Origin of the sequence: Novosphingobium sp. PhB165 (assembly GCF_004341845.1) — a bacterium.
Lineage (GTDB): Bacteria > Pseudomonadota > Alphaproteobacteria > Sphingomonadales > Sphingomonadaceae > Novosphingobium.
In genome coordinates, this window is record NZ_SLVB01000001.1 from 728164 (window position 1) to 958849 (window position 230686).

Genomic DNA, 230686 nt, shown 5'->3' on the forward strand with positions numbered 1-230686 from the left:
CGAGATTGGCAAATTCGCGCTTTTCCCAGACCTTGATCGCGCGGCCGTGTTTGCCTTCTCCGCCGATCCGGATGCCTTCCGGATTGTAGCCGGCATGACCGAACGGCGAGGTGCCGTTGGTGCCGATCCACTTGTTGCCGCCGGAGTGGCGTTTTTCCTGTTCTTCCAGACGCTTCTTGAGCGTTTCCATGATCTCGTCCCAGGAGCCGAGCGCCTTGATCTGCTCCATTTCCTCGTCCGAGAAGTAGCGCTCTGCCACCTTCTTCAGCCAGTCCTCCGGGATATCGACCGGCTGCTGGCCGTAATCGCTGAATACGCCCTTGAAGACCCTCTGGAACACCTGGTCGAACCGGTCGAGCAGGCCCTCGTCCTTCACGAAAGTGGCGCGGCTGAGGTAGTAGAACGCCTCCGGCGTCCGCTCGATCACCTCGCGGTCCAGCGCTTCGAGCAGGACCAGATGCTCCTTGAGCGAGGCCGGGATCCCCGCCGCGCGCAGTTCTTCCACGAAGTTCAGCAGCATGGGGACGCTCCGCTCCGGTTGACACGAAAGCCATGGCGAAGCGATCTGTCACCTTGTTGTGAAATCAATCTGTTACGTGTCACTTTGCATATGCCTGTGTGACTTTTCAAAACCTGATAACCCGCGTCTGTGTCACCTTGTGCCGATGCCTTTTTCGGCCAAGTTACCGAGTGGAGGGAGCGTGCGAGGTTCATGATTGCGAACCTACACCACCCGTGGTGCCGTAGGAAACCGCGCGGCTCTCGCGCGATCTGGGCCGATGCACCAGCGCGACCAGCACGAAGGAGATATACATCAGCAGGTACCACGCGCCGAGCTTGCTCCAGTGTACCATGGTCCAGCCATTTCGCTGGCTTGGATAGATCCACGCCTGCGAGAACGTCGCGAGGTTTTCGGCGAACCAGATGAACAACGCCACGAGAAACCAACCGAGCAGCAATGGCATCCAGCGATCCTCTCGCCAGACGCGGAACCAGATCCGTGTACGCAGGAACAATGCGCCCAGCACCGCGAAAAGGCCCAGCCGGATATCCGGCAGCCAGTGATGCGCAAAGAAGTTCACGTAGATTGTCACGGCCAGCGCCACCGAGACGGCTTCGGCCGGATAACCAGTGAAGCGGAAATCGAAGATGCGCCAAACGCGGGCGATATAGCTGCCGACGGCGGCATACATGAAGCCCGAAAACAGCGGAACGCCGCCGATCCGCAGCATGTTAGCCTCGGGGTATTCCCATGACCCGTGCGCGGTCTTGAACAGTTCCATCACCGTGCCGACGACATGGAAAGCGAGAATGACTTTCGCCTCGTCCATCGTCTCAAGCCGCAGCACCAGCATCGCGATCTGGATCGTCAGCGCGGCGAGCGCCAGGAAATCGTAGCGGGCCAGCGGCGCTTGCGCGGGATAGAACAGATGCGTGGCGACCAGTAGCCCCAACAGTAAACCGCCGAACAGGCAGGCCCAGCCTTGCTTGAAGCCGAACAGCAGGAACTCATAAAGCCACGCCCGCCAACCGGGACGCGGCTCGAACGCTTCGAGCCGCGCGCGGATCGCCGCGAAACGGGTCTGCGAGCCCCTGGTCACGGCAAAATCATGCCGGAGAGGGCGGTGGCGGCGGCTGCTGCGGCCATATTTGCAGCGCTGCATCGAAGTGCGCCCATTCCGGCGCGTCGTCGGTCCAGATCACCGCTTCCGGCCTCAGGCCATGGCCTGCGTCCAGCGCGCCAAGGCGCATGGTTTTGAGGTGGGGACGCGCCGAGCTTTGCGCGAATATCTGCGTTCCGCACTTGGGGCAGAAGTGGAACGTCAGCGTATTGCCGCTCGCCGCTGTCCATGTGGAAGACGCGAGATCGCCCTCAATGGCGATATCTTCGGCCTTGAAGATGGCATTGTTGGTCGGACCACCCGCTGCGAGCTGCTGGCACTGGCGGCACCAGCACTGACGCGTGGCGATCGGCTCGCCCGAAATTTCGAGCGTGACGGCGCCGCAGGCGCAGCGGCCGGGATAAGGTGCTGTCATTGGGTCAGGCTTTCCTCACTTCTGGCGACATCAGCGGCAATCGATATCTGGCCGGAATTTCCGTGTCGATGGCCTGATGGATACCCGGAAGAAAATGCGAAGCGCGAAAGTCAGCTTCCCCGGCGGGCCATGAAAGCGAGCCTTTCGAACAGCATCACATCCTGCTCGTTCTTCAGCAGCGCGCCGTGCAGCGGCGGGATCGCCTTGGCCGGGTCCTGATTCTGGAGGACCTCCAGCGGCATGTCCTCGCTCAGCAGCAGCTTCAGCCAGTCGAGGAGTTCGCTGGTGGAAGGCTTCTTCTTGAGGCCGGGCACTTCGCGAAGTTCGTAGAAGATCTCCATCGCCTTGGTGACGAGGGTCTTCTGGATGCCGGGGAAGTGCACGTCGACGATGGCCTGCATCGTCTCGCGCTCGGGAAACTTGATATAGTGGAAGAAGCAGCGGCGCAGGAAAGCGTCCGGCAGGTCCTTCTCGTTATTGGAGGTGATGACCACGATCGGGCGTTCCACGGCGGCGACATGCTCGCCGGTTTCGTAGACGTCGAAGGCCATGCGATCGAGTTCGGCCAGAAGATCGTTGGGGAACTCGATGTCCGCCTTGTCGATCTCGTCGATCAGCAGGACGGGCAGGCGGGGTGAGGTGAAGGCCTCCCACAGCTTGCCCTTGCGGATGTAGTTGTTGATGTCGTGAACACGCGCATCGCCCAGTTGGCCGTCGCGCAGGCGGCCGACGGCGTCATATTCGTAAAGGCCCTGATGCGCCTTGGTGGTGGACTTGACGTTCCAGGTGATGAGCGGCGCGTCGAGAGAGGCGGCGATCTGTTCGGCCAGCACCGTCTTGCCGGTGCCAGGCTCCCCTTTCACCAGCAGGGGGCGGCGCAGCAGAACGGCGGCGTTGACCGCGACTTTCAGGTCGTCGGTGGCGACGTAGCTGCTGGTGCCTTCGAAACGCTGCATTCGGCCTGTCCCGTTGTTTAACTATTCGGTTAATCCCTAAGTTTTGCGTTGCAGCATGGCAAGCGGGCAGTCGAGGGCATGGACTTCGCCGCCGGGGCGTTGCAATCAGCGGCGCATGGGGGCTGGATTCTTGCGCGAAATGGACTGGCTGGGTGCGGACCGGGTGCGGGGATACCTGCGTCTGCTGGCCGGGCTCAATCTGGCCATGCTGGCCTGGCTGCTGGTGACAGCGCACGGCGGGGTTGATGCCAACGGTTTCCTGCTTGGCAGCGATTTCATCAGCTTCTGGACCACCGGGCGGATGCTGATCGCGCATGGCGATCCTTATGATGCTGCCGCCCACATTGCCGCGCAGCGGGCGTGGTTCGCGCCGCCCGGTGGCTATACTGCGTTCTTCTATCCGCCCTCGTTCCTGCCGCTGTGCTGGCCGCTCGGTTGGTTGGGGTATTTTCCCGCGCTGGCGGCGTGGCTGCTGGCGACGGGCACGTTCTACGCGGCGGCGGTGCGGGTCTGGTGGCGAAATGCCGAGATCGGCCTGCCGCGGTGGTTGCTGCTTGCGGCGTTTCCGGCGATGCCGATCGTGGTGACGCACGGGCAGACCTCATGGCTTGTCGCCGCGCTGCTCGGGACCGGTGTGCTGATGGTTCGCCGGCAGCCATTGCTGGCGGGGCTTTGCCTCGGACTGGCGACGATCAAGCCGCAATTCGGGCTGCTGGTGCCGCTGGCGCTGATCGCCTCGCGCGAGTGGAAAGTGATCGGCCTTGCTGCCGTGACGGCGCTGGCGCTTGCGGGGCTGTCGGCGCTGGCCTTCGGCCCTGAAACATGGCTGCACTGGCTTGCGGCAAGCGGCCGCGCGCAGGCTGCCATGGCGGAAGGCGCAGTAGGTTTCGGCAAGATGGTGAGCCCGTTCGCAGCGCTGCGGCTGCTCGGCGCGCCGGTTTGGGCGGCTTACGGAGTGCAGGGACTGGTTACTCTTGCCGTAGCGGCGCTGGTTGTTGTCGCGGCGTGGACCAAGGGCTGGCGGCCCGCGTTGGCCTCGCTCGTGCTGGCCGGAGCGCCGCTGGCGACGCCCTTCGTGCTCGATTACGACATGGTTCTGCTGGCGTTCCCGATGCTCTGGCTGGCGGGCGAGGGGCGGCGAACCGGCTTTGCGCCTTACGAGAAACTGGTGCTGCTGCTGGCGTTCGTCGCCCCCGCTTTCGCGCGGCCGCTGGCGCTGAACCTTTCCGTTCCGATCATGCCGCTGGTGCTGGCTGCATTCTTCGCGATAGTCTGGCGCCGGGCCAGCTTCAGACCCAAGCCGCATGGCGACGAGGAGCTGCCCTGAACGAAGGAGCCTGAGATGCCCGAGAACAAACCCCGCGCCGCGCGCAACATTGCCCTGCTGATCGATGCCGACAATGCCTCGCCCAGTCACCTTGAGGCGGCGCTGACCATCCTTGGCGATCTCGGCTCGGTCAATGTCCGGCGCGTCTACGGGAACTGGAGCAAGGCTTCGCTCAAGGGATGGTCCAGGCTCGTCCACCGTCACGCGCTGGAACCGCAGCAGCAGTTCGACGTGACGAAGGGCAAGAACGCGACCGACATGAAAATGACGATCGACGCGATGGACCTGCTTTACGACGGCCATGTCGACGGCTTCGGCCTGATGACCAGCGACAGCGATTTCATGCCGCTCGCCATCCGCATCCGCCAGAACGGCACGCCGGTCTATGGCTTCGGCACGAGCCGCACGCCCGAGGCATTTCGCGAGGCCTGCACCCGGTTCATCGACCTTGCCGCGCTACCCGCCGCCGATGAGGACGAGACGCCGGGCGAGACCACTGTGCCGCCCATCGACGCCGATCTGGTCAAGCTCATCGGTGAGGGCTGGAAGGCCAGCAAGCGTGACGAGAACGGCTATGCCAGTCTCTCGGAAGTGGGCCAGCGCGTTGCCAACCGGTCCAGCTTCGATGCCCGCAGCTATGGTTTCTCGCGCCTGTCGGAACTGGTGAAGACACTCCCCAACTTCGCGACAGAAATGCGCGACAGCGGGTTGTTCATCAAGCGGATGCGCTGAGGCTGGCGAGCAGTGCCCGCCTAAGCCTCACGCGTCGATCAGTTCCGGATCGATCTCGCCCGCGCGGTTCTGGATGAACTGGAAGCGGTGTTCGGGATTGCGGCCCATCAGGCGGTCGACAAGGTCCTTCACCGCCGCGCGGTCCTCGTATTCGGGGGGCAGGGTGATCCGGATCAGCGAGCGCGAGGCCGGGCTCATCGTCGTCTCGCGCAGCTGCTGCGGGTTCATCTCGCCAAGGCCCTTGAAGCGGCCGACTTCGACCTTCTTGCCCTTGAACACGGTCTTTTCGAGTTCCGCGCGGTGCGCATCGTCGCGGGCATAGGCCGAGGTCGAACCCGCCGTTAGGCGGTAGAGCGGCGGCTGGGCAAGGTAGAGGTGTCCGCGCCGCACGATGTCCGGCATCTCCTGGAAGAAGAACGTCATCAGCAGCGTCGCGATGTGGGCGCCGTCGACGTCGGCGTCGGTCATGATGACGATGCGATCGTAGCGCAAGTCGTCCGCGTTGCAGTCCTTGCGGGTGCCGCAGCCGAGCGCGAGGCCAAGGTCCGCGATTTCCTGATTGGCGCGGATCTTGTCGTTGGTGGCGCTGGCGACGTTGAGGATCTTGCCGCGGATCGGCAGAATTGCCTGCGTCTTGCGGTCACGTGCCTGCTTGGCCGAGCCGCCTGCCGAATCGCCTTCGACGATGAACAGTTCGGTCTCGCCATCGCCTTCACCCGAACAGTCGGTGAGCTTGCCGGGCAGGCGCAGCTTCTTGGCATTGGTGGCAGTCTTGCGCTTGACCTCGCGCTCCGCTTTTCTGCGAAGCCGCTCGTCCATGCGCTCCATCACCGAGCCGAGCAGCGCCTTGCCGCGCTCCATGTTATCGGTCAGGAAGTGATCGAAGTGATCGCGCACCGCCGCTTCGACAAGGCGCGCGGCCTCGGGGCTGGTGAGGCGATCCTTGGTCTGGCTCTGGAACTGCGGTTCGCGGACGAAGACGGAGAGCATGACCTCGCTGCCCGTCACCACGTCGTCCGGAGTGATGTCCTTGGCCTTCTTCGCCTGCCCCACAAGGTCCGCGAAAGCGCGGATGCCCTTGGTAAGCGCAGCGCGCAGACCCTGTTCGTGGGTGCCGCCATCCGGGGTCGGGATGGTGTTGCAGTACCAGGAATAGGAACCGTCGGAATAGAGCGGCCAGGCGATCGCCCATTCGACGCGGCCCTGCTCGGAGCCGTCATCGCCGCGCGGGAAATCCTGCGTGCCGGAGAAGAACTGCGTGGTCACGCATTCGCGGCCGCCGATCTGCTCGGCCAGATGGTCGGCCAGGCCGCCGGGGAACTGGAACGTCGCCTCTGCCGGCACCTCTTCGGAAGTGAGCGAGGGTGCGCATTTCCAGCGGATCTCGACGCCCGCGAAAAGGTAGGCCTTGGAGCGGACCAGCTTGAAGAGGCGGGCAGGCTTGAATTTCTGGTCGCCGAAAATCTCGGGATCGGGCGTGAAGGTCACGGCCGTACCGCGCCGGTTGGGCGCCGCGCCGACTTTCTGGAGCGGACCAAGCGTCTGCCCGCGCGAGAATTCCTGCGCGAACAGTTCCTTGTTGCGCGCAACTTCGATGCGGGTCTTCACCGAGAGCGCGTTGACCACCGAGATGCCGACGCCATGGAGGCCGCCCGACGTGGCATAGGCCTTGCCGGAAAACTTGCCGCCCGAGTGCAGCGTGGAGAGGATGACCTCCAGCGCCGACTTGCCGGGGAACTTGGGATGTTCGTCGACCGGGATGCCGCGTCCGTTGTCGGTGATGGTGAGGCGCCCGGCGGTGCCCGGCTCCTCTTCCAGAGTCACTTCGATACGGTTGGCGTGACCGGCAACGGCCTCGTCCATCGCATTGTCGAGCACTTCGGCGGCAAGGTGATGCAGCGCGCGCTCATCGGTGCCACCGATGTACATGCCCGGACGGCGGCGGACGGGCTCCAGCCCCTCCAGCACCTCGATCGCGGAACCGTCATAGGTTTCCCCTGCGGCGGAGGGGAGCTTGTCGAAGAGGTCATCGGACATGGGCGGACTATAGGCAGGCCCGGAATCAGCGATCAAGCAGGCGCTTGCGCTTATCCGCAGGGGTTTGGTCGAATGGAGAAGAAAAAGGGAACAGAATGCGGAGGCAGCCGGCCGAGGGTGCCTCCGCTCGCGATTATTTGCCCTTGGCGAACCCGGTCGGCGCCGCGTCGATCACCTTGACGCCGCCGCTCTCCACCGCGCGCACTTCCAGCGCGCGCTCGATCAGACCGTTGCGGTTGAAGCGGAAGGCACCGTCGACGCCCAGGAATCCGTCGGGCGCAAACATGTCCGCTGTGGGGAAGATCGCTCCCGGCTTCCATGTGCGCGAGACGCGGAGGGTCAGCAGCACCGCATCGTAACCGAGCGTGGCGATGCGGAAGGGCTGGGCGCCGAACCGCGCGCGGTAGCTCTTGGCAAACTGGCCGAAGCGGGTGTCCGACACTGTGGCGAACCAGGCGCCGTTCAGGGCCGGAGTGGTCGTCAGCTCCTTTTCGCCGCTCCACAGTTCGGTGCCGAGCAGGCGGACCGTGCCGGTGCCGCCTCCGGTGCGGAACGTGGTGGCGGCGCGTGAGGAGAGGCCGCCGCTGTCGGCGATCAGCAGCGCGCCGAAGCCGCCCTTGGCCTTGATGCGCGTCGCTGCCGCGCTGATCGAGGCGGCGGTGCGGTCATAGGGCTCCATGGCCAGCACAGTGCCGCCACTGGCGCGTACCGACGCGAGCAGGGCACTGCTCACGCGTTCGCCATACTCACCGCGCGGAACCAGCGCCGCGAAGCTCGAAACGCCTTGCTGACGGGCATAGGCCACCGTGCGGGCGACCGACTGGCCGGGCAGGTTGCCGATGATGAAGACTTCGCTCTCGGCGGCTTTCTCGTCATTGGAGAACGAGATCAGCGGCACTCGCGCAGGCCGGGCGACCGCGCGCACGGCGGCGATGTCGTCGGCGAGCAGCGGGCCGAGGATCAGCTTGTTGCCGTCGGTTACCGCGCGGCGCGCGGCCTCACCGGGGTTGGTCCCGGTGTCGTAGACGGTGATCCGCAGGTCCTTCGCGCCGGTATCGAGGATCGCCATGTTCGCCGCATTGGCCAGCGACTGGCCGACCCCGGCATTGGGACCCGTGGTGGGCACGAGCAGGGCCACGCGGTGGCGCTCGGTATCGGTGGCGACGACGTTGTCGCTGGGAGCGGGCGTTGGTGCGGGAGCAGGCGCGGGAGCCTTGGGAACGACCGCGCAGCCCGCAAGCAGTGCCATGGCGGCCCCGGCCAGAAAATTACGCCGATTGGGTCGTCCATTCAGGCTCTTGTCGAACATTGCTTGCCGCTCCCGCAGTCCTTGGGCCATGAGGCCGATAATGGAAAACAGTCTTTCGCCAGGCCTCTACATAGTGGCAACCCCCATTGGCAACCTTGGGGACATTACAGTCCGCGCCGTAGAGACGCTTCGGGGCGTGAGTGCGGTCGCTTGCGAAGATACGCGGGTTACGGGCAAATTGCTCCACCACCTGGGTATCAAGCAGCGCCTCATCCGCTACGACGATCATGCCGGGGAGGGGGACCGCGAGCGGCTGCTTTCACTGATGGCAAACGAGCCGGTGGCGCTGGTCAGCGATGCCGGAACTCCGCTGATTTCCGACCCCGGCTACCGTCTGGTCCGCACCGCGCGTGAACGGGGAATTGCTGTCACCAGCCTGCCGGGCGCCAATGCTGCGGTCATGGCGATGACGCTCTCCGGCCTTCCCAACGACCGCTTCCTGTTCGCCGGTTTCCTGCCCAACAAGACCAAGGCGCGCGAAACCGTGCTGGGCGATCTGGCCCGCGTTCCGGCGACGCTGGTGTTCTACGAAACCGCGCCGCGCCTTGAAGATGCGCTGGGCGCTATCGATTCGGTGCTGCCGGGCCGCGAAGTGGCGGTCGCGCGCGAACTGACCAAGAAGTTCGAGGAATGCCGCAGCGGCACGCCGCAGGAACTGATCGCGCATTATGCCGCGCATCCGCCCAAGGGCGAGATCGTGCTGCTGGTCGGCCCGCCCGGCGACGAGCCGATGGGGGAGGTCGACGTTGATGCGCTGCTCCGCGCCGCGCTGCAGGAAGCCAAGCCCTCGCAAGCGGCGGCGAGCGTGGCCAAGGCTACCGGGCTCGATCGCAAGACCCTCTATGCCCGCGCGCTGGAACTGAAGTGAGCGCCATTCGGTGAGCGAGCGGCGCGCAAGGGCGGAACGGCAGGGCCGACGGGGCGAGGCGCTGGCGCTCTGGTACTTGCGCCTGTCGGGCTGGCGGATCCTTGCCGTTCGGGTGAAGACGCCGCGCGGCGAAGTGGACCTGGTGGCGCGGCGCGGCCGGGTGCTCTGCTTCGTCGAAGTGAAATGGCGCGCCCGCAAGGCCGATCTCGACCATGCCATCGATGGCTATCGGCTGCGGCGTGTCGCGGCGGCCGCCGAAGCGCTTGCGCCGCGCTATCAGAAGCCCGGCGACAGCCTCAGGATTGATGTCCTGCTGCTATCGCCGGGGTGCTGGCCGCGACGGATTGCCAATGCCTGGCAACCTTTCGCGTGACAGCGGGGGGTAGGAAGTCCGGTATCGATCGAAGAAATAGGGCGAGGAACGGCGACGAAATTATTCGCACGGCTTGCCGAATTTCATTAAGCCTCCGCCCCGTAGTTCCCCCCGTTATCCTCCCCCAGATTCTCCCGAGGAACCGAATTCCATGAGCCTACGCGTCGCCATCCAGATGGACCCGCTTGAGACGATCAACATCGCGGGCGATTCGTCCTTTGCCCTGATGCTTGCTGCGCAGGAGCGCGGGCATACTCTGTTTCATTATGACGTGCGGACCTTGGCCTACGACGCCTCCGAAGGCACGGGCGGTCGGCTTACCTGCTGGGCCGCGCCGGTCGCCGTCCAGCGCGTCGAAGGCGCGCATTTCACGCGCGGCGACTATCGCCTGATCGACCTTGCTGCCGATATCGACGTGGTGCTGATGCGGCAGGATCCGCCGTTCGACCTTGGCTATATCACTGCCACGCACTTGCTCGAACGCCTTGCCGGGCGGACTCTGGTGGTCAACGATCCCGCCTCGGTCCGCAACGCGCCTGAGAAGGTCTTCGTTCTCGACTTCGCGCGCTTCATGCCGCCGACCTTCATCGCCCGCCGTATCGAGGACGTGCGCCTGTTCCAGCAGCGCAATATCGAGGCCGGTTTCGGCGGCGATCTGGTCATCAAGCCGCTCCACGGCAATGGCGGCAAGGCGGTGTTCCGCGTGCCTGCCGACGGCAGCAACCTTGGCGCGCTGATTGAGATGTTCGAGAACGCCTGGGTCGAACCGTTCATGGTCCAGCCCTTCCTTCCCGACGTTTCGGAGGGCGACAAGCGGATCGTGCTGGTCGACGGCGTGGTGGCGGGGGCGATCAATCGCCGCCCCGGCGCGGGCGAATTCCGCTCCAACCTTGCAGTGGGAGGCTCGGCGGAGGCGACCGAACTCACTTCGACCGAAATGGAGATCTGTGCGGCGCTTGGCCCTGAACTCAAGGCGCGCGGACTGGTATTCGTCGGCATCGACGTGATTGGCGGAAAATGGCTGACCGAAATCAATGTGACATCGCCCACGGGTATCGTCGCGATAGACCGATTCAACGGCACAGATACCGGAGCACTCATCTGGGAAGCCATCGAAATCCGCCACGCGGCGATGTGACCGTAAGCCTGCCCCGGGAATGCCGCCATGGATGAATGGGTAATCCACCTTATCGAGGGTGGTGGCTACTGGGGCATCGCTTTCCTGATGGCGCTGGAAAACCTGGTGCCGCCGATTCCGTCCGAACTCATCATGGGTGTCGCCGGGATCGCGCTGGCGCGCGGGACGATGACGTTCTGGCCGGTCCTGCTGGCCGGGACATTGGGTTGCACCGTGGGCAACTACATCCTGTTCCTCATCGCGGACCGGCTTGGCTACGAGCGGTTGCGGCCGCTGGTCGACCGCTGGGGGCGCTGGCTGACGATGGAATGGCATGATGTCGAGCGGGCAGGGCATTTCTTCCGCCGCCGCGGCCACTGGGTCGTCTTCGTTATGCGCTTCATGCCGATGTTCCGCACGATGATCTCGATTCCGGCGGGTCTCGCGCATATGCGGCGCGTGCCGTTCCTCCTCTATACGGCTGCCGGAGCGGCGGTCTGGAACACGCTTCTGCTGATGGGCGGACAGTGGCTGGGACGCCGTTTTGCGGAGGCCGGGCAGTGGATCGGCTGGGGTACGCTGGTGCTCGCGATAATGACGCTCTGCTGGTATCTCTGGCGTGTCATGAGCTGGAAGCCGACCGGCCAGAATCCCCTTCATGTAAAAAAATGAAGTCGGATATCGGCTTAGTGTAATTCCCAGCTATCCTGCTTAAGCATACTGACGTATTCTTCCCCCGCAACCATAGGGGAGCAGGCGTTATGTCCAAGAGACTGGCAGCTGAATTCTTCGGTACCTTCTGGCTTGTTTTCGGAGGCTGCGGTTCTGCAGTCCTCGCAGCGGCCTTCCCTCAACTTGGCATTGGATTTGCCGGCGTCGCACTGGCCTTCGGGCTTACAGTGGTGACAATGGCCTATGCGGTCGGCGCGATTTCCGGCGGGCACTTCAACCCTGCGGTGTCGTTCGGCATGGCCGTTGGCGGCCGGCTCGACTGGAAAGACCTGATCCCCTACTGGATCGCCCAGGTCATCGGCGCCATCGTGGCGGCAGCGGCGCTCTTCGCGATCGCTTCGGGTAAAGCGGGGTGGACCCCCGGCGGCTTTGCCACCAACGGCTTCGGCGATCTTTCGCCCGGTGGTTATTCGCTCCACGCGGCGCTGCTGATCGAGACGATCCTGACGGCGGGCTTCATCATCGTCATCCTTGGCTCGACCTCCAGGATAGCACCGGCCGGATTCGGCCCGCTGGCCATCGGTCTGGCGCTCACGCTGATCCACCTGATCTCGATCCCGGTCACCAATACTTCGGTGAACCCGGCTCGCTCGACCGGCGTGGCACTCTTCGCGGAGACGGCAGCACTCAGCCAGCTCTGGGTGTTCTGGGTGGCTCCGCTGATTGGCGCGGCCATCGGTGCGCTGATCTGGCGCTTCCTGCTGGCGCCCGACGAAGGCGCGATCTGAATGGGCTGACGCAGGGGGCCATGTGCCCCCTGTTCCCCCCCGATTTCTACCCCTGCTCGCGCGGATGGGCATTGCGGTAGACATCAAGCAGCGTCGCCGCGTCCACTTTCGTATAGATCTGCGTCGAGCCAAGGCTCGCGTGGCCGAGCAGTTCCTGAAGGCTCCTCAGATCTGCCCCAGCACCCAGCAGATGCGTCGCGAAACTGTGGCGCAGGGCATGCGGCGTCGCGGTGGAGGGCAGGCCGAGCGCGATGCGCGCGCGCGCCATGGCCTTCTGCACCATGCCTTGCGACAACCCGCCGCCTTTGGCGCCACGAAACAGCGGGCCGCTGCGCTCAAGCGGCCAGGGGCACTTGCCCACATAGTCCGCGACCCCTTCGCGCACCACCGGCAGAAGCGGCACGACCCGCTGCTTGTTACCCTTGCCCGTGACCGTGATCGTCTCCCCGAGCGGCATGGCCGCGCCGGTCAGCGAGAGCGCCTCGGCAATGCGCATCCCGGCGCCATAGAGCAGCAAGAGCACTGCACGATCACGTGCGCCGATCCACTCCTCGCGTGCGTCTTCCTCCACGGTAGCCGCGAGATTTACGGCCTCGTCCGGCGTGACCGGGCGGGGAATGCCCTTCTTGATACGCGGCCCCCGGATACGCGGCCCGGCGCGTTCGGACACGCCTGCCTGCGCGCGGGCGAAAGTGAGGAAGGCCTTGATGGCGGATAGTTCGCGTGCGGCCGAGACATTACCGATCCCGTCCTCGCGCCGATCCGCGAGATGGCGACGCAAGGCGGCGGCATCGACGCGGGTCAGCGCATCCCAATCGGGTGCTTCAAGGCTGTCAATCAGCCGCGCGGCAGTGGCGATATAGGCACGGCAGGTGTGCGGACTGCGCCGCCGGGCGTGGACGAGGTGGCTGCCCCAGGCTTCGAGCAGGTCCGCCTTGGTCATGTCTCGACGAGATCGGCGGGCACCAGTTCGGCGAGCAGGCCATCGAGCAGTGCCATTCCGGCCTCGGTCACGATCAGGCGCTTGCCCTCGCGCCGGACGAGGCCCTGCGTTTCGTAGAAGGCGGCCTTGGCATCGTCGCACAGTTCGGCGGCGGAAAGGCCGAAGCGGGACGCCATGGCATCAAGATCGACGCCTTCGCCAAGGCGCAGCCCCATCAGCATGGCTTCGCTCGCCTGCTCGCGGCGGCCGAGTTCGCGGGTTTCGTTGATGCCGTGGGCGGCGCGGTCGATCGCTTCCAGCCAGTTCTCGGGCTTGCGATGGCGCGTGGTGGCCACGCCGCCGCGCCGTCCATGCGCGCCGGGGCCGATGCCGCAATAGTCCTGATAACGCCAGTAAGCGAGATTATGGCGGCTTTCCTCGCCCGGACGGGCGTGGTTGCTGATCTCATAGGCCGGAATTCCGGCAGCGGCCGTCATCTCGCGCGTGAGGGCGAACATGTCGGCCGAGGCATCCTCATCCAGCGGCTCGAACTCGTGCTGACGCACCATCGTCGCGAACTTGGTGCCCGGCTCAATGGTCAATTGGTAGAGCGAAAGGTGCCCAGTGCCGTAGGAGAGCGCGCGTTCCAGTTCCGCACGCCACTGGTCGAGGTTCTGTCCCGGCCGCGCGTAAATGAGGTCGAAGCTGACGCGCACAAATTGCTTTTGCGCCACGTCGAGCGCCTTCAAACCCTCGCTGGCATCGTGCAGACGACCGAGGAATCGCAGTGTCTCATTATCCAGCGCCTGAAGCCCGAGTGACACGCGGTTGACGCCCGCCCCCGCCAGTGCGGCATAGTTCGCCGCTTCTACCGAGGAGGGATTGCCCTCCAGCGTGATCTCGATGCCCTCGTCAAAGCCCCAGAGCGTCTCCGCTTCCTCAAGCAGCCGCGCCACGAGGGCAGGGGGCATCAGTGAGGGCGTGCCGCCGCCGAAGAAGATCGACGACAGCTTTTCTCCGCCTGCGATTTCATGCTCGCGCCGCATGTCGGCCAGCAGGCCCGCCTGCCAGCGATCATGCTCGACCCGCTCGCGCACATGGCTGTTGAAGTCGCAATAGGGGCACTTTGCGAGGCAGAACGGCCAATGAATATAGAGTGCGCGGGCCATGACAGGTCTTTACGCGGCAAACTGCTCCGCGACCAGCTTGGCGAAGGCGTCGGCGCGGTGGCTGATGCGGTCCTTGTCCGCGGGATCGAGTTCGGCGAAAGTCATCTCGAAGCCATCGGGCACGAAGATCGGATCGTAGCCGAAGCCCATCGTGCCGCGCGGCGGCCAGGTCATCGTGCCGTTGGAACGGCCCTCGTAGACGGCCTCTTCACCATCGGGCCAGGCAATCGCGAGGACGCAAGAGAACCAGCAGGAGCGATCGACGTCCGGGCCCTGTTCGCACAGCAGCCCCTCGACTTTGCCCATTGCCATGAACCAGTCGCGGCCCTTGGGACCTTCGAACCACTGACGCTCGGCCCAGTCTGCGGTGTAGACACCGGGGCGCCCGTCCAGCGCGACCACGGAGAGGCCGCTGTCATCGGCGAGCGCCGGCAGCCCGGACGCCTTCGCGGCGGCATGGGCCTTGAGCAGCGCGTTCTCGACGAACGTCGTACCGGTCTCTTTCGGTTCGGGCAGGCCAAGCTCGCCCGCCGACACGCATTCGAGCCCATGGGGCGCGAGCAGAGCCGAGATTTCCTTCAGCTTGCCCGCGTTGTGCGTGGCGATGACGAGGCGGGTGTTTCCGAGCTTGCGGGTCATGCTCTGCTTCCGATGTACTTAAATTCCGTCGCCCCGGCGCGTGCGCGGGGCGACGGAATGTCGTGGGGGGAGGTAACTTAGCGTCCGACCGCCTTGGCCTGCGCGGCGAAGATGCCGTCGCAGCCGATGCGGGCAAGGCGCAGGAGGCGCAGCAGGCCCTCTTCGTCGTAAGTCGCGCCTTCGGCGGTTGCCTGTGCTTCGGCGATCATGCCGCCTTCGATGAGCACGAAGTTGGCGTCGGCATCGGCGGCGCTGTCCTCGACGTAATCGAGATCGAGCACCGGCGTACCCTCGCAGATGCCGCAGGAGATTGCGGCGACGCGGCCGGTGATCGGGTCTTCCTTGATCTTGCCTTCAGCCATCAGCTTGTCGACGGCAAGGCGCAGGGCAACCCAAGCGCCCGAGATCGAGGCGGTGCGGGTGCCGCCATCGGCCTGAAGCACGTCGCAGTCGAGCACGATCTGGCGCTCGCCGAGCTTCTTCATGTCGACCACGGCGCGCAAGCTACGGCCTATCAGGCGCTGGATTTCCTGCGTGCGGCCGGATTGCTTGCCCTTGGCGGCCTCACGCGAACCGCGCGTGTGGGTGGCGCGGGGCAGCATCGAGTATTCGGCCGTTACCCAGCCTTCACCCTTGCCGCGCAGGAACGGCGGCACCTTTTCCTCGACCGAAGCGGTCACGAGAACGCGGGTGTCACCGAAGGAAATCAGCACCGAACCTTCGGCGTGCTTGGTGAAACCGGTCTGGATGTCGATAGCGCGCATCTCGTCGGGCGCACGGCCGGAAGGTCGCATGGAATTTCCTCTGCTCGAAGTCGGATCGTGAATTAACCCGGTGCCCCTAGGCGGAATAGGCTTGAGGCCGCAAGGGCATTGCCTAAATTGTAAGCGAGATGCCGAGCCAACCGATAACCGAACTGACCTCCCGTGCCCGGGACATTTTCCGCCTTGTCGTGGAGGGATACCTTGCGACCGGAACCCCGGTGGGCTCGAAAGTCCTCGCGGGGACGAGCGGGGTAAATCTTTCCTCGGCCTCGATCCGCTCGGTTCTGGCGGACCTCGAATCGCTGGGCTTGCTGGCCGCGCCACATACAAGTGCGGGCCGCCTGCCGACCGAGGCGGGGCTGAGGCTCTTCGTCGACGGCATCATGCAAGTGGCCGAACCCACGGCCGAGGAACGCATGGCGATCGAAAGCCGTATCGCCGCGCCGGGCCCGATCGAGGCGGCGCTGGAGGCGACCAGCGCGCTGCTGTCCAGCATGTCGTCAGGCGCGGGCGTGGTCATGGTGCCCCGGCGAGAACCGCGACTCGTCCAGCTTCAGCTCGTCGAACTGGGGCCGGGCCGGGCATTAGCCGTTCTGGTGGGTGAGGACGGCGCAGTGGAGAACCGCGTGCTCGATTTGCCGATGAGCTTGCCGCCGGGCGCGCTGGAAGAAGCCTCCAACTACCTTTCGGCGCATCTGGCCGGGCGGACGCTTGCCGAAGCGGCGCGGAGCATGCGTGCGGAGATCGCCTCGGGCCATTCCGCGCTCGACGCGGCGAGCCGCGATCTCGTGGAGCGCGGCCTTGCCGTCTGGAGCGAGGATGTCATGCATCGCCCGGTGTTGATCGTGCGCGGTCAGGCCAACCTGCTCGACGAAACGGCACTGTCCGATCTCGAACGGGTACGCTCGCTGCTCGACGATCTCGAGAACAAGCAGTCGGTGGCCGAGCTGCTGGACATCGCGCGTGAGGCCGATTCGACGCGCATTTTCATCGGGTCTGAAAACCGGCTTTTCGCGCTTTCCGGCTCGGCGGTGATCGCCTCGCCCTATCGCGACCGGGAGGGTCGGGTGGTCGGAGTGGTGGGGGTAATCGGCCCGACTCGGTTGAATTATGCGCGCGTCGTCCCCATGGTGGACTTCACTGCCCAGAGCCTGGGCAAGCTCATCGGATAGCTTGGAACCAAAGAAGAATGACCGAAGAAAAAACCCAGTCGGCAGAAGAATCGGCCGTGGCCGAAGAACTGAAGGGTGTGCCCGAGGACATGATCGACAAGGCAAGTGCTGGCGACGAGGTCGCAAAGCTGCGCGAGGAACTCGAAACGTCCAAACAGGACGCGCTCTATGCGCGCGCCGAAACCCAGAACGTACGTCGCCGCCTTGAAAAGGACATTGCCGACACCCGCGCCTATGCCGCGACGGGCTTCGCGCGGGACATCCTTTCGGTTGCCGACAACCTTGCTCGCGCGCTCACGGCGATTCCCGCCGAACTGCGTGAGGATGACAAGCTGAAGAGCCTTGTTGCGGGCATCGAGGCGACCGGGCGCGAGATCGACAAGGTCTTCACCAACCACGGCATCACACGAATCGCCGCGATGGGCCTGCCGCTCGATCCCAACCAGCATCAGGCTATGATCGAGGTTCCCTCGGCCGATGCGGAGCCCGGTACCGTGGTGCAGGAACTCCAGGCCGGTTACATGATCAAGGACCGCCTCCTGCGCCCGGCCATGGTCGCCGTGGCCAAGAAGCCGGACTGATAGACTACCCTTTGCGGCCCGCCCTCCTCACGACGAGCGGGGGCGGGTCGTAGACAATTCGCGCGGCGGACAGGAACCGTCCGCCAGGCGGCCCGTTGCTCAGGTATGAAACTGATTCGGGAGAATTGTCATGCGTAAGCTCATGCTTCCCATCATTGCTGCCGGCGTGCTCGGCATGGCCGGATGTGCCAGTAACTACGGCGGCGAAGGCGCTTTGGCAGGCGGTGCGCTGGGTGCCGGTGTCGGTGCGATTGCCGGTAATGCCGGTGCGGGCGCGGCGATAGGCGCGGCGGCCGGTGCTGCGGTGGGTTCGACCCAGAAGAAGCACAACGGCTGCTATCGCTACGACCGCGACGGCAACCGCTATTGGGATCGCGATTGCTGATCGCGGTTCAGGACGGCGCGCCGAAGGGCAGTATCGCCCGGTAGCTTTCCAGGGATGGCGCGCCGGCGATCTGCTCTCCTCGCGCCAGCAGGAAGGCATGGCGGACGATCTCGGCCTGCTGCTCGATGCCGTAGCGTTCCAGCTTCCAGCCCGGACGCAGCGCATAGTCGTAGCGGCATAGCGGGTGACGCATCAGCGGAAGGTACCATCGACCCTTGCGCTGCGTCTGCCAGACATGAACCATTTCGTGGATGAAGAGGCCCTGCAATGGCAGCGAGGCCTCAGCAAAATCGTCAACATAAAGCGGTGAGCGTGGGTGGAAGTGCAAATGCCCGCAAGGCGCCATGACGACGTGCGGCGGCTGCACAGGAAACCAGCGTCGCCGCTTTATGCGAACCGGCGCACAGTCGATCGCGGCGCTGAAGACCGAGGTGATGAGCGCCGCCTCCCCCGCCGTCAGCCCGCGTTCTCCGCCGGCTGGACAGGTGGGGGCGGCACCCGGGACGGTCAGTGGCCCATTCCCGGCATCGACCCCATCGCGGCGTCGCCCTTGTCGCGATCGCCGTGATTGCCGTGTCCGGCCCCGGTCCCGGCATCGCCGCTCGGCATTGCCATCGGGCCCATGCCGTCCATGTCGTTGCCGTCGGCGGCACCGCCCATGGTGTCGATCATCACCGGCATGGTCAGCTTCTTGCCATTGGAGAAGGTCAGCACGAGGTCGGTGGTGAGGCCCGGCTTGAGCCCCCCTGAGATATCGAAGACCATCACGTGGAGACCGCCGGGTGCGAATTCGATTTCGGCGCCCGGGGCGATGGGCAGCGAATCGACCGCCTTCATCGTGCCGCCGCTGGTTTCGTGCATCTGCGCGCTGCCCGCGCCGGTAACTTCGATGGAAGTCAGCGCCACAGGTGCCGAGCCGTCATTGCGCACGGTGAAGTAGACCGCGCCCGGACGACCGGGAATCGGCGGCAGGACCAGCTTGCCATCGCGTGCGGAGATGCCGGTGCCCGCCTGCGCAGCCGCCGAAGTGGCGGTGCCGTCCTGCGGATTCGAGGCCTCCTGCTTGCAGCCGGCCAGCGTCACGATCAGGGCGGCGGCGATCAGGCTCAGCGTACGGCTCTTGTCGACGTTCATGTTCACGCTGATGTTCAAGCTGGGCATCCTTCTGGCAGGCGTTCGGCCGGGGCGGTCTCTGGGCTGTAAAAAATTTGGGGGCCATGAAAATTTCGCGTGCCTAATGCCATTGCAACGCTCTTGTTCCAACACAAACCGCACCTATATGCCGCATCGACGACTTGAACGTCATCGAGCCGTGCAAGCCGCCTTGCCTCGTTCGGGGGGGGCTATCCGCGCGGTGTCATCCACTGACGTGAGGAATGGGGATAATGGCAAAAGTAATTGGTATCGACCTCGGCACCACCAATAGCTGCGTGGCCGTGATGGACGGCGGCAAGCCGAAGGTTATCGAGAATTCCGAAGGCGCGCGCACGACGCCCTCGATCGTCGCTTTCACCAAGGATGGTGAGCGCCTGATCGGGCAGCCGGCAAAGCGCCAGGCCGTGACCAACGGCGACAACACGATTTTCGCGGTGAAGCGCCTGATCGGCCGCCGCTTCGACGACCCGGTGACCAAGAAGGACACCGAGCTGGTTCCGTACCACATCGTCAAGGGCAAGAACGGCGACGCCTGGGTCCAGGCCGGCGGCGAAGATTACAGCCCGTCGCAGATCTCGGCCTTCACTCTGCAGAAGATGAAGGAAACCGCCGAATCGTACCTCGGCGAGACCGTGACGCAGGCCGTCATCACCGTGCCCGCCTACTTCAACGACGCACAGCGCCAGGCGACTAAGGACGCCGGCCAGATCGCCGGTCTTGAAGTGCTGCGCATCATCAACGAGCCGACCGCGGCGGCGCTGGCCTATGGCCTCGACAAGCAGGACGGCAAGACCATCGCCGTCTACGACCTTGGCGGCGGTACCTTCGACGTTTCGATCCTCGAAATCGGCGACGGCGTGTTCGAAGTGAAGTCGACCAACGGCGACACGTTCCTGGGCGGTGAAGACTTCGACACCAAGCTGGTCGAATGGCTAGCCGACAAGTTCAAGGCCAAGGAAGGCATGGACCTGCGCAGCGACAAGCTCGCTCTGCAGCGCCTGAAGGAAGCGGCCGAGAAGGCGAAGATCGAACTGTCGTCCACCGCGACGACCGAGGTCAACCTGCCCTTCATCACCGCACGCATGGAAGGCGGCGCCACCACCCCGCTGCACCTCGTCGAAACCGTTACCCGCGCCGATCTTGAAAAGATGGTTGCGGACCTGATCCAGCGCACGCTGGAACCCTGCCGCAAGGCGATCGCCGATGCCGGTCTTTCGGCCAAGGACATTGACGACGTCGTGCTCGTGGGCGGCATGACCCGCATGCCCAAGGTGCGCGAAGTCGTGAAGGACTTCTTCGGCAAGGATCCGCACACCGGCGTGAACCCGGACGAAGTGGTCGCCATGGGCGCCGCGATCCAGGCCGGCGTGCTTCAGGGCGACGTCAAGGACGTGCTGCTGCTCGACGTTACCCCGCTGTCGCTGGGTATCGAGACGCTGGGCGGCATCATGACCAAGATGATCGACCGTAACACGACGATCCCGACCAAGAAGAGCCAGGTCTACTCGACCGCCGAGGACAACCAGCAGGCGGTGACCATCCGCGTGTTCCAGGGCGAGCGCGAGATGGCGCAGGACAACAAGATGCTCGGCCAGTTCGACCTCGTCGGCATTCCGCCGGCACGTCGCGGCGTGCCGCAGATCGAAGTAACCTTCGACATCGACGCCAACGGCATCGTCAACGTCTCTGCCAAGGACAAGGGCACCGGCAAGGAACAGCAGATCCGCATCCAGGCTTCGGGCGGTCTGTCGGACAACGACATCGACCAGATGGTCAAGGATGCCGAGAAGTTTGCCGAAGAGGACAAGAAGCGTCGTGAGGCCGCAGAGGCCAAGAACAACGCCGACAGCCTCGTCCACGCGACCGAGCAGCAGATCGCCGAGCATGGCGACAAGATCGACGCCGGCCTGAAGTCGGAAGTCGAAGCGGCCATCGCCGCGACCAAGGCAGCGATCGAAGGCGGCGATTCCGCCGACATCACGGCCAAGTCGCAGGCACTGACCGAAGTGGCGATGAAGATGGGTCAGTCCATCTACGAGAAGGAGCAGGCTTCGGCTGCGTCTCCGGACGCCGCTCCGGCCGAGGACGATGGCGTTGTCGACGCCGAATTCTCGGAAGTCGACGAAAACAACAAGGGCTGACCGGTCCTCATGACAAGCGTGGCCGCCATCGTAACGGATCGTAGCGGTGGCGGCCAGGTCGCACGCGGGGAATAACGAAACGTGTCAGCTACCGAAATCGACTATTACGAACTGCTCGAAGTAGAGCGCAGCGCCGACGACAAGACTATCAAGTCCGCCTATCGCCGGCTCGCGATGCGCTATCACCCCGACAAGAATCCCGGTTGCGGCGATTCCGAGGCGCGCTTCAAGCAGATCAGCGAAGCTTACGATTGCCTCAAGGACCCCCAGAAGCGGGCGGCCTATGATCGCTATGGCCATGCTGCGTTCCAGCAGGGCATGGGCGGTGGCGGCCCGGGCATGGGTGCCGAATTCGGCGACATCGGCGACATCTTCGAATCCATCTTCGGCAGCGCCTTCGGGGGCGGCGGCGGACGCCAGCAGGCACGCCGCGGCGCCGACTTGCGCTACGACATGGAAATCAGCCTCGACGAGGCTTTCCAGGGCAAGACCACCGAGATCACCATCGAGGTCTCGCAAAGCTGCGAGCCCTGCCACGGTTCGGGCGCCGAGCCCGGCACCGGCAAGCGCACCTGCAATATGTGCGGCGGCCACGGCAAGGTTCGCGCGCAGCAGGGCTTCTTCGTGGTCGAGCGCACTTGCCCCACCTGCCACGGCCGGGGCGAAGTGATCGAAAAGCCGTGCCGCTCCTGCGGCGGCGAGGGCCGGGTGGATCAGCCCCAGACGCTTCAGGTGGAAATCCCGCCGGGGGTCGATTCGGGTACCCGCATCCGCCTTGCCGGCAAGGGCGAGGCCGGGCCGTTCGGCGCGCCTCCGGGCGATCTCTACATCTTCCTCCATGTGAAGCGCCACAAGGTGTTCGAACGCGACGGCACTTCGCTGCTGACGCGAGTTCCGATCACGTTCACGACGGCGGCACTTGGCGGATCGATCGAGATTCCGGGTATCGACGGCGAGCCGATCACGCTCGACATTCCCGCTGGCATCCAGTCGGGCAAGCAGTTGCGCAAGCGCGGCGCCGGCATGCCGGTGTTGCAGGGCAGGGGTAGGGGCGATCTCGTTATCGAGATCACCGTCGAGACACCCACCAAGCTTTCCGCGCGCCAGAAGGAACTGCTGCGCGAACTTCAGTCCACCGAGACGGGCGAGGAATGTCCCGGCTCGAAGGGCTTCTTCGATCGCATCAAGGAAGCGTGGAACGACCTGACCGAGTAATTCGGGCCGCGATTCACCTCATAACACCTCGTCGTCCCCGCGAAGGCGGGGACCCTGCTTTTCTTGCGATGTAGCAATGAGGCAGCGGGGCCCCCGCCTTCGTGGGGGCGACGAGTGGTTTTGGGACGAGAGCCTCAGGTGTTCCCACCGCGCAGCACCTCTTCGCGCAGGTTTTTGATAAGCTCCGGATCAGCAGTCAGCCGATCCTCTTCTTCTTTCAGCACCGCCAGAAAAGCGTCCCGGCGCAGGGTTTCGATCTCGCGTTCCGGGAGCGCATATTCGCCGTCCAGCGTGGAAGCGAGCAAGTCGATCATCCGCTCGGCGCCGTGAAGCCGGCCCCAGAGATAGTCGTTCTCACGGTAGGCGCGGCTGAAGAAGGCGCCGAAGTTGTAGAATTCCGATCCGCGCAAGGTCGGCCCTTCGCGGATCGCGGTGCAGTCCTCGGGCGAGATGCGGTCTACACGCACCGGATCGAACTCGGTCAGCCCATCGCCGCGCAGCAAAGGCAGCGTCACCGTGTCGTAGAACGGGTAACCGAGGTAGGCGAGCAGCAGCCGCTTGCGCAGTCCCGCCGGCATGGCCGAGAGCATTTCGGCAAGGATCTCGTCTACTTGCGCGTCGATTTCCAGCAGCTCGCGGCGGTCGGCGACGTGATCGAGCAGCGCGCCGGGATCCTCGAACACGCGTTCGGCAAGCGCGGTGAATTCCTCACCCAGATATGACACCGATTCGGCGTCGATATAGAGCGCCAGCGCGCCGTAGATCGCCTCGCGCGCGGCGTCGCGCTGGCTCTCGTCAACATCGCCGTCGAGGCTCCACTCTTGCGTTACTCGGCGCGCCAGCAGACGCAGACGGCGGATGCGAAAGGAGATGTCCTGCATGAGGAAGAAGGCCGCCATGCCGGGCGATGTCCCCCCGCGCAGCGGCTGCATGCGGTCGATCCCGTTCTCCGAGAGATAGGAATAGAGCCGCTCGACGATGGGCGCAGTCGAGCCGACACCCAGCCCTTTCGCCGCTTCGAATACGAGCCGCGCCAGCATGGTGACGACGCCGGTAAACTTGACCTGGACATAACCGTGGTACGCAAAGCCCGCCTGCTCGAACGCGGCCTGTTGCGCGCGCGCCCGCCAGTTTGCGAGCCGCTTGGGAGTCGGCCGGTCAAGGAACAGCGTATGCCCGAAGAGGCTGCCCACCGTGTCCTCGATCTCCGGGCGCAGCGCGCGCACGATGGCGCGCAGCGTGGCCATCTCGCGCGAATCTTCCTCCAGCGCTTCCAGATTGTCGCGGATCGGCTGCTCGCGCGGGATCGAGGAGAGCGAGCCGAAGATCGTTGTGAAGAAGCCCGGAGGCCGCGTATCGCGCCTCAGGTCGGCGCCGATCCGGTCCGGCGCGGGATCGATATAGACGAAGCGGCGGTCCACCTCGCGCGTGGCCGGGCGATCGCGCAGCACCCGCATGGCATCGGCGAACGGCGCGTTCACCAGCACCGAGCCGTCGATCAGCGAGACCGAATCGAGATCGCCGCGTGCCGCATGCTCGGGCATGACCCGCCGCACAAACGCGTCGCGTCCTGGCCAGTCGATGCCGCTTTCGCTGACAAGCCGGTCGATCTCCTCCAGTTGGAGCGGCGGGAATGCGCCGGGAAAGCTGGCGGTCGAGCGCGCAGCCATGACCAGTTCGGGAAGTGCCGCCAGTTCCGGTTCGCCGCTGCGGGCGCGGAAGCCGAACGTCAGCCGGTGTTCGCTTTCCAGCACCAGTTCGGGTGAGTGGAGCCGCAAGGTTTCGAGATGCCCCTTGAAGTCGGTGGCAGTGACGAACAGGTCGATCGGGTGGCGCAGCGGCAACAAGGCCAGCCCTTGAGTCGCCCCCATGGCCGTCAACGCGCGCGCGAGCAGGCGCGAAAAGCCAATGCCGCTGAACGGCGGCTCGAACCAGCGCGAGCGGATCAGGCGGGAGAGCTTGTCACGCACTTCCTGCCGCGTTTCCGGAGCGACGCTGGCATTCACGGCATTGCCCGGCCGCGTCAGCAGGTAGGACACGAGCGGGTGCGCCCAGAACTTGGTGCGCCCCGACCACGGCTTCGCCTCGGGATCGAGCAGTTCGTCGACATCGGCGCATTCGAGCCAGAGGTCGGTGAGCGGTTCCAGCGACTGCCCCGAGTGGACCGCCTGTGCCAGAAAGATCGAGTTGATACCGCCTGCACTGGCTCCGGCGACAATGTCGCACAACACCCGCAAACGCAGGTTTCCGGCCGCTTCCAGCCCCCTCAGCAGGCGCAGGTAAATGGCGGTGGTCCCCACCGGCTCAACATCGCCGGCCCAATAGGCGCGGCTGGCTTGGAGGACCTTCCACAGCTCCTTGGTGACACCGTGCATGTAGACGGCAAGGCTGACGCCGCCGTAGCAGACGAGCGCGATCCGCAGTTCCTTCTGGCGCATGGACTTAGCTTGGAACGGCTCGCGCCGAAAGGCAATTGCGTTCTCATTCCGTTCCAGATAATCGATGCGCCATGGTGAAGCCCAAGCGTAGATATGTCTGTCAGGCCTGTGGAGGCGTTTCCAACCGCTGGCAGGGTCAGTGCCCCGATTGCAGCGAGTGGAACACGCTGTCCGAGGATGCGCCGCAGACGGTGTTCTCCTCGAAGCACGATCTTTCGTCGGGCGGGCGGCCGATCCTGTTTACGCCCCTCGATGCCCCGGGCGAATTGCCCAAGCGGCGAGCGAGCGGACTTGCCGAATTCGACCGCGCACTGGGCGGCGGACTTGTGCCGGGCTCGGCGATTCTGCTGGGCGGTGATCCGGGCATCGGCAAATCGACGCTGCTGCTTCAGGCTGCGGCGCATATCGCCAATTCCGGCAGTACGGCGGTCTATGTCAGCGGCGAAGAGGCGGCGGGGCAAGTGCGCCTGCGAGCGGAACGCCTTGGCCTGTCGAAATCGCCGATCCAGCTCGCTTCAGCGACTTCCGTGCGCGATATCCTGACGACGCTGGGGATGATGGATCCGCCCTCGCTGCTGGTGATCGATTCGATCCAGACCATGCATTCGGACACGATCGAGGGCGCACCCGGCACGGTCAGCCAGGTGCGTGGCTGCGCTTTCGAACTGATCCGCTATGCCAAGGAAAACGACGTCACGCTGATCCTTGTCGGCCATGTCACCAAGGACGGCAGCATCGCCGGTCCGCGCGTGCTGGAACACATGGTCGACGTGGTGATGAGCTTCGAGGGCGAACGCAGCCATCAGTACCGCATCCTGCGCAGTCTCAAGAATCGCTTCGGTCCGGTCGACGAGATCGGCGTTTTCGCGATGGAAGGTGCCGGGCTGGCCGAGGTCGGCAACCCGTCGATGCTGTTCCTGTCGGGTCGTGAGGACGCGATGGCAGGCAGTGCGGTTTTCGCGGCGATGGAGGGCACGCGGCCGGTCCTGATCGAGATCCAGGCGCTGATCGTCCGTCTTCAGAGCGGGGCGACACCGCGCCGTGCCGTGGTTGGCTGGGATTCGGGCCGCATGGCCATGCTGCTGGCGGTGCTGGAAGCGCGCTGCGGGCTCAATTTCTCCAGTGCGGAAGTCTATCTCAACGTCGCCGGTGGCTACCGTCTGGCAGACCCGGCCGCCGATCTTGCCGTGGCTGCGGCGCTGGTTTCGGCGCTGGGGGACCGCCCTCTGCCCAAGAACGCGGTCTGGTTCGGCGAAGTCTCGCTGGCGGGCGAGATTCGCCCGGTGGCCCATTCATCGATCCGACAGCGAGAATCGGCCAAGCTCGGATTCGGTAGCGCGTTCGGCCCGGTCGCCACCACGAAGCCCGAGAAAGGGCTGGACTTCACGGGCCTTTCTATGTTGCCCAACCTCGTTGACCGTATTCTGACGGATGCCTAGAGCCTGCCGGCGAAGGGAGCGAGGATCGCCATGGGCGTTCTCGGTGTTATCTCTTCGATCTTCAGGCTCTAGTTTCGCGGATACCATGACCGGTTTCGATATTGCAGTTCTCGTCATCGTCGGCGTTGGTGCCGTCACGGGTTTCATGCGTGGTTTCGTGCAAGAGATCCTTGCCCTGGGGGCGTGGGTCTCCGCTGTCATCGCCATCCGCACACTGCACACGCCGGTCGCACACTGGCTCGAACCCCATACCGGCGACGGTTCGGCAACGCCTGTCCTTGCCTTTGCGCTCTGCCTGCTGGTGCCGTTCGCGGCGGTCAAGCTGGTCGCCAACTGGGCGGGCCGCGCAAGCCGTGCCTCGCTGCTGGGCCCGATCGACCGGGTGCTGGGTTTCGGCTTCGGCGCGGTCAAGGGCGTGCTGATCACGGTGATCGGTTTCTCGGTGCTGGTGCTCGGCTACGACACGATCTGGGGGGCGGCCGGCCGCCCCGACTGGATCAAGGAGGCGCGGACCTATTCGTTCGTCAATGCCAGCAGCGAAGCGCTGGTGAAGATGCTGGCCGACCGGCGGCGTGAGGCGCAGACGGCCGACGCGCAGGACAGCAAGTCCTGACCGGCATGACAACAACGGTCCTCTATACCCCCGAAGTCCTTGGCCTAGCGGTAAGGCTGGCGGCATACCGCTGGGACGGCGAACTGCCGTTCACGGCGGAAGCGCGCTCGCCCAGTTGCGGCAGCACGATCGCGCTCGGCCTCTCGCTTGACGGGGAGGGCAGAGTGGCCAGGCTCGGCGTGCGCAGCCAGGCCTGTGCGATCGGACAGGCTGCCGCCGCGATCTTCGCCGATGCCGCACAGGGGCGTAACCGTGCGGAACTGGCCGAGGCGGGGCAAGCCATTTCCCGCTGGCTTGCCGGCGAAGCGCCGCTGCCCGATTGGCCCGGCCTTGTAACGATCGCCGCCGCGCGGGACTATCCGGCGCGGCATGGCGCCGTCATGCTGCCGTGGAGAGCTGCTCTCGCCGCGCTTTCCGAGGCAGGCGAGACCGGTTAAACCGGACCAAACGGCCTGCCGGGGGGCAATGCGGCCACATGGGGGTGAAAATGGCAGAGGCAGTGTGGCAGCGGCAAGCAGCGGCGCCCAGCACGTCCGACATCAGGCTGGTGATCGCCGCCTCGTCGATGGGTACCGTGTTCGAGTGGTACGACTTCTTCATCTACGGCACCCTTGCCGCGATCATCGGCAAGACATTCTTCCCATCGGGCAATGTCACGCTGGAAACACTGCTGGTCTGGGCCGGCTTCGCAGTCGGCTTCGGTTTTCGCCCGCTCGGCGCGATCCTGTTCGGGTTTCTGGGGGACCGGCTCGGCCGGAAGTACACATTCCTCATCACCGTCACACTGATGGGCATCGCCACCGCCGGGGTTGGCCTGATTCCCTCCACCGCCCAAATCGGCATGGCTGCGCCCGCCATAGTACTGCTGCTTCGCGTGTTGCAGGGCCTTGCGCTCGGTGGCGAATACGGCGGTGCGGCGATCTACGTATCGGAACATTCGCCGCCGCGTCGACGCGGCTTTTACACCAGCTTCATTCAGGCGAGCGTGGTCGGCGGGTTCGTGCTGAGCCTGCTCGTAGTCCTCTGCTGCAAGGCGGTGATGGGGCCAGCGACATGGGAGGCGTGGGGCTGGCGCGTGCCTTTCGTGCTGTCGCTCGGCTTGCTGGCGGTCTCACTATGGATGCGCCTCAAGCTCTCCGAGAGCCCGGTTTTCAAGGCGATGCGCGAGGAGGGTGAGCTTTCCGGCAATCCCTTCAAGGAAAGCTTCACTTACCCCGGCAACCGCAAACGCATCGTCATCGCGCTGTTCGGCATTGCCGCCGGGCTGACAGTCATCTGGTACACGGCGATGTTCTCGGCGCTGAGCTTCCTCAAGGGCGCGATGCGGATGGAGGATACCAGCGCGGAGATCATCGTCGGAGTCTCGGCCGCGCTGGGCATGGTCTTCTTCGTGATCTTCGGCAGCCTGTCCGATCAGGTCGGCCGCAAGCAGCCGATCGTACTGGGCTATGTGCTGACGCTGCTGCTGCTCTTCCCGTCGTTCTGGTTGATCGGCAATTACGCCAATCCCGGCCTTGCCAATGCGGCGGAGCAGGCCCCGGTTTTCGTGGCAGGGCCGGATTGCCGCTACAATCCCTTCAGGACCGAACAGGCTACGCCTTGCGGTAAGCTGCTCGGCGATCTTGCCGGCGCGGGTGTATCGTATCGGCTGGATGCGGCACCGAAGCTGGAAATCCAGGTCGGAGAAAGGGTCCTCCCGCTGGCCGCCTATCCATGGGAGGACAAGGCGGCGCGCGGCAAGATGCTGCAGCACTGGCTGGGCCAGTCCGGATACGATTTCGCCAAGGTTCGGCCCGGCATTGGCGAGGCTGTGATGATCGGCAGCGTGCTGGTTGTGCTGATGGCGCTTTCGGGCGCGACCTATGGACCCGTCGCGGCACTGCTGTCGGAAATGTTCCCGCCGCGCATTCGCTACAGCTCGATGTCGATCCCCTATCACATCGGCACGGGCTACTTTGGCGGTTTCCTTCCGCTGATTTCCAGCTACATGGTCGCCAGCAGCGGCAACCCCTACCAGGGCCTATGGTACACCTGGGGGGTGGTCGCAGTCGCCCTCGTGGTCTCGCTATGGGGGCTGCGGGGAGGCCCCCCGCGTGACTATGGTGAAGATGCTCCCTGAAGTTCTTGAACCCGCTCTCCGTCTCGACATCGATAGCGACGCGCTCGTCTCCAACTGGCGCGCGCTCGATCGGCTTTCGGGAGCGGCGCGGGCAGGGGCGGCAGTCAAGGCGAACGCCTATGGCCTCGGCGCGAAGCAGGTCGTGCCCTTGCTGCGCGAGGCGGGCTGCGCAGACTTCTTCGTGGCCCACTGGGGCGAAGCGGCCGAACTTCTGAACTCTGCCGAGCCGACAAGCATCGCCGTGCTGCACGGTCCGCTTAGCGATGCCGATGCCGCTTTCGCGCGTGCTTCCGGAATCGTTCCGGTTATCAATTCGCTCGCGCAGGCCCAGCGCTGGAACGCTGCGGGCGGGGGACGGTGCCATCTGATGGTGGACACCGGGATCAACCGTCTCGGCGTTTCGCTCGCCGAATTGGGCGACGATGCGGTGCGTGCGCTCGATATCGATGTGATGCTTTCGCACCTTGTCGCCTCGGAAGAGGAAACCGATCTCAACGCGCTGCAATGCGCGCGCTGGAATGCTGCGCGCGGAGAGGTGCGCCATGCCCGTGCCAGCCTTGCCAATAGCGGTGGAATCGCGCTCGGAGCGGATTTCCACGGCGATCTGACACGTCCCGGCATCGCGCTCTACGGCGGCGTTCCACGCGGCGAGATGGCCGCATTGTTGCGGCAGGTCGCGCGGCCGCAAGCCGCGATCCTTCAGGTTCACGATGTCGCGGCGGGAGAGACCATTGGCTACAACGCCACGTTCACTGCGCCGCACGCCATGCGCGTGGGCACGATCGCACTGGGCTATGCCGATGGCTACTTGCGGTGCTGGTCCGGCAAGGGCGCATTCCATGCGAACGGGAAGCGTCTTCCCGTGCTAGGCCGGGTGAGCATGGACATGACCGTGATCGACCTTTCATCGGCGTCCGATCTGGGCGAAGGCGACTGGGTGACGGCCGATTACGCGCTTCCCGAAGCGGCGGCAGTGTCCGGCCTTTCGCAATATGAGCTGCTGACTTCTTTAGGGCGCCGCTTCGGCCGTTAAGTCCGGCATAACCGTCTTTTGCTGCGCAGCAAATTGTGTTGCGTTGCGATATTCCTGAGTGGTATCCTCGGTCCCCTAAATCATTGGGGATTGGCTATGGCTGAAACGGGTGCGCACGAAGACGACACCGTCATAATCAAAAAATACGCAAATCGGCGGCTCTACAATACACGTTCGTCGAGCTACATCACGCTCGACCATCTCGCGAAGATGACCCGCGAGGGTGTGAACTACAAAGTGCTGGATGCGAAGACCGGCACCGATATCACGCATACCATCCTCACCCAGATCATCATGGAAGAGGAATCGAACGGCGAGCAGATGCTTCCCGTCAACTTCCTGCGCGAACTTATCAGCATGTACGGCAATTCCATGCAGTCGCTGGTGCCGCACTATCTGGAAGCGTCGATGGATAATTTCCGCGCCAACCAGACCAAGCTTCACAAGGCGTTCGAGGACAGCCTTGGCAACAATCCGCTTGCCAAGCTGGCCGAACAGAACATGGCCATGTTCAAGGCCGCCGCCGCTGCCTTCATGCCCGGTGCCGAAAAAGCAGAGCCCAAGGCTCCGCCGGCCGAGGACAAGGGTGACCTTGCGGTGTTGCGCGAACAGATGGCCGAAATCCAGAAGAGGCTTGACGCGCTGGGCAAATAAGGGTCTGCGCAAGGGCCCTTCGCGGTGTAGAAACCCGATGGGCCCGAATGCGGCGGATGGTCCGCCCGCATCACAGACAAGCAGGAAGTAGCCCCAGTGTCCGCTATTCGCCACGCCCTCTCCGTCAAGCGCGAGGACGACTTCGCCCAGTGGTATCAGGAAGTCATTTCCGAGGCCGAAATGGCCGAGGAGTCGGGCGTTCGCGGCTGCATGGTCATCAAGCCATGGGGCTACGGCATCTGGGAACGTATCCAGCGCCTGATGGATGACCGCATCAAGGAAGCGGGCGTCACCAACTGCTATTTCCCGCTGTTCATCCCGCTCTCGTTCTTCTCCAAGGAAGCCGAGCACGTCGAAGGCTTCGCCAAGGAAATGGCGGTCGTCACCCATCACCGTCTGATTGGTGACGGCAAGGGCGGCCTCGTTCCCGATCCCGAAGCCAAGCTGGAAGAGCCGCTGATCGTCCGCCCGACTTCGGAGACGGTGATCGGCGCCGCCATGGCGCGCTGGGTCCAGTCGTGGCGCGACCTGCCGCTGATGGTGAACCAGTGGGCCAACGTCGTGCGCTGGGAAATGCGCACGCGCATGTTCCTGCGCACCAGCGAGTTCCTCTGGCAGGAAGGCCACACGGCCCACGCCAACCGTGAAGACGCGATGGAAGAAACGCTGCGCGCGCTCGAAATGTACCGCGACTTTGCCGAGACCGAGCTGGCCATGCCGGTGATCGCCGGTGAAAAGCCCGAGAACGAACGCTTCCCCGGCGCGGTGGCGACTTATTCGATCGAGGCCATGATGCAGGACGGCAAGGCCCTTCAGGCCGGCACCTCGCACTACCTCGGCACCGGCTTCGCCAAGGCTTCCGGCATCCAGTACCAGGACAAGGAAGGCACGCAGCAGTACGCCCACACCACCAGCTGGGGCACCTCGACCCGCATGGTCGGCGGCATGATCATGGTCCATGGCGACGATGACGGCCTGCGTGTGCCGCCGATGGTTGCGCCGCACCAGATCATCATCCTGCCGATGCTGCGCGACAATGACGAGGACGCGGCGCTGCTCGCCTATTGCGAGGACCTGCGCAAGTCGCTGGTCAAGCAGTCGGCTCTGGGCGAATCCGTCCGCATCCTGCTCGACAAGCGTCCGGGCAAGGCCACGCAGAAGCGCTGGGCCTGGGTCAAGAAGGGCGTGCCGCTCATTCTCGAAATCGGCGGGCGCGATGCGGCCGGTGGTCAGGTTTCGATGCTGCGCCGCGACAGGCTCTGGAACGAAGCGGGCAAGGCCAACTTCGTCGCGATGGCCAAGGACGACTTCATCGCCCGCGCCGCTGCCGAGATCGAGGAATTCCAGACCGCGCTCTACGCCGAGGCGAAGGCGCGCCATGACGCCAATATCACCCGCGTCGGCAGCTTCGACGAACTCGTCGGCTTCTTCACGGAAGACAAGCGCTATCCGGGCTGGGTCGAGGTTGAATGGGCCCGCCCGACCGGCGATGAACTGGAAACCGTGGTGCAGAAGCTCAAGGCGCTGAAGCTGACCATGCGCAACACCCCGCTCGGCGGTGACGCGGTGACCGGCGCCTGCGTCTTTACCGGCCGCCCGGCGGTCGAACGCATTTACGTGGCCCGCGCCTACTGAGGAAACGGAAAGGAAGAGGACGTGCTGGGATCGATCAAGTACAATCTGACGAACCTGCTGAACTTCAAGGGCCGCGAAGCGCGGCAAACCTTCTGGTTCTACGTCCTCTTCCTGTTCATTCTGCAATACGCGGCGGGATTGCTCATCTCGATGCCGATGATGAGCGGGATGATGAAAGGCGCGTTCAGCGCTGCGCAGCAAGGCGCGACCGAGGCTGAGCTTCAGGCCCGGCTGATGGCACAGATGGCGGGGTACATGCGCACCGCCATGACACTCAATGCGGTGGTTGCGGTGATTGCCGGGCTATTGCTGCTCACTGCGTTCATCCGCAGGCTTCACGATTCGAATCGACCGGGCTGGATTGCCTTGATTCCACTGGTTCTTTCGCTCGCCGCGCAGGCGCTCATCTGGTCCAAAATGGGCGAAATCATCGTCGCGATGAACCGGGTTTCGGGCTCAGATCCCACCGCCATCCTCTCCATGCAATCGAAGGTTCTGGGCGCCAGCCTGATGAGCTGGGGCGCGATTTTGATCGTCATCGTCTTCGGCGTCTGGCCCTCGACACCTGGGCCGAACCGCTATGGAGACGCGCCGGTTCGGCACTGATCGCCACCTCGGGCCTTGCCAATCGTGGCGTGAGGCCCGACAAGCGCGCCCATGACGAATAAGATCCTGGTCGCCGCCGTACTTTCTACCAGCATTCTCAGCCCGATCGCCGCCAGCGCTGCCGATGCGCCGGCGGTGGCGGATGCCAAGACCGCCCCCAAGGCCGTCGACGTATCCGAAGCGCGGATGCACGCGGATATCGAAAAGCTGGTCTCTTTCGGCACCCGTCACACGCTCTCGTCCGACACGGATCCTAAGCGCGGCATCGGCGCCGCGCGGCGCTGGGCAGCCGATGAGTTCCGCAAGACCTCCAAGGCCTGCGGCGGCTGTCTCGAAGTGGTCATGCCCGAAAGCATGGTCAGCGGCACGCGCATCCCCACGCCGGTCAAGATGGTTGACGTGGTGGCCATCCAGCGCGGCACGGAACGTCCGAACGAGGTCGTGATCGTCGAAGGCCACATCGACAGCCGCGTGACCGATGTGATGGACATCAAGAGCGATGCCCCCGGCGCCAATGACGACGGATCGGGCACTGCACTGGTGCTTGAGGCTGCGCGGGTGCTCTCGAAGCGCAAGTTCCCGACTACCATCGTCTATGCCGCGCTTTCGGGCGAAGAGCAGGGCCTCTACGGCGGCAAGCTGCTCGCCGATTACGCGAAGAAGCAGGGCTGGACCGTCAAGGCGGTGCTCAACAACGATATCGTTGGCGGCACCCACGGTTCGGACGGCGTGGTCGACGATTCCCATGTGCGTCTCTTCTCCGAAGGGCCGCGCGCAGATTCCACGGACAAGACCCGCGCCGACGCCCGCCGGTTCGGCGGCGAGAACGACAGCCCTTCGCGCAATATCTCGCGCTTCATTGCCGCACTGTCGGGCGGCGTGCCGGACAAGCTTGAGGTCCGTCAGGTCTGGCGCACCGATCGCATGGGGCGTGGCGGCGATCAGCTCCCGTTCCTTGAACAGGGCAATCCGGCAGTGCGCTTCTCGGTCGCCATCGAGGACTATAACGAACAGCATCAGGACCTGCGCACCGAGAATGGCGTGCGGTACGGCGATACCATCGACCGGATGGATTTCCCCTATCTGGCCCGCGTTACCCGTCTGAATATTGCAGCGCTCGCTGCGCTGGCGAAAGTACCGATGCCGCCTGAGGCGAAGGCCGATTCTGCCGTGAAGACCTGGACCGACGTGAGCTGGAAACCGGTGGACGGCGCAGTGGCTTACTCCGTGTGGCGTCGCCGCACCGATGCCGGCGAATGGGAAGCGCAGCCACTCGTGGCGAAAACCGCCGCGACAAGCGTCAAGCTCGACGGTCTGCGCGGTGACGACTGGATTCTTGGCGTCAGTTCGATCGCGGCAGACGGTAGCGAAAGCCCGGTCGCCGCGGCCGTGCCCGGCGGTGGCTTCCTGCCGCTTGGTTCGCCGCAATAGGCTGTCTGCGATCCAGAATGAGTATATCGAGGTGCTTGCCAAGCAGCGCCGTATGGATAGAGAACCAGCGCTTCAAGGGCGCGCGGGGAAAGCAGGGCCGGACACGGCCACTCTATCCCGCGCCTGCCGCCCGGTCCCGACCGGTTCAGGCCCCCGGCATGCGTTTTGGAGAGTGAACTGGCAATGACCCACCCTCTGGACATGATGCACGCGATCGCGGGGCTTCTCGTCGGCGTGCTCGTGGGCCTGACCGGCGTTGGCGGCGGCTCGCTGATGACGCCGCTGCTGGTTCTGATGTTCGGCGTGAACCCGCAAACCGCTGTCGGCACGGACCTGCTCTTCGCTGCAGTCACCAAGATCTGCGGTTCGGTGGTCCACGGCAAGCGCGAGACGGTTGACTGGACGATCGTTCGCCGTCTGGCCTCCGGCAGCATCCCCGCAGCTATCGTGACCGTGGGCGTGCTCGCCTATGTCGGCAAGATCGGCAAATCGTCGGAGAGCGTGATCCTGTTCTCGCTGGCGATATTGCTCTTCGCAACCGCGCTGGCGGTGGCGTCGCGTAAATGGCTGATGCGTTTCGCACGCCACAGCGACGAGCTTACCCCTCCAGGTAAAGTCACGTTCGGCACGATCTTGCTGGGCGCGGTGATCGGCGTTGCGGTCTCGATTTCATCGGTCGGTGCCGGTGCCATCGGCGTGACGGTGCTGCTGTTGCTCTATCCGCGCCTGCAGGTTTCACGCTTGATCGGATCGGACATCGCCCATGCCGTGCCGCTGGCTCTCATCGCGGGGACCGGCCACTGGATCATCGGCGACGTCAATCTTGTGCTTCTGGGGAACCTGCTGATCGGCTCTATCCCCGGCGTGGTTTTGGGCAGCTATCTCTCCTCGCACGCGCCTGACAGAGTGCTTCAGCCGCTGCTGGCCTGCGTGCTGGCCGTCTCTTCGTGGCAGCTCATGGTGAAGTCGCGGATGCAGGATGCGGTGCATGCGCCGGTTCAGGCCGTGGCCCGGGAACTGGCCCCGGCGCATTGAACCGGAGCCGGAGCCGGGGTTACTGGTCCTTGGCCAGTTGCGCTTTGTAGGCATCCAGGCTGATCGGTCGTCCCAGGAACGCTTTCACCAGTTCGGCCGAGGGCTGGGAACCACCGGGGGCCAGAACCAACTGACGATAGCGTTCCGCCGTTACCCGGTCTCGCAGGCCATGCGTCTGGAATTGCGTGAAAAGATCGTCGGCGATCACCAGCGACCAGGTATAGGTGTAATACGTCGCGCTATAGCCGTTCAGGTGGCTGAAACTGTCCTGGAACTGCCACCAGTCGGGCACCGACCAGACGACGTTACGCGCATAGATCGCCCGCGTCGCCGCACCGAGATCAGCGGGTGCCGGGGCCTGATGCAGTCGCAGCGAAATCTCTGAATAAGCGACACCGCGCAGCTCATCCATTCCGCGGCCGAAATACCGCGCGCGATTCATGCTGGCGACGAGCTCGCGCGGAATGGGCTTCCCCTGCGCATCGGATGCGAACGTGGCAAGCGTGTCGTAGTCGTAGGCCCATTGCTCCAGCATCTGCGACGGTGCCTCAACGAAGTCCCATTCGTTGGCCACGCCCGATTGGCCCGCCCAGCGCGCGGTCTGGCCGCCGAAGATGTGGTGCAGCATATGGCCAAATTCGTGAAGGAAGGTGACGACGTCGCCATGCTCCATCAGCGCATCGGCATCTTCGCCCGCCGAGACATTGGTGACGAGCGCTCCCACGGGAATGCTGCGGCCTGCAATCCCCATGCGCAGGCCGATCATGTTGGCGTGTTCGTACTTGCCCGGGCGCGGGTGCGAATCGAAATAGAAGGCGCCGATGACCTTTCCGTTTTCGACCATTTCATAGGTTTCGACGCGCGGATCCCACGTTGCGGTCCGCCATGGGCGAATCTCGACGCCGAACAGGTCCGACGTCAGCTTCAGGATGCCGTCCCGCACTTTCGCATAGGAGAAGTACTTACGAGCCTCCTGAGCATCGTAGGAATAGTCCCGCTGCTGCACGCGCTGTGTGTAAAATGGCAGTTGCCACAGCGTGAGTTCGCTTGCCCCGGGATCGTCACGCCGCCGCTCCGCAAGCAGTTTGGCATAGTCTCGCTCGGCAATGGGACGGGCGATGGTTTCGACGCCGCCGAGCAGTTCGTCCACTTTCGCGGGCGTGTTCAGCATGCGGTCTTCGAGGGCGAGCGCGCTGTAGTCCTTGCGTCCGAGGTCGGATGCCAGTTGCGCCCGGTCGTTCAGCAGGTTCGTCAGCAGGATGTCGTTCTGCGGATAGCCGCGCGTGCGGGAAGCCCGGAGCACGCGCTCGCGCAGATCGTCGCTGCGGGCATATGTCAGGACCGGCACAATGTCAGTGCTGTCGGTGGACAGCGTGACCTTGCCATTCGCGCCCGCCGGGTGGGCGGCTATGAAATCGTCGGGCAGACCAGCCAGTTCGGCCGGATCGGCTTCAAGCGTCTTGCGGGCGTCGGCAATGCCTTTTTCGAAAGCGGTGCCGTTGGCGGCGATGCGATCCTGCAACGCCTGGATCGCCTTGCGGCCATCGGGCGACTGGGCGACACCGGCGCGGTCGAAAGCCTCTAGCGAGCGCGTCAGGTAATAGCGCGTGGCGGGGTCGGTACCCGCGTCCACGGCCTTCAAGCGATCATATACGGGTCGAGACAGGCTGAGCTTGGCCGATGCATTCTGCATGCGGACCTCGCACGCGGCACCGGCGTCTCGGCGCGGGGCATCGGCCATCACTTCTCGAAACAGGCCGAACTCACCCTGTGTTGCCGCGATCAGGTCGTAGATGTCATCGAAACGCTGCAAGGTGCCGTCGTCGGTGGCAGCGCCGCGTTCGGCCTCGAGTTCGGCAATGCGGCGGTCGATTTCGCCCGCGAGCTTGTCGCAACGTGCATTGAGCGCGGCAGCATCGGGCGCATCGGCAAGAATGCTGCCAATGAAAGTATCGACAGGTGCAGGAGCTGCTTTTGCTACTTCCGGTGTGGCCAACAGAGTACAGGCCAGCGCCGTACCGGACAAAAACGCCGAAAATCGACAAGATGATGGTGCCCGAAGCATGTCGATATCCCCCAATATCCCCAATTTCTTCGAACAATACTGTAGTAATTAAGATGCGACAAGTCGCAGGAGTGGGCAGGCACGAGCCACTCCGGCTTTTGTCATTAGCGTCGGCTTCAATCGGCAATGTTGCGTGATGAATGGCACTGAAGTCGGCAAAACGGGCGGCGTGGGCGCAGGGCGCGTCTTATCGCGGATTGTATTTACCCGCGTTTGTCTCCAAGTGCGGAGATATGCCTCGCCCCAAGAACACTACGCCCCGGCACGAGCCCGGCCTGCCCACCCGCCAGCAGGTGCTCGACTTCATCCAGAACTCGACCGAACCGGCCGGCAAGCGAGAGATCGCGCGGGCCTTCGGCCTCAAGGGGCAGGAGAAGATCCAGCTCAAGGCGCTGCTCAGGGACATGGCCGAGGAAGGCCTGATCGACGGCAAGCGGACGGCGTTCCACCGCATGGGCGGGCTGCCCAAGGTCACGGTGCTGCGCATCATCATGATCGAGGAAGGTGAGCCGATCGCCGTTCCCGATACCTGGACGCCGGACGATGCCTCGCCGCCGCCGCGCATCCGCCTGATCGAGAAAGGCCGCTCGGCACTCAAGAAGGGCGACCGCGTGCTGGCTCGCACGGAAGAAACCCCCACCGGTTGGCGCGGCTATCCGATGAAGAAGCTGACGCTGCGCTCGGAACAGCTCCTCGGCGTTGTCGAGATCGACGGCGCGGGCAAGCCCTGGCTGGCACCGGTGGACAAGCGCATCCGCAATTCCTCGCCGATTTCCGACCTCGGTGGCGCCGAGAAGGGCGAACTCGTGCTGGCCGAACCCATTGGCCGCTCCGCGCGCCCCTCGGTCAAGGTTACCGAAGTGCTCGGGGAGCCGCTGGCGCCCAAGGCGTTCAGCCTGATCGCGATCCACAAGCACGGCATCCCCAATCACTTCACCGAAGAGACCATCGCCGAAGCCGAGGCGGCGGCGAAGATGCCCCTCAGCCATGAGAAGCGTGAGGACCTGCGTCACCTTCCTATCGTCGCCATTGATCCCTCGGACGCGCGCGACCACGACGATGCGATCTGGGCCACGCCGAACGAGCAGGGCGGTTTCGACGCGCTCGTGGCCATTGCCGACGTCTCCTTCTATGTCCGGCCCGGCGGCGAACTGGACCGCGAGGCGCGCCGTCGCGGCAACTCGGTCTATTTCCCCGACCGCGTCGTCCCGATGCTGCCTGAAGTGCTCAGCGCCGATGTCTGCTCGCTCCGCTCGGGCGAGGACCGCGCGGCCATGGCCTGCCACCTCAAGGTGGATGGCGAGGGCAAGGTGGTAGACTGGCGCTTCACCCGCGCGCTCGTGCGCATCCATGAAGTGATCGCCTACGAAGACGCCCAGACCCGCATCGACGAGAACCGGGCGGAAGAGCATCTCCAGCACCTCTGGGCCTGCTGGAAGTTGCTCGCCAAGGCCCGCGAAGCGCGCGATCCGCTGGAACTCGAACTGCCCGAGCGCCGCGTGAAGCTTGACGAGCATGGCCGTATTGCCGAAATCGCCATTCGCGAGCGGCTCGATGCGCACCGCGTGGTCGAGGATTTCATGATCGCCGCCAACGTCGCGGCCGCCAAGGCGCTGGAAGCCAAAGTGGCTCCCGTCGTCTACCGAATCCACGAAACGCCGAGCCGCGAGAAGCTGACCACGCTCAAGGACTATCTGGCGACATTCGGCCGCAAGCTCTCGCTTGGGCAGGTCATCACGCCGGGCCTGTTCAACCGTATGCTCAAGGACATCGCGGACGAGAGCGAGAAGGCGCTCATCATGGAGGCAGTGCTGCGCAGCCAGACGCAGGCCTATTACGGCCCGCGCAATGAAGGGCACTTCGGACTCGCGCTCGGCTCCTATGCGCACTTCACGTCGCCGATCCGCCGCTACGCCGACCTTCTGGTCCACCGTGCGCTGGTCGATGCCTATGGGCTGGAACAACCCGCACCCAAGGGCGATATCCCGGCAACCTCGGGCCTGTCCGAGCGTGACCGAGACGATCTTGGCCGCGTCAGCGACGCCATCAGCCAGGCCGAGCGCCGCGCGATGGAGGCCGAGCGCGAGACCATCGACCGCTATGTCGCCGCCTGGCTTTCAAGCCGTGTCGGTGAAGTCTTCGATACGCGCATTACTGGCGTCCAAAAGTTCGGCTTCTTCGCGACGATCATCAGTCTTGGCGGCGACGGCCTCGTGCCGGTTTCGACTCTGGGCGACGAGCGCTTTGCCTATGACGAGAAGGCGCAGGTCCTCGAGGGTGAAAGCAGCGGCACGAGCTATGCTGTGGGCCAAATCCTGCGCCTGCGCCTTGCCGAGGCGAATCCGCTGACCGGCGCGCTCAAGTTCGAGCTGGAGGAAGGCGGCGGCCGGATCGAACCGCGCGGGCGGCCGACTCCGATGAAACCGCTGAAAAAGAAGGGCGGCCATATGGTCGGCCAGCGCGGCAGGCCGGGCAATATCCGCCATCAGGGCCGTAAGAAGAAGTAACGAGAGCGGGGCAGGGGGATTACCTGCCCCATTCCCGTCATTGCGAGCGTAGCGAAGCAATCCAGAGCGACCCGAGCCGCCGATGGATTGCTTCGCTACGCTCGCAATGACGAAAAAAGAAAGTGGCTCAGCTCAGACGCTCGATCGCTTCGGCATCGAGCGTCCCGGGAATCACGAAGACCGGGCAGGGCATCTGGCCAAGTCCCGCACCCGTAAAGTGCGCTACCAGCGGGCCGGGCCCGCCTTCCTTCGCCGCACCCAGAACAAGCGCCGATACCTCCGGATGCTCCTTGAGATATTCGCGCACGATCTTGATATCCTCGCCCATGCGGACCGAGATCACCGGCATTTTCGCGCCTTGCGACAGCAGGTTGCCGGCCGCTGCCGTCACCAGCGTTTCGGCGCGGGCGCGGGCTTCTTCCTCGATCGTCGCCTGGACGCCGCCAAAGGCATTGAAAGGCTGCGGCGGTACCAGCGCCAGGAGATGCAACATGCCGTCGGTCTTCGCGGCGCGGCGCGCGGCGAACTGGAGAGCGACCAGCGCCTCTTCGGTTTCGTCAACGATAACCAGATAGATACGCATGACTTTTTGGCCCTGATCCCCTTGCGAACTGCTTATCAGGCCATTCAGGTCTCTGTGCAAGAGATCACGAATGGCGAAAGGATTGCGAAGGCGCTTGTATGCTGCGCGCAACTTGTCCAAGGAAAGGCCAACCCTCCCCCCTCCACAGGATAACAAGGGACACACACGCTTCCATGCCCATCGAGATCAAGATGCCCGCCCTGTCCCCCACGATGGAAGAGGGAAAACTGGCAAAATGGCTGGTTAAGGAAGGCGACACCGTCAACTCCGGCGACATCATGGCCGAAATCGAAACCGACAAAGCCACGATGGAATTCGAAGCCGTCGACGAAGGCGTCGTCGGCAAGATTCTGGTGCCGGAAGGCACCGAAGGCGTGAAGGTCGGCACCGTGATCGCCGTGATCGCCGGTGAAGGCGAAGACGCCAGCGCTGTCGCCGCCGCTCCTGCCAAGACCGAGGCGCCCAAGGCGGCTGCCCCGGCTCCGGCCGCTGCACCTGCTGCTGCGCCCGCGGCTGCTCCGGCTCCCGCGCCTGCCGCCGTGGCCACTGACGGCCGCGTCGTTGCCTCTCCCCTCGCCAAGCGCATCGCCGTCGCCAAGGGCGTCGACCTTGCCGCCGTGACCGGCACCGGCCCCAAGGGCCGCATCGTCAAGGCCGACGTCGAAGCCGCCCAGCCCGGTACCGCCGCGCCCAAGGCTGCTGCTCCGGCCGCCGCCCCAGCGCCTGCCGCCGCGCCTGTCGCTGCCGGTGAAGCCAAGCCCGCAACCGTCGAAATGGCGCCCGAAACCCGCGCTCTGCTGGATGACCGCATCCCGCACGCCGTCGAAAAGCTGTCGGGCATGCGCAAGACCATTGCGCGTCGCCTTACCCAGTCGATGCAGGAAGCGCCGCACATCTACCTCACCGTGGACGTGCGCCTCGACAAGCTCATGGCCCTGCGCGCCGAGATCAACTCCATGCTCGAAAAGCAGGGCGTGAAGGTTTCGGTGAACGACATGCTGATCAAGGCCCTTGGCCGCGCGCTGATCGACGTGCCGGAATGCAACGTGACCTTCGCCGGTAACGAGCTGATCAAGTATGCCCGCGCCGACGTGTCGGTTGCCGTTTCGATCCCGGGCGGCCTGATCACCCCGATCGTCCAGAACGCCAACGGCAAGTCGTTCTCCGAAATCGCCAAGGCGACCAAGGATCTCGGCAAGCGCGCCAAGGAAGGCAAGCTGCAGCCGGGCGAGTATCAGGGCGGCACCGCCTCGATCTCGAACATGGGCATGATGGGCATCAAGCAGTTCACGGCCGTCATCAACCCGCCGCAGGCGACGATCATCGCCGTCGGCGCCGGCGAGAAGCGCCCGTGGGTCATGCCCGACGATTCGCTGGGCATCGCCACCGTCATGAGCGCAACCGGCAGCTTCGACCACCGCGCGGTGGACGGTGCCGATGGTGCGCGCCTGATGGCCGCCTTCCGCGAATACGTCGAAACGCCGCTGGGCATGGTTGCCTGAGATGGAAGACAAGACCAGCGGTTGCCCGCGTGACCCGGTGATCCGGGTCACGGCGATGCCGGCCGATGCCAATGCCTATGGCGATATCTTCGGCGGCTGGCTGATGAGCCAGATGGACATGGGCGCCGGCCTTATCGCCGCGCGCCGTTCGCGTGGCCGCGCGGTCACCGTAGCCATGGACGGCACCCAGTTTCATCTGCCTGTAAAGGTAGGTGACGAAGTGTCCGTCTATGGAGAGATCAAGCGCGTCGGTCGTACCTCGCTGACGATCGCCATCGAAGCCTGGCGTCGCCATCGGCATGAAGAAGAAGAAGTGAAGGTGACGCAGGCCGTGTTCACCTTCGTCGCGGTGAACGAATTCGGCAAACCGCGCGTCATCGATCAGGAGAAGTAACTCAGTGGCTGATACCTATGACGTCATCGTTCTCGGCTCGGGTCCCGGTGGCTATGTCGCGGCAATCCGTGCCGCACAGCTGGGCCTGAAGACCGCCATCGTCGAGCGCGAACTGCTCGGCGGCATCTGCCTCAACTGGGGCTGCATCCCGACCAAGGCGCTGCTGCGCTCGGCCGAGGTATTCCACCAGATGAAGCACGCCAAGAACTACGGTCTTTCGGCCGAGAACATCACGGCCGATCTCGATGCCGTGGTCCAGCGTTCGCGCGGCGTTGCCAAGCAGCTCAATCAGGGCGTCACGCACCTGATGAAGAAGAACAAGATCACCGTGCACATGGGCACCGGCAAGCTTGTCGCTCCGGGCAAGCTCCAGGTGACCGGCGAGAAGGGCACCGAGACCCTTGAAGCCAAGCACATCGTCATCGCCACCGGCGCCCGCGCCCGCGACCTGCCGCACGCCAAGGCTGACGGCAACCGCGTGTGGACCTACCGCCACGCGATGACGCCGAAGGAAATGCCTACCAAGCTTCTGGTCATCGGATCGGGCGCCATCGGCATCGAATTCGCCAGCTTCTACAATGACATGGGCGTTGACGTCACGGTCGTCGAGATGATGGACCGCATCGTCCCGGTCGAGGATGCCGACGTTTCGGCGTTCCTCGAAAAGCAGCTGACCAAGCAGGGCATGAAGATCATGACCAGCGCCAAGACCAGCGACATGGTCGTCGGCAAGGACAGCGTGAAGGTGACGATCACCGACAAGGCCGGCAAGGCCGAGGCGGTGGAATTCAGCCACATGATCGTCGCCATCGGCATCGTGCCGAACGTCGAGAACATCGGTCTGGAAGACCTCGGCATCGAGCCGGACAAGCGCTTCCACATCAAGACGGACGACTACGGCCGCACCAACGTCAAGGGCATCTGGGCGATCGGTGACTGCGTTGACGGTCCCTGGCTGGCCCACAAGGCAAGCCACGAAGGCGTCACTGCCGCCGAGGCGATTGCGCAGGAACTGGGCAACAAGGACGTGCATCCGCACCCGCTCGACCGTCGCAACATCCCGGGCTGCACCTACTGCCACCCGCAGATCGCCTCGGTCGGCATGACCGAAGCGAAGGCGAAGGAAGCGGGCTACGAAGTGAAGGCCGGCACCTTCCCGTTCATCGGTAACGGCAAGGCCATCGCACTGGGCGAGCCGGAAGGCTTCGTGAAGACCGTGTTCGACGCCAAGACCGGCGAACTGCTCGGCGCCCACATGATCGGCGCGGAAGTGACCGAAATGATCCAGGGCTACGTGGTCGGCAAGACGCTCGAAACCACCGAGGCGGAGCTGATGAACACTGTGTTCCCGCATCCGACCATCTCGGAGACGATGCACGAGGCAACGCTCGCCGCCTATGGCCGCGCGCTGCACATGTAAGGCTAAGCGCCGATACGGAATACGCGAAGGGCGGGCCCGCAAAGGCCCGCCCTTTTCGTTTGCTGTCGCTACTACCGGGGACCGGTCAGTTGGCGGCGGCGCGGGCGATATGTTCGAAAACAGCGGGATGGAGAGGCTCGACGAACTCGCAGCCGACCGTGGTCCCGCGCACCCAGCAAATCCGCGCACCAAGCATCTGAAGCCCCGGAATGCGGATGCGCAGAGGCATGTCGTCGCGGGTGTCGGAAAGCCATGCGATGCGGAAACCGCCCGGAGACAGATCATCCAGTCGCGCGGCCTTCCAAGGGCGCATGCCTTGCCGGACCTCGCACAGGATCGATACGCCCACGCGAGTATCGCGGTCGAGTTGGTCGAGACTCGTAACGTCTTGCAAGGCATTCTCCCCGGTGTGGGAACTGCCTTGCAAGATGCAGACTTACCAAGGAGTTAGCGGCACCGACGGTTCGCACCGAAACGGTGGAAACCTTTCAGCGGAACGTCTTGGAAAGCACCACCAGTGTCGGATCGCCCTCGAAGGTTTCGGGCGTGAAGCCCTTGTCGCGCTCCACTTCGATGGCGGCGCTGTTTTCACGGCTCTCGATCGCGATCACTCGGCGGCATCCACGCGCATCGGCCTGTTTGCCAAGGAAATCGAGCATGGCCCAGCCAATGCCCTTTCCCTTGTAGGCACTGGCAACCGAGATCGCGACTTCGGCGGTATCGAGCGCCTCGTCACAGGCCAGCACGCCCGAGGCGACCAGTTGGCCGCTCGCCTTGTCGAAGCCGATCCACGATTCGGTGCGAAACTGGTCGGCATTGACGAGCGGGGCGATCTGCTGCGCGCTCACCTTGTCGGCGGCGGCAAAGAAACGGAAACGGCGATCCTCGTCGGCCACGCGTTCGAAGAAGGCGGTAACATCGCCCTCGTCGCTTTCCTTGGCGGGGCGGACCTCCAGCTCGATGCCGGAACGGGTGGGCAGGGTAATGACGTCACTGAAAGACATGGACGAGACTCCGTCGAGAAGTGCCGGTTCCTAAGGCCGCCGGGCGGAACTTGTCCTTGATCGGGATCAGCAATCGCAATCAGGGACTTGCCTGTGACGGGACCAATCGCCGCCGCCTTCGCTGCGGCAATATCAGTGAGATAACACAAGCCACTGGCCCTGTCGCGCGCCGGGATGGAGAACCGTCCCGGAACCGGAACGGGATTTCCCCGCGTCCTTTGAAGAAGCCTTTGCGAACATGGTGCAAGGCGCGCGATCTTTGGCTAACGTCACGCCGAACGAGTGAGACGCCGACCGGATTCTCGAAGCGAGTCCAGGGCCGGCGCGAAATAGGGTTTCGCCGGATGCACTCGGCCGGAGAGGAGAATACGTCATGGCTGAGGCCATCTATCCCGTGCCTGAAGAATGGGCCCGGAACGCCCTGATCGACGCAGCGCGTTACGATGAAATGTATCAGCGCTCGATCACCGACCCTGAGGGATTCTGGCGCGACGAGGCGCAGCGGATCGACTGGATCAAGCCGTTCACCGAGGTCAAGAAAACGAGCTTCCACGAAGCCGATTTCGGCATTTCCTGGTTCTCCGACGGTACGCTCAACCTCTCCGCCAATTGCCTTGACCGTCACCTTGCCGAGCGCGGCGATGCCATTGCCATTCTCTGGGAACCGGACGACCCTAAGAACCAGGAACGCCGGATCACGTACCGCGAGTTGCATGAATCGGTCTGCCGCTTCGCCAACCTGCTCAAGGCGCGCGGCGTCAAGCGCGGGGACCGCGTGACCATCTATCTGCCGATGGTGCCCGAAGCCGCCGTTGCCATGCTCGCTTGCGCGCGCATCGGTGCGATCCACTCGATCGTCTTCGCCGGCTTTTCGCCCGACGCGCTCGCCGGCCGCATCCAGGACTGCGACAGCCGTATCGTGCTCACCAGCGACGAAGGACTGCGCGGCGGCAAGACCATCGCGCTCAAGGCCAATGTCGATGAAGCGCTGAAGGCCTGTCCGGACGTCGAGACCGTCGTCGTCCTCAGCCATACCGGCGCGGGCGTGCCGATGGTCGAGGGGCGCGATATCGATTGGGCCAGCTCGGTCGCCGCGCAGTCCGCCGATTGCGCTCCGGAAGAGATGAACGCCGAAGATCCGCTGTTCATCCTCTACACCTCGGGTTCGACCGGCAAGCCCAAGGGCGTGCTCCACACCACCGGCGGCTATTCGGTCTGGGCCTCGATGACGCATGAGTACGTCTTCGATTACCGGCCGGGCCAGATCTACTGGTGCGCGGCCGATATCGGCTGGGTCACGGGCCACTCCTACGTCGTCTACGGCCCGCTGGCCAACGGCGCGACCACGGTGATGTTCGAGGGCGTGCCCAACTTCCCCGATGCAAGCCGCTTCTGGCAGGTGGTCGACAAGTTCGGAGTCGAGATCTTCTACGGCGCCCCGACGGCACTGCGCGCACTGATGCGCGAGGGTGACGACTATGTGAAGAAAACCTCGCGCAAGCGCCTGCGCCTGCTCGGCTCGGTGGGCGAACCGATCAATCCCGAGGCGTGGGAGTGGTATCACAAGGTGGTGGGCGAGGGGCGCTGCCCGATCGTCGATACCTGGTGGCAGACCGAGACTGGCGGCGCGATGATCACGCCGCTGCCGGGCGCCACCGCGCTCAAGCCGGGTTCGGCCAGCAAGCCGATGTTCGGCGTGAAGCCGATGCTGGTCGATAACGACGGCACCGTGCTGGAAGGCGCGGCCGATGGCTGCCTGGTCATCACCGACAGCTGGCCGGGGCAGATGCGCACCGTCTGGGGCGATCACGCGCGCTTCTTCATGACCTACTTCTCGACATTCGCGGGATGCTACTTCACCGGCGACGGCTGCCGCCGCGACGAGGATGGCTATTACTGGATCACCGGCCGCATCGACGACGTGATCAACGTCTCCGGCCACCGCATGGGCACGGCCGAGATCGAATCGGCGCTCGTGGCCCATCCGGCGGTTGCCGAGGCAGCGGTCGTGGGGATGCCGCACGAGATCAAGGGGCAGGGCATCTATGCCTTCGTCACCTGCAATGCCGAAGTCGAGCCGGACGAGGCGCTGCGCAAAGAACTGATCAAGTGGGTTCGCCACGAGATCGGCCCGATCGCCACGCCGGACGTCATCCAGTTCGCGCCGGGCCTGCCCAAGACCCGCTCGGGCAAGATCATGCGCCGCATCCTGCGCAAGATCGGTGAGAACGACTTCTCGAACCTCGGCGATATCTCGACGCTTGCCGATCCCTCGGTGGTCGAGAACCTGATCGCCAACCGGCCGCAGCCGGCAACTGCATGACCGGACGCGGAGGATGCCCGGGAAAGCCCGGTGCATCCTCCGCGTGGGTTCAGCCTCCGTCGGTGGCCACCTCGATGGCGTCGAAGTCACGCCAGCGGTAAACGGCGTAGCTCAGCACCCAGCACAGCACGAACAGGCCGATAATAAGGAAGCCGAGCGTGTTGAAATGCTCGGACAGCGCGCTCACGCCGGACCAGAACCCGCCTTTCAGCCCAAACTTGTCGACCAGCAGCGCCGCCGTCTGGATCGACCCGATCACCAGCGCCACAAGGGCTGAGATCGAGGTGATCGTGATGTTGTAGTAGAGCTTGCGGATCGGCTTCACGAAAGCCCATTCGTAGGCACCGAGCATGATGACCCCGTCGGCAGTGTCGATCAGCGCCATGCCCACGGCGAAGAGCACCGGGAACACCAGCACCGTTCCGAGCGAAATGCCGTCCGCCGCGTGAGCGCCCGAAAGGCCGAGGATCGCCACTTCGGTCGCGGTATCGAAGCCCAGGCCGAACAGGAAGCCGAGCGGGGCCATGTGCCAGCTCTTGCGTACCAGACGGAACAGCGGGCGCAGGATGCGCGCCATCAGGCCGCGCCCGGCGAGCAGGATGTCCAGATCCTCCTCCGCATAAGTGCCGCCACCACGAACCTGCTGGAAGCGAGACCACACGCCGCGCAGGATCGCGAGGTTCATGATGGCGATGGCGAACAGGAAGCTGGCCGAAACGACCGTGGCGATAACCCCGCCAGACTGGCCGAATGCCTCGAAATCATCCAGCGTGCTGGCCGCCGCCGCAATCGTGGTTGCTGCGATCAGCACGATGGCCGAGTGCCCGATCGCGAACCACAGCCCGACCGTGAGCGGGCGCTGCCCGTCCTGCATCAGCTTGCGGGTAACATTATCGATCGCGGCGATGTGGTCGGCGTCCACGGCGTGGCGCATGCCAAGGCTCCAGGCGAGCACGGCGGTGCCGAGCATCACGGGATTGCCGTGGAACGCGCCGAACGCCCAGAGCCAGGTGGCGACGTTTGCGCCTACGAGCGCAGCGAAAAGCACCGCGACCCGGCGGCGCAGGCGCGGTTTGCCGGAAGGCCCCTCGGCCACCGGTGTTCGATGCGAAACAGAACTGACTTGCATTCGTGAATACCCCGTCGGCGTCAGCGACTTTCGGGGAGGGCCTCCGCGTGAACGGCCGGCCTGTGCGCCGGACGGACGCCGTCCAGCGCCCGGCACGCATGCCGGTGCGGCCCTCGCCGCACGTGCGTCGCTCAGACGGAGTTACCGTGCCACGGCCATCCCCTGGGCCAGGGCAAGAGCGACCAGACGCCGGCAGGTCTCCTGGCTTGCGGGTCAAGGCCTCGATGCACGGCCTTCCCAGGCCCCGCATGACTTAGCGTCCGGCCCAGTGGCTGCGGCAAGGGCGCCTTGCCCTGCCGCGATGTGCATCGCGCTCGCCGCTTACAGTTGCAGGGACAGCCTCGGTTTCGGACGCAAGGTCCTCACCGCGTTCCCTTTTAAGCCCCTTTCGGGACACCGGCGCGATCAGTGCCGAGACCCTGAAAGCGTCTCGACGGTCGCTTTGGTAGTCTCGGCGGTGCATCAGGGCAAGAGCGCTTCACGAGCCGGAACCGCCTTCGCATTTCGGCGCCCGGACCTAATGGGATCGCGATTTTTCCCGATCGGAAGGTGATTTTATGAGCGTAAAAATGATCTGCACTCTACAGTAGGCAATTACTGCGAGTGAAATCATTAAGAGTCGATGGTGAATCCGGCTGAATTTCATGTGAAATAATATTCTCCACGAGATGGTGGATCATATATTTCTGACTCACAGTAGCGACACTTGAATAGGAGAGGCATTTCGGGAGGCTTCCGATGCTCGAGGGTGCAAGAAACGAGCTTTTTTCAGAACTTATCGCAACTTGTGACGGGATGCTGGCGCCGGCCGTCTATGCGCGCATCTACGAAACCGCCCAACGCGGCGGTCAGATCGTCGAAGTCGGCACGGCCATGGGGGCGGCCACGGTCGCACTCGCGCTGGGTCTGCGACATTCGGGCAAATCCGGCCATGTGTTCACGTTCGATCCGATGACCGGCGGCCCGAGGCGGTCGTTGAACTCGCCAGGGAAACGCATCGCGCGGATTGAGGCCAATCTGGCGCGCTACGGCGTCCAGGATCTGGTCACGGTTACACCATCCGATCTGCGAAGCGGGCTTTCGGTTCTCCCGGACGACCAGACCGTTTCCGTCCTGATGCTCGACGCCGATGGGCGGATCGATCGCGATCTGGAAACGCTTGAGCAGCGGCTTGCGCCCGGTTGCTCCATGATAATCGACGATATCGCCGATCAGGTGCGGGTGAAGCGTCAGGGCGCAACGTACCGCATAGACAGCAAGATGCGCCTGTCATGGTTGCTGTTCAACAAGCTCACCGAGTCGGGAAAGCTCAGCGCCGGACAACAGCTGGTGGACACCTACTTCGGTGAAGTCATCGCCGACGCGAACAGTATCATCGACCGCGACGATACGCTTGAGGCCTATCGACAGCTCGTTTTTCAGACCGCTTCGACCAATCGCCTGCAACGGCTTCGTTCCTATCTCCTGGAGCAGGGGCAGGAGGTCGCACCCGATTTCGTGGCGAAATGCCGAAGGTTTTACCGGCGCATCAAATACCGCCGGCTTGCCGCCTCGTCCGAAATGAATGCCGCCGAAGAATCTTCACCGGGCGGTTCCGGCGGAGAGCAGGTGGCCGCGTGACCCTCCCACATCCGGCCATGGGCGATCGCGCGTAAAGGCTTTTCAGATCCATCCTGTTGCGTAAGCTGTCATCGAACCGGGCACCAAAAGACCGGACGCAAACCATAAGGACTGTCAGGGATGGATGTCGAAGCGCGCTTGGCGGCGCTGGAAGAGCGCTGCCGCAAGGCCGAGGATCATCTGGAGATCCTCAATCTGCTGAACACTTACGGTCCTTTGGTGGATAGCGGCACAGCACGGCCTGCGGGCGATTTGTGGGTCGAGGGCGGCGGCTACAACTTCACTTTGCCCGATGGCGGCACTCTGCGCCTTTCGGCGCCTGACGAAATCGCCGACATGTATGCGTGGGAAGGCCATCTCGAACTGGTCAAGACCGGCTGCGCGCACCTCACGGCGACGCCGAAGATCAGCGTGCATGGCGATAAGGCCGAAGCGGTCGGCTATTCGGTCGTGATCCTTCGCGAAGATGACCGTTGGTTTCTTTGGCGCGCGGCGGTCAATCACTGGACTCTGGAACGCGGCGTGCAGGGCTGGCGTATCGTCGAGCGCTTCAACCGCGCGCTCGACGGTTCGGCGGAGAGCCACGAGACCATGCGCAAGGTGGCCACGATATGAGCCGCTTCGAAGGAAAAGTCGCGATCATTACTGGCGCGAGCACCGGGCTCGGCCCGGTCATGGCGAAGATGATGGCGCAGGAAGGTGCCCGGCTGGTTCTGGCGGCCCGGCGGCTTGAGCTGGTGGAGGAGGTTGCCGCCGCAATCGGCGCGGACGCTGTGGCGGTGCGCGCCGATGTTACCGTGGAGGAGGACGTCGCAGCCATGGTCGAGGCGGCAATGATCCGCTGGGGTCAGGTCGACGTGATGATGAACAACGCGGCCGTCCCCGGTGTCGACAAGTGGATCTGGGAGCAAACGGTCGACAACTTCCTCGACACATACAGGGTCGATTGCATGGCCGCGATGCTGTGCACGCGCGAGGTGCTGAACCGTTCGATGCTGGAACGGCGGACGGGCTCCATCGTCAATTTTTCGTCCAGCGCGGGGTGGGACGGCATGGCGCGCAAGAGCCACTATTCCGCTGCCAAAGGCGCACTGCGCATTCTCACCAAGACGATTGCCCGCGAGGTGGGCGAATTCGGCATCCGCTGCAATTGCGTGGTGCCCGGCGCCATCGGCACCGACCTCATGATCAACTACATGAAGCGGATCGCCGATGAGCAGGGGAAGAGCTTCGAGGACGTCGAGGCCGGTCTGGTCGCGGGCGTGCCGCTGAAGACCTTCTCCACGCCTGACGATGTGGCGCGAATGGCGCTGTTCCTCGCCTCTGACGAGGCGCGCACGGTGACCGGGCAGTCGATCAACGTCGATGGCGGACTGGTGATGTCCTGACGCGTAATTATTCTGGGAAATCCATAAAATCGGGAGAGGGTACATGGCGAACGAGATGCCGAAATCGACGGATTTCACCGGCCTCACGCAAAAGGTCATCGCCTATAGCGAAGAGTTCGCGGGCATCGTCGAGAAAGCGAAGTCCGGGCCGCTGGAAGCCTCGGACTGGGCCGGGATCGAGGCGCTCGTCAATGTCGACGCCTATGAACGCATGGGCGTGTTTCTGGGCCCTCAGGCCGAAGTGATCGATTGGCCGAAGTACAAGTACTATGTCTCGCAATATGCGGCGGGCAGCTCCTGGGAAGGAACCTTGCGCCATGTCACCGAACAGGCGAACCGCGTGATCCTGGAACTGGAGGAGCGCAATTCGCGTGACGGGGTAACGGACGTGTCGAACACGGTGACGATTTACGAATTCGATGACGCGCAGAAGCTTCGCCATCTGGATGTCTATGTGATGCCGCTTGGAAAGCGCTGAATTCTCCGATCAGCCCGCGATGCCCCGGAATTCCGGCGATGGGGCATCTGCGTTCGTACGCTCATAATATCGCAGGAAATCGGCGGCCGGGAGCGCCTGCGAATAGAGCCAGCCTTGCGCGAATTCGACACCGGCGCTGCGGAGGTAGGCCTCCTGCTCCAGCGTCTCCACGCCTTCAGCGATGATCTTGAAATTCAGGCCGTGGGCCATATCGATGATGTGCGGGATGACGGCGCTGGTGGCAGCGGATTTTCCGATTGCCCGGATGAAAGACTTGTCCACCTTCAGGGCGTCAAGTGGGAGCAGTTCCAGCAACGAGAGGCTGGAATAGCCCGTGCCGAAGTCATCGATCGCAACCGGATGCCCCTGCGCCCTTGCGATTTCCAGTGTCGCGCGCGCGGCCGCCGCATTCATGAAGCCGCGCTCGGTCGCCTCCAGCCAGATCTGCTCGGGCGCGACGTTCGTGCGGGCAAGGGCCGTCGTCAGGATCGGAAGGAAACGCCCGCTCTGCATGTCGGCCGAAGAAATGTTGATGGCGATATGAACGTTGCGCTTGCGGCGCAGCATTTCCGCCAGATCCTCCACGACGCAAGCGATCATGAGGTCGGTGAGCGGTTCGATCAGGTCGTTGCGTTCCGCAAGCGGTATGAAAAGGTCCGGCAGCACACACGATCCGTCCGCCCGCTCCCACCGTAGCAGCGCTTCGGCACCGACGCAGAGACCTGTCGAAAGCTCGATGATCGGCTGGTAGCAGACCCGGAATTCGCGCCGCTTGATGGCGATCGCAATCTCACGCTCCAGCGAAAGCCGTTGGCGCGACAGCCATACCACAAGGCACACGAGATGCGCGGAAACCGCCAGACCTATCGGGACCAGCAGCCACAGTTCCCGATCTACGCGCGTTTCGACGAGTGAATGGTCGGTGATCGCAAAAGCGCGAAAATTCCTGTCCTGGCTCGAAGCATAGACAAGCGCTCCCGATCGGCCGAAACCGCCGGTTCGCGCGATCCGGTGCGCTAAAGGCAGACCCGCGGTCCCGTTGATCGCTACCAGCTTTCCGTCCAGCGTGGCGATCCCCAGCGTCATGGCCGTGTCCGTCAGGACATCGACAAGCCGCTCAGGCCGCATCAGGACATTGTAGTCGCCGTGGGCGAGCACCAGAGTGGGAGCGCCACCCGTGATTTTGGGCCTCACGTTCAGGTAGAGGCCGAAACCATCGGGCAACATGGCATCGGGCGTGCCCTTCGCGATGTCCTTCGTCACCATCCCCCAGCTTGTGCAGGCAAGCTTGCCGTCGATGAAGTATCCGACTTCGTCAACCGTACGGGTGTCTACGGTGACCTGACGCATGCGCGCGATGTGGTCGGGCGAACACCCCCTCCAGTTTTCCGCCTCAAGCTTGCGGAAGGCCGCCTTGGTATAGGCCAGTTGCCGACCGGCCCGCATGAGCGTCCAATTGCTGTATTCGAGGCGATGCTCCTGCTCGGCCGCGCTGGCTCGATATCGCGCATAGGCCGCAATCCCGGCCAGCGGCACCACGGCCGCCAGCACAGCGAGGAAACCAGCGAAAAATACGACCCATCGGCGATACATGAGCAGCGAGATGTCCAGCAATTCAGCACATTATATGTGCGATTGTGCGCACAGCGCATGAATTGCCCGCTCAAAGTGACATCCGCGACCGAAAAGGGGGCTGATTGACACGGCATCGCCTGACCGAAGCAGGTCAGCCCGATGGGAGAGGCCCAACCGCAAGTTCCGTCCATTTCTCCTCGGACGCGGAATTGGCGATAACGCTTTCGACGAAAGCCATGGTCCTGAGCCCCGCCTCGATCGATGGGAACCAGTCATCCACCCCCGGCACTGCCGCGCTGTTCGATATTCGGGCGGCAAAAGCGCGGTAGAGGTTGGCGAACGCTTCGATATAGCCCTCGGGGTGTCCGGCGGGCGTACGGAGCCGGAGGAGGGTGGATTCCGCCAGCCCCGGACCACCGGAACGGAGCGTCTCGGCCGGGCGGTCCAGCCACCGCAGGGTCAGCGTATTGGGCTCCATCTGCGTCCATTCCAGACCACCGTGTTCGCCGTGAATGCGCAGCTTCAGGCCGTTCTCGTCCCCTGCCGCGACTTGCGTTGCCTTCAGCGTTCCGCGCGCGCCGCCGTCCAGACGAAGCAGGACACTGACATCGTCGTCCAGCCGCCGTTCCGGAACGTGAGTCGTCAGGTCCGCGCAGAGTTCCCGGACATGCAGGCCCGAAACATGCTCCGCCAGATGGAAGGCATGGGTGCCGATATCGCCAAGGCATCCGCCCAATCCGGCGCGGGCAGGGTCCGTGCGCCACTCCGCCTGCTTGTTGCCTTCCCGGTCGATGGCCTGACTGAGCCAGCCTTGCGAGTATTCGACCTGCACCAGCCGGATCTTGCCGAAGTCTCCCCGCGATACGCGCACGCGGGCCTCTTCCACCAAGGGATAGCCGCTATAGGTAAAGGCCAGACCAAAATGACGGCCGGATCGCGCCGCCGCCTGCGCGATCAGGCGGGACTGTTCCAGATCGAGCGCCATCGGCTTTTCGCAAAACACGTGAAATCCTGCGTCCAGCGCGGCGATCGCCATGGGGGCGTGAAGATGGTTCGGCGTCACTATGGATATGGCATCGACCCGTTCTCCCTCCGGCAAAGCAGCTTCCGCCGTGAGCAGCGCATCGAGCGAGTTATATGTCCGGGCAGGTTCGATCCCCAGCGTTTCGCCGGAGCGACGATTGCGCTCGGGATCGCTGCTGAACGTGCCGGCGACAAGCCGCCAGCGTCCGTCGAGCGCGGCTGCGGCGCGGTGGATAGCACCGATAAAAGCGCCTTCGCCGCCTCCGGCCATGGCCAGACGCAAGGTCCGTGTGCTCACCTCTCTCCTCCTTTTTTCGCTTTGTCCCAGCCCCATAATTCTGGCCTTGATCTGATATGATTTACCGGTAAACGTTAGGCAACAATAAATAAGACGGAGAGTCGAGGATGCGCATGACAGCAAACCTCAGCCTGACACCGGTTGCCGCAGTCGCGGCGATGCTGTTTGCCGCGCCGGTCATGGCCCAAACAGCGCCTTCGGCCTTTAACGCCTGCCGTGCCTGCCACAGCGTGGAGAGCGACGGAAAGAGCGGCATTGGTCCCAACCTGCATGGCGTTGTGGGCCGTCCGGCGGCATCGCTTCCCGGCTTCGGCTATTCGCCCGCGCTCCGGAGTTCCAAACTGCGTTGGGACGATCAGAGCCTGGACGATTTTCTGGCCGCGCCGTCGAAGAAGGTTCCCGGTACGCGCATGCCGATTTCCACGCCGGATCCGGCCAAGCGCGCGGCGATCATCGCCTATCTCAAAAGCCTGAAGTGAAGGCGCGGAAGGCCATGCGCGGTCCCGCGATCTTCCTGGCCCAGTTCATGAGCGACTCCGCGCCGTTCGACACACTGGACAACGCCGCACGCTGGATGGCGAAGGCCGGTTACAAGGGCATTCAGGTGCCCAGTAACGACCCGCGCTGCATGGACCTGGCGCTCGCTGCCGAAAGCCAGGACTACTGCGACGAACTGGCCGGGCGCTGCCGCGAGGCGGGCGTCGAGATTTCCGAACTGTCGACCCATTTGCAGGGGCAGTTGGTAGCGGTTCATCCCGCTTACGATGCGGCGTTCGACAATTTTGCGCCTCCCGAATTGCGCGGCAAACCCGCCGAGCGGCAGGCATGGGCGGTCGATCAGCTGAAGCTGGCCGCCAAGGCAAGCCGGCGGCTGGGGCTGACCGCGCACGCGACCTTTTCCGGCGCCCTGGCGTGGCCGTACTTCTACCCTTGGCCGCAGCGGCCTGCCGGTCTGGTGGAGGAGGCTTTCACGGAACTGGGGCGCCGGTGGCGGCCTATTCTGGATGCATTCGACGAAGAGGGCGTCGATCTCTGCTACGAACTGCATCCGGGCGAGGATCTGCATGACGGCCTGACGTTCGAACGCTTTCTCGACGCGGTCGACGGCCATTCGCGCGCCAATATTCTCTATGATCCAAGCCACTTCGTGCTTCAGGCGATGGACTATCTCCAGTTCATCGATATCTATCACGACCGCATCAAGATGTTCCATGTGAAGGATGCGGAGTTTAATCCCACCGGACGGGCGGGCGTCTATGGCGGCTATGCCGACTGGATCGACCGTCCCGGCCGCTTCCGCTCGCTGGGTGATGGCCAGATCGACTTCACCGGCATTTTCTCGCGCCTGACGCAGTACGGCTATGACGGCTGGGCGGTGCTGGAATGGGAATGCTGTCTGAAGCATCCTGAGGACGGCGCGCGCGAAGGTGCGCCCTTCATTGCGGCACACATGATCCGCCGGCCGGAACGGGCCTTCGACGATTTTGCAGGCGGCGGTGACCCCGCCAACAACAAGCGCTGGTTGGGACTAACCTGACGGCAAAGCAGACACGACCCCGATAAAAAACATTCAACGGGGCACTGGGCAGAGGAACGGGGCATGACGGGCGTAAACCGGCAGAGGCTGTTTTGGCTGAGCGTTCTGGCGCTCTTCACGGCATCGATGAGCGCATCCTTGCGCGCGGCAGTGGCGAGCAGCCTGAAGGCGCAATGGATCGATCCCATCGCGCCGATCGCTGCGGGCGAATTGATCGGCGCGGCTCTGGGCGCGGCTTTTCTGGGTTTTGCAATCACGGTCTTCGTGGTCAGCGCGCTGCTCGATCGGGTGGGTATCCGCCGGATATTGATCGGCTGCGGCGTCGCTTTCCTGATCGGCACGGCGCTGATCGTGGGAGCAGGGGCCTTCGCTACAGGCATGGCCGTCTATCATCTGGTGTGGCTGGGCATGCTGCTGAGCGGCATCGGCTGGGGCTTTGCCGAAGCGTCGATCAACCCGCTCACCGCGCGTCTCTATCCCGAGGACACCACGCATCGCCTGAACGTGCTGCATGCATGGTATCCCGGCGGGCTGATTGTCGGCGGCCTTGCGGGCGTATTCCTCGCGCCGCTCTTGCCGTGGCAGGCGATCATGGCGCTGGTGTTCCTGCCCGCCGTCTGCGTCATCGTGATCGCGGCGACCACCCGGTTTCCCGAACCGCCCAAAATGGCTGGTGAGCGGGCCATGAAGGACATGATGCTGGAAGTGGTGCGCCGCCCCAGCTTCTTCGTCTGGTTCGGCGCCATGTTCCTGACCGCATCCTCGGAACTGGCACCGGGTCAGTGGATCGACGTTGCACTCAGCAATCGGGTCGGCATGCGCGGCATATTGCTTCTGGTCTATGTCAGCGCGCTGATGTTCGTCTTCCGCCATTTCGCCGGGCGGATTGCCGGCCGCCTCTCCAACCCGGGACTGCTCTGGGTTTCGAGCCTCCTTGCCGCGATCGGCCTGTTCCTGCTGTCGCAGGCCCAGTCGCCCGTTTCCGCGATCCTTGCATCGACCGTCTGGGGCCTCGGCGTCTGCGCCATGTGGCCGACGATGCTGGCCTCCGTCGCCGAACGCTATCCGCGCGGGGACTCGTGGGCGCTGGGGCTGGTCGGATCGGCTGGCGCTCTGGCGAGCTTCTTTGTTCTGCCTCGCCTCGGTGAAATGTTCGATCAGGCGAAAGTCGAGATTGCGGGCGGTCCGGAAGCCTTCACGCAGCTGAGCGGTTCCGCGCTGCACGCCGTGGAAGATGCCGCCGCCTCCCAATCCTTCGCGCGGCTGACGTTCGTTCCCTTGACCCTGCTCTTCGTGTTCGGCGCGATCTGGCTGACCGAACGACGCGCCAGCCGCCGCGCCGCATGCGTTGTGGAGGGCGTGGCATGAGCCTTTCCAGACGCGCGGTGATCGCCACCGGACTTGCTGCTGCGGCAACTCCGGCCCTGTCGATCAGCACGGGCAAGGGCACAGGCGGATCGAATGCGGCGCATTTCTCGCTCGGCTACGCTCCGCATGAAGGCAGTTTCGCCAGTCGGGGCGGCCTGCTGGAACAGATCGCTTACGCGGCCGACCAGGGGTTTCGCGCCTGGGAGGATAACGAGGCACGCAAGCGCCCGGTCGAACAGCAGGAAGCCATGGCCCGCGCGCTTGCCCAGCGCAGCATGACCATGGGCGTCTTCGTCGCCAGCATGCCGAAATGGGCTGATTTCCGGCCGGTTCTGGGCAGCAACGACGATGCCGAGCGGGGTGCGTTTCTGGAGGATATCCGTACCTCCATCGATGTGGCCAAGCGCCTCAATGCCAAGCACATGACCGTCGTCACCGGCTTCATGGACCGCAAGGTACCGGTGGAGATCCAGACCGGGCGGATCATCGATTGCATGCGGCGCGCCGGAGACATTGTCGCGCCGCATGGATTGGCGCTGGTGATGGAGCCGCTCAATACGCGTACCAACCATCCCGGCGTCTTCATGCAGTCGATCGCGCAGGGCTATGCCATCGCGCGCGGCGCCAATAGCCCGGGCATCAAGGTGTTGGCGGACCTCTATCACGAACAGATTCAGTCCGGGAACCTGATCCCGACGCTCGACGCCTGCTGGGGGGAGATCGGCTACATCCAGTTCGGCGACAATCCCGGACGCAAGGAGCCGGGCACCGGCGAGATCAACTTCGCCAATATTGCCCGCTGGTTGCGCGGGCGCGGTTATGCCGGCGTGATCGGCATGGAGCACGGAAATTCGCTGGACGGGCGCGCAGGCGAGGATCGGCTAATCGCCGCCTATCGCGCCATCGACAAGGCATGAAGGGGCGCGCGAGGATGAAGGGCATCCACATCGGCATGGTAACGGCGGCTTGCGTGATGGCCGGCACGCTTGCCCACGCAGAGGATAGGCCGGGCTTCAGGGACACACCGATCCTGCCCGGCGGTAAATGGCACGTCCATGATCCCGATCGCCCGGCGCCGGCCGTTGTCACGCCTGCCGCGACACCCGGCGGTGCGCCGTCCGACGCCATCGTCCTGTTTGACGGTACATCGCTGGACGCATGGCACGGCGAGCGCGGCCCTTGGCTGCTGGAACAGGGCGCGATGACGATCCCGTCCCGCGCCCAAAGCGGCGGTGAGAACAATCTGATCTCGAAGCAGGAGTTCGGCGATGTTCAGCTCCATCTCGAGTTCCGCTCGCCCAACCCGCCGCAGAAAAGCTCTCAAGATCGCGGCAACAGCGGCATCTGGTTCATGCAGCGCTATGAGGTTCAGATCCTCGATAGCTACCAGAATGCCACTTATGCCGATGGAACCGTGGGCGCGGTCTACGGGTGGAAACCCCCGCTGGTAAATCCGTCCCGGCCGCCGGGAGAATGGCAAAGCTACGACATCGTCTTCGAACGCCCGCACTTCGCCCCGGACGGCAGTCTTGCGCGCCCGGCTTATGTCACGGTGCTGCTGAACGGCGTGTTGGTGCAGAACCATCAGGCCATGCTCGGCACCACCATCTGGCGCAAAGTCGCGCAGTATGAGGCGCATGGCGACAAGGCGCCGATCCAGTTGCAGGACCATAACTCGCCGGTGTCCTTCCGTAACATCTGGGTTCGTCCCTTGCCGGAAGATGCCATCGCGCAAGATCTGAAAGGGGCCACACGATAATGGACCGCAGAGATGCACTAGCCGGCATGGTCGCCATGTTCGGTGCCCAGATTTTCGCCCCGCTGGCCCGAGCGGCAGGGGTCACGCCCGGCGCCGGAATGCCGGTGATAGACCAGGGCGCGCCCAGTGTTCAGGTCTTCACACCCGATCAACGCGCCTTGATGTCGGCCCTGAGCGAACGCGTCATGCCGACGACCGACACTCCCGGCGCCATTGCCGCCGGCGTGCCCGCCTATATCGAAAAGCTGCTCGCGGACTGGGCCGTTGCGGAAGACCGCGAGCCGATCCTGTCCGGTCTCGCCGAAATCGATGCCCGCAGCCGGCAGGACTATGGATTGCCCGCCGTTCAGGCCAAGCCCGATCAGCAAGATGCGCTGCTGACCCTTACCATGAACGACGCGCTTCCGGGCGGCGCGGAGTTCTTCAAGGCGTTCCGGCAGATGGTGATCGTCGGCTATTACACGTCCGAAATCGGCATCACGCAGGAGCGCGAATATCTGCCGGTGCCCAGCGAATACAACGGCGCCTTTCCCTATTCTCAGGTCAACAAGGTCTATTCCGCATGATCATGAATCGTCGTTCCGTGATGTTGGGCGCCGGCGGCCTTGCCGTGCTCGCCAGCCAGCCTTTCGTTGCCGGTCTCGCCCGCGCCGCGCAGATTTCCAAAATCGGACTGCAACTCTACACCGTGCGCGAAATCTTCGCTGCCGATCCGGTTGGAACGCTCGAACAGGTTGCCAAGGTCGGATATCGCGAAGTGGAATATGGCGGTGGCGGCTATGACACCATGGATCATGCCCTACTGCGCAAGACCATGGACCGGCTGGGCCTGAAGAGCCCGTCCATCCATGTCGGCTATGACGCGCTGCTGGACAATTTCGACGCCAGCGTCACCATGGCCAGGACTTTGGGCGCGCAAACGATCGTCCTGCCTTACATGGTCGACAAGCACCGCAATGGCCCCGCGTGGGATGCGGCGATTGCCAACATCAACCGCATTGGCGAAAAGCTGAAGGCGGCCGGTCTGGGCTTCGCCTACCACAACCACGATTTCGAATTCACGGTCAAACCGGACGGCGTCAGCCTCTACGAGCGATTGATCAAGGGCACTAATCCCGCGCTGCTGAAGTTCGAGCTGGACCTCTACTGGGCCATCTATGCCGGGCAGGATCCTCACGCACTGATCCGCAGCTTGCCGGGCCGCATCTATGCCTATCACGTGAAGGACATGCGCGCCGACCGCAGCATGGCGGCCGTTGGCGCCGGCAGGATCGACTTCGCCAGCATCTTCAAGCTGAACCAGCTGGCCGGCGTGCAGCATTTCTATGTCGAAAACGATCAGGCGCCCGCGCCCTTCATCCCCGACATCACGAAAAGCTTCCAGACGCTGAGCGCGCTGCGCTTCTGACCGGGAGAGGATCATTATGGCTTCTACGGACAGGTTCGATGCGATCGTCATCGGTTCGGGCGTAAGCGGCGGTTGGGCCGCGAAGGAACTGACGGAAAAGGGGCTGCGTGTACTGATGCTCGACCGGGGCCACATGGTCGAGCATGGCGAGGACTACACGTACGACGGCAAGCCCGCTTATGAAGTCCCCGCGCGCAACATCATGCCCGACGGCCTCCGTGAGAGCGACTATTTCATCGCCCAGCACGGCTATGTCACGCCCAGCAATCAGGCCTTCTACAATAACGACCGGCTCAATCCCTACGATTACGGCGAAGGCAGCAAGTTCTACTGGATCCGCCCCTCCGCGGTCGGCGGCAAGTCGCTGATCTGGGGGCGGTGGTGTTTCCGCTGGAGTCCCGCCGATTTCGAAGCGAACAAGCGCGAGGGTATCGGGGGCGACTGGCCGATCCGTTACGAAGACCTCGCGCCGTGGTACAGCTATGTCGAGAAATACATCGGCGTGTCCGGATCGCGCGAAAATCTCGACTATCTGCCGGATAGCGAATTCCAGCCGCCGATGCCGATGAACATCGCCGAAAAATGGATGAAGCAGCGGCTTGAGGCAGAATTCCCCGGCCGCAAGATGATCAATGCCCGCCTGTCCAACATGACCGAGGACAAGCCCGAGCAGAACCGCACCAAGTGCCAGTTCCGCAACCAGTGCAGCAATGGCTGTTCCTTCGGCGCCTATTTCTCGACGCAGGCGGTCACTTTGCCTGCCGCGCGCGCAACCGGGCGGCTGACGCTGCGATCGGATGCCGTCGTCACCAATCTTGAATACGATCCCGCGACCAGGAAGGTCACGGGCGTCCGCTTCGTCGATGCCAAGACCGGTCAGGCCGAAGTGGTAAGCGCACGGGTTGTCTTCCTGAATGCCTCGACGCTTGGCTCGGTGCAGATCCTCATGAACTCGCGCCCGCAAGGGAGCCAGCGCAGCCATTTCGATACGAGCGGCACGCTGGGTCGCTACGTGATGGACCATATCTTCCGCGTCGGCGTGAAGGGCGAAATCCCCGGCATGGAGGAGTTCATCGAATATGGCCGCCGGCCCGGCGCCATCTATGTCCCGCGCTTCCGCAATATTGGCAAGGACGAGGATCTGGGGTTCCGGCGCGGCTATGGTTATCAGGGCGCCGCCTACCGGGAGCCGGCCAAACCTGTGGGCTTCGGCGCCTCGATGAAGGAAGGGATGCGCCGCTATGGCGGTTGGAAATTCCAGATGGGCGCATTCGGCGAATGCCTGCCGTACGAGGATAATCACGTCGCGCTGAACCCGAACAAGACCGATCGCTTCGGCATTCCCCTGATGCAGTTCAACGTCACGTTCCGCGACAATGAATTGCGGATGATGGCGGACGCCCGCGAACAGGGCGAAAAGATGCTGCGCGCGGCTGGCCTGAAGAACGTCCAAAGCAGTGTGAAGGAACATGTGCCGGGCGACGCCATCCATGAAATGGGCGGTGCCCGTATGGGCGCCGATCCTCACGCGTCGGTGTTGAACAAGTGGAATCAGGCGCACGATGCCTCCAACCTGTTCGTCACGGACGGAGCGCAGATGGCCTCCATCTCCTGCGTCAATCCGTCGCTGACCTTCATGGCCCTGACCGCGCGCGCGGTCGATCACGCCGTGGAAGCGATGAAAGCGGGCACGATCTGATCCCTAGGCTGAACCGGAGTTTCCAGCGCTATGAAGGCGCTGGAAACACGCTATCAGAACCTATGGAGACGGGGACCTGATGGCGAGACGAAACGAAAATGGCGTAACGATCCGCGCGGTTGCGCAGCGGGCCGGAGTGTCGGCCATGACCGTATCGAATGTCATCAACGGTGCGGGCAGGGCCAGCGCGGCCACCGTGGCGACCGTACAGGCCGCGATTGCGGAACTGGGCTATGTCCCCAATCTGGCCGCACGACGCCTCGCCAAGGCGCGGGCGACGACGGTTGGCCTTCTTTACAGCAACCGGCGGACGCCTTTTCTCGATGCGGTGCTGGTCGGGACGCTGCGCGCGACCAACGCGCATGGCCTCCAGCTGATCCTGCGGGACGGGGACGGCGACACGCGCGATGAAGCCGAACGCATGGCCCAGGATCTCGTCCGATCCGGTGCCGATGCGTTGCTGCTCATCCCGCCCTTTGCCGAACAACTCAGCGGATCGGGCATTCTTTCCGCGTTAGGTGTCCCGCTGGCAGCCATCGCGACCGGCACCGCGATGCCCGATATCACGACCGTCAGGATCGACAACCGGGCCGCCATGCAGTCCATCACCCGGCAGGTCATTGCCAGCGGCCATCGGCGTATCGCCTATGTCGCCGGCCCGGATCCCTACAGCGTGGTGGCGGCGCGACTAGGCGGCTTCCGGGCGGCTTTGCACGAGGCTGGTCTGTCCGAAGAGGCCGACCTGATCGTGCAGCACGGCGAGTTCGATTACGCATCGGGCATGGCGGCCGCGCAGACGCTTCTGTCTCGACAGGACCGGCCGACCGCAACCATTTGCAGCAGCGACGATCTGGCGGCAGGCGTAGTCGCGCAGGCCAATCACATGGGACTGCAATTGCCCGGAGATCTGACCGTCACGGGCTTCGACGACACTATTCTGGCATCGCGCATCTGGCCGCCGCTGACGGTGGTGCGGCAACCGGTCGAGGATATGGCCTTTCGCGCCACCCAGTGCCTGATCGCCGCGCTCGGCAAGGCAGAGGTCGGTGTGAGCGACGAAATTTTCGATCACGACATCGTCCAGCGCGCATCCATCGCGCGCGTGCCTCACCAATGATCTTCCTTGGAAACGCGCAGAAAGGAAACGGCGGCAATGACAGCATCGAATGACGCGCACAGCGCCGCCTCCTCGGTTAAGGCGGCAACATCCCTTGCCGAGGCGAAGCTGGTGCATCACGTGTTTTTCTGGCTGAGGCAGCCCGGATCGCGAGCGGATCGCGACCAGCTTATTGCAGGTCTGCGTTCATTGCAGGGCATTCCGGTCATCCGCCGATTGGAAATCGGCGTTCCAGCGAGCACCGAAAAGCGCGAGGTCGTGGATTCAAGCTACGACGTGTCGGAACTGATGTATTTCGGCAGCGCGGAAGATCAGAAAACCTATCAGGATCACCCGATCCATCAGGCCTTCGTCAAATCCTGCGAACATCTATGGGAGAAGGTGGTCGTCTATGACATGACCGTCATTCCGGAGCCTGTGTCCGTCTAATCGCGAAAGCCCGGCAATCCGCAGTCGCGAGGCGAAAGTCGTCCTGCTGGCGCTTACGGACGAACTTTCGCCAAACCCATAGCGATTGAAAAACGTCAGGCCGGCTTCCTGCTCACCCGCTGACGTTCTTTTGCAAGAGCACGTCGATCATGACCTGCCAGGCGTCGTGCATGTCGCCGTGGTCGATCGCGTGGCGGCGCTCCTGTCCAATCAGTTTCTCGCCCGCAGCGGTCATGGCCGGCGAGGGAACGCGGATTGCCGAGATAACCGCCAGCGCATTTTGCCTCAGCACCTCCTGATCTTCGGGAGTGAGGCCATTCCATTCGTCGGAACCATGTTCAGCCTTCGCCAGTGCCCGCGCGGCTCTATCGATCAGCGGCATCAAGTTCTCTCCCTCTTGATAGGTGAAGACAGGCTATCACCTTGCGACGAGCGACGCACCTCTCTGAATTCGCGTGCACAGCGACCTGCGCAACGGTCAGCCTGCCCCGCGCGCAGATGCATCATTCCCATTTTCCGCCAATCGCTTGCATCAGCGCTATAGTGGCTGTCTGCTGGTCGATCACCGCTTGTATCTGGGTCTGGCGCGCATTGAAGGCAGTAGTCTGGGCGACGATGACCTGCGAGTAATCGATGATACCGGCAAGATACTGGTTGTTCGCGATGGTTTCCGCGCGGTTTGCGGAATCGGCGGCGGTAATGCGGCTTTTCGTCACTCCCGCCAGGACCCGGGTGGCTATCAGGTTGTCTTCCACCTGCTGGAATGCCGTGAGCGTTGTCTGGCGGTAGGTTGCGACGGCCTGATCGTACTCGGCATGGGCCTGCATCACCTGACCGTGGCGCGCGCCAAAATCGAGCAAGGTCATCAGACCGGTAAGCCCCAACGACCACAGGCTTGTCGCGGCAGAGAACAGCTGCTTGACGGAGCCGCCATCCGTATTCGCATTCGCGGATAGCGAGATCTGGGGGAAGTAGGCCGCACGCTGGATGCCGATGTTGGCATTCGCTGCCGCGACCCGCCTCTCGGCGGCGGCAATGTCCGGCCTGCGTTCGAGCAACGTGGCCGGTAGGATTCCCGGCGTCGTCGGCACCGTCGGCTTCACGTCGGTCTGGGCAAGCGAGAACGTCGAGGGGTTTTCGCCGATCAGCACCGCAATCGCATGTTCCAGCAGGCCCCGCTGGCGATCGAGATCCTGCCGGGTGGCCGTGGCGTTGGCGAGCGAGGTCTGCGCCTGATAGACATCCGAATGGGCGACGGTACCCGCGTTGTACTTGTTGGTCGTGATCGTCAGCGCGCGGGCATAGTCCTTGATCGTGGCATCCAGCAGCACGCGCTGGTCATCGATGCCACGTAGCTGGACATAGTCGGTCGCAAGTTCGCCCTGCGCAGAAAGGGTGGCGTTGGCGAGGTCTCCGGCGGCGGCCTGCGCATTCGCGCCCGCCTGCGTGACGGCATTGCTCAGCCGCCCCCACAAGTCCGGCTCCCAGCTCGCGCCGATGCCGAGGGCGAAGCGGGAACCGGTGCTTGTCGTTGGGTCTGTGCCGGAAGTCGCACTAAAGGGCTCGGTTCGCGCGGCGCTGACGGATCCGGTGACTGTGGGGAACAGGTTGGAGCGCTGCACGGCGACGATCGCGCGCGCGGCCTGATAGGCGGCGCGGGAGGCTGCGACGTTCTGGTTGGTCACCTCGACCTTGCGCTCCAGCCCGTCGAGCACAGGATCGCCGAATAGCGACCACCACGCGCCGCGCGCGACATCGTCGCTCGGGCGGGCAGGGGCCCAATCCGGCGCCTCCTTGAACGAGGCCGGGATGGCGACGGTCGTGGGCGGGTGATAGGCGGGGGCGAGATTGCAGCCGGCCAGCAGCAGAACGGCCAGAGAGGCGCAGGTGGTGAACGGCTTGCGGTTCATGCCGGGCCTCCCGGGATGGGCGCCGGATTTCCGTATAGCGTAGGCAGGCCCTCGCGAGGGGGCCCGCGGCGGCGGAAGCGATCGAGCGCGAGGTAGACGACGGGCGTGGTCAGCAACGTCAGCACCTGGCTGGCGATCAGTCCGCCGACAATGGCGATGCCCAGCGGGCGGCGCAGTTCGGCACCGTCCCCGAAGCCGATGGCCAGCGGCAGGGCGCCCAGCGCGGCGGCCAGTGTCGTCATCAGGATCGGGCGGAAGCGCAGCAGGCAGGCCTCGCGCACGGCTTCGACCGGCGAAAGGCCGCGTCCGCGCTCCGCTTCCAGGGCGAAGTCGATGATCATGATCGCGTTCTTCTTCACGATGCCGATTAGGAGGATGATTCCGATCAGGGCGATGATGTCGAATTCCCCGCCGGAGACGATCAGCGCGATCATCGCGCCGACCCCGGCCGAGGGCAGGGTGGAAAGGGCCGTGAGCGGATGGATCGCGCTCTCATAGAGGATGCCGAGCACGATGTAGATCGCCGCCAGCGCGGCGACGATCAGCAGCGGCATGCTGGCGGTCGATTGCGCGAATACCTTGGCAGTGCCGCCGAACTCGCCGTGGACAGTGGCGGGAAGGCCGAGCCCGGCTTGTGCCTGCGTGATCGTGCGTGCCGCCACGCCGAGTGATGAACCGGAGGGCAGGTTGAACGATATCGTGGCGGAAGGCTCGCCGTCCGAATGGCTGACGGCGGCGTTGGTGGAGCCGGTCGACCACTGGGCGAAGGCCGAGAGCGGCGTCATCGTCCGCGCCGCCGTGCTGACGGCATTGCCAGCGGCGACGGCCGTGCCGCCGTTGCTGGCGCCGTTGGTTCCGGTCGCCGCTGCCGTGCCGTCGATCGGCAGGTAGATGTTGGCCAGCGCTGCGGGCGAACCGTTGAACTGCGGCGCGGCTTCCATCACCACGTGATACTGGTTGAGGCCCGAGTAGATGTTCGCCACCTGCCGCTGACCAAAGGCATCGTAAAGGGTTGAATCTACCGTCCCCATCGGTACGCCCAGCCGCGCCGCCGCATCGCGGTCCACGTCGACGAAGGCATTGGCCCCGGCGTCCTGCTGATCGATATCGACATCCGTGAGAACGCCGCTCTGCTGCTTCAGGGCATCGACCAGTTTCTGCCCGGCGGCCTTGAGCACGGCGGGATCGTCGGCCTTCAGCACGTACTGGTAAGTGCTGTTGCTTTGCCTTCCGCCGACCTGCAGGTCCTGCACGGGATTGAGGAACAGGCTGACGCCGCTCACTCTCGCCAGCTTCGGCCGCAGCCGGGCAATCACTTGCGTTGCCGGGGGACGCTCCGACCGGGGCTTGAGCGTGGTGAACAGGAAACCGCCTCCTGCGCGCGATCCGCCGGTGAAGGCGATCACGGTGGCGACGGCGGGGTCGCTCTTCACGATCCGGGCGATGCGGGTCAGCTTGTCCTGCATTTCGGAGAAGGAAATGCTCTGGTCCGCACGCAAGCCGCCGAGCAGCCCGCCGGTATCCTGTTGCGGAAAGAACCCCTTGGGCGCGATGGCGATCAGGTAGACGTTGAGCGCCACCGTACCTGTCAGGAGCAGCAGCATCGGCCCGCGATTGGCCAATGCCCAGTCGAGCGCGCGGGTGTAACGGGCAAGGGTCCAGTCGAACCCGCGCCGGGCGCCGCGCATGACCGGCCCTTCATGCGTCTCGGTCTTCAGCAGGCGCGAGGCGAGCATGGGCGTGGTCGTCAGTGAAACGACAAGGCTGATCAGCACCGCAACCGACATGGTCAGCGCGAATTCGCGGAACAAGCGTCCGACCAGCCCGCCCATGAAGATCAGCGGCACGAATACGGCGACAAGGCTGATCGAGATCGACAGGACGGTGAAGGCCACTTCGCGCGCGCCCAGCAGCGCGGCATCCAGCGGCTTCATCCCGGCCTCCACATGGCGGCTGACGTTCTCGACGACGACGATGGCATCGTCCACGACGAACCCGGTCGCGACGGTCAGCGCCATCAGCGAGAGGTTATCCAGCGAGAAGCCGGCCAGATACATCACACCGAACGTGCCCAGCAGCGAGGCGACGACCGCCGCTGCCGGGATCAGCGTGGCGCGCCAGCTCCGCAAGAACAGGCTGACCACCAGCACGACCAGCAGCGTGGCGATCAGCAGCGTCACTTCCACTTCCCGTAGCGAGGCGCGGATGGTGAGCGTCCGGTCGGAGGCGACGGCGAGGTGAATATCGGCGGGAAGAGCCGCGCGCAGGCCGGGGAGCTGCGCCTTCAGGGCGTCCACCACTTGCACGATGTTGGCGCCGGGTTGGCGGCTGATCAGGATCGGCACCGCCTTCTGCCCGTTGAAGAGGCCCATCGTGCGCACGTCCTCCGGCCCGTCGGTGACATTGGCGATGTCGGACAGCCGGACGGCAGCGCCGCTGCGCCATGCGATCACGGTGTCTTTGTAATCGGCGGCGTGGAGCCCGGCCTGGTTGGAGTAGATCTGCCAGCTGTAGCCCTGACCGTCGAACACCCCGCGCGGTCGGTTGGCGCTTTCCGATTGCAGCGCGGTGCGCACGTCTTCCAGCGCGATCCCGAAGTGCGACAGGGCGAGCGGATTGACCTCCACCCGCACCGACGGCAGCGCCGCGCCGCCGAGTTCCACGTCGCCCACGCCCTGAACCTGCAACAGCCTCTGCTGCACCACGTTCGAGACCGCATCGTAGATTTCCGAGGGGCTTCGTGTGGAGGAAGTCAGCGCAAGGATGAGGACCGGTGCTTCGGCGGGATTGGCCTTGCGGTAGCTGGGGTTGGACTTGAGCGTTGCCGGAAGATCGGCGCGGGCGGCGTTGATCGCGGCCTGCACGTCGCGCGCGGCGCCGTCGATATCGCGCGAAAGGTCGAATTGCAGCGTGATCTGCGAGGATCCGACGCCGGAGCGCGAGGTCATCTCGGAAACACCGGCAATGGTGCCGAGGTGACGCTCCAACGGCGCGGCAACGCTGGAGGCCATTGTCGAAGGGCTGGCCCCGGGCAGGCTGGCCTGCACGAGGATCGTGGGAAAATCGACCTGCGGCAGCGGCGCCACCGGCAGCATGAAGAAGGCCCCGGCGCCCGCCAGCATGAGCCCGATCGTCAGCAGGATCGTGCCGACCGGGCGGCGGATAAAGGGCGCCGAGATGTTCACGCCGCCGCCTCGGCTGGCCGTGGCCGCAGCCATCCGCGCGCTCGCCGCTCTTCCAGCGCCAGGAAGATGACAGGCGTGGTGAACAGGGTCAGCACCTGACTGAACACCAGCCCCCCAGCGATGGCGATGCCGAGCGGCTGGCGCAGTTCATGCCCCATGCCGCCGCCGAAGATCAGCGGCAGCGCGGCGAAGAGCGCCGCGAAAGTGGTCATCATGATCGGGCGGAAGCGTAGCAGCGCCGCCTCGCGGATCGCATCGCGGGGATTGGCCTGCCGCGCGCGCATCGCCTCCAGCGCGAAGTCGATCATTATGATGGCGTTCTTTTTCACGATGCCGATCAGCAGAACGATGCCGATGATCCCGATCACACCCAGTCCCGCCCCGGTCAGCCAGAGGCAGAGCAGGGCGCCGATTTCTGCCGAGGGCAGCGTGGACAGGATCGTCACGGGATGGACGAAGCTTTCGTAAAGCACGCCCAGCACGATGTAGACGACCACGATCGCCGCAAGGATCAGCCAGAGTTCATTGCCGAGCGAGGACTGGAAGGCACTGGCCGCGCCGGTGAAGCTGGTGGTGAGCGCCTCCGGCATGCCCATGCTCCGTTCGACCCGGCTGATCGCTGTCACCGCGCTGCCGAGCGAGGCGCCGGGCGCCAGATCAAAGCCGATCGTCGCCACGGGAAATTGCCCTTCGCGCGTGATGACGAGCGGGGCATCGGCGGTGCGGATCGTCGCCACGGTCGAAAGCGGCACGCTCTGCGTACCGCTGACGGGAATGCGCAAGTCACCCAGTGCCTGCGGATCGGCAACGCTGCCCGGCAGGGCTTCCAGGATCACCCGGTTCTGGCTCGACTGGGTGTAGATGGTGGAAACGATGCGCTGGCCGAACGCATCGTAGAGCGCGTTGTCGATGGTCAGCGCGCTGAGGCCGAGCCGTCCGGCCGTGTCGCGGTTGATGTCGACCATCACCGCGCGGCCATGGGCGAGTACGTCGGACGTGACATTGCGCAAATGCCGGTTGTCTTGCAGCGCCGCCGCCAGTTTCGCGCCCCACTCGGCGACCATGCCCTCGTCCGCCCCCTGAACCGAGAAGCTATAGGCATTGAGGCCTGCGGACGTGTCTATCGTCAGGTCCTGAACCGGGCGGAAATAGACCTGCACGCCGGGTATGTCCGCCACGGCGCGCTCGAGTCCGTGCAGGAGCCGGGACAGGCTGGAGCGTTCGCCCGGAGACTTGAGATTGACCAGCATCCGCCCTTGGGAAAGCGTGGCATTCTGCCCGTCGACGCCGATGGCCGAACTCAGGCTGGCCACCGCGGGATCGGCAAGGATGCGTGCCGCGACTTGCTGCTGCAATGCCGCCATCCGCACATAGCCGACATCCTGCGGTGCACGGGTGGTGACGGCGATCTGGCCGGTGTCCTGTTCCGGGAACAGGTTCTTGGGAATGACCCAGAACAGCAGGCCGGTAATCACCAGCGTCGCGGCGAAGACCAACAGGGTGAGCGTCTGGCGGGCCATGACACGGTCGAGCAGCACTGCATAGCGCGCCGAGATCCGCGCGAATCCGTCCTGCGTCATGCGCGAGAGGCCGTGCTGCCGCTCCTCGTGCGCCGGCCTCAGCCAGCGGGCGGAAAGCATCGGCACGAGCGTGAGCGCGACCACGGCGGAAAGCAGGATGGTCACTGCCAGAGTGACGGCGAATTCGCGGAACAGGCGCCCCACCACGTCGCCCATGAACAGCAACGGGATCAGCACGGCGATCAGGCTGACAGTGAGGGAGATGATCGTGAACCCGATCTCGCTGGCACCGCGCAGCGCCGCGTCGAAGGGATTGAGGCCGTCTTCCACGTGGCGGGCGATGTTTTCCAGCACGACGATGGCGTCGTCCACCACGAAACCCGACGCGATCGTCAGCGCCATCAGCGTCAGATTGTTGATCGAGAAGCCAAGGAAATACATCGCCGCAAAGGCCCCCACGAGCGAGAGCGGCACGGCGATGCTGGCGATGATCGTCGCGCGCAGCGAGCCGAGGAACAGGAAGATCACCAGCGTGACCAGCAGCACCGAGATCACCAGTTCGAAGCGCACGTCGGCGACCGAGGCCCGGATCCCGGTGGTCCGGTCCGTCAGCACCGTGACATGGACATCCGCCGGCAATTGGGCCTCAAGGTCGGGCAGGGACGCCAGCACGGCGTCGACCGTGCCGATGACATTGGCGCCCGGCTGACGGCGCACGTCGATCACCACGGCAGGGCTGCCGTTCATCCAGGCGCCAAGGCGCACGTTCTCGGTGCCCTGCACCACGCTGGCGACATCGCCGAGCCGGACCGCCGCGCCATTGGCGAAGGCGATCACGAGGTTGCGGTAGCTGGCGGCATCGGCAAGCTGGTCGTTGGCATCGATGGTCCAGCTGCGCGTCGGGCCGTCGAAACTGCCCTTGGCGGCATTGGCGTTGGCATTGGCGATGGCGGTGCGGATCGTCTCCAGCGACAGTCCGCGCGCGGCGAGGGCAGGGACATTGGCCTGGATACGAACCGCCGGTCGCTGGCCGCCGGACATCGACACCAGCCCCACGCCCGGCACTTGTGCGATCTTATTGGAGAACTGACGCTCGACAATGCCCTGCACCTCACCCAGCGGGCGAGTGGGGGAGGTTACTCCGAGCGTGAGGACCGGGGCGTCGGCGGGATTGACCTTGGCGTAGATCGGCGGTGCCGGCAGGTCGGTGGGCAGAAGCGTTGTCGCCGCATTGATCGCCGCCTGCACTTCCTGTTCGGCCACGTCCAGCGAGAGATCGAGCCGGAACTGCATGGTGATGACGGAAGCCCCCGACGACGACGCGGAAGTCATCCGCGTCAACCCGGGCATCTGGCCGAACTGCCGTTCGAGCGGCGACGTGACGGTCAGCGCCATCACGTCGGGGCTGGCGCCGGGATAGAGCGTCGTCACCTGGATCGTCGGGTAATCGACTTCGGGCAGGGCCGAAAGCGGCAGGCTGCGATAGGCGACCAGACCGGCCAGCAGCAGGGCGACCATGAGCAGCGTCGTCGCCACCGGGCGCAGGATGAACAGTCGCGACGGACCGCCCGATGTGGGCGGGATCGGGGCCGAGGTCTCCGGAGCCGTCATCCGCCCGCCGCGTCGCTGGACCGGGAAGTGCCGGAGGCATGATGGCCGTGCCCGTGGCCGCCTTTATGCCCGCCGTTTTTGCCGGGCGTGCCATGTTCACCGGGAAGCCGCACGCTCGCACCGTCTTCGAGGCCGTCCGCACCTTCCGTAACGACCGTCGATCCAGCAGCTAGGCCGGACAGGATCGCGATGCGGTCGGCAGTTGACGGGCCGATCTTCACGGGGACCAGCTTCACCGTGTGGTCCGGCTGAAGGACGAAGACGAAGTCGCCCGGCGCGCCGTGGCGCACGGCTCCCACGGGCACCGTCACGACGCCGTGCAGCGTCTGGACCAGCATCGAGACATTGACGAACTGGCTGGGGAACAGAGCGTTGCCACTGTTGTCGAACCGGGCCTTGGCCTTCACCGTGCCTGTCGTCGTGTCCACCTGATTGTCGAAAGTCAGGAAATGACCGGCCGTGATCTGGGCCAGACTGTTCTGGTCACGCGCCTGCACGGGCAGGCCCGCGCCGCTGCCGGCCTCATGCCCGATCGCGGAGAGCTGGGCCTGCGGCACCGAGAACGTCACGTCGATCGGATCGAGCTGGGTCACCACCACGATGCCGTTGGTGTCGGACGGCGTCAGGTAGTTACCGATATCGACCTGACGGATCCCGGCCCGCCCCGTCACGGGCGCCTTGACCGAGGTATATTCGAGATTGAGCTGCGCGGTGCCGATACCGGCGCGGTCGGCCGCCACCGTGGCTACAAGCTGGTGTACGGTGGCACGCTGGGTATCCACCTGCTGGCTTGCAATCGAATCCTGCCGCAGCAGAGTCTGATAACGGCCGAGGTCCACTTGTGCGGCGGCAAGCTGCGCCTGATCGCGGGCAAGGTTTGCTTTCGCCTGCGCGAGCGCAAGCGCGTAAGGGCGGGGATCGATCTGGGCGAGGACTTGCCCCTGCCGCACCATCTGGCCGTCCTGGAAGAACAGCTTGAACAAGGTCCCCGCCAGTTGCGTGCGGACGGTGGCCGTCACGACCGGCTGGACCGTGCCCAACGCGGAAATGTTGACAGGAACGTCGGCACGTACCGCTTTGCCCACATTGACCGCCGCCGCAGGGCGCCCGTTCGATTCCCGCGCTTTCGTGGCAAAATGCCGCACGCCCAGCGCGACCAATACCAGTGCCGCCAGAATCAGGAGGGCGATGAGCAAAGGCTTCCTGCGCTTGACGGGTGGTGTTTCGCCTTCGTAGCGCCCCGCCGGATCTTCGCCGGCTTGACCTTCAATTGCCATTCCCGCTGCTCTCCTCGCCTGCCGGTCGTGATGCCCGCAGTCATTGTCGGAAGCACGATCCGCCGATGCTTGGGCTCACGAACTTACATCAACATTACGACTGTCTACCGGAGCCATTCGCAAACGAATGCGGGCACCGCCATTGGGTGCACGCTCCACTTCCAGCGCTCCACCGCAGACGGTCATAATGCGCTCGACGATGCTGAGGCCGAGACCCGCGCTGTCGGTGCGGGCAGTGCCGCCCCTGCGGAAACGGCGGCGCCCTGTCTCGTTGTCGTCGAAATCGATCCCGGGCCCGTCGTCCTCGACCACCAGACACCCGTTTGCCTCCACGACGACCCAGATTATGCAGCCTTCCGGCGTGTGCCGCACGGCATTGTCGATCAGGTTGGTGAGCGCGATTTCCAGCAATTCGCTCACCGCCTGCACCGGAGGTGGCCGCTCGTCCGGCATTTCCAGCGAAATGCTGTGGCGCGCGTTGTAGACGATGGAGACCATGGATTCGACAACCCGGCGCGCCACCTCGATCGAATCCACCGGCCGGCATTCGGGATGCAGCCGGTCGATCGCGGCAAGTTCCATCAACTGGCGGACGACGTGGTTGGCCTTCTCGATATCCGCCTGCAACTGGTCGCGCTGGGGAGAGCCGGGAAGCTGTTCCGTGTGCAGCGACAGCAGCGCAAGCGGCGTGCGCAGCTCATGCGCGACATTGCCCACGAATTCGCCCTGCTCGTGGTAACCCGCTTCAAGCCGAGCGATCGCACGGTTCGTGGCGTGGACGAGGGGGGTGGCCTCGCTCGGCAGCCGTGCTTCATCGATCCGCGCGTCGAGACGGGTTAGGCCGATAAGGTCCGCCTGCGAGGCGGCACGCCGGAAATTGCCTGTCACGCGCCGCATCACGACCAGCGAGACGAACAGCGACGCCAGCAGGGCAAGCGGGAGCACCCACAGGAAATGGCCGAGGAACTCATCGACGACATCGTCCACGATCTCGTCGGGAACCGTGCGATCCTGCGCGACCACGATCCGGCCGACCGGCACGCCGCCGCGCAGGAGAGGGCGGGTGAGAACGTCGTAGCGACCATGCCTTTCCAAGCCTTTTTCTCCGGGCCGGGGCATGTGGAGAATGCCTTCGGGCAAGGCCTTGGGGCTGCGCAGGAGGATCTTTCCCTCGGGATCGAGCAATGCGAAACTGCGGCCGCCCCGCCATGCCGAACTGTCGGGAATTCTGGTCGAATCGCCCGGCGCCTCAACCTGCCGAGCCACCTGGTCTGCGGTCCGGGCAAGCCGCGCGGCGATGAAACTGTCTGCGGTGGCGGCAAGCGTATGCGAAAGGATCACGGGCAGTATGATCGCCAGGACCAGAATATTGGCGATCTGCGCCAGCAAGAGCCTGCCGAACAGCGATCGCGGAAGCCATTGGCCCCTCATGCCGCGGACAGCATGTAACCGATTCCGCGCACCGTCTGCACTTTGACAGCGGCCAATTCCTCAAGCTTTCGCCGCAAGCGGTGCACATAGACTTCCACGGCGTTGGAACCGAGCGTGTCCCCAGCTCCGAACAGTTGATCTTCAAGCACCTGCTTGGGCACAACATGCCCACTTCGGCGCATAAGCAGCTCCAAAACCTCGATTTCGCGGGTCGACAGTTCGAAAGGTTTGCCGTCGATCGTGACCTCCCGTGAACGCTGGTCGAGGGTCAGGTTCGCCGTCCGCAGCAGCGTATCGACATAGCCGCTCTGCCTGCGCAGGATCGCGTTCAGGCGCGCATGGAGTTCGGCAAAGAGGAACGGCTTCACGACATAGTCGTCGGCGCCGTTATCCAACCCCTTGATCCGCATCTCACTTTCGCCGCGCGCCGTCACCACGATGACGGGCACGGTAATGCGTGCGTTCCGCAGGCGCTTGAGCAAAGAGAGCCCGTCCTCGTCCGGAAGGCCAAGATCGAGGATGAGCGCGGAATAGTCCGTGGTTTCGACAAGTAACTCCGCATCGCCGGCCGTCGCGGCCCAGTCGCAGCGAATGTCGTGCGCTGCAAAGGCCTGTGCGATCGCGTTCGCAAGATCGGGGTTGTCTTCGACTACCAGCAATCGCATCCGACGCTTCCTTGTGGGTGGAGCACGCCTTGAACAGCCCGCGTCATGAAACCGACTCCATGGACGGCCCCGACTCGCGAAAAATCAGCATATATCTGCGTGACGTCGCACACTTTGCCCATCCGCAAAGTGTGGCGCCTTCGTGATAGCGTCGAGATAGATTTCGCTTAACATCGCCGCCCGCTCCGCAACCGGATGAACACCCCGGAAAGGCCGCCTTCTTTATTTGCCCGAGTGCCTTATCGGCAAACGCGCAATTCGCCGAACTATTATCCGCATCAATTGCATGGGCCATCCGGCCTGTTCGTTCAAACAGATCTCTGGACAGCGCTCTCTTTCGCTGCTTAAGCGCCACCTAAATTGGGGCAAATCGTGCGATTGATTTGAGGAAATATGACGGGCGCGCTTGGTTTCGATGTGAAAAGGACATGCCCTGTTGGCGGAGTAGCGATGCTCCCCGGCGATCCAGTGCCTGCTACTGAATTTGCACCATGTTCGCTTCCGCATCACCTTCACAACGGCTGACAGACGTGAGGCCGCGCTTGCACGTGCCTGCCATCGGCGGACGGCACCAGTTTGCCCACTTCCTGCCTGTAGCGTTTGAACTGCAACGCCGGGGGACTTTCGATGTCACCATTTTCGTTCCGGATGCGGACGAAGTTGCTGACATCGAAAACATGGCAACTGCCCTGGGATACCCTTTGCCAACCATCGTGACGATGGATCTTCCGACGCCACTCGGTCGGCGCGCGCCGCGAAAGCTCGACAAGCTTGCACGGCTTCTGGTCTGGGCACGTCGAATTCGGGCGGGAAATGCCATTCTGTGCGCGGAGCGTACCTCCACGCTTCTCAAGCGCTTGCCCGGACGATGCCCGAAGATCGTTCATATCCCGCACGGCGCGGGCGATCGCGCAGTGGGCTTTGAAAAGCGCTTTCGCTATTTCGATTATGTCGTGGTCGCAGGCCAGAAAGACCGCCAAAGGCTGTTGGCCGAGGGGCTGGTCAACGAAGACAGATGCGCGGCGTCCGGGCCGGTAAAAATTTCAGCAAGTCTGCGCAGGCATGCGCAGGCACCTCGCCTGTTCGACAATGATCGCCCGGTCATTCTGTACAATCCGCATTTCAGTGAAAAGCTTTCATCGGCGGACAGCTTCACTTGTCGCTTGATCGAGGCCGTTGCAGGTGATGATCGATACAATCTGGTCGTCGCGCCTCATGTTCGGCTGGCCCAGAATTGGGACGATGCTCGCCGAAAAACGTTGGAGGCGATGGCTGTAACCGGTCGTGTGATTATCGATCTGGGATCATGTCGTTCGATAGACATGACTTATACTTTGGGGGCCGATCTCTACGTTGGAGATGTCAGCAGCCAAGTCTACGAATTCCTCGTCCAACCGCGGCCCTGCCTGTTCGTCAATTCGCATGACGCGAAATGGAATGGCAACGCGGACTATGCCATGTGGCAATTTGGCGACGTTATTCAGCCGGATTGCGATGTTCTCGACGCGATTGGACAGGCGTTCCAGCATCATCCTCGATTCAAGGGCGCGCAGATGGCACGCGCACAGGCTGCTCTGGACGGGCTCGATTGGAATGAGGACGGTGAAGCGCAATTCTCTGCCGCCGATCCGATTGCGAGGGCGGCAGTCCTCATCGAGAAAAGCATGAAAGTCGATCACGCGATGCCCGCATCGGGTAGAGCCGCGATCCCGCTTCAGAGCGGCGACTTATCGTTCAGGTAGATTTGTCCTCCCTGTCCGGACGCCGCTCGATACCCGCCGGTCCGTGAGTGTCAGAGCAGCGCCCGGGCTGCATCGAGGGCTTGGATCAAGCGCGTTTCTCGCGGCAAACCGGCCAAAGCACTGGTGATCGACGGAACTTCCAAACCCGTCGGGCAGCCGGGCGGCAATGCATGAAGGAAATCGGCCAACGGCAGCACGCCCAAACCTGGCAGCAGCCGTTCCTGCCGCGCATCCTGAAAATATTCGTCGTAAAAGCTGGCCTGCTTCGCGTCGCATAGCTGCGCATAGCCGATCTTGTTCTCGGACACATTGCGCAGTTCTTCGATTGTCCCGCCAGAGCAGAAGAAGTGCATAGCGTCGACCAGCACGCTGGCGTTCGATGCCGTGGACGCCTCCACGAATGCCAGTGCAGCAGCAAGATCGGGAACAGGTGTTGCCGGCATGAACTCAACCGTAACCGGCATATCCCGTTCGGCAGCCAAAGCCCCAAAGGTCGAGAATTGCTCCAGATTGCGGATAGGGTCCGGGTCCATCGCGCAGACGTTGAGGCGCTCGGCACCCAGTTCGGCCATGAGATCGAAATCGGCCTCAGCATCGGCGATGTTTCGGCCAGGCATGATGATGAAGCCTTCTCCAAGGCTGATCTTTACCCCGTGATCTGCCAGCGCCTGTTTCAGCCGCGCTATACGCGGTCGGTCACCGCGAAGCGTCCATTGCGGGTCGGTTCCAAGCGGTCCGGAAATGGGTGAGGGGGCCAGTCCAATCCGGGAGCACCCCACTTTTGCAGCAAGCTCCACGAACTCGGAGGGCTCCTGACCAAGCACGCTTATAAATTCCATGCCGAATTTCTGGCCGGTCGAATCTTGCATTCGCGGGTCCCTCTCCAGGCTTGAGATGCCGAGATTATTTTCACGACCATCTCTAAAATTGATATCAATATCAACATCTTGAACCAAGAAAGCCAGTATTGATCCCTCCGGCGCCTCTGTTCTCAGATGGCTGATGGATTACCTTCGGCGTCGTAGAGCCAATGCGCCTGATTACCCACCGCCACGGCGCTCGCGCAGAGCGTTGCCGCCGATATCGCCACAGCGCGTTGCCGGGCGTCGCGATCCGTCAAGTCTGCGCGGCGAAACCCCGCGATTGTCTCACGGACGGCTGACAGCCTGCGGCGATCCGCCGGCGGCAGACCAAGACGACAATTGGGAGAGTTGGCGTGACGGATAGTGACACCCAGGTGAAGATGGACATCAGCGACGTCGAATGGCGGCTTGGCCACAAGGTCGGCGGCGGCGAGCTTTGGGAGCCGTGCAACAAGACCGATATCCGCCGCTGGGTCATGGCGATGGACTATGTGAACCCGCTCCACTGGGATCAGCGCTTCGCACAGGAGACGAAGTTCGGGGACATCATCGCCCCGCAATCGATCTGTGTCGCGCTCGACTATGGTCACGGCAACAATCAGGCCTGCGTCGGCCGGATCGACGGCCAGCACATGATCTTCGGCGGCGAGGAATGGTGGTGGTACGGCACCCACGTTCGCCCCGGCGACCACCTGAGCCATGAGCGCATTTTCACCGGTTACAAGCTGACCGACACCAAGTTTGCCGGCCCCACGCTGTTCCAGCGCGGCGATACGATCCACCGCAACCAGCGCGGCGATCTGGTGGCGAAGTCTTGCCCCACGGTGATCCGCTATCTGGCGAAGGAAGCGGAAAAGCGCGGAATGTATGCCTCCACCGCCGGCACGCCGCACAAGTGGACCGCAGCCGAACTGGATGAGATCGACAAGATCCGCCGCGACTGGTTCCTGTCCAACCGCGAAGGCAAGTCGCCGCATTTCGAGGAAGTCTCGGTCGGCCAGAAGCTGCCGCGCCGGGTGATCGGGCCGCACTCGATCGCCAGCTTCACCACCGAATACCGTGCTTTCATCTTCAACATCTGGGGCAGCTTCTACTGGCAGGGCGTCGAGGGCGTTCCCGATTGCTGGGTCAACCAGGACATGGGCTGGATCGACGGCTTTTCCTTCGACGAAGTGGGCGCGATGACCGATCCGCGTCTGCGTGACGGTCTGTACCTCGGCCCCTCGCGCGGACATATCGACGATGGTCGTGCCAGCGAGATCGGCATGCACCGCGCTTATGGCTACGGTGCAACGATGGCAGCCTGGAACACCGACTACCTCGCATTCTGGGCCGGGCATGACGGTATGGTACGCCACGCCAAGTCCGAGTTCCGTGGCCCCGCATTCGAAGGTGATGTCACCTACATCGAAGGCGAAGTCATCGAGAAAATCGAGAACTCCGAATGGGGCTTCCCGGTCGTACGGATCGAGGTGAAGATGACCAATCAGGACGGCAAGATCGTCGTCACTTCGGTCAACGAAGTTCAGCTTCCGTACTGAGGGGCGGCCATTGTCTTCGCACGATTTCGTCGTCGATCGCTCTGTCTCCATCGCACGCGGGCTTCCGCTCAGCGAGGAGGCGGGGCTGGGAGAACTGACGCTTGGCGGCTTTCTGCGGGAAGTGACGTCCCTCTATGGCGGCCGTGAGGCGCTGGTCCACCGCCTTGACGACGGGTCGCGCGAGCGATGGAGCTATTGCGACTTGTGGGGCCGTTCGCGGGAAGTCGCCAAGGCGCTGATGGCGACCGGGCTAGGCAAGGGGGAGCGCGTCGGCGTCCTCATGACCAATCGGGCCGAGTTCCTTTCAGCCATGTTCGGGGCGGCACTGGCAGGCGGCGTCGCTACGCCGATCAGCACGTTCTCGACCCCGGCCGAGCTTGAATATCTGATCGAGCATTCGGCAGTGTCGTATCTTCTTTTTGAGGAGAGCGTGCTCAAGAAGGATTTCCTTGAGATCCTTTGCGGGCTTGATCCGCAAATCGGGACAAGCGCACCTGGCCTTTATGCGTCGAACCGCTTTCCGTTCCTGCGGGAACTCGCTGTGGTGGGCGGGAAAGGGAGGGGCGCTGCCCGCTCCTGGCATGGCTTTCTGGATCTGGGGCGGGCCGTGGCGGACGACCGGCTGGATGCGAGAGCGAAAAGTGTGGTTCCGGCCGATCCGGGCGCGCTGTTCTTTTCCTCGGGCTCGACCGCGCGGCCAAAAGGCATCCTTTCCGCCCATCAGGGCGTATCGCTGCAAATGTGGCGGATGGGGCGCCAGCAGGGGCTGAGCGACGCCGTGCGCAGTTGGACAGCCAACGGTTTCTTCTGGTCTGGCAATTTTGCGATGATTATCGGCGGCACCCTGTCGATGGGCGGATCGCTGATCCTTCAGCGCACCTTCCATCCGGCAGAGGCGCTGGATCTCCTTCAGGCGGAGCGCGTGACATTTCCCTTCGCGTGGCCGCATCAATGGGAGCAGCTTACGGCGGCTCCAAACTGGCAAGCGGCGGACCTCTCCTCGCTGACATTCGTGGATACGGCATGTCCGATTGCCGCTCATCCAACAGTCACAACTGCGTGGATCGAGCCCAGGCACTGCTACGGCAATACCGAGACTTTCACGCTGAGCGCGGCGTTTCCGGCAATGACCACCGCCGATGATGCCGCCGAAAGCCACGGGGTGCCGCTGCCGGGAAATCTGATCAAGATCGTCGATCCCCTCACAGGGCACCCTGTCCCACTGGGCGAGAATGGAGAGGTCGCGGTCAAGGGGCCGACGCTGATGCTGGGATATCTCGGCACGCCGTTGTTCGAGACTTTGGACGAGGAAGGCTACTTCCGCACGGGAGATGGCGGACGGCTCGACGAGCAGGGACGCCTGCATTGGCAAGGCAGACTGAACGACATCATCAAGACCGGCGGTGCCAACGTCTCCCCGCTCGAAATCGACGAGGCCATTCGCGCGCTGCCTGGCGTCAAGATGAGCCAGACGGTCGGCGTGCCGCATGAAACGCTGGGGGAAATCGTCGTCTCCTGCGTGGTGTTCCATGTCGCCGGCGAAATGAGCGAGGATGCGGTTCGCGAAAAGCTTCGTGCGGTGCTGGCAAGCTACAAGATACCTCGCCGGGTCATTGGTCTCGATGAGCAGCAATTGGGTTTGACGGGATCGGCCAAGATCAAGACATCCGAACTCCGATCGCTTGCGGCAAAATGGCTGGCGAACGAAACGGCCTGACCATTCCCCCTGCCGGTTGCGTGATGGCGGCGAAGACATGGTGATTCCGGGCGCCATCGCTACAGCGAAGTTCGGCCGCTGACGGCGACGTGTCGCGATCCGTCAAGTTTGAAGTAGCTGCACCGTTCCATTTGATGAGAACGCCGAAGGCGCTTTGACCGGCACACGAAGAGGTGGCGCGCGACAACCGCGACGCATCCAGGGAGGATTTCATGATCGGCCTGAACCCCGCGAGATATGCCGATCGGCGTTGCCTCGCCCGGGCCTGACCTGCTCGGCAAAGTCTGCCTGGAAATCTGAAAGGATTGAGGTGTGCCCACGATTCAAACGGCAAACGGGACGATTTCCGAGAAGGACCTGGGCCGGGTCCTGATCCACGAACATGTCTTCCTGATGGATATGGAATATACCTTCAATTATCGGCCCGATTTCCTGTCCCCCAAGACGATCGATGACGCGGTCTCGCGGCTCGACGACCTGAAGGCGGCCGGCTTCGATACGATCATCGATCTGACCGTGCTGGGACTTGGGCGGCACATGCCCAGCATCGCCAAAGTTGCGGTCCGAACCGGTATAAACATCATCGTTTCGACGGGCGCCTATACGTTCGACGCGGTTCCGGCTCCGTTTCAGTACTGGGGTCCCGGACTGCTCCACGATACCGGCGTGGAACCGATGGTCGGGCACTTCGTAGCCGATATCGTCGAGGGTATAGCGGACACCGGCATCAGGGCAGGAATGTTGAAATGTGCGATCGATGCACCCGGCCTGACGGGCGGTGTCGAACGCATCATGCGGGCTGTCGGACGAACCCATGTGCTGACCGGTGCCCCCGTTACGGTTCACACTTCTGCGAAACACGAAACCGGCCTCATCGCACAGAAAGTGCTATCCGAAGAAGGCGTCGACCTTGAGAATGTGGTAATCGGCCACTGCGGCGACACGACGGACATCGATTACCTGATGAGGATCGCCGACCGCGGCTCGATGCTGGGAATGGACCGGTTCGGCGTGGAGTTCGAGATTTCGATGGAACAGCGGGTGGCCACGATCGCCGAAATGGTCAGTCGCGGTTATGCGTCGCAGATGGTTCTGAGCCACGACTGCTGCTGCTGGTCGGACTTCTTTCCCGAAGTCGACGATTATAACCAGGCCATGCCCCGGCATCACTACCTGCATATTCACGACGACGTGCTTCCGGCGCTCCGTAACGCGGGCGTCTCTCAGCTCGACATAGAGCGCATGTTGATCGCCAACCCTCGGCGCGTGCTCGTGAAGGAACGCGTGCCACACTGACCGATGGCTCGCAGGCCCAAGCTGTCGCAATCCGTCAAGAGTTCAGGGTCTGCCGCGCGGTAATCAAGAAACAGTCAGGCGCCACAAGCCTGTCAAGGAGAGGAACAATGAGCCCCGATTTCACTCTGCTCGCCGATCGCGAGGCAATTCGCGATTGCATTGCCCGCTTGGCACGCGGCGAGGATCGTCGCAGTGCCGAGCTGATCCGCTCCTGCTGGTGGCCCGAAGCGCACTTCGATTACGGCGTCTATTCCGGTGACTTCGAAGCTTATCTCGCCTGGGTCGTCCCCGGCGCGGACGCCATCAAGGACACGCAGCACCTGATCGGGCAGTCGTTCATCGAACTCGACGGAGACCGGGCATCGGTAGAAAGCCACGTGTTTTCCTACCACCGCGTCGACATGGGCGAGGGTGCCAAGGGAGGAGAGCGCGATACCTGCATCGGTGGTCGCTATCTCGATCGCTTCGAGAAACGCGGCAGCGAGTGGCGCATTATCGATCGCATCATGCTCTATGACTGGGAGCAGGACTGGGGCGCCGCAGCCGACTGGTCGAAGGGCGTGATGGGCTATCCTTTCACGGCCGAACACTTCCCTGGCCGTGCCAAGGGCGATTTCAGCGAACGCTGGTTCGCCGGGGCGGACGCATGAGCGCGCCGCTCAGCGGAAAAGTCGCGCTCGTAACCGGGGCCAGTCGCGGCATCGGCAAGGGCATCGCACTCGTTCTCGCCGAACAGGGGGCGACCGTATACGTCACCGGGCGCACGGTGCGAGAGGGGGACTACTACCTGCCCGGCACTGTCGGCGGCACGGCTGCCGAGTGCGATACGCGCGGAAAGGCAAGCGGGGGACGCGGTATCGCCGTGGCCTGCGACCACGGCGACGATGCGGCTGTGGCAGCCCTGTTCGAACGGATCGGGGCGGAGCAGGGCCGTCTCGACATTCTCGTCAACAATGCCTTCTCGCTATCGGACGATCTGCTGGAGCCCAAGGGGTTCTGGGAGAAGCCGCTCTCCAACCTGGAGATGTGGGACGTGGGCGTGAAATCCAACTACGTCGCGGCATGGCATGGCGCCCGGCTTATGGTTCCGCAGAAGTCCGGGCTGATCGTCGCCATTTCCGGTTTTGCGGCCGTCACCTACACCTACGGCGTGATATTCGGGACGTCGAAGTCCGCCGTGGACCGCATGGCGCGCGATATGGCGATCGAACTGGAGCCGCACGGCGTTGCCTCGCTCACGCTCTGGCAGGGGCTGACGCTTACCGAGAAGGCGAAGGACAATCTGGCGAAGATGGGCGACCAGATGACGACTTCGATCACACAGATGCATGGCAGCAGCGTGGAGCATCCGGGACGTGTCATCGCCGCGCTGGCCGCCGATCCGGAGATCATGAAGCGTTCGGGCGGTGAATTCGTCACCGCCGAACTCGCGCAGGAATATGGCCTCACCGATGTCGACGGGCAGGTGATCCAATCCGCCCGCGCCACGCGCGGATCGCCGGTGTGGAAGCCGATCGCGGCGACCACCGATGCGGGATGAGGCTTTTGTAGAAGGCAGGAAAACCATGGGTAGTCTATCGAATGGACTGGCGGGCCGGGTCGCCGTCGTGACCGGCGCCAGTCGCGGAATCGGCAAGGGGATCGCCTGTGCCCTCGCCGAGCACGGAGCGACGGTCTATGTAACCGGCCGAACCGTCGATCCCGGTCAGCACGTCCTGCCGGGAACGGTCAACCAGACGGTGGAAGAGGTGAACGCGCGCGGGGGCAGAGGGGTCGCGGTTCCCCTCGACCTTGCCGACGATTCACAGATCGCGGCGCTGTTTGAGCAGGTCCGTCGTGACGAGGGGCGCCTCGACATCCTGGTCAACAATGCGATGGCCATTCCCGATGCGATGACCCGACGTGATGGCTTCTGGGAAAAGCCGCTCGACGAGTGGGAGATCTGGGACACCGGGATGCGCGCGGCCTACATCGCGGCATGGCACGCTGCGCAGATCATGGTCCCGCAGGGATCGGGGCTGATCGCGGCCCTGTCCGGCTACGTGGGCGTGACCTACACGTACGACGTGATCTTCGGCACCACGAAGACCGCCACCGACCGCATGATGCGGGACATGGGCCATGAACTGCGCGGAACAGGCGTTTCGGCCGTCTCGCTGTGGCAAGGCTTCACCTATACCGAACGCGCGACGGAGAACCTGAAGACGGTGCCGGGCATGGCGAACCAGCTCAACAGCGCGGTCGGCTCCTCTCCCGAGTTTCCGGGCCGGGTGATCGCAGCGCTCGCAATGGACCCGCAAGTCGGCTCGCGTTCGGGCGGCACTTTCATCAACGCGGAACTGGCCGCCGAATACGGCCTGACCGACCGCGACGGACGCACGATTCCGTCCCTCAGAGAAACGCGCGGCGCCCCTCTTTGGGCGGCTGGCGATACAACTTGGAGAGCATCATGAGCGATCGTCGTTTCGATGGGCGGGTTGCCGTCATCACTGGCGGCGCGCGCGGGCTGGGGCGGACTTATGCCGAACTGCTCGGCTCGCTCGGCGCCAAAGTCGTCATCAACGACAATGGCAGCGCCTTGTCAGGGAACGGATCGGATACCGGCCCCGCCGAGGAGGCGGCCCAGGCCCTTCGCGATGCCGGATATGAGGCGGTGGCTTCGACCGACAGCGTTGCGACACCGGAAGGCGGCAAGGCAATCGTCGAAGCCGCGCTGGATGCTTTCGGCCGGATCGACGTGCTGATCCACAACGCCGGAAACAACCGTTTCGCGATGCTGGATGAGATCAGCTACGAGGATTTTCGCGCGGTGGTGGATGTCCACCTGCTCGGTGCCTTTCACGTCGTTCGCCCGACATTCGAACGCATGACGAAGGATGGTTATGGCCGCGTCGTCCTGACAGGATCGATCGGCGGACTATACTCGATGCCCAGCGTGGTGAACTACGCGGTTTCGAAGTCCGGGATGATCGGCCTCAACAACATCGTCGCGATTGAAGGCGCGGCGCGCGGGGTGAAGTCCAACATCATCCTGCCCGGCGCGGTGACGCGCATGGCCGAGGGCCTCGATATCTCGCAGTATCCGCCGATGGGGCCCGAACTCGTGGCGCCCGTCGTCGGCTGGCTCGCACATGAGAGCTGTTCGGTTACGGGTGAGATGTACGTCTCGATGGGCGGGCGCGTCGCGCGTGCCTTCATTACCGAGACGGAGGGACTCTACCGGCCGGACTGGAGCATCGACACCGTTGGCGACAACATCGATGCGATCCGCGACACCGATCGCTTGTGGACCTTCCATCCGGCAGAGGATGGCTTTTCGCAGCACATGGCGAAAAGCTTCGAAATGGTGCGCGCCGGATAACGGCGCGCACTCACCCCGGGTCAGGGCGCGGCTTTGCGGGTCAGGAAACCTTGCATTGCAAGCCACGCGGTGAATTCGTCGAGCACGAGCGTTGTCGTCGTGTTCGGCTTTCCGAGCCCGAAACCATGGCTACCCTGCTGGTAGCCATGGATTTCGACAGGTCGCTTGGCTGCAAGCCAGCCCTGCGCAATCGGGAAGCCCATCGATGGAAACAGGGGATCGTCCAGAGCGATCGCATCGAACATCGGCGATGCGTCGGCCGGAACGTCGATCTTTGCCTGCGGCCCATAGATGTACCCGAAGAAGGCAGGGCGCTCGCCCGGCTTCGCGGCAAGGACGGTCTGGAGTGACGTCATGGCGCCGGCCGAAAAGCCGATCATGCCGACGCGGGCAGGGTCCACGCCCCATTTCGCGGCGTTTTCACGCACCATTTTCAGGGCGGCAAGGCCATCCTCGGTGGCCTGCGGATTGGTCAACTCCGGCTGTCTGGTTGGATCGGGAATGCCCGCCATCATCTTGGCCCAGACATATTTCCCGGCTTCCGCTTCGTCCTTGGGCGTCGGCAGAAGGCGATATTTCAGAACGAACGCGGCAATACCGCGGTCTGCAAGCGCCTGCGCGACATCCCAGCCCTCGTGCGACATGGAAAGCGCCATGAAAGCTCCACCGGGCGCCACGATCACGGCGGCGCCGGTCGCTTTGGCCGGATCGGGAAGAATCGGCGTCAGGGTGGGCCGGGTGACATTGCGGACCGAATAGTCCTTGCCGAAATACCGGGACCAGTTCTCGCTGTCGGCAGATCCGGGAGTCTTGGCTCCGTAGAGCGGAATGGCCCCCGGTTCGGCCGGTGCACTTGCCGGAGCAGGCGCCGGATAGTCGGCGGGCTGCGCCGCCGCATTACCGGCTGCCGTCATGCAGGCCATTGCCAAGGCAAAATATACCGACTTGCCCGTCGTCATCCAGCATCTCCCCTTTTTGTGTGGGGAGGGGATGGCACGCACGAAGGCATAGGGTCAAATAGGCTTTCTTGGCAATGCCATAGGCATTTTCTATGCTTCCGAACCGGCCCATGCGCAGCGTGCTTTACGCTTTCTCTCTTGGCGATATCGATGTCAAAAAGGATACTCAAAGACTGTCAGGCGTGGCATAGGACTTGCCGCATCGCCCCAGGCCAACCGACTGGACGATGCGATCGGTTTCGTGATTTGAAAGTGCGGGATGGACAAGCGCAAAAGCAGAACGGCACTCGACACCGCGGCGGACAAGTTGAGAGAGATCGTCCTCGCGCGCGAGCCCGGAACCTATATTGGCCGGGAAGAGGCGCTTATTTCCGAGCTTGGCTTTGCCCGGGCTACCGTTCGGCAAGCCGCAAGGCTGGTTGAGCGCGAGGGCTTTCTTGCCGTTCGCCGCGGCAATGCCGGTGGCTATTTCGCATCCCGGCCGGACTCGAAAACGATCGAATCCATTGTCAGCATGTATCTGTCGATGATGGAGGTGCCGCCGGAGGATGTCACCGTCATCGCCACCGCGTTATGGGTCGAGGCCATGCGCAAGGCCGCTCATGCACCGCATGACGTGATCGTGGAGAGGACGGCGACTCTCGTGGAGCGGACCCGCGCGGTCTCCGACGATGCCGGTTTCGACGAAGTCCGGGAACTCGAACGTGAGACGCAGGATATTGTGTTCGAGCTGGCTGACAGTGCGTACATCAAGCTCATCTTCGACATCAACGTGGCCTTCTCGCGCAGGACTTATCAGGGGCCGGCAGCGGACGATGTTTCGCCTGAACATCGCCGTTTCGTACAGAGCTGGCGCAATGCCCGGCTGATGGAATTTGGGGCACTCATTCAGGGCGATCCGGAACTTGCCGCTATTGCCAGCCAGTACAGCCGAAAAGTCTGGGCGCGCCGCATCCGGGCACGCTTTCATATGAAGCGCGAGCAGGAAGAACTCGATTGATTACGGGTGGGCGAGCGTGGCGCACACCGCTTCGTTGACCCGCAGATCCGCATTTTGTCGGGCATCGCTCCGGCAATCCGAGCATGCTTGACGGTACGTGCATGGTGCGGGAAGCCTGCGAGCATTCAATCCGAAGGCGCTCATGAGATGGCGCTGACTTCAGGAAGCGGACATCAAAAGATGAACCGTCAAACGCAAGACACAGTTGCGCAGTGGATGGCAGAATCCGCATCCCAGACAATTCAGGCGCGGATTTTGCGATTTTTGCCCGAACTGATCCGTGAACTGGGCGGTGATGCGGAAGATATTCTCGGGTCGTTCGATCTGGATTGCGAAAGCTGCGAGATCGAGGGGGCTGTGAGCTGCCGTCAGTGGGTCGGGGTTCTGGAACAGGCCGCGGCAACTCTCAACGTCGATGACCTTGGAATGCGGCTTGCCGAACGGCAGGGCGGGACGGCCTTGTTCGGACCGCTCGGCAACGTGATGCGAAACTGCCGCAATTTCGGCGAATCCCTCACTTACGCGGCCACGCACAACGCGGCGCACAGTCTGGGCGCCCGGGTCTGGATGGGGCGGACAATATCCGGACAGACCGTGTTCATGGGGCACGAGCTGCTCGCGGAGGACATCTCAAGCAGAAGCCAGGCAATCGAGCACGCACTGCTTGCCGGCCATCTGGCTGCCCGCTCCATGACGGGCGGGCATGTCGGTGCGCGCCGCGTGCATTTCCGTCACGAAGCCATATCGCGACCCTCGCTCTATCGCCGATACTTCCAATGCAACGTTCGGTTCTGCTGCAACGAAGATGGCGTTGCCTTCACGGCAGAAGACTTGTCGAGGCCGATCTTCGATCCCGACGAGGTTTCGCTGAGCGAACTCATCGAACGCATCGAAAGGGAATATGGCACTCAGCGGCCGGCATTCCAGGCGTTGGTCCGCAGCGTTGTCATGCAACTGCTCTGGACCGGCAACAGCGCCGTCGAGGACGTGGCACATGTGCTCGACCTCCATAGCAGAGCTCTCCATCGGCGGCTGCAATCGGAACATTGCACGTTTCAGACGATCAAGGACGAGGTGCGCCGCGACGTGCTGATGTACTACCTGCGTCACACCGCGCTTCCACTTGGTCGGATATCCGAGAAGCTCGGCTTCTCCGAACAGTCCGCGATGTCGCGTTTCGCAAGAACCCACCTGAATGCGACGCCGAGGCAATTACGCCAGAGCTGCGTCGCCGCTTTGCCCTGAGCGTGCATGAAAAAGACTTCGAAGGCGGCAGCGCCGTTAACACCGGGTGGAGGAATGAATTTCATGGACGACTGGAATCTGGGTACGGGCGGGCTTCGCATAGAGCGGGAAGGTCCGCTTGCCTGGTGCATCATCGATCGGCCCGAAGCGCGCAATGCCATGACGCCTGCGATGTACCTCGGCCTCAAACGGGCCGTTCGCCTGGTCAACACCGACAAGGAAGCAAGGGCTCTTATCATCACCGGCACCGGCGATGTCTTTGCCCCCGGCGGCGACATGGGCGGCCGAAAGGTCGAAGGTGACGAACCCGTGCCGACGGGCCTGACCTATGAGACGCTGCCCTTTATCGCGATCCGCGAAAGCACCGCGCCGATCATCTCGGCGGTAAACGGAATATGTCAGGCCGGTGGTCTCCTGACCGCCATGATGTCGGACATTGCAGTGGTCAGCGAACGCGCGACGTTCCGCGTTCCCGAACTGCTGAGGGGGCTGATCGATGCAACCTATGCGGCGACGCTGCCCTTGCATGTGGGAATGGCGATCGCTCGCGATCTCCTGCTCAGTGCCCGGACCATTGACGCCGGGGAGGCGCTGCGCATCGGCCTGATTTCCCGCGTTGTGCCGCACGAGCGCCTTCACGACGAGGCCCGGAAGGCGGCCACCGAAATCCTGCGGACCGCGCCGGAGGCCCGGATGCATACAAAGCGGCTGCTCAACGAACATTATCGGCCGATCGATTATCAGACGATGTTCTGGTCGCTACAGAACTCGCAGGAACCGCGCGAAGGCATGCGAGCCTTCATCGAAAAGCGGGCGCCCAGCTGGGTTCCGGACGGTCTCGAAGATTGATCCGCGCGCTCCAGATAGGACCGAACTGACGACGTTCAGACGAACGTGGCTCTCTTTCTGTAAATATTCGCGACTTTCCGCAGCTGATGCGAGTTGGGAAGCGTTCCTCGAAAGCCGCGGGACGTCTTCCCTGCTGTCGGATGTCAGCCGAAATCGTCATGGCGAACCACTACCCGTAGGACGTTCGGGACGGTGTCGATACAGCCAAGCCCATGTGCATGTCGGCGCTTGCTTATGCGCCGACAGAATGAGCACGCGTAGTCGGCCACGCCGCCAATTTGCGATCCCCCAACGACTTGCAATGGCAGCGTTTCCGGAACCCGCGGCTGCGACGGAGAGGATACCGAACGAATGACGAAAGTAATGCAGGGAATCCGCGTTCTGGAAGTGGCGCAGCATACGTTCGTCCCGTCGGCGGGTGGGATACTCGCCGATTGGGGAGCCGACGTCATCAAGATCGAGCACCCGGTTCGCGGGGACGCGATGCGCGGGATTGTCAATCTCGGTGGCCAAAGGGTCGATCCGCGCCGCAATACACTGATGGAGCATCCCAATCGCGGCAAGCGGAGCGTCGGAATCGACATCTCGACACCCGAAGGGCAGGAACTCATCTACCGGATCGCGGCGACGGCGGACGTATTCCTTACCAATTACCTCCCACAACATCGGCGCAAACTGAACATCGACGTCGAACAGATTCGCGCTGCCAATCCCAAAATCATCTACGCGCGCGGAAGCGCTTACGGCGACAAGGGGCCTGAGCGGGAAGTCGGCGGCTTCGACGGCACCGCGTTCTGGGCGCGCAGCGGCGTTGGCTATTCGATGAGTCCTGACGGTCTGGACGGCCCCCTATCGCAGGGTATTCCGGCATTCGGTGACTCGTCGGGCGGCATGAATATCGCCGGGGGCATTTCGGCCGCTCTCTTCCATCGTGACCGCACGGGGGAGGCCCTGGAGGTCGACGTATCGCTGATCAGTACGGCATGGTGGGCCGCCGGCGCCGCAGTCGACCAGTTCATCGAACACAACGAAGTCATGCGCGTGCCTATGCCGTCATCGGGCGGAAAGGCGGGTAACCCCTTCATGGGCAATTTCCGCACCTCCGATGGCGGCACCATCAACCTCTGCACGCTCACGCCGGGCCCGCATATTCGCAGCATGTTCGAGCATGTAGGCGCCCCCGAAGCCGCCGACGATCCGCGCTTTGCCAATGTTCAGGGCCTGATGGAAAACTGGAAAGAAGCCAGCGACATCCTCACCCGCAAATTCGCCGAGCGTCCCTTCCAGTATTGGCGGCAGCACCTCAAGACCTTCACCGGCCAATGGGCGCCGTTCCAGAGCCTGCTCGACCTTGCAAGCGACGAACAGGCGCTGGCAAACGACATGCTCATCGAAGTGGAAGCGGCCGATGGCGGCGCTCCGCTCAAACTGGTTCGCGGGCCGGTTCAATTCAACCACCAGCCGGTGGAAACCACCCGCGCGCCTCAGGCTTCCGAGCATACCGAGATGTTCCTGATGGAACTTGGTGTCGAATGGGACGAAATCGAGGCGCTCAAAGCACAGGGGGCGATCGCCTAACTATTGTTACCACGCCGTGCATCGGTGCACGGCGTGGTGCCGTATGCCCTGTGGCTAAAAATAGCCGTTTTTGGGATGTTCCGGGGGGCATTTGGCGGACAGGGTGGGATTCGAACCCACGGTGAGCTTGCACCCACGGCGGTTTTCAAGACCGCTGCCTTAAACCACTCGGCCACCTGTCCGCTTCGGCAACGCGCATAGCGAAAAGCGAGCGCCTTGCAAGGGGGTGCGGCACCGAAAACCCCCGATCCGGAAACGTCGATCGGGACGGAATGCAGCCCATTTGCGGCGGCTGTCCACGGCTGAGACGTTCGGCCCATTTGCATCGCCGACGCATTGTGCAAGATTTAGGCGTGATGAGTTGTTCTTCGAAGCTTCGGTCCCTGCGTCTTCCGTTTCTTGCAGCAGCCCTTGCTCTCGTACCGCTTTCGTCGGTCGATGCGCAGCCGGTGGTGCAGAGTGTTGGTGGGCAGAGTTTCGACGCCTACCTGCAATCGGTGGCGGCCCGCGCCCGGCGGGAAGGCGTCAGTGCAAGCACGATTTCGCAGGTACTCACCGGCCTTACGCCCAACGACCGTGTGATCGCGCTTGATAGCGCGCAGCCCAACCGCAGCAGCGCGCCGCCGCCGGTGGCGCCTTACATCGCCCAGCATGTCGGCCCCAGCATCATCGCCCGGGGGCGCGATCGCTACGCGCAGAACGCCTCGATTCTCCCCTCGATAGAGCGGCGCTACGGCGTTCCCGCCAAGATGCTGTTCGCGATCTGGGGGCATGAGACCAATTACGGCAGCTATGTCGGCGATTTCGACCTTGCCCGCTCGCTGGCGACGCTGGCGTGGGAGGGGCGCCGCCGCCAGCTCTTCGAAAACGAGCTGATCGCGCTGATGAAGATGGTCGATCAGGGCGTGCCGACTTACAAGCTCAAGGGAAGCTGGGCAGGGGCCTTCGGTTATCCGCAGTTCCTGCCGAGCGTATATCTGCGCCTCGCTGCCGATGGTGACGGCAACGGCACGCGCGACATTTTCTCCAGCCCGGCGGATACGCTGGCCTCGATCGCGAACTATTTCCGCGATGCGGGCTGGCGGCCGGGCCAGCCCTGGGGCGTACGCGCCTCGCTGCCTGCCGGTTTCTCGATCGGTTCCTATGGCTCGAAGCTTTCGGCGCCCACTTGCACGCAAGTCCATGCCCGCCACTCGCAGTGGAAGAGCGTGGCCGAATGGCGCGCGCTTGGCGTCAATGCTCTCGGACCTATCGGCGATAATGTGCAGGCCTCGCTGTTCCAGCCTGACGGTCCGGGGACGCCTGCCTATCTGTTAACCGGGAATTATCGGGTGATCCTCCAGTACAACTGCTCGAACTACTACGCATTGTCCGTTGGGTTGCTTGCAGATGAGATTGCCCGTTAACCATGCACTGCCGCTCGCGGCGCTGATATTCCTGACCACCGTTCCCGCAACCGCCAAGAGCAATCCCCCGTCGCCCCCCATCAGCGGACCGGCTGCCGATTATCCGGTTGTCGTTGGCGAACCGTTCGCCATCAGCGGCACGACCTGGACCCCTGAGGATCAACTCAATTACGACGCCGTGGGCTATGCCCAGGTGGGAGAGGGCGGCGGAGCGGGCATAACGGCCGCACACAAGACGCTGCCGCTGCCCAGCTATGCTGAAGTGACCGCGCTCGACAGCGGCCGCACCATTCTCGTGCGGATCACCCGGCGCGGACCGATGACGAATGATGCGCTGATGGAACTCTCCGCCGATGCCGCCACGCAACTGGGGATCGCCGCCGGCGCCCACAGCGCCGTTCGCGTGCGCCGGGTCAACCCTCCCGAGGCCGAGCGCGCCCTTCTGCGCAGCGGCGGCCGGGCGCCGGAACGCATGGCGACGCCGGATGGCCTGCTGAAGGTTTTGCGCCGCAAGCTTGCCGACCAATCACCGCTGCTGCCTCCTCCCTCGACCCCGCCGACGATGCCCAGGAGCCCCACATCGGCATTGGCCGCAGTGCCGGCCGCCGCCGCTCCGGTACCGAAGCCGCCTATACCGACAATCGAGCCCAAGCCGATTGCCCCGGTCGTGGCCGCTCCCAAACCAGCGCCCAAGCCGATCACGAAACCAACTGCCGCTGCTCCCGCAAAGGGCACGCAAGTTGTTCAAGTCGGCACGTTTTCCGTCGAGGCCAACGCCCGCAAGGCGGCCAGCGGCCTCGGCGCCCAGGTCACGCCCGCAGGCAAGTTCTGGCGCGTTCACCTCGGCCCCTTCGCAAATGGTGCACAAGCTGCCGCAGCGCTGGAGAAGGCCCGCGCGGCAGGGTATAGCGACGCACGAATCTCGCGCACCGACTAGTCTTGCGGCGCGCACCACCCGCATCAGCCGTCCGCCAAGGATGCGCCGGGAGAAGTCGCGTCTTGAAGTTGTTCCCGAAGTCCGCCCGCTATCTCGTTCCCGCGCTGGCCCTTGCGCTGGGTGTGCCGGCCAATGCCGCCATTCCGACGCCTCCGCCGGAGCTTGAGGGGATTCCCGTCAGCCTGCTGGTCGACCTCGGTTCGGGGCAGGTGCTGGTCCAGCGCCATCCGGACGTGCCTTTCCTGCCTGCCTCGGTGACCAAGGTGATGACCGCCTTCGTCGCCTTCGAGGAGATCGACGCGGGCCGTCTGCCGATCGACCGCCGGTTCTCCGTCCGTCCCGAAACGGCGCATGAGTGGTTCGCCAAGGGCACGTCGATGTACCTGACCGAGAAGGACCATCCCACCACGGCGGACCTGCTCCACGGCATCATGACGGCCTCGGCGAATGATGGCGCCATCGTGCTGGCCCAAGGCTACGCGGGCAGCATTCCCGGCTGGACCGCGAAGATGAACGACGCGGCGCGGCGCCTCGGCATGACGCGCAGCCATTACAACACGCCGAACGGCTGGATGGACGAGGGCAATACTTACGTCACCGCCAGCGATCTGGTGCGATTGGCCGATGCCATGATCATCCGTCACCCCGCGCTTTACCGCGAGTTTTCGGGCGTGAAGCACTACTTCTGGCGCGATGTCGCCATGCGCAGCCATGACCCGACGGTGGGCGTCGTCCCCGGCGCGGACGGCATCAAGACCGGCTACACCCGCGAAGCCGGCTACAACTTCCTCGGCACCGCCGAGCGTGACGGGCGCCGCCTCGTCATGGTGCTCGCCGCCTCACCCTTGCCCAAGCAGCGCGACGTGGCCGCCCGAGCGCTTCTCGAATGGGGGTTCTCCGCCTGGACGCCGCGCCATCTGTTCGATCAGGGGCAGCCGGTGACCGAGGCTGCGGTGCAGGGCGGCAATGCCCGCTCGGTGCCGCTTGTCGCCAATCGTGAAGTCCACGCCACGCTGCCCAAGGGCGACAATCCGAAGATCACGCTGGCCGTCCACTACAAGGGGCCGTTGCAGGCCCCCATCCGCAAGGGGGACGAAGTCGGCCAGCTTGAAATCAAGGTCGACGGTCTCGCTCCCGGCCATGTCCCGCTCTACGCTGCCCGCGATGTCGCCGTTGGCGGGCCGCTGGACAGGCTGTGGAACGGGCTTATCAATCTCTTCGCATGAGCCGGGGGAAATTCATTGCGCTTGAGGGCGGGGAAGGGGCGGGCAAGTCCACCCAGGCCCGGCTTGTGGCCGAAGCGCTGCGTGCGCGCGGGATCGAGGTGGTCACCACCCGCGAGCCCGGCGGCACACAGGGCGCGGAAGCGATCCGCAACCTTCTGCTTCATGCCGAGGGTGACGGCTGGGGCGCCCGCGCCGAAGCGCTGCTCTTCGCGGCAGCGCGCGCCGATCATGTCGAGAAACTGATCCGCCCGGCGCTGGAACGCGGCGCGTGGGTCATCTGCGACCGCTATCTCGATTCGAGCCGCGCTTATCAGGGCGGCGGCAGCGGACTTTCCGATGCCGATATCCGCACGCTTCATGCGATCGGCAGCGAAGGCCTCTTGCCCGACCTGACTCTGCTGTTCGAAGTCTCGCCCGAGGTTTCGGGCGCCCGCCTTGCGCGGCGCGACACCGAGGGAACGGACCGCATAGGCGGCCGAGAAGCGGCCTATCACGCCCGCGTGGCCGAGGCATTCGCCCGGTTTGCCGAAGCCGAGCCAGCGCGCTTTGCCCGCATCGATGGCAACGGCACGCCGGAACAGACCGTGGCCCACGCCATGGCCGCGCTGGAACCGCTGATCGCCGCCCTTCCAGAGCCGCGCACTTGAGCGACGACCTGCCTTTCATCGGCCAGCGCGACGCCTGGCACGAATGGATCTCCGCCATCGGTTCGGAGCGGATGCACCACGCTTGGCTGCTCGCGGGTCCGCGCGGGCTAGGCAAGCGGGCCTTCGCGCGCACCGCCGCCGCCGAACTGGTGCGACTGCCCGGCCAACCCCGGCCCGACCCGGCCTCGCATCCCGACATCCATGTGCTGCAGGCGCTTCCCGCCAACGATGATGAGGCGAAGAAGAAGGCCGAAGGCAAGCCCTGGCAGGCCAAGCGCAGCATCTCGGTCGATCAGGTGCGGGAGATGATCCGCCGCCTCACGACCAAGCCGACACTAGGCGAACGCCGCGCGATCGTCATCGATCCGGCCGACGAACTGGAGAAAAGCGCGGTCAACGCGCTGCTCAAGGCGCTGGAAGAGCCTCCGGCGGGTACCTTCTTCCTGCTCGTCACCCACCAGCCCGGCAGGCTTCTGCCCACGGTTCGCTCGCGCAGCCGCGTGCTGCGCTTTGCCGCGCTGGGCGAGGCCGAACTCGATGCGGTGATCCGACGTGATATTCCCGAATCCGACGCAGCAACCCGGCAGGCGGCGATCAAGGCCGCGCAGGGTTCGCCGGGAATGGCACTCAGCTTCGTCGAGCACGATCTCGGCCCGATCCACGAACTGATGCTACGGATCCTTCACGAGGGTGACCGGGACTATCACTTGCGCGGCGCCCTTGCCGACGAAATGGGCGCGCGCCCCGCGCGCGACCGTCAGCTTGCCGCGCTCGAACTGGCGCGCACCGTGCTGGTAGGCGAACTGGCCGGAGCATCGCGCGCGCGGCAACTCGCGCTGATCGAGGCGCACGGCACCCTGATGCGGATTTCCGCGCAGGCTCCCACCTACAATTTCGACGCCGGGCTCCTGATAATGGAAATTGGCGGGTTGCTGGCTTCGGCCGCGATGCCTAGAGAAGCGGCTCGCCCATAACACCCAGCAAGGAACTGCGACGCCGCATGGCCGAGCCTTATTACGTCACCACCGCCATCTCGTATCCCAACGGCAAGCCGCATATCGGCCATGCCTACGAGGCCATTGCCGCCGACGTCATCGCCCGCCACCGCAAGGCGGAAGGCTTCGACGTGCGGTTCCAGACCGGAACCGACGAACACGGCCTGAAGATGGCGCAGAAGGCGCGCGATCTGGGCATCACGCCGAGCGAGCTGGCGACGGAAATGTCGCAGCATTTCATTGACATGTGCGCCGCTCTTAACATCGATTACGATGTATTCATCCGCACGACCGAGCCGCGCCACCATGCTGCGACGCAGGAACTGTGGCGGCGGATGGAAGCCAACGGCGACCTCTATCTCGACCGTTACGAGGGCTGGTACTCGGTCCGCGACGAGGCTTACTACGACGAGTCCGAGCTGGTGGCAGGCGAGGAGGGCGCCAAGCTCTCTCCGCAAGGCACGCCGGTCGAATGGACTGTCGAGGAATCGTGGTTCTTCCGCCTGTCGAAATATCAGGACAAGCTGCTCGAACTCTACAATTCGGGCGACTTCATCCGCCCGGAGACGCGCCGGAACGAAATCCAGCGCTTCGTCGAAGGCGGCCTGCGCGACCTTTCGGTTTCGCGCACGAGCTTCGACTGGGGCATCAAGGTGCCCGGCAGCGACATCCACGTCATGTACGTGTGGGTCGACGCGCTGACCAACTATATCACCGGCCTCGGCTTCCCCGACGAGAGCGGCGATTACGCGAAATACTGGCCCGCCGATCTGCACCTGATCGGCAAGGATATCGTTCGCTTCCACACGGTCTACTGGCCTGCCTTCCTGATGAGCGCCGGTCTGCCGCTGCCGAAGCAGGTCTACGGCCACGGCTTCCTGCTCAATCGCGGGCAGAAGGAATCGAAGTCGCTCGGCAACGTCACCGATCCGATCGCGCTTGCCGAAACCTTCGGCGTCGATGCCGTGCGGTACTTCCTGCTGCGCGAAGTGGCTTTCGGGCAGGATGGTTCGTGGTCGCCGGAAGCGATCGTGACGCGCGCCAATGCCGAACTGGCGAACAGTTTCGGCAATCTTGCCCAACGCAGTCTTTCCATGATTTTCAAGAACATGGATGGCACTATCAAGGCCGATTACGAAGATGGCGAGGCAGACAAGGCCCTCTTCGCGGCGGTTGCCGAGGGCATTGCCGGCCTGCGAAAGGGCTTCACCGATCTCGCCTTCAGCGACGGCCTCGAAGCCTGGATGCGCGCCGTCTTCGCCTGCAACCAGTACGTCGATGAGCAGGCGCCCTGGGCCCTGCGCAAGTCCGATCCCGAGCGCATGGAAGCCGTGCTGATGACGCTGTTCCGCGTCGTGCGCGACCTTGCCATCGCGGTCCGACCCGTCGTGCCGACCGCGATCGACGCACTGCTCGATCAGATGGGCATCGCTGCCGATGCGCGCACCTATGCCGCGTTGGAAGACGCCGATTGGTTCGCAACTCTTGCCGCCAGCGGCTATAAGGTCGACAAGCCGCAAGGCGTATTCCCGCGTCTCGAACTTCCCGAGGAAACGGAAGCAACCACCTGATGTTTATCGATTCGCACTGCCATCTCGAATATGAAGGCCTTGTCGAAGACCAGCAGGGCGTGCTCGACCGCGCGCGTGCAGCCGGGATCAAGGGCTTCCTCAATATCTCGACGCGGCAGAGCGAATGGGACCGCGTGGTCGGCACGGCCGCGCGCATTCCGGACGTCTGGGCCTCGGTCGGCATTCATCCGCATGAAGCGGACCAGCATGCCGACCTTGGCGAAGCCGTGCTGCTCGAAGCGACGCGGCACCCCAAGGTCATCGCCATCGGCGAGACCGGCCTCGACTACTATTACGACAAGTCGGACCGGGACGTGCAGCAAGCGCTGTTTCGCACCCACATCCGGGTCTCGCGCGAAACCGGGCTCCCGCTGATCATCCATACCCGCGATGCGGAAGAGGATACGTTCCGCATCCTTGAGGACGAGATGGGGAAGGGGGCCTTCCCGGCGCTGATCCACTGCTTCACCGCCAGCGCCGATTTCGGCGCCAAAGTCCTGGCTCTTGGCCTCACGATCTCGATCTCCGGCATCGTAACCTTCAAGAATGCCAAGGACTTGCAAGAGGTTGTGAAGATCGTTCCCGAGGATCGACTGCTGGTCGAAACCGACTCGCCGTTCCTCGCGCCAGTCCCGCATCGCGGCAAGCGCTGCGAGCCGGCCCATACCGCCGACACCGCGCGCTTCGTGGCAGATCTGCGCGGTGTAAGCGCCGAGCAGCTTGGAGAAGTTACGTCGCGCAACTTCTTCGCGCTCTTCACCAAGGCGGACCGAAAGGCAGTCGCGTGAAAGTCGTGATGCTCGGCAGTGGCACGTCGACCGGCGTGCCGCGCCTCGGCGGCGAATTCGGCGCGGATTGGGGCCTTTGCGATCCCGACGAGCCGAAAAACCGCCGCACGCGCGTCTCGATCCTGCTCGAAAGCGATGCCGGCAACCGCATTCTCGTCGACACCTCGACGGACTTGCGCGCGCAGTTGCTCGCCAATGACATTCACCGCATCGACGCGGTGTTCTGGACCCACGATCACGCGGACCACTGCCACGGCATCGATGACATGCGTCCGCTGCGCTATGGCCGCGCCGGTCCGATCCCGGGCTTCGCCAACTCGGAAACCGTCCGCCGCCTGCGCCAGCGCTTCGGCTACGTTTTCGCGGGGCAGTTCGGCTATCCGACGCTGGTCAGCCTGGACAATCTCGACACTCTGCGCCTTTGCGAAGGCTTCCGTGTCGATCACGTGCAGATGCCGCACGGACCAGCGGAATCGACCGCATTCCGCTTCGATTGCGACGGAAAATCAGTCGTTTACGCGACAGATTTCAGCGAAATCACAAGAGGCATGATCGACTTGTGCTACGGCGCGGATTTGCTCGTGGTCGATTGCCTCCGCCGCGAACCGCATCCGACGCATGCGCACCTCGGCATGGCGCTGGAACTGGCTTCCGTCTGCCGGGTCGGCAAGGCCGTGCTCACGCATCTCGACAAGTCCATGGACTATGCCACACTGAGCGGCGAAGTGCCGGACAATGTGCTGGTCGGCTATGACGGGATGGTGATCGAACCATGAGCAATGCAGCAACGATCGTCGGGGTCATTTCGGTCGTTTGCGCGCTCATTCTGGTTACGAGCAATTCGCGGTTTCGGCAGCTGGGATTTTCCAAGGGGCTCAAGCTCGCGCTGATCTGGGCCGTGATCATCATTGGACTGGTGATGCTGATCCAGATGCTCGGTCTGCACACTCGCCAGTGATCGGCGCCACTGACGGGGCACCTCCAAGCCACCCCTTATTTAACATAATACATATTATCACTGCATCCTGACCGGACTTCCGCGAGGACCCTCACTGCAAGCGTGCGCTCCCCGAAAGCCGCCGCTATAGGTGTGCTCGACATGACCCAGCACCATCATCAGATCGACCGCCTTCTCGGCATCATGGCGCAGCTGCGCGACCCGGTTTCGGGCTGCGAATGGGACCGCGAGCAGGATTTCTCGACCATCGCCCCCTATACGATCGAGGAGGCCTACGAAGTCGCCGACGCCATCGCCCGTGACGATCTGGCCGACTTGCGCGGCGAACTCGGTGATCTGCTGCTTCAGGTCGTGTTTCACGCCCGCATGGCCGAGGAACTCGGGCACTTCGCTTTCGCGGACGTCGCAGCAGCCATTTCGGACAAGCTGGAGGCGCGCCACCCGCACATCTTTGGTGATGAAACATCGGGCGACGCCCAGACAGAGCGCTGGGAAAAGCTCAAGGCCCAGGAACGCGCGGACAAAGGCGCAACCAGCGCCATAGACGGCGTGGCCATCTCGCTGCCCGCCCTCATGCGCGCCGAGAAGCTTCAGAAGCGCGCCGCACGCGTCGGCTTCGACTGGCCCGACCCCAGCGGTGCGGCCGAGAAGTTGACCGAGGAAATGGGTGAACTGGCCGAAGCCTCCGACGCCGAAAAGCTGGAAGAAGCCGGCGACCTCCTGTTCGCCGCCGTCAATCTCGTCCGCCTAAACGGCATTGCGCCCGAGGACGCCCTGCGCGCCGCCAATGCCAAGTTCGAGCGCCGCTTCCGGGCGATGGAGGCTTTTGCCACCACAGACGGCCGGGATTTTGCGGCGCTCTCACTCGATGAGCAGGAAGGCTATTGGCAGGCCGTCAAGGCGTCAGAGCGCGCCGAAACGGCCTAGTTCGCGCTCGGACAGGCGGACCTGCAAACGCAGCAGAGGCCCCTCCTCACCCTCGCCCGCATCCTCCTCGGACACGACTTCGCCGCGTGCGTGGAGGAATGCCATGCGTTGGCCATCTGCGGCGGGCAGGACGAAAGTGTAGAGCTTCGAATCCTCGGTCAGCGCCAGGCCGACGGTTTCGAGCAGCGCGTCACAGCCCAGACCGGTCAATGCGGAGATCGGCGCGATCGTCTCGCCCTTGCGCTGCGCGATGGTCTCATTGAGTTCGGCGGCCTGCTCCGCGTCCAGCAGGTCCCACTTGTTCCAGACCTCGATCATCGGGATCGCGGGCACGACGTCCTCGTCGTCCGCCGTCTCCTCGCCGGTACCGAGCACGCCCAAGTCGGCCAGCACGTCCAGCACCTGCCGCTTCTGCGCCTCGGTATCGGGATTGGCGATATCGCGAACGTGGAGAATGAGGTCCGCCGCGGTCACTTCCTCCAGCGTCGCGCGGAAAGCCGCGACGAGCTGGGTCGGCAGGTCCGAGATGAAGCCCACGGTGTCCGAAAGGATCGCCTTTTCGACGCCCGGCAGGCGGATCGCCCGCATGGTGGGATCGAGCGTGGCGAACAGGAGATCCTGCGCCATCACTTCGGCACCCGTCAAGTAATTGAAAAGCGTAGACTTTCCGGCGTTCGTATAGCCTACGAGCGCCACCACTGGCCAAGGTGCCTTCTCGCGCCGGTCACGGTGGAGGCCGCGCGTGCGGCGCACTTGCTCCAGTTCGCGGCGGATCTTGCTCATCCGGTCGCGGATCATCCGGCGGTCGGCCTCGATCTGCGTTTCACCCGGGCCGCCAAGGAAGCCGAAGCCGCCGCGCTGACGCTCAAGGTGGGTCCAACTGCGCACGAGGCGGCCGGCCTGATAATCGAGATGCGCGAGTTCGACCTGCAAACGGCCCTCGGCCGTGGCCGCCCGTTCGCCGAAGATCTCAAGGATCAGCCCGGTGCGGTCGATGACCTTGCGCTTGAGCTTTTCCTCCAGATTGCGCTGCTGGATTGCCGACAGCGAACCGTCGACGATAACCAGTTCGGCCTCGTTCAGCTCGCAGGCAACGCCGATATTCTGGATCTGGCCTTCACCGAACAGCGTGCCGGCACGGGGTTCGCGGATCGGAATGGCCATGGCTTCGGCCACAACAAGGCCGATCGCGTGGGCAAGGCCCTTTGCCTCTTCAAGCCGGGCTTCGGGATCGAGGTCAGATCGACCCCGCATTTGCGGATATGCGACGAGGGCACGCGCGCCGCGCGTGACCTCACCCTTCAGTTCATCGTTCAAATCGGTTCAGCTTTTCTCGTCAGTCTTCGTCGGCTTCTTCATGCGCCTGAAGATCGACAGGAGTCACGGGCTGAATCGTCGAAACCGCATGCTTGTAGGCCAACTGAACGTAGCCTTCGCGTTCCAGCAGCATGCAGAACAGGTCATATGCCGCCACGCGGCCCTGAAGCATGACGCCGTTGATCAGGAACATCGTCACCTGAACGCCGGCATTGCGGATGCTGGAGAGGAACACGTCCTGCAGTACGCGGGTCTTCTTGGAGCTTTCCGCACCGTTCGAGAACTGGCGCGCGTCGATCGGCGTCGACGGCATGATCGTCGAGATCGCGTGCTTGTAGACGAGCTGCGACTGACCGTCGCGGCGGAGCAGGATCGAGAAGTTGTCGAACCAGGTCACGATGCCCTGGAGCTTCACGCCCTTGACGAGGAACATGGTGACCGGGGTCTTGTTCTTGCGCAGGAGGTTCAGGAACTGGTCCTGAAGGTTCTGCCCCTTGCCTGCCGAGGTTCCGGCTGCAACGGGAACCGGCGCCTCAGGCGTTTCATCGCCGGGGGCCGGGGTGGGACGAGGACGCGCGGTAAGCGTGCGGCCAGCCATATCTTGCTCCTTTTTTTGGCGCCCCGCTTTTTGCGGGCCGCGATCTGGCCTCTTCCGGGGGGTAGAGGCCGTTTTTGCGAATCGAAACCTATCGACTTGCTGCAATGCAGTAAACGCGAAAAATGTAGCAGTACAATGACACGATCGGAAAGGAATGGGAAATTCCGAGCTAGCTCCCCTCTCCTCCCCCTGTCAGTAAACCTCTCGCAGGCCCGTCGCGATCAGATTTCGTCGTCCACCTCGCCCTCACCTTCGCCCTCGCGCCGCTCGGCCATGCCGAGCAGCTTGAGCTTGCGGTGAAGGGCCGAGCGCTCCATGCCGATGAATGAGGCGGTCTTGGAGATATTGCCCGAAAAGCGCCGGATTTGCAGCCGCAGATATTCCCGCTCAAAGCTTTCGCGAGCCTCGCGCAGCGGCGCGCTCATCATCACCGAGATGCCCGCCTCGCCGCCGGCCCGGTTGCTGAAGATTTCGGGCGGCAGCATGTCCACCTCGATCCGGGCGAGCTTCTCGCGCGGGGCCATGATGACTGTCCGCTCGACCACGTTGCGCAGCTGACGAACGTTGCCCGGCCACTCGTAGGCCTGAAGCGCGGTCATGGCCTCAGCGCTCACTTGCGGCGGCGAAACGCCCTGCTCGTTGGCATAGCGCGCGAAGAAATGATCGATCAGAGAGGGAATGTCGTCCCGGCGTTCGCGCAGCGCCGGGATCGAGACCGGGACCACGTTGAGGCGGTAGAACAAGTCCTCACGGAACCGGCGCTCGATGATTTCCTTTTCGAGATCGCGCGAAGTGGAGGAAACCACGCGCACGTCGACGCGGATCTGGCGGGTGCCGCCCACCCGCACGAAGGCCTGATCGGTCAGCACGCGCAGGATGCGCGCCTGTGTCGAAAGCGGCATATCCGCCACTTCATCGAAATAGAGCGTTCCGCCGTCGGCCATTTCCAGCAGGCCGGGGCGGATCAGCGAGCCCTCGCTCTCTTCGCCGAACAGTTCCTGTTCGAAGCGCTCGGGCGTGATGCGTGCCGAATTGACGCTGACGAAGGCGCTGTCCGCCCGCGCGCTCCAGGCGTGAAGCAGGCGTGCCGCCACTTCCTTGCCCGAACCGGCCGGTCCGGTGATCAGTAGGCGGCTGCCGGTGTTGGCGACACGCTTGAGCGTCGCGCGCACCTGGTTGATCGAGCCGCTCGAACCGGTGAACTCCTCCCCCATGGTGAAGTCGGAGCGGAGCTGGGCATTTTCGCGGCGCAGGCGCTCGGTCTCGGTGGCACGGCCGACGAGGTGAAGCAGCTTTTCGGCTTCGAAGGGCTTCTCGATGAAGTCCACCGCGCCCCGGCTGATCGCGGCGACGGCCGTGTCGATGTTGCCGTGGCCCGAGAAAATAATGACCGGCAAGCCCGGTTCGCGCGCCTTGATCGCATCGAGCACTTCCAGACCGTCCATCGGGCTGCCGTGAAGCCAGACATCGAGCAGTACCAGCGACGGGCGGCGGGCGTCGATCGCGGCCAGTGCCGCTTCGCTGTCACCGGCGGTGCGGCATTCATAGCCTTCGTCGCTCAGCACACCCGCGACCAGTTCGCGGATGTCGCGCTCGTCGTCGACGATCAGGATTTCGAGGGCCATGACACTATCTTCTTGGACTTGAATGGATGGGAATGCGGGCGGCGTGCCGATTTCATTCGGCGGCCTCCGCCTTGCGTGCTTGCGCCGTGGGATCGATGGCGAAGCGCATGGTTACCGTGGTGCCGCCGCCCGGCGTCGGCAGGAACTGCATTTCGCCGCCGTGCTCCTCGATGATCTTGTTGACGATCGCGAGGCCGAGGCCGGTGCCCTTTTCGCGCGTGGTGACATAGGGTTCGATGATCCGCTCACGATCCTGCGTGAGGCCGATGCCGTTATCAGCCACGCGCACGAGGATCGCTTCGGGCAGTGCATCGACCCCGACGGCAATAGTTCCGTGATAGCCTTCCGGCGCATCCTTGGCCTTGGCCTCGATCGCCTCCACCGCGTTCTTGAGCACGTTGGTCATCGCCTGCCCGAACTGGTGGCGATCGCAATCGATGCTGCCGATGTCGGGATCGCTGGTGAAGCGGAAATTGATGTCGGGCCGGGCCACTTCCTGCAGGAACAGGGCCTGCCGCGTCAGCGCGACCGGATCCTCGTTGCGGAACACCGGCTTGGGCAAACGCGCGAACGAGGAGAACTCGTCCACCATCTTGCGAAGCTCGCCCACCTGCCGGATGATCGTGCGGGTAAGGTCTTCGAACAGTTCGGGATCGTCGATGATCTGCTTGCGATAGCGGCGGCTGAGGCGTTCGGTCGCCAGTTGGATCGGGGTCAGCGGGTTCTTGATCTCATGCGCGATGCGGCGCGCCACGTCCGACCATGCAGCAGTGCGCTGGTCGAGCAATTGCCGCGTGATATCCTCGAACGTGAGCACGTGGCCGGTGGCATCGCGGGTCACCTTCACAGCGAAAGTCAGCAGATCGCCCTTGCGGTGATACTGGACGAGCCCGCCCGAACTGCTCTGGTCGATCAGCGCGGCGAACTGCGGCGCAAGATCGTCCAGCGGCAAGTCTTCGGGCGCCTGCGGAAGATCGGTCAGCAGCTTCAGGGCGGTGCTGTTCATCAGCAGGATCCGCCGCTGGTTGTCGACCGAGATGATCCCCGAGGTCACCGATTCGAGCACCGCCTCGATAAACACGCGGCGTTCGTGAAGCTGGCGATTGGCCCCCAGCAGCGCCTGGGTCTGCTTCTCCAGCTGCGCCGTCATGCGGTTGAAGGCACGATTGAGCAGGCCGATCTCGTCCGTGCCGGTGCGTCCTTCAAGCCGCAACGCGAAGTTGCCGCTGCCCACGGTCCGCGCGGCGTCGACCAGTTCGTAGAGCGGTTTGACCTGCCGGTCCGCGAACCGCAGCGCGACCCACACCGCCAGTCCGACCAGCGCCAGCGAAGCGATGAACAGCGCGATGTTGAAGCGTAATTGCAACACCCGGGCGCGACTGGTCAGCACCTCGTAGGCCTGAACGATATTTTCCGCGTTCTCCGCCCGTTGGCCCTGACTCAGCGCCAGCAGGTCGTTGCTTCGGGCGGCATAGAGATAGACGCCGGACTGCCGCTCGATCGGCACGGCCGCGACGATCCGGTTTGCATCGGTGGTCACGACATAGGGCTCGCCCTTCTGGAGCCGCTGCTGCACGTCCTGCCCGATCCGCTTGGAATCGGACTTTCCATCCGGATCGACAATGATGGGCGTCCGCTGGCTGCCGTCTCCAGCCACCTGGATCAGCGCGGCGACGGAAAGGTTCCGGCGGAACACCTGATCGGCAAAGAAGGCCTGAAATTCGCGGCTCGCGACCGGATATTCGCCCAGCATGACGCGCGTGTCCTGCGCCATGGCGACCGATTCGTAGCCTACGTCGCGCTGCGTCTGCTCATAATAGCCACGTGCCAGCTTGTTGGCGTTTTCCAGCAGCCCGCGCGAGGAATCGGAGAACCAGAACTCGACGCCGGACTGGAACAGCCACGAGGCGAAGACCACCACCAGCAGCGTCGGCACCGCGGCGATCAGCGAGAAGATGAACACCATGCGGACGTGCATCTGCCCGGTGCCGCCAATGTGTTCTGCCGCGCGGCGCAGGGCGATGCGGCGCCCGAACAGCACGAGGATCGCCATGGCCGGAACCAGCGTTGCGATCAGCAGCGTGGCCGTGAGATTGGACGGCAACAGGGCGCGCTTGTCGTCCCCGTTGTCCAGCGCCATCCAGGTCGCCGCCGTCATGCCGAGCAGGAAGGCGAGGACCGAGACCACTTCCATCACGGCAAAGAAGTTCGCCCGGCGCGCCGCAATCTGGACACGCCGCCACCAACGCGGCCAAGCGCGCTTGCGGACCTTGATTTCGCTCATCGTGGCCAAGTTACAACGCTAGTGTTGCCGGTTTGCAAGAGCAAATCCATCAAGGCTGGATCATGAACGACGGGTGAATTCCTCAGGATCGAGCGCGAGTTCGCTGAGGCGCTTGCGCAAGGTGTTGCGATTTATGCCCAATGCCTGCGCAGCGCGCAGCTGGTTGCCACCCGTTTCGCGCAACACTTCCGAAAACAGCGGACGCTCAAAAGCCGCCACGGCGGCTTCGTAGATCGTTCCGCTCGCGGGCCGCTCCGCCGCGAGCCAGCGCGACACGGCACCGGCGATTCCGTCGCCGCTGTCCGTACCGCTCCAGTCGTCCGGTGCATGGCCGGAGCCATTGGCCGGGACGGCGCCTTCGGGCACGAGCAGAGCCTGCACGCTCTCGGTATCGATCAGGTCCTCACGCGCGAGCAGCGCGAGGCGGTAGATGAAGTTCTTGAGTTCGCGGACATTCCCGCGCCACGCCTGCCGCGCCAGCAATTGCGCCGCCTCCGGGCTGAGCTGGCGGCGCGGCAGCCCTTCCCCAGCGGCAAGCTGGAGAAAATGGCGAGCCAGCACGTCGATGTCGTCCCGCCGCTCGCGCAGCGGCGGCATGTGGATCGGGACGACATTGAGGCGGTAATAGAGATCCTCGCGGAAGCGCCCGGCGGCGATCTCGGGTTCGAGATCCTTGTTGGTGGCCGCTACGATGCGGACATCGAGCCGCACTTCCTCGCGCCCGCCCACGCGCCGCACGGTCCCCGACTGGAGCGCGCGCAGCAGCCGGGTCTGCGCCTGCATCGGCATGTCGCCGATCTCGTCGAGGAACAGCGTACCGCCCGAAGCCTGCTCGAACTTGCCGACATGACGCGCGACAGCGCCGGTGAAGGCGCCCTTTTCGTGGCCGAAAAGCTCGCTTTCAATGAGATCGGCAGGGATCGCGGCAGTGTTGACGGCAATGAACGGCCCACCCCGGCGGTGGCCCAGATTGTGAATCGCCTCGGCAACGAGTTCCTTGCCGGTCCCCGATTCGCCCAAGATCAGCACGGTCAGATCATTGCGCAGCACCCGCGTAATCATCCGGAACACGGACTGCATGGCGACACTGCGGCCGACCAGCGGCAACCCGTCGCCCAGCGGCTCGTCGCCTGCCGGGGAAAGCCCCTTCCCCGCTCCCGCCGCCTGGCGGACCGTGCGCGCCAGTTCGTCGATGTCGAAGGGCTTCGGGAAGTATTCGAAGGCGCCGGTATCGCTCGCCCGCACGGCGGTATCGAGCGTGTTCTGTGCGGAGAGGATGATGATCGGCATCATCGGATGGGCATCGCGCACGCGGCCGATCGTCTCGATACCGTCGCCGTCAGGCAGCATGACATCGGTGACCAGCGCGTCGAAGCAGCCATCTTCCAGCATCTGGTCGCGCTCGGCGATGGTCTGGCAATGGACGACGGAGAACCCCTCCGCCTCAAGCGCAGCGGTAATGACGATGGCGATCGAGACGTCGTCCTCGACCAGCAGAACACTCATGGCGCGACCTTCCTCCTGCTTGCCCGCCCGCGCGTTTCGCGCGCCAGCGGCAGGTGCACGCGGAAATGCGTGAGCCCCGCCTCGTCGTCGCGCTCGTGCGTGATGCGCCCGTTCATGTCGCGAACGAGTTTACGCACCAGCGGCAGGCCAAGCCCCTGTCCCGCCTTCTTGGTGGTGACGAAGGGCTCGAAGATATGATCGCGCATTGCTGCATCGACGCCGGGGCCGTTGTCGGTGACGCGCAGCTCGACGGGAAGCCGCACAGGCTCGCCCGAATCGGTGGTGTGAAGCTGAAGGCCGCTGGCAAAGCGCGTGCGGATCACCACGCGGGGCTCTGCCTCGCCCTGACAGGCCTCGCGCGCATTGGAAACGAGGTTGATGATCACTTGCGCCAGCGCGTCTGAACTGCCGAGAACGGCGGGCAGCGAAGGATCGAATTCCTCGACGATGCGCACGGCCGTTGCCGTGTTTTTACGGGCCGTGCTTTCATGCGCCGTCGCAATCACGTCGATCGCGCGGCGCGCGGCCTCGTGCAGGTTGCAGGGTTCGACCGGCGGCGTGGTCCGGCGCGACAGCTTCTGCATGCGCTCGATCAGATTGGCTATGCGGTCGACTTCGGACGTGATCAGCTCAGTAAGCGCAATGTCCCGCTCACCCGCATGGCGCGAAAGCAGCTGCGCGGCACCGCGAATGGCCGCCAGCGGGTTCTTGATCTCATGCGCCATGATCTCGGGACCGCGCAGGACAGCATTGTCCGCACTTCCCGAATCGTCGCCCATGGCCTCGGTCGCGCTGTTGTCGTGGATCGTCAGCACCTGCCAGCCCGGCGTATCGGCAACCGGCGCGACGTTCACGTCGATCCGCCGCACGCCGCGCCCCCGGATCGAGACTGTGACCTCGCGCGCGGAAACAGGCGTCTCGTAATCGTCGAGCCGCTCCAGCAGACGCCCGTCAGGCACCGTCATCACATCGCGCAGCGGACTACCGGTAAGACGCCGCAGCGACTGCCCGAAGAACTGCTCCGCCGCCGGGTTGAGCGACGCGATCCTGAGGCCGGGTTCAAGCACGACAACGGCGAGCGGCAGGCTGGCCATGAGCCGCCCGACATCCGGTCGTGCATTGACCGGCGCGAGGTTCATGCGGCCTGGCGTTGCAGGACGTTCGCCTCGCGCGGCTCATCCCGGAATGGCGCATAGAATTCGGCCAGCATGGCCAGAACCACGTCGGGATCGTCGACGAAGTTCACGCGGTTGCGGAACTCGGCCGATCCCTTGATGCCCTTTACGTACCAACCAAGATGCTTGCGCGCCATCTTCACGCCGGTTTCGCGGCCGTAGTGGGAGAGCATCTCTTCGTAATGTTCGCGGATGATCTCGTACTGCGCGCCGAAGCCGGGCTCCGCAAGCAGGCCGTTGCCGCGCCACCACTGCATGACCTGCGCAAGGGCCCAGGGCTTGCCATAGGCACCGCGCCCGATCATCAGCCCGTCCGCGCCGGATTGGTCTAGCGCCTTGGCGGCATCGCCAATCTCGCAAATGTCGCCGTTGACGATGACGGGGATCGAAACCGCGTCCTTCACCTTGCGCACGAAGCTCCAGTCGGCAGAGCCCTTGTACATCTGGTTGCGGGTGCGGCCGTGCACGGTAATCATCTTCGCGCCCAGATCCTCGGCAATGCGTGCGAGTTCCGGGGCGTTCAGGCTGTCATGACACCAGCCCATGCGCATCTTGACGGTGACGGGCACTTTCACGGCCTTGACCGTGGCCTCGATCAGGCGCGTCGCCAGCGGCACGTCGCGCATCAGCGCCGAGCCGGCATCGCCGTTGACGACCTTGCGTACCGGGCAGCCCATGTTGATGTCGATAATGGCCGCGCCGCGATCCTCGACCAGCTTGGCCGCCTCGCCCATCTGTTCCGGATCGCAACCGACAAGCTGCATCGAAACCGGGTCTTCTACCGGATCCCACATCGCCTTCTGAAGCGAAACGCGAGTCTCACGGATGGCGGCCGGACTGGCGATCATCTCGGTGACATTGAGGCCCGAACCGAAGCTACGGACCATGCGCCGGAACGGCAGGTCCGAAACCCCCGTCATCGGCGCGAGCACGACCGGGCAGTCGATCCTTACCGGTCCGACCTCGATCGGCGTGACTGCCGGTGGCGTGGGAAGTTCGTTCATAAGCGAGCTCGAAATTGCCTTAAAAATGTCACGTGCCCTGAAAACGCAGCGTGCCTAAAAAACAGGCAGCGCATAGTGGATTGCCCTCGCGACGGCAAGCGATTACCGGCGAGCACAATGTCGCACGACCAGACAATTCCGCATCAGCGAACTGAAGACGGGCAAAAGGTGGCAGCGATCGTCGTTGCCGCCGGTCAGGGCCTGCGGGCCGGGCAGCCTTTGCCCAAGCAGTTCGCGCTCTGGCGCGGCAAGCCGGTGCTTCGCCATTCGGTCGAGGCGCTCAGCGGCGCAGGCGTTGCGCCGATCGTGGTGGCTATCCCCGAAGGCGCCGATGCGCTGGTTCGCGAAATTCTCGCCGGGATCAAGGACATCCAGCTTACGACGGGCGGTGCCTCGCGGCAGGAATCGGTGCGACTCGGCCTTGAAGTTCTGGCCGGTTCCGCGCCCCACCTCGTGCTCATCCACGACGCCGCCCGTCCGATCCTGCCCGCTGCCGTCATCGACCGGCTGACCGCCGCGCTCGGACATCATGACGGTGCGATCCCGGTACTGCCGGTGGTCGACAGCCTTGCCCATGCCGAATGCGGCGATAGCGGCGAAACGATGGGCGCCCCGGCCCGGCGCGAAGCCTTGCGGCGGGTGCAGACCCCTCAGGCCTTCCGATTCGCCGGGATCCTCGCCGCTCACCGCGCGTGGGAAGGCCCCGCCACCGCCGGGGACGATGCCCAGGTCGCACAGGCGGGCGGTCTCGAAATCGCGCTCGTCGAAGGAGACGAAGCCTTGCACAAGCTGACTTTCGCCGCCGACTTCACCCCATCCACGCCGCCGATCCGCGTCGGCACCGGCTATGACGTCCACCGCCTCGAAGCGGGTGAGGAACTCTGGCTTTGCGGCGTGAAGATCGAGCATACGCGCGGCCTCTCCGGCCACAGCGACGCGGACGTGGCCATCCATGCTCTCGTCGATGCGCTGCTGGGCGCAATCGGCGCGGGTGACATCGGCCAGCACTTCCCGCCGAGCGATCCGCAATGGAAAGGCGCCGCGTCCGACCGCTTTCTGGCGCATGCCGGAAAACTGGTGGGCGAGGCCGGCTACATGCTCGCCAATGCCGACGTGACGATCATCTGCGAGGCGCCCAAGATCGGGCCGCACCGGCAGGCCATGCGCGCAAGACTCGCGGAAATCCTCGGTGCAGACATTGCCGCGATCAGCGTCAAGGCAACCACTACCGAGAAACTGGGTTTCACCGGACGAGCCGAAGGCATTGCCGCGCAGGCGGCGGTCAGCCTCGTCCGGATCTAGGAGCGCTCAACATGGCCCATCGCAAGATTCTGTCGCTCACTGTGGCCCTGCTCGCGCCCGTCATGGCGCTGGTGCCCGGCATGGCGCAGGCCGCCGAAGCGACCTGCCTGACCCGGGGCGAGGCGCAAGCGCTGTTCAGCTACGCGCTCCCGCAAGTCATATCGGGCACGTCCAAGCGCTGCCAGCAAGTGCTGCCCGCCAATGCCTATCTGCGCACGCACAGCGACGAACTGGTCGCCCGCTACGCCTCGCAAAAGGGCCGCTACTGGCCCGAAGCCAAGGCCGCCTTCCTCAAGCTCGGCGAAGGCCAGAGCGCGGACGTGGCCAAGTTTGCACGCAACCTGCCTGACGATTCGCTGCGCCCGCTCGTCGACATCACTGTCGAAGGGCTGGTCTCGCAGAACCTTCCGCTCAAATCATGCGACCGCATCGATCTCGCGATCGACCTGCTGTCGCCCCTGCCGCCCGAGAACACTGCCGGACTGATCGCCCTGATCGTCGAAGCCACCGCCAAGGCCCGGGACATTGCCCCCGCCGATGTCGGGGACAAGGCCAGGATCGCCGGGCTGACCCTTTGCAAGGACTGACATGCCGAACACCCTCCTCTTCCCGCAGGATCTCTATGACCTCGCGGAGCGCGTGATTACCGAGAACAAGGCGATCGGGCGCAAGGTCGCCGTGGCGGAAAGCTGCACCGGCGGGCTCGTCTGCGCCGCGCTGACCGAAGTGCCGGGCTCCTCCGCCGTGCTCGATCGCGGGTTCATCACGTATTCGAATGAGGCCAAGCAGGAACAGCTCGGCGTGCCCGCCGACATCATCGACACGCTGGGCGCGGTCTCCCCGGCGACGGCCTGGGCGATGGCGCAAGGCGCGATCACCCACAGCCGTGCCGACGTCGCCGTGGCGATCAGTGGTATCGCCGGCCCCGATGGCGGCAGCGAGTTCAAGCCGGTCGGCACCGTGGTCTTCGCCCGTGCGGAGCGCGGTGAGGAAGATGTGAATGCGGAGCAAAAGCAGCTCGATGGCACCGGCCGCGCCGAAATCCGGCATCAGGCCGCGCTCATCGCGCTCGAACTGCTGCTGCCGGGCAGCGAGTAACTGCAAAACCGGGTTAGGTGATCCCAAGGTACGCCTTGGGTCACTTTAGGTGCCGCTGGGAAAACTGACCGAACTGGGCGGCCGCAGGCCGCTCAGCTGGTCTGCGGTTCGCCGTAGAGATCGTGCGCCCGCGCTTCGAAGGCGGCGACCATCTTACGGAAAGCCTTGTCGAAGTACTGTCCGGCCAGCTTCTCGAACAGGGCGTTGCGGAAGCTGAAACGCACATCGAACTCCACGTCGCAGCTATGCGCGTCGACCGGATGGAAGGTCCAGCAGTTGTCGAGGTCCTTCATCGGGCCATCGACATAGTGTACTTTGATCTCGCGCGGACGGACCTTCTCGACGCGTGAGGTGAACTTCTCCCGCAGCGCCTTGAAGCCCACCAACATGTCCGCGATCATCTCGGTCCCGGTATCGGACTTGACGCGCGTGGCCACCACCCAGGGCAGGAATTCCTGATAACGACCCACGTCGGCGACGAGGTCGAACATCTGTTCGGCGCTATAAGGCAGCCGGTAGACTTCATGGATTCCGGGCACGGTCAGGCCTTGGTCGTCGCAGCTTTGGAGGTACGGAGCATCAACGAGCCGCTCCGGCCCCAGCCTTCGCCAGCTTGGCCTCGCGCGCGGCGCGCATTTCGGCGAAGTCCTTGCCAGCATGGTAGCTCGAACGCGTCAACGGCGAGGAGGCCACTTGCAGGAAGCCCTTGGCACGGGCGATGGCGCCATAGGCATCGAACGCCTTGGGCGTGACGAATTCTTTGACCTCCGCATGCTTCGGCGTCGGGCGCAGGTACTGGCCCATGGTCAGGAAATCGATGTCGGCGCAGCGCATGTCGTCCATCACCTGATGGACTTCCAGACGCTCTTCACCAAGGCCGAGCATCACGCCGGACTTGGTGAAGATCAGCGGGTTATGCGCCTTCACCTCTTCCAGCAAACGCAGCGAAGCGTAGTAACGCGCACCAGGGCGAATGGTCGGGTAGAGGCGGGGCACGGTCTCGAGATTGTGGTTGTAGACGTCCGGACCCGCGGCCACGATCGCCTCGACCGCGCGGCGCATCTTGCCGCGGAAATCGGGCGTCAGAATCTCGATGGTCGTGTTGGGAGTCGCGGCGCGCAGGGCCTGAATCACCTTCACGAACTGGTTGGCGCCGCCATCGGGAAGATCGTCGCGATCGACCGAGGTGATGACGATGTGCTCAAGGCCCGTTTTCACGGCCAGTTCGGCGACATGCTCGGGCTCAAGCGGATCGACACGCCCTGGCATGCCGGTCTTCACGTTGCAGAACGCACAGGCGCGCGTGCAGGTATCGCCCAGAATCATCACCGTGGCGTGCTTCTTGGTCCAGCACTCGCCGATGTTGGGACATGCCGCCTCTTCGCAAACCGTATTGAGCTTGAGATCGCGCATGAGCTGGCGAGTTTCGCCATATTCCTTGCTGGTCGGCGCCTTGACGCGGATCCAGTCTGGCTTGCGCTGACGTTCAGGCTTCTGCTCGGGGCTCGGCACGGAGGAGAGGTCGTTCATGGGGCCCAGATAGTCGCAAGCTTGCCGGCTTGCCAGTGCGAATATCCGCTCTATGGGTTGCGTGCGCATCAATGGAGGACCCGATGACCGTTTCACCCACAGAATCAAACGCTCCAGAAAACCGCGTCCTCGACAACCTGATCGCCGGATATCGCCGCTTCCGCGACTCGGGCTGGACCCCTCATCGCGAGCGTTGGGCACGCCTGAGCGAAGGCCAGCAGCCGGAAATCATGATCGTCGCCTGTTCGGACAGCCGCGTGGATCCCTCGCAGATATTCGACGTCGATCCCGGTGAAATCTTCGTGGTCCGCAATGTCGCCGCGCTGGTGCCGCCCTTCGAGACCAATCCCGGCCATCACGGCGTCTCCGCCGCGCTCGAATTCGCGGTGCAGGTGCTGAAGGTGAAGGAAATCGTGGTCATGGGCCACGGAATGTGCGGCGGCTGCAAGGCGGCCCTCACACAGGAACTGCGTGGAACCGAGCCGGGCGAAGGCGGATTCATCGCCGACTGGATATCCATGCTCGACGACGCCCGCGCCCCGGTCGCGGCCGAGTTCGGCATCACCGGCCGTCCGGCCGAACGCGAGATGGAGCAGGCCGCGGTGCGCGTAAGCCTCGACAACCTGATGACCTTCCCTTGCGTACGCCACAAGGTGAAGAACGGCGAACTCAAGCTGCGCGGCACGTTCTTCGCGATTTCCGATGGCGAACTGCACCTGATGGACGACGACACCGGAAAGTTCGCACCGGTTCGCTGACGCCTTTCATCGGCGAACAGAACGGCGACAAACGAAAAGGGCGGCGGGATAACCCGCCGCCCTTTCATTTTGCACCGAAACCGCCGGATCAGGCAGCGGGGCGTGCACCCTTGCCGGCAGCATAGGCCGACCACAGCTTGGCGATCGACGAACGCTTGTCGGTAACCTTGGCAAGGGTCGCCTGCGCTTCAGCGTTCTTGCCCTGCATCGCCTGCGCCATGCCGAGGCGCAGGTTGGCCTTGTTGGCATCGACACCGGGCTTGGCGAGCGCGGCCTTGAAGAGTTCTTCGGCCTTGTCGTACTGGCTGTAGCTGAGGAACACGTCCGCAGCGGTCATCACCTGCGCGGCAGTGGCTCCGGGCTTCAGGGCATCACGCTCGGTTGCGGGCAGCGAGGCCTTGTCGGCCGGAACGCGCGAGGCGCTGTTGGCGCGGTCGGCGCCCACTTCGGCCTGGGTCAGCAGACCCTTGGCAAGGCCCTGGTCCATGACCTTGAGCGCTTCACCCGGATAGGCGCGCGGATCGGCATCTTCGAGGTATTCGAAGTAGTCGCGCTTGTCCTTCATGCCGCCGCTGATGAACATCAAGCGCATGAGGTCAAGGTTGTCCGACTTGTCGAACGAGCCCAGCTGGCGCACGATCGAGGTCGAAATATTCCACGTCTCGTCGCGCGGATAATACTGCACCAGCAGCCCGGCATATTCGGCCGAAGCATCAAGCTGCTTGGCGTTGTAAGCCTGCTGGAGAACGCTGCGCAGCGAAGATTCGCTGGGCGCGACGCCCTTGGCGCGGGCCGCGTCGATGTCGGCCTTGGCCATCGCCATCGCCGCTTCGGGGTTGTTGCCGCGCTTGTAGGATTCCGCCAGAATCATGTCGAGCTGGCCCTGCGGATCCTGATAGCCGGCGTCCTTGGCCTGCTTCAGGTACGTCGCCGCATTGGCGTAGTCCTTGAGGTTGAAAGCGTTGACGCCCGCGTCAAAGTAGGTCGAACCGGCCGAAGTCGCCGGGATCTTGCCGCTCGCGATCATCATCTGCACGCCGCTCTGCTTGAACGCGAGGTCCTGCGCGAGCACGCCATAGGTGCGGATCAGCTGACCAAGCGCAAGCTTGTCGTCAGGCGTCGTCGCGCTGGGAATGGCGGCTTCCATCGCAGCCTTGCCGTTGCCGCCGAGCGCGGTGTCGATGCTCGACTTGGCGGCCGGGAAAGCATCCGGACCTGCGCCTTGCGGAAGTGCCGCAGTTGCCGCGTTGACGGCCTTTTCAATGGGACCGGCAGCCTTGATGAAGGCATCCGAGTACTTGGCCGCGTCTGCCTTCTTGGCGTCCTTGGCGGACGCCGCAGCCGGCACCATGGCAACCGCCATGCCGCCACTCAGGGCCACGGCGAGGGCAATTCGGGAAATCAGGAACTTGCGAGCCATCAAGGCCAACTCCTCAACAAGACACATACGGTCGCGCCGCGAACAGCGGCACCGCATAAAGCGCCGCGCCGGTTTGGCGTCGAAATGGTCGCTTGGCAACCTCGGCGCCCGATTAGATGTACGCCGCTTAACGCTGATTGAATGCGTTTCGTCGCAAGCTTTCCGGGTTTGCAGCGCGCCGGTTTGCTCCGCACACTCCATAAGTGTGGAAAAAGGAACGCTTGACCCCCTCGCCCAGCGCGTTCCGGTGGCTTTCGCCTTACGCATGCCCTAGGGCGATCCATCATCCCTTGTCCCGCAGCAACGAACGATCCAGCGCGTGAGCGACGACACCGACATTCCAGAGCAGAACGGTCCCGGACACCCCGGTCCCGAAGGCGAATACACCCGCATCGACATCGTCGATGAGATGAAGACGAGCTATCTCGATTACGCGATGAGCGTGATCGTGAGCCGCGCGCTTCCGGACGTGCGCGACGGCCTCAAGCCCGTGCACCGCCGCATTCTCTATAGCTGCCACGAAGCGGGCTATGTTGCCGGGCGTCCTTACCGCAAGTCGAGCCGTATCGTCGGTGACGTCATGGGTAAGTATCACCCGCATGGCGACAGCGCGATCTACGACGCGCTGGCGCGCATGACGCAGCCATGGTCGCTCCGCGTTCCGCTGATCGACGGCCAGGGCAACTTCGGCTCGATGGACCCCGATCCGCCGGCCGCCATGCGTTACACCGAAGCGCGTCTCGACAAGGTGTCGAACGAGCTTCTGGCCGATATCGAAAAGGCCACGGTCGACTTCGCCGACAACTACGACGGTTCCGAAAGCGAGCCGACCGTGTTGCCGGCGCGCTTCCCGAACCTGCTGATCAATGGCGCCGGCGGTATAGCCGTCGGCATGGCCACGAACATTCCGCCGCACAACCTCGGCGAAGTGATCGACGGCTGCCTTGCCATGATCGACAATCCGGCCGTCACGATCGAAGAACTGATCCAGATCATTCCGGGTCCGGACTTCCCGACCGCGCCGCTGATCCTCGGCCAAGGTGGTGCGCGCAATGCGTACCTCACCGGTCGCGGCTCGATCATCATGCGCTGCCGCCATGAGATCGAGGAAGGCCGCGGCGATCGCCGCTCGATCGTGCTGACCTCGATTCCCTATCAGGTCGGCAAGGCCGGCCTCGTCGAGAAGATCGCCGAAGCCGCCAAGGACAAGCGGATCGACGGCGTTGCGGACATCCGCGACGAATCGAACCGCGAAGGCATGCGCGTCGTCATCGACCTCAAGCGCGATGCCACGCCGGAAGTCGTGCTCAATCAGCTCTGGCGCAACACCCCGGCGCAGTCGAACTTCGCGGCCAACATGCTGGCCATCAAGAACGGCCGCCCCGAAGTCCTCAACCTGCGCGATATCATCCAGGCCTTCATCCAGTTCCGTGAGGAGGTCATCACCCGCCGCACCAAGTTCGAACTGAACAAGGCGCGTGACCGGGCACATATCTTGCTGGGCCTAGTCGTCGCGGTTTCGAACCTCGACGAAGTGGTGAAGATCATCCGCAGCGCGCCGAACCCGGCCGAGGCACGGTCCCGCCTGCTGACGCGCGAATGGCCGATCGGCGATATCGCGCCCTATATCCGCCTCGTCGAGGCGATCGAGCCCAGCGCCGAGCAGGATGGCGGATCCTACCGCCTATCCGAGATCCAGGTGAAGGCGATCCTCGACTTGCGTCTGCACCGCCTGACGGCGTTGGGCCGCGACGAGATCGGCGACGAGCTCAAGGAACTGGCCACCGCAATCGAGGAATACCTCTCGATCCTCGCCGACCGCGTGAAGCTTTACGGCGTCATGCGCGGCGAACTGGTTGCCGTGCGCGAACTCTATGCCACCCCGCGCGTGTCGGTGTTGACCGGCGCTGCCGAGGGCATCGAGGACGAGGACCTGATCGAGCGTGAGGACATGGTCGTTACCGTGACCATGGACGGCTATATCAAGCGCACCCCGCTCTCGACCTTCCGGGCTCAGAACCGTGGCGGCAAGGGCCGCGCCGGCATGGCGACGAAGGACGAGGACGTGGTGACGACGATGTTCGTCACGTCCACGCACAACCCGGTGCTGTTCTTCTCGACCGCCGGCAAAGTCTATCGCCTCAAGGTCTACAAGCTGCCCGAAGGCGGCCCGACCACGCGTGGCCGCCCGATCGTCAACCTCCTGCCCGCACTGGACAAGGACGAGACGATCCAGACCGTGCTCGCCCTCCCCGAGGACGAGAAGGAGTGGAGCAAGCTCTCGGTCGTCTTCGCGACGGCCAAGGGCAATGTGCGCCGCAACTCGATGGACGCCTTCGCGAACATCCCGTCGAACGGCAAGTTCGCGATGAAGTTCGAGCCCGATGCGGACGGCACGCCCAACGACGATCGTCTGATCGGCGTGGCCTTGCTTTCCCACTCGGACGACGTTCTGCTGGCAAGCCGTCAAGGCAAGGCCATCCGCTTCGCCGGCGATCTGGTGCGCGAATTCGCAAGCCGTACGTCCACGGGCGTGAAGGCCATGACGCTGAAGGACGATGACGAGGTCATCTCGCTCTCGATCCTGCACCGCGTCGGCGTGCAGGACCAGGAAGAGCGCGAGGCCTACCTCCGCTTCGCACCCTGGAAGGGCGAGAAGGAAGGCGAAAGCTCGCTCGACGCCGAGCGTTTCGACTACCTTGTCGAAAAGGAGCAGTTCATCCTCACCGTCTGCGCCAACGGTTACGGCAAGCTGTCCTCGGCCTACGAATATCGCCGCACCGGCCGTGGCGGTCAGGGCATCACCAATATCGACAACATCGCCCGCAACGGTCCGGTTGTCGCCAGCTTCCCGGCGACTCGTGCCGACCAGCTCATGCTGGTGACCGATCAAGCCAAGCTGATCCGCCTGCCGCTCGATTCGCTCCGCGTGATCGGTCGCGGCTCGGCCGGCGTACGCCTGTTCAACGTCTCCGGCGATGAGCATGTGGTGAGCGCCGTGCGTCTCGACGAGGCCGATGAGGATGTCGTCGAAGGCGAAGGCACCGAAATCGAAGCCGGCGCATCCGAAGCGCCGGAAACGCCGGACGAGGCCCCGGAAACCGAAGCGTGAGCGACTCGATCGCCTACAAGATCCTGACCGGCGAGCAGCTCCAGCAGCTGCTCGCCGAAGGGGTTTTCACCGGCGCACCGATCGACAAGGCTGACGGCTACATTCACATGTCCACTGCCGCGCAGGCACAGGAAACGCTGGAAAAGCACTTTTCCGGCCAGACCGGCCTCGCCCTTGCCGCCGTCGATCTCGATCTGCTCGGCGATGCGGTGAAGTGGGAAGTCTCGCGCGGCGGCGCACTTTTTCCGCATATCTACGCAGATCTGCCGCTATCGGCCGTCGTTGCGCACGCTCCCGTCACTTATGCCGAGGACGGTAGGCTGCTCTTTCCGGCCTGAATTTTCGGCCTGAATCTCCGGGGAACAGCGCGACTACGCGTTCGCCGGAGACGACCTTGCCCTTCCCCATCGCGCCGCAAAGGTCTAGGCGCAACCGCCATGACTTATGACGTTCACATCATCGGCGGCGGCCTTGCCGGCAGCGAAGCCGCCTGGCAGCTTGCCCGTCGCGGCTTCAAGGTTCGCCTCTCGGAAATGCGCGGCGCTTCGGCGGACAAGGGCGGCGAAAGAAGCCCGGCCCATCAGGGCGATGGCCTGGCCGAACTGGTCTGCTCCAACTCTTTCCGTTCCGACGACGACGAGAAGAATGCCGTCGGCCTGCTCCACCACGAGATGCGCCGCTGCGATTCGCTGATCATGGCGGCCGCGGCCAAGGCGCAGGTTCCCGCCGGTTCCGCGCTCGCGGTCGACCGCGACGCCTTCTCGGCCGAAGTGGAGTCGCGGCTTGCCGCCCTGCCCAACCTCGACGTCGTGCGCGAACGGATCGACGTACTTCCACAAGCAGGCACCACGATCGTCGCCACCGGCCCGCTGACCGCCGAATCGCTGGCCCACAGCATCGGCGCGGCGACCGGGGCCGACAGCTTGGCCTTCTTCGATGCCATCGCACCGATCGTCTACAACGATTCGATCGACATGGACGTATGCTGGATGGCCTCGCGCTGGGACAAGGGCGAGACCAAGGACTACATCAACTGCCCGATGAACAAGGAGCAGTACCTAGCCTTCCATAAAGGCCTCGTCGAAGGCGAGAAGACTTCGTTCAAGGAATGGGAAGCGAATACACCCTACTTCGACGGCTGCATGCCGATCGAAGTCATGGCCGAACGCGGCGTCGAAACGCTGCGTTTCGGGCCGATGAAGCCGGTCGGGCTGGATAATCCGCACTGGGCGACCCCTGAACACCCGAATGGCCGCTGGGCCTACGCCGTCGTCCAGCTGCGGCAGGACAACAAGCTGGGCACGCTGTGGAACATGGTCGGCTTCCAGACCAAGCTGAAGCACGCCGAGCAGGTGCGCCTGTTCCGCACCATTCCGGGCCTTGAGAATGCCGAATTCGCCCGCCTCGGCGGCCTGCATCGCAACACTTTCATCAATTCGCCGGTCCTGCTCGACCGCCAGCTGCGCCTCAAGACCGCGCCGCACGTGCGCTTCGCGGGCCAGATCACCGGTTGCGAAGGCTATGTCGAAAGCGCGGCGGTCGGCCTGATGGCCGGCCTGATGACGGCGACCGAACTGACGGGTCGCGAATGGCAGGCCCCGCCACGCACGACCGCGCTCGGCGCCCTGCTCTCGCACATCACCGGCGATGCCGAAGCCGAGCATTATCAGCCGATGAACGTCAACTTCGGCCTCTTCCCGCCGCTCCATGACGTGAAGAAGAAGCAGCGCAAGGAAGCCTATACCGAGCGCGCCAAGGAAGAGATCGCCCCCTGGCTGGCAGACCTGACGCCCGCATAACTCAGGGTTTGCACGAACACTTCGGTTTCGGCTTGGGAGGGGGCGGCGCGGTCGCGCGGAATTCGTCCGGGGTCAGGATCTCGTCGTGGTTGGCATCGGCACGGTCGAACTTGTCGACCGTCGCCACGGCCCATTCCTCGAAAGTCAGCAGATTGTTGCCGTCCTTGTCGAGCTTGCGGAATGCCGCTGTGCGCGTCGAGAGCATTTCCTGGCGGCTGATCTTGCCATCGCGGTTGAAATCGTAACGCGCGAAGCGGCGCTGCTCCCGGGTGAGCGGCGTCGCTTCGGGCAGTTCCGGACCCGCCAGATTTTCAAGATCGGCACTGGGAATGTCGGTTGGATGAGGCTGCGGCTTGGCCGCGACCGGAGGAGGCGCCGCCTTTTCCACTTCGGCACGCCCCTGCCACCAGAACAGTCCCAGCGATAGCAGCAGTAGCACCGTCACGCCGCCGAGGATGAAGCGCTGCATCGCAATCTCCCTGAAATTGCGCGGCTTATCCACTCGGCTTCGCGCCGCAGGGAAATTACATGTCTGTTATCGCTGCAAATTCAGCGACCGAGCAGGCCGATCCGCATGGCCTTGAGCACGGTTCGCGCCGAGCCTTGCCCGCCGCTCGCCATGTTCTCGCGCGCCAGCCCTTCCAGCACCGCAAGCGGCCTGAGCAAGCGTGACACCCGCCGCGCGGGCCGCCCTTGTTCGGCTTGGGCAAGACGGCGCACGACCACGCTTTCGCCCGGATGGTTCAGCTTCGTCGCAAGGTCGGCCAGTGCCCAGCGCCGTCCGAGAGTTCGCGCGGCGTCAACCTCACCCTCACGGCCCAGTGCATGGGCAAGGCCCGCAAAGGCAGCGGCGCGGCCATCGACCATCTCTTCCAGTGCAGAGGGAGCGAGCGGCGCTTCCCCGGTCAGCGCTTCCCAACCATCGACAAGCGCCACGAGAGCCGTATGCGCGCCATTCCAGCTTCGAAGCGCGGCCAGCAAGGGCTCACCCTCCGGCCATTCGCTGGCATCGCGCGCCAGCGTCTCGCGCCACCAGGCGAGACGGATCTGCGCCATCATCGGTTCTCGCGAGTGCCGCAGCAGGCCCGCAAGCCGCTGGTCGAGCGCCAGCAGCGCCAGCGTCGGCAACCTTGCGCGCGACGGCGCATAGGCCAGCGCAAGCCGCATGGTCTGCGGCAATGCGGGAAGGAGCAGGTCTTCGGGACGACTTTCGGGGGCGGATGGCTCGGACACGAGGCCTCTCTAGCCCCCATGGTCTGCCGCGCAAGCCCGTAACGCAAAACGGCGGCGAAGCCTTCGCTTCGCCGCCGTCTTACTTGTCAGCGCTTACGCCAAATCGGCACCAGGGCCTTAACGATAGCAGACTTTGCGCACTGCCTCGACGATGCGCGGCGTGTCGATCAGCGCGAGCTTTTCGAGGTTCGCCGCGTAAGGCAGCGGCACGTCCTCGTTGCAGACGCGAACCACTGGGGCGTCGAGGTCGTCGAAGCCGTCTTCCATGCAGATCGCCGAGATTTCCGAAGCGATCGAGCAGACCGGGAAACCTTCTTCGGCAACCACGATGCGGTTGGTCTTCGCAAGGCTGGCCAGCACCGTTTCCTTGTCGAGCGGGCGCAGGGTGCGCAGGTCGATGACTTCGGCATCGATGCCTTCACCAGCCAGCTGCTCGGCGGCTTCGAGCGCAAGGCCGACGCCGATCGAGTAGGACACGATGGTCACGTCCTTGCCTTCACGCATGATGCGCGCCTTGCCGATCGGCAGGACGTGATCGTCAAGCTCGGGCAGTTCGAACGTGCGACCGTAGATCAGCTCGTTCTCAAGGAAAACGACCGGATCTTCGCTGCGGATCGCTGCCTTGAGCAGGCCCTTGGCATCCGAAGCGTCGTAAGGCGCGATCACGATCAGGCCGGGAACGTTGGCGTACCACGGACCGTAGTTCTGCGAGTGCTGCGCACCCACGCGCGAGGCCGCACCGTTCGGACCACGGAACACAATCGGGCAACGCATCTGGCCGCCCGACATGTAGTTGGTCTTGGCGGCCGAGTTGATGATGTGGTCGATCGCCTGCATGGCGAAGTTGAACGTCATGAACTCGATGATCGGACGCAGGCCGCCCATGGCGGCGCCGGTGCCGATGCCGGCAAAGCCGTATTCGGTGATCGGCGTGTCGATCACGCGGCGCGGGCCGAATTCTTCAAGCAGCCCCTGGGTCACCTTGTAGGCGCCCTGGTACTCGGCCACTTCCTCACCCATCACGAAGATGCGGTCGTCGCGGCGCATTTCCTCGGCCATGGCGTCGCGCAGAGCTTCGCGCACGGTCGAGGTCTTCATGTTGGTGCCGAAGGGGATCTCGGGATCCTTCTTCGCAGCGACCGGAGCCGGCGCCGAAGCGGCAGCAGCGGGCGCGGCTTCGGCTGCGGGGGCAGCCTCTGCCTTCGGAGCGGGCGCGGAAACCGCCGAAGCGTCCTCGCCCTCACCGGCGAGAACGGCAATCACGGTGCCGACCTTCACACCCTCGGTGCCCTCAGGCACGAGGATCTTGCCGATGGTGCCTTCGTCGATGGATTCGAATTCCATCGTGGCCTTGTCGGTCTCGATTTCGGCGAGGATGTCACCCGAAGTGACTTCGTCGCCTTCCTTCACCAGCCAGCGGGCAAGCTTGCCCTCTTCCATCGTCGGAGAGAGCGCCGGCATCTTGAGTTCGATCGCCATCAGTAGCGCTCCACCAGGACGTCAGTATAGAGTTCAGCAGCTTCGGGTTCGGGCGAATTTTCGGCAAAGTCGGCCGATTCCGCCACGGCAGCGCGGACGCGCTTGTCGATTTCCTTGAGCGCGGCTTCGTCCACGCCCATGGCCAGCAACTCGGTCTTAGCGTGGTCGATCGGATCGCGCTTCTCACGCACGTCCTGCACTTCCTCGCGGCTGCGATACTTCGCAGGGTCCGACATCGAGTGGCCACGGTAACGGTAAGTGTTCAGCTCCATAAGCACCGGGCCATTGCCGGCACGCACATATTCGAGCGCCACTTCGGCTGCCTTGCGGACTTCGAGCACGTCCATGCCGTCGACCTGCATGCCGGGAATCCGGAACGCGGTGCCGCGACGATAGAAGTGCGTCTCGGCCGAGCCGCGCTTCACGGCAGTGCCCATGGCATAGCCGTTGTTCTCGATCACGAAGATGATCGGAAGCTTCCAGAGAGCCGCCATGTTGAAGCTCTCGTAGACCTGGCCCTGGTTGGCCGCGCCGTCGCCGAAGTAGGCCATCGCGACGCCGCCGTCTTCACGGTACTTGTGCGCGAAAGCGAGGCCTGCGCCGAGCGAGACCTGCGCACCGACGATGCCGTGTCCGCCGTAGAACTTATGGTCCACGCTGAACATGTGCATCGAGCCGCCCTTGCCGCGCGAGATACCGGCCGCACGGCCGGTCAGCTCGGCCATGATCAGCTTGGGATCGATGCCGTAGGCAAGCATGTGGCCGTGATCGCGATAACCGGTGATGACCGAGTCGCGGTTGGAATCGAGCGCGGACTGAAGGCCCACGGCAACGGCTTCCTGGCCGATGTAGAGATGGCAGAAACCGCCGATCAGGCCGAGGCCGTAAAGCTGGCCCGCCTTTTCCTCGAAGCGGCGAATGAGCAACATCTGCTCATAGAAGTGGAGCAGTTCTTCCTTGCTGGGCGTGTAGCGCTTGTCGGCTTCCAGTGATTCCTGGAGGCTGTGCAGCGCAAAGTCTTCGTCCTGTGCCGGTACTGCGGCTGGCTCGGCGCCGGACCCGGCGTCACTCTTGGCTTTGGGCAACGGGACTCCCCATCGTTGGTGCGATTGATTTCTCGCCGCTTATAGGACGCCGCGCGGAAATCGAAAGCACGATGACGGAAATTTGCCGTATTCAGCACAAAAATTATGGCAAATGGAAATGTTGCATCGCAGCATGGAAATCGAGCCGGGCCAATACCTAAGCCCGAAAACCGACGGAAAGTCAGCGCTTGATCAGCATGACCATTTCGTCAGGGCGCGCGACATTCAGATTTGCGCGCAGAAGTTCGCCGGCAAGATCCGGATCGACCTTGCGCGAATCCAGCAGGGCCACGCGGTTTTTGAGGTGATCGCGCTGGCTTTCAAGCTCAGCCAGCTTCTCGCGCCGTTGCTCCAGCAGCCGCTGGTTTTCACCCCACGCCAGCACGCCGCTGGGCCCCGCAATAGCGAAGCCGCCCATGAGCAGCAGCAAGGCCAGGGCAGAACCCTGTACCAAACGCTCCTTCGCAAGGTTGGTGTCGTGACGCATGGCCCTCATGCCGTGATAGAATCACAAGTGATTCCGCGTTGCAAGTACGAATATTACGCGATTCGCACTCTTTAGCGACAGGTCCAGAGGGATCATTGCACCGCAAAACCGTCGATATAAGTGTTGATAACTCTTGGCCGCGTTCAAACGCAGCGTAACGGGGCGACGTATCACCGCATTGCGGCTTGAGAGGCAGCAGGCGGAACATTCCCGATCGCCTTGTTGATCGCGGCGAGACGGGTGCGCAGGCGGGCGTCACTGTCGTCGAGTTCGCGCGTTGCCGCCAGGACCGCGCGACGGGCGTCAATCACCGGAAGATAGTTGACCTGCCCGCCCTTGTATCGCGCCTCCACAAGGTCGGCATTGGCGCGCGCATGTTCTAGGCGCTGGGACAGGTGCTCGCGCGCTTGCCAATCGGCTGTGTAGCCGGTGAGCGCGTCGTCGATCTCCTGCCACGCCTTGAGCACCGCAACCTGGAAGTTCACCGCCGCCTCGCGCTGCTCCAGCTTGCGCAGTTCCACAGTCGCACGGCGACGGCCGCCGTCGAATATCGGCAGGCTGAGACTCGGGCCGATCTGCCAGGTCCGGCTCGCCCAATCGAACAGGTTCTGCGAACGGTAGCTTTCCAAACCGAAACCGCCGCCCAGCGTAATAGTGGGATAGAGATCGGCAGTCGCGACGCCGATCTGCGCCGTCGCCGCATGGAGCTTGGCCTCAGCCGCGCGCACGTCCGGCCGGCGCAGCGCCACTTCGGACGGCAGGCCTAGCGACAGGTCGGGAAGTGCGGGAGGCAGCGGCCCAATGGCGGCCGGTTTCAATTCGTCCCGCAGCGTTCCCGGCTGAACGCCCAGAGCCAGCGCGATGCGGTTGGCCTGCGCAGCCGCCTCCGCCTGAAGCGCGGGCAGATTCGCCTCCGACGCGCGCAGGCTGGCCTGATCGCTCTCTATCGCGGTGTGGTCATTCATGCCGCCATCTACGCGGGCGCCGACCAGCCCCACGCGGTCCTTGAGCAGGGCGATATCCTCCCCGGCAACCGCGCCTTGCGCCTGCGCGCTGCGCATCGCGAAATAGGCCTGCGCCACCTCGGCGGTGACTGAGAGCCGCGTCAGATCGAGCAGCGCCCCCTGCCCGGCGACATTGGCATCGGCTGCTTCCACCGAGCGGCGAACCTTGCCCCACAGGTCGATCTCCCAGCCTGCATCGAAACCGCCCTGAAATAGCGTGAATGGCCGGGCGAGATACTTGGCAAGCTGATCGCGATTATCTCCCGCCAGTACGTCGAAGAGGCGGGTCGAAGCGCCGTATTCGCTCATCCGTTCGCGCGTGACGCCGGCGCTTCCGTTGACTTGTGGCAGCCCCTCGGAAGCGACCGCGCCGCGCTGGGCGCGGGCCTGCGCGAAATGGAGCGCCGCTGTCTGGAGATCGGGACTGGCGGCAAGCGCGCGGCGTTCGAGATCGTTCAGCACGGGATCGCCAAGCAGGGTCCACCACTCGGCCGGCATGGCCTGCGCGCCGGCGGGGACGGCCACCACATCGCCGGTTCCGCTGCGCCATTGCGACCAGTCGTCCGGAGCCTCTGCCGCAGGCGCCTTGAAGTTGGGGCCAACCGTGCAGCCGGACGCGCCAAGGCTGATCGCCAGCACGGCCGCGAGCGGGAGACAGGCGTTGATCCGGGCACGAGACATGGCAGGATATCCTCGCATTCAGGCAAGCCGGTGACGGAACAGCCACGCCGAAAGCGGCAACGTAACCGCCGCCACCGCCAGCAAAGGCAGGAAATTGGGTGCAATCTCACCAAGCCCCGCCCCTTCGAGATAGACACGGCGGACTATGGCAACGCCAAACCTCAGCGGATTCACATACGTAACGTACTGAAGCACCAGAGGCATGTTGCGGATCGGTGTGAGCATGCCGGAAAGCAGCGTCAGCGGCATGATCAGCATGAACGAGAAGAGCATCGCCTGCTGCATGTTCAGCGCGAAGGCCGAAAGCGTCATGCCGATACCCACCGAGGCGATGTTGAAGCAAAGCAGCCCGAAATAGAGCAGAAAGGGCGAGCCGCTCATCGGCACCCGGAACCAGAGGAGCACGATCAGCAAAACGATGGTCGACTGGAGCAAGCCCACGACGATCGAGGGAAGCGCCTTGCCCACGAGTATCTGGAGCGGCGTCATCGGCGTGACCAGCAACTGGTCGAATGTCCCCTGCTCCCGCTCGCGGGCGACCGAAAGCGCGGCGAGCAGCATCGTTTGCAGCATCGACAGGGTTGCAATCATGGCGGGCAAGATCTGCCACCGCGATTCGAGATTGGGATTGAACCAGGCGCGGCGCACCACGGTCACACCTTGCACGCCTTTACGCGAGGCATTGAACGCTTGCACGACCGAGGCGACATAGGCCGCTGCCGAGCCTGCCGTCGTCGAATTGCGCCCATCGAACACGACCTGCACCGGCGCATCCTCTCCGCTCGCCAGTCGCCGGTCGAAATCGGCAGGTATCGTGATCGCCATGAGCACTTTCTGGCGGTCTATCAGCGGCGCGATCTGGTTGGTGTTGTTCAGCGTCGCCTGCCGCGAGAATACGCCGGTGCCGTCCAGTCGCGCGATCAGTTCGCTCGCCGCCTGCCCTCGACTCTGGTCCAGCAGCGCATAGGGCACATGCTGAAGATCGAGGATCGCGCCGTAGCCGAACAGCAGCGTCTGGATGAAGGCCGGCGCGAACAGGATGATGCGGTTGGCAGGATCCTTGAACAGGGCCAGCACTTCCTTGCGGAACAGGAAGGCGACTTCGGCCAGCCATGCAACGGCGCGATCTGGAAAGCGATTTGGGGCCGGCGCCATCAGGTCAGTCCAGTCGCTTGCGCAAGGTGCGGCGGGTCAGGAAGGTGAATACGAGGATGTAGCCGATCAGGATCGCACTGTTGCTCGCCACCATTCCCCAGTCGGTCCCGGCAAGGAACAGCGTCTTGATAACACCCATGAAATGCGTGGCCGGCAGGAACTCGGCGACGATGCGCACGGCGATGGGAATATTGCGCAAGTCGAAGATGAAGCCCGATAGCATGAGCGCGGGCATGAAGCTGATCAGCAGCGCCACCTGACTCGCCGCGAACTGGTTGCGCGTCACGCCGGATATCAGCAATCCGACCAGCAGCGAGACCAGCAGATAGAGGATTGAGACGACCACGATCGCCAACAGCGACCCACGGATCGGCACGCCGAACAGGAACACCGCCGCCAGCAAACACATCGCAAGGTCGATCAGCCCGACAACGATATAGGGCGCCAGTTTGGCGAGCACGAGTTCAAGCGGCTGCACCGGCGTCACGAACAGCGATTCAAGCGTGCCCCGCTCCCATTCTCGGGCGATCAGCAGCGAACTGAGAAAGGCCCCCACCAGTGTCATGATGAGCACCACCAGCCCCGGCACCAGATACCAGCGACTGTTCCCTTCCTCGTTGAACCACGTCCGTGTCATCAGCATGACCGAACCGCCCGGCGAAACCACGCCGCCGCGGTCGGCCTGACGCGCCATGGCAGTCGCCACGGCGCCCTGCACATAGGCTTCCAGAGTCTGCGCCGTGGTCGAATCGACACCGTTCAGGATGAGCTGGATCTGGGCGCCGCCCTTGACCTGACGACGGGCGAAATCGCTTGGAATCTGAACGATGGCATCAACTCTGCCATCGCGTAGCATCCTGCTGGCCTCTTCCATCGTCTCCACATCGACAGGATCGAGATAGGCCGAACCCCGCAGCCCCGACACGATCTCGCGCGCGCCTTCCGACCGATCCTGCATGATAAGCGCGATCGGGGCATGGCGAACGTCGAACGAAAGGCCGAACCCGAACAGCAGAATCAGCGCGACGGGAAGCAGGAGGCCCACCGCGAGGTTGCTGCGATCGCGCAGCATCTGCCGCGTCTCCTTGCGGACCAGCGCCACAAGCCGGGTCGTGAAGGCGCTTTCGCCGTTGCCTGTGCCTTTTTCCGTGCCGTTCATGCCGCCGTTTTCTCCTCGGCGTCGTGCGCGCGGCCTTGTTCGACGATGGCGATGAAAGCCTCATTCATGTCGTCGACGCTGTCACCGCCAGCCTGCTCCCGCACTTCCTGCGGCGTCCCCAGCGCCAGCATGTGACCGGCATCCTGAATGGCGATGCGGTCGCAGTATTCGGCTTCCTCCATGAAGTGGGTGGTGACGATAACGGTAACCCCGGACTGGGAAAGCGAAGTGATGGTCCGCCAGAAAGCGCGGCGGGCGAGCGGATCGATGCCGCTGGTCGGCTCGTCGAGGAAGAGGATCTCCGGCTCGTGCACCAGCCCTGCCGCCATGGCGAGGCGCTGCCTGTAGCCGTGCGGCAGGGCTCCGCTCGTAGCGGCGGGATCGAGCCCGAATTGCTCGACGATGGTCTGGACGCGCTGCTTTAGCGCTGGCCCGCGCAGACCATAAGCACCGCCGAAGAACTCCAGGTTCTCGCGCACGGAGATATTGGCATAGAGCGAGAACTTCTGCGCCACATAACCGATCCGCCGCCGCGCTTCGGCCCGCGCGCGGCGCAAGTTCACGCCTGCGACTTCCAGAGTGCCGCTGGTTGCCGGAAGCAGGCCGCAGAGCATGCGGAACGTCGTCGTCTTGCCCGCGCCATTGGGGCCAAGCAGTCCGAATATCTCCCCGCGCCGCACATCGAAGGACGTGTTGGCAACGGCGGTGAAATCCCCGAACCGGCGCACGAGATCGCGCACGTGAATGACATTCTCCCCCTCCGTCTGATCGGGAGCAGCGGGAGAGACAAGGGCATCCTGCGATGCCGCCTCATGAATGGCATCCGGCTTTCCGCCCGCGTTATGCTGGCGCAACAGGAGCATGAAGGCGTCTTCCAGTTCCTCGCCGCGTTCCTCGACGGGCCGCCCCTGCAACAGATCGCCCAGCCTCTCGACCGGCGTGTCGGGCTGGCGGATGAACCGAACCGCCCCGCCGCGAGGCACTGCATCGATCACCCGGTCCGGCGCGTCGATCAGCCGCGCCTGCAAATCGCGTGCTGGCGTGCCGGGCGCCGGCGAGGCGAGATAAGTAAGGCCACGCGCTCTGGCAGTGATTTCGGTCGGCGTGTCCTGTGCAAGCAGGCGGCCATGATCCATGACCAGAACTTCATCGCAGCGTTCGGCCTCGTCCATGTAGGCCGTGCTCACCAGAACGCTGAGACCGTCGGATTCGATGAGTTGCTCGATGATTTCCCAAAGGTCTCGCCGCGAAAGCGGATCGACGCCGACGCTCGGCTCGTCGAGCAGCAGCAGATCGGGGACGCGCACCAAGGTGCAGGCAAGCCCCAGCTTCTGCTTCATCCCGCCCGACAGGTTGCCCGCCGCTCGCCCCGTGAAACGGGCCATGTCGGTCATCTCAAGCATGCGCTTGAACCGCTCGGCCCGCACGTCTTGCGGAACGCCGTGGAGATCCGCGTAAAGATCGAGGTTCTCCTGCACGCTGAGATCCTCGTAGAGCCCGAAACGCTGCGGCATGTAGCTGATCCGGTCCTGCACTGCCTGCGGATGAGCCGCGACATCGATGCCGAGCACTTTCAGCGTGCCGCCGTCTGCCTTCAGCAGCCCGGTAAGCATCCGCATGAGCGTGGTCTTGCCGGCGCCGTCCGGTCCGACGAGCGCGGAAATCGTGCCCGCGCGCAGCGAAAACGAGAGATCATGCACCGCATCGAAAGGCTTGCCGTCCGGCCCGTTGAAGACCTTGCGCAGGCCTTCGCAGGCAACGGTCAGATCGCCGACCGCGTCCGATGGCGCGGCGGCGGTGCTCACGGGGCGCGTCCTGCCTTTGTGTTTCCGGGATCGATCCGTACCGTCACCGGCTGGCCGAGCCTGAGACGGCCCTCCTTGTCGTCGACCCGCACGCGAACCTCGTAGACAAGCGCCGTCCGCAGCGATTCGGTCTCCACCGACTTGGGCGTGAATTCGGCGACCGACGAAATGAACCCCACAGTGCCGGCGACCGATTGGTCCGGAAAACTGTCACTGACCACGCGCGCCTGCTGGCCGATGCGGACCCGCCCCAGATCCGCTTCCTCTACATAGACGCGGATCCACTTGGGACTGGTGAGCGCAAGTTCGAATACTGGCTTTTGCGGAGTGGCCATGTCACCCACTTCAAGCAAGCGCGAGCGGACGACGGCATCCGCCGGTGACTTCAACTCGCCCTGATCGATCTGGTGATGAAACAGCGCGAGTTGGGCCTCGGCGCTTTTCACTTGTGCTTCGGCGGCAGCGATATCCTCTGCACGGGGGCCGCGAACCGCCAGATTCAGCGCTTCACTGGCTTCCTTGAGCTGGGCATTGGCCATCTGCGAAGCGCTGCGGGCCTGATCGAGTTCCTGCCCGCTTACCCCGCGTCCCGCCGTATTGGCAGAGACCGATTGCGCCCGCTTGTAATCGTCCGCCGCGCGGGCTGCACTAGCCTGGGCGGAGGCCACCCGCGCACGGGCTTGAGCGAGGTCCTCAGGGCGGGTACCGTTCTGCAACTTGCGCAGATTTTGGCGCATTGCGGCGGCCTGCGCATCGGCATTGCGTGCCTGAAGGCCCAGCGTCACCGTATCGAGCCGCGCCAGAACCTGCCCGGCGCGAACCGCGTCACCTTCCTCGACAGCCACCTGGGTAACCCGCCCCGAACCATCGAAAGCCAGCGAAACCTGCCGGATATCGACATTGCCGTGAAGCACGATCTCATCGGAAGCATGGTGCCCCCGCACAATCCACCAGACGAGACCCGCCGCCAGCACCAGCACAACGGCAATCGCGGCGATCACGCTCTTCTTCATCAACGGCCCCCCGGGGTGAATCGCTGGCGATACTTGGGCAATACCATGCACATACATACACTGCATCGCAGCGAAGCAAACCTCGGCCGCGCAGGAATGTTCCGCAGGGGGTGTTTCCACGGCGCGCGAAAGCCTCTAGGCGGCCTCCCATGCTGACGATCCGTGACATCTCCGTTCGCCTTGGCGGGCGTACCATCCTCGACCAGGCCGCCGCCACCATTCCCAATGGCGGCAAGGTGGGCCTGATCGGCCGCAACGGCGCGGGCAAGTCCACGCTGGTCAAGGCGATCATCGGCGAACTGGAACCCGACGGCGGCTCGATCGACATGCCCCGCCGCGCGCGGCTCGGCTATATCGCCCAAGAGGCACCTAGCGGTACCCGAACGGCCTTTGAAGCCGTCCTTGACGCCGATGTCGAGCGCACCGCCCTGCTCGCGGAATCGGAAACCTGCACCGAGCCCCATCGCCTTGGTGACATCCACGATCGCCTCATTGCCATTGACGCCTACACCGCCCCGGCACGTGCCGCGCGCATCCTTGTCGGCCTCGGCTTCGACGAGGAGATGCAGGGCCGCCCGCTCGACAGTTTTTCGGGCGGCTGGAAAATGCGCGTGGCGCTGGCGGGCCTGCTGTTTTCGCAGCCCGACGTGCTGCTGCTTGACGAACCGTCGAACCACCTCGACCTTGAAGCGACGCTGTGGCTGGAGAATTTCCTCCAGTCCTATCCCAAGACGCTGATCGTCATCAGCCACGAGCGCGATCTGCTCAACAACGTGGTCGATCACATCCTCCACCTGCAACACGGCAAACTGACGCTTTATCCGGGCACGTACGACAGCTTCGAGCGCATCCGCGCCGAGCGTGCCGCGCAGGCAGCCGCCGCGCGCGCCAATCAGGATGCGCAGCGCAAGAAGCTGGCCGACTATGTCGCGCGCAACTCGGCTCGCGCCTCCACCGCCAAGCAGGCACAGTCGCGCGCCAAGATGCTGGCCAAGATGCAGCCGATCGCGGCGATGATCGACGATCCCTCGCTCAGCTTCGACTTCCCCAGCCCCGACGAACTGCGCCCACCGCTCGTCACGCTCGACCTTGCTTCGGTGGGTTACGAGGCGGACAAGCCGATCCTGCGCCGCCTCAATCTCCGTATCGATCCCGAAGACCGCATCGCCCTGCTCGGCCGCAACGGCAACGGCAAGACCACGCTGGCGCGCCTGCTGGCCCGCCAGCTTCAGCCGATGGAAGGCTCGCTCACTTTCTCGCCCAAGATCCGCGTCGGCTACTTCACGCAGTATCAGGTCGAGGAACTGCCCACCGATTCGACCCCGCTCGAACTGATGACCCGCGCCATGGTCGGCAAGGCCCCGGTGGCGGTGCGCGGCCAGCTTGGCCGCTTTGGCTTCTCGGGAGACCGCGCGACGGCGAGCATCGGCACGCTCTCGGGCGGCGAGCGCGCGCGTCTGGCACTAGCGCTGGTGACGCGCGATGCGCCGCACATGCTGATCCTCGACGAACCGACCAACCACCTCGACGTCGATGCGCGCGAAGCGCTGGTGCAGGCGCTCAATGCCTTCGAAGGCGCGGTGATCCTTGTCAGCCATGACCGCCACATGGTCGAACTGGCGGCCGACCGGCTCGTGCTGGTCGATCAGGGCACGGCGACGAACTACGACGGTTCGATCGAGGACTACATCGATTTCGTGCTCGGCCGTAACCAGCCCAAGTCGGCTTCCGATCAGTCCGACGGCAAGCCCGCGCGCAAGTCCGGCGCCATCGCCCGCGAGGAACTGAAGGCCCTGCGCAAGAAAGTCACCGAGGCGGAAACGCGCATGAAGCGCATCCAGCAGCAGCTCGACGCGCTCGACGCCGCGCTGGCCGATCCCGCTGCCGCCAAGGGCGATCTTGCCAAGCTGAACTTCGGCGAACTCGGCAAGCGCCGCACGCAGGCCGCCGATGACCTGGAAGTCGCGGAAATGGGCTGGTTCGAAGCCAATGAGGCAATGGACACGCTGATGGGCAAGACGGCGTGAGCGTCGCCTTCCGCCGCGACGGGGACGAGGAACATCTCGAACCCAAGTTCGAAGTGCCGATCCCGCCCGGCCCCAACCTTGTGACGAGCGAGGGGCTGGAGCTCGTCAAGGCACGGATCGCCGCGCTGGAGGCCCAGATCCCGACGTTGACCGAGGAAACCGCGCTCAATACCGCCAAGCGCGATTTGCGATATTGGCGCAAGCGGCTGTCGACGGCCGAAGTCCAGCCTGCGCCTTCGGGCGATGCCGTGATGTTCGGGCACCGGGTACGGTTTGTGCTGAATGGCAAGACGCGCGATGTGCGCATTGTCGGGCACGACGAGGCCGATCCGGCCAAGGGCGACCTTGCCTTCACCGCACCGCTCGCCCGTGCCCTGCTGGGCGCGGAAGCGGGTGAGTTCGTGGATTTCAATGGGCAGGACGAAGCGATCGAGGTTATCGAACTGCTTGTCTGAGAGGCTTAGCTGTATGCTGGCCCCAATCGGGACCTGAGCAAGCCTGGGATATTTTCCCGAAACAAAACCTACCGAATAAGACCCGTCGCCCCCGCGAAGGCGGGGGCCCCGCTACCTTTTTGCCTCGGCGCAAGAAAAGCGGGGTCCCCGCCTTCGCGGGGACGACGGGTTTATTGTGTCATGGATAGCGTTTGGGTTGCCGCACGGATTTGGCCTCGGCGGCAGATCACCATCTGGACAGACGGGATGCAGGAACCTGCATCCCGTTCATGCCATCAGCCTCAGTAAGGCTGACGGCCACCCTTCTTCGGCTTCTTGTGGAACGGCTTGCCGCCGCCCGGACCCGTGGCGCCGCCACCGCTCCGCTCCGGCCGACCACCGGTCGGGCGCGGCTGGTAACGCTGGCCTTCGTAGCCACCACGTCCACCTTCTTCACGGCCATGCGGCTTGCGGCCACGGCCCTGCGGGCCTTCACGGTCACGGCGACGGTCGCGGGCGACATCGCGCGGCGTATCGGTCGCGAGTTCGATGCGGATGGTGTTTTCCACGTCGCCGCTCTCGTCATGCGCAGTGCGCTCCACGGCGCGGATGAACTGGTCAGCCTGCGCGCGCGGGATCTGGAAGTGCGTCTGGTCGGCACCGATGCGGATCTGGCCCACCGCATTGCGGGTGACGTGACCACGGCGGCACAGCAGCGGCAGGATCCAGCGCGGATCGGCGTGCTGGGCACGGCCGATATCCATGGTGAACCACACGACATCGTCGAAGCCAGGACGCTGGCGCGCCTCGCGGGCCTCAGGACTGCTGCCGATCAGCTCTTCCGGCTGCGGCATGGCGGCGCGGTGAGCGCGAACCAGTGCGGCGGCGAGATCCTCGGCGCTGACCTTGTCGAGGATTTCACGGGCGATCTCGCGATCTTCCTCATCAGCCTCGACCGGGGCCAGCAGCTTTTCCATCAGGCGGCCACGGTCGGCCGCGCGGATGACCTCGGGGGTCGGCGCTGCGATCCATTCGGCCTCGATGCGCGCACCGCGCAGCATGCCTTCGACGCGGCGGCGACGCGGGAACGGCACGACGATGACGGCGGTGCCCTTCTTGCCCGCACGGCCGGTACGGCCCGAACGGTGCTGAAGCGTTTCGGCATCGCGCGGGATCTCCACGTGGATGACCAGCGTCAGCGAGGGAAGATCGATGCCGCGCGCGGCAACGTCGGTGGCGACGCAGACGCGGGCGCGCTTGTCGCGCAGCGCCTGAAGCGCGTTGTTACGCTCGTTCTGCGAATGCTCGCCCGACAGCGCCACGGCGGAGAAGCCGCGCTCGGTCAGCGTCGAGTGGAGATGCTTCACATTGTCGCGCGTGGCGCAGAACAGGATCGCGGTCTCGGCGTCATGAAGACGCAGCAGGTTGACCACGGCGTTCTCGACATCGGCGGGAGCGACGGTGACGGCCTGATAGGCAATGTCGCCATGCCCGCGGTTCTCGCTCATCGTCGAGATGCGCAGCGCGTCGTTCTGGTAGCGGCGGGCCAGTGCCTCGATCGGGCGCGGCATGGTGGCCGAGAACAGCAGCGTGCGGCGGCCTGCCGGCATCGCGTCCAGCATCTCCTCAAGGTCTTCGCGGAAGCCCATGTCGAGCATCTCGTCCGCTTCATCGAGCACGACGACTCGCAGCGCCGAGAGGTCAAGCTTGCCGCGTTCGAGGTGGTCGCGCAGACGGCCGGGCGTGCCCACGACGATCGTCGCACCGCGTTCAAGCTGCTTGCGTTCACGCACGGGGTCCATGCCGCCTACGCACGTGACGATGCGCGCGCCGGTCTTGCCATAGAGCCATTCAAGCTCGCGGCTGACCTGCTGCGCCAGTTCGCGCGTGGGTGCGATGGCAAGGGCAAGCGGCGCTTCGGCGTAAGGAATCGAGCCGTCGGCCAGCAGTTCGTCGCCCATGGCGATACCGAAGGCAACGGTCTTGCCCGAGCCGGTCTGCGCCGAAACAACGAGGTCACGCCCGCGCGCCTCGGCTTCGGCAACGGCGGCCTGGACCGGGGTCAGGGTCTCGTAACCTTGCGCGGTAAGCGCGTCGGCGAGAGGCTGGGGAAGCTGGGAAAAAGTCATGAGTTTGTCGAATCTGTCCTGTGCCGCTTGCGCGGTCTCTTGGGGGGTAACATGGGGAGGAGTTTACGACCCATCGGTCTGTGTTTGGGCGGCCATAGCGGAAAAAACCCGGTTTGGCGCGCTCCAATTTCACTCAGGCGATGGAGATCCCTGCAAGACTGCGGAAATCCCCCTTCGTCGGCGTCATGGGAAAGTCACGCGGCACGCATAGTCGGCGTGGCGCGAGCCATGGAGCTGTACGAAAACGATGCCCTCCCCACCCCAGCGCCTGTCTCAAACCGTGCGAAAACCGCAGAACAAGCGGCTTCTGGCGTCGATCCACGATGTCGGCCCCGGCAGCGAACTCGCGGTGCTGCAACTGGTCGATCTGCTTGAGCGGCGGCTGGGCGGTCCTAACTTCGCCATGCTGGTGGTGCCCGATCACTGGGGCCGTCATCCCCTGAAGGCCGACAGGGCGTTTCAGGCGCGGCTGCGGGCATGGTCGGATCGCGGGATCGAGATGTTCGTCCACGGCTGGTTCCACAAGGACATGACCGAACATGCCGATGCCGCCGCGCGCTTCAAGGCGAAGCATATGACCGCCGGTGAAGGCGAGTTCCTCGGGCTGGACGATGCCACGGCCCTCGCCCGAATGCTGGAAGGCAAGGCATTGGTCGAGGACGTGATCGGGCGCGAGAGCGCGGGCTTCATCGCTCCGGCATGGCTTTACGGCGAAGGCGCAAGGACGGCGCTGCGCAAGGCCGATTTCGCGCTCTGTGAAGATCACTGGCGCGTCTGGGACGCCTCGACCGACGCGGTACTGGCCAAAGGCCCGGTCATTACCTGGGCGAGCCGCTCGACGATGCGCACGGCCTCCTCGCTCGCCTTCGCAGGCCTGGCGCGTGCCGCGCTCGGGGTGCTGAGCACAGTGCGGATCGCCGTCCATCCGGGCGACGTGACCAAGACGTCGCTGCTCGACAGCATCGATGCGACGCTGAAGCGCTTCGCCGTTACCCACCGACCCGCGCGTTACGCCGAACTAAGGGCCAACCCCTAGCGGGCGTGACGCTTTGAATACGCTTTTCCGTCCGGAACATGACCGCCGCGCCGCCGTCACGAACCCGACATGGATCCCGAACAGTAACGCCACCTCGGAGAGCTTCTCCGCAAACGCCGTCTCGGAGCATCGCTCCGCAAGGGTCGCCACGAAGGAAATTGCACGCGCCGGCTGCGGATCGAGCCCGCCGGCGACGTCGGGGGAAATATGAAGGACAAGCTCAGGATCCTGATACCGATCCACAGCCTCGATCCGGGCGGTGTCGAACGTGTGGCCCTGGGGCTGGCCACGCAGTGGGACCGTGCGGGACATCAAGTGACGATTGTCCTCGGCCGCTCGGGCAGCAGCCATCTGACATCGGCGCCGGCGCTGGATTACTGGAAACTGCCCGCGCCCTTCCCCACCGCCGCGTGGGAAACGCCGTGGATGATCCACTGCCTGCACAGCTACTTGCTCGAACATCGCGCGGACGTGCTGTTCCTTGCCGGGAACACCTATGCCGTGGTCGGCGCGGCGATGCGCGTCATGCTGGGCGAACGGGTGCCGCCGATGGTGCTCAAAGTCAGCAATGCGCTCCACCGGCCCGACATGTCGCCGCTGCTCCGGCGCGGCTATGCCGGGTGGCTGCGCGCGCAGGGGCGGATGATCGACCGGCTGGTCGCGCTGTCGGAACCGATGGCACGCGAGATCCGCGAGACCACGCTGGCGCATCCGCGGCAGGTGGCGACGATCGCCAATCCGATCCTCTCCCGCCGCCGGCTGAGCGACCTTGGCAAGATCGAGCGGCGGCCGGCCTCGGCCTGGGGCACGCGCTATCTCACGGCCGGACGGCTGGTGTCGCAGAAGAACCACCCGCTGATGCTGCGCGCCTTCGCGCGTGCGGCACGGCCGGGCGACACGCTCACCATCGCCGGTGAAGGCCCCGAACGCGCCGCGATCGAGCGGCTTGCCGGCGAACTTGGCATCACCGCGCAGATCCGCCTGCCGGGACATCTTGCCAGCATCGATCCGCTGCTGGCCGAAGCCGATGCCTTCGTGCTCAGTTCGGATTACGAAGGTCTGCCCGGCGTTGTCGTGGAGGCATTGGCGAGCGGGTTGCCGGTGCTCTCGACCGACTGCTGCGTATCGATGGCCTGCCTGCTGGAAAGCGGGCGCACCGGCCTGCTCGTGCCCATTGGCGACGAGGTGGCGTTCGCCGACGGGCTCGCCCGGATCCGCGAACTGCCGGGCGATCCCGCCCGGTCCCGAACGATTGCATCCCGCTACGAGATCGAAGGCGCGGCCGCGCGCTACATCGGCCTCATGGACGAACTGCGCCGCGAGCACGAGCGCAGCCGCATACGCATGCTCGACGAGAGCGCCTGGCTGCCGCCCTCGTCCTGGCAGCGCACCTTCTGAGCCCCCGCGCCCACCCCCGGAGAATCGCGTGAACGAATCCCTCGTCGCACTGGCACCACCAGCGCTGCCCCCGCAGGCCCCGCCCATCCAGCTGACGCCGCAAGACCGCACCTCCAATCGCGGCAAGCAGGCTCTTTTCTCGATCGCGCTGTCGCTCGCGGTCATCGCCGCCGTTATCCATGAAATGGGCGGCCTCGAAATCGCGCGGATGCGGGCGATGATGCCCGTGAGTATCGGCTTCTGGCTGGTCTTCGCCGCCGGTTACCTTGTCACCCCGGCCAGCGAATGGCTGATCTTCAACCGCCTCTGGGGCATTCCGCCGGGGGGCATCCTCGCGCTGCTGCGCAAGAAGATCTACAACGAACTGCTGCTCGGCTATCTGGGCGAGGCCTATTTCTACACCTGGGCCCGCAAGCGCGTTTCGCTGACGGCGGCGCCGTTCGGCGCGGTGAAAGACGTGGCGATCCTCTCGGCGATGACCGGCAACGTGGTGACCATGCTGCTGGTGGCGATCATGCTGCCGATCGTGGGCATGACGCGGCTGGGGCTCGATTCGCGGATGCTGGTCTATTCGCTGGCGCTGCTGGTGGTGATCTCGGCCGCGACGATGCTGCTGCGCCGGAAGGTCTTCACGCTGCCGCGATCCGAACTGGTGATGATCACGCAGGTCCACCTCGCGCGCATCGCCTTCACCACGCTGTCGAATGCGGTGATGTGGCACATCGTCCTGCCGCAAGTGCCGCTGAGCTGGTGGCTGTTCCTGGCGACGCTGCGCCTGCTCGTCTCGCGCCTGCCGCTGATGCCGAACAAGGACCTCCTGTTCGCCGGTTTCGCCGTGCTCGCGCTTGGCAATCAAGGCGACATCGGCCCGCTGATGATGCTGATGGCAGGCCTGATCCTGGCGACGCACCTCGTACTGGGCGCGCTCCTCGCGATCCGTGACCTCGCCGCTCCCGAGGAGATCGCCGTATGAGCCTCTCGCTGTTGCTCCCGCTCGCCGCCGCGCTGATCCCTTCCACCCCCGACCTCGGCAAGGCCGAAGGCCAGTGCCGCGCCGGGGAACGCGGCCCGGCCTTCGAGGTCGAAGTGGTTGGCCTGAAAGACCGCGTCGGCAAGCTCAAGCTCGAAGTCTATCCGGCCAACGACAAGGATTTCCTGGCCGACGACAATGTGCTGGTCAGCGCGGGCAAGACCTTCCGGCGCGTGGAAGTTCCGGTTCCGGCAACGGGCAACCCGAAGCTCTGCGTGCGCCTGCCCGGACCAGGCACATTCGCGGTCACCCTGCTTCACGACCGTGACAGCGACCGCAAGTTCAACTGGCGGATCGACGGCATCGGCTTTTCCCAGAACCCCCGACTCGGCTGGGGCAAGCCGAGCGTGCGCAGCGTCAGCACCGTTGCCGGCAGCGGCATGACCTCGCTGCGCATCGTGCTCAATTATCGCCACGGGCTGGGCGTCGCCCCACTCAACTAAGCCAGTACCGGTCGCAAGGATAACAACATGAGAATCGTTGACGTCTGCGCATTCTATTCGCCGCAGGGTGGCGGCGTGCGGACTTATGTCGAGCAGAAGCTGCGCATCGGCCCCACGCTGGGTCACAAGATCGTGATCCTCGCCCCCGGTGACGAGGACGCGGTGATCGAGCGCGGGCCCGGCGCCCGCATCGTCACGCTGAAAAGCCCGCGCTTCCCGCTCGACCGCAAGTACTGGTATTTCAACGAGGCGGGACGGCTCCACGCCGCGCTCGACGCACTGGAGCCCGATTTCGTTGAGGCGACCTCCCCATGGCGCAGCGCCTCGCTCGTCGCCGATTGGCCCTCGGCCACGCCGCGCAGTCTGGTCATGCATGCCGATCCGCTTTCGGCCTATGCCTATCGCTGGCTGGGCGACGTGTTTTCCCGCCAGACCATCGACCGGCAGTTCTCGGTATTCTGGGAGCACCTACGGCGGCACTCACGCCGCTATGATTATGTCGTCTGCGCCAACAGCGATTTGTCCCGGCGTCTCGACGAGGGCGGGGTCCAGCACACGATGACAATCCCGATGGGCGTGGAGGCGGAGCGCTTCTCGCCTGCCTTGCGTGATCCCGCGTTGCGCGCGCGGCTGCTGGCGGACTGCGATTTGTCGGAAAGCGCCGCCTTGCTGCTGGCGGTGGGCCGCCTTGCACCCGAAAAACGCTGGCCCATGGTGATCGATGCCGTCAGCATGGCCAGCCAGGAGAGCCCGATCGGCCTCGTCATGCTGGGCGAAGGGCGCGAGCATCGCACGATCCTGCGTCATATCGCCGGCAACCCGCACGTGCGCCTCTTCGCGCCGGAGCGAGACCGGCTGGCTTTCGCGCGGATCATGGCCAGCGCCGATGCGCTGGTCCACGGCTGCGAGGCGGAAACGTTCTGCATGACTGCGGCCGAAGCGCGGGCGAGCGGCGTTCCGGTGGTGGTCCCCGATGCGGGCGGCGCCGCCGATCACGCGCGCGATGGCGCCGGGCGGACTTATGCCGCCGCCGATGTCCACGCCGCGGCCGAAGCGATCCGCGCCGTCGTGCGTGATCGTCCACGCCCGGCGGCAACCGCGCGGACCATGGACGAGCATTTCAACGACTTGTTCGCCGCTTACGAAAGCAGTCTCGTCAAGCGCCGGCGCGCGGCCTGATGCGGCGGCAGTGCACGCGCCCCGGGACGACCTTCCCGGAGCGCCTGTGCGTCAGTCCTGCTCCCAGCCTCCGCCGAGCGCCATGAACACCGCAATCTGATCGTCCACCAGCGCGGCTTCGGCAGCGGCGTGGTTGACTTCGGTGGCCGCCAGATTGGCCTGCGCGGTCAACAGCGAAAGAATGTCGCTGCGGCCGAAACGGAACAGCTTGGCCGCCTGCGCCTGCGAGACGCCCGCGCTTCTGCTCGCGCTGCCGAGCGCAGCGGCCCGATCGGTATCGCGCGCATAAGTCTCCAGCGCCGTCTCGGTGCCGCGCAGGGCATCGAGCACGGTGCTGTCGAACTTCGCAAGGTCGACATCGACTTGCGCATTGGCCTGATCGATGCGCGCCTTGACCAGCGGCCGGTTCGGGAAACTCCAGTTCAGCATCGGTCCGAAGCTGAAGCCGAAGCTGTGCGTCGTGCCGATGTTTTCCAGTTTGCCGTCGTTGATGATCCCGCCGCCGATGCTGACCGTGGGATAAAGGTCGGCCGTGACGACGCCGATACGCGCGGTATCCCCCGCGATGGTGCGCTCCGCCTGCCGGATGTCGGGACGGCGGCGGATCATCGCCGCGCCGTCGCCCACCGGCATCGGCTTGCGGAGCGTCGGCAGCGCCGAACAGCTTTCGACATCGGCGGGATATTCCGCCGGCGGCTTTCCGAGCAGCGTGGCCAGCAGATAGAGCGCGGCCTTGCGCTTGGCGGCATAGCCCGGAAGGCTGGCCTTGCTGCTCTCGACCGCAGTGCGCGAACGGCTGGTATCGAACGCCGTTCCGCGACCGCCGCGCTTGAGCCGGGTAGTCGCATCAAGCGTCTGCTGCTGCAGCGCGATCACCTTGCGGACAGTCGCTTCCTGATAGTTCGCGGCGCAGACGTCGGCATAGGCCTTCGTGGTCGCGGCCGCCACGCTGATGCGTACCGCGTCGCGCGCGGCTTCCACCGCCTCACGGTCGGCAAGGCTGCTTTCGATGGCGCGCTTCAGCTTGCCGTTGAGGTCGAGCGGATAGCTCAGCGCCAGACCAAGATCATACGTCAGCACGCCGGGCATGTTGGTGCCCACCGATGTCAGCGTATAGTCGCGTTCGAGAGCGCCATTGGCCTGCACCGTCGTTTCGAGGCCCTTCTCGCCGACATACTGACGCACAACGGCATCGGCCTTGCGCAAGTTGGCATCGGCCGCGTGCAAGTTGGTATTGGCTTCCAGCGCCTGCTCGACCAGCGCGTTGAGGCGCGGATCGTCATAGAGACGCCACCAGTGATCGGGCAGCGGATCTTGCGAGAAGTAGGACCCCTGCCCCGATGCGAAAGCACCGGTGGCACCGGGCGTGGTAGCTGCCGAATTCTCGGGCGGCTTGTAATTAGGCCCGGCCACGCAGCCGCCGAGCAGGGCCAGCGCCCCCAGCGAGGCGGCGCCGAGCAGGCGGCCGGAGATGCGACAGGCGGAGCGGATCACTTGGCACGCTCCGTCGGCGCGGCCGCAGCCGTTTGCGCGGGTGCCGGTTGCGCAGGGACAGTCTGGGCCGGAGCAGGCTGAGCGGGAACAGTCTGGGCCGGAGCGCGCTGTCCTGCCGGTTGACCCTTGGCCGGCGCCTGATCGTGCTGTTCGATCGTTACTGTCGCCGTCCGGCCAACGATGAGGCGCACGCCGCTCGGCACTTCGGTCAGGCGGATACGGACCGGAATGCGCTGGGCCAGACGGACCCAGGTGAACGTGGGATCGACGTTAGGCAGCAGGTTGTGCGAGTCCGTGCGGGTGGTGTCGCCAATGCCCGCCGCAATGCTCTCGACCACGCCCTTCACCGGCCGGGTCTCGCCCATCAGTACCACGGTGACCGGCGCGCCGACGTGGATGTGCGGCAGCTTGGTTTCCTCGAAATAGCCCTCGACCCGGATCGAATCGCGGTCGATCAGCGCCATCGCCTGACTGCCGGGCGCGACGAAGTCGCCCGGGTGCAGGTCAAGGTTGGTGACGGTGCCGTTGACCGAGGCGCGTACATTCGTGCGGGCAAGATCGAGCTTGGCCTTGTCCAGCGCGCTCAGCGACTGGTCCAGCGCGGCGCGCGCGGTGGCGACGGCGGCGACGTTCTGTTCATGGCTTTCGGTCGCGACGAGATCGCCCAGCGCAAGGTCGCGCGCGGCCTCTCGCTGCGCCTGACCGAGCTTCGCCTGGGCGCTCTGCACGGCGGCCTGCGCCGCCTGCACTGCCAGCGAATAGCGCGGCCGGTCGATCACGAAGAGCAGGTCGCCCGCCCTCACCTCCTGATTGTCGCGCACCTCGACCGAGGTGACGAGACCGCCGATGTCGGGCGTGACCCGCACAACGTCCGCACGAACGCGGCCGTCACGGGTCCAGGGGCTGTTTTCGTAATGATTCCAGAGCCAGATCGCCACCAGCGCGGCGATAACGACAAGCACGAGGGTCGCAAGGCTCGGGGCAATCCGGGCAAACAGGTTCTTCATTGGCGGAAACCGATCAGCGGAGCGGCCCAGACCAGAAGCCCGAGCACGAAGATGTAGAGGCACAGGTCAACCGCCGCACGATAAGCGAACAGGCGGTAGAAACCCACGAGATTGGCGATGCGCATGAGCATCAGCGTGATGATCGAGGCAATCACTGCCAGCACCAGCAGCGTCGGCACGAACACGCCGTCGAACGAGACTTCTCCCCTCATGCCGGAACCTGCGAAGCGGGGGTGATCGTGGAAGCGGCGATGGGCGCGGCATCGGGGAAGATGTTGCGGCGCAAGCTCACCAGCCCCAGCGCACCGGCGCGGCTGACCTCGCGGTCCTTGTCCCGCAGCACCGCGTCCAGCGCCAGATCGATGTCATGGAGCAGTTCCGGGTCCGCCGGTGCCGGACGGTCGGGCACGAGACTGCGGTAATATTCGCCGACGCGCCGCAGCACGGCGGTGAGCGGGGCACTGCGTTCGGGCGACATGCCAAGGCGCAGTTCGCGCAGCTCGCCGATGGCGATGCCCGTGCGCAGATCGCGCAAGGCATCGTAAAGCGGCTTTCCGGGCGAGCGCCCTGCCATGGCAAGGCGCGGGGCAAGTTGGGCAATTCGATCGAGCATACGGTTGATCCAGGCGCGCACGTCGGGCGGCGCCATGAGGTTGGAGCGTTCGGCGATGTCCATCCAGCCCGCGCGCAAGGTGCGCCGGATAGCGCCCTCCGCCCCTGTCGAACTGAGCAGCCGGATCATGACGATGGCGTAGAGAATGCCGGTAAGCTGGGCGAGCGAGCCGTTCATGTAGCCGGCAAAGCCGCCAACGTAGCGATCCGCCACCAGCACCGGAGTACCGAGCCCGAGCAGCAGCGGCACCGCGATACCGCCGAAGCGCGGCGATTGCATGAGCATGCCCAGTATCAGCAGCATCGGCGCCATGGCGGCCGCAAATTCCAGGTAGCCGTCGAGCCGGGGCAAAATCACGAAGCCGTAGAGCATGCCGAGCAGTGTGGCGATGAAAGTGCCCACGAAGAACGAGCGCAGCGGCGCCAGTGGATCGGGCGCGGACGCAAACAGCGCGGTGAAGACGCCGGCCAGCATGATCGCAGTGCCGCCGTCGTGCCAGCCGCTGTAGATCCACATCACACAGCCCACGACAATAGTGATGAAGGCACTGAGCGCGCCGCGAATGGCACCGCCGAAGTCGAGGTGAAGCTCACGCCCGCGCCGCCCTTCGAGCAGCGCTGCCGTGCGCCCGCTGACCGGGCGGGTGGTGGGCGACGCCAACTGCTCGGCAAGGTCGCGGCAATCGCGGTGAGCGCCGATCAGGGTCGCCAGGCGGGACAGCAGGCTGAGCAGGATCAGGTCGTGCCAGGACGCCCCTTCGCCGACTTGCGGCTCCAGAGCCGCGCAGCGCGCGCGCAAGGCCTCGGCCTCTTCGCTCCTTCGGGCGATATCCATGGAATCGAGCCGGGAAAACCAGTCTCGGGTATCCGCCAGCAGCGTGGCCACTTCGACAGGTCCGCCGCCGGATTCATGAAGCTGGGCGATACGGTCAGCAACCGCCGCACCCAGCGGCATGATCAGCGAGAGCTGGTCCTGCAAGGCGCGAACCGTGCGAATGCGCGGGGCGATCCGGGTGCTTTCGTAGGGAAGGTGGATCGAGAGCTGATGCAGTTCGGTCACGTCGAGCGCCAGTCGGCGGCGCTCCCTGTCGACCGCAGGATCAACCTCGATATGCAGCGAATCGCCCGACCACCGCTCGGCATCGGCCAGGATCGTCGAAACGCGGTGAAGCAGGAAGGCCGAGACCGACTGCGGCAGCACCAGCGCGTGGACGAAGCTGCCACACAGGATGCCGATGGTGATCTCCTGCACGCGCAGGGCCGCAGTGGTGAAGATCAGCTGCGGCGTATCGACGCTGGGCAGCACGATCAGCACGGCCGTGTAGCCCGCCAGAACCGAAGCATAGGCGCGCGGCGTGCGATCGAGCAGCGAGATGAAGACGCAGATCGCCAGCCAGCTCCCGATGGCCAGCGTGAGCAGTTCGGGCGCGTGGACCAGCGGCGGCACCATGATGACAGCCACGGCCGCGCCCACGAATGTGCCCATCACGCGGAACACCGCCTTGGACACGACCGCACCCGCCAGCGGCTGCGCGACGATGTAAGAAGTGAGGAATGCCCAATAGGGACGGTCGAGCCCGATTGAGAGCGCGATATAGACAGCCAGAATCGCGGCGGCGTACGCCTTTACCGAAAACAGCGCTGTATCGAGTCCAAAGCGCGTGGTCATGGCTTGCCGCTGCTCTCGGCCACGCGAACAGCGATCCGGTCAAGAACCGCCACCGTGGTTTCAAGGTCTTCATCAGAAATGCCATCGAGCAGACCCGCGCGCAATGCATTGAGTCGCGTATCGATTCTTTCTGCCAGCGCAGCACCTTCGGGCGTCAGCGCAAGGTGTTTAGCGCGGCGGTCGCTCTCGTCGGCAATGCGCTCGATCAAGCCTGCGCCTTCGAGCAAATTCAAGGTGCGCACCAGCGATGGCTCGGTCACGCCGACGACACGCGCCAGTTCCCCCTGCCGCACTGTTTCTCCAAGACGCAGCAGATGCACCAGCGCCCAGCCCGAGGAATTGGATATCCCGAGCGAGGACAGCGCATCGTCCGCCAATTGTAGCCATGAGCGCGAAATCGGGCCCAGCCTTGTGGCAAGGGCCCGCTCACGCAACCGTCGTTCCTGCATGCGCGGTCCTTAGCACGCTAACTAATGGCAGCAAGTCACTCCAAGGGAGATATTATTGCAAGTAACGCAAGCGAATAGGCAACTGTCCCCCTCACCAACCACGCTGCAATTGCGAAGGATCGTTCGGACCATGGGCGCCCGAACCGGCCACCTTGCAGAATATCTGCGCGCAGGAGGGCTGGTGCGAAGCCGGAAGGCTCGTTAAGCCTCGGGAAAATCGGTCGCTCTCAATCCCTCCTTGCCGGAGATCGCGCTTGCGTCATCCCTCGCCTTTCCGCCGAATCACTGCCCTTGCACTGGCACTCGCCCTCACCGCTCCGCTGGTTCCGGAAGCTCAGGCTTGGGCAGAGGCGCCCGTCGATGTTGCCGCTGCGAAGGCTGCGCGCCCGCAACAATCCGCCACAACGCGCCATGCCATGGTCGCCGCTGCGAACCCGCTCGCGGTCGAGGCCGGGGTCGAGGTTCTGCGCAAGGGCGGCTCGGCGGTGGACGCCGCGGTGGCGATCCAGGCAGTGCTGGGGCTGGTCGAGCCGCAAAGCTCGGGCCTCGGCGGCGGCGGCTTCATGATCTTCTATGACGCGAAGACGAAGCAGGTCACGGCCTATGACGGGCGCGAGATGGCGCCGATGGGGGCGAACAACCACCTCTTCGTCGATGACGCCGGCAAGCGCCTGCCCTTCTTCGATGCCGTACTCGGCGGCATTTCGACGGGCGTGCCGGGTGCCATCGCCATGCTGGACATGGCCCACCGCGATCACGGCAAGCTCGAATGGGCAGGCCTCTTCGACAAGGCGCACACGCTGGCAGAGGATGGCTTCATCGTCAGCCCGCGTTTGGCGGGGATGATCGCCTCGAAGGCGCCGCAGGCCTCCGCGCCCGATGCGGTGCGGTACTTCACCAAGGCCGACGGCACGCGCTATGTCGCCGGAGACCGCCTGCGCAATCCGGACTATGCAAAGTCGCTGGAGCGGATCGCCCGGTTCGGTGCCTCGGGCCTGCTCACCGGCCCGATCGCGCAGGACATTGTTGCCCGCCTTCATGAAGGTTCGCGCCCAAGCACGATGACGCTGGCCGACCTTGCCGCCTATCGCCCGCATTCGGGCCCGGCGCTCTGCAATCCCTACCGCACTTATGTGGTCTGTACGCCGCAGGCGCCTTCCGGCGGCCCCGGCCTGCAAATCGCGCTCGGCGTGCTGGCTCATACCGATATCGACAAGCGCTCCGCCAGCGACGAGAAGGCCTGGTTCCAGTTCGCGCAGGCCAGCCGCCTCGCCTATGCTGATCGCGACCGCTACGTCGGCGATCCGGCTTTCGTGAAAGTGCCGATCGCCGGCCTGCTCGCGCCGGACTACCTCAAATCCCGCGCCGCGCTGATCGGCGAGAAGGCCGGTCCGATCACCTTCGGCATGCCGCAAGGCGCGCCCGTCAACGGAGCAGACGCCACGGCCGAGCCGGGCGGCACCAGCCACTTCGTGATCGTCGATACGCAAGGCAACGTCGTCTCGATGACGACCACGGTCGAAAGCATCTTCGGTTCGGGCCGGATGGTCGACGGCTTCTTCCTCAACAACCAGCTTACCGACTTCTCGTTCTCGCCCACCGACGACGACGGTGCCCCTGCGGCCAATGCCCCCGCGCCCGGCAAGCGCCCGCGTTCCAGCATGGGCCCGGCAATCGTGCTGACACCGCAAGGCAAGTTCGTGGCGGCCGCAGGCTCGCCCGGCGGCTCTGCGATCCAGGCCTATAACCTGAAAGTACTGGTTGCCCTGCTCGATTGGCACATGAGCCCGCAGGAGGCGGTTTCGCTGCCCAACCTCGTGGCGAAGGGCGACACGTACAGCGCCGACGTGTTCCCCGATCCGATCATGGCCGCCCTTGCCGCGCGCGGCATGCCGCTGTCGACCAGCCGGGGCGAGGAATCCGGCCTGCAAGCCGTGATCGTGGCGCCGAAGGGCTTTGTCGGGGGCGCGGATCCGCGGCGTGAAGGCGTGGCCCGAGGTTTCTGATAAAGGGGGCTTCTGACGGGGTGGCTTGAGCACTGGGGCATGACCACGCATAGTCGGCGGCGATGAAACAGCTCGCCGTCGACGTTCCCGCCCTTGACCGGCATCAGGTTCGGCGCGGATTTCTGACAGTGTCACGCACGTGACGGACAGGAATCCCAAAGCCGGAAGTCTGGGCCTCGTGGCGGCCACGGCGCTGGTCATGGGCAACATGATCGGCTCCGGCGTGTTCCTGCTACCCGCCAGCCTTGCGCCGTTCGGATGGAACGGGGTGATCGGCTGGCTCATAACGATCAGCGGCGCACTTGTGCTCGCCTATGTTCTCAGCCGCCTTACCCGTGCCCGTCCCGGAGCCGGTGGACCGGCGGGCTTCGTTACAGACGCCTTCGGACCGGCTGCCGGGTTCTTCATCAGCTGGATCTATCTGGTCTCGATCTGGACCTCGGTGGTGGCGATCGCGGTGGCCGCCGTCAGCTATCTGTCCAGCATCGTGCCCCTGCTTGGCATGGGCGAGTACGTCCCGGCGATGGCCGCCATCGTGCTGCTCTGGCTCATGGCGTTCATCAACTTGCGCGGCGTGCGCGCGGCCGGTGAGTTCCAGATCGTCACCCTTGCTCTCAAGGTCCTTCCGCTTATCGTCGTCATCATGATCGCTGCAGCCGTGCTCGGAAGCGGACGCGCGCATGTCGCGCCTCCCGTTCCCGGCAGCATCGGCTTCGGCGCGATCAACGGCGCCGCCACGCTGACGCTCTGGGCGCTGCTCGGCTTCGAGAGCGCGAGCGTCGCGACGGCCCGCGTGCGCAATCCTGAAGTGAACATCGCCCGCGCCACGCTCTGGGGCACGGGGCTTACCGGCATTCTCTACCTTCTGGTCTGCTCGGCGGTTGCGCTACTGCTGCCGGTGGAGGTTGCCGCGCATTCGCCGGCCCCCTTCGCGACATTCGTCGCGCGCTTCTGGAATGCAGACGCCGCCACGTTTATCACGGTCTTTGCCGTCATCAGCTGCGTCGGCGCGCTCAACGGCTGGACCCTGCTCGAAGCCGAAATGGTGCGCGACATGGCGAACCGCCGCCTGCTCCCTGCATGGTTCGCTGAGACCGACGGGCGCGGGGTCGCGCGCCGCGCGCTGCTGATCTCGACCGTGATCGCCAGCCTCTTTGCGGCAATGAACGCCAGCCGGTCGATGCAGGCGCTGTTCGAATATCTGCTGCTGCTATCGACCTCGGCGACGCTGTGGCTCTACCTTGCCTGCGCGCTTTCAGCGCTGCGATTGGGAGTTGCGCGCCCCGCCGCCATTCTAGGTGCTGTCTATGCGTTGTGGACGCTCTGGGGGGCCGGGATCGGCGCGAGCGGGCTCAGCTTCGTGCTGATGGCGCTAGGCCTGCCGATCTGGCTCATGGTCCGGCGCCGAAACGCCGAGCAGCGCGTCTAGCCACGCCTCGACCAGTCCGGTCGCCTCCTCCGGCGTGAAGGGCGCCTTGCCCAGGCTGAGTTCGAGCCAGAGCCCGTCGATCAGCGCGGTCAGGCCCACGCCGATCAGCCGGGTATCGGCCATGCCCGGTCGGCACGCGCGGATCAGCGCATCCATGCCGATCCGAAACTCGCCATAGATCTCTTCGTGGAGCGCGGCGATGCCGGAGTCCTGCGGCGTCATTGCCCAGAATGCCAGCCAGGTCGCCAGCAGTTCGGGATCGGCAATGGGCGGACGGAAGCTGGCAGCGAGATAGGCCAGCAGGCGCGCCCTCGGTTCTTCACCCGCCTCGGCCACGGCCTCTTCAAGCGCCCGTGCGACCCGGTTTCCCGTCCAGCGATAGGCTTCGGCAATCGCATCGGACACGCCGCCAAAATAGTGTCGCAACAGCCCCGGCGACACTCCTGCCATCCCGCAGATCGAGCGAACCGAAGTCCCGCCCACGCCGTGCACCGCAAGACACCGTGCCGTCGCCTCGATCAGGCTCTGCCGCCGCTCGTCGGGATCACCGCGCGTATAGGCCGGTGTGGAGGATTGCTTGGTAGTCATCGCGTTGTTATACGATCGTACAACAAGGAGTCGCCCATGGCAACGCAGCTCAAGGATTTCGCGGAAAACGATCCGCTCGATGGCTGGAGCCTGCCGGCCTGGACTTATTCCGATCCCGAATTCCTGGCGGTGGAGAAGGAGCGCATCTTCGCCCCAAGCTGGCAGGTCGTCTGCCACGAGAGCGACGTGCCGAACGTGGGCGACTGGCACACGCTGGAGTACATCAGCGAAAGCGTGATCGTCGTGCGCGGCAATGACGGGCAGCTACGCGCCTTCACCAATGTCTGCCGCCATCGCGGATCGCGCGTGGTCGATGGCGCGAGCGGCTGCGCGAAGAAGCTGATCTGCCCCTATCACGCCTGGGTCTACGATCTCGACGGCCGCCTTGCCGGCGTGCCCGACAGTCAGAGCTATCCCGATTTCGACAAGGCCCAGCACGGCCTTGCTCCGGTGGACATAGAAGTCTGGCGCGGCTTCATCTTCGTGCGCCTGGTCAATGACGGCGGCCCCTCGATCGCGCAAATGATGGCCCCTTACGAGGAGATGGTCGCACCTTATCGCTTCGAGGATCTGAAGGCGCTTGGCCGCGTCACCATGCGCCCGCGCGAGGTGAACTGGAAGAACGTGGGCGACAACTATTCGGACGGGCTGCACATCCCCGTCGCCCACCCCGGTCTCACCCGCCTGTTTGGCCGCAGCTACGGCGTGGAAGCGGAGCGTCATGTCGACCGGATGTGGGGCGATCTGATGGACGCGCCCTCGTCCAACTGGTCCGAACGCATGTACCAGCGCCTGCTGCCGTCGGTGCCGCACTTGCCCGAGGACCGGCAGCGCCACTGGCTCTATTTCAAGCTATGGCCCGGCGTCGCCTTCGACATCTATCCGGATCAGGTCGATTTCATGCAATGGCTGCCCACGGGGCCGGAAACCTGCATGATCCGCGAGATCAGCTACGTGCTTCCCGATGACCGCCGCGAGATGCGCGCCGCGCGCTATCTCAACTGGCGCATCAATCGGCAGGTCAATGCCGAGGATACGCAGCTCATCGCCCGCGTGCAGGCGGGCATGGCCTCGCGCACGTTCTCGGTCGGGCCGCTGTCCGACAAGGAAGTCTGCCTGCGCCACTTCTGCAAGCGCATCCGCGAACTGATCCCAGAGGCCCGCCAGAACGAGCGGCCCGCATCCGGCTGGAGCCAAAAATGACCCAGAAATACGATGCCGTTATCATCGGCGGCGGCCACAACGGCCTCGTCTGCGCGTTTTACCTTGCCCGCGCGGGGCTGAAGGTCCGCATTCTGGAGCGCCGCGACGTGGTCGGCGGCGCGGCGGTGACCGAGGAATTCCACCCCGGTTTCCGCAATTCGGTGGCCAGCTACACCGTCAGCCTGCTCCAGCCCAAGGTGATCGCCGACATGCGCTTGGCCGACTATGGCTACCGCGTGATCGAGCGGCCGATCTCCAACCTGCTGCCGCAGGAAGACGGCGGCTATCTCAAGCTGGGCGGCGGGCTGGAGCGCACGCAAGCGGAGTTCCGCCGCTTTTCCAAGCACGATGCCGAAGTGCTGCCCGCCTATTACGATTCGTTGGAAGTCGTGGCCGAAGTCCTGCGCGATCTGGCGCTGAAGTCACCGCCCAATGCCGGCGACGGCTGGCGCGGACTGATCGACGCGGCGCTTCAGGGCCGCAAGCTGGCGGGCCTTTCCATCGAAGCGCAACGCGATGTGCTGGACCTCTTCACCAAATCCGCGCGCGGGCTGCTGGACGGCTGGTTCGAGAGCGAGGCGGTGAAGGCCGCGTTCGGTTTCGACGCCGTGGTCGGCAACTATGCCTCGCCCGATACGCCGGGCAGCGCCTACGTCCTGCTGCACCACGTCTTTGGTGAGGTGAACGGCAAGAAGGGCGCATGGGGCCACTCGGTCGGCGGCATGGGCAACATCACCCGCATCATGGGCGAAGTCTGTCGCAAGCTGGGCGTGGAGATCAGCCTGGAAAGCCCGGTCGATCAGGTCCTCGTCGATGGCGACAAGGTGGCCGGCGTGCGGCTTGAAAGCGGCGAAGAAATTGCCGCCACCCGCGTGATCGCCAATGTCGGGCCCAAGCTGCTCTACGGCAAGATGATCGCGCAGAGCGACCTAAAGCCCGATTTCCAGCGGCGCATGAAGAGCTTCAAGGCGGGCAGCGGCACCTTCCGCATGAACGTGGCGCTTTCCGAACTGCCGAAGTTCACCTGCATTCCCGAACCGGGAGAGCATCACCAGTCCGGCATCATCATCGCGCCGACGCTGGACTACATGGACCGCGCGTTCCTCGACGCGAAGACCTATGGCTGGTCGAAGAAGCCGATCGTGGAGATGCTGATCCCCTCGACCGTGGACGACAGCCTCGCGCCCGAAGGCCAGCATGTCGCCAGCCTGTTCTGCCAGCAGTTCGCCCCGGAACTGCCGGATGGCCGCGACTGGGACGCCGAGGAAGACAAGGCGGCGGATACCATCATCGACACCGTGGAGGAATACGCGCCGGGCTTCCGCGCCTCGATCCTCGGGCGACAGGTACTCAGCCCCAAGGGGCTGGAACGCAAGTTCGGCCTGGTCGGCGGAGACATCATGCACGGCAACCTGACGCTCGACCAGATGTGGTCGGCGCGTCCGGTGCTCGGTCATGGCAGCTATCGCGGGCCGATCAAGGGGCTCTACATGTGCGGCTCGGGCAGCCACCCGGGCGGCGGCGTGACCGGCGCGCCGGGCCACAACTGCGCGCACGAGGTGATCGCCGACAAGGGCCGTTTCGGACGCTTCAGGGCCTAAAACCGGGCGCTTCATCCCTTCGAGCGGGCAACCCACCGAAATCACGCTGGGCATAGCGGATAAAACCGTCCTGAGGTCCGGTTACGGGAAACCGGCGCCTTTCGCGGCAAGCGGAGGGCCGATTTCCGGACCGGTGCCAAGAACGGCCGGGTCGCCAAGAACGGGAAGACCGCTTGACCAGCACTTTGATTGCCGATCCCTCACGCAAGTCTGCTGCGATCTCCATCGCGCGCGTCATCTGCATCCTTGGCGTGGTCTATGTCCACGCCTGGACGGGCCTGACCGGCTACGACCTGCAACTGGCCCGCGGCACCCCGCAGGACGACTTTCGTTGGGTGCTGATGGACGTGTTCGGACGCAGCGCCGTGCCGCTGCTCGGGCTGATCTCGGGCTGGCTGGTCGCGTCGTCGAGCCGCACGCGTGACTGGCCCACGCATGTCGCCCGCAAGGCGCGGACGATCCTGCTGCCGATGGTCTTGTGGAACGCCCTCGCCCTGCTGCTGGTATCCGGGACGGCATGGTTGCTGAACCTGCCCGCGCCAACGCCGCACTCGTTCGACTGGGTGTTCGAGGAACTCTTCGTCGCCAGCCGCAATCCGGACATCAACGTACAGATGCCGTTCCTGCGAGACCTCTTCGTTTGCATGCTGGCCGCGCCGTGGCTGGTGCGGCTTGCGAACCCATGGCTGGTGGCAATCGCTTCGATCGCCGCCGTTTGCCAGATCGTCGGCATCGGCGCGCCGGTGGTGATGCGGGCCTCGATCCCGTTCTTTTTCGTGCTGGGCATTCTCGCCCGGCGCGAGAATTTCGCCGACCGAGTGGCCTCATGGCCCCTGCCGGTGGCACTTCTGCCATTCGCGAGCCTGATGGCTCTACAGCTCTTTTTGACGCTTCGGTACGGCATGCAGCCGGACAATGCCGCCAGTGCAACGCTGGATCTGGCGATCAGATTGACGGCGGCTGCGGCTTACTGGCGCCTGGCCTGGGCTCTTTCGGCCAGCCCGTTAAAGACCCCCTTGCTGCGGATCGAACCTTTTGCCTTCTTCCTGTTCTGTTCGCACCTGATCCTGATCTGGCTGGGAGGCCCGCTGCTGGGTGCGTTGTTCGGCAAGCTCGGGTCGCCGCTCTATCCCTACTTCCTACTGGCCCAGCCGTTCATCGTGCTGCTGGCGGTCGTGGCGCTTGGGACCGCACTGGTCCGCGCAGCGCCCGGACCCGCGAAAGTGCTGAGCGGAGGACGGCTGGCGGCGGCCTGAGGCCGCTATTCCTCGACCGTCCCCGCCTTCATCACATGCGAGACATGCTCCAGCACGCTCACATCGCGCAAGGGATCGCCTTCGACCGCGATCATGTCGGCAAACTTGCCGGGCGCGATCGAGCCCAGTTCGCTTTCGTGACCAATCAGCGTCGCCGCATCGATCGTCGCCGCCTTGATTGCCTGCATCGGCGTCATGCCGTACTTCACCATATAGGCGAACTGGCGCGCATTGAGACCGTGCGGATAGACCCCCGCATCGGTGCCAAAGGCTAGCTTGACCCCCATCTTCACTGCCTTCGCGAAGCCGTCGCGCTGGATCTGCGTGGTCTCACGGTTCTTGCGCAAGTATTCGGCGGGCCAGCCCTCCTTGGTGCCCTGCTGATCGATCCAGTCCCCGTCGTAGATATCCATGACCAGCCAGACATCGGCATCCTTGGCCATCTTCAGGCCCTCGTCATCGATCAGGCTGGCATGCTCCACCGAATGCACGCCGGAACGGATCGCCGCCTTGATACCCTCAGCGCCATGGGCATGGGCGGTCGCGTAGGAGTGATGCTCCTTCGCCACGGCAACGACCGCGCGCATCTCGTCCTCGGTCAATTCCACTTGCCCCGGCTCGGTGCCGATGGCGAGGACCGCGCCGGTGGCGATCATCTTGATGAAATCGGCCCCATGCTCGAACAGGAATTCGGTCTTCTCATGCGCTTCCTGCGGGTTGCGGATCACGCCGTAGCGCATGTCCGCCGGAACTTGGTCGTTCGGGACCACCCCGTTAAGCTCACCCCCGCCGCCCGGCTTGGTGATATAGGCACCGGCCACGAACATGCGCGGTCCGGGGACGTCACCCGCGGCAATGGCGTCGCGCAAGGCCACGTCGGTAAGCCCGCGATAGGTGCCGACATCGCGGACGGTAGTGAAGCCCGCGTCGAGCGTCACTTTGGCATTGTGTGCCCCGATCAGCGCGGTCAGCTGAGGAGAGGTCTTGAGCGGCGCGGCGACATCGGCGCTTTGCCCGGTATCGGCAAGGTGGGTGTGCAGATCGATGAGGCCGGGCAGCACCGTATAGGCCGACCAGTCCACCTCCTGCGCACCCGAAGGTGTCTTGCCGCAGGCCTCCACGCGGATGACGCGGCCGTCGGTCACCAGCACGCACTGCCCGGTGCGCGTGGTGCCGTAGTCCACATCGATCAGTCGTCCCGCACGGACATAAAGCGTTGCCGCCGAAGCGGGCGCGGCCAGCGCGCCCGCCAGAATTGCCGCGAGAAAAGCCCCCTGCTTCACCCGCTTCCGTTCCGCCCCCATGCTTCTCACTTTCCAGCCAGATCCTTGTACATCGACAGGTAATAAGTGATGCCCGGCCGGATATTGAGCAGCGGAATACGCTCATTGAGGCCGTGCGAGAATTCGTCCGAGTCCTTGATCATCGAGGCGGCAGCGCCGTAGCTCGGCACGCCGAGCGCACGGTACCACATCGAATCCGACGCACCCGACGCTTGCGAAGGGATCAGCGGTACCGGGCCCCAGGCCGCTGTCACGGCCTTGCGCGCGGCAGCGACGAAATCGGGTCGCATCGGCGAGGCCGGGGCCATCGTGGAATCGTCGCCCGTCACGTCCGAGAACTTTGCGGCGGGCATGGCGGCCACTTTCGCCAATTCGGCCATGATCTCTTCCCGCGTGTGCCCCGGGAAGATGCGGCAGTTGATGTTGGCACTCGCCCGCTGCGGCAGGGCGTTGCGGGCATGACCGCCGGACAGCATGGTAGGCACGCAGGTCGTGCTGACGCGGCCCACGCTGGCGGGATCGGCGCGCAGCACTTCCAGCGCGGCAGGGTCGTTCGGATTGGCCGCGAAGTCGCGCATCGCCTTGGCCTTCTTCGGATCGGCCTCCAGCTTCGACGCCTCGGTCCAGTAGGCGCGGGTCACGTCGTTGAGTTCGGGCTTGAACTTGTAGGCGCCGATCCGCACCAGAGCTTCGGAAAGCTGGACGATCGCATTGTCCGGACGCGGGGCCGAACTGTGGCCGCCGGGATTGGTGACGGTGATCTCGTAATCGATGTAGGTCTTCTCGGCGCCCTGCCAGGTCCAGAACAGCGGCTTGCCGGTCTCTTCGGACAGCGTGCCCGAAGCCCCATCGACATTGAGCACGAGTTCGGCGTTCTTCAACCGCTCGGCGATCAGCTTGGAGGTCGCCATCGAGGTTTCCTCGTCACCCGAATAGGCGATGACGAGCGTGCGCTTCGGTTTGAAACCTTGCTTGCGCAGTTCGATCATCGATTCCATCGCCAGCACCGCTTCGAACTTGGTGTCGCTGGCGCCGCGGCCGTAGAGGTATCCGTTCTCCACCACCGGGGTGAAGGGATCACGCTCCCAGTCGGCAGGCTTGGCTTCGACCACGTCCATGTGCGCGGAGACGACGAGCGGCTTCAGTGACGGGTCGCTGCCCTTCCAGATGGCGATGAGATAGGCGGTGTCCTTGTAGGGGACGATATCGATGTCCTTGGCGTCCCAGCCGGCGTCGATCAGGCGCTGCTTGAACAGGGCAGCGACTTGCGGGGTCTGGTTACCTTCGCCTTCCACGGAGCGCAGGGCGATGGCCTTCTTGGCCATGTCGAGCACATGCGCCTCGGCATCGGGATAAGCCGTCGGCGCAGCCTGAACGGAAGACGCGGAAAGCACGATGGCGGCGAGCGACGCCGCCGGAAGAAGGATATGCCTCATGGAAATTGCCCTGCCCTGAAATGCGATTTGCCCGAAGGTTCTGGTTCATCGAAGCCAAAGAGAATCGGCCCCAATGTCAGCACTCTGTCGCATTCGCAGGAGCGGCGCACCTGTTTTGGTGCGCCGCTAAAAATTCAGGCGCTCTCAGGCAATGTCAAGTGCTCCGGTCAGGTCGCCCGGTGCCACGCCGCTGGCCGCGACCATGGCATCTTCCCGCATTTTCAGGCCGGAAAGCTTCTCCAGTCCAAAGCGGCGGGTGAGGAAGCGAGAGATCGATCCGGTGTCGTAGATCGTATGGTCAACCACGCCCTTTTTGGCGTGGGGGGAGACGATCACGGCCGGAATGCGCGTGCCCGGGCCCCAGCGGTCGCCCTTCGGCGGCGCGACATGATCCCACCAGCCGCCGTTTTCATCGAACGTGATGACGATCAGCATCTTCTCCCACTGCGGGCTGGCACGCAGGGCATCGACCACGGCGGCGATATGCCGGTCACCCGAATCGATGTCTGAGTAGCCCGCATGCATGTTGAGGTTGCCCTGCGGCTTGTAATAGCTGACCGCCGGAAGCTTGCCCGCCCCGGCGTCCGCCAGAAAGCGGTTGGTGCGCGCGGTGTCGCCCTCGCCGCCGTCGCGCAGATGCCGCGCGCGGTCGGCCGTGCCGGGGGCGAAGCGGCCGTAGTAGTTGAACGGCTGGTGATGCGGCTGGAAATTGGGGCGCGAAGGGAACGAGGCGTCGTTCATCTTTCCCTCAAGCGCCGTATTCCACCCGCCAGCATACCATGCCCATTCAACGCCCTTGGCCGAAAGCATGTCGCCGATCGTCTTGTGCTGCTGCGGTACCAGCGTGTTGGCGCTGGCGGCATTGGCGAAACCGGGCTTGTCCGGGTCCAATTCGTAGGTCGGCGCATAGGGCGGCAGCATCGTGTTGACCGCCCAGAAGTCGGGCGAGAGCGTGCTCGGCCCGAACACCGCCGGCCCGTCCAGAGCGCTCGGCGCAGTCTTGGGATCGAGCTTGAGGCGGGTACCCTTGGGATCGTCCCCTTCCAGATGCGCGATGCGCTTGGCGGCCGGACTTTTGTCGGCGTCCGGATAGAACGGCGGCTGCGCGCAGATCAGGTACTGGTGGTTGAGGAACGATCCACCGAACGCGCCCATGAAGAAGTTGTCGCAGAGCGTGAACTCACGCGCGAGCTGCCAGAGGCGAAGCTGCGCGCGGGTGTCGCCATAGTGCCCCATGACGAGCGCGCCGCTGTCACCAAAGGCAACGAAATGGTCATTGGCGCCGCCGTTGATCTGCATCTGGTTGTGGTAGAACGCATGGACGAGGTCCCGCGTCACCAGCCCGTGCGGGAGCGGATCGCCGTCGGGCGTCTTGAGCGCGAAGGCGCCATTGGGGATCGGCCCGAGATCGTCGGGCCCGATCTGGTATTCGGCGTGCTGGACCACCTGCTTCGACGGCACCAGACCTTCCCAGACTTTCGGCAGCCGCTCCAGCACCTTGCCGTCACGGTCCCGCTGGCGGGTGCGTTCGGGCGGAACCGAGGCAAGCGGCTGCTCCAGCCCGGGGAAGTCCGCGAAGAGGTTGTTGAAACTGCGGTTCTCCGCGAAGATCACCACCACCGTATCGATCGCCTCACGCAGCTTCGCATCGCTGACCGGGCGCGAGGAGGACGCCTTCGCGGGCCGGGCCTCGGCGCTTTCGGTAGGCGCGCCTGCAACGGCAACCGCCCCGATTGCGGCGGCAAGACCGCCCAGGAAATCGCGGCGGTCGGGATTGCCGGACATGGCTTCGCCGGAACCGGAGGTGGGATCGGAATCAGAATCGGACATGGGCGGGGGGAATCCTTGCGGAATTAGGAAACCGGCACTCTCTGCGGCGGCGACGCCCCTTGCGTCAACCGTTCCGAACCCGGTTTGGCGCGGGTTCAGGGATAGATCTCAGGTCTTTGTGAAGACCCGATCGCCCCACTTCACCGCCAGTGTGGTGCTGTCCGTATTGGCGGTGGTACGCTCGGCAATGGTGGACATGAAGTGCCAGGTGCCGCGCACCTGATCGGGCCGCACGTCGAGCGAGACATAGCCCCGGCGCTTGACATCGGCGAAGACCAGTTCGGGATTGGCTCCGCGCAACACGGCGGACAGCGCGTCCGGCTTGGCCAGTGGCAGGTATTCCTCATAGCCCGGCGAGGTGACCGACTGCCCTGCATATTCCACGCCGACCGCCGCGCCCCCGCTCGAAAGCTCGTTGCCCCAGGCATTGTGACTGTCGCCCGAAAGCACGACGAGGTTGCAGTCCGCCTCCCGCGCCGCCTTGAGCAGGCGTTCACGCGCAGCCGGGTAGCCGTCCCACGAATCCATGTTGAACGGCAGCCCTACTTTCGCGGCGGCCGAAATTGCCATGAGCTGGCGGCGAATCCTGGCATCGCCCTTGGCGGGAACGAAATCAGCCAGCGCCTGAGGCGCCTTGAGCATGCCCATGACGATTTGCTGGGCAAGGATCTGCCATCGTGTCCCGGCCTTGGTCGATGCGGCAAAGCTCTTGTAGAGCCAGTCCTCCTGCGCGGCGCCCATCAGGGTGCGGTCGGCCGACAGCCACGGCCCATCACGGAAAGCGAGCAGCGCCTTGCCGACATCCCCACCCTTGAAGGCCGAGCCGAGATCGAGTTGCTTCATCCGCTGCGTCACCCGCGTCTCGGGACGGAAGATCGTTGCCAGCGAGCCGATCTGATAGCTGCCCCAGTCGGCATCGGAAACCGGCAGCCACTCGCGATAAGCCTTCTCGGCCGCTGCCTTGCGCACGGCCCACGAGCCCTCCGTTTTGGGCTGATGGTTCTCCGCGCCGTCCTTGTAGGCATCGTTGGCGAATTCGTGATCGTCCCACTGCGCGATCATCGGGAGGCGTCGATGCAGTGCCCGCAAATCGGGGTCGAGGCGATAGCTCGCATAGCGCAGGCGATAGTCGGCCAGCGTGACGATCTCGTTCGCCGGTTCGATCGGGCGGCCCGCCATGGGATGATCGGGATATTCGCCGATCTTGTACTCGTAGATATAGTCGCCGACGTGGACGATCAGGTCGAGATCGTCGCGCTCGGCGGCATGGGCATAGGCGTTGAACCAGCCGAACGGCATGTTCGAGCAGGAGAACAAGCCGATGCCGAAGCGATCGACCTCGCCCACCGGCAAAGTGCGCGTGCGACCAACCTCGCTCATCGTGCCGTCTGGGGCGATGAAGCGGTAGAAGTACCACTTGCCCGGCTGGAGCCCCGCCACGACCAGCTTGGCGCAGTTGTCGCGGGCGGGCGAGGCCACGACGTCACCTCCGCTGGCGACTTTACGGAAGGCGTCGTCTTCCGCCACCTCGCAGCGCAGTTTCGTCTCCCCGCTGCCGACATAGCGCGTCCACAGCAGGACCGAGTCCGCCGCCGGTTCGCCGCTGGCGACACCATGCGTGAAACCGCGCGCGGTGAGCACTTGCGCAAGACCCGGTGTAGAAAGCGCGGCAAGGCCAAGAGCGCCTGCCTTGATCAGCAGGCGGCGGTCGAGAGCGAGCGTCATGGGTCCTGTTTCCCGTTTACGAAGGTTCAGTAACGCACAGTCAGTTCGATGCCGTAAGTACGCGGCTCTGCGGGAATGAAGGTCGGGTGCCCGAACGAGCCGCCTGTATTTCCCGCGTCCAATAGGTACTTCTCGTTACCGAGATTGCGTGCATAGCCGGCCACTTGCAAGCGATTGTCCATGAACGAGACGCCGCCGCGTACGTTGACCAGCGTTACCGCGTCTTGGCTGATCGCTTCGCTGTTCGGGACTTCGAAGTAGATCTTGCTGCGATAGGTCACGCTGGGCGTCAGGAACACGCTGGTGTTCTGGGTGACGGGGACATTGAGATTGAGGCCCGCCGCCCACTGCCACTTGGGCTGGAGGCGGAACTGGTTACCGGCGTAGATGCCGTTGGCTTCCTTGTCGTCGATGCCGCCGCTGATGAAGCCGACGTTGCTGAACGCGCTCAGCCAGTCAGTGAACTTCGCTTCCAGTTCGGCCTCGACGCCGATGTTGGTGGCCGAACCGGCGCTTTCGGTGCGGGCGACGCCGGTCGTGGCATCGATCACGTCGACCTGGAAATTGCTGTAATCGTCATAATAGACGCCCAGCGAGCCCGAGAAGATGCCCGCCGAGCCCTTGATGCCGACTTCGTAGTTCCAGACCGTCTCGGCCTCGATCAGGTTCAGATCCTCGACGGGCCCGGTAGCGGCTGAAAGCTGCACCACCGGCGAACGGCGCCCCTCCGAAATCGTCGCGTAGAGATTGACGTTGGAGTTGAGGTGCCAGAGCGCGTTGAAACGCGGCAGCACGGCGGCATAGGAGCGCTGCGCATAGAACGTCTGCCCGCCGGTATCGACCAGCGGCAGCAGCGGCTGGCCGTATAGCGGCGCCGCAGGTTGGTTGGCGGCATAGCCCGAGCGGCGCTTCTCGATCAGCACGCGCGCGCCGGCCGTGAGTTCGACGGCTGGAACCGGTTTGAATGCGACATCGCCGAACATCGACCACGACTGGTTGCGGCCCTTGTTCTCGTACCAACTCGAATAGGGCAGCTGCCTGACCAGTCCCCGGCTGGCAAGATAGGTGGCCGCCGATGCTGTAACCGTGTTGTTCGCCGAGACGCAGCCAAGGCCCGGAATAATGTTCGCGGTGCACTGCAGATAGGTGCCGACTTCCGAGGAGAACGGCACGTACTGATAGCTGTCCTCGATGAAATAGTTCCACCCGAACGAGGCGCGCCACTGGTCGTCGCTATAGGTAAAGCGGCTCTCGTGGCTCGCCTGCCAGCCCTTGGCGTGTTCGGCGAACTCAAGATACCAGGCGGCCGAGCCATCGGCATCGAAGACTTCCAGCGCATCGAAGTGGCGGTAGCCGTTGACGGTGGTGAAGTTCCAGCCGTCCGCGAAGTCCCAGCTTGCGGTGAGGTTCGCATCGTAGACGTCGCGGTGGAGGCCCAGCTTGTCGCTGCCCAGCACTTCGGCCGAATAGCGCGAGCCGCCGAGATAGGCCGGGCCGTACAGTCCGTCGACCGAAGTCGAGCCGAGGTCCTTCGACAGGAAGGGCGTGCCCGAATTGCGCTGGCGATCGTACGTGAGGATCAGATCGGCGGTGAAGTCGCTGGTCGGCGTGAAGCGCAGCGATCCGCGCAGGCCGAGTTGATCCTGCGCATAGAGATCGTCCTGATCGGGCGCGAGGTTCTTCACATAGCCATCACGCTTCTTCCACTGCCAGGCGATACGCCCGGCAAGGACGTCGTTGCCGGCATTGACGAAGCCTTCCAGCCGGTAGGCATCGAGGTTGCCGTAAGCGCCGGTAACTTGCGCCGAGAGGCCCGGCTGGGGCCTGGCCGAAACAAGGCTGATCGCGCCGATGGCGGCGGCAGTGCCGAACAGCGTTGCCTGCGGGCCCTTGACCACTTCGATGCGGTCGAGATCGAAGTTCCCTTGATAGGCCCCGCGCGAGCGCGAGATGTCGATGCCGTTATAATAGAGCGTGACGCGCGGCCCCTCCTGCGCCGAACCACTGTCCGAAGTGATGCCGCGAATCACGAAGCCGGGATTGTTGGCGCTCTGGATCTGGATGTTGAGGCCGGGAACATAGGCCGAAAGCTCGCCCATATCGGTAACGCCCAGTTGGCGCATGCGCTCGCCGGTGATGGCCGAAAGCGTGATCGGCACGTCGACTGCCCGCTGGGCGATCTTTTGCGCGGTAACAACGATCTGGTTGGAATTGGACGTATCGGAGGAGCTATTCGCGGCTGCATCAGCCTCTTCGGCAAAGGCCGTTTCCGGCGTACCGGCAAGCGCCGTGCCGGCCATCAGAGCTGCGATGCAAGCTGCGAATTTCATTACCGTTTCCCTGTGCCCCATTCTGTCGTTGCCCCCGGCGTTAGCGGCTGGAAATGAAGCTTCAATGGCGATCTGCCATGCAGAGTGGATCGCGCACCTATGGTGCACGATCCCGATTGCTGCCGATCTGCGCCTCCTTTCGCGCACAAGACTTGTAATTGCGAGTGATTATCATTAGCGAATGAGGCGACATCGCAACCCGGGAGAGAATCGTGAGCAAGCCGCCTGCCGCCATGGCCGTTCTCGCCGCGGGGTGATCGTCCGCCTCGATATCCGCTGGTCAAGGAGCCCCAGCATGCAGCCTATCCTGGGTATCTCAGCCTTGCTCTCGATGCTTTCTGCGGATCCGTTCGACGCGGCACCGTGGGCTCTGCCGCGTTCGGATATGCAGGAAATTCCTGCCCCCGACGGCCACCTCTACCGCATTCTGGTCTCGTGGCCCGAAGGTGAGCCGCCCGCACAAGGCTGGCCCGTGCTCTGGCTGCTTGGTGGCGAGGACGATTTCGCGATTGCCACAATGACTGCCCGCCGTCTCGCGCGGAGCGAGGGCATCGCGGAAGGCGTGATCGTCACCATCGAATCCGGCTCTCTGGAGCGCCGCATCGCCGATTACACCCCTGCGGTGCCGGGCTATGCGATCCCCAAGGGCTTTCCCGCTAGCGGCGTCCCAACCGGTGGCGCGGAGCGTTTCCTCGATCTAATCGAAGAGACGTTCCGCCCACTGGTCGAGGGACGCTGGCACCTCGATCCCGCGCAGCAAACGCTTGCCGGGCACAACTTCGGCGGCCTGCTGGCGCTGCACAGCCTGTTTACGAGACGCTGCTATTCGACAATCGTCGCGGTGAACCCGTCGCTCTGGTTCGGCGGCGGCATGCTGGAGGCGCAGGAGCGCAAGGCCGATCCCACGCTGAAGGCTCGCCTGTTGATCGCCAGCGGCACTGCCGAACGCGGTCCTGACGGATGCAGCGGCGCCGCGGGGGAGGCGCTGGTCGCTCGCTGGCAGAACCGCGGGGCACAGGCCCGATATCTGGCACTTCGCGGCCGGGGCCACGGCTCCCCCATGTTCGCGGCGATGACCGCAACGGTCGCCACGGCCTTTGCCGGCTGACGCTGTAACGCCTGAAGATCCCCGTACATCGAGGCTGCTGATCGCCGCTCCGTTTGGCAAGCGGCGAAGGTTGTTGTATGGAACATATAGAGAACATATCAGGCGATTCGGAGTATGGCCGACAAGGTCTTCAAATTGACGGGAAGCGCGGCCGAGCGCCTCGCACAGGCGGCCGGTAGCGAACTACCCGCGCTCGAATGCGGGCGCCTGCACGAAATCCACGCGAGCGCAGACGATCGCGCCGCCGCTTTTGCCTTTGCCCTGTGCGGAAGCGACCTCAGGGGTGAGCCCGGCAAACCCGGCGCGGCGGTGTTCGTGCAAATGGCCCGGGCACCCGGCCGGGCGATCCCCGCTGGAGACGGACTGGCGCTGCTCGGCGTGCCCCCTGCCCGGCTGCTCTTTGTGGAGACCGAAAACGAACTCGACCTCCTGCGCGCGGGTCTCGAAGCGGCGCGCTGCCCGGGCGTGGAACTCGTCCTGCTGGACACGCGCGGATCTTTCGCGAAGTACGACCTGACCGCCAGCAGAAGGCTGGCTCTGGCGGCCGAACAATCGCGCTGCCGGGTCATCGTGCTGCGTCAGGATGCCGAACCACGCCCCAGCGCCGCGCAGACACGCTGGGCCATATCCAGTGCGCCTTCCCACGCCCTCGAAGCCAATGCCCCGGGATCGCCCGCAATGGAGGCGACCCTGCTGCGCTGGCGCAATGGCCCCGCAGGCCGCCGGTGGCGGCTGGAATGGGATGGGGATCATGGAACATTCCGCGATGCGACTGACGACACAACCCACCGGGCGCCGCTGCCTGGCACTGTGGTTCCCCTATTTGGCATGCGAGAGAGTGCGGAAGGTGGCGGGCCCGAGCATACCCGCGCCGCCTGAACCCCTCGCACTCGTATCCCGAGTAGGCAATGCGCTGCGCCTGACTGCCGTGGATTCCTGCGCGAACGATGCAGGACTGGACAAAGGCATGACTCTGGCCGACGCCCGGGCGCGCTGCCCTTCGCTGGCGACCCGTCCGGCCGATCCGGCGCTCGATTCCCGCGAACTCGATGCTCTGGTGCGAGCCATGGTGCGCTTCACTCCCATGGTCGCTGCCGATCCGCCCGACGGGATCGTGCTCGACGTGACCGGCTGCTCACACTTGTTCGGCGGCGAAGCCGAACTGGCGCGGCAAGCCGTGGCCCTGTCCGGCTACACCACCCGCCACGCGCTGGGACCGAACGCAGCGGCCGCGCGTGCGCTGGCGCGGCATGGCGGCAAAAACGAGGATGTGCTGGCCCTGCCCATCACCGCGCTGGAACTGCCCGAGGAGGCGCAGGCGGCCCTGCGCAGAGCGGGCCTGCGACAGATTGGCGACCTTGCCCGGCGACCGATGCAGACGCTGGCCGCCCGTTTCGGCGAGGAGATGGTCACGCGCCTGCGCCAGATCCTGGGCGAGGCCTCCAGCGCAATCGCCCCGCGCCGCGTTTCACCGCCAATCCGCCTCGAAACGCGCTTTCCAGAGCCTCTTATCCGCACCGACGACGCGCTCGACGCTATCGAGGACCTGCTGGAGCAAGCGGCGCAAGGCATGGAATCCCGCCAGTTGGGCGGCCGCCGTTTCACGGTCGTGCTCTGCCGGAGTGACAATGCCCGGCGCCGACTGGTCGTGGATACCGGACGCCCGGAACGCGATCCGGCCGCCGTGATGCGGCTGCTCCACGAACGGATCGACACCCTGTCCGATCCCCTCGATCCCGGTTTCGGCTTCGATTCGATCGAACTGGGGGTCTCGCGCACCGAACCGTTGCCCTCGCGCCAGATGGCGCTCGAAGGCGCGGCGGAAGACCTGACCGACGATCTGGCCGCCCTGATCGACAGGCTCAGCGTCCGGCTCGGCCCGAACCGCGTTCGCCGCCTCACGCCTTGCGACAGGCACTTGCCGGAAGTGACGCAAAAGCTGGAACCGGCCATGCGTGTGCAGGCCGGCGACTGGCCCAATGTGCAAGACCGGCCCGCGCGCCCGGTCCTGCTGCTCGATCCTCCGCAGCCGGTGGACGTGGTCGCCGGCGTGCCGGATGGCCCTCCGCTGCGTTTTCGCTGGAAAAACCGGTTGCACGAGGTTCGACTGGCCGAGGGGCCCGAGCGCATCGGGGCGGAATGGTGGCGCAAGCCGACGGGCCATCTTGCCGGCGAAAAACCGCCAACCCGCGATTATTACCGGATCGAGGATGCCGAAGGTCGGCGCTATTGGCTGTTCCGGCACGGCCTGTTCGAGGAAACCTCCAGCCCGCGCTGGTATCTGCACGGGCTGTTCCCATGAGCGATCCGAGAGCCCCTCGCTTCCTGGAGGCGGTGGCCGCCAGCAACTTCAGCTTCCTGCGTGGCGCCTCCCACGCGCAGCTCATGGTCGCGCGGGCCCATGCGCTGGGCATGACCGGCATTGGCATCGCGGACCGCAACACCGTGGCCGGTGTGGCCCGCGCGCTCAAGGCGTGGCGGGAACTGGGCGGCGCCGGAAGCGGTTTCCGGCTCCTCGTCGGCGCGCGGCTCGTCTTTGCCGACGGCACTCCGGACGTGGTTGCCTATCCCACCACGCGCCACGGTTGGGGGCGGCTGACGCGGCTGCTCACACTGGGCAATCGTCGCGCTGAGAAGGGCGAATGCACGCTGCACCTGCCCGACCTGCTCGACCACGCACAGGACATGGCCCTGATCGCGATGGACGGCGATGCCACCTTGCTCGAAACCCTGCGCACCGCGACGCCCTATCTCTGGCTCGCCGCCACCATGCCCCGCGCCGGACGCGATGCCCGCTATCTGAAACAGCGCATGACACTGTCCGCGCGGACCGGCGTGCCGCTGATCGCCACCAACGATGCCCTCTATGCCTCGCCTGACGACAGACCGATGCAAGACGTGCTCACTTGCATCCGCGAAGGCCTGACCGTCCAGACCGCCGGCCGCCGCCTCGCCGCCAATGCCGAGCGCCATCTCAAGCCGCCTGCGGAAATGGCGCGCCTGTTCCTCGCCTGCCCCGAAGCCATAGCCGCCACGCAGGACTTGCAGGACTGCATCCACTTCACGCTCGACCAACTGGTCTACCAATATCCGCGCGAACCGGTGCCGGAAGGCTGGGAGCCGCAGAGCTGGCTCGAACATCTCGTGATGGAAGGTGCCAGGAAACGCTTCGGCGACCGATTGCCGGATGGCTACCGCGAGGTGCTCGACGAGGAGTTCAGCCTGATCCGCGACAAGAAGTACGCCTGCTACTTCCTGACCGTTCACGATATCGTCAACCATGCCCGCACCCGCGAACCGCCGATCCTGTGCCAGGGGCGAGGTTCGGCCGCCAATTCGCTGGTCTGCTACCTGCTGGAGATCACGCCGATCGATCCGGTGCAGGAGAAGCTGCTATTCTCACGCTTTCTCTCCGGCGAACGCAACGAACCGCCGGACATCGATGTCGACTTCGAGCACGAGCGGCGCGAGGAAGTGATCCAGTACGTCTACAAGCGCTATGGCCGCGACCGGGCCGGGATCGCCGCCACTGTCATCCGCTACCGCCAGCGCAGCGCCATCCGCGAGGTGGGCAAGGCGCTGGGCCTGACCGAGGACGTGACCAGCCGCCTGTCCGGCACGATCTGGGGTAGCTGGGGCGACGAGGAACTGCCCGAAAGCCGCCTTGCCGAGGCCGGCTTCGATCCCGGCAATCCGGAACTGGCGCGCCTGCGCGACATGGTCGGCCAATTGCTCGAATTTCCCCGCCACCTCTCGCAGCATGTCGGCGGCTTCGTGCTGAGCGAAGGGCGGCTCGACGAACTGGTGCCGATCCACAATGCCGCGATGCCGGATCGCACGTTCATCGAATGGGACAAGGACGACCTCGAAGCGCTGGGCCTGATGAAAGTCGACGTGCTGGCGCTGGGCATGCTCACCGCGATCCGGAAGAGCTTCAACCTGCTGCGCGATCACGACTTGCGCGACCTGACGCTGGCTACCGTTCCGATCGAGGACAAGCCCACTTACGATATGCTCCAAAAAGGGGACAGTATCGGCGCCTTTCAGGTCGAAAGCCGTGCGCAGATCGCCATGCTGCCGCGCATGAAGCCCAAATGCCTCTACGATCTCGTCATTCAGGTCGCCATCGTGCGCCCCGGCCCCATTCAGGGCGGGATGGTCCATCCCTATCTGCGGCGACGTAACAAGGAGGAAGAGGTCAATTATCCCGGGCCTAAGGGCGAAATCGAAGGCGTTCTCGAGAAGACGCTCGGTGTCCCGCTGTTTCAGGAACAGGCGATGAAACTCGCCATGGTCGCAGCCCGCTTCACACCCGCAGAGGCCGACGGCCTGCGACGCGCCATGGCCACATTCCGCCACAACGGCACCGTACATCATTACCAGCCCCGGCTCATCGAAGGCATGGTCTCACGCGGCTATCCTCGCGAGTTCGCCGAGCGATGTTTCGAGCAGATCAAGGGCTTCGGCGAATACGGCTTTCCCGAAAGCCACGCACAGGCATTTGCCTGGCTGGCCTATGTCTCTTCATGGCTGAAATGCCACTATCCGGCAGTGTTCACCTGCGCGCTGCTCAACAGCCAGCCCATGGGCTTCTATGCCCCCGCCCAGCTTGTGCGGGACGCGCAGGAGCATGGGATCGAAGTGCGCCCGATCGACGTAAATGCCAGCGAATGGGACAATACGCTGGAGAGTGAGCGCGTGCTGCGCCTTGGCCTGCGCCAGATCGATGGCTTTCGCGAGGAATGGGCGGAGATGCTGACCGAAAAGCGCAAGGAACGGCCCATCGCCGGAATGGAAGACCTTGCCCGCCGCGCCGAATTGCCCGCCCGCGCGCTTCGCCTGCTGGCCGATGGCGACGCGCTGGGCTCGCTGGGGCAGAACCGGCGCGAGGCCGGGTGGGAGACGCGGCGCGTTCCGCCCGTCCAATTGCCGCTGTTCGCCGCGCTGGATGCGCCGGAACTGGGCAAGGAACCGGATGCACCGTTACCGACGATGACGCCTTCGGAAGAAGTCATGGCGGATTACCAGACCCAGCGGCTTTCCCTGAAAGGCCACCCCATGCAATTCCTGCGCGGCCATTTCGCAGAGCGGGGCGTTACCGACTGCGCCACGGTCAACGCAGCGCGGGACGGCACGAAACTGCGCGTTGCAGGGGTAGTGCTGGTCCGCCAGAGGCCCGGCAAGGGCAATGCGATCTTCATCACGATCGAGGACGAGACCGGGGTCGTCAACGCGCTGCTCTGGGCACGCGATATGGAGCCCCAACGGCGCGCGCTCATGGCCGCACGCCTCATGGTGATCGACGGCGAGGTTCAGCGGAGCAAGGAGGACGTGGTTCACCTGATCGTCACCAAGGTCACCGATGCCAGCAGCGCGTTGTCCCGCCTCTCACAGGCACAAGTATCGCAGCCTCAACACGCTCTTCCCGGCAGTGGACGCGGTGACGAAATCCGTCACTCGTCGCACCCCCGCAATGTGCGCATCCTCCCAAGATCAAGGGATTTCCACTAACGGGTTGAGCGGGCGCAGTCGGCGAGGACGAGGTGCGGAAAGTGGTGACCCCGGCGCGATTCGAACGCGCGGCCTACAGATTAGGAATCTGTCGCTCTATCCGGCTGAGCTACGGGGCCACTTATCGGCGGTCCTTATCGATGGACGCATCATGCGTCCAGCCTGTTCGTAAATTGGCCGCGCAGGCGAGACGGCTTCCCATACCAGCAATGGCAATCGCTTACGCGGCGCGGCAGAATGAGGAACAGGCGCTCCTTGCGACCCCGCCCGTGTGAAGGGTGGGTTCGCAAGGCGGTTGTGGCTATCGTCAATTTGGCGCCTGAATCCTGTCGTTACCGATCACGCTCACGCCGGACATCTGTCCTATTCCAATTTGTCTCGGCCCAAAGCCGCAAGATCGCGGATAATCGCGGCAAGTTGACCGGGCAATCGCTCATCTTCGGCCAGATACTTGCCGTCGAGCGCAGCAGTGCCGATCGTGAAGCCTGCTGCACCCGCCTTCTGCACGGCTGCAATCCGTTCCGGCCTGTCGATGGAGCCCGCGACATAGACAGGCTTGGACACCGCCGAGCAGACAGCCCCGATCAAGGTCGAAGCATCCTCCGTCGAACGATAGGCGAGCAGGTCAAGCCCATGCACACCTTCACGGGCGGACAGTTCCACCGCGCTGGAGACGATCTCCGCGATAGTCCCTTCCAGCACGCTCGGATGGCCGGAAATTCGGCCGGGAAACGGGAAATAGCGGATCTCGGTATCGGCAATGATGGGCAGCACGTCCTCGGCATGCGTACCGCCGAGCAGCACATCCACGCCGATATCAACCGCGACCTTTGCCGAGGCGCTCTCGCTATCGCGGCCAAGCGAGACAACTTCGAGATAGGAGGTCGCCCCGCCCTCCCGGATCGCCGCGTTCAGCGCTTTCAGTCGGTCCGGCGACAGGCCGATATCCTTGAAGCCGATGTGCCGCACGCCAAGGCCCAGCGCGGTTTGGACATGTTCCATGGCGTCCTCGACAGTTCGATCGTTGCGCGTGAGCATGAAGATGAAACGAAGGCTCATGAAACTGTCTTTCCAAATTCGTCGGCGCCGCTTGGCGTGGCGACCAGTCTCCAGTCGCAGACGAGCGCGGTTTGTAGACGGGCAGGATCGACCATCTCCCGGTCCGCAATGTCAAATGCCATTCCGTGATCCGCACCGGCGGACGAACGGCAGGCCACGCGTGATATTCACACCCTTTCAGATTGCCGATTTCTCACAAGGATTTGGCAATTGAGCAAGGGGTGTCGTTTCGTACACAACACCTTACGTTGGCTCGATCGCTGAAACTGCCCCGTGGCACATACCCATGTCAAAACGGGGTCAGTCCAAACACCCTTTTCCTTTCGGAAAAAGTCAGGCGGATTTAGCGCAAATAGTGTGTCGACGTTTCGTCCACTCACAAATCAATCGCACTGACGTGACCTATTGGGCCGAATTCCGGCATCGATGGCACCGTTGCTTCGGGCATTCGTAGAGTCTCACGCCTCAGTGCGTGAAGGGCCGCAATTCGCTCAATTCGCTTGCTCAGGCGGAACCACCGCAAACGGCAGGGGTGCCACGGCGATGCCTTCCTCGATAAGCTCCTGTGCCTGCTCGACACTGGCTTCGCCGTGGATCACTTCCGCCTCGCGCTCGCCGTAGTGCATGGCGCGCGCATCATCGACGAAGCTCTTCCCGACATAGCGGCTGTCCTTCAGCGCTTCGGATTGCATCTTCGCCAGTTTTCGGATCAGTTCGACGGCCTGAGGTGGCAGCGGCGCGCTGGCGACAGGCGTTTCGCGTGGAGCGACCGGATGCGGCTCTGGCTTGGAGACGGCTCGCGAGGACGGAACCGGATCGGACCGCTGATTGCCCTTGCGCGCCAACCTTGGAGCCTGAAGTGCCTTGCTGACATCCCCGGTACCGCACTGCGGACAGCACAGGAGGCCGCCCTGCTGCTGACGCACGAAATCATCGGAGGATTTGAACCAGCCTTCGAACCGATGGCGCGCGCCCCGGCATTCGAGATCATAGACAATCATTGCGACACTTCTTGCGTTTAACCGCTTATTTGGCGATCGCACGGCGATTGGCAAGGCTCGGCAATTGCGCGCGAACTTCGGCAATGCGCGCGAAATCGAGGTTTACGAAGCCAAGCCCCGCCTGCTCGCCGCCCATGTCGAGCAGAACATCGCCCCAGGGATCGACCGCGATGCTGTGCCCGTAAGTCTCGCGTCCGTCCTCATGATGGCCGACTTGCGCGGCACTGAGCACGAATGCGCTGGCCTCGACCGCGCGGGCGCGCTGCATCAGTTGCCAGTGCGCCTTGCCGGTAGGCACGGTGAAGGCAGCGGGAATGGCAATCACGTCGCACTTTTCACGTCCCAGTGCCTCGAACAGCGCGGGAAAGCGAACATCGTAGCAGATCGCAAGGCCCAGGCGGCCCAGCGGCGTGTCCACCGTCACCACCTTGTCGCCCGGCGCATAGGCATTGGATTCGCGCCAGGATTCCCCGGTCGCAAGATCCACGTCGAACATGTGCATCTTGTCGTAGCGGGCGCGGATCTCGCCCTTGTCATCGATCACGAAGGCGCGGTTGGCGTATCGGCCGTCGCCGCCTTCGGGACGCACCGCAAGCGAGCCGATATGGACCCACAAGCCTTCGCGCGCCGCCGCGTCGCGCACGGCGGCAAGCACGCGGTCCTCGCTCTCCGTGACAATGTTGGCGGCCGCGCGATCACGCTTGCGGTCCAGCAGCCCGGACATCTCCGGCGTGAACAGCATGGCCGCACCGCCAGCTTTCGCTTCGGCGACAGCGGCAACGATCGCCTCGGCATTGGCCGCGGGATCGATGCCGGTGGTCATCTGGAACAGCGCCGCGCGCGTCATCTGCCCGACGCCTTACAAGCCAAGGACGGGGTCAAGCTCACCCGCACGGTCGAGCGCATTGATATCGTCGAATCCGCCATAGGCTTTTCCGTTCACCAGCACTTGCGGCACGGTGCGCGCACCGGGAACGCGCTCTTCCATCTCCGCGCGCTTGGGGCCGCCCATGGTCACGTCGTACTCCTCATAAGGCACCCCCTTGTCGTCGAGCAGCGCCTTGGCCGCGACGCAATAAGGGCAACCCCACTTGGTGTAGATCTCGACCTTCGGTTCACTCATCAAAACGGGCTCCGTCAAAAGGGTTAGCGTCCCCTTGAAAGCGTGGGGCGCTACCATATCTAATCACTCGAGTCATGGCCCGCCATGGGGATGGCTCGATTACGAGGCGCCGAGCTTTCGGGCCTCATCAAACGAAGATTGCTCAGACGAGGATTTTTGTCATGAATCGCATCGATTTCACCCCCTATCGCCGCACCATGGTCGGGTTCGACCGCCTGTTCGACATGATCGAGAACCAGGCGCGCGCCAACGCCGGCGACAAGTATCCGCCCTTCAACATCGAACGTCGTGGTGCCGACGCCTATCGCATCACGCTGGCGGTCGCCGGTTTCAAGCCGGCCGACATCGACATCACCGCGCAGGCGAACCTCCTCGTCGTCCGGGGCAACAAGCCCGACGACGGCAATGAAGGCGAGATGCTGCACGTCGGCATCGCCCAACGCGGGTTTGAGCGCCGGTTTGAACTGGCCGACTATGTCCGCGTCGATCAGGCAGACCTTGCCGATGGCTTGCTGGTGATCGACCTCGTTCGCGAAGTGCCCGAGGCGATGAAGCCCAAGAAGATCGCGATCGGCGGCAATACGCTGACCGTGGTCGAAGGCGGCTCCGACGAGATCGCCGCAGCCTGATTGCAGCCCTGACGCATTGATATGATCGAGGGCGGTCCGGACATCCGGGCCGCCCTTTTTGCGCCCACCGCACATCCCTGCGCCTTTTCCGCGCTGGAATGCGAGCCTTGCAGCCGATAAGCGGCACGCTCCCGACATAGCGGACCGCAATTCCACCATGCTCTCGATACTTCTGGTCGTCCTGCCGATCTTCGCGTTGACATTTGTCGGCTGGCTGGCCCGCCGCGTCGGCATCTTCAGCCCGCAATCGACCACCGAGCTAAACCGTTTCGTCGTCTACCTCGCCCTGCCCGCCTTGCTCTTCGACATCGTTGCGAAGGCAAACCTTGCCCAGCTCTGGCAACCGGGCTTCGTCGCGGTCTTCGCGATCAGCACTTTCGCGTTCTTCGTGCTGACCGTGGCCGTAAGCCGGTGGATGGGGCGCGACATCGGTAATGCCGCGATCCTTGGGCTCAATTCGAGCTACTCGAACACGGCCTTCCTTGGCTTCCCACTGCTACTGGCAACGCTGGGGCCCGCATCCCAGACGCTTACCCTGATCGCCACGATCAACACCGTCTGCGTGCTGTTCGCACTCGCCATCGTGCTGATCGAATTCGGTAATCAGAAGGGTGGAAATCCCGCCGTTATCATGCTGCGTGTCGGCCAGGCCCTGTTTCGCAATCCGCTGGTGCTGGCCCCTCTGGCCGGCGCGGCGGTGATGGCGAGCGGCCTTGGCATTGCCGCCCCGCTCGATGCGTTCCTCAAGCTGCTGGGTTCGGCCGCCAGCCCTTGCGCGCTGGTCTGCCTCGGCATGTTCCTGGCCGAACCGCGCGACAAGGGCGAAGGCGCGGCTGGCACGACCGCGCTTCTCGTGGCGCTCAAGCTTTTCGTCTATCCGGCGCTGACGCTGGTTCTGGCGCTTTGGGTCTTTCCCCTGCCCATACCGCTGCGCAATGCGGCGGTACTGCTGGCAGCGCTGCCTACCGGCACTGGACCTTTCATGCTGGCCGAATTCCACCGCCGCGAAGGTGCACTGACCGCGGAAGTCATCCTCACCTCCACGGTCCTTTCGATCGGTACGGTGACGCTGCTGCTTTCACTCCTTCGCTGAAACGAAAAAGGGCCGGCTCCGCAGGGGAGCCGGCCCTTTTTCGATTTCGAACCGGTCGATCAGACCAGACGCGCCTGCCGCAGCGCGGCAGCGATGAAGCCCTTGAACAGCGGGTGCGGTTCGAAGGGGCGCGACTTGAGTTCGGGGTGGAACTGCACGCCGACGAAGAACGGATGGTCCGGACGTTCGACGATCTCGGGCAACAGGCCGTCAGGCGACATGCCAGAGAAGATCAGGCCGTTGCCCTCAAGCGCGTCACGGTACTTGCCGTTGACCTCGTAGCGATGGCGATGGCGTTCCGAAATCTCGGTCGCATCGTAGATCGAGGCGATGTGGCTGTTGGGCGAGAGCATCGCCTTGTAGGCGCCAAGACGCATGGTGCCGCCCAGATCGCCGCCTTCGGCGCGGGTCTGGAGGCCGTCTTCGGTCATCCACTCGGTGATGATGCCAACCACGGGCTCTTCGGTCGGGCCGAACTCGGTCGAGCTGGCCTTTTCGATACCGGCAGCGCGCGCACCTTCGATGCAGGCCATCTGCATGCCGAGGCAGATGCCGAAGAACGGCACCTCGCGCTCACGGGCGAAGCGGACCGACGCAATCTTGCCTTCCGAACCGCGCTCGCCGAAGCCCCCGGGCACCAGAATGCCGTGCATGGGTTCAAGCGCGGCGGCGATTTCCGAATCTTCCTTCTCGAAGATTTCGGCATCGATCCAGTTGACGTTGACCTTCACGCGGTTGGCCATGCCACCGTGGACGAGCGCCTCGTTCAGCGACTTGTAGGCATCGGGCAGGCCGACGTACTTGCCGACGACACCGATGGTCACTTCGCCTTCGGGGTGTTCGAAACGGTCGGTAATGTCGCTCCAGCGGCGGAGTTCCGGCGCGGGCGAGGACATGCCGAAGTGGTGCAGAACCTCCGCGTCGAGGCCTTCCATGTGATACTGGAGCGGCACCGCGTAGATGTTCGGCGCGTCGAGTGCGGGGATCACCGCCTGCGGACGCACGTTGCAGAACAGCGCGATCTTGCGGCGCTCGCTTTCGGGCAGTTCGCGATCGCAGCGGCACAGCAGGATGTCGGGCTGGATGCCAAGGCCGGTCAGTTCGCGCACCGAGTGCTGCGTAGGCTTGGTCTTCAGCTCGCCGGCAGCGGCGATGTAGGGCACCAGCGTGACGTGGACGAAGCAGGTCTGCTCGCGGCCGAGTTCATTGCGCATCTGGCGCAGCGCCTCGACGAAGGGCAGGCCCTCGATATCGCCGACGGTGCCGCCGATTTCGCACAGCACGAAATCGAGGTCCTCGGTCTCCGCCATGGCGAAGTCCTTGATCGCATCGGTAACGTGCGGAATGACCTGGACCGTGGCACCGAGGTAGGCGCCGCGACGCTCCTTGGCGATGATGTCCTGATAGATGCGGCCCGACGTGATGTTATCAGCCTGACGCGCCGAGACGCCAGTGAAGCGCTCGTAGTGGCCAAGGTCGAGATCGGTTTCGGCACCGTCGTCGGTGACGAAGACTTCGCCGTGCTGATAGGGGCTCATCGTGCCCGGATCGACGTTCAGGTAGGGGTCGAACTTGCGGATGCGGACGCGATAACCGCGTGCCTGCAGAAGTGCGGCGAGGCTCGCCGCCATGAGACCCTTACCGAGCGAGGAAACCACGCCGCCGGTGATAAAAATATGCCGCGCCATGGGAGTCGGCCCTTAAATTGCATGGGGGCACGAGCGCAAGAGCGCTGTGCCTCAATCCACAGATCAAACGGATGGCCAAAGACCAAAAAGCGATAGAATGCCGTCTGTCAGAGCCAGACGGCATTCTCTTTACGATGATACGCGGGGGTACCGGGCCGGTTTAGTGGCCAGCGGCACCCGAAAGCGGATCATTCGCCGGGGCCGGAGTGGCGCCACCGGCAGGAGCGGCCGGAGCGGCGGCCGGATTGGCCGCGCCGGCGAGCGGATCGGTCGGCGCGGGCGCCGGAGCGGCCGGTGCCGGCGCGGTGGGAACCGCTGCACGCTGAAGCGAAGTATCGACGTCGTCGCCGGTCTTGTTGACCGCCAGCGCCGCAAGCACGATCGAGAGAATCACGAAAGCCGCGGCAAGACCGCCGGTCGCGCGCGTCAGAAAGTTCGCCGCGCCGCGCGCCGAAAGCATGCCCGAGGGGCTGCCGCCAACACCAAGGCCGCCGCCTTCCGACTTCTGAATCAGAATCACGACCACAAGAAGCAAGGCAACGATGGCCTGGACCACGGTCAGGAAAGTGAACAGCATCGTGTTAAGTCTCGATCTTTCGGAGGGGACGATTGCTCGTCCCGCGATTCAAGCCGCGCAGATAGGCGCTGGAGCGCCCCTGCGCAAGCCACCAGCCGGAATTCGAACGACATCGCTGCCCGTTCGCTTCCGGCAAAGCGCAACATTTCAGCGTCAGTCGGCGTCCAGCAGGGCCGCCGCGCCGATGATGGCCGTGAAGCTTTCGGCGCTCAGGCTGGCACCGCCGACCAGCGCTCCGCCCACGTCGGGCACGGAGAGCAGTTCGGCCGCGTTCTCAGCCTTTACCGAGCCGCCGTAAAGGATACGCACGTCCGCACCGCCTTCGCCATAAAGCGCGACGAGCTTTGCGCGGATCGCTGCATGCATTTCGGCCACGTCCTCGATCGAAGGCACGCGGCCAGTGCCGATGGCCCAGACCGGCTCATAGGCGATCGAGAGTTTTTCGGGCGCCCCGTCGGTACGCGGGCACGAACCCTCAAGCTGCGCGGCGACCACGGCGATGGCATCGCCCGCGTCGCGCTGCGCTTCGGTTTCACCGACGCAGAGAATCACCGCAAGGCCCGCACCCAGCGCGGCCTCGGCCTTGGCCTTCACGAGCGCGTCACTCTCGCCATGGAGCGTGCGGCGCTCCGAGTGGCCGAGAATGGTGAAGTCCGCACCGGCATCCTTGAGCATGGGCGCGGAGATATCGCCGGTGAAAGCGCCGCTCTCCTCGGAACGGCAATCCTGGCCGCCGACGCCGATCAGCTCGACAGCGTCGCGCATACGGAAGATCAGCGTGGCGGGCGGAGCGAGGGCAACCTGCACCTTGGGAAAGCGTGCGGCAGCCCGGTCGATCGCGCGCGCCTCGGTAAGCATCGCGCGCGTGCCATGCATTTTCCAGTTACCGACGATGTAAGGCAGAGCAGCCATCTAACAAAAACCCTGAATCATTTTTGGTCTGCGTCCGGCCACGTAGTTCTACCGCCGAGGGCGGGAATCAGCCGAACGCTTGCGGGGCGCTGCTAGGCAGCCGGGCCCGACTTGTCAAAAGTCGCGCCGCCCCAGAACACGCAAAACCGCCGGGACGGGGCGAATTGCGCCGAGTTGCCGCCCGGCATGCACCGTGCCCCCGCACTCTCCACGCCAACCACTGCAGGTCAGCCATTGCAGGATCGCATCGCGCCCCCTAAAGCCTGCGCCCGCATCGGTTTCGCCTTTGCGCTTGTCCGTATATTCGTTCTCCACGCTGATCGGCCCGGTCCATGCTCTCATTCTTCCGTAACTTCCTGAAGTCCAAGATCGGTGCCGGCATTGCCCTGGCGGTACTCGTGCTCATCACGCTCGCCTTTGCAGGCGGGGACATCAACGGCATGCGCAACTCCGCAGGCCTGGGCAGCGCCACGGCGGTTGCCACCGTGGGCGGCAAGAATGTCGAAGCCACCGAGCTGACCTCGGCTGCCAATTCGCAGCTTGAGCAGATCCGGGCCCAGAACCCGACCGCAACGATGAAGATGCTGGTCGCTGAGGGCGGTCTTGAGCGTATCCTCGACGAGATCATCTCGCGCACTGCGATTGCCGTGTTCGGTAACGATAACGGCGTTATTGCAAGCAAGCGCCTCATCGACAGCGAAATCGCACGGATCCCCGCATTCCAGGGCGTAGACGGCAAGTTCAGCCAGACCACCTTCCGGCAGGCGCTGGCGCAGAAGGGCATTCCCGAGCAGGCCCTGCGCGACGATTTCAGCCAGGGCCTGATCGCCCAGCAACTCATGATCCCTGCGCAGTTCAGCGCGACCATGCCGCTCTCGCTTGCCACGCGTTACGCGTCACTGCTGGAAGAGAACCGGAAGGGTCAGGTCGTGACTGTGCCGTCGATGGCGTTTGCGCCTACGCAGGCGCCATCGCAGGCCGAACTCGAAGGGTTCTACAAGGCCCATTCGAACCTGTTCGTGCGCCCCGAACGCCGCGTGATCCGTTACGCCATCTTCGGCGAGGACACGCTCAAGAACGTCGCCGCGCCGACCGACGCCGATATCGCCAAGCGTTACGAGGCCGACAAGGCCGCGCTCTACGCCGCGCGCGATGACCGCAAGATCACGCAGCTGATCGTCCCGACCGAAGCCGCCGCCAAGGCTGTCGCGGCCGAAGTGGCCGGCGGCAAGTCGCTGGAGCAGGCTGCCAAGGAAAAGGGCCTTTCGGCCGCCAACCTCGAATTCTTCAGCCACGACCAGCTTTCCGCGCAGTTCTCCCCGGCAGTTGCCGACGCCGTCTTCGCGACGCCGACCGGCAAGCTCACCGCTCCGCAGAAGAGCGCGCTGGGCTGGCACGTGATCCGTGTCGAGCAGGAACAGAAGACCGCAGAGCGTCCGCTCGCCGCCGTTCGCGCCGACATCGTCACCAAGCTTACCGCAGAAAAGCAGCGCGCGGCCTTCACCGACCTGCTTTCCCGCATCGACGACCAGTTCTCGAGCGGCGCGAGCCTTGTCGAAGTTGCCAAGGCGATCGGCGCTACGGTCGGCACGACCCAGCCCATCACCGCCACGGGCGCCGTCTATGGCAAGCCCGGCGAAACCGCGCCTGCCCAGCTTCAGCCGATCCTCTCGACCGCTTTCTCGATGGAGCAGGAAAAGCCGCAGCTTGCCCAGCTCACTCCGGGCACAACGGCTCCAACCACCGCCGGCTACGTCATCTATGACGTGACCGATATCACCCCCTCCGCCCCTGCCCCGTTCAAGGAAATCGTCGCCGACGTGACCGAGGCGTGGAAGCTCGACAAGGGTTCGGTCGACGCCAAGGCAGCCGCACTCAAGGTTCAGGCTGCCGTGCGCAGCGGCAAGTCGCTGAACGAGGCCGTCGCCGCGCTCGGCAAGACGCTGCCGCCGGTGCAGGACGTGGCCATGAGCCGCCCGATGCTGACCGAAGCCATGCGCCAGGGCCGTCAGGTTCCCCCGCCGGTCTCGCTGCTGTTCCACATGGCCAAGGGCACCGTGAAGGTGCAGTCGGCCGGTGGCGGACGCGGTTGGTTCGTCGTCGCGCTCAACGACGTCCAGACGCCCAGTCAGGGCAATCCGGTTGTCGTGCAGGGTACGCAGCGCGAACTCTCCAGCCAGCTCGGGTCGGCCTATACCGACGCGCTCGCCAAGGCGATCACCAAGCAGGTCGGCTCCGAGAAGCACGCCCCCGCATTCAAGACGGTGCGCGATCAGCTTGGCGGCACCACGCCGGCGAACTGACCGATAAACCCGTAACACCCAAAGAAGGACACCCATCGGCATGAAGCGCGAATCGGATCGCGAAGAGGCATTGTCACGGCTGCGCGAGGGTAAGCCCGCGCTGCTCTGGCGCCGTCTCGTCGCCGATATCGAAACGCCGGTGGCGGCCGCGCTGAGGCTCTTCGCCGAAGGGCGCGGCGACTTCCTGCTCGAATCGGTGGAAGGCGGCGAGACGCGCGGGCGCTACAGCCTGCTCGGCCTTGATCCCGATCTGGTGTTCCGCGCCGATGGCCACTCCTGCGCGATCAACCGCAAGTGGCAGCATGACCGGGACGCCTTCGAGGCGCTCCCAGGCGATGCCCTCGCCGAACTGCGCGCACTGGTGGAATCGTGCCGCTTCGAGGTTCCGGCCGAGTTGCCCAAGGCCCTCGCCTGCCTGGTCGGCTATTTCGGCTACGAGACCATCGGTCTTGTCGAAAAGCTGCCTCGTGCACGGCAGAGTGAACTGGCGCTGCCCGACATGCTCTTCGTCCGCCCCTCGCTGATCCTGATCTTCGACCGGCTTGGCGACGAGCTGTTCTTCGTTGCCCCGCTGTGGCCCGAAAACGGCAAGCCCGAAACGCTTGTGGATATGGCGGCCGAACGCATCGATGAGGCGCTGCGCAAGCTTTCCGCGCCTGTCCCGGTCGCGGCCGCCGTGACGGACCTTCCCGAGCCGGTACGGACGCCGATGATGGCCGCCGCCGACTATGAAGCCATGGTCACGCGCGCCAAGGACTACATCGAGGCGGGCGACATCTTCCAGGTCGTGCTGGCCCAGCGCTTCACCTGCGAATTCCCGCTCCCGCCGATCGCGCTTTACCGCTCGCTCCGGCGTGTGAACCCGTCTCCGTTCCTCTATTTCCTCGACCTGCCCGGCTTCGCGCTGATCGGATCGAGCCCGGAGATCCTCGTCCGCGTTCGCGAGGGCGAAGTGACGATCCGCCCGATCGCCGGCACGCGCCCGCGCGGAAAGACCGCCTCCGAGGACAAGGCCAACGAAGTGAGCCTGCTCGCCGATCCCAAGGAACGCGCCGAGCATCTCATGCTGCTCGACCTCGGTCGCAACGACGTTGGCCGGGTCGCCTCTGCCGGCAGCGTCGAAGTGACGGACAGCTATACGATCGAGCGCTACAGCCACGTCATGCACATCGTCTCGAACGTGATCGGCCAGCTCGACACGGCGAAGCACGATGCCATCGACGCCGTCTTCGCGGGCTTCCCGGCAGGCACCGTTTCCGGCGCGCCCAAGGTCCGCGCCTGTGAGATTATCGCCAGTCTCGAACCCGAAACGCGCGGCGCCTATGCCGGCGGCGTGGGCTATTTCGCGCCCGATGGCTCGGTCGACTCGTGCATCGTCCTGCGTACCGGCGTGCTCAAGGACGGCGTGCTTCACGTCCAGGCCGGTGCGGGCATCGTTGCCGATAGCGATCCCGCTTACGAACAGCGTGAGTGCGAGGCCAAGTCGGGCGCTCTGTTCGCCGCCGCGCGCGAGGCCATCCGCGTGGCGGGAGAGCCGGGCTTCGGCCAATGAGGGCCGCCGCTCTTGCGGCTGCGCTAACCCTCGCTGCCTGTTCCTCGGGCGCCCAGCAACCGCAGCGGCGAGCGGAGGCTCCGCCTCCGCCGCCATGCGAGGGCGCCAGTTTCGAAGGCGCGAGCTTCACGCATTGCACCGCCACGCCCGGCCGCCACACCATCCACCTCGTTCTGGGGCCGAAGAACGGCGCACCTTATCGCAGCCTCTCGCAGCTTGCGGTCGGGCGGCCTTCGGGCAGCCCGGCAGTCGCCTTCGCGATGAACGGCGGCATGTTCGACGCGGACGGCAAGCCGATCGGCTATGCCGCGATCGAGGGCGAGCGCGTCCATACGCTCAACACCAACAAGGGCTGGGGTAATTTCCACCTCCTGCCCAACGGCGTATTCTTCGGCGATGCCGCCGGACACTGGCAGATCCGCACGACCGACCAGTTCGCGAGCAAAGTGAACCATCGCCCCGATTTCGGCACGCAATCCGGCCCGATGCTGGTGATCGACGGCAAGCTTCATCCCCGGATCGATGAAGACGGCCAATCGCTCAAGCTGCGCAATGCCGTTGGTGTCGACCGGCAAGGGCGCGCGCACTTCGTGATCTCGGATGAGCCGGTCTCGTTCGGCAAGCTCGCCCGGCTGTTTCGCGACAAGCTGGACTGTCCCAACGCGCTGTTTCTCGACGGCAGCGTCTCCTCGCTTTGGGACCCCGAACACGGGCGCGTCGACGGCGGTCCGCCGCTCGGCCCCTTGATCGTTGTCGAGAAAAGCGCAAAGGCCGCTATCGGGGCCAATTCTGGAAAGGCTGGATCATGATCCTCGTCATCGACAACTACGACAGCTTCACCTGGAATCTGGTCCACTACCTGATGGAACTGGGCGCCGAAGTCGAAGTCGTTCGCAACGACGCACTTTCGGCCGGGCAGGCGATTTCCAGCGGCGCGCAGGGCTTCCTGATCTCGCCCGGCCCCTGCACCCCGAATGAGGCAGGCATCAGCCTCGACCTCGTGGGTGCGGCCGCCGATGCCGGAAAGCCGCTGCTCGGCGTCTGCCTTGGACATCAGTCGATCGGCCAGTATTTCGGCGGCAAAGTCGTGCGCGGCGGACTGATGCACGGCAAGACCTCGGCCGTGACGCATGACGCCACCGGGCTGTTCGCAGGACTGCCCTCGCCCTTCACCGCCACGCGCTATCACTCGCTGATCGTCGAGGACGTTCCCGAGACGCTGACGATCAATGCCCGGTCGGACGACGGCCACGTCATGGGCTTCCGCCATACGGCGCTGCCGATCCACGGCGTGCAGTTCCACCCGGAAAGCATAGCTACCCAGCACGGTCACGCGATGCTGGCGAATTTCCTGAAGCTCTGCGGCATCGAAGCCCGAATGCCCGCACGGCTCGCCGCGGCATGACGACGATGATCCTGCCCGATCCCCTTCATCCCATCGAGGAAGCCGAAGCCGAAGAGGCCTTCGGTGCCATTCTTGATGGCCGCGTGGGCGACGACGCCGTGGTCCGCTTCCTCCTCGCTCTGACCGAGCGCGGAGAGACCGCCAGCGAGATCGCCGGCGCCGCGCGCGCCATGCGCACCCGCATGATCCCGATCGATGCCCCCGCCAACGCCATCGACGTCTGCGGCACCGGCGGCGACGGTCACCACACGCTCAACGTCTCGACGGCGGTCTCGCTGGTCGTCGCGGCCTGCGGCGTACCGGTCGCCAAGCACGGCAACCGCGCCGCCAGTTCCAAGGCCGGCGCGGCGGACACGCTGGAAGCGCTGGGCCTCAATCTCGACCGCGCGGCTGAAACAGCGGAAGAGACGCTGGGCGACCTCGGCATCTGCTTCCTCTTCGCCGCCCGCCACCATCCCTCAATGGGCAGGATCATGCCGATCCGCAAGGCGATCGGCCGCCGCACCATCTTCAACCTGATGGGCCCGCTCGCCAACCCGGCAAATGTGCGCCGCCAACTCGTCGGCATCGCCCGCCCGGCCTATGTGCCGATCTACGCCGAAGCGCTGATGAGCCTTGGCAGCGATCACTCCTTCGTGATCTCCGGCGATGAAGGGCTGGATGAACTCAGCCTCGCGGGCGGCAACGAAGTGGCCGAGATCAAGCACGGCGAACTCTCGATGCGCCGCGTTGGGCCGGAGGATGTCGGCTTGCCCATCTCACCCGTCGGCGCGATCCGCGGCGGCGACGCGGCCTACAATGCGGAAGCCCTGCGCCGCCTGCTCATGGGCGAACACGGCGCCTATCGCGATGCCGTGCTGCTCAATGCCGCCGGTGCCCTGATCGTCGCCGGTGAGGCCGAGACCTGGCGCGAAGGCGTCGAAGAAGCGGCCGAAGCCATCGACAAGGGCCTCGCCAATGCCCTGCTCAACTGCTGGATTTCCGCGCTCAAGGCCTGAGCCGCGCGAAAGGTTTACGATGTCCGACAAGCTTACCGAGATCTGCGACACCAAGCGCGAGGAAGTTGCCGAGCGCAAGACCGTGGCCACCATGGCCGACCTTGATGCCCACGCCGCGCACCAGAGCGCCCCGCGCGGCTTCGAAGCGGCGCTGCGTGCCAAGGCCCAAAACGGCTTTGCCCTGATTGCAGAAATCAAGAAAGCTTCGCCTTCCAAAGGACTGATTCGTCCTGATTTTCGTCCCGCAGAACATGCCGTCGCCTATGAGCGCGGCGGCGCCGCCTGCCTCTCGGTCCTCACCGACGCGCCTTACTTCCAGGGCCATGAGGACTTCCTTATGGACGCCCGCGCCGCCTGCGCGCTGCCGGTGATCCGCAAGGACTTCATGGTCGATCCCTGGCAGGTGGCCGAAGCCCGCTCGATCGGCGCCGACGCCATTCTCATCATCGTCGCCGCTCTTGACGACGTGCTGATGGCCGAACTCGAAGCCGCCGCCCACGAACGCGGCATGGACTGCCTCGTCGAAGTCCACAACGAAGCTGAGATGGAGCGCGCCGCTCGCCTGAAGTCGCGGCTGATTGGCGTGAATAACCGCAATCTCAAGCGCTTCGTCACCGACATCGCCACCACCGAACGCCTTGCGCCACTGGCGCCCGAGGGCACGCTTCTGGTCAGCGAAAGCGGCATCAACACCCACGCCGACCTCGAAAGACTCTCAGGTTGCGGTGCGCGGACCTTCCTTGTTGGCGAAAGCCTGATGCGCGAAAGGGACGTGGAAGCGGCAACGCGAACTCTGCTCACCGGCGCCTGATCAGCGCGCCGGTCAGGCCAGCGGCAGAAACATTTCCGTGAGCGCCTCGGTCGCGGAAAACTGCGGGTAAAGGCGCACGCGCTCGCAGAAAAGAGGATAATCGCGCAGGCTCTCGCCGCTGGCGGGCAACCATTCCCGGTAGAGCCATAGCGCGGATTCCTCCAGGTCCATTGCCGGACCCGTGATCGGCAGCACCGCATAGCGGCCGCCGGGAATCTCGTCCACACGCACGCCGGCCGGGCTGTCACCGGCGAACCATGCCGGTACCGACGCGCAGAGCATGACCAGATGATCCTCGATCGGTGTGGTGCGCGGATCGGTCGGGAAGAGATTGAACGTGCGGCTGCCTGGCGGCACGAAGCCCGCCGATTGCCGCCAGTCGATGAATCTCCGGATCGTGTCGCCGATTTTTGCCATGTCGCCACGATGCGCCATGACCGCCACGTGCACTGATGCAAATACGCGAATCTCGACATCGTCGATTGCCGTGGTTTCAACCATTGCCCTGTTCCTTGTCGCTTGAAGTGTGTTGCTCAGGGCCTGCCATGCCAACCAGTCCGGCCCAGCACGAAAGGCCGAAGGCGTCTGACCGATCCACGCGCGAAAGGCGCGGGTGAAGGCTTCTGGCGCTTCGTAACCGGCATCCAGCGCGGCATCGGTAACCCGCGTGCGGGGCTGATAGGCCAGCTTCGTGCCCGCCCGATGCAACCGCGAAAGCTGAACGAAACGCTGGACCGGCATTCCGCTCAGCGCCCGGAACTGGCGATGGAAATGGTACGGCGAGAATCCGGCCCAACCTGAGATCGTTTCGAGGTCTGGCGACGCGTCCTGCTCTGCATCGATCCGCTCGACCACGCGCGCCATTCGGTCAAAATAGCGGCGGCGCGAATGTTCATCCTGTTTCGAGCTTCGTGTCATGCAAGCTGTCCTGCCACGAAACCCAAATGCCTGCCTGATCGATCTTGCGATAATCGCGCCGCAATCCCTGTCCTACTCGCACAAAATCTGCCATCGGTCCTTCATGGACCTTTGCAGAACTTCCAGAAAAACCGCGCGAATCCAGCGATCCGGCGCGGCTGCGGCATCTTTCTCAGGACCATGTAAACTGAGTCACCTTGCGGAAGCCGAAGGCTGAACATGACCAAGAGCCTGACCCACATCGATTCGAATGGAACCGCCCGCATGGTCGATGTCGGCGCCAAGGACGAAACCCAACGCCTCGCCGTGGCATCTGGCCGGATTTCCATGACGCCGAACGCCCTCGAAGCGATCCGCCTCGGAAACGCGCCCAAGGGCGATGTTCTTGGCACAGCCCGCATCGCCGGGATCATGGCCGCCAAGAAGACCGCCGATCTGATCCCCATGTGCCACCCGCTCATGCTTGATGCGGTCAACGTGGATTTCCATTTCGAAGACAGCGCCATCCGCGCAACGGCCACGGCCACCCTCACCGGCAAAACTGGTGTCGAAATGGAAGCTATTACAGCAACTTCCATCGCACTTCTGACAATCTACGACATGGCCAAGGCGCTCGATAAAGGCATGGTCATCGGCGAAATTCGGCTCATCGAGAAACGCGGCGGAAAGTCGGGACACTGGACTCTGGAAGGCACTGCCTGATGGCCGGACATCCAATGCTCTCGCTCGAAGAAGCACAGGCCAAGCTGCTCTCGCTTGTCGAACCCCTGCCGATCGAGCGCGTTGACATAGAGGGGGCGCTGGGCCGCTACCTTGCCGAGCCCATGCTGGCTCGCCGCACCCAACCGGCAGCAGATGTCTCGGCGATGGATGGCTACGCAGTCACCGCCGAAGACCTCACCGGCCCATGGCATGTGGTGGGTGAGAGCGCGGCGGGTCATCCCTACGACTCAACCGTGGCACCGGGTCAGGCCGTGCGCATTTCCACCGGCGCGCTGATGCCCGCGGGCGCCGAGGCAGTCATCCTCCAGGAAGATCTGTCCCGCGAACAGCATCGCATCTCGCTAACCGGTGAGGCGCCCATCCCGGCACACAAACACATACGCCATCGCGGCATGGACTTCCCCGAAGGCAAGGAAGTCCTTCCCCTTGGCGTTCGGATTGGATCCTCGCAGGCGGCGCTCGCCATGGCAGCCGGCCACAAACACCTTCCTGTCCGGCGCATTCCCCACCTCACAGTGATCGACAGCGGGGACGAACTGACTTCCGACCCGGAATGCTGCGAACCACATCAAATCCCCGCCAGCAATGGCGCCATGCTCGCCGCCATGGCGCGCAATCTGCCCGTGAAAGTCGACAGGATCGGGCCGGTCGAGGATCGACTGGAAGCACTGGTCAAAGCATTCCAGACGGCGGCGGATTCGGACGTGATCGTCACCAGCGGCGGTGCCTCCGTCGGCGAGCACGACCTTGTCCGCCCGGCTCTCGAAGCCTGGGGCGCCAAACTCGATTTCTGGCGCGTAGCGATCAAACCGGGAAAGCCGATCCTGGTTGCTCGGAAAGCCAAAGGCCCGCGCAGCCAACTCGTTATCGGACTGCCCGGAAACCCCGTTTCCAGCCATATTACCGCGTATCACTTCCTGCTGCCGGTCCTGCGCGCGCTGCTGGGCGCGGCCCGACCGACGCCCATGTCCATGCTCGCCCTGCTGACAAGCCCTCTACCCGCGACCGGCGATCGCCGCGAATTCCTGAGAGGCGTGTGGGACGGAGAAAACGTCACCCCGCAAGTCGTTCAGGACAGTGGCGCACTCGCTTCGCTGGCCATCAGCAATGTCTTGATCGATCGCCCCGCGCGTGCGCCAGTTGCCGGGGCAGGCGATCCGGTGCGAGTCTACTTGCTCCAGAATGGCGGTATTGCTTGACGTTACCGGATTCGTTGCTTAATTGTTCCCTCATTGTTCGCGAACGATCCTGCAAGTGTTCTTCGCGATGGCAACAAGGCCGCTGACGGCGGCCCAGCAGGTGAGGCAGGCCAGATGTTGACGCGCAAGCAGCACGAATTGCTCCGGTTCATTCAGGTGCGGCTCGAAGACAGCGGCGTCTCGCCTAGCTTCGAAGAGATGAAGGAAGCGCTTGACCTCAAGTCCAAGTCGGGCGTGCACCGCCTGATTTCGGCACTGGAAGAGCGCGGCTTTATCCGCCGCCTACCCAACCGCGCACGGGCATTGGAAGTTCTTCGTCAGCCCGAAGACGTCAACAGCAAGCCGGCCGCCGCCGCTGCGCCGCCGCGCGAAACAGCGCCGTCACTGCGTCCGGCTCCTCGGGCACCCGAACCGGCCAACGACGTGATCGAAATTCCGCTGCACGGCCGTATCGCTGCCGGGGCGCCGATCGAGGCCATCGAGGGTCAGTCGATGCTGCCGGTTCCGGCGGCCCTGCTCGGTTCCGGTGATCATTACGCCCTTGAAGTTTCGGGCGACTCGATGATCGAGGCGGGAATTCTCGATGGTGACCTGGCCCTCGTGAAGCGTACCGATACCGCGCGTGACGGCGAGATTGTCGTCGCCCTCATTCGTGGTGAAGAGGCAACCCTAAAGTACCTGCGGCGCGAAGGCCCCAAGGTACGGCTCGACCCGGCCAATGCGGCATATACAGCCCAACTTTACGGTGCGGATGAAGTTCAGGTGCAGGGTAAACTCGCTGGAATTCTGCGCCGCTATCACTGAAGCGAGCAGCGCAAACGCCCACTTGGCGGGCAGCGAAATCCTGCATCTACGACGATCTGGAGCGTTTGATCCGACTGTATCGGGTAAAACGCTCCAAGTTTTTGGTTTGTCGCGTTTTCCGATTCATCAGATGCTTCCTGATTCAAATACGCTCTAGGGCCGCCACCAGCCATGACCGCCTTGCTCTTGGGCAACGGTCTGCACTGTCTGCCCAGACAGGTCGACGGTGAGACCGCCCGTCAGCTTGAGCATAGGTCGGTCGATCCTGAGCCAATGGGGATGGCAACTTCCTGGCAAGCCGCGATCTGCAATCACGATATCGACCTGACTGCACGCGCGCAAAAGCGCGGGGACAGGAACATAGGCGTCGCTGCGCGCTATCAGTACACGCCACGTCCGGCCGCCACGATCAAGTGAAACCGCGCAGAAATCCGCATTGCAGCGTGCTTCCGGCCGCCGAGGCAGGGAAAGTGGGGCATTCCTCTGGCCGACCACTTCCAGGAAGTTGTCCATGGCATAATCGCTCTTGCTCTCGCGCAAGAGGGCCAGATTTCTTCCGCCGTCGACAACCACGCCCACGTAATGGCCGTCGCCTGCAACAAGGATGTCCGGCGGCGTCAGCAATGCCAAACCGAGTGCACCTGCGATTGCGGGGACGAGCCCCAGAAAACGCACTCTCCCACGCCACAAGGCAAACCAAAGTCCGCCCGCGACGAAAAGCAGGAAATGGCCCGTTCCCATCGTCGGGAACAGCCTCACGGCGCCGGGAAGTCCTGCCGTTCCGTGAGCAAGGTCCAGCAGGAATGCAATGGCCCAATCCGCCAGCCACCAGACTGGGGCGCCCAGTCCGGCGATGTCGAGCAACAGGCCCCCAGCGACCAGCGGCATGATGATGAAGGTCGTCAGCGGAATTGCCACGATGTTGGCCATGGCTCCGTACACACCCGCCCGATGGAAATGATAGAGGCCGATCGGCATGAGTACGGCTTCGATCGCGATCCCGGTCACCAGCGTAAGGACAATATCGCGCAGAAGGCGCATCACAATGCTTTCCTCACGGGGCGCCATCCAGCGCTTTACCGGACCGGCATTTGCCACCACGATCAGCGCAAGCACTGCTGCAAAGCTCATCTGGAAGCTCGGCCCGGCAAGAGATTCTGGCCATAACAGCATGACAACAAAGGCCCCGGTCGCCAGCAAGCGAACGGACAGGGCCTCCCGCCCCATCGCCAATGCGGTGAGGACCAGGAGCGATCCCACACAGGATCGTACCGTCGGCACCTGCGATCCCGTCAACAACGTATAGGCGATGCCGGTGATTGCCCCCAACCCTGCCGCCAGAATGGGAAGCCGGCAGCGCAACGCCAATGCAGGTGAGAGCGCCAGCAGGCGAAGCGCGAGAAAATAGACGGCGCCGATAACCGCACTCACGTGCAGACCGCTGATCGAGAGCAGATGCGCCAGCCCGGCATCGCGCATGGCCTGCCCATCCTGCTGGGAAATGCCCCCCATGTCCCCGGTAACCAATGCCACGGCGATACCTGCACTGCCGCTCGGTAGCTTCGATTGGATATGACCGCTCAGATCTTCCCGCCAGGCAGCCAAAAGGTCTCCCCCCGTTCCGGCGTTCAAGACCTCAATCGGCGCGAGGACACTACCCGTTGCGGAAAGGCCCGCGAACCACGCTGCCTGAGCAAAATCGTAACCCCCTGGGATGAGCGGAGAAGCCGGCGGAACCAGCCTGCCACGGAAGCGGATCAACGCGCCCGGCCCGACTTGCGATTGTGATCCCGAATGGGCGTGCAGAGCGCCGAATCGATTGGGCACAGTCACCCGCGCCATTATCGCCCGGCCGGTCGCCGGCTCCCGCATTGCCACAACAAACCGGCGCTGTTCCTGGGCCGGCCGCTCTTCCACCGACAGGACGCGGGCCATGAACGTACCCGATAAGGAGCGCGAAATCGGCGCCGCGCCAACCAGCTCGGAACGGCCCCACACGGCCAGGCAACCGAACAGCAAAGCCAGCGCCATCGACATGACCGCACGTCGCACCAGCGGAAAGTTGGCCCGACCGTGCCGCCAGACGCTGGCAGCAGTTGCGGTAGCCGCACAAGTTGCGCAGAATGCAATCCAATAGAGAGGCCCGGGTAGGCCAAACCAGCCTGCAATTCCGGCCCCAAAGCCCACTGTAAGCCACGGCGCCTTGTCGAAACCGCAGTTCGAAAGAAAACACTCGACACCGACCAAACACCTCGACATGTGGCTCTGGCTGATCCATGGGCGATGCTGCAACGCAGCGCCTCCGGCAGAGGCCGGAAAAACGGGATCATCGGTTGTGGCGGCGTGGCTGGCCATGGCCGACATAAGGACGGAAGGTGATAACAATGGCAAGCGGTAGCGCATCGAGCGGACAGACGGACGGAAAGCCCGTCGTCACGCGCTTTGCCCCCTCGCCCACGGGTTTCCTGCATATCGGCGGCGCTCGTACGGCGCTGTTCAATTGGCTCTATGCCCGCCACCATGGCGGCAAGTACCTCCTGCGCATCGAGGACACTGACCGCGCCCGTTCGACCGAACCGGCGATAGAGGCGATTTTCGATGGGTTGAACTGGCTGGGGCTCGGCGGCGACGAGCCGGCGGTGTTCCAGTTCGCCCGCTCGGATCGGCATGCCCAGGTCGCGGACGAACTCATCGCCAAGGGGCACGCCTATCGCTGCTACCTGACGAGCGAGGAACTCGCCGAACGCCGTCAGAAGGCACAGGAAGAGCGCCGCCCGTTCCGCATCGACAGCGAATGGCGCGACGCCGATCCCTCGGCCTGGCCCGCCGAAAAGCCCTATGTCGTGCGCATCAAGGCGCCGCGCGAGGGCGAAACGACGATCCAGGACCTCGTCCAGGGCGAAGTTACGGTCAAGAACGAGGAGATCGACGATTTCGTGATCCTGCGTTCGGACGGAACGCCTACTTATATGCTCGCCGTCGTGGTCGACGATAACGACATGGGCGTTACCCACGTCCTGCGCGGCGACGATCATCTCAACAACGCCTTCCGCCAGCTCGTGATCATCCATGGCATGGGCTGGGATGTCCCGGTCTATGGCCACGTGCCGCTGATCCACGGTTCGGATGGCGCCAAGCTTTCCAAGCGCCACGGCGCACTCGGCGTCGATTCCTATCGCGATGAGATGGGCATCCTGCCCGAAGCGCTGTTCAATTATCTGCTGCGGCTCGGCTGGGGTCACGGCGACGAGGAATTCATCAGCCGCGAAAAGGCGGTCGAATGGTTCGACATGGCCGACGTCGGCAAGTCGCCCTCGCGTTTCGACATTGCCAAGCTGCAAAATCTCAACGGCCACTACCTGCGCGAAGCGGATGACGCCCGGCTTGCCGGCCTCGTCCTGCCGCGCCTTGAGGCAGCAGGCTGCAACAATCCGGACATGACCCTGCTCACGCGGGCCATGCCGGTTCTGAAGGTCCGCGCAAAGGACCTCAACGAACTTGCCGAAGGCGCGGCCTTCCTGTTCGCCAAGCGCCCGCTCGCCATGAGCGAGAAGGCGCAGGCGCTGCTGACCGACGAAGCGCGTGCGCGCCTTGCCGTGATGCATGAGCGCCTCTCGGGAGAGTCCGAATGGACCCTCGAGGCGTTGGAAGCCAACCTCAAGGCAATGGCCGAGGAGCTGGGACTGGGCCTCGGCAAGCTCGCACAACCGCTGCGAGCCGCCCTGACCGGTCAAACGACCTCTCCGGGCATTTTCGACGTCTTGGTTCTGCTCGGTCGGGACGAAAGCCTTGCTCGCATTGGCGCGCAGGCGGACGTGGCGGCCGGAACGCAAATATAAGGAGTAAGAACTGGTGGGTGATCAGGTCAAACTGAATGCTGGTGGCACGGAATTCGATTATCCCGTGCTCAAGGGCAGTGTCGGCCCGGATGTAATCGATATCCGGAAGCTCTACGCCCAGACGGGCAAGTTCACGTACGACCCCGGCTTCACGTCGACGGCCAGCTGCGAGAGCGCGCTCACCTATATCGACGGTGACGAAGGCGTCCTTCTGCACCGCGGTTATCCGATCGGCCAGCTGGCCGAGAACTCTTCGTTCATGGAGGTCTGCTACCTCCTGCTGAACGGCGAGCTGCCCAATGGCGGCGAACTCGACACGTTCACCAACACCATCACGCGCCACACCATGCTCCACGAGCAGCTGGCGACGTTCTACCGCGGCTTCCGCCGTGACGCCCACCCGATGGCGATCATGTGCGGCGTGGTCGGTGCGCTTTCGGCGTTTTACCACGACTCGACCGACATCTCGGATCCCGAGCACCGCAAGATCAGCTCGCACCGCCTGATCGCCAAGATGCCGACGATCGCCGCTGCGGCATACAAGTACTCGGTTGGCCAGCCTTTCCTCTACCCGGACAACAAGCTGAGCTACACCGGCAACTTCCTGCGCATGACCTTCGGTGTGCCGGCGGAAGAATATGAAGTGATCCCCGCCGTCGAAAAGGCGATGGACCGTATCTTCATCCTCCACGCCGACCACGAGCAGAACGCCTCGACCTCGACCGTGCGTCTTGCCGGTTCGTCGGGCGCCAATCCGTTCGCGTGCATCGCGGCCGGCATCGCCTGCCTCTGGGGCCCTGCACATGGCGGCGCGAACGAAGCCGCGCTCAACATGCTCAAGGAAATCGGTACGCCGGACAAGATCCCGCACTATATCGAGCGTGCGAAGGACAAGAACGATCCGTTCCGCCTGATGGGCTTCGGTCACCGCGTCTACAAGAACTACGATCCGCGCGCCACGGTCATGCAGAAGACCGTCCGCGAAGTGTTCGACGCGCTCAAGGTCACTGACCCGCTCTTCGAGACCGCACTGCGTCTTGAAGAGATCGCGCTGAACGATCCGTACTTCGTAGAGAAGAAGCTGTTCCCGAACGTAGACTTCTACTCGGGCATCATCCTCTCGGCCATCGGCTTCCCGACCACGATGTTCACGGCGCTCTTCGCCCTTGCCCGCACCGTGGGCTGGGTCGCGCAGTGGAACGAAATGATCTCGGATCCAGGCCAGAAGATCGGCCGCCCGCGTCAGCTCTACACCGGCCCGACGCAGCGCGATTACGTGCCGATGAATCAGCGCTGATCCCGGCGCATCGGACAAGATCAAAGGCCCTCGCGAAAGCGGGGGCCTTTTTTTTGTTGCTCTACGAATCAAGGATATTGTTGCGAAAGCCACAAATTGGCCGCAAGTTGTTACTACACAGCCACTGGGCCATTATGGGGCATTACCATGCTGTTCTTGAGAATTCTCGCCTGCATCATCGGCCTCCTGGCCGTCGCGCTGGGCGTGCTTTGGGTCGGACAGGGGACCGGACTGGTGCTCTGGCCCGCAAACAGCTTCATGATAGACGATCGCGGTTGGGCCGTTCGCGGCGCCGTCATGGTCTGTGTTGGCGCGATTCTGCTGTGGCTGGCGTGGCGAAATAACGGGCGTAGCAGCAGCGACAACCGGCTCTAGGCCACTTCGTCGCAGCCGATCCCAACATTATTATTTGAAATCAATGCAATGATCGAACCATCTCGGCTCGAACTGAACTGAATCATCAGGCCTCGCGGTCAGCCGGCAATTCAAGAATGAACCGCGCACCCTGCCCTGGAGCGCTCTCCACGGTAAGGTCGCCGCCCATGGCACGCGCCAGGCACCGCGAAATGTAGAGACCAAGCCCAGAACCACCATCGCCGCTGCGACCAAGGCGCTCGAACTTCTCGAAGACGCGTTCCTGATCCTCAAGCGCCAAGCCCGGCCCTTGGTCGGCCACCGTCACGTAAGCCCGCCCATCAAGCGAATCCAGCCTGATCCAGACTTGTGAGCCTTCGGGCGAATAGCGGACCGCATTGCCGATCAGGTTCAGCATGATCTGTAGAACGCGGCGGAATTCAGCGATGGCCGGCAGACTCTCGGTCCAGTGCGGCGCCTCGACCCTGATACCCTTTTCCTGCGCACGCACATTGAGAATTCCCGCGCCCTGCCGGGCGACTTCGGAAAGATCGATATGGTCGGGGATCGTGTCAAAATTGTCGGATTCGACGACTTCCAGGTCGGCCAGGTCCTCAAGCAAGCCGAGCAGCAGCTTGCCCGCCCCCGCGATCTCACCGGCATATTCAGCGTAGGCATCAGGCAACGGCCCAGCGAGCCGCGTGCGGATCGTCTCCGCATTGGCGATGATCCGGGCGATCGGCTGCCGCAGCACCGGCGCGAGATCCTGTCCCACCAGACTGCGCCGCATGAGCGGCTCGGCCGGCAAATGCACTGTCGGCAACGGTGCCGAAGGCGCATCCGAAACCAGCAGAAGTTCGAACCCGGTCGGATCAAAACCAGGCTGGAACTGCGGAACAAGCGCCACTCGCCAAGGCCTCTGCGAACCCGCCACGCAGACCCGGGCCCCGTCGAGCAGGCGCCAATGCAGCGGCTGACGCTGCGTAAAGTTTTCCGGCGGCACAAAATCGGTCCAGGGCTTGCCAAGTCCGCCCGCCATGGCCGCGGCAACGCCTGCGAGTTCGGGACTGTCCGTCTCAACCGAAAGCACCCGCTGCGCGCCGTCAAGCCGCGCCGTCAACTCGGCAAGGTGCCGGTCGATCATCGTACGGCGACGATCGGAAGCTGCGGTGTCCTCGACAGCCACTTGCGTCGTCTGCCAGTTGCGGACGACGATCTCGCAACATCCGGCCTCGTCCGAATCATCCTCGCCGAAGAGCGGCTGGATCTCCACCCAGGCTGTTACGAGTTCGGCGCCATCAAAGGCCGTAATTGCGCGTGCCAGGCGGAAGCCGTAACTCCGGGCCTTGCGGACGATATCGAGGAGTTCCGGCACCGCAATCGCACCGGGAACCGCGCCGCCACACCGCGTCTGCAATCCGGCCAGCGGCTCGTCAGCGCGCGTCAGACGGTCCTGCGCGTCACATTCGGCACGAGCCACGATGTTGCCGATGGCGAGCATCAGCCCCCCAGACGTCCCGTTGCCAGGATGATCGCTGCCATGTCCCCGCCGATCTCGTCGAACACCTCGGGCAGGATCTGGCCGGGATGGAACACCAGCATCTGGCGCGTGACTTCGGCGGCCGAAAGCCCTGCGGCCCGAAGTGCCAGTGCAAGCCGCGCAGCCTGCGCCTCATGGGTGGACAGCACCAGCGCATCGCGCCCAAGTCCGGATCGCAGCGCCAGCGCGGTGAGGAACAGTGCCAGACCGCCGTAGTCGATCGCCAGCGCATCGTCCACATGATTGCCCAGCCCCATGACGAGCTGCGCAGCAAGGCCAAGGCGGCTAGCCCCCTCTTCATAGCGTAATCTGACCGCAGCTTCGGTCGCGGCAATCCTCGCGCCCGCATCGGTCGTACCGGACAGGGCGATACGGAGCGCCTGAAGCGCCCCGTGCAGAAGTTCGCCCGGCAGTTCGGTGAACGGCAGCCCCATCCGGCGCTGCGCCTGACACCAGCGCGCCTGCGCCGCAAGCCATGTCATGGCGAGGGCCTGCATGCCCTCGTTCTCGGAAGAAACGAGCGACTGGAGCAGCGGCGAAACGACGGGGTCGAGCGCCATGCGGGCCTGCAACCATTCGGTCAGACGCCATTCCAGCGCGAGTGCATGAACGTGGCCCAGCAGTGCGCGCTGGTCCATCAAGGCCAGCACAAGCGCCTCGTGCTCCTCGCTTCCCTGTGCGGGGAGACCGCCCGGCGTTTCGAGCAGCGCCCCGGCCAGGTCACCCAACATGCCGCGCACCCGCGCAAGGATCTCGTCACTGAACAGCGCGCCATCCTGTGCCGTCAGCAAATGCCGAAGGACGGGCTGGACGCTTGCCGCCAATGCGTCGCCCCGCGCCAGTTCGGCGCGCAGCACGGCCTCGACGTTCTCCACGTTGGCCGGATGGACAGCATTGTCGATCATCCGTCCCTTAATACCCTGTATTTGGTTAAGCCCCGGTTAGCCTTTTCTGCGCAGCGGAAGAGCCATGCCAAGGATGACCAGAGCAACTGCCAGAACCTCCACAATGGGTTCAACCTGCCCGAAACCGGCAGCAAACGCCAGCACAACGCCAAGCAGCGCCCTGTCCCCCGCAAGCCGCGTTGCCGGCCCGCTGACGACGCGCGGCACCAAGGCCAACAACATCATCAACATTGTGGGAGGAAACATCCAGGACAGAAGGCTTTCGCCGAAAAGCCGGGGGACACTGGCGAGAATCAGAAGTCCAAAAGTCGCATCAATCACCCAACCGAGTACGTGGGCTCGCGGAATCGCGGGAGGAAGCTGCCCCAGCGCCTGACGTTCGGCAGAGCGGATCAGTCGGCTCGCCTCGACAAGGATAGCGCCGAGCGATGCGAACAGAAACGCGACCGAAAGCGTCCCGAACCACGCAAGACCGCCGGAAATCGCCAGCACCACGAGAACCGCGGCGCTCAGAGCATTGCTCGCATTGCCGGCGTGAAGCAGCGAAGAGCCAAACGACACAACGCCTTGGCGCGCAATCGCTTGCCCCGGAGACATCGGCTCCCCTTCGCCGAACCGTGTGCGCAACCACTCGGTTTCGACTGCGTGCGCCTCTGCCTCGGTGCGAATCATGCGCCAGTTCGCCCCAGCCCTTGCATCGGCGGGTATCTCGCGCATCGGAATGCCGGATTGCAGTGCGATACGCATCAGCGCGGAAGGCACGTCGCAATCGGCAGGAAGTTCGTGAAGGTGCTCGACCAGGCGCCCGGGAATCTGCATCAGCCCGGCCCCCGCCCGATTGAGATCGATCCGCTCGAACCCTTCGGCCAGCGCGCCTTCAACGGGTTGAACCAGCACCGCCGGGGCGGGCCCGTCGAACAGCGAAACCGCGCGCGCCGGCTCGGCAAAGAGCCCCTCGCTGACGACGACGAGTTCGTCATTGGCGGTTACCAGCCCGGAAAGCGGGCGGGAACCGGTAGAAATGTAGAATTGCAGCCCGGCATCCTCAGCCGCGTGCTGAAGCGCGATGAGTTCCGGCGAAGCGCCGCGCGCGATGCAGATCACCCTCTGGCAATCCATAGCCAGCGCAAGGCCAAGCTGGTGCCGGGCAAGCATAGCCCCGCCCACACGCAGGAACGCGCGTGGGACCGGCTGACCCGCTCCCGCGGGCTCCGTCATGGCCAGCAATGCGATGCGCAGCTTGTAACCCTCCAGCGACCCCGCACCATGTAAACATGGGACGCGCGAGTGCCAAGCGTATGCCTGCAATCAGTCGGCGGAAAACTCGGCGATATAAGCGCGAAGTCGGCGAACCACCGCCGGGTCGCCCGGAGCCGCGTCCAACGCCTCATCGGCCAGCATCAGCAGCGAGGCGCTGTGGAAGCTGGCCGCGATGCCCTTGAGCCGCATCGCCGCCATTTGCCAGTTTCCGTCGCAGCGGGCCCGCGCGAGCAGATCCACTTGCCGGTCCACGCTTTCGACGTAAGACGTGCGCAGTTCCGCGAAAAGATCCGCGTCCCCGCCTGCCGCTGCCGCCAGCGTTGCTTCGAGTGCACCTGCTTCATATGCCATTTCCCCAGCTTAATCCGAGAAGGGTTAAAGTGGGGTTTATTGGAGGATCACACATGGTATCCTGCCGCCATGTCCGGGGAAAACAGGATCATCGCGTTCGGCGCGAACCATAGTGAAAATGGCGATGCCGCAGCGGTTTCGCAGCCTCCCATGACGGAAAACGAAGGCGATGCCATGCCCCTGTCGCAGGAAGAATGGCATCGCGCGCTGGCGCCGGCAGCGTTGACGCGTGGCACGGGTGCGCCAAAGTGGCTGCTGCCTGCCCTCGCCGCCTTCACCGCGGCAGCCTGGACCGGTTTCTTCCTGGGATCGCAATGGCCGCTCCTGAATAGCCTGCCACTGGTGGCGATCCCTGCGACGGTGACGACCTGGGCGGTTCCCTTGCTGCTGATCGGACTCGTCTGGCTGCTTGCCATGCGCCACAGCGCGCGCGAAGGTAAACGCTTCGGCGATGTCGCACGGACGCTGTCGCGCGAATCCGCGAATCTCGAAAAGCGGCTGACCGCCGTGAACCGCGAGCTGAGCCTCGCGCGGGAGTTCGTGGCCGCGCAGTCCCGCGATCTTGAAGCATTGGGCCGCATCGCTACCGAGCGCCTTTCGCAAAATGCCGAACGATTGCAGGATCTTATCCGCGAAAATGGCGGCCAGGTCGATTCGATCAGCACTGTCAGCGCGACCGCGCTCGACAACATGGAGAAGCTGCGCAGCCAGCTCCCCGTGATCGCCAGCTCTGCCAAGGACGTCACCAATAACATCGGCAACGCCGGCCGGGCGGCGCATGTCCAGCTTGAGGACATGATCAACGGTTTCAACCGCCTCAATGAGTTCGGCTCCGCCAGCGAACGGCAGGTCTCGCGCCTGCGCGAAGCGGTGGCGACGGCGCTCGACGAATTCACCACCCGCACCGACCGCATGGGCACGCTCGCGGACGAACGCTTCGCCGTTCTGAACGAACGCGGCGAGGCGTTCCGCACCGAACTCGAACGGCATGAGGTGGAAGCACTCGCGGGTATCCGCACGCGCGCCAACGCGCTCGAAACCGAAATCGCCGAAACGCGCGCACAACTCGATCGGCACGAGGAGGAGAGCCTCACCTCCCTGCGCGCCCGGCTCATCGCCCTGCGTGAGGAGAGCGATGTCGTTTCCCGCGCGCTGCGTGACAGCGAGGGCCGCGCCGCGGAAGATTGGCGTAAGGCGCTGGAAGAGCTTGAGGACGAGCAGCGCGAAGTCGGCCGTGGCATCACTCGTACACAGGACGCCACTATCGGCGCGCTCAAGGCCTCATTGAACGCCATCGCTGCCGACGCCGAGCAACTCGACGGCACAATTGCAGCTCGCCGTGAGCGGCTCGCTGCGGAACTCGATGCGCGCCAGTCACGCCAGTCCGAGCTCGAACGGGCCGCGATTACCCGTATCGAAGCCATGCTCGGCGATCTTGACGCGGGGATTTCCGAAAGGCTCGAACGCCATCGCCTGCAAGCCGCGACGCTGGGCGAGCAGGCCGGTGCGATCACCGCTGAACTGGAGCGCTATCAGGCCCGGTTCGATGCCATTGCTGTCAGCAGCGAAAATATCGAGAGCCGCCTCGCCGGCAGCCTCGGCTCGCTCACTGAACGCCTCACCGCCGCTCGGGCAACGCTTGCCGCGACCGATGGCGATGTGGAAACGCTCACCCAAGCCAGCGTCCGCCTGCTCGAACTGATTCAGGGCAGCGCACGATATGCCCACAATGACTTGCCCGAATCCCTCGCACTATCCGAGGATCGGCTGAATCGCCTCCAAGCGGGGATCGCCGCCCTCCTCGCATCGCTGAGGGAATCGGCCGGCAATGGCCTGGAACTCGCCGGGACGATCGAGACGTCCGGTCTCGGCCTCAAGGCCCTCACCACCGAGCTTGCCGAGGCACAAGCCGAATTGGCCCGCAGCGGTACCGCACACGGTAAGCTACTGGACGAACTGCGCCAGTCGGTCTCCGCCATCGAAATCGCCACGGACGACGCGGCCGGAAAGGCGCAAGGCGAGCTTCGCGATGCCGTTTCGGCTTTGCAGGCGGCGCTTGCGGGATCTGTCGAAGCCATCGAGGGCGATAGTGCCGAGCGCATCGCCCGCGTGGCGCAAGAGCTTGGAGACGAAAGCGCACAGGCCATCGACAAGGCCATGCGCCAGCGTGTGGCCGAAGTGACCGGCCAGTTGGATCAGGCCGTCGCCCATGCTTCGGGCGCCACGCGCGAGGCCACGATCCAGCTTCGCGACCAGCTTGCGAAAGTGGACGAACTCGTCGGCAACCTGGAAAACCGCGTCGCCCACGCGCGCGAACGGGCCGAAGAGGAAATCGACAACGATTTCGCCCGGCGCGTCGCGCTCATTACCGAGTCGCTCAATTCGAACGCGATCGACATCGCCACATCGCTCTCGGCCGACGTATCGGATACGGCCTGGGCGGCCTATCTTCGCGGAGATCGCGGCATCTTCACGCGCCGCGCGGTAGCCCTGCTCGATGCCGGCGAGGTCAAGTCGATCCAGCATCTGTTCGAGCGCGAGACTGCCTTCCGCGAGCACGTCAGCCGCTACATCCACGATTTCGAGGCGATCCTGCGTCAGGTGCTTTCGACACGCGACGGCAATGCCTTGGGCGTCACCCTGCTCTCATCGGACATGGGCAAGCTCTACGTCGCGCTGGCACAGGCTATCGAGCGGCTGCGCAATTGATTTGGGACGGTGCCGCGAGGCTGGAACAGCCTCGCGTCCGACCTTCCGGGATCAGTAGCCGATATCTTTCACCGGCGGCTGCCCAAAGACATTGAGATCGTCGGCAGTGACCCACTGCTCGGCGTAATTCATGTAATAGAGCCCGAAAAGCACCAGTCCCAAGACCGTGGCGCGCTTGGCGATAAGCTTCGGGCGGAAGTTCACGGGCGCGCTGTTGGCGTGCCCCTTCTCGACCCGATAGCCAGTCACCTCATCGGGCGTCCTCAGGCCGAACGGCATGACGAGGAACGCGGCCAGGACCCAGAACAGGCCGTAAATCGCAATCATCGAAGTCCATTGCATGGCCATCGCTCAATCCTCCAGCAGCAGAACCTGCACTTGCGGCTTCTTTCCGGACCAGCGCGTCGCTGCCCGGCGCGCGGCAAGCCGCGCCGCCTCGATCCGAACTTCGCGTTCAGACTTCTTCGCCCTGCCAAGCGCATTGGCGACATCCTGCTGCGCCTCTTCGACGAACTTCTCGTAGTCCTCATCGAGCGGGAGCCCGATTGCGGCAACCTGCACGTTGCCCTTCCGGTCGGCTGCGACCGAGACCACGCCGTTGAAGGAAATCCGGCGGCGCATCACCATCGCATCGCCATCCGCGGGCGCGATGATATCGCCGTCGAGCACTAGGCGGCCCGAGCGCACTTCGCCGAATTTTCCGGGATGACTTGGCGCAAGGCGTACGAGATCGCCGTTTTTCTGGAACAGGGCCTTGGGAATGCCACTCGCAAGACCAAGCCGCGCCTGCTCGCGCATGTGCCGGACCTCACCGTGAACCGGGACAAGGATTTCGGGCCGGATCCAGCCATAGAGCGCCTGAAGCTCCGGACGGCCGGGATGTCCCGACACGTGGATGGTGCTCTGGCGGTCGGTGACGATAACTATGCCCGAATCCGAAAGACGGTTCTGGATGCGGCCAATGGCGATCTCGTTACCGGGGATCTGGCGGCTCGAGAACAATACGACATCGCCCGCTTCAAGCTTGATCGGATGGTTGCCCTCCGAAATACGCGCCAGCGCCGCACGCGCCTCGCCCTGCCCGCCGGTGGCGACGATCAGGACCTCGCCGCGCGGCAGGTCCATCGCGGCATCGATATCGATCAGTTCGGGCAGCTTCTCCAGATAGCCGCTGGCTTTTGCCGTCTCGATGATCCGATCCAGCGAACGCCCGGCCACGCAGAGCTTGCGCCCGGTCTTGCGGGCCACATCGCCCAGCGTCTGAAGCCGCGCTACATTGGAGGCGAAAGTTGTGACGAGCACACGCCTGCCGCGATGCGACTTCACTTCCTCCAGCAGCCCGCGATAGACCTCGCCCTCGGATCCCGAAGCCTGCGGATTGAACACGTTGGTCGAATCGCAGACAAGCGCGAGCACGCCCTGGTCGCCGATCGCGGTCAGTTCCTCTGCGGTCGTCGGTGTGCCAACTTGCGGCTCGTCATCGAGCTTCCAGTCGCCGGTGTGGAAGATCTTTCCGTAAGGCGTGTCGATCAGCAGTGCGTTGCCTTCCGCGATCGAGTGCGCCAGCGGCACATAGCGGATGCCGAACGGCCCGAGTTCGAAGCGTTCGAGATCCTCGACCACGATCAGTTCGACCTCACCGAGGATGCCCGCTTCCTCCAGCTTCGCCGCGACAAGACGCGCGGTGAAAGGGGTCGCGTAAATCGGTACGTCGAGCGCCTCGGCGAAATAGGGTACCGCGCCGATGTGGTCTTCGTGCGCATGGGTCAGGACGATGCCCAGCAGGTTCTCGCGCTCATCCTCGATGAATTCGAGGTCCGCGAAGACGAGATCGACGCCCGGGTACTCGTTCATGCCGAAAGTCATGCCGAGATCGACCATCAGCCACTTGCCCTGGCAGCCATAGAGATTGACGTTCATGCCAATCTCGCCGGAACCACCCAGCGCGCAAAACAGCAGTTCGTTACCCGGTATCACTTCTCTACAGCCCTCTCGGCAAGTATGGCGAGGCCCTCAAGCGTCAGGTCGGCATCGACGGCATCAAAGATGTCCGTCGCCTTGTCGAACAGAACGGCGAGACCGCCGGTGGCGATTACTTTGGCGGGACGGCCGATTTCCGCACGCATGCGGGCAATCAGGCCTTCCATCATGGCGACGTAGCCCCAGAATACCCCGATCAGCATCTGGTCTTCGGTATTGCGGCCGATCACCGACTTGCTCTGCGGCACGGCGATGGCAATGCGCGGGAGCTTGGCGGTATTGCCGACCAGCGCGTCCAGCGAAAGATTGATACCCGGCGCGATAATGCCACCTTTGTAGGCGCCATGATAGTCGACCACGTCCAAAGTCGTGGCCGTGCCGAAGTCGACGACGATAAGATCGCCGCCGTGGCGTTCATGCGCGGCAATCGCATTGACCGCGCGGTCGGCACCGAGCGAGCGCGGCTCGTCAACGTCGATATCGATCGCGTAGTCGGCCTTGCCTTGCCCCGCGATCAGCGGTTCCACTTCGAAATAGTGGCGGCAGAGGATCTCCAGATTGTGCAGCGCGCGGGGCACCACGGTGGAGATGATGATGCTGTCCACCGCCTTGGGATCGACGCCGCGGATCGCCAGCAACTGCATCAGCCAGACCGCATATTCGTCGCCCGTACGGCGCGGATCGGTCGCGATGCGCCAGCGGCCTCGCAGTGTGCGCCCTTCGAAGAGCGCGAAAACGACATTGGTATTGCCGGCATCGATCGCGAGCAGCATCGGAATTCCTTCAGACCAGCGAGACGTCGCCCGCATGGATGACACGTAGGCTTCCGTCCGGCAGACGCAAGCGCAGAGCACCGTCGGGGTCAAGCCCGGCGAAAGCGCCGAGCGCCTCCCCCTCCCCGTCCAGCACAACCTTCAGAGGCGTGCCTTGCGGATAGGCATGCTGCTGCCAGGCCCTCAGCGTGGCCGAGAGCCCTTCGCTCCGCCATTGCGAGAGACGCCTCGCATAAGCAGTCGCCAGCTTTTCGAGCACTTTTTGCGCATCGACATCGCTTCCACCCGAAGCCAGTACCGACGCCGTAGCGCGGTCGGCCAGTTCGGGCGCGGATACAAGGTTGATACCGATGCCGACGATCACATGATCGCCGCAGCGTTCCAGCAGAATGCCGCTGATCTTGGCGCCGGCGACGAGAACGTCATTGGGCCATTTCAATTGAACAGCCGCGTCTGCGGGCAGCAGCGCAGCGATCAGGTCTCGGACGGCAAGTGCTGCCACGAAAGCCAGCGTATGAGCCGCCGGATCATCGGCGCGAAGCGCGATGACAGTGCTGGTGTAGAGATTGCCCTCTGGCGAGGACCATTCCTTGCCGCGACGGCCGCGCCCGGCGCTTTGTCGCACCGCGCGCAGCCAGAACCCTTCAGCAATGCCCTCGCCGGCGCCGAGGCGCCGGACGAGATCGGCATTGGTCGAAGCGGTCTCTTCGACGACCTCTATCAAAGGCCGGAGAAGAGCGCCGCCGCAGCGGTGTCAGCCAGATGGCCCAGCCAGCGGGTGAGCAGGAAGCCCAGCGGCGAGATGACCACGCACGATCCCACGAGGACGAGCTTGTGCCAGATGTCGCTCTGGCCCTTCACCACGTCGGCCGGTTCGTCGAAGTACATGATCTTGACGACCTTGAGGTAGTAGAAAGCGCCGATCACGGAGGCCGCGAAGCCCAACGCGGCGAGCGCGATCATGCCGCCGTCAACCGCGGCCTTGAAGACCAGGAACTTGCCCCAGAAGCCGAACATCGGCGGGATACCGGCAAGGCTGAACATGATCATCGCCAGCGCCAGGGCAAGGCCCGGACGGGTGCGCGACAGACCGGCCATCTTGCCGAGATCCTCAACCGGATTGCCGTTTTCGTCGGCCAGCATCAGGATCATGACAAAACCGCCGATCGACATCGCAACATAGATCGCGAGGTAGAACAGCATGGCCGAGATGCCTTCCGGCGTTGCCACCGCGAGGCCGACCAGCATGAAGCCGACGTTGTTGATCGACGAATAGGCCATCAGTCGCTTGATGTTCGACTGACGCATCGCGCCAAGAGCACCGATCACGATCGAAGCGAGTGCCGCGAAGACAACGATCTGCTGCCAGGCATGCGCCTGTTCACCAAAGGCTTCGATGGCAACGCGCATGGTAAGCGCCATCGCGGCGACCTTGGGGGCCGTTGCGAAGAGCGTGGTCACCGGCGTGGGCGCGCCTTCGTAGACGTCCGGCGTCCACATGTGGAACGGTACGGCGCTGATCTTGAAGGCAAGACCGGCGAAGACGAACACGAGGCCGAACAGGGCGCCATGCGAGAGGCCATGCGCCATCGAGGCGCTGATGCCGTCGAACGACGTCGTGCCTGCAAACCCATACGTCAGGCTCATGCCGAACAGCAGGATACCGGAAGCCAGCGCGCCCAGCACGAAGTACTTGAGGCCCGCTTCGGCCGAACGACCATCGGTGCGCAGGAACGCGGCCAGGACGTAGGCGGCGAGCGAGTTCATCTCCAGGCCGATGTAGAGCGTGATGAGGTTCGTCGCCGAAACCATCATGCTCATGCCGATCGCTGCCAGAACGACGAGCACCGGATATTCGGCGCGCATCGCCTTGAAGCGATCGAAGTAGGCCGGAGCGACCATGATCGAAACGGCAGCAGAGATGTAGATCAGCACTTTCGCGAAGGAAGCGAAAGCGTCGGCTTTGAACTGGCCGAAGAAGGCGTAAGTTTCGACGCCCATGGCACCGCCGCAAAGCGCGGGGGCGACGAGGACGCCGGCGGCGACGAGCGCCGCCACGGCGAGAACGGAGATCAGCCGGGCAGCCTTGTCACCACCCCAGGCGGCGATCAGGAGCAAGACGAGGCTTGCGAAGCTCAGCGTTTCTTCCGGCGCGATCAGGCGCAGTGACTGCGACCAGTCCATCAGTGTGCCCCCTCATGCGCAGCTTCTTCATGCGCAGGCTTTTCCTTGCCCATGGCCAACTTGGCGTCTCCTTCCGGCTTTGCACGCGCAATCCGGGCGTCGAGCGCGGCAATGTCGGCGCGCATCGGAGCAATGAAGCTCTCGGGATAGACGCCCATCCACAGCACCGCGAGGCCCAGCGGAACCACCATAAGCAGTTCGCGGACGTCGAGGTCGGCCATGGCGGCGGCATCGGCGTTCTTCTGGTCGCCAAAGGCGATCCGGCGATAGAGGTAGAGCATGTAGGCAGCGCCCAGAATGATGCCGGTGGTGCAGATAAGCGCCGTCCAGCTCGATGCCTGGTAAATGCCGCCAAGGCTCAGGAATTCGCCGACGAAACCGCTGGTGCCCGGAAGGCCGATCGAGGCCATCGTGAAGAGCAGGAAGAACAGCGCATAACGCGGCATGTTGATGGCAAGACCGCCGTAACGGACGATCTCACGGGTATGCAGGCGGTCGTAGATGATGCCCACGCAAAGGAACAGCGCGCCCGAGACGAGGCCGTGGCTCAGCATGACCAGCATCGAACCTTCGAGGCCCTGCGGGTTGAAGGCGAAGAGACCGATGGTCACGATCGCCATGTGGGCGACCGACGAATAGGCGATCAGCTTCTTCATGTCGCTCTGCACCAGCGCGATCAGCGAGGTGATGACGACTGCGGCCATCGACAGCCCCCACACCAGCGGCGCGAAGTAGGCCGAAGCTTCGGGGAACATCGGCAGCGAGAAGCGAATGAAGCCGTAGCCACCCATTTTCAGCAGCACGCCCGCCAGGATCACCGAGCCAGCGGTCGGCGCCTGAACGTGCGCCGCCGGAAGCCAGGTGTGGACCGGCCACATCGGCATCTTCACCGCGAAGCTGGCGAAGAAGGCAAGGAACAGCCAGGTCTGTGCCTGCGGGTCGAAGTCATAGGCCATCAGTGCGGGGACCGAGGTCGTGCCGGCGGTGTGGACCATCCACAGCATCGCCACGAGCATCAGCACCGAACCGAGCAGCGTGTAGAGGAAGAACTTGTAAGCGGCGTAGATACGGTCCGCACCACCCCAGATGCCGATGATAAGGTACATCGGGATCAGGCCGGCTTCGAAGAACATGTAGAACAGGAAGATATCCTGTGCCGCGAAGACGCCGATCATGAGCGTTTCCATGAGCAGGAAAGCGGCCATGTATTCGCCGACGCGCTTTTCGATCGAGTTCCAGCTCGCACCGATACAGATCGGCATGAGGAAGACCGAAAGCAGGATCAGCAGCAGCGCAATGCCGTCGATGCCGAGAGCGTAGGAGAAGCCCGAGAACAGCTCATGCCGTTCCGTGAACTGCCACTGCGCTCCGCCAATGTCGAAGTTCATCCAGAGGACAATGCCAAGAGCAAGGTCCACGAGCGTGGCGACAAGCGCCACAACCCGGGCCGATTTGGCATCAAGGTAAAGACAAGCCAGTGCCGCCGCGAGCGGCACCAGCAACATCAGACTGAGGATCGGAAAACCACTCATCATCTTATCCCGCGATCACCCAGCTGATGGCGGCAACGACGCCGATCAGCATGACAAGTGCGTAGCTGTACAGATAGCCCGACTGGACCTTCTGCGCGTAAGTCGAACCCCTGGCGACGACCCAGGCCGCACCGTCGGGACCGAACTTGTCGATCACGCCGATGTCCAGGACATTCCAGAACACCTTGCCGAGCCAGAAAGCGGGACGGACGAAGATCGTGTTGTAGAGTTCGTCGAACATCCACTTGCGGAACACGAAGGTGTAAACCGGCCCGAGCTGTTCGGCGACTGCCTTGGGGAACGAGAGATTCTTCATGTAGCCGTACCATGCGGTCAGCAGGCCCAGCGCCATCACCGTGAACGGAGCCCACTTCACCCAGGTCGGAACGCCGTGCATCGCGTGGATCAGGTGTTCGTGGAAGACCAGTGCGCCCTTCCAGAACTCGCCCTCTCCTTCGGAGACGAAGGCATGCTGGAAAATGAAGCCGGCAAAGATCGCACCCAACGAGAGGATGATCAGCGGCAGCAGCATGACCAGCGGGCTTTCGTGCGGGTGGTAGCCACCCGTACCGTCGCCGTGCTGCGTGTAGTCCGGACCGCGCGAACCGATTTCTTCGCTCGCATGCGAATCTTCGTCTTCAGCGTGCTCATGGCCATCGTGAGCATGATCGTCATGGCCATGGCCGTGCGCGTCATGAACGGCGTGCTGAATGTGCTCCGACTGGATCCAGCGCGGCTTGCCGAAGAAGGTCAGGAAGACCAGGCGCCACGAATAGAAGCTCGTCATGAGCGCGGCAGCAATGCCCATCCAGAAGGCGAAACCACCGATCTGGGTGCCCGAACCGAAGGCTGCTTCGAGGATCGCGTCCTTCGAGTGGAAGCCTGCGAAGCCCGCGAAACCTGCGATACCCACGCCGGTGATGGCCAGCGTACCCGCCGTCATCGCCCAGAAGGTAATCGGGATATGCTTACGCAGGCCGCCGTAGAAGCGCATGTCCTGCTCGTGGTGCATCGAGTGGATGACCGAACCGGCACCAAGGAACAGCAGTGCCTTGAAGAACGCGTGCGTGAACAGGTGGAACATGGCCGCGCCATAGGCGCCGACGCCAGCGGCGAAGAACATGTAGCCGAGCTGCGAGCAGGTCGAGTACGCGATCACGCGCTTGATGTCCCACTGCGTGCAGCCGACGGTGGCAGCGAAGAAGCAGGTGCAGGCACCGACGAATGCGACGACGTGCATCGCAGTCTCGCTGGTCTCAAACATCGGCGAAAGACGGCAGACCATGAAGACGCCGGCGGTGACCATGGTGGCTGCGTGAATGAGGGCCGAGACCGGGGTCGGGCCTTCCATCGCGTCCGGAAGCCAGGTGTGCAGGCCAAGCTGCGCCGACTTGCCCATCGCACCGATGAACAGAAGGATGCAGATCACGGTCATGGTGTCGAAACGGTGGCCGAGGAAGCCGATGGTCGAACCCGCCATGCCCGGCGCTGCGTGCAGGATCTCGGGAATCGAGACCGTGCCGAACACCAGGTAGGTGCCGAAGATGCCCAGCATGAAGCCAAGGTCACCCACGCGGTTGACCACGAAGGCCTTGATCGCGGCGGCGCAGGCCGAAGGCTTGCGGAACCAGAAGCCGATCAGAAGGTACGACGCGAGACCCACGCCTTCCCAACCGAAGAACATCTGCACCAGGTTGTCCGCCGTCACCAGCATGAGCATGGCGAAGGTGAACAGCGACAGGTACGCGAAGAAGCGCGGCTGATCCGGCTCCTCGCTCATGTAGCCCCACGAATAGAGGTGCACGAGCGCGGAGACCGAGGTGATGACCACCAGCATGACGGCGGTCAGCGTGTCGACACGCAGCGCCCAGTCGAAGGTCATCGCGCCCGACTGGACCCACTTGAGGACCGGAACGACGGCGACTTCAGCGGTACCATTCAAGAATTGGATGAAGATCGGCCACGAAAGGATGCACGATACGAAAAGTGCACCCGTCGTGAGGGACTTCGCCGCGACGTTACCGAGCTGCTTGTTGCCAAGCCCGGCGATGATCGCTGCCAATAATGGCAGGAAGACGATGATCAGGATATGCTGCAAGGCCTTATCCCTTCATCCGGTTGACGTCGTCGACGGCAATCGTGCCGCGGCCACGGAAGTAGATCACGAGGATAGCAAGCCCCACTGCGGCCTCGCCGGCGGCAACCGTCAGCACGAACATCGCGAAGATCTGACCCGTGAGGTCGTGCAGGAACGCGCTGAAGGCGACGAGGTTGATGTTGACCGCAAGCAGGATCAGTTCGATCGCCATGAGCAGAACGATGACGTTCTTGCGGTTGAGGAAGATACCGAGGACGCCGAGCACGAAAAGGATCGAGCTGACGGCCACGTAATGTTCGATGCCGATCACAGCTGAACCCCCTTGCCCACTTCGGGCTTGACGTTGACGGTCGCTTCGTCGGGACGACGTGCAATCTGCTTGCTGATGTTCTGACCACGCGTGTCGGTGCGCTGGCGATGGGTCAGCACGATGGCGCCGATCATCGCAACGAGCAGGATCAGGCCCGCCGCCTCGAACAGGAAGAGATAGCGGCCATACATCAGGGCGCCGATAGCCTCGATGTTCGACGCACCGACCGGAATCGCTGCCGTGCCATCAGGCGTGCCGAGCGTCATTGCGCCCGACTTCAGGACGCCGAGACCGACGAGCAGTTCGGCGACCAATACGGCCGCGACCAGCAGGCCCAGCGGGAAGTTCTTGACGAACCCTGCACGAAGCTCCGCGAAGTCGATGTCGAGCATCATGACGACGAACAGGAACAGAACCGCGACAGCACCGACGTAGACGATGATGAGCAGCATGGCGATGAACTCGGCGCCGACGAGAACCATGAGCCCGGCAGCGTTGAAGAACGCCAGGATCAGGAACAGCACCGAATGCACCGGGTTGCGGGAGAAGATGGTGGCCACCGCCGAAGCGATGGTCAGCGCCGCGAAAAGGTAGAAGGCGATAATCTGGATCATGTCCGCGGCCCCCTATCGGTACGGCGCGTCGGCTTCAAGGTTCGCGGCGATAGCACGCTCCCACTTGTCCCCGTTCGCCAGTAGCTTGGCCTTGTCATAGAGCAGTTCCTCGCGCGTTTCCGTCGCGTATTCGAAGTTCGGCCCCTCGACGATCGCATCCACCGGGCAGGCTTCCTGGCAGAAGCCGCAGTAGATGCACTTCGTCATGTCGATGTCGTAGCGCGTGGTACGGCGCGAACCGTCGGCACGCGGCGCGGCTTCGATAGTGATCGCCTGCGCCGGGCAGATCGCTTCGCACAGCTTGCAGGCGATGCAGCGCTCCTCGCCGTTGGGATAACGGCGCAGGGCATGCTCACCACGGAATCGCGGCGAAAGCGGGTTCTTCTCGAAGGGGTAGTTGATCGTCGCCTTGGGCTTGAAGAAATACTTCAAGGTCAGCCAGTGCGCCTTCACGAACTCCCAGAGCGTGAAGCTCTTTATGAGTTGTCCGACGGTCATTGGAAGTGTCCGGTAGCCATGAGGTAGCCGCTGACGAGAACAACGAACAGCAGCGATACGGGCAGGAAGACCTTCCAGCCCAGGCGCATCAGCTGGTCATAGCGATAGCGCGGAACCGTCGCCTTCACCCAGCTGAACACGAAGAAGAAGAATGCGACCTTGAGCAGGAACCAGATGAAGCCCGGCACGAGGTAGAGAACGGGAATATCGAGCGGCGGCAGCCATCCGCCCCAGAACAGCGTCGCGTTAAGCGCGCACATCAGGAGCACGTTGGCATATTCACCCAGCCAGTAGGCGGCGAAGGCCATTGACGAATATTCGGTCTGGTAACCAGCGACGAGCTCGGATTCCGCTTCGGTAAGGTCGAAGGGAGCGCGCTGCGTTTCGGCCATGCCCGAAATCAGGAACATCACCCACATCGGGAAGAGCAGCGGGTTCGCGACGAAGCCGTTGATGATCCCGAAAACGTGGCCCTTCTGGGCCCAGACGATGCCGTTGAGGTTAAAAGTACCGGCCCAGAGAACGACGCAGATCAGGATGAAGCCGATCGAGACTTCGTACGAGATCATCTGCGCCGAAGCGCGCATCGCCGAGAAGAACGGGTACTTGGAGTTCGATGCCCAGCCCGCCATCACGGTGCCGTAGACACCGAGCGAGCTGATCGCGAGCACGTAAAGCAAGCCGACATTGATGTCCGCCAGCACCGCGCCCGAGTTGAACGGGATCACCGCCCAGGCCAGCAACGCCACGGTGAACGTGACGACCGGCGCGATCAGGAACAGGCCCTTGTTCGACGCCGAAGGAATGATGGTTTCCTGGAGGAAAACCTTCAGACCGTCCGCGAAGGACTGGAGAAGGCCGAACGGGCCGACCACATTGGGACCACGGCGCAGCGCCATGGCCGCCCAGATCTTGCGGTCGACATAGATGATCATGGCAACAGCCAGCATCAGCGGCAGCGCGATGAGCAGGATGCCGCAGACGGTGGACACGAACCATGCCCACTCGTGGCTCATCCCGAGAGTCTGGAAGAAAGCGGTCATTCCGCGGCCTCCGCCAGATCTTCACCGTGCAGGATTTCGGCCGAGCAGCGCTGCATGACGGCACTCGCACGGGCGATCGGGTTGGTCATGTAGAAGTCCTTGATCGGATAGGCGATCTGACCGGCAGCGGAACCGCCGCCATTGGGCAGAACGCTCCCGTAATCGGCAAGACCTTCGCTGCCAAGTGCAGGAACTTCCTTGATCATTGCATTTCGCAGCTGATCGAAGCTGTCGAAGCCGACCGACACGCCGAAGGCGTCCGCGAGCGCACGCAGGATCGTCCAGTCTTCACGCGCGTCGCCGGGTGCGAAGACGGCCTTGTCGGCCCACTGCACGCGGCCTTCGGTGTTGACGTAAGTGCCCGCCTTTTCGGTGTAGGCCGAAGCTGGCAGGATCACGTCCGCAGCGTGGGCACCCTTGTCGCCGTGATGACCGATGTAGACGATCATCGAATCGGCGAACTTGGTGAAGTCCACTTCGTCGGCGCCAAGCGCGAGCAGGACCTTGGGCTTGGCGGCGATGAGGTCGGCGATGCCGCCCTTCTGCGCGTAGCCGAGCATCAAGCCGCCCATGCGGGCTGCTGCCATGTGGAGGACATTGAAGCCGTTCCACTTGGTGCCATCTTCAAGATCGCGAACGAGGTTGAACTGGGCGGCGAGCGCGAGGCCCGCTTCCAGACCACCACGGCCGAGCGCCGCACCGCCGAGGATGACCGCCGGACGCTTCGCGTTCGACAGCGCATCGGCGACGTTCTGCGGCAGATTGCCGAGGACCGAGAGGTCTTCGCCAAGGAACTCGCCGCCGAAAGTGGTTTCCCACTCGGGACCGACGAGGAACACCTTGGCGCCGCGCTTCACCGCCTTGCGCAGGCGGACGTTGAGCAGCGGGGCCTCCCAGCGCACGTTGCTGCCCGCGATCAGGATCGCGTCAGCGGTCTCGATGCCCGAGAACGTGGTGTTGAAGTTGACGGCGGCGAGATTGTCGGTCGCGTAGTCCATCCCGGTCTGGCGACCTTCGACAAGCTTCGAACCGAGCGCGCCAACCAGCTTTTTGGCCGCGAACATCGTTTCGCAATCGACCATGTCGCCTGCGACGGCGGCGATCGAATTGCCCGGGTTCAGCGTGGCGATGGCAGCGAAAGCCTCGTTCCAGTTGACCGCCACGAGCTTGCCGTCACGGCGCAGGAACGGCTTGTCGAGGCGGCGCTTGGTAAGCCCGTCGACCATGTAGCGCGCCTTGTCGCTGATCCATTCCTCGTTCACGTCATCGTTGTTACGAGGAAGCACGCGCAGCACTTCGCGCCCGCGTGCATCGATGCGGATGTTGGCGCCCGTGGCGTCCGACACGTCGATGCCCAGCGTCTTCTTGAGTTCCCAGGGACGGGCCTCGAAGGCGTAGGGACGCGAGGTGAGCGCGCCGACCGGGCACAGGTCGATCACGTTGGCCGACATCTCGTGCTTGGCAGCATGTTCGAGATAAGTCGTGATCTGCATGTTCTCGCCGCGATAAAGCGCGCCGATCTCATCCACACCAGCGATCTCTTCCGAGAAGCGCACGCAGCGGGTGCAGTGGATGCAGCGCGTCATCGTGGTCTTGATGAGCGGGCCCATGTACTTTTCAGTGACCGCGCGCTTGTTCTCGTCATAGCGCGAAGCGCCACGACCGTAGGCAACGGACTGGTCCTGAAGGTCGCACTCGCCGCCCTGATCGCAGATCGGGCAGTCGAGCGGGTGGTTGATGAGGAGGAACTCCATCACCCCTTCCCGCGCCTTCTTGACCATTTCGGAATCCGTGCGGATTTCCTGGCCTTCGGCGGCAGGAAGCGCGCACGAAGCCTGGGGCTTCGGCGGTCCGGGCTTCACTTCGACCAGGCACATACGGCAGTTGCCGGCAATGCTCAGGCGTTCGTGGTAGCAGAAGCGCGGGATTTCCTTGCCGGCAAGCTCGCAAGCTTGCAGCACAGTTGCGCCGGTGGGGACGTCGATCTCGACGCCGTCGACTTTGACCTTGGGCATTACTCGGCAGCCTCGCGGACGTTTTCGGCGATCCGGCGCTCAAGCTCCGGACGGAAATGACGGATCAGGCCCTGGATCGGCCACGCCGCAGCGTCGCCCAGAGCACAGATGGTGTGGCCTTCGACTTGCTTGGTCACCTGCTGCAGCATGTCGATTTCCTCGACTTCCGCATCGCCGGTGCGCAGGCGCTCCATCACGCGCCACATCCAGCCCGTGCCTTCGCGGCAGGGGGTGCACTGACCGCAGGACTCGTGCTTGTAGAAGTACGAGATGCGGCTGATGGCGCGAACGATGTCGGTGGACTTATCCATGACGATGACGGCTGCGGTGCCAAGGCCCGAGCCGACGGCCTTGAGGCCGTCGAAGTCCATCGGGGCATCCCAGATGTCGGCAGCCGGGACCAGCGGAACCGACGAACCGCCGGGGATCACCGCCAGCAGGTTGTCCTTGCCGCCGCGAATGCCGCCGCAGTGACGCTCGATCAGCTCGCTGAACGGGATCGACATCTCTTCCTCGACCACGCAGGGACGGTTCACGTGCCCGCTGATCTGGAAGAGCTTGGTGCCCTTGTTGTTCTCGCGGCCAAAGCTGGAAAACCACGCAGCGCCGCGGCGCAGGATCGTCGGCGCAACGGCAATCGATTCCACGTTGTTGACCGTGGTCGGGCAGCCATAGAGGCCTGCGCCGGCCGGGAACGGCGGCTTCAGGCGGGGCTGACCCTTCTTGCCTTCGAGGCTTTCGATCATCGCGGTTTCTTCGCCGCAGATGTAAGCGCCAGCGCCGCGATGGACGAAGACGTCGAAATCGTAGCCCGAACCGCAGGCGTTCTTGCCCAGCAGGCCGGCTGCGTAAGCCTCTTCACGTGCCGCGAACAGCGTCTCTGCCTCGCGGATATATTCGCCGCGAATGTAGATGTAGGCCGCGCGCGCACCCATTGCGAAGCCCGCGACCAACGCGCCTTCGAACAGGAGGTGCGGGTCGTGGCGCATGATCTCACGATCCTTGCACGAACCCGGTTCGGATTCGTCCGCATTGATCACGAGGAAGCTGGGCTTGGGATTGCCGTTCTGGTCGAGCGGCGGCTGCTTGGGCATGAAGGACCACTTCATGCCGGTCGGGAAGCCCGCACCGCCGCGACCGCGCAGACCCGAAGCCTTCATCTCGTCGATGATGGCGTCACGGCCGCGCTCGATCAGCGCCTTGGTGTTGTCCCAGGCGCCGCGCGCCTGCGCTTCCTTCAGGTTCCACGGCTGATAGCCGTAGAGATTGGTGAAGATGCGGTCTTTATCGAGGAGAGCCATTACCACTCACTCCGATAGTCATGGTTTTCGGTGATCATGGCCGCCAGGTTGGTCGGCTCGCCCACCGGTTCGACGGTGTGACGGGCGGGATCCTGGGTACCGGCCTTGGGCGTTTCACCACGAGCCAGCGCGTCGAGCACCGCGTTCAGGCGGTCCGACGTGAGGTCTTCGTAGTTGTCGTCGTTGATCTGGACCATCGGGGCCGAGGCGCAGTTGCCCATGCACTCAACCTCGGTGAACGACCAGAGGCCGTCTTCCGAGATGTGGCCCTTCTTCATGCCACGCGACTTGCAGGTCGCCAGCAGATCGTCAGACCCGCGCAGCATGCACGGCGTGGTGCCGCAGACCTGCACGTGGAACCGGCCGATCGGCGCGATGTTATACATCGTATAGAAGGTCGCGACCTCAACCACGCGGATGATCGGCATGTCGAGATAGGCGGCGATGTATTCCATCACCGGGATCGGCAGCCAGCCCTGCGTGTTCAGCTCGGCACCAACCTGGCGCTGGGCGAGATCGAGCAGCGGCATCACGGCCGAGCGCTGGCGCCCTTCCGGATAACGCGCGACGACTTCCTTCGCCTTTTCGGCGTTTTCCGGAGTCCAGGCGAAATTGCCCCAACGCGCCCGCAGTTCGGGCGTATCGGGTTCGATATAGCGGTCAGCCATGCTTACCTCTGCGCTTCAGCCACTGGTCCTGGCCGAAAAGAAACAATTCGAAGCCGCCGATCGCAGTCACCATCATCGGCAACATGGCCGAAGGCTGGAATGCGAGGTAGACGGCGGCAAAATACCAGACCGCAAGCGCCACACCGGTGACAGCGGCCCAGATACGGGTCAGTTCGAGAGTGTTGAACTTCACCGGATGATCTCCCTCACCGGATGAACTCGACGCGTGAGCACTTGTCGCCCTCGAAGCTGTAGACGGCCAGAACGTCGAACGGCTCGACGAGATCGGAACCGTCCGTCGCCGGGCCACGCGTGACATGCTCACGGAAGACGACATAGTTGTCGGTCTCTTCGCGCGAGACGATCACGGCCTTGTTCTCGGGCCACTTGGCGAAAGCCGCCTTGAGGCCAGAGCGCGTGCCTTCCTTGCCCTCACGAACCACAGCGCCGCGATAGTTCGCTTCGCTGGCTTCGTCGGTCATGTAGGTCACGTAAAGATCGGCGTCCTGTGCGTTGTAGGCCGCGATCATGGCTTCGGCGATGGCGAGCTTGCTCAACGGTCGCACTCCCCGAACACCACGTCGATGGCGCCCAGAATGGCGGTCGCGTCAGGAAGCATGTGCCCCTTCGACATGAAATCCATCGCCTGGAGGTGCGAGAAGGCAGTCGGGCGGATCTTGCAGCGGTACGGCTTGTTGGAGCCGTCCGACACCAGATAGACGCCGAATTCGCCCTTCGGGCTTTCCGTGGCGACGTAGACTTCGCCGGCCGGCACATGGAATCCTTCGGTGTAGAGCTTGAAGTGATGGATCAGCGATTCCATCGACTGCTTCATCTCACCACGCTTCGGCGGAACCACCTTGCGATCGGAAGAAGCGATCGGGCCTTCGGGCATCTGCGCCAGGCACTGCTTCATGATCTTGGCCGACTGGCGCACTTCCTCGACGCGGACCATGAAGCGGTCGTAGCAGTCCGAGTTGGTGCCCACGGGGATCTCGAAGTCCATGCGGTCATAGACGTCGTAAGGCTGCGACTTGCGGATATCCCAGGGGATGCCCGCGCCGCGGATCATCGGGCCGGAGAAGCCCCATGCCAGCGCGTCTTCCTTGCTCACCAGCGCGATGTCGACATTGCGCTGCTTGAAGATGCGGTTGTCGACCACGAGGCTCATCGCGTCCTCGAACAGCTCCGGCAGGCGCGTGTCGAGCCAGTCGGCGATGTCGGTCAGCAGCTTCAGCGGCACGTCCTGGTGAACGCCGCCGGGGCGGAACCAGGCCGAGTGCATGCGTGCGCCCGATGCGCGTTCGAAGAAGTTGAGGCAGTCCTCGCGGATTTCGAACAGCCACAGGTTCGGGGTCATCGCGCCCACGTCCATGACGTGCGAACCGATGTTGAGCATGTGGTTGCAGATGCGGGTCAGCTCGGCGAACAGCACGCGCAGGTACTGCGCGCGGATCGGAACTTCGAGGTTGAGCAGCTTTTCGACCGCAAGAACGTAGGAATGCTCCATGCCCAGCGGCGAGCAGTAGTCCAGACGGTCGAAATACGGCAGCGCCTGAAGGTACGTCTTGTGCTCGATCAGCTTTTCGGTGCCGCGGTGCAGCAGGCCGACGTGCGGGTCGATGCGCTCGATGATCTCGCCATCGAGTTCCATGACCATGCGCAACACGCCGTGGGCCGCCGGGTGCTGCGGGCCGAAGTTGATCGTGTAGTTGGTGATGACTTCATCGCCGGTGGTCGGCGACTGTTCGAGCTGGATGCTCACGCCTTGTCTCCTTCGGCCTTTTCATCGCCCGGAAGCACGTATTCGGCGCCTTCCCAAGGGCTCATGAAGTCGAACTGACGCAGGTCCTGCGCGAGCTTGACCGGCTCGTAGACCACGCGCTGGTCTTCTTCCGAATAACGAAGCTCGACATGGCCGGTGAGCGGGAAGTCCTTGCGGAACGGATGCCCTTCAAAGCCATAGTCGGTGAGGATGCGGCGCAGGTCCGGGTTGCCGGCGAAGATCACGCCGTACATGTCGAACACTTCGCGCTCCAGCCAGCCCGCGTTGGGCCACAGCGTGGTCACGGTCGGCACCGGCGTGCTTTCGGCGGCGTTCACCTTCACCATAAGGCGATGGTTCTTCGTCACCGAGAGCAGCATGTAGACGACTTCGAAACGCTCAGGCCGCGACGGATAGTCGACGCCGGCCATTTCCATCAGCTGCTGGTATTCGTGATGGTCACGCAGCAGGCGAAGCGCGTTTTCGATCTGATCACGCGCAACGGTGAGCACGACTTCGCCGTGCTCTTCCTTGCTCGCCTCGACCATGGTGCCCAGTGCGGCCGAGAGCGTCTCGATCACACCTTCATTCGAAGCGAACTTCGGGGCGGAATGCAGAACGGTCATCGTCGTCCTTACCTATCGAGCGCGCCGACGCGGCGGATCTTGCGCTGCAACTGCATCACGCCATAGAGCAGCGCTTCGGCAGTCGGCGGGCAGCCCGGCACATAGATGTCGACCGGAACGATCCGGTCGCAACCGCGCACGACGCTGTAGCTGTAGTGATAGTAGCCGCCGCCGTTGGCGCACGAGCCCATCGAGATGACGTACTTCGGGTCCGACATCTGGTCGTAGACCTTGCGGAGTGCCGGGGCCATCTTGTTGCAGAGCGTGCCGGCAACGATCATTACGTCCGACTGACGCGGTGACGCGCGCGGCGCGGCGCCGAAGCGTTCCATGTCGTAACGCGGCATGTTCACGTGGATCATCTCGACCGCGCAGCAAGCGAGGCCGAAGGTCATCCACCACAGCGAGCCGGTACGGGCCCACTGGAACAGTTCCTCGGTCGAGGTGACGAGGAAGCCCTTGTCGGACACTTCCTGGTTGAGGTCCTTGAAAAAGGACTGATCGGGCGGCGTAACAGCACCGCCCTGGCTTGCAGCCGGCGCCAGAGGTTGGCCGGCGGAGTTAACGAGCGTGCTCATTCCCAGTCCAGAGCTCCCTTCTTCCATGCATAGGCGAGGCCGATGGCCAGTTCACCGAGGAACACCATCATCGTCAGCCAGCCGGCCCAGCCGGTCAGTTTGAGCGAAACGGCCCACGGGAACAGGAACGCAGCTTCAAGATCGAAGACGATGAACAGGATCGCCACGAGATAGAAGCGGACGTCGAACTGGCTGCGCGGGTCTTCGAACGCGGGGAAGCCGCATTCGTACTCGCTGTTCTTGTCAGCACTCGGGTTGTGGGTGCCGGTCAGGCGGGAGACGGCGATCGGCAGCAGCACAATCACCGAGGAGAGCGCGAGCGCGATCACCAGAAAGATGAGGATCGGCAGGTATTGTGACAGATCAGTCAATGGTTCTGGCCTCATACCGGTATTACGGCAGCCGGACTCATGCCAAAGACAACGTCCGGTCGTTGCGGGCGCTCTTAGGCCAGCCCTCCCCCCTCTGCAAGGTGTCCAAGCGGAATATTCGGCCCAAGTTCGTTGCGTTGCAACACGTTCGCAATAAGCCGGGACGGGGACACCGATAGTGGGCATACGGCGGCGTAGCGCAACCCGGCAAAGCCCACGGTATTCCCCGAACGGGCACAAGAAACGCCGGACTGCCCCACAGATGCAAGATTTCGCAGCCAGATTGCGAAAAATGACGCTCAACAGCAATAGGCCAACGCCATGGGGATGGAGCATGGTCGCATCCGTTATCGCCAGAGTCGCCAATTGCAATTGATGCAGCGCAACACTAGTTCACCTGCCAAGGATACCTGTTTTCCAGCGTGAAAGGCATAATAATGGCCCAGATCTCGGCTTCGGACCCTATCGTCATTCTTTCCTACGCCCGTACTCCGATGGGCGGTCTGCAAGGCTCGCTCGCCGAAGTGTCGGCAACCGACCTCGGCGCAACCGCGGTCAAGGCCGCCGTCGAGCGCGCCGGTGTCGCCGGTGACGACATTGAACGCATCTATATGGGCTGCGTGCTGCCCGCCGGCCTCGGCCAGGCCCCTGCCCGTCAGGCGGCGATCAAGGCCGGTCTTCCCAAGTCGGTGCAGGCGACCACTGTGAATAAAGTCTGCGGCTCGGGCATGCAGACGGTGATCATGGGCGCAGAGGCACTGGCCTCGGGCTCGCTCGACGTGATCATCGCCGGCGGTATGGAATCGATGACCAATGCGCCGTACCTGTCCAAGAAGCACCGTTCGGGCGCCCGCGCCGGTCACGACACGCTTTACGATCACATGTTCCTTGACGGTCTTGAAGACGCCTACGAGGGCGGCTCGATGGGCTCCTTCGCGCAGGTCACTGCCGACGAGTACCAGCTGACCCGCGAAAATCAGGACGACTACTCGATCGAGTCGCTCCGCCGCGCGCAGGAAGCGATCAGCAATGGCTCGTTCAAGGACGAAGTCGTTCCCGTCACCGTCAAGACCCGCAAGGGCGATCTGGTGATCGACACCGACGAGCAGCCGCCGAAGGGTAACCCGGACAAGATCCGCACGCTCAAGGCCGCTTTCGCCAAGGACGGCACGATCACTGCCGCCACTTCCAGCTCGATCTCGGACGGCGCTGCTGCCGTTGTCATGACCCGCAAGAGCGTGGCCGAAGCCAAGGGCCTCGCTCCGGTCGCGACCGTGGTCGGCGTGGCCGCCCATGCGCAGGAGCCCGCGAAGTTCACCACTGCTCCGGTCGGTGCGATCACCAAGCTGATGGACAAGGTGGGCTGGCAGCTTTCGGACGTGGACCTGTTCGAAGTCAACGAAGCCTTCGCCTGCGTCGCCATGTTCGCGATGCATGACCTCGGCATCCCGCATGACAAGGTGAACGTCCACGGCGGCGCCACCGCCCTTGGCCACCCGATCGGTGCTTCGGGCACCCGCATCATCGTCACCCTCATCAATGCCCTGAAGGAAAAGGGCCTGAAGAAGGGCGTTGCCTCGCTCTGCATCGGCGGCGGCGAAGCAACGGCCGTGGCGATCGAACTGGCCTGATCGCAATACAAGCTCTCAAGAAGAAACCCCCGCTGGAAACGGCGGGGGTTTTTCTTTGTCATCAGCAGGTTGGGGTATCCATCTCAGAGCGTGCCCGCGCCCCAGAGATCCTCCTGCTCGACGAAACCCTTGTGTCCGGCGATGTCGAAAGGACACCAGCCTTCCTTGCACTCCCCCAGCAGGCCAACGACGCCCGGCTCGATCCGCCAGAGCATCGGCGAGGAGCCGCGCGGTTCGGCATGCATCTCGATCACGCCCTTGGAGCGAACCATCGCCGAGCGCGTACGCGAAAGCAGCAGGTCGCGCATCCAGCCCTGCGTACCGTCGGGATCCTCAACCAAACGCCACGGCCCCTCACGGCGGATCACTTTCACCGGCAAGTGCTCTCGGCGATAGACCCAGTCGATCTTGTACGATTCCCCCGGCCCCACGCGCAAGTTCGCGAGGTCGGCATCGATTGACGCCCAATAGGGAACCTTGCCCTCATCAGCAGCCGAAGCCGGCACCGCGAGAAAGCCGGCGAATGCACCGACAATGACGGCGCAGGCAACCGCGCGCAGGCGGAACGATTTTCCTTGAGACATACCCCATTCATACCTTGCCCCCGGCCACCGCTTCAAGGCTGCTTGACCCGCCGCCTGTGGACGGCCTAGCCCATTCCCGTGATGACTCTGGTTACCGAGACAGATCTGGCCCATCGCCCTGGTGGACGCCCCCGCGTTATCGTCACGCGGCGCCTGCTGCCGGGGGTCGAAACGCGCATGACCGAGTTGTTCGACGTGGTTCTCAATGCCGACGACACACCGATGACGCGCGACGCGCTTGCCGCTGCCATGCGCGAATGCGACGTGCTCGTCCCCACGGTGACCGACCGCATCGACGCCGAACTGATCGCGCAGGCGGATCCGCGATTCGGCATGATCGCGAACTTCGGCGCCGGAACCGAACATATCGATGTCGATGCCGCCCGGGCGCGGGGGATCGTCGTCACCAATACGCCGGGTGTCTTCACCGACGACACCGCCGATCTCACGCTGGCGCTCATTCTCTTCACCATGCGGCGATTCGGCGCGAACCAGGCCATTCTGCGCGACGGCCAATGGAAAGGCTGGGCGCCGTCCACGATGCTTGGCAGCGCGCTGTCCGGCAAGCGACTCGGGATCGTCGGAATGGGACGCATCGGTCAGGCCGTTGCCCATCGCGCCCGCGCCTTTGGACTTGAGGTGGTCTATCACAACCGCCGCCGTCTCCCGTCCGCTCTGGAGACCATGTTCGGCGCCCGGTTCGAAGCGGATCTGGAGCGCCTCATCGCCGAAAGCGACATTCTGACGCTCCATTGCCCCGCCCTGCCCGGCGGTGCGCCGCTAATTGATGCAGACAGGCTTGCCCTGATGAAGTCCGGCGCCTGCCTTATCAACACCGGGCGCGGGCAACTGGTTGACGAGGACGCCCTGATCGACGTGCTAACCCAAGGCCGGATCGCCGGCGCGGGGCTCGATGTCTTCGCGCGGGAACCGAGTATCGACCCGAGGCTGCTCGCGCTCCCTAATGTGGTTGCCCTTCCCCATCTCGGCAGCGCAACTTTCGAGGGCCGGGGCGAAGCAGGTGAGCGGATCATCGCCAATATCCGCTTCTGGGTCGATGGCCACCGCCCGCCCGATCAGGTCCTGCCCGACTTGCCCTAGGCGCGGTAACTTGTCTCGTAACCTTTTCCTGCTCTAAGTCCTCCCCGGGGCCCGGTTTTCTGGCCGGTCCATTTCGGGGGGAATGGTTCGATGAACACGCGCGGCACGGTTACCGTGGCGACTTTGCTTGCGGCTCTGCCGCGCCCTGCCTTGGCGCAATCGCTGCATGATGCGGTGAACAGCGGCGATACCGCATGGCTGCTTGCCGCCGCCGCGCTTGTACTACTGGCCGCGCTTCCCGGCATAGCCCTGCTCCATTCCGGGCGGCTGCGCGCGGGCAACGGCATGTCCGTGCTGTTTCAAACCCTCGCCATCGTTGCCGTCGTCAGCCTGATCTGGACGGTGGTTGGCTACACGCTGGCCTTCGGTGACGTATCGGGCGGCTGGATTGGCGCCGGCAATGCCTGGATGCTGATCCGGCTGAGCGCCGTGCGCGCGGGTACCGCCATTCCCGAAAGCGCCTTCGTTCTCTTCCAGCTTGTCGCGGCAACGCTGGCTCCCGTGCTGATGACCGGCGCCTGGGCCGAGCGCGCGCGGTTCGGATGGGTCGTGCTGTTCTGCGCGCTGTGGTCGCTTATGGCCGCAGCGCCGATCTCGCACTGGGTCATGGGCGGAGGCTGGCTGGCGAGTTCGGTCGGCACGCTCGACTGGAGCGGCGGTCTGCCCATCTTCGTCGCGACGGGTGCGTCCTCGCTGGTCGTCGCGGTGATGATGGGTCGCCGTCTCGATTATCCCGGTGAACGTGACGGCAACGGCGGCATCCCGCTGCGACTGGCCGGTAGCGCGCTGGTCTGGATCGGCGGCATTGGCCTCTGCGGAGGCTGGGCCCTTGCCGCTTCCGATGCTGCAGCCGCCGCCGCGATCAACGCGCACGTCGCCATGGCCGCAAGTGTATTCACCTGGTTTGCCGCCGACCGCCTGAGCCACGGCCGTATCGGATCGTCAGGCCTCGGTTCAAGCGTGCTCGCCGGCCTTGCCGCCGTCGCTCCCGCCGCCGGATACATATCGCCCGGTGCCGCGCTGGTGCTGGGCATTCTCGGAGCGCTGGCGGCACGGCAGGGACTGCGATTACTTGCCCGCGCACGGATCGATGACACCCTTGGCATCTTTGCTATAGCCGGGCTTCCCGCCATGATTGGAACCCTGCTTCTCGGCCTGTTCCTGAGCCCATCCTTCGGCGGAACAGGGTATGCCCGCGGTCATACGATGATCTCGCAGATCTTCGCGCAGGCGGTGGGCCTTGGCGCCGTGGTCCTCTGGGCGGCCGTCGCGAGCACCATCGCCGCACTCATGGCCTCGGTCCTCTTCCCGATGCGCATGTCGGAACATGCCGAACGCAACGGGCTCGACTTCAGCAGCCACGGGATCGGCCCCGCCACATGAACGATACGATGAAGACTTGGCTTCGATACGGCACCCGGGCGCTGCGCCTGACTTTCAGTGCCGCCGGTCGCGCTAGTCGCGCCGAAGTGCTGGCATGCGGGGTGAGCCTGATCCTGCTCAATCTGCTGCTGTCGGGAACGGCATCGCTGTTTCTATCAGGGGATGCCTTGAAGTGGGCCCGTCTGGGCATTCCCGCCCTGATCGTACTGCCTTGCTTCGCGCTGTTCGTCCGGCGCGCGCACGACCTGAATTTCAGCGGCTTGTGGACCCTGCCAATTCCGATCCTTGCGCTGCAAAACCTGTCTCTGGACCTCGTGACCCTGTCGGCAGGCTGGGATGCGCGCGGCAGTGTCGAAGCGGTTACGCGCTATCTCGACTGGCTGCTGTTTCCGGCATTCGCGCTCGTCTGCCTTGCGCTCGTCTGCATCCCCGGAACGCGCGGTACGAACCGTTTCGGTCCGGATCCGAGGGCGATAACGCCTCCCGCATCCGGACCGGAAACAGCCTGAAGGGTCGTCAGCCGGGCTTCTTCGGCAGGGCGATCTCGGCCACGCCGGCGCACATGAGCGTGCCCTTCTGGTTCATCATCTTGTGCTTGACCTGCACGAGGTGACGTCCTTCTTCGTCCACCATCTTGTCGATCACTTCGGCAGTCTGGATGGTGATGTCGCCCGAAAGCGCCGGACCGCGATAGTTGGCGGTGGAGTGGACCACCATGCCCCATTCGCCGGCCCAACCCGCCAGATAATCGGTCACCCAGGCACCCATCGAAGCGCCATAGCCATAAGCGCGCGGCATGCCGATCTTGCGCGCATACTTCGGGAAGAGGTGCCCGCGCGAAGGGCCGATATAGGCGCCGTCGGTCAATTCGGGATTGATCCGCTCCATATGCGGGTCGTTCTCGTGCCCTGCCATCTCTGCCGTGAAGCCGAGCGCGGCAAGATCAAGTTCACGGCGGTCAAGCGTGCCCCAGGTGGTGAAGAGATAGGAACGCCACTCGGTGGTGAAGCTGGCGACGGTGTGGAGACCAATGACGCGCTCGGGAAGATGGTCGCCCACTTGCACGTCATCCCACCAGCGCTCGCCATGGCCCAGATCGTGGAGCATCTGGATCCACGCGAACTTGCGCTCTTCCAGCTTTTCCAGTTCCTCGTCGGTCCACTCCGGTTCATCGAACTCTGCCGTGTTGACAGTGTCACCGCCGGCGGAGGCGAGGTAGCGGATCGCCGTCGAACGCTGCTTGGCGATCAGTTCCCCGTTCTGGTTGCGGTAGAAATTGTCCCCGCGCTGGAAGCAGGTGGGGCCAAAGCCGGTGTTCTTGACCACATAGTCGAACGGAATGCGCTCGTTCGAAACGACATCGCCGCCGAAAATGCGCGGGCCATAGTGCCAGAACTCGTCACCGCCGAAGAGCAGGTGCGAATTGGGAATGCAGCCCATGCACGAAGGCGCGGTGCCATGGCCGTCGTCCATGACGATCGGGAAGCTCTGCGGCGCGACGAGACGGCCGAAGCGGCTCGCGGCAGCATAAGCCGGATCGAAATGGAGCAGGTTGGGATAGTGCATCCCCTGCACCCAGCGGCGAATATCGTTGTTGCCGAGCGGCTCGCGGATCGGCGAGGAATCGATGACCTTGCCGAGATACTGATCGATGTCCGAGCAATCGAGCGTGGCGCCCGTTGTCGATGTGGCATCAGCCATGACGAAATTCCTCTCCTTTGCGGGCCATTCGCAATGGCCTTGTTACTAGTCGACAGTGCTGTCTATTACATCGTGGGACATCGAGGTCACGCACCAAGGCCCTTGCCCGCTTGCAGTAACGCCGTGGCGCTACCACGCCCTCGACACGGCGCGGGCGTCCGATTATGCCACAATTTAATCGATCACTTAAACGGACGAGACATGACCCTGCCTGCGCTTTTCGCGAACCTGCGCCTTCCCGTGATTGCCGCCCCGATGTTCATCGTCTCCAACCCCGAACTGGTGATCGCCCAGGTCCGTTCGGGAATCGTCGGGAGCTTTCCCGCGCTCAATGCCCGCCCCGCCAGTCAGCTCGATGACTGGCTGCACCAAATTTCCGAAGAAACAGAGGGTTGCACGGCGCCTTTCGCAGTCAACCTGATCGTCCACAAGAGCAACAACCGACTTGAGGAAGACCTCAAGATGCTCGAAAAACACAAGGTTCCACTGGTCATCACCTCGCTGGGCGCGATCCCGGAAGTCAACGCGGCGGTTCACAGCTGGGGCGGATTGGTCATGCACGATGTGATCGACGACCGGTTTGCGAAGAAGGCCGTCGAAAAGGGCGCTGACGGGCTGATCGCGGTTGCAGCGGGCGCGGGCGGACACGCCGGAACCCAGTCTCCATTCGCCCTGATGCAGGAAATCCGTGCGTGGTTCGACGGGCCGCTGGCACTTTCGGGGGCGATCGCCTGCGGACGCTCGATCCTCTCGGCGCAGGCCATGGGCGCGGACTTCGCCTATGTCGGCAGCCCGTGGATCGCCACCACCGAAGCCAATGCGACGGCAGCCTACAAGCAGGCCATCGTCGACAGCCATGCGGCCGATATCGTCTATTCCAGCCTGTTCACGGGCGTTCGCGGCAACTATTTGCGCTCGTCGATCGTCGCGGCCGGTCTCGATCCCGACAATCTGCCTGAAGGCGACAAGGCACAAATGGACTTCGGCTCGGGCGGCAATACCGCAGCCAAGGCCTGGAAGGACATCTGGGGCGCCGGTCAGGGCGTGGGCGCCATCGACCGGATCGAGCCGGTGGCCGATCTCGTCGCTGCACTGGACGCGCAGTATCAGTCGGCCAAGACGGAGCTGCGCGCCCGCGCCGGCATCGCCTGAGGCAATACGGACGGGGCAGGCAGCCGAGCCGGCAGGGCCGTCCCGTCCCAAAGCAGATCCGCCAGAGCGTCAAGGTCCGAGAAATCGAGACCATGGCCAAGCGGATCGTGACGGTTCAGCAAAGGGCGTGTGGCCCGACGCGCCAGCAGCAGCCGCCTCAACGCGCGGCGCAAAAGATCGAGCCGCATCTGCGCCTCGATCGCTGCCGCTTGCGGATCCCGCATATGCGCACGGCGCCAATACGCCTCGATCTGCGCCACGCGCTCAACGACAAGTTCGGTGTAACGGTGATGTGGCCCGCGATGGAGCGGCAGCCCCATGCGCAGGGCCGCCCGCTCATCGCAGGGCAGCAGCAATCCGTTATCGCGAAAATCCTCGAAGCGCAGGCTTTCCCGGCCGAGAGTCGTGAACATGCGCGCGAACGGCCTACGCCCGAGCAGTTCGCGCGGCAGCAGATGATGTCGCTGCAAACCGGGATCGTAGTCTGGCTGATGCCTGCGGTTGACCGCTCGGAAAGACAGGAATTCTCGCAGTGCCCGGCCGATCCCGTCAATAATCCTGTCAATTCTGGCGCCAGATCCACACCACCTTGCCGACCTGCGACGGCTCCGCGAAAAGGCCGGGCGCGCCATCGATAGGGCCGGGCGTCGTCAGCGGGCCATGGCGTACGATATGGTCCACCACCCGGATGGCGAGCTTGACGGTGTCGGCCCGCCGCTCCCCCTCGGCCGCTTCGAGTTGGAATTCCTGTCCGGAAAACGCAGCGAGACCCTGACTGGCGATGCTGCCGTCCTCTGCCGGTACCAATGCGGTCAAGCCGAGCACAGGAAAAGCGCCGCCGCCAAGCCAGTTCATCACCATGCGCGCGTAATAGCCTGGCGCCATGACCGTGCCCGCGGAATGCCACGCCACCGCGCTTACCGGTAGCTGCAGGGCAAGATCGGCCGCCAGACCGGCCAAGGTGCGCACGACCGGCAGCATCGTGCTGCCCCCCGCGATATGGCCGCCCGGTACAATCTCGACCGCTTCCAAAGCGCCCATTTCAGGCACCGCATCGAAACCGTAGGCGTGGCGGATTTCCGCCCCGGATGCCGGATTAGCGGGCGCAAGGCCCGACAGGTCAAATGTCAGCCCGCTCGACAGCAGTTCGAGCCATCCCTGCTCGCGCGGCGGCTTGTGGGTGATCCGGGCCGCCGGAGCACTGCCGTCGCCCCCGCCGAGCAGCCTTTCGATGTCTTCCACCGAGGGGCGCTTCCCCGCGGAAAACAGCAGCGAGACGCCCGTGACCGAAGAGCCTGGCCGTCGTTCCGCACCACGAAAGTCGAAGCTCACCGGATCATCCGTTTCCACCCCAGCACCTGACATCAATTTGCCCCCGTCGAATCCGTTCAATCGTCGCCCCGCGACCGGACATTAACCATACCCTGCAAGCACATGAAGGCCTCAGTAGATGCCGAGTGCAAGCCCTTCCGCGAAAGCCATGCCCAATTCGCAGCAAGAATCGAGATCGACCGGCGAAACTGTCTTCTCCGCCAGGATTTCCTGCGGCGTCTGCGCACCGAGCCGAACCACCAGCGGCGGCGCCACGCGCTTGAGCCGCCATCCGGTAACGATCCGCTCGATCTGCGCCTGCGCCCCGGCACCGTCGGAACCGGCAGCGATCGCGGTGGCATAGGGCCGCCCCTCCACCCGGCCGAGCAGCGGATAATAGCAGCGATCGAACATCTCCTTCATCTGTCCGGACATCGAACCAAGGTTCTCCGGACAAACGAAAACGTAGCCGGTCGCGCCCATCAGGATGGCGGGCATCGCCTCGGCTGCGGGAAGCAGAAAGGACGCCCTGCCCGCGCCTTCGGCAATGGCGAGCGCCATCGCCCGTGCCGCGCCGGTGCGGCTGTGCCAGATGATCGCCAGCATCGCTCAGCCTCCCGCCGTAACCGCGAGCAAGGGCACCGGACGCTCCGTGGATCTGGTCATGGCCGTTTCCTCTCCGTTATCCGTGGAACTATACCGCGCATCGCCGCCGCTCCCTAGTGCCCAATGCAGGCAATCCCGCCTGAATGAGTGCGCGGGCTTCCCGCCGGGCACTGGCTGGTATAACCGCCCTGCATGGCATCCAGACCCGCATCCGTCTTCGGCATCGACCGTTCGCTCTCCGGCAAGTCCTGGCGCTGGCGCGGCGGCAACATGGACCTTTCGGAGCCCGGCTCCGGCTTCGGAGGCGGCCTTGGCGACGATATCGTCACCCAATTGCTGCTTTCGCGCGGCGTCCCGCGTGAGGATCTGGAGCGGCACCGCAGTCCTTCGCTGCGCTCGTTCCTGCCCGATCCCTCGGAATTCCGCGACATGGACACCGCCGCGGAGCGTCTTGCCCAAGCGGTGCTGACGAACGAGACAGTGACCGTCTACGGCGATTACGACGTCGATGGCGCCACCAGCGCTGCGCTGCTGATCCTGCTGCTGCGCGGGCTCGGCCATGACGGGCGCTATTACATTCCCGACCGTCTGCTCGAAGGCTACGGGCCCAGCGGCGAGGCGCTCGTGCGAATCGCCGGCGAGGGATCGAGCCTGATCGTCACGGTCGACTGCGGCGCCATGGCGTACGAGGCGCTGGACATGGCGAATGACGCCGGTGTCGATGTGATCGTGGTTGACCACCACAAGTGCTCCGCCGTGCTTCCGCGCGCCATGGC

General features: G+C 64.2%; 207 protein-coding genes, 2 tRNA genes, 1 pseudogene and 1 riboswitch (2 of these 211 running past the window's edge). Of the genes and pseudogenes, 108 read left to right on the forward strand and 102 right to left on the reverse strand.

Annotated features, from left to right (window positions below):
- The 4 genes from EDF56_RS03540 to EDF56_RS03555 all read right to left on the reverse strand — a co-directional run.
- Positions 1 to 520 carry the beginning of a VWA domain-containing protein gene (locus EDF56_RS03540; protein ID WP_132385323.1) on the reverse strand. Its footprint begins 662 nt before the window's first position, so the window shows 520 of its 1182 coding nt (coding positions 1–520); its start codon is at positions 518 to 520; its stop codon lies off the left edge, out of view.
- A 190-nt stretch (positions 521 to 710) separates the two neighbouring features.
- Complete coding sequence (locus tag EDF56_RS03545) at positions 711 to 1601, reverse strand: DUF817 domain-containing protein (protein WP_243652362.1); 891 nt, start codon at positions 1599 to 1601, stop codon at positions 711 to 713.
- A 7-nt stretch (positions 1602 to 1608) separates the two neighbouring features.
- Positions 1609 to 2037: a GFA family protein gene (locus tag EDF56_RS03550; protein WP_132385325.1), complete on the reverse strand. Its 429-nt coding sequence runs from the start codon at positions 2035 to 2037 to the stop codon at positions 1609 to 1611.
- Positions 2038 to 2147: 110 nt separating this feature from the next.
- Positions 2148 to 2993, reverse strand: coding sequence for a MoxR family ATPase (locus tag EDF56_RS03555; protein ID WP_132385326.1), 846 nt, complete (start codon positions 2991 to 2993; stop codon positions 2148 to 2150).
- A 115-nt stretch (positions 2994 to 3108) separates the two neighbouring features.
- Here EDF56_RS03555 and EDF56_RS03560 point away from each other — a divergent pair, with 115 nt between their 5' ends.
- Both EDF56_RS03560 and EDF56_RS03565 read left to right on the forward strand, forming a co-directional pair.
- Positions 3109 to 4320, forward strand: coding sequence for a glycosyltransferase family 87 protein (locus EDF56_RS03560; protein WP_132385327.1), 1212 nt, complete (start codon positions 3109 to 3111; stop codon positions 4318 to 4320).
- 15 nt (positions 4321 to 4335) lie between these two features.
- On the forward strand, positions 4336 to 5052 hold the full coding sequence (locus EDF56_RS03565) for an NYN domain-containing protein (protein WP_132385328.1): 717 nt from the start codon (positions 4336 to 4338) through the stop codon (positions 5050 to 5052).
- A gap of 27 nt (positions 5053 to 5079) precedes the next feature.
- On the opposite strand, the gene parE is transcribed toward EDF56_RS03565, so the two are convergent.
- A complete protein-coding gene (gene parE / locus EDF56_RS03570; protein WP_132385329.1) occupies positions 5080 to 7089 on the reverse strand; it encodes a DNA topoisomerase IV subunit B in 2010 nt (669 codons plus the stop codon).
- 133 nt (positions 7090 to 7222) lie between these two features.
- Entirely contained in the window at positions 7223 to 8398 is a 1176-nt protein-coding gene (locus EDF56_RS03575) for a penicillin-binding protein activator (protein ID WP_132385330.1), read from the reverse strand.
- Between the two features lie 40 nt (positions 8399 to 8438).
- On the opposite strand from EDF56_RS03575, the gene rsmI reads away from it, so the two are divergent.
- The 5 genes from rsmI to aqpZ all read left to right on the forward strand — a co-directional run bounded on the left by rsmI (position 8439) and on the right by aqpZ (position 12216).
- Positions 8439 to 9266, forward strand: a complete 828-nt coding sequence (gene rsmI / locus EDF56_RS03580) for a 16S rRNA (cytidine(1402)-2'-O)-methyltransferase (protein WP_132385331.1) — start codon at positions 8439 to 8441, stop codon at positions 9264 to 9266.
- A 10-nt stretch (positions 9267 to 9276) separates the two neighbouring features.
- Complete coding sequence (locus EDF56_RS03585; RefSeq protein ID WP_132385332.1) at positions 9277 to 9639, forward strand: YraN family protein; 363 nt, start codon at positions 9277 to 9279, stop codon at positions 9637 to 9639.
- 151 nt (positions 9640 to 9790) lie between these two features.
- Complete coding sequence (gene gshB, locus EDF56_RS03590; RefSeq protein ID WP_132385333.1) at positions 9791 to 10777, forward strand: glutathione synthase; 987 nt, start codon at positions 9791 to 9793, stop codon at positions 10775 to 10777.
- Between the two features lie 27 nt (positions 10778 to 10804).
- On the forward strand, positions 10805 to 11428 hold the full coding sequence (locus tag EDF56_RS03595; RefSeq protein ID WP_132385334.1) for a DedA family protein: 624 nt from the start codon (positions 10805 to 10807) through the stop codon (positions 11426 to 11428).
- Positions 11429 to 11517: 89 nt separating this feature from the next.
- Positions 11518 to 12216: an aquaporin Z gene (aqpZ, locus tag EDF56_RS03600; protein ID WP_132385335.1), complete on the forward strand. Its 699-nt coding sequence runs from the start codon at positions 11518 to 11520 to the stop codon at positions 12214 to 12216.
- A 46-nt stretch (positions 12217 to 12262) separates the two neighbouring features.
- Here the strand turns inward: aqpZ and EDF56_RS03605 are convergent, their stop codons facing one another.
- From EDF56_RS03605 to rph, 4 genes are all read right to left on the reverse strand, one after another.
- On the reverse strand, positions 12263 to 13159 hold the full coding sequence (locus tag EDF56_RS03605) for a tyrosine recombinase XerC (protein WP_132385336.1): 897 nt from the start codon (positions 13157 to 13159) through the stop codon (positions 12263 to 12265).
- Entirely contained in the window at positions 13156 to 14307 is a 1152-nt protein-coding gene (hemW, locus tag EDF56_RS03610) for a radical SAM family heme chaperone HemW (RefSeq protein WP_132385337.1), read from the reverse strand. The genes EDF56_RS03605 and hemW overlap by 4 nt, the downstream gene beginning before the upstream one ends.
- Positions 14308 to 14316: 9 nt before the next feature.
- Entirely contained in the window at positions 14317 to 14946 is a 630-nt protein-coding gene (gene rdgB / locus EDF56_RS03615) for an RdgB/HAM1 family non-canonical purine NTP pyrophosphatase (protein ID WP_132385338.1), read from the reverse strand.
- Positions 14947 to 15023: 77 nt separating this feature from the next.
- Complete coding sequence (gene rph, locus EDF56_RS03620) at positions 15024 to 15740, reverse strand: ribonuclease PH (protein ID WP_132385339.1); 717 nt, start codon at positions 15738 to 15740, stop codon at positions 15024 to 15026.
- A 98-nt stretch (positions 15741 to 15838) separates the two neighbouring features.
- Between rph and hrcA the strand changes: the two genes are divergently transcribed.
- The 3 genes from hrcA to EDF56_RS03635 all read left to right on the forward strand — a co-directional run bounded on the left by hrcA (position 15839) and on the right by EDF56_RS03635 (position 17848).
- Positions 15839 to 16882, forward strand: a complete 1044-nt coding sequence (gene hrcA / locus EDF56_RS03625) for a heat-inducible transcriptional repressor HrcA (protein WP_132385340.1) — start codon at positions 15839 to 15841, stop codon at positions 16880 to 16882.
- A 17-nt stretch (positions 16883 to 16899) separates the two neighbouring features.
- Positions 16900 to 17463, forward strand: coding sequence for a nucleotide exchange factor GrpE (grpE, locus tag EDF56_RS03630; RefSeq protein WP_132385341.1), 564 nt, complete (start codon positions 16900 to 16902; stop codon positions 17461 to 17463).
- Positions 17464 to 17593: 130 nt separating this feature from the next.
- Positions 17594 to 17848 carry a glycine zipper domain-containing protein gene (locus EDF56_RS03635; protein WP_132385342.1) on the forward strand — a complete coding sequence of 85 codons (255 nt, stop codon included), beginning with the start codon at positions 17594 to 17596 and terminating at the stop codon, positions 17846 to 17848.
- A 7-nt stretch (positions 17849 to 17855) separates the two neighbouring features.
- On the opposite strand, the gene EDF56_RS03640 is transcribed toward EDF56_RS03635, so the two are convergent.
- Together EDF56_RS03640 and EDF56_RS03645 are read right to left on the reverse strand one after the other, a co-directional pair.
- Entirely contained in the window at positions 17856 to 18308 is a 453-nt protein-coding gene (locus tag EDF56_RS03640) for a vgr related protein (protein WP_243652412.1), read from the reverse strand.
- Positions 18309 to 18355: 47 nt separating this feature from the next.
- Entirely contained in the window at positions 18356 to 19000 is a 645-nt protein-coding gene (locus EDF56_RS03645; protein WP_243652363.1) for a copper chaperone PCu(A)C, read from the reverse strand.
- 233 nt (positions 19001 to 19233) lie between these two features.
- Between EDF56_RS03645 and dnaK the strand changes: the two genes are divergently transcribed.
- Both dnaK and dnaJ read left to right on the forward strand, forming a co-directional pair.
- Positions 19234 to 21144 carry a molecular chaperone DnaK gene (gene dnaK, locus EDF56_RS03650; RefSeq protein ID WP_132385344.1) on the forward strand — a complete coding sequence of 637 codons (1911 nt, stop codon included), beginning with the start codon at positions 19234 to 19236 and terminating at the stop codon, positions 21142 to 21144.
- A gap of 81 nt (positions 21145 to 21225) precedes the next feature.
- Positions 21226 to 22359 carry a molecular chaperone DnaJ gene (gene dnaJ / locus EDF56_RS03655; RefSeq protein ID WP_132385345.1) on the forward strand — a complete coding sequence of 378 codons (1134 nt, stop codon included), beginning with the start codon at positions 21226 to 21228 and terminating at the stop codon, positions 22357 to 22359.
- Positions 22360 to 22493: 134 nt separating this feature from the next.
- Here dnaJ and EDF56_RS03660 read toward each other — a convergent pair whose 3' ends face one another.
- Positions 22494 to 24797: a patatin-like protein gene (locus tag EDF56_RS03660; RefSeq protein WP_132385346.1), complete on the reverse strand. Its 2304-nt coding sequence runs from the start codon at positions 24795 to 24797 to the stop codon at positions 22494 to 22496.
- 71 nt (positions 24798 to 24868) lie between these two features.
- Between EDF56_RS03660 and radA the strand changes: the two genes are divergently transcribed.
- The 10 genes from radA to EDF56_RS03710 all read left to right on the forward strand — a co-directional run bounded on the left by radA (position 24869) and on the right by EDF56_RS03710 (position 35362).
- Positions 24869 to 26236: a DNA repair protein RadA gene (radA, locus tag EDF56_RS03665; protein ID WP_132385347.1), complete on the forward strand. Its 1368-nt coding sequence runs from the start codon at positions 24869 to 24871 to the stop codon at positions 26234 to 26236.
- Positions 26237 to 26321: 85 nt separating this feature from the next.
- Entirely contained in the window at positions 26322 to 26849 is a 528-nt protein-coding gene (locus tag EDF56_RS03670) for a CvpA family protein (RefSeq protein WP_132385348.1), read from the forward strand.
- 5 nt (positions 26850 to 26854) lie between these two features.
- Positions 26855 to 27286, forward strand: coding sequence for an iron-sulfur cluster assembly scaffold protein (locus EDF56_RS03675; protein ID WP_132385349.1), 432 nt, complete (start codon positions 26855 to 26857; stop codon positions 27284 to 27286).
- 50 nt (positions 27287 to 27336) lie between these two features.
- A complete protein-coding gene (locus EDF56_RS03680) occupies positions 27337 to 28968 on the forward strand; it encodes an MFS transporter (RefSeq protein WP_132385350.1) in 1632 nt (543 codons plus the stop codon).
- Positions 28958 to 30001 (forward strand): alanine racemase, encoded by a 1044-nt coding sequence (alr, locus tag EDF56_RS03685; protein ID WP_132385770.1) that lies wholly within the window; start codon positions 28958 to 28960, stop codon positions 29999 to 30001. Before EDF56_RS03680 ends, alr begins: the two co-directional genes overlap by 11 nt.
- A 96-nt stretch (positions 30002 to 30097) precedes the next feature.
- On the forward strand, positions 30098 to 30655 hold the full coding sequence (phaR, locus tag EDF56_RS03690) for a polyhydroxyalkanoate synthesis repressor PhaR (protein WP_132385351.1): 558 nt from the start codon (positions 30098 to 30100) through the stop codon (positions 30653 to 30655).
- A gap of 96 nt (positions 30656 to 30751) precedes the next feature.
- Positions 30752 to 32290 carry a proline--tRNA ligase gene (gene proS, locus EDF56_RS03695; RefSeq protein ID WP_132385352.1) on the forward strand — a complete coding sequence of 513 codons (1539 nt, stop codon included), beginning with the start codon at positions 30752 to 30754 and terminating at the stop codon, positions 32288 to 32290.
- Between the two features lie 21 nt (positions 32291 to 32311).
- Complete coding sequence (locus EDF56_RS03700) at positions 32312 to 32896, forward strand: DUF805 domain-containing protein (RefSeq protein ID WP_132385353.1); 585 nt, start codon at positions 32312 to 32314, stop codon at positions 32894 to 32896.
- Positions 32897 to 32947: 51 nt separating this feature from the next.
- Entirely contained in the window at positions 32948 to 34327 is a 1380-nt protein-coding gene (locus EDF56_RS03705; protein ID WP_132385354.1) for a M20/M25/M40 family metallo-hydrolase, read from the forward strand.
- A 183-nt stretch (positions 34328 to 34510) separates the two neighbouring features.
- Complete coding sequence (locus tag EDF56_RS03710) at positions 34511 to 35362, forward strand: sulfite exporter TauE/SafE family protein (RefSeq protein ID WP_132385355.1); 852 nt, start codon at positions 34511 to 34513, stop codon at positions 35360 to 35362.
- A 19-nt stretch (positions 35363 to 35381) separates the two neighbouring features.
- Here the strand turns inward: EDF56_RS03710 and EDF56_RS03715 are convergent, their stop codons facing one another.
- On the reverse strand, positions 35382 to 37358 hold the full coding sequence (locus tag EDF56_RS03715) for a M3 family metallopeptidase (RefSeq protein WP_132385356.1): 1977 nt from the start codon (positions 37356 to 37358) through the stop codon (positions 35382 to 35384).
- 302 nt (positions 37359 to 37660) lie between these two features.
- On the opposite strand from EDF56_RS03715, the gene rnr reads away from it, so the two are divergent.
- Entirely contained in the window at positions 37661 to 39934 is a 2274-nt protein-coding gene (gene rnr / locus EDF56_RS03720; protein ID WP_132385357.1) for a ribonuclease R, read from the forward strand.
- A gap of 127 nt (positions 39935 to 40061) precedes the next feature.
- Here rnr and EDF56_RS03725 read toward each other — a convergent pair whose 3' ends face one another.
- Complete coding sequence (locus tag EDF56_RS03725) at positions 40062 to 40517, reverse strand: universal stress protein (RefSeq protein ID WP_132385358.1); 456 nt, start codon at positions 40515 to 40517, stop codon at positions 40062 to 40064.
- A 173-nt stretch (positions 40518 to 40690) separates the two neighbouring features.
- Between EDF56_RS03725 and EDF56_RS03730 the strand changes: the two genes are divergently transcribed.
- Genes EDF56_RS03730 through lpdA form a run of 3 tightly spaced genes read left to right on the forward strand, consistent with a single transcriptional unit; the run spans position 40691 to position 43833 of the window.
- Positions 40691 to 42019 carry a pyruvate dehydrogenase complex dihydrolipoamide acetyltransferase gene (locus tag EDF56_RS03730; protein ID WP_132385359.1) on the forward strand — a complete coding sequence of 443 codons (1329 nt, stop codon included), beginning with the start codon at positions 40691 to 40693 and terminating at the stop codon, positions 42017 to 42019.
- Between the two features lies 1 nt (position 42020).
- Positions 42021 to 42413: an acyl-CoA thioesterase gene (locus tag EDF56_RS03735; protein ID WP_132385360.1), complete on the forward strand. Its 393-nt coding sequence runs from the start codon at positions 42021 to 42023 to the stop codon at positions 42411 to 42413.
- Between the two features lie 4 nt (positions 42414 to 42417).
- Complete coding sequence (gene lpdA / locus EDF56_RS03740) at positions 42418 to 43833, forward strand: dihydrolipoyl dehydrogenase (protein ID WP_132385361.1); 1416 nt, start codon at positions 42418 to 42420, stop codon at positions 43831 to 43833.
- Positions 43834 to 43918: 85 nt separating this feature from the next.
- Here the strand turns inward: lpdA and EDF56_RS03745 are convergent, their stop codons facing one another.
- Entirely contained in the window at positions 43919 to 44227 is a 309-nt protein-coding gene (locus tag EDF56_RS03745; protein WP_243652364.1) for a PilZ domain-containing protein, read from the reverse strand.
- 94 nt (positions 44228 to 44321) lie between these two features.
- Positions 44322 to 44837, reverse strand: coding sequence for a GNAT family N-acetyltransferase (locus EDF56_RS03750; protein WP_132385362.1), 516 nt, complete (start codon positions 44835 to 44837; stop codon positions 44322 to 44324).
- Positions 44838 to 45210: 373 nt separating this feature from the next.
- Between EDF56_RS03750 and acs the strand changes: the two genes are divergently transcribed.
- Positions 45211 to 47160, forward strand: a complete 1950-nt coding sequence (gene acs / locus EDF56_RS03755; RefSeq protein WP_132385363.1) for an acetate--CoA ligase — start codon at positions 45211 to 45213, stop codon at positions 47158 to 47160.
- Between the two features lie 49 nt (positions 47161 to 47209).
- On the opposite strand, the gene EDF56_RS03760 is transcribed toward acs, so the two are convergent.
- Complete coding sequence (locus EDF56_RS03760) at positions 47210 to 48256, reverse strand: HoxN/HupN/NixA family nickel/cobalt transporter (protein WP_243652365.1); 1047 nt, start codon at positions 48254 to 48256, stop codon at positions 47210 to 47212.
- A 206-nt stretch (positions 48257 to 48462) separates the two neighbouring features.
- Positions 48463 to 48705: riboswitch (cobalamin riboswitch) on the reverse strand.
- A 322-nt stretch (positions 48706 to 49027) separates the two neighbouring features.
- Between EDF56_RS03760 and EDF56_RS03765 the strand changes: the two genes are divergently transcribed.
- From EDF56_RS03765 to EDF56_RS03780, 4 genes are all read left to right on the forward strand, one after another.
- Positions 49028 to 49909, forward strand: coding sequence for a class I SAM-dependent methyltransferase (locus tag EDF56_RS03765; RefSeq protein WP_132385365.1), 882 nt, complete (start codon positions 49028 to 49030; stop codon positions 49907 to 49909).
- Between the two features lie 120 nt (positions 49910 to 50029).
- Positions 50030 to 50524, forward strand: a complete 495-nt coding sequence (locus EDF56_RS03770) for a nuclear transport factor 2 family protein (protein ID WP_132385366.1) — start codon at positions 50030 to 50032, stop codon at positions 50522 to 50524.
- Complete coding sequence (locus EDF56_RS03775; RefSeq protein WP_132385367.1) at positions 50521 to 51297, forward strand: SDR family oxidoreductase; 777 nt, start codon at positions 50521 to 50523, stop codon at positions 51295 to 51297. Before EDF56_RS03770 ends, EDF56_RS03775 begins: the two co-directional genes overlap by 4 nt.
- A 43-nt stretch (positions 51298 to 51340) precedes the next feature.
- Complete coding sequence (locus EDF56_RS03780) at positions 51341 to 51775, forward strand: hypothetical protein (RefSeq protein WP_132385368.1); 435 nt, start codon at positions 51341 to 51343, stop codon at positions 51773 to 51775.
- A gap of 9 nt (positions 51776 to 51784) precedes the next feature.
- Here EDF56_RS03780 and EDF56_RS03785 read toward each other — a convergent pair whose 3' ends face one another.
- Positions 51785 to 53389: an EAL domain-containing protein gene (locus tag EDF56_RS03785; protein WP_243652366.1), complete on the reverse strand. Its 1605-nt coding sequence runs from the start codon at positions 53387 to 53389 to the stop codon at positions 51785 to 51787.
- A 112-nt stretch (positions 53390 to 53501) separates the two neighbouring features.
- A complete protein-coding gene (locus EDF56_RS03790) occupies positions 53502 to 54644 on the reverse strand; it encodes a Gfo/Idh/MocA family oxidoreductase (protein ID WP_132385772.1) in 1143 nt (380 codons plus the stop codon).
- 140 nt (positions 54645 to 54784) lie between these two features.
- On the opposite strand from EDF56_RS03790, the gene EDF56_RS03795 reads away from it, so the two are divergent.
- The 10 genes from EDF56_RS03795 (at position 54785) to EDF56_RS03840 (ending at position 63988) form a co-directional block, all read left to right on the forward strand.
- Positions 54785 to 55150, forward strand: a complete 366-nt coding sequence (locus tag EDF56_RS03795) for a c-type cytochrome (protein WP_132385773.1) — start codon at positions 54785 to 54787, stop codon at positions 55148 to 55150.
- A 14-nt stretch (positions 55151 to 55164) separates the two neighbouring features.
- Positions 55165 to 56208, forward strand: coding sequence for a sugar phosphate isomerase/epimerase (locus tag EDF56_RS03800; RefSeq protein ID WP_132385370.1), 1044 nt, complete (start codon positions 55165 to 55167; stop codon positions 56206 to 56208).
- A 63-nt stretch (positions 56209 to 56271) separates the two neighbouring features.
- The gene (locus tag EDF56_RS03805; RefSeq protein WP_132385371.1) at positions 56272 to 57576 is read left to right on the forward strand and encodes an MFS transporter; all 1305 of its coding nucleotides are present in this window, start codon (positions 56272 to 56274) and stop codon (positions 57574 to 57576) included.
- Complete coding sequence (locus tag EDF56_RS03810; RefSeq protein WP_132385372.1) at positions 57573 to 58493, forward strand: TIM barrel protein; 921 nt, start codon at positions 57573 to 57575, stop codon at positions 58491 to 58493. Before EDF56_RS03805 ends, EDF56_RS03810 begins: the two co-directional genes overlap by 4 nt.
- Before the next feature lie 14 nt (positions 58494 to 58507).
- Positions 58508 to 59335, forward strand: coding sequence for a DUF1080 domain-containing protein (locus EDF56_RS03815; protein WP_132385373.1), 828 nt, complete (start codon positions 58508 to 58510; stop codon positions 59333 to 59335).
- Positions 59332 to 59901 carry a gluconate 2-dehydrogenase subunit 3 family protein gene (locus EDF56_RS03820; RefSeq protein ID WP_132385374.1) on the forward strand — a complete coding sequence of 190 codons (570 nt, stop codon included), beginning with the start codon at positions 59332 to 59334 and terminating at the stop codon, positions 59899 to 59901. The genes EDF56_RS03815 and EDF56_RS03820 overlap by 4 nt, the downstream gene beginning before the upstream one ends.
- Positions 59898 to 60743, forward strand: a complete 846-nt coding sequence (locus EDF56_RS03825) for a sugar phosphate isomerase/epimerase (protein WP_132385375.1) — start codon at positions 59898 to 59900, stop codon at positions 60741 to 60743. Before EDF56_RS03820 ends, EDF56_RS03825 begins: the two co-directional genes overlap by 4 nt.
- 16 nt (positions 60744 to 60759) lie before the next feature.
- Positions 60760 to 62442: a GMC family oxidoreductase gene (locus EDF56_RS03830; protein ID WP_132385376.1), complete on the forward strand. Its 1683-nt coding sequence runs from the start codon at positions 60760 to 60762 to the stop codon at positions 62440 to 62442.
- A gap of 79 nt (positions 62443 to 62521) precedes the next feature.
- A complete protein-coding gene (locus tag EDF56_RS03835; RefSeq protein WP_132385377.1) occupies positions 62522 to 63559 on the forward strand; it encodes a LacI family DNA-binding transcriptional regulator in 1038 nt (345 codons plus the stop codon).
- A 36-nt stretch (positions 63560 to 63595) separates the two neighbouring features.
- On the forward strand, positions 63596 to 63988 hold the full coding sequence (locus EDF56_RS03840; RefSeq protein ID WP_132385378.1) for a Dabb family protein: 393 nt from the start codon (positions 63596 to 63598) through the stop codon (positions 63986 to 63988).
- A gap of 112 nt (positions 63989 to 64100) precedes the next feature.
- Here the strand turns inward: EDF56_RS03840 and EDF56_RS03845 are convergent, their stop codons facing one another.
- The 7 genes from EDF56_RS03845 to EDF56_RS03875 all read right to left on the reverse strand — a co-directional run bounded on the left by EDF56_RS03845 (position 64101) and on the right by EDF56_RS03875 (position 75587).
- Complete coding sequence (locus tag EDF56_RS03845) at positions 64101 to 64370, reverse strand: hypothetical protein (protein ID WP_132385379.1); 270 nt, start codon at positions 64368 to 64370, stop codon at positions 64101 to 64103.
- Between the two features lie 121 nt (positions 64371 to 64491).
- Positions 64492 to 65898: an efflux transporter outer membrane subunit gene (locus tag EDF56_RS03850; protein ID WP_132385380.1), complete on the reverse strand. Its 1407-nt coding sequence runs from the start codon at positions 65896 to 65898 to the stop codon at positions 64492 to 64494.
- Positions 65895 to 69116: an efflux RND transporter permease subunit gene (locus EDF56_RS03855; protein ID WP_279389694.1), complete on the reverse strand. Its 3222-nt coding sequence runs from the start codon at positions 69114 to 69116 to the stop codon at positions 65895 to 65897. Before EDF56_RS03855 ends, EDF56_RS03850 begins: the two co-directional genes overlap by 4 nt.
- Complete coding sequence (locus EDF56_RS03860) at positions 69080 to 72214, reverse strand: efflux RND transporter permease subunit (protein WP_132385381.1); 3135 nt, start codon at positions 72212 to 72214, stop codon at positions 69080 to 69082. The genes EDF56_RS03855 and EDF56_RS03860 overlap by 37 nt, the downstream gene beginning before the upstream one ends.
- A complete protein-coding gene (locus tag EDF56_RS03865; RefSeq protein WP_132385382.1) occupies positions 72211 to 73491 on the reverse strand; it encodes an efflux RND transporter periplasmic adaptor subunit in 1281 nt (426 codons plus the stop codon). Before EDF56_RS03865 ends, EDF56_RS03860 begins: the two co-directional genes overlap by 4 nt.
- Positions 73492 to 73566: 75 nt before the next feature.
- Positions 73567 to 74922, reverse strand: coding sequence for an ATP-binding protein (locus EDF56_RS03870; RefSeq protein WP_132385383.1), 1356 nt, complete (start codon positions 74920 to 74922; stop codon positions 73567 to 73569).
- Positions 74919 to 75587: a response regulator gene (locus EDF56_RS03875; RefSeq protein ID WP_132385384.1), complete on the reverse strand. Its 669-nt coding sequence runs from the start codon at positions 75585 to 75587 to the stop codon at positions 74919 to 74921. Before EDF56_RS03875 ends, EDF56_RS03870 begins: the two co-directional genes overlap by 4 nt.
- A gap of 548 nt (positions 75588 to 76135) precedes the next feature.
- Between EDF56_RS03875 and EDF56_RS03880 the strand changes: the two genes are divergently transcribed.
- On the forward strand, positions 76136 to 77329 hold the full coding sequence (locus EDF56_RS03880; protein WP_132385385.1) for a glycosyl transferase: 1194 nt from the start codon (positions 76136 to 76138) through the stop codon (positions 77327 to 77329).
- 50 nt (positions 77330 to 77379) lie between these two features.
- Here EDF56_RS03880 and EDF56_RS03885 read toward each other — a convergent pair whose 3' ends face one another.
- Positions 77380 to 78285, reverse strand: coding sequence for a TIM barrel protein (locus EDF56_RS03885; protein WP_132385386.1), 906 nt, complete (start codon positions 78283 to 78285; stop codon positions 77380 to 77382).
- A 260-nt stretch (positions 78286 to 78545) separates the two neighbouring features.
- On the opposite strand from EDF56_RS03885, the gene EDF56_RS03890 reads away from it, so the two are divergent.
- The 7 genes from EDF56_RS03890 to EDF56_RS03920 all read left to right on the forward strand — a co-directional run bounded on the left by EDF56_RS03890 (position 78546) and on the right by EDF56_RS03920 (position 86107).
- Positions 78546 to 79733 carry a MaoC family dehydratase N-terminal domain-containing protein gene (locus EDF56_RS03890; RefSeq protein WP_243652367.1) on the forward strand — a complete coding sequence of 396 codons (1188 nt, stop codon included), beginning with the start codon at positions 78546 to 78548 and terminating at the stop codon, positions 79731 to 79733.
- 10 nt (positions 79734 to 79743) lie between these two features.
- Positions 79744 to 81450 (forward strand): class I adenylate-forming enzyme family protein, encoded by a 1707-nt coding sequence (locus EDF56_RS03895; RefSeq protein WP_132385387.1) that lies wholly within the window; start codon positions 79744 to 79746, stop codon positions 81448 to 81450.
- A 312-nt stretch (positions 81451 to 81762) separates the two neighbouring features.
- A complete protein-coding gene (locus EDF56_RS03900) occupies positions 81763 to 82746 on the forward strand; it encodes a phosphotriesterase (protein WP_132385388.1) in 984 nt (327 codons plus the stop codon).
- 107 nt (positions 82747 to 82853) lie between these two features.
- On the forward strand, positions 82854 to 83396 hold the full coding sequence (locus EDF56_RS03905; protein ID WP_132385389.1) for a nuclear transport factor 2 family protein: 543 nt from the start codon (positions 82854 to 82856) through the stop codon (positions 83394 to 83396).
- Positions 83393 to 84286 carry an SDR family NAD(P)-dependent oxidoreductase gene (locus tag EDF56_RS03910; protein ID WP_132385390.1) on the forward strand — a complete coding sequence of 298 codons (894 nt, stop codon included), beginning with the start codon at positions 83393 to 83395 and terminating at the stop codon, positions 84284 to 84286. Before EDF56_RS03905 ends, EDF56_RS03910 begins: the two co-directional genes overlap by 4 nt.
- A gap of 25 nt (positions 84287 to 84311) precedes the next feature.
- Positions 84312 to 85199, forward strand: a complete 888-nt coding sequence (locus tag EDF56_RS03915; protein ID WP_132385391.1) for an SDR family NAD(P)-dependent oxidoreductase — start codon at positions 84312 to 84314, stop codon at positions 85197 to 85199.
- The gene (locus EDF56_RS03920; RefSeq protein ID WP_132385392.1) at positions 85196 to 86107 is read left to right on the forward strand and encodes an SDR family NAD(P)-dependent oxidoreductase; all 912 of its coding nucleotides are present in this window, start codon (positions 85196 to 85198) and stop codon (positions 86105 to 86107) included. Before EDF56_RS03915 ends, EDF56_RS03920 begins: the two co-directional genes overlap by 4 nt.
- A 20-nt stretch (positions 86108 to 86127) precedes the next feature.
- Here EDF56_RS03920 and EDF56_RS03925 read toward each other — a convergent pair whose 3' ends face one another.
- Positions 86128 to 87021, reverse strand: coding sequence for an alpha/beta hydrolase (locus EDF56_RS03925; RefSeq protein ID WP_243652368.1), 894 nt, complete (start codon positions 87019 to 87021; stop codon positions 86128 to 86130).
- A gap of 304 nt (positions 87022 to 87325) precedes the next feature.
- On the opposite strand from EDF56_RS03925, the gene EDF56_RS03930 reads away from it, so the two are divergent.
- From EDF56_RS03930 to EDF56_RS03945, 4 genes are all read left to right on the forward strand, one after another.
- Positions 87326 to 88066, forward strand: coding sequence for a GntR family transcriptional regulator (locus EDF56_RS03930; RefSeq protein ID WP_132385393.1), 741 nt, complete (start codon positions 87326 to 87328; stop codon positions 88064 to 88066).
- A 147-nt stretch (positions 88067 to 88213) separates the two neighbouring features.
- Positions 88214 to 89311 (forward strand): AraC family transcriptional regulator ligand-binding domain-containing protein, encoded by a 1098-nt coding sequence (locus tag EDF56_RS03935; protein ID WP_132385394.1) that lies wholly within the window; start codon positions 88214 to 88216, stop codon positions 89309 to 89311.
- 63 nt (positions 89312 to 89374) lie between these two features.
- Complete coding sequence (locus tag EDF56_RS03940; protein ID WP_132385395.1) at positions 89375 to 90160, forward strand: enoyl-CoA hydratase/isomerase family protein; 786 nt, start codon at positions 89375 to 89377, stop codon at positions 90158 to 90160.
- Positions 90161 to 90511: 351 nt separating this feature from the next.
- Positions 90512 to 91738, forward strand: coding sequence for a CoA transferase (locus EDF56_RS03945; protein ID WP_132385396.1), 1227 nt, complete (start codon positions 90512 to 90514; stop codon positions 91736 to 91738).
- A gap of 92 nt (positions 91739 to 91830) precedes the next feature.
- Here the strand turns inward: EDF56_RS03945 and EDF56_RS03950 are convergent.
- Positions 91831 to 91920, reverse strand: a tRNA-Ser gene (locus tag EDF56_RS03950).
- Positions 91921 to 92094: 174 nt separating this feature from the next.
- Between EDF56_RS03950 and EDF56_RS03955 the strand changes: the two genes are divergently transcribed.
- The 10 genes from EDF56_RS03955 (at position 92095) to mazG (ending at position 101193) form a co-directional block, all read left to right on the forward strand.
- A complete protein-coding gene (locus tag EDF56_RS03955; RefSeq protein WP_132385397.1) occupies positions 92095 to 93144 on the forward strand; it encodes a lytic murein transglycosylase in 1050 nt (349 codons plus the stop codon).
- Positions 93128 to 94081: an RlpA-like double-psi beta-barrel domain-containing protein gene (locus EDF56_RS03960; protein WP_132385398.1), complete on the forward strand. Its 954-nt coding sequence runs from the start codon at positions 93128 to 93130 to the stop codon at positions 94079 to 94081. Before EDF56_RS03955 ends, EDF56_RS03960 begins: the two co-directional genes overlap by 17 nt.
- Before the next feature lie 62 nt (positions 94082 to 94143).
- A complete protein-coding gene (locus EDF56_RS03965; RefSeq protein ID WP_243652369.1) occupies positions 94144 to 95307 on the forward strand; it encodes a D-alanyl-D-alanine carboxypeptidase family protein in 1164 nt (387 codons plus the stop codon).
- A complete protein-coding gene (tmk, locus tag EDF56_RS03970) occupies positions 95304 to 95954 on the forward strand; it encodes a dTMP kinase (protein WP_132385399.1) in 651 nt (216 codons plus the stop codon). The genes EDF56_RS03965 and tmk overlap by 4 nt, the downstream gene beginning before the upstream one ends.
- On the forward strand, positions 95951 to 96928 hold the full coding sequence (locus EDF56_RS03975; RefSeq protein ID WP_132385400.1) for a DNA polymerase III subunit delta': 978 nt from the start codon (positions 95951 to 95953) through the stop codon (positions 96926 to 96928). The genes tmk and EDF56_RS03975 overlap by 4 nt, the downstream gene beginning before the upstream one ends.
- 26 nt (positions 96929 to 96954) lie before the next feature.
- Positions 96955 to 98520 (forward strand): methionine--tRNA ligase, encoded by a 1566-nt coding sequence (gene metG, locus EDF56_RS03980; protein ID WP_132385401.1) that lies wholly within the window; start codon positions 96955 to 96957, stop codon positions 98518 to 98520.
- Positions 98520 to 99308: a TatD family hydrolase gene (locus EDF56_RS03985; RefSeq protein WP_132385402.1), complete on the forward strand. Its 789-nt coding sequence runs from the start codon at positions 98520 to 98522 to the stop codon at positions 99306 to 99308. The genes metG and EDF56_RS03985 overlap by 1 nt, the downstream gene beginning before the upstream one ends.
- Positions 99305 to 100084, forward strand: coding sequence for an MBL fold metallo-hydrolase (locus tag EDF56_RS03990; protein WP_132385403.1), 780 nt, complete (start codon positions 99305 to 99307; stop codon positions 100082 to 100084). The genes EDF56_RS03985 and EDF56_RS03990 overlap by 4 nt, the downstream gene beginning before the upstream one ends.
- Complete coding sequence (locus EDF56_RS03995) at positions 100081 to 100266, forward strand: hypothetical protein (protein WP_132385404.1); 186 nt, start codon at positions 100081 to 100083, stop codon at positions 100264 to 100266. Before EDF56_RS03990 ends, EDF56_RS03995 begins: the two co-directional genes overlap by 4 nt.
- 141 nt (positions 100267 to 100407) lie before the next feature.
- Complete coding sequence (gene mazG, locus EDF56_RS04000) at positions 100408 to 101193, forward strand: nucleoside triphosphate pyrophosphohydrolase (protein ID WP_132385405.1); 786 nt, start codon at positions 100408 to 100410, stop codon at positions 101191 to 101193.
- Here mazG and hflX read toward each other — a convergent pair.
- The 7 genes from hflX to dusB form a co-directional block, all read right to left on the reverse strand.
- Complete coding sequence (gene hflX / locus EDF56_RS04005; protein WP_207904612.1) at positions 101170 to 102510, reverse strand: GTPase HflX; 1341 nt, start codon at positions 102508 to 102510, stop codon at positions 101170 to 101172. The two genes, mazG and hflX, sit on opposite strands and share 24 nt — an antisense overlap.
- A gap of 19 nt (positions 102511 to 102529) precedes the next feature.
- Positions 102530 to 103108 carry an RNA chaperone Hfq gene (gene hfq, locus EDF56_RS04010; protein ID WP_132385407.1) on the reverse strand — a complete coding sequence of 193 codons (579 nt, stop codon included), beginning with the start codon at positions 103106 to 103108 and terminating at the stop codon, positions 102530 to 102532.
- Positions 103109 to 103329: 221 nt separating this feature from the next.
- On the reverse strand, positions 103330 to 104733 hold the full coding sequence (locus tag EDF56_RS04015) for a sigma-54 dependent transcriptional regulator (protein ID WP_132385408.1): 1404 nt from the start codon (positions 104731 to 104733) through the stop codon (positions 103330 to 103332).
- 52 nt (positions 104734 to 104785) lie between these two features.
- Complete coding sequence (locus tag EDF56_RS04020) at positions 104786 to 107017, reverse strand: ATP-binding protein (protein ID WP_132385409.1); 2232 nt, start codon at positions 107015 to 107017, stop codon at positions 104786 to 104788.
- A gap of 60 nt (positions 107018 to 107077) precedes the next feature.
- Positions 107078 to 108523, reverse strand: a complete 1446-nt coding sequence (locus tag EDF56_RS04025; protein WP_132385410.1) for a sigma-54 dependent transcriptional regulator — start codon at positions 108521 to 108523, stop codon at positions 107078 to 107080.
- The gene (locus EDF56_RS04030) at positions 108520 to 109662 is read right to left on the reverse strand and encodes an ATP-binding protein (protein ID WP_132385411.1); all 1143 of its coding nucleotides are present in this window, start codon (positions 109660 to 109662) and stop codon (positions 108520 to 108522) included. The genes EDF56_RS04025 and EDF56_RS04030 overlap by 4 nt, the downstream gene beginning before the upstream one ends.
- Positions 109659 to 110702, reverse strand: coding sequence for a tRNA dihydrouridine synthase DusB (dusB, locus tag EDF56_RS04035; RefSeq protein WP_132385412.1), 1044 nt, complete (start codon positions 110700 to 110702; stop codon positions 109659 to 109661). The genes EDF56_RS04030 and dusB overlap by 4 nt, the downstream gene beginning before the upstream one ends.
- Before the next feature lie 117 nt (positions 110703 to 110819).
- On the opposite strand from dusB, the gene EDF56_RS04040 reads away from it, so the two are divergent.
- The 3 genes from EDF56_RS04040 to EDF56_RS04050 are packed head-to-tail and all read left to right on the forward strand — an operon-like array spanning position 110820 to position 113102.
- Entirely contained in the window at positions 110820 to 112004 is a 1185-nt protein-coding gene (locus tag EDF56_RS04040) for a bifunctional 2-C-methyl-D-erythritol 4-phosphate cytidylyltransferase/2-C-methyl-D-erythritol 2,4-cyclodiphosphate synthase (protein WP_132385413.1), read from the forward strand.
- A gap of 11 nt (positions 112005 to 112015) precedes the next feature.
- Complete coding sequence (locus EDF56_RS04045; RefSeq protein ID WP_207904613.1) at positions 112016 to 112591, forward strand: hypothetical protein; 576 nt, start codon at positions 112016 to 112018, stop codon at positions 112589 to 112591.
- Between the two features lies 1 nt (position 112592).
- Positions 112593 to 113102: a CinA family protein gene (locus EDF56_RS04050; protein WP_132385414.1), complete on the forward strand. Its 510-nt coding sequence runs from the start codon at positions 112593 to 112595 to the stop codon at positions 113100 to 113102.
- Between the two features lie 92 nt (positions 113103 to 113194).
- Here the strand turns inward: EDF56_RS04050 and EDF56_RS04055 are convergent, their stop codons facing one another.
- A complete protein-coding gene (locus EDF56_RS04055; protein ID WP_132385415.1) occupies positions 113195 to 113641 on the reverse strand; it encodes a type II toxin-antitoxin system RatA family toxin in 447 nt (148 codons plus the stop codon).
- A 40-nt stretch (positions 113642 to 113681) separates the two neighbouring features.
- Entirely contained in the window at positions 113682 to 114632 is a 951-nt protein-coding gene (lipA, locus tag EDF56_RS04060; RefSeq protein WP_132385778.1) for a lipoyl synthase, read from the reverse strand.
- Positions 114633 to 114715: 83 nt separating this feature from the next.
- Between lipA and EDF56_RS04065 the strand changes: the two genes are divergently transcribed.
- On the forward strand, positions 114716 to 115390 hold the full coding sequence (locus EDF56_RS04065) for a carbonic anhydrase (RefSeq protein ID WP_132385416.1): 675 nt from the start codon (positions 114716 to 114718) through the stop codon (positions 115388 to 115390).
- A gap of 88 nt (positions 115391 to 115478) precedes the next feature.
- Here the strand turns inward: EDF56_RS04065 and EDF56_RS04070 are convergent, their stop codons facing one another.
- Complete coding sequence (locus tag EDF56_RS04070; protein ID WP_132385417.1) at positions 115479 to 116810, reverse strand: hypothetical protein; 1332 nt, start codon at positions 116808 to 116810, stop codon at positions 115479 to 115481.
- Between the two features lie 319 nt (positions 116811 to 117129).
- Here EDF56_RS04070 and gyrA point away from each other — a divergent pair, with 319 nt between their 5' ends.
- From gyrA to trmFO, 3 genes are all read left to right on the forward strand, one after another.
- Complete coding sequence (gene gyrA / locus EDF56_RS04075; RefSeq protein ID WP_132385418.1) at positions 117130 to 119922, forward strand: DNA gyrase subunit A; 2793 nt, start codon at positions 117130 to 117132, stop codon at positions 119920 to 119922.
- Positions 119919 to 120260 carry a DUF952 domain-containing protein gene (locus EDF56_RS04080; RefSeq protein ID WP_132385419.1) on the forward strand — a complete coding sequence of 114 codons (342 nt, stop codon included), beginning with the start codon at positions 119919 to 119921 and terminating at the stop codon, positions 120258 to 120260. Before gyrA ends, EDF56_RS04080 begins: the two co-directional genes overlap by 4 nt.
- Before the next feature lie 99 nt (positions 120261 to 120359).
- Entirely contained in the window at positions 120360 to 121721 is a 1362-nt protein-coding gene (gene trmFO / locus EDF56_RS04085; protein ID WP_132385420.1) for a methylenetetrahydrofolate--tRNA-(uracil(54)-C(5))-methyltransferase (FADH(2)-oxidizing) TrmFO, read from the forward strand.
- Between the two features lies 1 nt (position 121722).
- Here trmFO and EDF56_RS04090 read toward each other — a convergent pair whose 3' ends face one another.
- The 10 genes from EDF56_RS04090 to EDF56_RS04135 form a co-directional block, all read right to left on the reverse strand.
- On the reverse strand, positions 121723 to 122190 hold the full coding sequence (locus tag EDF56_RS04090; protein WP_132385421.1) for an EF-hand domain-containing protein: 468 nt from the start codon (positions 122188 to 122190) through the stop codon (positions 121723 to 121725).
- An 80-nt stretch (positions 122191 to 122270) separates the two neighbouring features.
- Positions 122271 to 122954, reverse strand: a complete 684-nt coding sequence (locus EDF56_RS04095) for a hypothetical protein (RefSeq protein ID WP_132385422.1) — start codon at positions 122952 to 122954, stop codon at positions 122271 to 122273.
- Positions 122955 to 123071: 117 nt separating this feature from the next.
- The gene (locus tag EDF56_RS04100) at positions 123072 to 124433 is read right to left on the reverse strand and encodes a pyruvate dehydrogenase complex E1 component subunit beta (protein ID WP_132385423.1); all 1362 of its coding nucleotides are present in this window, start codon (positions 124431 to 124433) and stop codon (positions 123072 to 123074) included.
- Positions 124433 to 125518, reverse strand: a complete 1086-nt coding sequence (pdhA, locus tag EDF56_RS04105; protein ID WP_132385424.1) for a pyruvate dehydrogenase (acetyl-transferring) E1 component subunit alpha — start codon at positions 125516 to 125518, stop codon at positions 124433 to 124435. The genes EDF56_RS04100 and pdhA overlap by 1 nt, the downstream gene beginning before the upstream one ends.
- 181 nt (positions 125519 to 125699) lie before the next feature.
- On the reverse strand, positions 125700 to 126014 hold the full coding sequence (locus EDF56_RS04110) for a septum formation initiator family protein (RefSeq protein WP_132385425.1): 315 nt from the start codon (positions 126012 to 126014) through the stop codon (positions 125700 to 125702).
- Between the two features lie 161 nt (positions 126015 to 126175).
- Positions 126176 to 127690 (reverse strand): efflux transporter outer membrane subunit, encoded by a 1515-nt coding sequence (locus EDF56_RS04115; protein ID WP_132385426.1) that lies wholly within the window; start codon positions 127688 to 127690, stop codon positions 126176 to 126178.
- An 18-nt stretch (positions 127691 to 127708) separates the two neighbouring features.
- Positions 127709 to 128845 carry an ABC transporter permease gene (locus EDF56_RS04120; RefSeq protein WP_132385427.1) on the reverse strand — a complete coding sequence of 379 codons (1137 nt, stop codon included), beginning with the start codon at positions 128843 to 128845 and terminating at the stop codon, positions 127709 to 127711.
- A 4-nt stretch (positions 128846 to 128849) separates the two neighbouring features.
- Positions 128850 to 130004, reverse strand: coding sequence for an ABC transporter permease (locus EDF56_RS04125; RefSeq protein ID WP_132385428.1), 1155 nt, complete (start codon positions 130002 to 130004; stop codon positions 128850 to 128852).
- A complete protein-coding gene (locus EDF56_RS04130; protein ID WP_243652370.1) occupies positions 130001 to 131809 on the reverse strand; it encodes an ATP-binding cassette domain-containing protein in 1809 nt (602 codons plus the stop codon). The genes EDF56_RS04125 and EDF56_RS04130 overlap by 4 nt, the downstream gene beginning before the upstream one ends.
- Entirely contained in the window at positions 131806 to 132822 is a 1017-nt protein-coding gene (locus tag EDF56_RS04135; RefSeq protein WP_132385429.1) for an HlyD family efflux transporter periplasmic adaptor subunit, read from the reverse strand. The genes EDF56_RS04130 and EDF56_RS04135 overlap by 4 nt, the downstream gene beginning before the upstream one ends.
- Positions 132823 to 132971: 149 nt before the next feature.
- Between EDF56_RS04135 and EDF56_RS04140 the strand changes: the two genes are divergently transcribed.
- Both EDF56_RS04140 and EDF56_RS04145 read left to right on the forward strand, forming a co-directional pair.
- Positions 132972 to 134849: an ABC-F family ATP-binding cassette domain-containing protein gene (locus EDF56_RS04140; RefSeq protein ID WP_132385430.1), complete on the forward strand. Its 1878-nt coding sequence runs from the start codon at positions 132972 to 132974 to the stop codon at positions 134847 to 134849.
- On the forward strand, positions 134846 to 135304 hold the full coding sequence (locus tag EDF56_RS04145) for a GreA/GreB family elongation factor (protein WP_132385431.1): 459 nt from the start codon (positions 134846 to 134848) through the stop codon (positions 135302 to 135304). The genes EDF56_RS04140 and EDF56_RS04145 overlap by 4 nt, the downstream gene beginning before the upstream one ends.
- 281 nt (positions 135305 to 135585) lie before the next feature.
- Here the strand turns inward: EDF56_RS04145 and EDF56_RS04150 are convergent, their stop codons facing one another.
- On the reverse strand, positions 135586 to 137412 hold the full coding sequence (locus EDF56_RS04150) for a DEAD/DEAH box helicase (RefSeq protein WP_132385432.1): 1827 nt from the start codon (positions 137410 to 137412) through the stop codon (positions 135586 to 135588).
- A 247-nt stretch (positions 137413 to 137659) separates the two neighbouring features.
- Between EDF56_RS04150 and EDF56_RS04155 the strand changes: the two genes are divergently transcribed.
- The 5 genes from EDF56_RS04155 to EDF56_RS04175 all read left to right on the forward strand — a co-directional run bounded on the left by EDF56_RS04155 (position 137660) and on the right by EDF56_RS04175 (position 142498).
- The gene (locus tag EDF56_RS04155) at positions 137660 to 138448 is read left to right on the forward strand and encodes a polysaccharide deacetylase family protein (RefSeq protein WP_132385433.1); all 789 of its coding nucleotides are present in this window, start codon (positions 137660 to 137662) and stop codon (positions 138446 to 138448) included.
- A gap of 207 nt (positions 138449 to 138655) precedes the next feature.
- Positions 138656 to 139846, forward strand: coding sequence for a glycosyltransferase (locus EDF56_RS04160; RefSeq protein WP_132385434.1), 1191 nt, complete (start codon positions 138656 to 138658; stop codon positions 139844 to 139846).
- A 28-nt stretch (positions 139847 to 139874) separates the two neighbouring features.
- Positions 139875 to 140819, forward strand: a complete 945-nt coding sequence (locus tag EDF56_RS04165) for a hypothetical protein (protein ID WP_243652371.1) — start codon at positions 139875 to 139877, stop codon at positions 140817 to 140819.
- Entirely contained in the window at positions 140816 to 141319 is a 504-nt protein-coding gene (locus EDF56_RS04170; RefSeq protein WP_132385435.1) for a DUF2141 domain-containing protein, read from the forward strand. Before EDF56_RS04165 ends, EDF56_RS04170 begins: the two co-directional genes overlap by 4 nt.
- A 27-nt stretch (positions 141320 to 141346) precedes the next feature.
- On the forward strand, positions 141347 to 142498 hold the full coding sequence (locus tag EDF56_RS04175; RefSeq protein ID WP_132385436.1) for a glycosyltransferase: 1152 nt from the start codon (positions 141347 to 141349) through the stop codon (positions 142496 to 142498).
- Positions 142499 to 142549: 51 nt separating this feature from the next.
- Here the strand turns inward: EDF56_RS04175 and EDF56_RS04180 are convergent, their stop codons facing one another.
- Genes EDF56_RS04180 through EDF56_RS04200 form a run of 5 tightly spaced genes read right to left on the reverse strand, consistent with a single transcriptional unit; the run spans position 142550 to position 147657 of the window.
- The gene (locus EDF56_RS04180) at positions 142550 to 143959 is read right to left on the reverse strand and encodes a TolC family protein (RefSeq protein ID WP_132385781.1); all 1410 of its coding nucleotides are present in this window, start codon (positions 143957 to 143959) and stop codon (positions 142550 to 142552) included.
- A gap of 29 nt (positions 143960 to 143988) precedes the next feature.
- The gene (locus EDF56_RS04185) at positions 143989 to 144999 is read right to left on the reverse strand and encodes an efflux RND transporter periplasmic adaptor subunit (protein WP_132385437.1); all 1011 of its coding nucleotides are present in this window, start codon (positions 144997 to 144999) and stop codon (positions 143989 to 143991) included.
- Positions 144996 to 145211, reverse strand: a complete 216-nt coding sequence (locus tag EDF56_RS04190) for a DUF1656 domain-containing protein (protein WP_132385438.1) — start codon at positions 145209 to 145211, stop codon at positions 144996 to 144998. Before EDF56_RS04190 ends, EDF56_RS04185 begins: the two co-directional genes overlap by 4 nt.
- On the reverse strand, positions 145208 to 147280 hold the full coding sequence (locus EDF56_RS04195; protein ID WP_132385439.1) for an FUSC family protein: 2073 nt from the start codon (positions 147278 to 147280) through the stop codon (positions 145208 to 145210). Before EDF56_RS04195 ends, EDF56_RS04190 begins: the two co-directional genes overlap by 4 nt.
- Complete coding sequence (locus EDF56_RS04200) at positions 147277 to 147657, reverse strand: MarR family transcriptional regulator (RefSeq protein WP_243652372.1); 381 nt, start codon at positions 147655 to 147657, stop codon at positions 147277 to 147279. The genes EDF56_RS04195 and EDF56_RS04200 overlap by 4 nt, the downstream gene beginning before the upstream one ends.
- 488 nt (positions 147658 to 148145) lie before the next feature.
- Between EDF56_RS04200 and ggt the strand changes: the two genes are divergently transcribed.
- Positions 148146 to 149735, forward strand: a complete 1590-nt coding sequence (gene ggt / locus EDF56_RS04205; RefSeq protein ID WP_132385782.1) for a gamma-glutamyltransferase — start codon at positions 148146 to 148148, stop codon at positions 149733 to 149735.
- A 139-nt stretch (positions 149736 to 149874) separates the two neighbouring features.
- Positions 149875 to 151164 (forward strand): amino acid permease, encoded by a 1290-nt coding sequence (locus tag EDF56_RS04210; protein WP_347812966.1) that lies wholly within the window; start codon positions 149875 to 149877, stop codon positions 151162 to 151164.
- Here the strand turns inward: EDF56_RS04210 and EDF56_RS04215 are convergent.
- Positions 151108 to 151752 carry a TetR family transcriptional regulator C-terminal domain-containing protein gene (locus EDF56_RS04215; protein ID WP_132385441.1) on the reverse strand — a complete coding sequence of 215 codons (645 nt, stop codon included), beginning with the start codon at positions 151750 to 151752 and terminating at the stop codon, positions 151108 to 151110. The two genes, EDF56_RS04210 and EDF56_RS04215, sit on opposite strands and share 57 nt — an antisense overlap.
- A gap of 36 nt (positions 151753 to 151788) precedes the next feature.
- Here EDF56_RS04215 and EDF56_RS04220 point away from each other — a divergent pair, with 36 nt between their 5' ends.
- From EDF56_RS04220 to EDF56_RS04230, 3 genes are all read left to right on the forward strand, one after another.
- Positions 151789 to 152955, forward strand: a complete 1167-nt coding sequence (locus EDF56_RS04220; RefSeq protein WP_132385442.1) for an aromatic ring-hydroxylating dioxygenase subunit alpha — start codon at positions 151789 to 151791, stop codon at positions 152953 to 152955.
- Positions 152952 to 154556 carry an NAD(P)/FAD-dependent oxidoreductase gene (locus tag EDF56_RS04225; RefSeq protein ID WP_132385443.1) on the forward strand — a complete coding sequence of 535 codons (1605 nt, stop codon included), beginning with the start codon at positions 152952 to 152954 and terminating at the stop codon, positions 154554 to 154556. The genes EDF56_RS04220 and EDF56_RS04225 overlap by 4 nt, the downstream gene beginning before the upstream one ends.
- Positions 154557 to 154729: 173 nt before the next feature.
- Entirely contained in the window at positions 154730 to 155812 is a 1083-nt protein-coding gene (locus EDF56_RS04230; protein ID WP_132385444.1) for an acyltransferase, read from the forward strand.
- 5 nt (positions 155813 to 155817) lie between these two features.
- Here EDF56_RS04230 and EDF56_RS04235 read toward each other — a convergent pair whose 3' ends face one another.
- The 5 genes from EDF56_RS04235 to EDF56_RS04255 form a co-directional block, all read right to left on the reverse strand.
- Entirely contained in the window at positions 155818 to 157116 is a 1299-nt protein-coding gene (locus tag EDF56_RS04235) for an amidohydrolase family protein (RefSeq protein WP_132385445.1), read from the reverse strand.
- Between the two features lie 5 nt (positions 157117 to 157121).
- Positions 157122 to 158531, reverse strand: coding sequence for a M20/M25/M40 family metallo-hydrolase (locus tag EDF56_RS04240; RefSeq protein ID WP_132385446.1), 1410 nt, complete (start codon positions 158529 to 158531; stop codon positions 157122 to 157124).
- Positions 158532 to 158675: 144 nt separating this feature from the next.
- Positions 158676 to 160361: an acid phosphatase gene (gene acpA / locus EDF56_RS04245; RefSeq protein WP_132385447.1), complete on the reverse strand. Its 1686-nt coding sequence runs from the start codon at positions 160359 to 160361 to the stop codon at positions 158676 to 158678.
- Positions 160362 to 160469: 108 nt separating this feature from the next.
- Entirely contained in the window at positions 160470 to 162086 is a 1617-nt protein-coding gene (locus tag EDF56_RS04250) for an alkaline phosphatase D family protein (protein ID WP_132385448.1), read from the reverse strand.
- A 26-nt stretch (positions 162087 to 162112) separates the two neighbouring features.
- Complete coding sequence (locus tag EDF56_RS04255; protein WP_132385449.1) at positions 162113 to 164416, reverse strand: TonB-dependent receptor; 2304 nt, start codon at positions 164414 to 164416, stop codon at positions 162113 to 162115.
- A 295-nt stretch (positions 164417 to 164711) separates the two neighbouring features.
- Between EDF56_RS04255 and EDF56_RS04260 the strand changes: the two genes are divergently transcribed.
- From EDF56_RS04260 to EDF56_RS04275, 4 genes are all read left to right on the forward strand, one after another.
- Positions 164712 to 165524 (forward strand): alpha/beta hydrolase-fold protein, encoded by an 813-nt coding sequence (locus EDF56_RS04260; RefSeq protein ID WP_165912068.1) that lies wholly within the window; start codon positions 164712 to 164714, stop codon positions 165522 to 165524.
- Between the two features lie 114 nt (positions 165525 to 165638).
- Positions 165639 to 166403 carry a hypothetical protein gene (locus EDF56_RS04265; RefSeq protein WP_132385451.1) on the forward strand — a complete coding sequence of 255 codons (765 nt, stop codon included), beginning with the start codon at positions 165639 to 165641 and terminating at the stop codon, positions 166401 to 166403.
- A complete protein-coding gene (locus EDF56_RS04270; protein ID WP_132385452.1) occupies positions 166291 to 167826 on the forward strand; it encodes a DNA polymerase Y family protein in 1536 nt (511 codons plus the stop codon). Before EDF56_RS04265 ends, EDF56_RS04270 begins: the two co-directional genes overlap by 113 nt.
- Positions 167823 to 171035, forward strand: a complete 3213-nt coding sequence (locus tag EDF56_RS04275; RefSeq protein ID WP_132385453.1) for an error-prone DNA polymerase — start codon at positions 167823 to 167825, stop codon at positions 171033 to 171035. The genes EDF56_RS04270 and EDF56_RS04275 overlap by 4 nt, the downstream gene beginning before the upstream one ends.
- A gap of 42 nt (positions 171036 to 171077) precedes the next feature.
- Here the strand turns inward: EDF56_RS04275 and EDF56_RS04280 are convergent.
- The 6 genes from EDF56_RS04280 to grxC all read right to left on the reverse strand — a co-directional run bounded on the left by EDF56_RS04280 (position 171078) and on the right by grxC (position 174218).
- Positions 171078 to 171154, reverse strand: a tRNA-Arg gene (locus EDF56_RS04280).
- A gap of 244 nt (positions 171155 to 171398) precedes the next feature.
- Positions 171399 to 172094, reverse strand: a complete 696-nt coding sequence (locus EDF56_RS04285) for a hypothetical protein (protein WP_207904614.1) — start codon at positions 172092 to 172094, stop codon at positions 171399 to 171401.
- A complete protein-coding gene (locus EDF56_RS26570; RefSeq protein WP_279389695.1) occupies positions 172091 to 172216 on the reverse strand; it encodes a hypothetical protein in 126 nt (41 codons plus the stop codon). Before EDF56_RS26570 ends, EDF56_RS04285 begins: the two co-directional genes overlap by 4 nt.
- A gap of 369 nt (positions 172217 to 172585) precedes the next feature.
- Complete coding sequence (locus tag EDF56_RS04290; protein WP_132385454.1) at positions 172586 to 173095, reverse strand: DUF1178 family protein; 510 nt, start codon at positions 173093 to 173095, stop codon at positions 172586 to 172588.
- A 25-nt stretch (positions 173096 to 173120) separates the two neighbouring features.
- A complete protein-coding gene (locus EDF56_RS04295) occupies positions 173121 to 173942 on the reverse strand; it encodes a carbon-nitrogen hydrolase family protein (protein ID WP_132385455.1) in 822 nt (273 codons plus the stop codon).
- A 12-nt stretch (positions 173943 to 173954) separates the two neighbouring features.
- Entirely contained in the window at positions 173955 to 174218 is a 264-nt protein-coding gene (gene grxC / locus EDF56_RS04300) for a glutaredoxin 3 (RefSeq protein ID WP_132385456.1), read from the reverse strand.
- A 161-nt stretch (positions 174219 to 174379) separates the two neighbouring features.
- Between grxC and EDF56_RS04305 the strand changes: the two genes are divergently transcribed.
- Together EDF56_RS04305 and EDF56_RS04310 are read left to right on the forward strand one after the other, a co-directional pair.
- Positions 174380 to 174847 carry an Hsp20 family protein gene (locus EDF56_RS04305; protein WP_132385457.1) on the forward strand — a complete coding sequence of 156 codons (468 nt, stop codon included), beginning with the start codon at positions 174380 to 174382 and terminating at the stop codon, positions 174845 to 174847.
- Positions 174848 to 175004: 157 nt separating this feature from the next.
- Entirely contained in the window at positions 175005 to 175940 is a 936-nt protein-coding gene (locus EDF56_RS04310; protein ID WP_132385458.1) for an AEC family transporter, read from the forward strand.
- 59 nt (positions 175941 to 175999) lie between these two features.
- On the opposite strand, the gene EDF56_RS04315 is transcribed toward EDF56_RS04310, so the two are convergent.
- From EDF56_RS04315 to tpiA, 3 genes are all read right to left on the reverse strand, one after another.
- Positions 176000 to 177628: a CTP synthase gene (locus tag EDF56_RS04315; protein WP_132385459.1), complete on the reverse strand. Its 1629-nt coding sequence runs from the start codon at positions 177626 to 177628 to the stop codon at positions 176000 to 176002.
- Positions 177629 to 177788: 160 nt separating this feature from the next.
- Positions 177789 to 178202 carry a preprotein translocase subunit SecG gene (gene secG, locus EDF56_RS04320; RefSeq protein WP_132385784.1) on the reverse strand — a complete coding sequence of 138 codons (414 nt, stop codon included), beginning with the start codon at positions 178200 to 178202 and terminating at the stop codon, positions 177789 to 177791.
- Between the two features lie 156 nt (positions 178203 to 178358).
- Positions 178359 to 179117 (reverse strand): triose-phosphate isomerase, encoded by a 759-nt coding sequence (gene tpiA, locus EDF56_RS04325; protein ID WP_132385460.1) that lies wholly within the window; start codon positions 179115 to 179117, stop codon positions 178359 to 178361.
- Positions 179118 to 179449: 332 nt separating this feature from the next.
- Between tpiA and EDF56_RS04330 the strand changes: the two genes are divergently transcribed.
- From EDF56_RS04330 to trpC, 6 genes are read left to right on the forward strand one after another with little or no spacing between them, the layout of a single operon-like run.
- The gene (locus EDF56_RS04330; protein ID WP_132385461.1) at positions 179450 to 181420 is read left to right on the forward strand and encodes a peptidylprolyl isomerase; all 1971 of its coding nucleotides are present in this window, start codon (positions 179450 to 179452) and stop codon (positions 181418 to 181420) included.
- Between the two features lie 40 nt (positions 181421 to 181460).
- Positions 181461 to 182972, forward strand: a complete 1512-nt coding sequence (locus tag EDF56_RS04335; RefSeq protein ID WP_132385462.1) for a chorismate-binding protein — start codon at positions 181461 to 181463, stop codon at positions 182970 to 182972.
- The gene (locus EDF56_RS04340) at positions 182969 to 183781 is read left to right on the forward strand and encodes a phosphodiester glycosidase family protein (RefSeq protein ID WP_132385463.1); all 813 of its coding nucleotides are present in this window, start codon (positions 182969 to 182971) and stop codon (positions 183779 to 183781) included. The genes EDF56_RS04335 and EDF56_RS04340 overlap by 4 nt, the downstream gene beginning before the upstream one ends.
- Positions 183778 to 184377, forward strand: a complete 600-nt coding sequence (locus tag EDF56_RS04345; RefSeq protein WP_132385464.1) for an aminodeoxychorismate/anthranilate synthase component II — start codon at positions 183778 to 183780, stop codon at positions 184375 to 184377. The genes EDF56_RS04340 and EDF56_RS04345 overlap by 4 nt, the downstream gene beginning before the upstream one ends.
- 5 nt (positions 184378 to 184382) lie before the next feature.
- A complete protein-coding gene (trpD, locus tag EDF56_RS04350) occupies positions 184383 to 185375 on the forward strand; it encodes an anthranilate phosphoribosyltransferase (protein ID WP_132385785.1) in 993 nt (330 codons plus the stop codon).
- Positions 185376 to 185394: 19 nt separating this feature from the next.
- Positions 185395 to 186186, forward strand: coding sequence for an indole-3-glycerol phosphate synthase TrpC (gene trpC, locus EDF56_RS04355; protein WP_132385465.1), 792 nt, complete (start codon positions 185395 to 185397; stop codon positions 186184 to 186186).
- Between the two features lie 12 nt (positions 186187 to 186198).
- Here the strand turns inward: trpC and EDF56_RS04360 are convergent, their stop codons facing one another.
- A complete protein-coding gene (locus EDF56_RS04360) occupies positions 186199 to 187050 on the reverse strand; it encodes a GyrI-like domain-containing protein (RefSeq protein WP_243652373.1) in 852 nt (283 codons plus the stop codon).
- A 273-nt stretch (positions 187051 to 187323) separates the two neighbouring features.
- On the opposite strand from EDF56_RS04360, the gene moaC reads away from it, so the two are divergent.
- The 3 genes from moaC (at position 187324) to lexA (ending at position 189830) form a co-directional block, all read left to right on the forward strand.
- Positions 187324 to 187806 carry a cyclic pyranopterin monophosphate synthase MoaC gene (moaC, locus tag EDF56_RS04365; RefSeq protein ID WP_132385467.1) on the forward strand — a complete coding sequence of 161 codons (483 nt, stop codon included), beginning with the start codon at positions 187324 to 187326 and terminating at the stop codon, positions 187804 to 187806.
- Entirely contained in the window at positions 187806 to 189026 is a 1221-nt protein-coding gene (locus EDF56_RS04370) for a molybdopterin molybdotransferase MoeA (RefSeq protein WP_132385468.1), read from the forward strand. Before moaC ends, EDF56_RS04370 begins: the two co-directional genes overlap by 1 nt.
- A gap of 114 nt (positions 189027 to 189140) precedes the next feature.
- Complete coding sequence (gene lexA / locus EDF56_RS04375; protein WP_132385469.1) at positions 189141 to 189830, forward strand: transcriptional repressor LexA; 690 nt, start codon at positions 189141 to 189143, stop codon at positions 189828 to 189830.
- Between the two features lie 153 nt (positions 189831 to 189983).
- On the opposite strand, the gene EDF56_RS04380 is transcribed toward lexA, so the two are convergent.
- Positions 189984 to 192185: a ComEC/Rec2 family competence protein gene (locus tag EDF56_RS04380; protein WP_132385786.1), complete on the reverse strand. Its 2202-nt coding sequence runs from the start codon at positions 192183 to 192185 to the stop codon at positions 189984 to 189986.
- Between the two features lie 29 nt (positions 192186 to 192214).
- Between EDF56_RS04380 and gltX the strand changes: the two genes are divergently transcribed.
- The 3 genes from gltX (at position 192215) to EDF56_RS04395 (ending at position 195341) form a co-directional block, all read left to right on the forward strand.
- Positions 192215 to 193669 (forward strand): glutamate--tRNA ligase, encoded by a 1455-nt coding sequence (gene gltX, locus EDF56_RS04385; protein WP_132385470.1) that lies wholly within the window; start codon positions 192215 to 192217, stop codon positions 193667 to 193669.
- Between the two features lie 13 nt (positions 193670 to 193682).
- A complete protein-coding gene (locus tag EDF56_RS04390) occupies positions 193683 to 194966 on the forward strand; it encodes a citrate synthase (RefSeq protein ID WP_132385471.1) in 1284 nt (427 codons plus the stop codon).
- 147 nt (positions 194967 to 195113) lie between these two features.
- A complete protein-coding gene (locus EDF56_RS04395; RefSeq protein WP_132385472.1) occupies positions 195114 to 195341 on the forward strand; it encodes a hypothetical protein in 228 nt (75 codons plus the stop codon).
- Positions 195342 to 195426: 85 nt separating this feature from the next.
- Here EDF56_RS04395 and EDF56_RS04400 read toward each other — a convergent pair whose 3' ends face one another.
- Genes EDF56_RS04400 through EDF56_RS26315 form a run of 3 tightly spaced genes read right to left on the reverse strand, consistent with a single transcriptional unit; the run spans position 195427 to position 198512 of the window.
- Positions 195427 to 196821 (reverse strand): sensor histidine kinase, encoded by a 1395-nt coding sequence (locus tag EDF56_RS04400; RefSeq protein WP_132385473.1) that lies wholly within the window; start codon positions 196819 to 196821, stop codon positions 195427 to 195429.
- Complete coding sequence (locus EDF56_RS04405) at positions 196821 to 197765, reverse strand: hypothetical protein (RefSeq protein ID WP_132385474.1); 945 nt, start codon at positions 197763 to 197765, stop codon at positions 196821 to 196823. The genes EDF56_RS04400 and EDF56_RS04405 overlap by 1 nt, the downstream gene beginning before the upstream one ends.
- Positions 197766 to 197801: 36 nt before the next feature.
- On the reverse strand, positions 197802 to 198512 hold the full coding sequence (locus EDF56_RS26315; protein ID WP_243652374.1) for a hypothetical protein: 711 nt from the start codon (positions 198510 to 198512) through the stop codon (positions 197802 to 197804).
- A 36-nt stretch (positions 198513 to 198548) separates the two neighbouring features.
- On the opposite strand from EDF56_RS26315, the gene EDF56_RS26320 reads away from it, so the two are divergent.
- The gene (locus tag EDF56_RS26320; protein ID WP_243652375.1) at positions 198549 to 199037 is read left to right on the forward strand and encodes a hypothetical protein; all 489 of its coding nucleotides are present in this window, start codon (positions 198549 to 198551) and stop codon (positions 199035 to 199037) included.
- Between the two features lie 36 nt (positions 199038 to 199073).
- Here EDF56_RS26320 and EDF56_RS04415 read toward each other — a convergent pair whose 3' ends face one another.
- Positions 199074 to 199376 (reverse strand): Hpt domain-containing protein, encoded by a 303-nt coding sequence (locus EDF56_RS04415; RefSeq protein ID WP_132385476.1) that lies wholly within the window; start codon positions 199374 to 199376, stop codon positions 199074 to 199076.
- Between the two features lie 150 nt (positions 199377 to 199526).
- On the opposite strand from EDF56_RS04415, the gene EDF56_RS04420 reads away from it, so the two are divergent.
- Positions 199527 to 202085 (forward strand): ATPase, encoded by a 2559-nt coding sequence (locus tag EDF56_RS04420; RefSeq protein WP_243652376.1) that lies wholly within the window; start codon positions 199527 to 199529, stop codon positions 202083 to 202085.
- A gap of 51 nt (positions 202086 to 202136) precedes the next feature.
- Here EDF56_RS04420 and EDF56_RS04425 read toward each other — a convergent pair whose 3' ends face one another.
- From EDF56_RS04425 to EDF56_RS04520, 20 genes and pseudogenes are all read right to left on the reverse strand, one after another.
- Complete coding sequence (locus EDF56_RS04425; RefSeq protein ID WP_132385787.1) at positions 202137 to 202427, reverse strand: DUF1467 family protein; 291 nt, start codon at positions 202425 to 202427, stop codon at positions 202137 to 202139.
- Positions 202428 to 202436: 9 nt separating this feature from the next.
- A complete protein-coding gene (locus EDF56_RS04430; RefSeq protein ID WP_132385478.1) occupies positions 202437 to 204062 on the reverse strand; it encodes a ribonuclease J in 1626 nt (541 codons plus the stop codon).
- Positions 204059 to 204838 carry a type III pantothenate kinase gene (locus EDF56_RS04435; RefSeq protein ID WP_132385479.1) on the reverse strand — a complete coding sequence of 260 codons (780 nt, stop codon included), beginning with the start codon at positions 204836 to 204838 and terminating at the stop codon, positions 204059 to 204061. The genes EDF56_RS04430 and EDF56_RS04435 overlap by 4 nt, the downstream gene beginning before the upstream one ends.
- Positions 204839 to 204848: 10 nt before the next feature.
- Positions 204849 to 205562, reverse strand: coding sequence for a biotin--[acetyl-CoA-carboxylase] ligase (locus EDF56_RS04440; protein ID WP_132385480.1), 714 nt, complete (start codon positions 205560 to 205562; stop codon positions 204849 to 204851).
- Positions 205559 to 207022, reverse strand: a complete 1464-nt coding sequence (gene nuoN, locus EDF56_RS04445; protein WP_132385481.1) for an NADH-quinone oxidoreductase subunit NuoN — start codon at positions 207020 to 207022, stop codon at positions 205559 to 205561. The genes EDF56_RS04440 and nuoN overlap by 4 nt, the downstream gene beginning before the upstream one ends.
- Positions 207022 to 208554 (reverse strand): NADH-quinone oxidoreductase subunit M, encoded by a 1533-nt coding sequence (locus EDF56_RS04450; protein ID WP_132385482.1) that lies wholly within the window; start codon positions 208552 to 208554, stop codon positions 207022 to 207024. The genes nuoN and EDF56_RS04450 overlap by 1 nt, the downstream gene beginning before the upstream one ends.
- Positions 208555 to 208558: 4 nt before the next feature.
- Positions 208559 to 210652 carry an NADH-quinone oxidoreductase subunit L gene (gene nuoL / locus EDF56_RS04455; RefSeq protein WP_132385483.1) on the reverse strand — a complete coding sequence of 698 codons (2094 nt, stop codon included), beginning with the start codon at positions 210650 to 210652 and terminating at the stop codon, positions 208559 to 208561.
- Positions 210653 to 210656: 4 nt separating this feature from the next.
- Positions 210657 to 210962 carry an NADH-quinone oxidoreductase subunit NuoK gene (gene nuoK, locus EDF56_RS04460; RefSeq protein ID WP_132385484.1) on the reverse strand — a complete coding sequence of 102 codons (306 nt, stop codon included), beginning with the start codon at positions 210960 to 210962 and terminating at the stop codon, positions 210657 to 210659.
- Positions 210959 to 211576, reverse strand: coding sequence for an NADH-quinone oxidoreductase subunit J (locus EDF56_RS04465; RefSeq protein ID WP_132385485.1), 618 nt, complete (start codon positions 211574 to 211576; stop codon positions 210959 to 210961). The genes nuoK and EDF56_RS04465 overlap by 4 nt, the downstream gene beginning before the upstream one ends.
- 12 nt (positions 211577 to 211588) lie before the next feature.
- Positions 211589 to 212074, reverse strand: coding sequence for an NADH-quinone oxidoreductase subunit NuoI (gene nuoI, locus EDF56_RS04470; protein ID WP_132385486.1), 486 nt, complete (start codon positions 212072 to 212074; stop codon positions 211589 to 211591).
- Complete coding sequence (nuoH, locus tag EDF56_RS04475; RefSeq protein ID WP_132385487.1) at positions 212071 to 213117, reverse strand: NADH-quinone oxidoreductase subunit NuoH; 1047 nt, start codon at positions 213115 to 213117, stop codon at positions 212071 to 212073. The genes nuoI and nuoH overlap by 4 nt, the downstream gene beginning before the upstream one ends.
- Entirely contained in the window at positions 213114 to 215132 is a 2019-nt protein-coding gene (gene nuoG, locus EDF56_RS04480) for an NADH-quinone oxidoreductase subunit NuoG (RefSeq protein WP_132385488.1), read from the reverse strand. The genes nuoH and nuoG overlap by 4 nt, the downstream gene beginning before the upstream one ends.
- On the reverse strand, positions 215132 to 216433 hold the full coding sequence (nuoF, locus tag EDF56_RS04485; RefSeq protein ID WP_132385489.1) for an NADH-quinone oxidoreductase subunit NuoF: 1302 nt from the start codon (positions 216431 to 216433) through the stop codon (positions 215132 to 215134). Before nuoF ends, nuoG begins: the two co-directional genes overlap by 1 nt.
- Positions 216433 to 217101, reverse strand: a complete 669-nt coding sequence (locus EDF56_RS04490; RefSeq protein WP_132385490.1) for an NAD(P)H-dependent oxidoreductase subunit E — start codon at positions 217099 to 217101, stop codon at positions 216433 to 216435. The genes nuoF and EDF56_RS04490 overlap by 1 nt, the downstream gene beginning before the upstream one ends.
- Positions 217094 to 217294, reverse strand: a complete 201-nt coding sequence (locus tag EDF56_RS04495; protein ID WP_132385491.1) for a hypothetical protein — start codon at positions 217292 to 217294, stop codon at positions 217094 to 217096. The genes EDF56_RS04490 and EDF56_RS04495 overlap by 8 nt, the downstream gene beginning before the upstream one ends.
- Positions 217295 to 217307: 13 nt before the next feature.
- Positions 217308 to 217658, reverse strand: a complete 351-nt coding sequence (locus EDF56_RS04500) for a nuclear transport factor 2 family protein (RefSeq protein WP_132385492.1) — start codon at positions 217656 to 217658, stop codon at positions 217308 to 217310.
- Complete coding sequence (locus tag EDF56_RS04505; protein ID WP_132385493.1) at positions 217655 to 218866, reverse strand: NADH-quinone oxidoreductase subunit D; 1212 nt, start codon at positions 218864 to 218866, stop codon at positions 217655 to 217657. Before EDF56_RS04505 ends, EDF56_RS04500 begins: the two co-directional genes overlap by 4 nt.
- Positions 218867 to 218880: 14 nt before the next feature.
- A pseudogene (locus EDF56_RS04510) lies at positions 218881 to 219492 on the reverse strand (NADH-quinone oxidoreductase subunit C); the annotation flags it as partial.
- An 8-nt stretch (positions 219493 to 219500) separates the two neighbouring features.
- Entirely contained in the window at positions 219501 to 220070 is a 570-nt protein-coding gene (locus EDF56_RS04515) for an NADH-quinone oxidoreductase subunit B (RefSeq protein ID WP_132385495.1), read from the reverse strand.
- Entirely contained in the window at positions 220067 to 220441 is a 375-nt protein-coding gene (locus EDF56_RS04520) for an NADH-quinone oxidoreductase subunit A (protein ID WP_132385496.1), read from the reverse strand. Before EDF56_RS04520 ends, EDF56_RS04515 begins: the two co-directional genes overlap by 4 nt.
- 437 nt (positions 220442 to 220878) lie before the next feature.
- Here EDF56_RS04520 and EDF56_RS04525 point away from each other — a divergent pair, with 437 nt between their 5' ends.
- Positions 220879 to 222072, forward strand: a complete 1194-nt coding sequence (locus EDF56_RS04525; RefSeq protein ID WP_132385497.1) for an acetyl-CoA C-acyltransferase — start codon at positions 220879 to 220881, stop codon at positions 222070 to 222072.
- 83 nt (positions 222073 to 222155) lie between these two features.
- Here EDF56_RS04525 and EDF56_RS04530 read toward each other — a convergent pair whose 3' ends face one another.
- Entirely contained in the window at positions 222156 to 222656 is a 501-nt protein-coding gene (locus EDF56_RS04530; protein ID WP_132385498.1) for an SH3 domain-containing protein, read from the reverse strand.
- Positions 222657 to 222737: 81 nt separating this feature from the next.
- Between EDF56_RS04530 and EDF56_RS04535 the strand changes: the two genes are divergently transcribed.
- The 3 genes from EDF56_RS04535 to EDF56_RS04545 all read left to right on the forward strand — a co-directional run bounded on the left by EDF56_RS04535 (position 222738) and on the right by EDF56_RS04545 (position 225649).
- A complete protein-coding gene (locus tag EDF56_RS04535) occupies positions 222738 to 223757 on the forward strand; it encodes a D-glycerate dehydrogenase (RefSeq protein WP_132385499.1) in 1020 nt (339 codons plus the stop codon).
- A 90-nt stretch (positions 223758 to 223847) separates the two neighbouring features.
- Positions 223848 to 225140: an ammonium transporter gene (locus tag EDF56_RS04540; RefSeq protein ID WP_132385500.1), complete on the forward strand. Its 1293-nt coding sequence runs from the start codon at positions 223848 to 223850 to the stop codon at positions 225138 to 225140.
- A gap of 8 nt (positions 225141 to 225148) precedes the next feature.
- The gene (locus tag EDF56_RS04545) at positions 225149 to 225649 is read left to right on the forward strand and encodes a DUF805 domain-containing protein (RefSeq protein ID WP_165912069.1); all 501 of its coding nucleotides are present in this window, start codon (positions 225149 to 225151) and stop codon (positions 225647 to 225649) included.
- 7 nt (positions 225650 to 225656) lie between these two features.
- Here EDF56_RS04545 and EDF56_RS04550 read toward each other — a convergent pair whose 3' ends face one another.
- Entirely contained in the window at positions 225657 to 226841 is a 1185-nt protein-coding gene (locus tag EDF56_RS04550) for a MaoC family dehydratase N-terminal domain-containing protein (protein WP_132385502.1), read from the reverse strand.
- Between the two features lie 201 nt (positions 226842 to 227042).
- Between EDF56_RS04550 and EDF56_RS04555 the strand changes: the two genes are divergently transcribed.
- The gene (locus EDF56_RS04555; RefSeq protein ID WP_132385503.1) at positions 227043 to 227993 is read left to right on the forward strand and encodes a nitronate monooxygenase family protein; all 951 of its coding nucleotides are present in this window, start codon (positions 227043 to 227045) and stop codon (positions 227991 to 227993) included.
- Here EDF56_RS04555 and EDF56_RS04560 read toward each other — a convergent pair.
- From EDF56_RS04560 to EDF56_RS04570, 3 genes are all read right to left on the reverse strand, one after another.
- A complete protein-coding gene (locus EDF56_RS04560) occupies positions 227948 to 228625 on the reverse strand; it encodes an AHH domain-containing protein (protein WP_132385504.1) in 678 nt (225 codons plus the stop codon). The two genes, EDF56_RS04555 and EDF56_RS04560, sit on opposite strands and share 46 nt — an antisense overlap.
- Entirely contained in the window at positions 228555 to 229325 is a 771-nt protein-coding gene (locus EDF56_RS04565; protein ID WP_132385788.1) for a hypothetical protein, read from the reverse strand. Before EDF56_RS04565 ends, EDF56_RS04560 begins: the two co-directional genes overlap by 71 nt.
- A 111-nt stretch (positions 229326 to 229436) precedes the next feature.
- Positions 229437 to 229910, reverse strand: a complete 474-nt coding sequence (locus EDF56_RS04570) for an NAD(P)H-dependent oxidoreductase (RefSeq protein WP_243652377.1) — start codon at positions 229908 to 229910, stop codon at positions 229437 to 229439.
- Positions 229911 to 230102: 192 nt separating this feature from the next.
- Here EDF56_RS04570 and recJ point away from each other — a divergent pair, with 192 nt between their 5' ends.
- Positions 230103 to 230686, forward strand: partial view of a single-stranded-DNA-specific exonuclease RecJ gene (gene recJ / locus EDF56_RS04575; RefSeq protein ID WP_132385505.1) — the beginning only. Its footprint extends 1216 nt past the window's final position; the window shows 584 of its 1800 coding nt (coding positions 1–584); it begins with the start codon at positions 230103 to 230105; the stop codon falls past the right edge of the window.

What these genes read in the sequence shown, in the direction of transcription:
- EDF56_RS03550 (WP_132385325.1), bottom strand. Translation starts at nt 2,037, where the DNA reads ATGACAGCACCTTATCCCGGCCGCTGCGCCTGCGGCGCCGTCACGCTC.
- EDF56_RS03555 (WP_132385326.1), bottom strand. Translation starts at nt 2,993, where the DNA reads ATGCAGCGTTTCGAAGGCACCAGCAGCTACGTCGCCACCGACGACCTG.
- EDF56_RS03560 (WP_132385327.1), top strand. Translation starts at nt 3,109, where the DNA reads ATGGGGGCTGGATTCTTGCGCGAAATGGACTGGCTGGGTGCGGACCGG.
- EDF56_RS03565 (WP_132385328.1), top strand. Translation starts at nt 4,336, where the DNA reads ATGCCCGAGAACAAACCCCGCGCCGCGCGCAACATTGCCCTGCTGATC.
- parE (WP_132385329.1), bottom strand. Translation starts at nt 7,089, where the DNA reads ATGTCCGATGACCTCTTCGACAAGCTCCCCTCCGCCGCAGGGGAAACC.
- EDF56_RS03575 (WP_132385330.1), bottom strand. Translation starts at nt 8,398, where the DNA reads ATGTTCGACAAGAGCCTGAATGGACGACCCAATCGGCGTAATTTTCTG.
- rsmI (WP_132385331.1), top strand. Translation starts at nt 8,439, where the DNA reads ATGGAAAACAGTCTTTCGCCAGGCCTCTACATAGTGGCAACCCCCATT.
- gshB (WP_132385333.1), top strand. Translation starts at nt 9,791, where the DNA reads ATGAGCCTACGCGTCGCCATCCAGATGGACCCGCTTGAGACGATCAAC.
- EDF56_RS03595 (WP_132385334.1), top strand. Translation starts at nt 10,805, where the DNA reads ATGGATGAATGGGTAATCCACCTTATCGAGGGTGGTGGCTACTGGGGC.
- aqpZ (WP_132385335.1), top strand. Translation starts at nt 11,518, where the DNA reads ATGTCCAAGAGACTGGCAGCTGAATTCTTCGGTACCTTCTGGCTTGTT.
- EDF56_RS03605 (WP_132385336.1), bottom strand. Translation starts at nt 13,159, where the DNA reads ATGACCAAGGCGGACCTGCTCGAAGCCTGGGGCAGCCACCTCGTCCAC.
- hemW (WP_132385337.1), bottom strand. Translation starts at nt 14,307, where the DNA reads ATGGCCCGCGCACTCTATATTCATTGGCCGTTCTGCCTCGCAAAGTGC.
- rdgB (WP_132385338.1), bottom strand. Translation starts at nt 14,946, where the DNA reads ATGACCCGCAAGCTCGGAAACACCCGCCTCGTCATCGCCACGCACAAC.
- rph (WP_132385339.1), bottom strand. Translation starts at nt 15,740, where the DNA reads ATGCGACCTTCCGGCCGTGCGCCCGACGAGATGCGCGCTATCGACATC.
- hrcA (WP_132385340.1), top strand. Translation starts at nt 15,839, where the DNA reads ATGCCGAGCCAACCGATAACCGAACTGACCTCCCGTGCCCGGGACATT.
- grpE (WP_132385341.1), top strand. Translation starts at nt 16,900, where the DNA reads ATGACCGAAGAAAAAACCCAGTCGGCAGAAGAATCGGCCGTGGCCGAA.
- EDF56_RS03635 (WP_132385342.1), top strand. Translation starts at nt 17,594, where the DNA reads ATGCGTAAGCTCATGCTTCCCATCATTGCTGCCGGCGTGCTCGGCATG.
- dnaK (WP_132385344.1), top strand. Translation starts at nt 19,234, where the DNA reads ATGGCAAAAGTAATTGGTATCGACCTCGGCACCACCAATAGCTGCGTG.
- EDF56_RS03660 (WP_132385346.1), bottom strand. Translation starts at nt 24,797, where the DNA reads ATGCGCCAGAAGGAACTGCGGATCGCGCTCGTCTGCTACGGCGGCGTC.
- radA (WP_132385347.1), top strand. Translation starts at nt 24,869, where the DNA reads ATGGTGAAGCCCAAGCGTAGATATGTCTGTCAGGCCTGTGGAGGCGTT.
- EDF56_RS03670 (WP_132385348.1), top strand. Translation starts at nt 26,322, where the DNA reads ATGACCGGTTTCGATATTGCAGTTCTCGTCATCGTCGGCGTTGGTGCC.
- EDF56_RS03675 (WP_132385349.1), top strand. Translation starts at nt 26,855, where the DNA reads ATGACAACAACGGTCCTCTATACCCCCGAAGTCCTTGGCCTAGCGGTA.
- EDF56_RS03680 (WP_132385350.1), top strand. Translation starts at nt 27,337, where the DNA reads ATGGCAGAGGCAGTGTGGCAGCGGCAAGCAGCGGCGCCCAGCACGTCC.
- alr (WP_132385770.1), top strand. Translation starts at nt 28,958, where the DNA reads ATGCTCCCTGAAGTTCTTGAACCCGCTCTCCGTCTCGACATCGATAGC.
- phaR (WP_132385351.1), top strand. Translation starts at nt 30,098, where the DNA reads ATGGCTGAAACGGGTGCGCACGAAGACGACACCGTCATAATCAAAAAA.
- EDF56_RS03705 (WP_132385354.1), top strand. Translation starts at nt 32,948, where the DNA reads ATGACGAATAAGATCCTGGTCGCCGCCGTACTTTCTACCAGCATTCTC.
- EDF56_RS03710 (WP_132385355.1), top strand. Translation starts at nt 34,511, where the DNA reads ATGACCCACCCTCTGGACATGATGCACGCGATCGCGGGGCTTCTCGTC.
- rnr (WP_132385357.1), top strand. Translation starts at nt 37,661, where the DNA reads ATGCCTCGCCCCAAGAACACTACGCCCCGGCACGAGCCCGGCCTGCCC.
- EDF56_RS03725 (WP_132385358.1), bottom strand. Translation starts at nt 40,517, where the DNA reads ATGCGTATCTATCTGGTTATCGTTGACGAAACCGAAGAGGCGCTGGTC.
- EDF56_RS03730 (WP_132385359.1), top strand. Translation starts at nt 40,691, where the DNA reads ATGCCCATCGAGATCAAGATGCCCGCCCTGTCCCCCACGATGGAAGAG.
- EDF56_RS03735 (WP_132385360.1), top strand. Translation starts at nt 42,021, where the DNA reads ATGGAAGACAAGACCAGCGGTTGCCCGCGTGACCCGGTGATCCGGGTC.
- EDF56_RS03750 (WP_132385362.1), bottom strand. Translation starts at nt 44,837, where the DNA reads ATGTCTTTCAGTGACGTCATTACCCTGCCCACCCGTTCCGGCATCGAG.
- acs (WP_132385363.1), top strand. Translation starts at nt 45,211, where the DNA reads ATGGCTGAGGCCATCTATCCCGTGCCTGAAGAATGGGCCCGGAACGCC.
- EDF56_RS03765 (WP_132385365.1), top strand. Translation starts at nt 49,028, where the DNA reads ATGCTCGAGGGTGCAAGAAACGAGCTTTTTTCAGAACTTATCGCAACT.
- EDF56_RS03770 (WP_132385366.1), top strand. Translation starts at nt 50,030, where the DNA reads ATGGATGTCGAAGCGCGCTTGGCGGCGCTGGAAGAGCGCTGCCGCAAG.
- EDF56_RS03775 (WP_132385367.1), top strand. Translation starts at nt 50,521, where the DNA reads ATGAGCCGCTTCGAAGGAAAAGTCGCGATCATTACTGGCGCGAGCACC.
- EDF56_RS03780 (WP_132385368.1), top strand. Translation starts at nt 51,341, where the DNA reads ATGGCGAACGAGATGCCGAAATCGACGGATTTCACCGGCCTCACGCAA.
- EDF56_RS03790 (WP_132385772.1), bottom strand. Translation starts at nt 54,644, where the DNA reads ATGGCCGGAGGCGGCGAAGGCGCTTTTATCGGTGCTATCCACCGCGCC.
- EDF56_RS03795 (WP_132385773.1), top strand. Translation starts at nt 54,785, where the DNA reads ATGACAGCAAACCTCAGCCTGACACCGGTTGCCGCAGTCGCGGCGATG.
- EDF56_RS03800 (WP_132385370.1), top strand. Translation starts at nt 55,165, where the DNA reads ATGCGCGGTCCCGCGATCTTCCTGGCCCAGTTCATGAGCGACTCCGCG.
- EDF56_RS03805 (WP_132385371.1), top strand. Translation starts at nt 56,272, where the DNA reads ATGACGGGCGTAAACCGGCAGAGGCTGTTTTGGCTGAGCGTTCTGGCG.
- EDF56_RS03810 (WP_132385372.1), top strand. Translation starts at nt 57,573, where the DNA reads ATGAGCCTTTCCAGACGCGCGGTGATCGCCACCGGACTTGCTGCTGCG.
- EDF56_RS03815 (WP_132385373.1), top strand. Translation starts at nt 58,508, where the DNA reads ATGAAGGGCATCCACATCGGCATGGTAACGGCGGCTTGCGTGATGGCC.
- EDF56_RS03825 (WP_132385375.1), top strand. Translation starts at nt 59,898, where the DNA reads ATGATCATGAATCGTCGTTCCGTGATGTTGGGCGCCGGCGGCCTTGCC.
- EDF56_RS03830 (WP_132385376.1), top strand. Translation starts at nt 60,760, where the DNA reads ATGGCTTCTACGGACAGGTTCGATGCGATCGTCATCGGTTCGGGCGTA.
- EDF56_RS03835 (WP_132385377.1), top strand. Translation starts at nt 62,522, where the DNA reads ATGGCGAGACGAAACGAAAATGGCGTAACGATCCGCGCGGTTGCGCAG.
- EDF56_RS03840 (WP_132385378.1), top strand. Translation starts at nt 63,596, where the DNA reads ATGACAGCATCGAATGACGCGCACAGCGCCGCCTCCTCGGTTAAGGCG.
- EDF56_RS03845 (WP_132385379.1), bottom strand. Translation starts at nt 64,370, where the DNA reads ATGCCGCTGATCGATAGAGCCGCGCGGGCACTGGCGAAGGCTGAACAT.
- EDF56_RS03850 (WP_132385380.1), bottom strand. Translation starts at nt 65,898, where the DNA reads ATGAACCGCAAGCCGTTCACCACCTGCGCCTCTCTGGCCGTTCTGCTG.
- EDF56_RS03855 (WP_279389694.1), bottom strand. Translation starts at nt 69,116, where the DNA reads ATGGCTGCGGCCACGGCCAGCCGAGGCGGCGGCGTGAACATCTCGGCG.
- EDF56_RS03860 (WP_132385381.1), bottom strand. Translation starts at nt 72,214, where the DNA reads ATGACGGCTCCGGAGACCTCGGCCCCGATCCCGCCCACATCGGGCGGT.
- EDF56_RS03865 (WP_132385382.1), bottom strand. Translation starts at nt 73,491, where the DNA reads ATGGCAATTGAAGGTCAAGCCGGCGAAGATCCGGCGGGGCGCTACGAA.
- EDF56_RS03870 (WP_132385383.1), bottom strand. Translation starts at nt 74,922, where the DNA reads ATGAGGGGCCAATGGCTTCCGCGATCGCTGTTCGGCAGGCTCTTGCTG.
- EDF56_RS03875 (WP_132385384.1), bottom strand. Translation starts at nt 75,587, where the DNA reads ATGCGATTGCTGGTAGTCGAAGACAACCCCGATCTTGCGAACGCGATC.
- EDF56_RS03905 (WP_132385389.1), top strand. Translation starts at nt 82,854, where the DNA reads ATGAGCCCCGATTTCACTCTGCTCGCCGATCGCGAGGCAATTCGCGAT.
- EDF56_RS03910 (WP_132385390.1), top strand. Translation starts at nt 83,393, where the DNA reads ATGAGCGCGCCGCTCAGCGGAAAAGTCGCGCTCGTAACCGGGGCCAGT.
- EDF56_RS03915 (WP_132385391.1), top strand. Translation starts at nt 84,312, where the DNA reads ATGGGTAGTCTATCGAATGGACTGGCGGGCCGGGTCGCCGTCGTGACC.
- EDF56_RS03920 (WP_132385392.1), top strand. Translation starts at nt 85,196, where the DNA reads ATGAGCGATCGTCGTTTCGATGGGCGGGTTGCCGTCATCACTGGCGGC.
- EDF56_RS03925 (WP_243652368.1), bottom strand. Translation starts at nt 87,021, where the DNA reads ATGACGGCAGCCGGTAATGCGGCGGCGCAGCCCGCCGACTATCCGGCG.
- EDF56_RS03930 (WP_132385393.1), top strand. Translation starts at nt 87,326, where the DNA reads ATGGACAAGCGCAAAAGCAGAACGGCACTCGACACCGCGGCGGACAAG.
- EDF56_RS03935 (WP_132385394.1), top strand. Translation starts at nt 88,214, where the DNA reads ATGGCGCTGACTTCAGGAAGCGGACATCAAAAGATGAACCGTCAAACG.
- EDF56_RS03940 (WP_132385395.1), top strand. Translation starts at nt 89,375, where the DNA reads ATGGACGACTGGAATCTGGGTACGGGCGGGCTTCGCATAGAGCGGGAA.
- EDF56_RS03945 (WP_132385396.1), top strand. Translation starts at nt 90,512, where the DNA reads ATGACGAAAGTAATGCAGGGAATCCGCGTTCTGGAAGTGGCGCAGCAT.
- EDF56_RS03955 (WP_132385397.1), top strand. Translation starts at nt 92,095, where the DNA reads ATGAGTTGTTCTTCGAAGCTTCGGTCCCTGCGTCTTCCGTTTCTTGCA.
- EDF56_RS03960 (WP_132385398.1), top strand. Translation starts at nt 93,128, where the DNA reads ATGAGATTGCCCGTTAACCATGCACTGCCGCTCGCGGCGCTGATATTC.
- tmk (WP_132385399.1), top strand. Translation starts at nt 95,304, where the DNA reads ATGAGCCGGGGGAAATTCATTGCGCTTGAGGGCGGGGAAGGGGCGGGC.
- metG (WP_132385401.1), top strand. Translation starts at nt 96,955, where the DNA reads ATGGCCGAGCCTTATTACGTCACCACCGCCATCTCGTATCCCAACGGC.
- EDF56_RS03985 (WP_132385402.1), top strand. Translation starts at nt 98,520, where the DNA reads ATGTTTATCGATTCGCACTGCCATCTCGAATATGAAGGCCTTGTCGAA.
- EDF56_RS03995 (WP_132385404.1), top strand. Translation starts at nt 100,081, where the DNA reads ATGAGCAATGCAGCAACGATCGTCGGGGTCATTTCGGTCGTTTGCGCG.
- mazG (WP_132385405.1), top strand. Translation starts at nt 100,408, where the DNA reads ATGACCCAGCACCATCATCAGATCGACCGCCTTCTCGGCATCATGGCG.
- hfq (WP_132385407.1), bottom strand. Translation starts at nt 103,108, where the DNA reads ATGGCTGGCCGCACGCTTACCGCGCGTCCTCGTCCCACCCCGGCCCCC.
- EDF56_RS04015 (WP_132385408.1), bottom strand. Translation starts at nt 104,733, where the DNA reads ATGGCCCTCGAAATCCTGATCGTCGACGACGAGCGCGACATCCGCGAA.
- EDF56_RS04020 (WP_132385409.1), bottom strand. Translation starts at nt 107,017, where the DNA reads ATGAGCGAAATCAAGGTCCGCAAGCGCGCTTGGCCGCGTTGGTGGCGG.
- EDF56_RS04025 (WP_132385410.1), bottom strand. Translation starts at nt 108,523, where the DNA reads ATGAGTGTTCTGCTGGTCGAGGACGACGTCTCGATCGCCATCGTCATT.
- EDF56_RS04030 (WP_132385411.1), bottom strand. Translation starts at nt 109,662, where the DNA reads ATGAACCTCGCGCCGGTCAATGCACGACCGGATGTCGGGCGGCTCATG.
- dusB (WP_132385412.1), bottom strand. Translation starts at nt 110,702, where the DNA reads ATGAACGAACTTCCCACGCCACCGGCAGTCACGCCGATCGAGGTCGGA.
- EDF56_RS04040 (WP_132385413.1), top strand. Translation starts at nt 110,820, where the DNA reads ATGTCGCACGACCAGACAATTCCGCATCAGCGAACTGAAGACGGGCAA.
- EDF56_RS04045 (WP_207904613.1), top strand. Translation starts at nt 112,016, where the DNA reads ATGGCCCATCGCAAGATTCTGTCGCTCACTGTGGCCCTGCTCGCGCCC.
- EDF56_RS04050 (WP_132385414.1), top strand. Translation starts at nt 112,593, where the DNA reads ATGCCGAACACCCTCCTCTTCCCGCAGGATCTCTATGACCTCGCGGAG.
- lipA (WP_132385778.1), bottom strand. Translation starts at nt 114,632, where the DNA reads ATGAACGACCTCTCCTCCGTGCCGAGCCCCGAGCAGAAGCCTGAACGT.
- EDF56_RS04065 (WP_132385416.1), top strand. Translation starts at nt 114,716, where the DNA reads ATGACCGTTTCACCCACAGAATCAAACGCTCCAGAAAACCGCGTCCTC.
- EDF56_RS04070 (WP_132385417.1), bottom strand. Translation starts at nt 116,810, where the DNA reads ATGGCTCGCAAGTTCCTGATTTCCCGAATTGCCCTCGCCGTGGCCCTG.
- trmFO (WP_132385420.1), top strand. Translation starts at nt 120,360, where the DNA reads ATGACTTATGACGTTCACATCATCGGCGGCGGCCTTGCCGGCAGCGAA.
- EDF56_RS04090 (WP_132385421.1), bottom strand. Translation starts at nt 122,190, where the DNA reads ATGCAGCGCTTCATCCTCGGCGGCGTGACGGTGCTACTGCTGCTATCG.
- EDF56_RS04100 (WP_132385423.1), bottom strand. Translation starts at nt 124,433, where the DNA reads ATGGCGATCGAACTCAAGATGCCGGCGCTCTCTCCGACGATGGAAGAG.
- EDF56_RS04110 (WP_132385425.1), bottom strand. Translation starts at nt 126,014, where the DNA reads ATGAGGGCCATGCGTCACGACACCAACCTTGCGAAGGAGCGTTTGGTA.
- EDF56_RS04115 (WP_132385426.1), bottom strand. Translation starts at nt 127,690, where the DNA reads ATGTCTCGTGCCCGGATCAACGCCTGTCTCCCGCTCGCGGCCGTGCTG.
- EDF56_RS04120 (WP_132385427.1), bottom strand. Translation starts at nt 128,845, where the DNA reads ATGGCGCCGGCCCCAAATCGCTTTCCAGATCGCGCCGTTGCATGGCTG.
- EDF56_RS04125 (WP_132385428.1), bottom strand. Translation starts at nt 130,004, where the DNA reads ATGAACGGCACGGAAAAAGGCACAGGCAACGGCGAAAGCGCCTTCACG.
- EDF56_RS04135 (WP_132385429.1), bottom strand. Translation starts at nt 132,822, where the DNA reads ATGAAGAAGAGCGTGATCGCCGCGATTGCCGTTGTGCTGGTGCTGGCG.
- EDF56_RS04140 (WP_132385430.1), top strand. Translation starts at nt 132,972, where the DNA reads ATGCTGACGATCCGTGACATCTCCGTTCGCCTTGGCGGGCGTACCATC.
- EDF56_RS04150 (WP_132385432.1), bottom strand. Translation starts at nt 137,412, where the DNA reads ATGACTTTTTCCCAGCTTCCCCAGCCTCTCGCCGACGCGCTTACCGCG.
- EDF56_RS04155 (WP_132385433.1), top strand. Translation starts at nt 137,660, where the DNA reads ATGCCCTCCCCACCCCAGCGCCTGTCTCAAACCGTGCGAAAACCGCAG.
- EDF56_RS04160 (WP_132385434.1), top strand. Translation starts at nt 138,656, where the DNA reads ATGAAGGACAAGCTCAGGATCCTGATACCGATCCACAGCCTCGATCCG.
- EDF56_RS04170 (WP_132385435.1), top strand. Translation starts at nt 140,816, where the DNA reads ATGAGCCTCTCGCTGTTGCTCCCGCTCGCCGCCGCGCTGATCCCTTCC.
- EDF56_RS04175 (WP_132385436.1), top strand. Translation starts at nt 141,347, where the DNA reads ATGAGAATCGTTGACGTCTGCGCATTCTATTCGCCGCAGGGTGGCGGC.
- EDF56_RS04185 (WP_132385437.1), bottom strand. Translation starts at nt 144,999, where the DNA reads ATGAAGAACCTGTTTGCCCGGATTGCCCCGAGCCTTGCGACCCTCGTG.
- EDF56_RS04190 (WP_132385438.1), bottom strand. Translation starts at nt 145,211, where the DNA reads ATGAGGGGAGAAGTCTCGTTCGACGGCGTGTTCGTGCCGACGCTGCTG.
- EDF56_RS04195 (WP_132385439.1), bottom strand. Translation starts at nt 147,280, where the DNA reads ATGACCACGCGCTTTGGACTCGATACAGCGCTGTTTTCGGTAAAGGCG.
- ggt (WP_132385782.1), top strand. Translation starts at nt 148,146, where the DNA reads ATGGTCGCCGCTGCGAACCCGCTCGCGGTCGAGGCCGGGGTCGAGGTT.
- EDF56_RS04215 (WP_132385441.1), bottom strand. Translation starts at nt 151,752, where the DNA reads ATGACTACCAAGCAATCCTCCACACCGGCCTATACGCGCGGTGATCCC.
- EDF56_RS04220 (WP_132385442.1), top strand. Translation starts at nt 151,789, where the DNA reads ATGGCAACGCAGCTCAAGGATTTCGCGGAAAACGATCCGCTCGATGGC.
- EDF56_RS04225 (WP_132385443.1), top strand. Translation starts at nt 152,952, where the DNA reads ATGACCCAGAAATACGATGCCGTTATCATCGGCGGCGGCCACAACGGC.
- EDF56_RS04235 (WP_132385445.1), bottom strand. Translation starts at nt 157,116, where the DNA reads ATGGGGGCGGAACGGAAGCGGGTGAAGCAGGGGGCTTTTCTCGCGGCA.
- EDF56_RS04240 (WP_132385446.1), bottom strand. Translation starts at nt 158,531, where the DNA reads ATGAGGCATATCCTTCTTCCGGCGGCGTCGCTCGCCGCCATCGTGCTT.
- acpA (WP_132385447.1), bottom strand. Translation starts at nt 160,361, where the DNA reads ATGTCCGATTCTGATTCCGATCCCACCTCCGGTTCCGGCGAAGCCATG.
- EDF56_RS04250 (WP_132385448.1), bottom strand. Translation starts at nt 162,086, where the DNA reads ATGACGCTCGCTCTCGACCGCCGCCTGCTGATCAAGGCAGGCGCTCTT.
- EDF56_RS04255 (WP_132385449.1), bottom strand. Translation starts at nt 164,416, where the DNA reads ATGAAATTCGCAGCTTGCATCGCAGCTCTGATGGCCGGCACGGCGCTT.
- EDF56_RS04260 (WP_165912068.1), top strand. Translation starts at nt 164,712, where the DNA reads ATGCAGCCTATCCTGGGTATCTCAGCCTTGCTCTCGATGCTTTCTGCG.
- EDF56_RS04265 (WP_132385451.1), top strand. Translation starts at nt 165,639, where the DNA reads ATGGCCGACAAGGTCTTCAAATTGACGGGAAGCGCGGCCGAGCGCCTC.
- EDF56_RS04270 (WP_132385452.1), top strand. Translation starts at nt 166,291, where the DNA reads ATGCGACTGACGACACAACCCACCGGGCGCCGCTGCCTGGCACTGTGG.
- EDF56_RS04275 (WP_132385453.1), top strand. Translation starts at nt 167,823, where the DNA reads ATGAGCGATCCGAGAGCCCCTCGCTTCCTGGAGGCGGTGGCCGCCAGC.
- EDF56_RS04285 (WP_207904614.1), bottom strand. Translation starts at nt 172,094, where the DNA reads ATGAGCCTTCGTTTCATCTTCATGCTCACGCGCAACGATCGAACTGTC.
- EDF56_RS26570 (WP_279389695.1), bottom strand. Translation starts at nt 172,216, where the DNA reads ATGGCATTTGACATTGCGGACCGGGAGATGGTCGATCCTGCCCGTCTA.
- EDF56_RS04290 (WP_132385454.1), bottom strand. Translation starts at nt 173,095, where the DNA reads ATGATTGTCTATGATCTCGAATGCCGGGGCGCGCGCCATCGGTTCGAA.
- EDF56_RS04295 (WP_132385455.1), bottom strand. Translation starts at nt 173,942, where the DNA reads ATGACGCGCGCGGCGCTGTTCCAGATGACCACCGGCATCGATCCCGCG.
- grxC (WP_132385456.1), bottom strand. Translation starts at nt 174,218, where the DNA reads ATGAGTGAACCGAAGGTCGAGATCTACACCAAGTGGGGTTGCCCTTAT.
- EDF56_RS04305 (WP_132385457.1), top strand. Translation starts at nt 174,380, where the DNA reads ATGAATCGCATCGATTTCACCCCCTATCGCCGCACCATGGTCGGGTTC.
- EDF56_RS04310 (WP_132385458.1), top strand. Translation starts at nt 175,005, where the DNA reads ATGCTCTCGATACTTCTGGTCGTCCTGCCGATCTTCGCGTTGACATTT.
- EDF56_RS04315 (WP_132385459.1), bottom strand. Translation starts at nt 177,628, where the DNA reads ATGGCGCGGCATATTTTTATCACCGGCGGCGTGGTTTCCTCGCTCGGT.
- tpiA (WP_132385460.1), bottom strand. Translation starts at nt 179,117, where the DNA reads ATGGCTGCTCTGCCTTACATCGTCGGTAACTGGAAAATGCATGGCACG.
- EDF56_RS04330 (WP_132385461.1), top strand. Translation starts at nt 179,450, where the DNA reads ATGCTCTCATTCTTCCGTAACTTCCTGAAGTCCAAGATCGGTGCCGGC.
- EDF56_RS04335 (WP_132385462.1), top strand. Translation starts at nt 181,461, where the DNA reads ATGAAGCGCGAATCGGATCGCGAAGAGGCATTGTCACGGCTGCGCGAG.
- EDF56_RS04340 (WP_132385463.1), top strand. Translation starts at nt 182,969, where the DNA reads ATGAGGGCCGCCGCTCTTGCGGCTGCGCTAACCCTCGCTGCCTGTTCC.
- EDF56_RS04345 (WP_132385464.1), top strand. Translation starts at nt 183,778, where the DNA reads ATGATCCTCGTCATCGACAACTACGACAGCTTCACCTGGAATCTGGTC.
- trpD (WP_132385785.1), top strand. Translation starts at nt 184,383, where the DNA reads ATGATCCTGCCCGATCCCCTTCATCCCATCGAGGAAGCCGAAGCCGAA.
- trpC (WP_132385465.1), top strand. Translation starts at nt 185,395, where the DNA reads ATGTCCGACAAGCTTACCGAGATCTGCGACACCAAGCGCGAGGAAGTT.
- EDF56_RS04360 (WP_243652373.1), bottom strand. Translation starts at nt 187,050, where the DNA reads ATGGCGCGCGTGGTCGAGCGGATCGATGCAGAGCAGGACGCGTCGCCA.
- moaC (WP_132385467.1), top strand. Translation starts at nt 187,324, where the DNA reads ATGACCAAGAGCCTGACCCACATCGATTCGAATGGAACCGCCCGCATG.
- EDF56_RS04370 (WP_132385468.1), top strand. Translation starts at nt 187,806, where the DNA reads ATGGCCGGACATCCAATGCTCTCGCTCGAAGAAGCACAGGCCAAGCTG.
- lexA (WP_132385469.1), top strand. Translation starts at nt 189,141, where the DNA reads ATGTTGACGCGCAAGCAGCACGAATTGCTCCGGTTCATTCAGGTGCGG.
- EDF56_RS04380 (WP_132385786.1), bottom strand. Translation starts at nt 192,185, where the DNA reads ATGGCCAGCCACGCCGCCACAACCGATGATCCCGTTTTTCCGGCCTCT.
- gltX (WP_132385470.1), top strand. Translation starts at nt 192,215, where the DNA reads ATGGCAAGCGGTAGCGCATCGAGCGGACAGACGGACGGAAAGCCCGTC.
- EDF56_RS04395 (WP_132385472.1), top strand. Translation starts at nt 195,114, where the DNA reads ATGCTGTTCTTGAGAATTCTCGCCTGCATCATCGGCCTCCTGGCCGTC.
- EDF56_RS04400 (WP_132385473.1), bottom strand. Translation starts at nt 196,821, where the DNA reads ATGCTCGCCATCGGCAACATCGTGGCTCGTGCCGAATGTGACGCGCAG.
- EDF56_RS04405 (WP_132385474.1), bottom strand. Translation starts at nt 197,765, where the DNA reads ATGATCGACAATGCTGTCCATCCGGCCAACGTGGAGAACGTCGAGGCC.
- EDF56_RS26315 (WP_243652374.1), bottom strand. Translation starts at nt 198,512, where the DNA reads ATGCGTATCGCACTGCAATCCGGCATTCCGATGCGCGAGATACCCGCC.
- EDF56_RS04415 (WP_132385476.1), bottom strand. Translation starts at nt 199,376, where the DNA reads ATGGCATATGAAGCAGGTGCACTCGAAGCAACGCTGGCGGCAGCGGCA.
- EDF56_RS04420 (WP_243652376.1), top strand. Translation starts at nt 199,527, where the DNA reads ATGACGGAAAACGAAGGCGATGCCATGCCCCTGTCGCAGGAAGAATGG.
- EDF56_RS04425 (WP_132385787.1), bottom strand. Translation starts at nt 202,427, where the DNA reads ATGCAATGGACTTCGATGATTGCGATTTACGGCCTGTTCTGGGTCCTG.
- EDF56_RS04435 (WP_132385479.1), bottom strand. Translation starts at nt 204,838, where the DNA reads ATGCTGCTCGCGATCGATGCCGGCAATACCAATGTCGTTTTCGCGCTC.
- nuoN (WP_132385481.1), bottom strand. Translation starts at nt 207,022, where the DNA reads ATGGACTGGTCGCAGTCACTGCGCCTGATCGCGCCGGAAGAAACGCTG.
- EDF56_RS04450 (WP_132385482.1), bottom strand. Translation starts at nt 208,554, where the DNA reads ATGAGTGGTTTTCCGATCCTCAGTCTGATGTTGCTGGTGCCGCTCGCG.
- EDF56_RS04465 (WP_132385485.1), bottom strand. Translation starts at nt 211,576, where the DNA reads ATGATCCAGATTATCGCCTTCTACCTTTTCGCGGCGCTGACCATCGCT.
- nuoI (WP_132385486.1), bottom strand. Translation starts at nt 212,074, where the DNA reads ATGACCGTCGGACAACTCATAAAGAGCTTCACGCTCTGGGAGTTCGTG.
- nuoH (WP_132385487.1), bottom strand. Translation starts at nt 213,117, where the DNA reads ATGACCGCTTTCTTCCAGACTCTCGGGATGAGCCACGAGTGGGCATGG.
- nuoG (WP_132385488.1), bottom strand. Translation starts at nt 215,132, where the DNA reads ATGCCCAAGGTCAAAGTCGACGGCGTCGAGATCGACGTCCCCACCGGC.
- nuoF (WP_132385489.1), bottom strand. Translation starts at nt 216,433, where the DNA reads ATGGCTCTCCTCGATAAAGACCGCATCTTCACCAATCTCTACGGCTAT.
- EDF56_RS04490 (WP_132385490.1), bottom strand. Translation starts at nt 217,101, where the DNA reads ATGGCTGACCGCTATATCGAACCCGATACGCCCGAACTGCGGGCGCGT.
- EDF56_RS04515 (WP_132385495.1), bottom strand. Translation starts at nt 220,070, where the DNA reads ATGAGCACGCTCGTTAACTCCGCCGGCCAACCTCTGGCGCCGGCTGCA.
- EDF56_RS04525 (WP_132385497.1), top strand. Translation starts at nt 220,879, where the DNA reads ATGGCCCAGATCTCGGCTTCGGACCCTATCGTCATTCTTTCCTACGCC.
- EDF56_RS04530 (WP_132385498.1), bottom strand. Translation starts at nt 222,656, where the DNA reads ATGTCTCAAGGAAAATCGTTCCGCCTGCGCGCGGTTGCCTGCGCCGTC.
- EDF56_RS04535 (WP_132385499.1), top strand. Translation starts at nt 222,738, where the DNA reads ATGACTCTGGTTACCGAGACAGATCTGGCCCATCGCCCTGGTGGACGC.
- EDF56_RS04540 (WP_132385500.1), top strand. Translation starts at nt 223,848, where the DNA reads ATGAACACGCGCGGCACGGTTACCGTGGCGACTTTGCTTGCGGCTCTG.
- EDF56_RS04545 (WP_165912069.1), top strand. Translation starts at nt 225,149, where the DNA reads ATGAAGACTTGGCTTCGATACGGCACCCGGGCGCTGCGCCTGACTTTC.
- EDF56_RS04550 (WP_132385502.1), bottom strand. Translation starts at nt 226,841, where the DNA reads ATGGCTGATGCCACATCGACAACGGGCGCCACGCTCGATTGCTCGGAC.
- EDF56_RS04555 (WP_132385503.1), top strand. Translation starts at nt 227,043, where the DNA reads ATGACCCTGCCTGCGCTTTTCGCGAACCTGCGCCTTCCCGTGATTGCC.
- EDF56_RS04560 (WP_132385504.1), bottom strand. Translation starts at nt 228,625, where the DNA reads ATGGCGCGCCCGGCCTTTTCGCGGAGCCGTCGCAGGTCGGCAAGGTGG.
- EDF56_RS04570 (WP_243652377.1), bottom strand. Translation starts at nt 229,910, where the DNA reads ATGCTGGCGATCATCTGGCACAGCCGCACCGGCGCGGCACGGGCGATG.